This window comes from Streptomyces sp. NBC_00212 (assembly GCF_045206365.1).
GTDB lineage: Bacteria > Actinomycetota > Actinomycetes > Streptomycetales > Streptomycetaceae > Streptomyces.
Genome location: NZ_CP108116.1, coordinates 1 through 228759, shown reverse-complemented (window position 1 = coordinate 228759; position 228759 = coordinate 1). Strand labels below are relative to the sequence as shown.

210 protein-coding genes, 4 tRNA genes and 18 pseudogenes (1 of these 232 only partly in view) are annotated in these 228759 nt (G+C 68.0%); 104 read left to right on the top strand and 128 right to left on the bottom strand.

All coding sequences use genetic code 11. The annotated features are described in order from the left end of the window. The 3 genes from OHA17_RS40905 to OHA17_RS40895 form a co-directional block, all read right to left on the bottom strand. Positions 1-78 carry the 5' portion of a serine hydrolase domain-containing protein gene (locus OHA17_RS40905; RefSeq protein WP_331721408.1) on the bottom strand. The gene continues 1158 nt to the left of window position 1, outside the view, so 78 of the gene's 1236 nt are visible here — the first part of the coding sequence; its start codon is at positions 76-78; its stop codon lies beyond the left edge, outside the window. Between the two features lie 152 nt (positions 79-230). Next, positions 231-620 carry a DUF1048 domain-containing protein gene (locus OHA17_RS40900; RefSeq protein WP_331721407.1) on the bottom strand — a complete coding sequence of 130 codons (390 nt, stop codon included), beginning with the start codon at positions 618-620 and terminating at the stop codon, positions 231-233. Positions 621-622: 2 nt separating this feature from the next. Beyond that, a complete protein-coding gene (locus OHA17_RS40895) occupies positions 623-952 on the bottom strand; it encodes a PadR family transcriptional regulator (protein WP_331721406.1) in 330 nt (109 codons plus the stop codon). A gap of 806 nt (positions 953-1758) precedes the next feature. Here OHA17_RS40895 and OHA17_RS40890 point away from each other — a divergent pair. Beyond that, the gene (locus OHA17_RS40890; protein ID WP_406510980.1) at positions 1759-1959 is read left to right on the top strand and encodes a hypothetical protein; all 201 of its coding nucleotides are present in this window, start codon (positions 1759-1761) and stop codon (positions 1957-1959) included. 183 nt (positions 1960-2142) lie between these two features. After that, positions 2143-2514 (top strand): annotated as a pseudogene (locus OHA17_RS40885) (alpha/beta hydrolase); the annotation flags it as partial. Between the two features lie 50 nt (positions 2515-2564). Here the strand turns inward: OHA17_RS40885 and OHA17_RS40880 are convergent. After that, positions 2565-3314, bottom strand: coding sequence for a dienelactone hydrolase family protein (locus OHA17_RS40880; RefSeq protein ID WP_331721581.1), 750 nt, complete (start codon positions 3312-3314; stop codon positions 2565-2567). Between the two features lie 363 nt (positions 3315-3677). Here OHA17_RS40880 and OHA17_RS40875 point away from each other — a divergent pair, with 363 nt between their 5' ends. Both OHA17_RS40875 and OHA17_RS40870 read left to right on the top strand, forming a co-directional pair. Beyond that, entirely contained in the window at positions 3678-4346 is a 669-nt protein-coding gene (locus tag OHA17_RS40875) for a DUF4097 family beta strand repeat-containing protein (RefSeq protein ID WP_331721403.1), read from the top strand. 570 nt (positions 4347-4916) lie between these two features. After that, on the top strand, positions 4917-5048 hold the full coding sequence (locus OHA17_RS40870) for a hypothetical protein (RefSeq protein WP_406510979.1): 132 nt from the start codon (positions 4917-4919) through the stop codon (positions 5046-5048). Positions 5049-5223: 175 nt separating this feature from the next. Here the strand turns inward: OHA17_RS40870 and OHA17_RS40865 are convergent, their stop codons facing one another. The 4 genes from OHA17_RS40865 to OHA17_RS40850 all read right to left on the bottom strand — a co-directional run bounded on the left by OHA17_RS40865 (position 5224) and on the right by OHA17_RS40850 (position 7163). Next, positions 5224-6072, bottom strand: coding sequence for a class I SAM-dependent methyltransferase (locus tag OHA17_RS40865; protein ID WP_331721401.1), 849 nt, complete (start codon positions 6070-6072; stop codon positions 5224-5226). An 83-nt stretch (positions 6073-6155) separates the two neighbouring features. Next, complete coding sequence (locus tag OHA17_RS40860; protein WP_331721400.1) at positions 6156-6482, bottom strand: DUF1048 domain-containing protein; 327 nt, start codon at positions 6480-6482, stop codon at positions 6156-6158. 1 nt (position 6483) lies between these two features. Beyond that, complete coding sequence (locus OHA17_RS40855; RefSeq protein ID WP_331721399.1) at positions 6484-6840, bottom strand: DUF1048 domain-containing protein; 357 nt, start codon at positions 6838-6840, stop codon at positions 6484-6486. Continuing rightward, positions 6837-7163, bottom strand: coding sequence for a PadR family transcriptional regulator (locus OHA17_RS40850; RefSeq protein WP_331721398.1), 327 nt, complete (start codon positions 7161-7163; stop codon positions 6837-6839). The genes OHA17_RS40855 and OHA17_RS40850 overlap by 4 nt, the downstream gene beginning before the upstream one ends. A 113-nt stretch (positions 7164-7276) precedes the next feature. On the opposite strand from OHA17_RS40850, the gene OHA17_RS40845 reads away from it, so the two are divergent. Further along, a complete protein-coding gene (locus tag OHA17_RS40845; RefSeq protein WP_406510978.1) occupies positions 7277-8899 on the top strand; it encodes a cytochrome P450 in 1623 nt (540 codons plus the stop codon). On the opposite strand, the gene OHA17_RS40840 is transcribed toward OHA17_RS40845, so the two are convergent. The 8 genes from OHA17_RS40840 to OHA17_RS40805 form a co-directional block, all read right to left on the bottom strand. Further along, the gene (locus OHA17_RS40840; protein ID WP_331721396.1) at positions 8793-9383 is read right to left on the bottom strand and encodes a methylated-DNA--[protein]-cysteine S-methyltransferase; all 591 of its coding nucleotides are present in this window, start codon (positions 9381-9383) and stop codon (positions 8793-8795) included. The two genes, OHA17_RS40845 and OHA17_RS40840, sit on opposite strands and share 107 nt — an antisense overlap. Before the next feature lies 1 nt (position 9384). Then, the gene (locus tag OHA17_RS40835; protein WP_406510977.1) at positions 9385-10470 is read right to left on the bottom strand and encodes an MGMT family protein; all 1086 of its coding nucleotides are present in this window, start codon (positions 10468-10470) and stop codon (positions 9385-9387) included. A 749-nt stretch (positions 10471-11219) separates the two neighbouring features. Continuing rightward, positions 11220-12953, bottom strand: a complete 1734-nt coding sequence (locus tag OHA17_RS40830) for a pyridoxal-dependent decarboxylase (RefSeq protein ID WP_331721394.1) — start codon at positions 12951-12953, stop codon at positions 11220-11222. Between the two features lie 46 nt (positions 12954-12999). Beyond that, on the bottom strand, positions 13000-14517 hold the full coding sequence (locus OHA17_RS40825; RefSeq protein WP_331721393.1) for an APC family permease: 1518 nt from the start codon (positions 14515-14517) through the stop codon (positions 13000-13002). A 92-nt stretch (positions 14518-14609) separates the two neighbouring features. Beyond that, on the bottom strand, positions 14610-15587 hold the full coding sequence (locus OHA17_RS40820) for a VlmB-like protein (protein WP_053731037.1): 978 nt from the start codon (positions 15585-15587) through the stop codon (positions 14610-14612). Between the two features lie 29 nt (positions 15588-15616). After that, positions 15617-16207, bottom strand: coding sequence for a flavin reductase family protein (locus OHA17_RS40815; protein ID WP_331721392.1), 591 nt, complete (start codon positions 16205-16207; stop codon positions 15617-15619). Next, entirely contained in the window at positions 16204-16713 is a 510-nt protein-coding gene (locus OHA17_RS40810) for a hypothetical protein (protein WP_331721391.1), read from the bottom strand. The genes OHA17_RS40815 and OHA17_RS40810 overlap by 4 nt, the downstream gene beginning before the upstream one ends. 28 nt (positions 16714-16741) lie before the next feature. Further along, positions 16742-17881: an acyl-CoA dehydrogenase family protein gene (locus OHA17_RS40805; RefSeq protein WP_331721390.1), complete on the bottom strand. Its 1140-nt coding sequence runs from the start codon at positions 17879-17881 to the stop codon at positions 16742-16744. A 336-nt stretch (positions 17882-18217) separates the two neighbouring features. On the opposite strand from OHA17_RS40805, the gene OHA17_RS40800 reads away from it, so the two are divergent. From OHA17_RS40800 to ilvC, 5 genes are all read left to right on the top strand, one after another. Continuing rightward, entirely contained in the window at positions 18218-19231 is a 1014-nt protein-coding gene (locus OHA17_RS40800) for a DUF2156 domain-containing protein (RefSeq protein WP_331721389.1), read from the top strand. Between the two features lie 50 nt (positions 19232-19281). Beyond that, positions 19282-19443, top strand: a complete 162-nt coding sequence (locus OHA17_RS40795; protein WP_331721388.1) for a hypothetical protein — start codon at positions 19282-19284, stop codon at positions 19441-19443. A gap of 61 nt (positions 19444-19504) precedes the next feature. Further along, on the top strand, positions 19505-21364 hold the full coding sequence (locus tag OHA17_RS40790) for an acetolactate synthase large subunit (RefSeq protein WP_331721387.1): 1860 nt from the start codon (positions 19505-19507) through the stop codon (positions 21362-21364). 20 nt (positions 21365-21384) lie between these two features. Then, on the top strand, positions 21385-21909 hold the full coding sequence (gene ilvN / locus OHA17_RS40785; protein ID WP_053726176.1) for an acetolactate synthase small subunit: 525 nt from the start codon (positions 21385-21387) through the stop codon (positions 21907-21909). A 55-nt stretch (positions 21910-21964) separates the two neighbouring features. Further along, a complete protein-coding gene (gene ilvC, locus OHA17_RS40780) occupies positions 21965-22966 on the top strand; it encodes a ketol-acid reductoisomerase (RefSeq protein ID WP_331721386.1) in 1002 nt (333 codons plus the stop codon). A gap of 141 nt (positions 22967-23107) precedes the next feature. Here the strand turns inward: ilvC and serS are convergent, their stop codons facing one another. Genes serS through OHA17_RS40765 form a run of 3 tightly spaced genes read right to left on the bottom strand, consistent with a single transcriptional unit; the run spans position 23108 to position 26905 of the window. Then, positions 23108-24391 carry a serine--tRNA ligase gene (gene serS, locus OHA17_RS40775; protein WP_331721385.1) on the bottom strand — a complete coding sequence of 428 codons (1284 nt, stop codon included), beginning with the start codon at positions 24389-24391 and terminating at the stop codon, positions 23108-23110. Positions 24392-24424: 33 nt separating this feature from the next. After that, positions 24425-25936: an MmgE/PrpD family protein gene (locus OHA17_RS40770; RefSeq protein ID WP_331721384.1), complete on the bottom strand. Its 1512-nt coding sequence runs from the start codon at positions 25934-25936 to the stop codon at positions 24425-24427. Positions 25937-25942: 6 nt separating this feature from the next. After that, a complete protein-coding gene (locus tag OHA17_RS40765; RefSeq protein ID WP_406510976.1) occupies positions 25943-26905 on the bottom strand; it encodes a diacylglycerol/lipid kinase family protein in 963 nt (320 codons plus the stop codon). A gap of 687 nt (positions 26906-27592) precedes the next feature. On the opposite strand from OHA17_RS40765, the gene OHA17_RS40760 reads away from it, so the two are divergent. From OHA17_RS40760 to OHA17_RS40745, 4 genes are all read left to right on the top strand, one after another. Continuing rightward, positions 27593-28420: an AfsR/SARP family transcriptional regulator gene (locus tag OHA17_RS40760; RefSeq protein WP_331721382.1), complete on the top strand. Its 828-nt coding sequence runs from the start codon at positions 27593-27595 to the stop codon at positions 28418-28420. A gap of 181 nt (positions 28421-28601) precedes the next feature. After that, positions 28602-28695 (top strand) — tRNA-OTHER (locus OHA17_RS40755). A 35-nt stretch (positions 28696-28730) separates the two neighbouring features. Next, positions 28731-28822, top strand: a tRNA-OTHER gene (locus tag OHA17_RS40750). 189 nt (positions 28823-29011) lie between these two features. After that, positions 29012-29467, top strand: coding sequence for a GNAT family N-acetyltransferase (locus OHA17_RS40745; RefSeq protein WP_331721381.1), 456 nt, complete (start codon positions 29012-29014; stop codon positions 29465-29467). A gap of 10 nt (positions 29468-29477) precedes the next feature. Here OHA17_RS40745 and OHA17_RS40740 read toward each other — a convergent pair whose 3' ends face one another. The 7 genes from OHA17_RS40740 to OHA17_RS40710 all read right to left on the bottom strand — a co-directional run bounded on the left by OHA17_RS40740 (position 29478) and on the right by OHA17_RS40710 (position 41148). After that, complete coding sequence (locus tag OHA17_RS40740; RefSeq protein WP_331721380.1) at positions 29478-29660, bottom strand: acyl-CoA carboxylase subunit epsilon; 183 nt, start codon at positions 29658-29660, stop codon at positions 29478-29480. 16 nt (positions 29661-29676) lie between these two features. Next, complete coding sequence (locus tag OHA17_RS40735; RefSeq protein WP_331721379.1) at positions 29677-31245, bottom strand: acyl-CoA carboxylase subunit beta; 1569 nt, start codon at positions 31243-31245, stop codon at positions 29677-29679. A 75-nt stretch (positions 31246-31320) separates the two neighbouring features. After that, entirely contained in the window at positions 31321-32298 is a 978-nt protein-coding gene (locus OHA17_RS40730) for an LLM class flavin-dependent oxidoreductase (RefSeq protein WP_331721378.1), read from the bottom strand. A gap of 233 nt (positions 32299-32531) precedes the next feature. Beyond that, on the bottom strand, positions 32532-33329 hold the full coding sequence (locus OHA17_RS40725) for an alpha/beta fold hydrolase (protein WP_331721377.1): 798 nt from the start codon (positions 33327-33329) through the stop codon (positions 32532-32534). Beyond that, on the bottom strand, positions 33326-34990 hold the full coding sequence (locus OHA17_RS40720; protein ID WP_331721376.1) for a long-chain-fatty-acid--CoA ligase: 1665 nt from the start codon (positions 34988-34990) through the stop codon (positions 33326-33328). Before OHA17_RS40720 ends, OHA17_RS40725 begins: the two co-directional genes overlap by 4 nt. A gap of 37 nt (positions 34991-35027) precedes the next feature. Beyond that, positions 35028-40868, bottom strand: coding sequence for an SDR family NAD(P)-dependent oxidoreductase (locus OHA17_RS40715; RefSeq protein ID WP_331721375.1), 5841 nt, complete (start codon positions 40866-40868; stop codon positions 35028-35030). After that, positions 40858-41148 (bottom strand): acyl carrier protein, encoded by a 291-nt coding sequence (locus OHA17_RS40710; RefSeq protein ID WP_406510998.1) that lies wholly within the window; start codon positions 41146-41148, stop codon positions 40858-40860. Before OHA17_RS40710 ends, OHA17_RS40715 begins: the two co-directional genes overlap by 11 nt. Positions 41149-41607: 459 nt before the next feature. Here OHA17_RS40710 and OHA17_RS40705 point away from each other — a divergent pair, with 459 nt between their 5' ends. The 4 genes from OHA17_RS40705 (at position 41608) to OHA17_RS40690 (ending at position 46081) form a co-directional block, all read left to right on the top strand. After that, positions 41608-42015 (top strand): nuclear transport factor 2 family protein, encoded by a 408-nt coding sequence (locus tag OHA17_RS40705; protein WP_331721373.1) that lies wholly within the window; start codon positions 41608-41610, stop codon positions 42013-42015. Between the two features lie 272 nt (positions 42016-42287). Then, positions 42288-43748, top strand: a complete 1461-nt coding sequence (locus OHA17_RS40700; RefSeq protein WP_331721372.1) for an MFS transporter — start codon at positions 42288-42290, stop codon at positions 43746-43748. 50 nt (positions 43749-43798) lie between these two features. After that, complete coding sequence (locus OHA17_RS40695) at positions 43799-44995, top strand: cytochrome P450 (RefSeq protein ID WP_331721371.1); 1197 nt, start codon at positions 43799-43801, stop codon at positions 44993-44995. Between the two features lie 243 nt (positions 44996-45238). Then, the gene (locus tag OHA17_RS40690; RefSeq protein ID WP_331721370.1) at positions 45239-46081 is read left to right on the top strand and encodes a helix-turn-helix transcriptional regulator; all 843 of its coding nucleotides are present in this window, start codon (positions 45239-45241) and stop codon (positions 46079-46081) included. On the opposite strand, the gene OHA17_RS40685 is transcribed toward OHA17_RS40690, so the two are convergent. Beyond that, positions 46068-47003 carry an NAD(P)-dependent oxidoreductase gene (locus tag OHA17_RS40685; RefSeq protein WP_331721369.1) on the bottom strand — a complete coding sequence of 312 codons (936 nt, stop codon included), beginning with the start codon at positions 47001-47003 and terminating at the stop codon, positions 46068-46070. The two genes, OHA17_RS40690 and OHA17_RS40685, sit on opposite strands and share 14 nt — an antisense overlap. Before the next feature lie 83 nt (positions 47004-47086). Between OHA17_RS40685 and OHA17_RS40680 the strand changes: the two genes are divergently transcribed. Then, positions 47087-47854: a glucose 1-dehydrogenase gene (locus tag OHA17_RS40680; RefSeq protein ID WP_331721368.1), complete on the top strand. Its 768-nt coding sequence runs from the start codon at positions 47087-47089 to the stop codon at positions 47852-47854. A 2-nt stretch (positions 47855-47856) separates the two neighbouring features. Here the strand turns inward: OHA17_RS40680 and OHA17_RS40675 are convergent, their stop codons facing one another. Together OHA17_RS40675 and OHA17_RS40670 are read right to left on the bottom strand one after the other, a co-directional pair. Further along, on the bottom strand, positions 47857-49083 hold the full coding sequence (locus OHA17_RS40675) for a hypothetical protein (RefSeq protein ID WP_331721367.1): 1227 nt from the start codon (positions 49081-49083) through the stop codon (positions 47857-47859). Positions 49084-49389: 306 nt separating this feature from the next. Beyond that, positions 49390-50337, bottom strand: coding sequence for a ScbA/BarX family gamma-butyrolactone biosynthesis protein (locus tag OHA17_RS40670; protein WP_331721366.1), 948 nt, complete (start codon positions 50335-50337; stop codon positions 49390-49392). 161 nt (positions 50338-50498) lie between these two features. Between OHA17_RS40670 and OHA17_RS40665 the strand changes: the two genes are divergently transcribed. Then, positions 50499-51191: a ScbR family autoregulator-binding transcription factor gene (locus OHA17_RS40665; protein ID WP_053727507.1), complete on the top strand. Its 693-nt coding sequence runs from the start codon at positions 50499-50501 to the stop codon at positions 51189-51191. Between the two features lie 250 nt (positions 51192-51441). Further along, the gene (locus OHA17_RS40660) at positions 51442-52164 is read left to right on the top strand and encodes a ScbR family autoregulator-binding transcription factor (protein ID WP_331721365.1); all 723 of its coding nucleotides are present in this window, start codon (positions 51442-51444) and stop codon (positions 52162-52164) included. 22 nt (positions 52165-52186) lie between these two features. Here OHA17_RS40660 and OHA17_RS40655 read toward each other — a convergent pair whose 3' ends face one another. Next, positions 52187-53437, bottom strand: coding sequence for an acyltransferase (locus OHA17_RS40655; protein WP_331721364.1), 1251 nt, complete (start codon positions 53435-53437; stop codon positions 52187-52189). Positions 53438-53804: 367 nt separating this feature from the next. On the opposite strand from OHA17_RS40655, the gene OHA17_RS40650 reads away from it, so the two are divergent. From OHA17_RS40650 to OHA17_RS40605, 10 genes are all read left to right on the top strand, one after another. Then, positions 53805-53898, top strand: a tRNA-OTHER gene (locus OHA17_RS40650). A gap of 35 nt (positions 53899-53933) precedes the next feature. Beyond that, positions 53934-54025, top strand: a tRNA-OTHER gene (locus OHA17_RS40645). A gap of 18 nt (positions 54026-54043) precedes the next feature. After that, entirely contained in the window at positions 54044-54550 is a 507-nt protein-coding gene (locus OHA17_RS40640; protein WP_331721363.1) for a DUF3887 domain-containing protein, read from the top strand. A 65-nt stretch (positions 54551-54615) separates the two neighbouring features. Beyond that, the gene (locus OHA17_RS40635) at positions 54616-54759 is read left to right on the top strand and encodes a hypothetical protein (RefSeq protein ID WP_406510975.1); all 144 of its coding nucleotides are present in this window, start codon (positions 54616-54618) and stop codon (positions 54757-54759) included. Further along, positions 54756-54956 carry a hypothetical protein gene (locus OHA17_RS40630; RefSeq protein ID WP_331721362.1) on the top strand — a complete coding sequence of 67 codons (201 nt, stop codon included), beginning with the start codon at positions 54756-54758 and terminating at the stop codon, positions 54954-54956. The genes OHA17_RS40635 and OHA17_RS40630 overlap by 4 nt, the downstream gene beginning before the upstream one ends. Positions 54957-55037: 81 nt before the next feature. Then, positions 55038-55295, top strand: a complete 258-nt coding sequence (locus OHA17_RS40625; protein ID WP_331721361.1) for a hypothetical protein — start codon at positions 55038-55040, stop codon at positions 55293-55295. Next, positions 55292-55672 (top strand): hypothetical protein, encoded by a 381-nt coding sequence (locus tag OHA17_RS40620; protein ID WP_331721360.1) that lies wholly within the window; start codon positions 55292-55294, stop codon positions 55670-55672. The genes OHA17_RS40625 and OHA17_RS40620 overlap by 4 nt, the downstream gene beginning before the upstream one ends. 184 nt (positions 55673-55856) lie before the next feature. Then, complete coding sequence (locus OHA17_RS40615) at positions 55857-56621, top strand: alpha/beta hydrolase (protein WP_331721359.1); 765 nt, start codon at positions 55857-55859, stop codon at positions 56619-56621. A gap of 500 nt (positions 56622-57121) precedes the next feature. Continuing rightward, positions 57122-57625: an RICIN domain-containing protein gene (locus OHA17_RS40610; RefSeq protein ID WP_331721358.1), complete on the top strand. Its 504-nt coding sequence runs from the start codon at positions 57122-57124 to the stop codon at positions 57623-57625. Continuing rightward, a complete protein-coding gene (locus OHA17_RS40605) occupies positions 57618-57863 on the top strand; it encodes a hypothetical protein (RefSeq protein ID WP_331721357.1) in 246 nt (81 codons plus the stop codon). Before OHA17_RS40610 ends, OHA17_RS40605 begins: the two co-directional genes overlap by 8 nt. Positions 57864-58050: 187 nt before the next feature. Here the strand turns inward: OHA17_RS40605 and OHA17_RS40600 are convergent, their stop codons facing one another. After that, entirely contained in the window at positions 58051-59430 is a 1380-nt protein-coding gene (locus OHA17_RS40600; protein ID WP_331721356.1) for an NF041680 family putative transposase, read from the bottom strand. A gap of 68 nt (positions 59431-59498) precedes the next feature. Between OHA17_RS40600 and OHA17_RS40595 the strand changes: the two are divergent. Further along, positions 59499-60806: pseudogene (locus OHA17_RS40595) on the top strand (hypothetical protein); the annotation flags it as partial. 231 nt (positions 60807-61037) lie between these two features. Here the strand turns inward: OHA17_RS40595 and OHA17_RS40590 are convergent. The 5 genes from OHA17_RS40590 to OHA17_RS40570 all read right to left on the bottom strand — a co-directional run bounded on the left by OHA17_RS40590 (position 61038) and on the right by OHA17_RS40570 (position 63974). Then, positions 61038-61367: an Lsr2 family protein gene (locus OHA17_RS40590; protein WP_331721355.1), complete on the bottom strand. Its 330-nt coding sequence runs from the start codon at positions 61365-61367 to the stop codon at positions 61038-61040. A gap of 362 nt (positions 61368-61729) precedes the next feature. Then, positions 61730-62137, bottom strand: coding sequence for a nuclear transport factor 2 family protein (locus OHA17_RS40585; RefSeq protein WP_331721354.1), 408 nt, complete (start codon positions 62135-62137; stop codon positions 61730-61732). A 94-nt stretch (positions 62138-62231) separates the two neighbouring features. Then, positions 62232-62363: a hypothetical protein gene (locus OHA17_RS40580; RefSeq protein ID WP_406510974.1), complete on the bottom strand. Its 132-nt coding sequence runs from the start codon at positions 62361-62363 to the stop codon at positions 62232-62234. A gap of 104 nt (positions 62364-62467) precedes the next feature. Further along, positions 62468-62743, bottom strand: coding sequence for a hypothetical protein (locus OHA17_RS40575; protein WP_331721352.1), 276 nt, complete (start codon positions 62741-62743; stop codon positions 62468-62470). Next, positions 62658-63974, bottom strand: coding sequence for a hypothetical protein (locus OHA17_RS40570; RefSeq protein ID WP_331721351.1), 1317 nt, complete (start codon positions 63972-63974; stop codon positions 62658-62660). Before OHA17_RS40570 ends, OHA17_RS40575 begins: the two co-directional genes overlap by 86 nt. 469 nt (positions 63975-64443) lie before the next feature. On the opposite strand from OHA17_RS40570, the gene OHA17_RS40565 reads away from it, so the two are divergent. Then, positions 64444-64959, top strand: a complete 516-nt coding sequence (locus OHA17_RS40565; protein ID WP_331721350.1) for a hypothetical protein — start codon at positions 64444-64446, stop codon at positions 64957-64959. Positions 64960-64976: 17 nt separating this feature from the next. Then, the gene (locus tag OHA17_RS40560; RefSeq protein WP_331721349.1) at positions 64977-65162 is read left to right on the top strand and encodes a hypothetical protein; all 186 of its coding nucleotides are present in this window, start codon (positions 64977-64979) and stop codon (positions 65160-65162) included. Between the two features lie 357 nt (positions 65163-65519). On the opposite strand, the pseudogene OHA17_RS40555 reads toward OHA17_RS40560, so the two are convergent. The 4 genes and pseudogenes from OHA17_RS40555 to OHA17_RS40540 form a co-directional block, all read right to left on the bottom strand. Then, positions 65520-66910, bottom strand: a pseudogene (locus tag OHA17_RS40555) (NF041680 family putative transposase); the annotation flags it as partial. Positions 66911-67051: 141 nt separating this feature from the next. Then, positions 67052-68716 carry an energy-dependent translational throttle protein EttA gene (gene ettA, locus OHA17_RS40550; protein WP_331721348.1) on the bottom strand — a complete coding sequence of 555 codons (1665 nt, stop codon included), beginning with the start codon at positions 68714-68716 and terminating at the stop codon, positions 67052-67054. A gap of 400 nt (positions 68717-69116) precedes the next feature. After that, the gene (locus OHA17_RS40545; RefSeq protein ID WP_331721347.1) at positions 69117-70136 is read right to left on the bottom strand and encodes a DUF2599 domain-containing protein; all 1020 of its coding nucleotides are present in this window, start codon (positions 70134-70136) and stop codon (positions 69117-69119) included. Positions 70137-70242: 106 nt separating this feature from the next. After that, entirely contained in the window at positions 70243-70602 is a 360-nt protein-coding gene (locus OHA17_RS40540; protein WP_331721346.1) for a hypothetical protein, read from the bottom strand. Positions 70603-71080: 478 nt separating this feature from the next. On the opposite strand from OHA17_RS40540, the gene OHA17_RS40535 reads away from it, so the two are divergent. Beyond that, complete coding sequence (locus OHA17_RS40535; protein WP_331721345.1) at positions 71081-71935, top strand: hypothetical protein; 855 nt, start codon at positions 71081-71083, stop codon at positions 71933-71935. 55 nt (positions 71936-71990) lie between these two features. Here the strand turns inward: OHA17_RS40535 and OHA17_RS40530 are convergent, their stop codons facing one another. Further along, positions 71991-72254, bottom strand: coding sequence for a hypothetical protein (locus OHA17_RS40530; protein WP_331721344.1), 264 nt, complete (start codon positions 72252-72254; stop codon positions 71991-71993). 200 nt (positions 72255-72454) lie between these two features. Here OHA17_RS40530 and OHA17_RS40525 point away from each other — a divergent pair, with 200 nt between their 5' ends. Further along, a complete protein-coding gene (locus tag OHA17_RS40525; protein WP_331721343.1) occupies positions 72455-74206 on the top strand; it encodes an ABC transporter ATP-binding protein in 1752 nt (583 codons plus the stop codon). Next, positions 74203-75969, top strand: coding sequence for an ABC transporter ATP-binding protein (locus OHA17_RS40520; protein WP_331721342.1), 1767 nt, complete (start codon positions 74203-74205; stop codon positions 75967-75969). Before OHA17_RS40525 ends, OHA17_RS40520 begins: the two co-directional genes overlap by 4 nt. Before the next feature lie 37 nt (positions 75970-76006). Here OHA17_RS40520 and OHA17_RS40515 read toward each other — a convergent pair whose 3' ends face one another. The 3 genes from OHA17_RS40515 to OHA17_RS40505 all read right to left on the bottom strand — a co-directional run bounded on the left by OHA17_RS40515 (position 76007) and on the right by OHA17_RS40505 (position 77340). Continuing rightward, the gene (locus tag OHA17_RS40515; protein WP_331721341.1) at positions 76007-76255 is read right to left on the bottom strand and encodes a Tn3 family transposase; all 249 of its coding nucleotides are present in this window, start codon (positions 76253-76255) and stop codon (positions 76007-76009) included. Between the two features lie 81 nt (positions 76256-76336). Then, positions 76337-76831, bottom strand: a complete 495-nt coding sequence (locus tag OHA17_RS40510; RefSeq protein ID WP_331721340.1) for a hypothetical protein — start codon at positions 76829-76831, stop codon at positions 76337-76339. A gap of 47 nt (positions 76832-76878) precedes the next feature. Further along, the gene (locus tag OHA17_RS40505; RefSeq protein ID WP_331721339.1) at positions 76879-77340 is read right to left on the bottom strand and encodes a hypothetical protein; all 462 of its coding nucleotides are present in this window, start codon (positions 77338-77340) and stop codon (positions 76879-76881) included. A gap of 308 nt (positions 77341-77648) precedes the next feature. Between OHA17_RS40505 and OHA17_RS40500 the strand changes: the two genes are divergently transcribed. The 4 genes from OHA17_RS40500 (at position 77649) to OHA17_RS40485 (ending at position 80546) form a co-directional block, all read left to right on the top strand. Beyond that, on the top strand, positions 77649-77951 hold the full coding sequence (locus OHA17_RS40500) for a hypothetical protein (RefSeq protein WP_331721338.1): 303 nt from the start codon (positions 77649-77651) through the stop codon (positions 77949-77951). Then, positions 77948-78457, top strand: a complete 510-nt coding sequence (locus OHA17_RS40495; protein ID WP_331721337.1) for a hypothetical protein — start codon at positions 77948-77950, stop codon at positions 78455-78457. Before OHA17_RS40500 ends, OHA17_RS40495 begins: the two co-directional genes overlap by 4 nt. 598 nt (positions 78458-79055) lie before the next feature. Next, positions 79056-79757, top strand: a complete 702-nt coding sequence (locus OHA17_RS40490; RefSeq protein ID WP_331721336.1) for a DUF6431 domain-containing protein — start codon at positions 79056-79058, stop codon at positions 79755-79757. A gap of 408 nt (positions 79758-80165) precedes the next feature. Continuing rightward, the gene (locus OHA17_RS40485; protein WP_331721334.1) at positions 80166-80546 is read left to right on the top strand and encodes a peptidoglycan-binding domain-containing protein; all 381 of its coding nucleotides are present in this window, start codon (positions 80166-80168) and stop codon (positions 80544-80546) included. On the opposite strand, the gene OHA17_RS40480 is transcribed toward OHA17_RS40485, so the two are convergent. From OHA17_RS40480 to OHA17_RS40460, 5 genes are all read right to left on the bottom strand, one after another. Continuing rightward, positions 80489-81657 (bottom strand): IS3 family transposase gene (locus OHA17_RS40480; RefSeq protein ID WP_331721333.1). Its coding sequence is split into 2 segments (ribosomal slippage): positions 80489-81405 and positions 81405-81657, totalling 1170 coding nucleotides; the frame shifts between segments, so codons are not numbered across the junction. The genes OHA17_RS40485 and OHA17_RS40480 overlap by 58 nt on opposite strands. A gap of 66 nt (positions 81658-81723) precedes the next feature. Further along, a complete protein-coding gene (locus tag OHA17_RS40475; protein WP_331721332.1) occupies positions 81724-82581 on the bottom strand; it encodes an IS4 family transposase in 858 nt (285 codons plus the stop codon). 294 nt (positions 82582-82875) lie between these two features. Then, entirely contained in the window at positions 82876-83286 is a 411-nt protein-coding gene (locus tag OHA17_RS40470; RefSeq protein ID WP_406510973.1) for a hypothetical protein, read from the bottom strand. Between the two features lie 280 nt (positions 83287-83566). Then, complete coding sequence (locus OHA17_RS40465) at positions 83567-83902, bottom strand: hypothetical protein (RefSeq protein WP_406510972.1); 336 nt, start codon at positions 83900-83902, stop codon at positions 83567-83569. 211 nt (positions 83903-84113) lie between these two features. Next, positions 84114-84767 carry a transposase gene (locus OHA17_RS40460; protein WP_331721329.1) on the bottom strand — a complete coding sequence of 218 codons (654 nt, stop codon included), beginning with the start codon at positions 84765-84767 and terminating at the stop codon, positions 84114-84116. A gap of 289 nt (positions 84768-85056) precedes the next feature. On the opposite strand from OHA17_RS40460, the gene OHA17_RS40455 reads away from it, so the two are divergent. Further along, entirely contained in the window at positions 85057-86793 is a 1737-nt protein-coding gene (locus OHA17_RS40455; protein ID WP_406510997.1) for an immunity 49 family protein, read from the top strand. Between the two features lie 741 nt (positions 86794-87534). Here the strand turns inward: OHA17_RS40455 and OHA17_RS40450 are convergent. Further along, complete coding sequence (locus OHA17_RS40450) at positions 87535-88506, bottom strand: MBL fold metallo-hydrolase (RefSeq protein ID WP_331721327.1); 972 nt, start codon at positions 88504-88506, stop codon at positions 87535-87537. Between the two features lie 65 nt (positions 88507-88571). Continuing rightward, positions 88572-89444, bottom strand: a complete 873-nt coding sequence (locus tag OHA17_RS40445) for a helix-turn-helix domain-containing protein (RefSeq protein WP_331721326.1) — start codon at positions 89442-89444, stop codon at positions 88572-88574. Positions 89445-89692: 248 nt separating this feature from the next. Between OHA17_RS40445 and OHA17_RS40440 the strand changes: the two genes are divergently transcribed. The 3 genes from OHA17_RS40440 to OHA17_RS40430 all read left to right on the top strand — a co-directional run bounded on the left by OHA17_RS40440 (position 89693) and on the right by OHA17_RS40430 (position 92685). Beyond that, complete coding sequence (locus OHA17_RS40440) at positions 89693-90412, top strand: helix-turn-helix domain-containing protein (protein WP_406510996.1); 720 nt, start codon at positions 89693-89695, stop codon at positions 90410-90412. Positions 90413-90457: 45 nt separating this feature from the next. Further along, positions 90458-91162, top strand: a complete 705-nt coding sequence (locus OHA17_RS40435; protein ID WP_331721325.1) for a beta-ketoacyl-ACP reductase — start codon at positions 90458-90460, stop codon at positions 91160-91162. A 281-nt stretch (positions 91163-91443) separates the two neighbouring features. Then, complete coding sequence (locus OHA17_RS40430; protein ID WP_331721324.1) at positions 91444-92685, top strand: hypothetical protein; 1242 nt, start codon at positions 91444-91446, stop codon at positions 92683-92685. 225 nt (positions 92686-92910) lie between these two features. Here the strand turns inward: OHA17_RS40430 and OHA17_RS40425 are convergent, their stop codons facing one another. Then, the gene (locus tag OHA17_RS40425; protein WP_331721323.1) at positions 92911-93054 is read right to left on the bottom strand and encodes a hypothetical protein; all 144 of its coding nucleotides are present in this window, start codon (positions 93052-93054) and stop codon (positions 92911-92913) included. A 137-nt stretch (positions 93055-93191) separates the two neighbouring features. On the opposite strand from OHA17_RS40425, the gene OHA17_RS40420 reads away from it, so the two are divergent. The 3 genes and pseudogenes from OHA17_RS40420 (at position 93192) to OHA17_RS40410 (ending at position 96606) form a co-directional block, all read left to right on the top strand. After that, positions 93192-94208, top strand: a complete 1017-nt coding sequence (locus OHA17_RS40420; protein WP_406510971.1) for a PhlD — start codon at positions 93192-93194, stop codon at positions 94206-94208. 256 nt (positions 94209-94464) lie between these two features. Next, positions 94465-95470 (top strand): annotated as a pseudogene (locus OHA17_RS40415) (IS256 family transposase); the annotation flags it as partial. A gap of 66 nt (positions 95471-95536) precedes the next feature. Continuing rightward, a pseudogene (locus OHA17_RS40410) lies at positions 95537-96606 on the top strand (integrase core domain-containing protein). Here the strand turns inward: OHA17_RS40410 and OHA17_RS40405 are convergent. Further along, positions 96601-96855 (bottom strand): hypothetical protein, encoded by a 255-nt coding sequence (locus tag OHA17_RS40405; protein WP_406510970.1) that lies wholly within the window; start codon positions 96853-96855, stop codon positions 96601-96603. The pseudogene OHA17_RS40410 and the gene OHA17_RS40405 sit on opposite strands and share 6 nt — an antisense overlap. Positions 96856-97127: 272 nt before the next feature. Between OHA17_RS40405 and OHA17_RS40400 the strand changes: the two genes are divergently transcribed. Continuing rightward, positions 97128-97367 carry a hypothetical protein gene (locus tag OHA17_RS40400; protein ID WP_331721320.1) on the top strand — a complete coding sequence of 80 codons (240 nt, stop codon included), beginning with the start codon at positions 97128-97130 and terminating at the stop codon, positions 97365-97367. 4 nt (positions 97368-97371) lie between these two features. Here the strand turns inward: OHA17_RS40400 and OHA17_RS40395 are convergent, their stop codons facing one another. Further along, positions 97372-98577, bottom strand: coding sequence for an IS256 family transposase (locus OHA17_RS40395; RefSeq protein ID WP_331721580.1), 1206 nt, complete (start codon positions 98575-98577; stop codon positions 97372-97374). 164 nt (positions 98578-98741) lie between these two features. Between OHA17_RS40395 and OHA17_RS40390 the strand changes: the two genes are divergently transcribed. Together OHA17_RS40390 and OHA17_RS40385 are read left to right on the top strand one after the other, a co-directional pair. Next, positions 98742-98948, top strand: coding sequence for a hypothetical protein (locus OHA17_RS40390; RefSeq protein WP_331721319.1), 207 nt, complete (start codon positions 98742-98744; stop codon positions 98946-98948). Positions 98949-99392: 444 nt separating this feature from the next. Further along, the gene (locus tag OHA17_RS40385) at positions 99393-100097 is read left to right on the top strand and encodes a peptidase inhibitor family I36 protein (protein ID WP_331721318.1); all 705 of its coding nucleotides are present in this window, start codon (positions 99393-99395) and stop codon (positions 100095-100097) included. A gap of 97 nt (positions 100098-100194) precedes the next feature. Here the strand turns inward: OHA17_RS40385 and OHA17_RS40380 are convergent, their stop codons facing one another. After that, positions 100195-100617, bottom strand: coding sequence for a hypothetical protein (locus OHA17_RS40380; RefSeq protein WP_406510969.1), 423 nt, complete (start codon positions 100615-100617; stop codon positions 100195-100197). Positions 100618-100948: 331 nt separating this feature from the next. Here OHA17_RS40380 and OHA17_RS40375 point away from each other — a divergent pair, with 331 nt between their 5' ends. The 9 genes and pseudogenes from OHA17_RS40375 to OHA17_RS40335 all read left to right on the top strand — a co-directional run. After that, on the top strand, positions 100949-101293 hold the full coding sequence (locus OHA17_RS40375; RefSeq protein ID WP_406510968.1) for a hypothetical protein: 345 nt from the start codon (positions 100949-100951) through the stop codon (positions 101291-101293). Positions 101294-101475: 182 nt separating this feature from the next. Then, complete coding sequence (locus OHA17_RS40370; protein ID WP_331721315.1) at positions 101476-105396, top strand: SGNH/GDSL hydrolase family protein; 3921 nt, start codon at positions 101476-101478, stop codon at positions 105394-105396. A 318-nt stretch (positions 105397-105714) separates the two neighbouring features. Then, positions 105715-106317 (top strand): hypothetical protein, encoded by a 603-nt coding sequence (locus tag OHA17_RS40365; protein WP_331721314.1) that lies wholly within the window; start codon positions 105715-105717, stop codon positions 106315-106317. A 68-nt stretch (positions 106318-106385) separates the two neighbouring features. Further along, on the top strand, positions 106386-106604 hold the full coding sequence (locus OHA17_RS40360) for a hypothetical protein (RefSeq protein ID WP_331721313.1): 219 nt from the start codon (positions 106386-106388) through the stop codon (positions 106602-106604). A 62-nt stretch (positions 106605-106666) separates the two neighbouring features. Continuing rightward, the gene (locus tag OHA17_RS40355; protein ID WP_331721312.1) at positions 106667-107527 is read left to right on the top strand and encodes an alpha/beta hydrolase; all 861 of its coding nucleotides are present in this window, start codon (positions 106667-106669) and stop codon (positions 107525-107527) included. 289 nt (positions 107528-107816) lie between these two features. Next, a complete protein-coding gene (locus OHA17_RS40350) occupies positions 107817-108338 on the top strand; it encodes a hypothetical protein (RefSeq protein ID WP_331721311.1) in 522 nt (173 codons plus the stop codon). A gap of 66 nt (positions 108339-108404) precedes the next feature. Continuing rightward, positions 108405-109040: pseudogene (locus OHA17_RS40345) on the top strand (ISKra4 family transposase); the annotation flags it as partial. Between the two features lie 534 nt (positions 109041-109574). Then, positions 109575-111356, top strand: coding sequence for a reverse transcriptase domain-containing protein (locus tag OHA17_RS40340; protein WP_331721310.1), 1782 nt, complete (start codon positions 109575-109577; stop codon positions 111354-111356). Positions 111357-111464: 108 nt separating this feature from the next. After that, a pseudogene (locus tag OHA17_RS40335) lies at positions 111465-112367 on the top strand (ISKra4 family transposase); the annotation flags it as partial. Between the two features lie 104 nt (positions 112368-112471). Here the strand turns inward: OHA17_RS40335 and OHA17_RS40330 are convergent. Then, positions 112472-112681 carry a hypothetical protein gene (locus tag OHA17_RS40330; protein WP_331721309.1) on the bottom strand — a complete coding sequence of 70 codons (210 nt, stop codon included), beginning with the start codon at positions 112679-112681 and terminating at the stop codon, positions 112472-112474. Between the two features lie 97 nt (positions 112682-112778). Beyond that, positions 112779-113981 (bottom strand): annotated as a pseudogene (locus OHA17_RS40325) (IS110 family transposase). Between the two features lie 98 nt (positions 113982-114079). On the opposite strand from OHA17_RS40325, the gene OHA17_RS40320 reads away from it, so the two are divergent. Continuing rightward, positions 114080-114460: a hypothetical protein gene (locus OHA17_RS40320; protein ID WP_331721308.1), complete on the top strand. Its 381-nt coding sequence runs from the start codon at positions 114080-114082 to the stop codon at positions 114458-114460. Here OHA17_RS40320 and OHA17_RS40315 read toward each other — a convergent pair. The 11 genes from OHA17_RS40315 to OHA17_RS40265 form a co-directional block, all read right to left on the bottom strand. Beyond that, positions 114450-115349 (bottom strand): IS5 family transposase, encoded by a 900-nt coding sequence (locus OHA17_RS40315; protein ID WP_331721307.1) that lies wholly within the window; start codon positions 115347-115349, stop codon positions 114450-114452. The two genes, OHA17_RS40320 and OHA17_RS40315, sit on opposite strands and share 11 nt — an antisense overlap. A gap of 418 nt (positions 115350-115767) precedes the next feature. Continuing rightward, positions 115768-116466 carry a BTAD domain-containing putative transcriptional regulator gene (locus OHA17_RS40310; protein WP_331721305.1) on the bottom strand — a complete coding sequence of 233 codons (699 nt, stop codon included), beginning with the start codon at positions 116464-116466 and terminating at the stop codon, positions 115768-115770. A 91-nt stretch (positions 116467-116557) separates the two neighbouring features. Beyond that, a complete protein-coding gene (locus tag OHA17_RS40305) occupies positions 116558-118219 on the bottom strand; it encodes an ABC transporter ATP-binding protein (protein ID WP_406510967.1) in 1662 nt (553 codons plus the stop codon). A 177-nt stretch (positions 118220-118396) separates the two neighbouring features. Then, a complete protein-coding gene (locus OHA17_RS40300; protein ID WP_331721303.1) occupies positions 118397-118831 on the bottom strand; it encodes a nuclear transport factor 2 family protein in 435 nt (144 codons plus the stop codon). Next, positions 118828-119301, bottom strand: coding sequence for an ester cyclase (locus tag OHA17_RS40295; RefSeq protein ID WP_331721302.1), 474 nt, complete (start codon positions 119299-119301; stop codon positions 118828-118830). Before OHA17_RS40295 ends, OHA17_RS40300 begins: the two co-directional genes overlap by 4 nt. Before the next feature lie 9 nt (positions 119302-119310). Beyond that, the gene (locus tag OHA17_RS40290; RefSeq protein ID WP_331721301.1) at positions 119311-119901 is read right to left on the bottom strand and encodes a flavoprotein; all 591 of its coding nucleotides are present in this window, start codon (positions 119899-119901) and stop codon (positions 119311-119313) included. After that, the gene (locus tag OHA17_RS40285; protein ID WP_331721300.1) at positions 119898-120752 is read right to left on the bottom strand and encodes a T3SS effector HopA1 family protein; all 855 of its coding nucleotides are present in this window, start codon (positions 120750-120752) and stop codon (positions 119898-119900) included. Before OHA17_RS40285 ends, OHA17_RS40290 begins: the two co-directional genes overlap by 4 nt. Next, positions 120749-121738 carry an aminoglycoside phosphotransferase family protein gene (locus OHA17_RS40280; protein ID WP_331721299.1) on the bottom strand — a complete coding sequence of 330 codons (990 nt, stop codon included), beginning with the start codon at positions 121736-121738 and terminating at the stop codon, positions 120749-120751. The genes OHA17_RS40285 and OHA17_RS40280 overlap by 4 nt, the downstream gene beginning before the upstream one ends. Positions 121739-121764: 26 nt before the next feature. Then, on the bottom strand, positions 121765-122127 hold the full coding sequence (locus tag OHA17_RS40275; protein WP_331721579.1) for a methyltransferase: 363 nt from the start codon (positions 122125-122127) through the stop codon (positions 121765-121767). Beyond that, positions 122093-123013 (bottom strand): IS3 family transposase, encoded by a 921-nt coding sequence (locus OHA17_RS40270; RefSeq protein WP_331721298.1) that lies wholly within the window; start codon positions 123011-123013, stop codon positions 122093-122095. Before OHA17_RS40270 ends, OHA17_RS40275 begins: the two co-directional genes overlap by 35 nt. Next, positions 123001-123330 (bottom strand): transposase, encoded by a 330-nt coding sequence (locus tag OHA17_RS40265; RefSeq protein ID WP_331721297.1) that lies wholly within the window; start codon positions 123328-123330, stop codon positions 123001-123003. The genes OHA17_RS40270 and OHA17_RS40265 overlap by 13 nt, the downstream gene beginning before the upstream one ends. Before the next feature lie 753 nt (positions 123331-124083). On the opposite strand from OHA17_RS40265, the gene OHA17_RS40260 reads away from it, so the two are divergent. The 4 genes from OHA17_RS40260 (at position 124084) to OHA17_RS40245 (ending at position 129641) form a co-directional block, all read left to right on the top strand. Further along, positions 124084-125226: an MAB_1171c family putative transporter gene (locus OHA17_RS40260; protein ID WP_331721295.1), complete on the top strand. Its 1143-nt coding sequence runs from the start codon at positions 124084-124086 to the stop codon at positions 125224-125226. A gap of 18 nt (positions 125227-125244) precedes the next feature. Continuing rightward, positions 125245-125541 carry an MTH1187 family thiamine-binding protein gene (locus tag OHA17_RS40255; protein ID WP_331721578.1) on the top strand — a complete coding sequence of 99 codons (297 nt, stop codon included), beginning with the start codon at positions 125245-125247 and terminating at the stop codon, positions 125539-125541. A 583-nt stretch (positions 125542-126124) separates the two neighbouring features. Next, positions 126125-126649, top strand: a complete 525-nt coding sequence (locus tag OHA17_RS40250; RefSeq protein ID WP_406510966.1) for a helix-turn-helix domain-containing protein — start codon at positions 126125-126127, stop codon at positions 126647-126649. Between the two features lie 2119 nt (positions 126650-128768). After that, positions 128769-129641 (top strand): hypothetical protein, encoded by an 873-nt coding sequence (locus OHA17_RS40245; RefSeq protein ID WP_331721293.1) that lies wholly within the window; start codon positions 128769-128771, stop codon positions 129639-129641. 193 nt (positions 129642-129834) lie between these two features. Here the strand turns inward: OHA17_RS40245 and OHA17_RS40240 are convergent, their stop codons facing one another. The 15 genes and pseudogenes from OHA17_RS40240 to OHA17_RS40170 form a co-directional block, all read right to left on the bottom strand. Beyond that, a complete protein-coding gene (locus OHA17_RS40240) occupies positions 129835-130071 on the bottom strand; it encodes a hypothetical protein (protein ID WP_331721292.1) in 237 nt (78 codons plus the stop codon). A gap of 114 nt (positions 130072-130185) precedes the next feature. Then, positions 130186-130719 (bottom strand): MarR family transcriptional regulator, encoded by a 534-nt coding sequence (locus OHA17_RS40235; protein ID WP_331721291.1) that lies wholly within the window; start codon positions 130717-130719, stop codon positions 130186-130188. After that, positions 130716-131213 (bottom strand): flavin reductase family protein, encoded by a 498-nt coding sequence (locus OHA17_RS40230; RefSeq protein WP_331721290.1) that lies wholly within the window; start codon positions 131211-131213, stop codon positions 130716-130718. Before OHA17_RS40230 ends, OHA17_RS40235 begins: the two co-directional genes overlap by 4 nt. 48 nt (positions 131214-131261) lie before the next feature. Continuing rightward, positions 131262-132701, bottom strand: coding sequence for a dihydroorotase family protein (locus tag OHA17_RS40225; protein ID WP_331721289.1), 1440 nt, complete (start codon positions 132699-132701; stop codon positions 131262-131264). Beyond that, the gene (locus tag OHA17_RS40220; protein WP_331721288.1) at positions 132689-133834 is read right to left on the bottom strand and encodes an acyl-CoA dehydrogenase family protein; all 1146 of its coding nucleotides are present in this window, start codon (positions 133832-133834) and stop codon (positions 132689-132691) included. Before OHA17_RS40220 ends, OHA17_RS40225 begins: the two co-directional genes overlap by 13 nt. Next, positions 133813-134865, bottom strand: a complete 1053-nt coding sequence (locus tag OHA17_RS40215) for a PrpF domain-containing protein (protein WP_331721287.1) — start codon at positions 134863-134865, stop codon at positions 133813-133815. The genes OHA17_RS40220 and OHA17_RS40215 overlap by 22 nt, the downstream gene beginning before the upstream one ends. Continuing rightward, positions 134862-136670, bottom strand: coding sequence for an asparagine synthase (glutamine-hydrolyzing) (asnB, locus tag OHA17_RS40210; protein WP_331721286.1), 1809 nt, complete (start codon positions 136668-136670; stop codon positions 134862-134864). The genes OHA17_RS40215 and asnB overlap by 4 nt, the downstream gene beginning before the upstream one ends. A gap of 2 nt (positions 136671-136672) precedes the next feature. Next, complete coding sequence (locus OHA17_RS40205) at positions 136673-137458, bottom strand: cupin domain-containing protein (RefSeq protein ID WP_331721285.1); 786 nt, start codon at positions 137456-137458, stop codon at positions 136673-136675. A 38-nt stretch (positions 137459-137496) separates the two neighbouring features. After that, positions 137497-138663: an acyltransferase gene (locus tag OHA17_RS40200; RefSeq protein ID WP_331721284.1), complete on the bottom strand. Its 1167-nt coding sequence runs from the start codon at positions 138661-138663 to the stop codon at positions 137497-137499. A gap of 50 nt (positions 138664-138713) precedes the next feature. Beyond that, positions 138714-139205, bottom strand: coding sequence for a cupin domain-containing protein (locus OHA17_RS40195; RefSeq protein ID WP_331721283.1), 492 nt, complete (start codon positions 139203-139205; stop codon positions 138714-138716). A 79-nt stretch (positions 139206-139284) separates the two neighbouring features. Next, positions 139285-139659 (bottom strand): annotated as a pseudogene (locus tag OHA17_RS40190) (VOC family protein); the annotation flags it as partial. Between the two features lie 100 nt (positions 139660-139759). Further along, complete coding sequence (locus tag OHA17_RS40185; RefSeq protein WP_331721282.1) at positions 139760-141202, bottom strand: MFS transporter; 1443 nt, start codon at positions 141200-141202, stop codon at positions 139760-139762. A gap of 21 nt (positions 141203-141223) precedes the next feature. Next, the gene (locus tag OHA17_RS40180) at positions 141224-141901 is read right to left on the bottom strand and encodes an HAD family hydrolase (protein WP_331721281.1); all 678 of its coding nucleotides are present in this window, start codon (positions 141899-141901) and stop codon (positions 141224-141226) included. After that, entirely contained in the window at positions 141898-142833 is a 936-nt protein-coding gene (locus OHA17_RS40175; RefSeq protein ID WP_331721280.1) for a pseudouridine-5'-phosphate glycosidase, read from the bottom strand. Before OHA17_RS40175 ends, OHA17_RS40180 begins: the two co-directional genes overlap by 4 nt. 481 nt (positions 142834-143314) lie before the next feature. Then, on the bottom strand, positions 143315-144124 hold the full coding sequence (locus tag OHA17_RS40170) for a LuxR C-terminal-related transcriptional regulator (RefSeq protein ID WP_331721279.1): 810 nt from the start codon (positions 144122-144124) through the stop codon (positions 143315-143317). A gap of 296 nt (positions 144125-144420) precedes the next feature. Here OHA17_RS40170 and OHA17_RS40165 point away from each other — a divergent pair, with 296 nt between their 5' ends. Further along, entirely contained in the window at positions 144421-144663 is a 243-nt protein-coding gene (locus tag OHA17_RS40165) for a tautomerase family protein (protein WP_331721278.1), read from the top strand. Positions 144664-144690: 27 nt separating this feature from the next. Here the strand turns inward: OHA17_RS40165 and OHA17_RS40160 are convergent, their stop codons facing one another. Both OHA17_RS40160 and OHA17_RS40155 read right to left on the bottom strand, forming a co-directional pair. After that, positions 144691-145773 carry an IS110 family transposase gene (locus OHA17_RS40160; protein WP_331721277.1) on the bottom strand — a complete coding sequence of 361 codons (1083 nt, stop codon included), beginning with the start codon at positions 145771-145773 and terminating at the stop codon, positions 144691-144693. Between the two features lie 538 nt (positions 145774-146311). Next, positions 146312-147475, bottom strand: coding sequence for an IS4 family transposase (locus OHA17_RS40155; protein ID WP_331721276.1), 1164 nt, complete (start codon positions 147473-147475; stop codon positions 146312-146314). Positions 147476-147709: 234 nt separating this feature from the next. On the opposite strand from OHA17_RS40155, the gene OHA17_RS40150 reads away from it, so the two are divergent. Beyond that, on the top strand, positions 147710-148909 hold the full coding sequence (locus OHA17_RS40150) for an IS110 family transposase (protein ID WP_406510965.1): 1200 nt from the start codon (positions 147710-147712) through the stop codon (positions 148907-148909). 450 nt (positions 148910-149359) lie between these two features. Here the strand turns inward: OHA17_RS40150 and OHA17_RS40145 are convergent, their stop codons facing one another. After that, positions 149360-149515, bottom strand: coding sequence for a hypothetical protein (locus tag OHA17_RS40145; protein WP_406510964.1), 156 nt, complete (start codon positions 149513-149515; stop codon positions 149360-149362). 253 nt (positions 149516-149768) lie between these two features. On the opposite strand from OHA17_RS40145, the gene OHA17_RS40140 reads away from it, so the two are divergent. The 5 genes from OHA17_RS40140 (at position 149769) to OHA17_RS40120 (ending at position 155964) form a co-directional block, all read left to right on the top strand. Continuing rightward, on the top strand, positions 149769-150788 hold the full coding sequence (locus OHA17_RS40140; protein WP_331721273.1) for a hypothetical protein: 1020 nt from the start codon (positions 149769-149771) through the stop codon (positions 150786-150788). Positions 150789-150869: 81 nt separating this feature from the next. Next, positions 150870-152315: an IS701 family transposase gene (locus tag OHA17_RS40135; RefSeq protein ID WP_331721272.1), complete on the top strand. Its 1446-nt coding sequence runs from the start codon at positions 150870-150872 to the stop codon at positions 152313-152315. Between the two features lie 926 nt (positions 152316-153241). Further along, entirely contained in the window at positions 153242-153802 is a 561-nt protein-coding gene (locus OHA17_RS40130; protein WP_331721271.1) for a transposase family protein, read from the top strand. Further along, positions 153795-154865, top strand: a complete 1071-nt coding sequence (locus OHA17_RS40125) for a transposase (protein WP_331721270.1) — start codon at positions 153795-153797, stop codon at positions 154863-154865. Before OHA17_RS40130 ends, OHA17_RS40125 begins: the two co-directional genes overlap by 8 nt. A 604-nt stretch (positions 154866-155469) precedes the next feature. After that, complete coding sequence (locus OHA17_RS40120) at positions 155470-155964, top strand: hypothetical protein (RefSeq protein WP_331721269.1); 495 nt, start codon at positions 155470-155472, stop codon at positions 155962-155964. Between the two features lie 64 nt (positions 155965-156028). Here OHA17_RS40120 and OHA17_RS40115 read toward each other — a convergent pair whose 3' ends face one another. Next, a complete protein-coding gene (locus OHA17_RS40115; RefSeq protein WP_406510963.1) occupies positions 156029-157534 on the bottom strand; it encodes a hypothetical protein in 1506 nt (501 codons plus the stop codon). Between the two features lie 787 nt (positions 157535-158321). Beyond that, the gene (locus OHA17_RS40110) at positions 158322-158462 is read right to left on the bottom strand and encodes a hypothetical protein (protein ID WP_406510962.1); all 141 of its coding nucleotides are present in this window, start codon (positions 158460-158462) and stop codon (positions 158322-158324) included. Between the two features lie 263 nt (positions 158463-158725). On the opposite strand from OHA17_RS40110, the gene OHA17_RS40105 reads away from it, so the two are divergent. Further along, on the top strand, positions 158726-159055 hold the full coding sequence (locus OHA17_RS40105) for a hypothetical protein (protein WP_331721265.1): 330 nt from the start codon (positions 158726-158728) through the stop codon (positions 159053-159055). Next, on the top strand, positions 158983-159378 hold the full coding sequence (locus OHA17_RS40100) for a transcriptional regulator (protein ID WP_331721264.1): 396 nt from the start codon (positions 158983-158985) through the stop codon (positions 159376-159378). The genes OHA17_RS40105 and OHA17_RS40100 overlap by 73 nt, the downstream gene beginning before the upstream one ends. A 79-nt stretch (positions 159379-159457) precedes the next feature. On the opposite strand, the gene OHA17_RS40095 is transcribed toward OHA17_RS40100, so the two are convergent. From OHA17_RS40095 to lxmK, 5 genes are all read right to left on the bottom strand, one after another. Next, complete coding sequence (locus OHA17_RS40095) at positions 159458-159649, bottom strand: LxmA leader domain family RiPP (protein WP_331721263.1); 192 nt, start codon at positions 159647-159649, stop codon at positions 159458-159460. Positions 159650-159695: 46 nt separating this feature from the next. Further along, positions 159696-159905, bottom strand: a complete 210-nt coding sequence (locus tag OHA17_RS40090; RefSeq protein ID WP_331721262.1) for an LxmA leader domain family RiPP — start codon at positions 159903-159905, stop codon at positions 159696-159698. Between the two features lie 279 nt (positions 159906-160184). After that, positions 160185-160310, bottom strand: a complete 126-nt coding sequence (locus OHA17_RS40085; RefSeq protein ID WP_406510961.1) for a hypothetical protein — start codon at positions 160308-160310, stop codon at positions 160185-160187. Between the two features lie 191 nt (positions 160311-160501). Continuing rightward, positions 160502-161473 (bottom strand): T3SS effector HopA1 family protein, encoded by a 972-nt coding sequence (locus OHA17_RS40080; RefSeq protein ID WP_331721260.1) that lies wholly within the window; start codon positions 161471-161473, stop codon positions 160502-160504. 2 nt (positions 161474-161475) lie between these two features. Next, positions 161476-162606: a class V lanthionine synthetase subunit LxmK gene (lxmK, locus tag OHA17_RS40075; protein WP_331721259.1), complete on the bottom strand. Its 1131-nt coding sequence runs from the start codon at positions 162604-162606 to the stop codon at positions 161476-161478. A 192-nt stretch (positions 162607-162798) separates the two neighbouring features. Here lxmK and OHA17_RS40070 point away from each other — a divergent pair, with 192 nt between their 5' ends. The 11 genes and pseudogenes from OHA17_RS40070 to OHA17_RS40020 form a co-directional block, all read left to right on the top strand. Next, positions 162799-164088, top strand: a complete 1290-nt coding sequence (locus tag OHA17_RS40070) for a pitrilysin family protein (RefSeq protein WP_331721577.1) — start codon at positions 162799-162801, stop codon at positions 164086-164088. Continuing rightward, the gene (locus OHA17_RS40065) at positions 164085-165404 is read left to right on the top strand and encodes a M16 family metallopeptidase (RefSeq protein ID WP_406510960.1); all 1320 of its coding nucleotides are present in this window, start codon (positions 164085-164087) and stop codon (positions 165402-165404) included. Before OHA17_RS40070 ends, OHA17_RS40065 begins: the two co-directional genes overlap by 4 nt. Further along, complete coding sequence (locus tag OHA17_RS40060; protein ID WP_331721257.1) at positions 165388-166293, top strand: ABC transporter ATP-binding protein; 906 nt, start codon at positions 165388-165390, stop codon at positions 166291-166293. Before OHA17_RS40065 ends, OHA17_RS40060 begins: the two co-directional genes overlap by 17 nt. Next, entirely contained in the window at positions 166290-167150 is an 861-nt protein-coding gene (locus tag OHA17_RS40055; protein WP_331721256.1) for an ABC transporter permease, read from the top strand. The genes OHA17_RS40060 and OHA17_RS40055 overlap by 4 nt, the downstream gene beginning before the upstream one ends. Then, entirely contained in the window at positions 167147-168154 is a 1008-nt protein-coding gene (locus OHA17_RS40050) for an LLM class flavin-dependent oxidoreductase (protein ID WP_331721255.1), read from the top strand. Before OHA17_RS40055 ends, OHA17_RS40050 begins: the two co-directional genes overlap by 4 nt. Further along, entirely contained in the window at positions 168138-168773 is a 636-nt protein-coding gene (locus OHA17_RS40045; RefSeq protein ID WP_331721254.1) for a flavoprotein, read from the top strand. Before OHA17_RS40050 ends, OHA17_RS40045 begins: the two co-directional genes overlap by 17 nt. Continuing rightward, complete coding sequence (locus OHA17_RS40040) at positions 168770-169693, top strand: hypothetical protein (protein WP_331721253.1); 924 nt, start codon at positions 168770-168772, stop codon at positions 169691-169693. The genes OHA17_RS40045 and OHA17_RS40040 overlap by 4 nt, the downstream gene beginning before the upstream one ends. A gap of 51 nt (positions 169694-169744) precedes the next feature. Continuing rightward, complete coding sequence (locus OHA17_RS40035) at positions 169745-170056, top strand: hypothetical protein (RefSeq protein ID WP_331721252.1); 312 nt, start codon at positions 169745-169747, stop codon at positions 170054-170056. Further along, positions 170053-171804, top strand: coding sequence for an ABC transporter ATP-binding protein (locus OHA17_RS40030; RefSeq protein ID WP_331721251.1), 1752 nt, complete (start codon positions 170053-170055; stop codon positions 171802-171804). Before OHA17_RS40035 ends, OHA17_RS40030 begins: the two co-directional genes overlap by 4 nt. A gap of 651 nt (positions 171805-172455) precedes the next feature. Further along, on the top strand, positions 172456-172857 hold the full coding sequence (locus tag OHA17_RS40025; protein ID WP_331721250.1) for a helix-turn-helix domain-containing protein: 402 nt from the start codon (positions 172456-172458) through the stop codon (positions 172855-172857). 476 nt (positions 172858-173333) lie between these two features. Next, a pseudogene (locus tag OHA17_RS40020) lies at positions 173334-173693 on the top strand (transposase); the annotation flags it as partial. A 481-nt stretch (positions 173694-174174) separates the two neighbouring features. Here OHA17_RS40020 and OHA17_RS40015 read toward each other — a convergent pair. Further along, a pseudogene (locus tag OHA17_RS40015) lies at positions 174175-174435 on the bottom strand (ISAzo13-like element transposase-related protein); the annotation flags it as partial. Between the two features lie 102 nt (positions 174436-174537). Here OHA17_RS40015 and OHA17_RS40010 point away from each other — a divergent pair. After that, a complete protein-coding gene (locus tag OHA17_RS40010) occupies positions 174538-175857 on the top strand; it encodes an IS4 family transposase (protein WP_406510959.1) in 1320 nt (439 codons plus the stop codon). Between the two features lie 17 nt (positions 175858-175874). Here OHA17_RS40010 and OHA17_RS40005 read toward each other — a convergent pair. Then, positions 175875-176837, bottom strand: a pseudogene (locus OHA17_RS40005) (ISAzo13 family transposase); the annotation flags it as partial. A gap of 66 nt (positions 176838-176903) precedes the next feature. Here OHA17_RS40005 and OHA17_RS40000 point away from each other — a divergent pair. Then, positions 176904-177716 (top strand): annotated as a pseudogene (locus tag OHA17_RS40000) (IS701 family transposase); the annotation flags it as partial. A gap of 162 nt (positions 177717-177878) precedes the next feature. Here OHA17_RS40000 and OHA17_RS39995 read toward each other — a convergent pair. The 8 genes from OHA17_RS39995 to OHA17_RS39960 form a co-directional block, all read right to left on the bottom strand. Then, positions 177879-178822 (bottom strand): IS5 family transposase gene (locus tag OHA17_RS39995; RefSeq protein ID WP_406510995.1). Its coding sequence is split into 2 segments (ribosomal slippage): positions 177879-178439 and positions 178442-178822, totalling 942 coding nucleotides; the frame shifts between segments, so codons are not numbered across the junction. 91 nt (positions 178823-178913) lie between these two features. Beyond that, a complete protein-coding gene (locus OHA17_RS39990) occupies positions 178914-179582 on the bottom strand; it encodes a hypothetical protein (protein WP_331721247.1) in 669 nt (222 codons plus the stop codon). A 565-nt stretch (positions 179583-180147) separates the two neighbouring features. Continuing rightward, positions 180148-180534 (bottom strand): hypothetical protein, encoded by a 387-nt coding sequence (locus OHA17_RS39985; protein WP_331721246.1) that lies wholly within the window; start codon positions 180532-180534, stop codon positions 180148-180150. A gap of 573 nt (positions 180535-181107) precedes the next feature. Further along, complete coding sequence (locus OHA17_RS39980; protein WP_331721245.1) at positions 181108-181524, bottom strand: hypothetical protein; 417 nt, start codon at positions 181522-181524, stop codon at positions 181108-181110. Positions 181525-182114: 590 nt separating this feature from the next. Beyond that, entirely contained in the window at positions 182115-182420 is a 306-nt protein-coding gene (locus OHA17_RS39975; RefSeq protein ID WP_331721244.1) for a hypothetical protein, read from the bottom strand. A 682-nt stretch (positions 182421-183102) separates the two neighbouring features. Beyond that, complete coding sequence (locus tag OHA17_RS39970) at positions 183103-184035, bottom strand: S8 family serine peptidase (protein WP_331721243.1); 933 nt, start codon at positions 184033-184035, stop codon at positions 183103-183105. A 28-nt stretch (positions 184036-184063) separates the two neighbouring features. Continuing rightward, positions 184064-184297 (bottom strand): hypothetical protein, encoded by a 234-nt coding sequence (locus tag OHA17_RS39965; RefSeq protein ID WP_331721242.1) that lies wholly within the window; start codon positions 184295-184297, stop codon positions 184064-184066. Positions 184298-184426: 129 nt separating this feature from the next. Next, complete coding sequence (locus tag OHA17_RS39960; RefSeq protein WP_331721241.1) at positions 184427-184702, bottom strand: hypothetical protein; 276 nt, start codon at positions 184700-184702, stop codon at positions 184427-184429. Positions 184703-185035: 333 nt separating this feature from the next. Here OHA17_RS39960 and OHA17_RS39955 point away from each other — a divergent pair, with 333 nt between their 5' ends. Then, positions 185036-185167 (top strand): hypothetical protein, encoded by a 132-nt coding sequence (locus tag OHA17_RS39955; RefSeq protein ID WP_406510958.1) that lies wholly within the window; start codon positions 185036-185038, stop codon positions 185165-185167. Between the two features lie 229 nt (positions 185168-185396). Here OHA17_RS39955 and OHA17_RS39950 read toward each other — a convergent pair whose 3' ends face one another. Beyond that, the gene (locus OHA17_RS39950; RefSeq protein WP_331721240.1) at positions 185397-185993 is read right to left on the bottom strand and encodes a hypothetical protein; all 597 of its coding nucleotides are present in this window, start codon (positions 185991-185993) and stop codon (positions 185397-185399) included. 211 nt (positions 185994-186204) lie between these two features. Here OHA17_RS39950 and OHA17_RS39945 point away from each other — a divergent pair, with 211 nt between their 5' ends. From OHA17_RS39945 to OHA17_RS39935, 3 genes are all read left to right on the top strand, one after another. Beyond that, positions 186205-186900, top strand: a complete 696-nt coding sequence (locus OHA17_RS39945) for a hypothetical protein (RefSeq protein ID WP_331721239.1) — start codon at positions 186205-186207, stop codon at positions 186898-186900. Positions 186901-187232: 332 nt separating this feature from the next. Next, positions 187233-188921, top strand: coding sequence for an MFS transporter (locus OHA17_RS39940; protein ID WP_331721238.1), 1689 nt, complete (start codon positions 187233-187235; stop codon positions 188919-188921). Positions 188922-189355: 434 nt separating this feature from the next. Next, the gene (locus OHA17_RS39935) at positions 189356-190087 is read left to right on the top strand and encodes an FIMAH domain-containing protein (protein WP_331721237.1); all 732 of its coding nucleotides are present in this window, start codon (positions 189356-189358) and stop codon (positions 190085-190087) included. Between the two features lie 150 nt (positions 190088-190237). Here the strand turns inward: OHA17_RS39935 and OHA17_RS39930 are convergent, their stop codons facing one another. Together OHA17_RS39930 and OHA17_RS39925 are read right to left on the bottom strand one after the other, a co-directional pair. After that, a complete protein-coding gene (locus OHA17_RS39930; protein WP_331721236.1) occupies positions 190238-190660 on the bottom strand; it encodes a hypothetical protein in 423 nt (140 codons plus the stop codon). Beyond that, positions 190657-190833 (bottom strand): annotated as a pseudogene (locus OHA17_RS39925) (hypothetical protein); the annotation flags it as partial. The pseudogene OHA17_RS39925 and the gene OHA17_RS39930, both read right to left, overlap by 4 nt. Positions 190834-190965: 132 nt before the next feature. Here OHA17_RS39925 and OHA17_RS39920 point away from each other — a divergent pair. After that, positions 190966-191661 (top strand): GNAT family protein, encoded by a 696-nt coding sequence (locus OHA17_RS39920; protein ID WP_331721235.1) that lies wholly within the window; start codon positions 190966-190968, stop codon positions 191659-191661. Between the two features lie 55 nt (positions 191662-191716). On the opposite strand, the gene OHA17_RS39915 is transcribed toward OHA17_RS39920, so the two are convergent. After that, positions 191717-192088: an anti-sigma factor antagonist gene (locus OHA17_RS39915; protein WP_406510957.1), complete on the bottom strand. Its 372-nt coding sequence runs from the start codon at positions 192086-192088 to the stop codon at positions 191717-191719. Positions 192089-193829: 1741 nt separating this feature from the next. Between OHA17_RS39915 and OHA17_RS39910 the strand changes: the two genes are divergently transcribed. The 5 genes and pseudogenes from OHA17_RS39910 to OHA17_RS39890 all read left to right on the top strand — a co-directional run bounded on the left by OHA17_RS39910 (position 193830) and on the right by OHA17_RS39890 (position 197931). Further along, positions 193830-194321: a hypothetical protein gene (locus OHA17_RS39910; protein WP_331721233.1), complete on the top strand. Its 492-nt coding sequence runs from the start codon at positions 193830-193832 to the stop codon at positions 194319-194321. A gap of 63 nt (positions 194322-194384) precedes the next feature. Then, a pseudogene (locus OHA17_RS39905) lies at positions 194385-194645 on the top strand (glycoside hydrolase family 3 N-terminal domain-containing protein); the annotation flags it as partial. Between the two features lie 742 nt (positions 194646-195387). Next, positions 195388-196443 (top strand): hypothetical protein, encoded by a 1056-nt coding sequence (locus OHA17_RS39900; RefSeq protein WP_406510956.1) that lies wholly within the window; start codon positions 195388-195390, stop codon positions 196441-196443. Between the two features lie 63 nt (positions 196444-196506). Further along, positions 196507-196676, top strand: a pseudogene (locus OHA17_RS39895) (IS5/IS1182 family transposase); the annotation flags it as partial. Between the two features lie 169 nt (positions 196677-196845). After that, the gene (locus OHA17_RS39890; RefSeq protein ID WP_331721231.1) at positions 196846-197931 is read left to right on the top strand and encodes an integrase core domain-containing protein; all 1086 of its coding nucleotides are present in this window, start codon (positions 196846-196848) and stop codon (positions 197929-197931) included. 30 nt (positions 197932-197961) lie between these two features. Here the strand turns inward: OHA17_RS39890 and OHA17_RS39885 are convergent. From OHA17_RS39885 to OHA17_RS39870, 4 genes and pseudogenes are all read right to left on the bottom strand, one after another. Beyond that, a pseudogene (locus OHA17_RS39885) lies at positions 197962-198581 on the bottom strand (IS5 family transposase); the annotation flags it as partial. 100 nt (positions 198582-198681) lie between these two features. Continuing rightward, positions 198682-199122: a RacP protein gene (locus OHA17_RS39880; protein ID WP_331721230.1), complete on the bottom strand. Its 441-nt coding sequence runs from the start codon at positions 199120-199122 to the stop codon at positions 198682-198684. Between the two features lie 2 nt (positions 199123-199124). Then, on the bottom strand, positions 199125-199481 hold the full coding sequence (locus OHA17_RS39875) for a DUF6192 family protein (protein ID WP_331721576.1): 357 nt from the start codon (positions 199479-199481) through the stop codon (positions 199125-199127). A 75-nt stretch (positions 199482-199556) separates the two neighbouring features. Then, positions 199557-200189 carry a hypothetical protein gene (locus OHA17_RS39870; protein WP_406510955.1) on the bottom strand — a complete coding sequence of 211 codons (633 nt, stop codon included), beginning with the start codon at positions 200187-200189 and terminating at the stop codon, positions 199557-199559. A 522-nt stretch (positions 200190-200711) separates the two neighbouring features. Here OHA17_RS39870 and OHA17_RS39865 point away from each other — a divergent pair. Continuing rightward, positions 200712-200948, top strand: coding sequence for a recombinase (locus tag OHA17_RS39865; RefSeq protein WP_331721228.1), 237 nt, complete (start codon positions 200712-200714; stop codon positions 200946-200948). Here the strand turns inward: OHA17_RS39865 and OHA17_RS39860 are convergent. Together OHA17_RS39860 and OHA17_RS39855 are read right to left on the bottom strand one after the other, a co-directional pair. After that, positions 200935-201195, bottom strand: coding sequence for a hypothetical protein (locus OHA17_RS39860; RefSeq protein ID WP_406510954.1), 261 nt, complete (start codon positions 201193-201195; stop codon positions 200935-200937). The two genes, OHA17_RS39865 and OHA17_RS39860, sit on opposite strands and share 14 nt — an antisense overlap. A 56-nt stretch (positions 201196-201251) precedes the next feature. Next, positions 201252-201398 (bottom strand): hypothetical protein, encoded by a 147-nt coding sequence (locus tag OHA17_RS39855; protein WP_331721226.1) that lies wholly within the window; start codon positions 201396-201398, stop codon positions 201252-201254. Between the two features lie 107 nt (positions 201399-201505). Between OHA17_RS39855 and OHA17_RS39850 the strand changes: the two genes are divergently transcribed. Further along, a complete protein-coding gene (locus OHA17_RS39850; protein WP_331721225.1) occupies positions 201506-202030 on the top strand; it encodes a hypothetical protein in 525 nt (174 codons plus the stop codon). Positions 202031-202372: 342 nt separating this feature from the next. Here OHA17_RS39850 and OHA17_RS39845 read toward each other — a convergent pair whose 3' ends face one another. From OHA17_RS39845 to OHA17_RS39835, 3 genes and pseudogenes are all read right to left on the bottom strand, one after another. Further along, entirely contained in the window at positions 202373-203761 is a 1389-nt protein-coding gene (locus OHA17_RS39845; RefSeq protein ID WP_331721224.1) for an ATP-binding protein, read from the bottom strand. Further along, positions 203722-204318, bottom strand: a complete 597-nt coding sequence (locus OHA17_RS39840; protein WP_331721223.1) for an ATP-binding protein — start codon at positions 204316-204318, stop codon at positions 203722-203724. The genes OHA17_RS39845 and OHA17_RS39840 overlap by 40 nt, the downstream gene beginning before the upstream one ends. A gap of 62 nt (positions 204319-204380) precedes the next feature. Beyond that, positions 204381-204948, bottom strand: a pseudogene (locus tag OHA17_RS39835) (helicase associated domain-containing protein); the annotation flags it as partial. A 385-nt stretch (positions 204949-205333) separates the two neighbouring features. Here OHA17_RS39835 and OHA17_RS39830 point away from each other — a divergent pair. Next, the gene (locus tag OHA17_RS39830; protein ID WP_331721222.1) at positions 205334-208606 is read left to right on the top strand and encodes a hypothetical protein; all 3273 of its coding nucleotides are present in this window, start codon (positions 205334-205336) and stop codon (positions 208604-208606) included. Between the two features lie 88 nt (positions 208607-208694). On the opposite strand, the gene OHA17_RS39825 is transcribed toward OHA17_RS39830, so the two are convergent. From OHA17_RS39825 to OHA17_RS39800, 6 genes are all read right to left on the bottom strand, one after another. Then, entirely contained in the window at positions 208695-209324 is a 630-nt protein-coding gene (locus OHA17_RS39825; protein WP_331721221.1) for a hypothetical protein, read from the bottom strand. A gap of 7 nt (positions 209325-209331) precedes the next feature. Next, a complete protein-coding gene (locus tag OHA17_RS39820) occupies positions 209332-210315 on the bottom strand; it encodes a TniB family NTP-binding protein (RefSeq protein ID WP_331721575.1) in 984 nt (327 codons plus the stop codon). 116 nt (positions 210316-210431) lie between these two features. Continuing rightward, the gene (locus tag OHA17_RS39815) at positions 210432-212564 is read right to left on the bottom strand and encodes a Mu transposase C-terminal domain-containing protein (protein ID WP_331721220.1); all 2133 of its coding nucleotides are present in this window, start codon (positions 212562-212564) and stop codon (positions 210432-210434) included. Then, positions 212561-213337 carry a TnsA-like heteromeric transposase endonuclease subunit gene (locus tag OHA17_RS39810; protein ID WP_331721574.1) on the bottom strand — a complete coding sequence of 259 codons (777 nt, stop codon included), beginning with the start codon at positions 213335-213337 and terminating at the stop codon, positions 212561-212563. The genes OHA17_RS39815 and OHA17_RS39810 overlap by 4 nt, the downstream gene beginning before the upstream one ends. Positions 213338-213474: 137 nt before the next feature. Further along, a complete protein-coding gene (locus tag OHA17_RS39805) occupies positions 213475-213975 on the bottom strand; it encodes a hypothetical protein (protein WP_331721219.1) in 501 nt (166 codons plus the stop codon). Between the two features lie 8 nt (positions 213976-213983). Then, entirely contained in the window at positions 213984-214919 is a 936-nt protein-coding gene (locus OHA17_RS39800) for a hypothetical protein (RefSeq protein WP_331721218.1), read from the bottom strand. A gap of 293 nt (positions 214920-215212) precedes the next feature. Between OHA17_RS39800 and OHA17_RS39795 the strand changes: the two genes are divergently transcribed. From OHA17_RS39795 to OHA17_RS39785, 3 genes are all read left to right on the top strand, one after another. After that, positions 215213-215494, top strand: a complete 282-nt coding sequence (locus OHA17_RS39795) for a hypothetical protein (RefSeq protein ID WP_406502812.1) — start codon at positions 215213-215215, stop codon at positions 215492-215494. Then, positions 215491-216015: a sigma-70 family RNA polymerase sigma factor gene (locus OHA17_RS39790; RefSeq protein WP_331721216.1), complete on the top strand. Its 525-nt coding sequence runs from the start codon at positions 215491-215493 to the stop codon at positions 216013-216015. The genes OHA17_RS39795 and OHA17_RS39790 overlap by 4 nt, the downstream gene beginning before the upstream one ends. Positions 216016-217175: 1160 nt before the next feature. After that, on the top strand, positions 217176-218087 hold the full coding sequence (locus tag OHA17_RS39785; protein WP_399385015.1) for a hypothetical protein: 912 nt from the start codon (positions 217176-217178) through the stop codon (positions 218085-218087). Between the two features lie 168 nt (positions 218088-218255). Here OHA17_RS39785 and OHA17_RS39780 read toward each other — a convergent pair whose 3' ends face one another. The 6 genes from OHA17_RS39780 to OHA17_RS39755 all read right to left on the bottom strand — a co-directional run bounded on the left by OHA17_RS39780 (position 218256) and on the right by OHA17_RS39755 (position 227648). Continuing rightward, the gene (locus tag OHA17_RS39780; RefSeq protein ID WP_331721213.1) at positions 218256-220022 is read right to left on the bottom strand and encodes an ABC-three component system protein; all 1767 of its coding nucleotides are present in this window, start codon (positions 220020-220022) and stop codon (positions 218256-218258) included. After that, positions 220000-220266 (bottom strand): ABC-three component system middle component 6, encoded by a 267-nt coding sequence (locus OHA17_RS39775; protein ID WP_331721212.1) that lies wholly within the window; start codon positions 220264-220266, stop codon positions 220000-220002. Before OHA17_RS39775 ends, OHA17_RS39780 begins: the two co-directional genes overlap by 23 nt. Next, on the bottom strand, positions 220263-221198 hold the full coding sequence (locus tag OHA17_RS39770; protein ID WP_331721211.1) for an ABC-three component system protein: 936 nt from the start codon (positions 221196-221198) through the stop codon (positions 220263-220265). The genes OHA17_RS39775 and OHA17_RS39770 overlap by 4 nt, the downstream gene beginning before the upstream one ends. 64 nt (positions 221199-221262) lie before the next feature. Beyond that, positions 221263-224538 (bottom strand): Helicase associated domain protein, encoded by a 3276-nt coding sequence (locus tag OHA17_RS39765; RefSeq protein WP_331721210.1) that lies wholly within the window; start codon positions 224536-224538, stop codon positions 221263-221265. Positions 224539-224631: 93 nt separating this feature from the next. Next, positions 224632-227304, bottom strand: a complete 2673-nt coding sequence (locus OHA17_RS39760; RefSeq protein WP_331721209.1) for a Helicase associated domain protein — start codon at positions 227302-227304, stop codon at positions 224632-224634. Then, complete coding sequence (locus OHA17_RS39755; protein ID WP_331721208.1) at positions 227301-227648, bottom strand: hypothetical protein; 348 nt, start codon at positions 227646-227648, stop codon at positions 227301-227303. The genes OHA17_RS39760 and OHA17_RS39755 overlap by 4 nt, the downstream gene beginning before the upstream one ends. A 340-nt stretch (positions 227649-227988) precedes the next feature. Here OHA17_RS39755 and OHA17_RS39750 point away from each other — a divergent pair, with 340 nt between their 5' ends. Further along, positions 227989-228336, top strand: a complete 348-nt coding sequence (locus tag OHA17_RS39750; RefSeq protein ID WP_331721207.1) for a hypothetical protein — start codon at positions 227989-227991, stop codon at positions 228334-228336. Positions 228337-228759 lie beyond the last annotated feature (423 nt).

Sequence of the window (228759 nt, the reverse complement as noted above, 5' to 3'; positions counted from 1 at the left end):
GGACTCGACATGCGCTTCCAGTACCTCGCGCAGTCGGCGCAGACCTGCTTCGGGCAAGCCGTTGTTGCCGTTTCCCATCATGAATCTCCTTGCACGCAGTGGTCGGTCCCGACGGCGCCGCGGGCATGCGGCGCGAGGCGGCCGGCCGGGCATGACCCCGCGGCCGCGCTGTGCAGAAAGGCGATGAAAGTGGTGCTCGGCCCCCCTGGGGGCGATGCGCTGAGGCGCGATCAGACCGTCTTGTCGTCTGTTCCGGTCTCGTTACCGGCGGCGCGCTCGATCTCGTCGGTCAGCTGCTTGCGTGCGCGGGCGGGGACGTAGCCGCCCTCGGTGTAGTTCTGGACGAACGCCGCGGTGAACTCCACCGGGTCCTCCCCGACGATCTCGCGGATCGGCGTTCCGTCCGCCACGGCCTGCTCGAACAGGTCGGCGAGGTCTTCGAACATCGACGCGTTGCTGTCTTCGTCGGTCGGCACGAAGTGCATCAGGTACCGCTCGATCGCCTCGAGCGCCGTGCGGTGGTTCTCGGGAAGCTCCTTGACACGCGCCTTGTACGCCCGCCAGCGCTTCTTGGGCCCGATCACCTTCGCGATGAAGCCGCTCTTTTCCACATCGGACATGGCTACTTTCCCCCTTCGCGGAGCTGTTCCAGTCGTTCCGTGAGGAAGCTCCACGTTCTCCAGAACTCTTCGAGGTACTCCCGCCCCTGAGCGTTGAGGGAGTGCACCTTGCGTGGCGGCCCCTTCTCTGAGGGAACCTTCTCCACATCCACGAGGCCGCGCTTCTCCATCCTGAGGAGCAGCGCGTAGATGGTCCCTTCGGCGATGTCGGAGAAACCCTGCTCCCGCAGCCGTGCCGTGATCTCGTAGCCGTAGGCGGGCCGGCCGGACAGGGACGCGAGGATGATGCCCTCCAGTGTGCCCTTGAGCATCTCCGTCTCAAGCTTGGTCACGGAACACCTCCTCCCTGCGCTAGTCAGCGCTATTGAGTACCGGTACACAGTAACGCTGACTACTGGTACTTAGCAAGACAGAATAGTGGAGACGTAAGCCGACACCTCAAGTGCCCAGTTCAGCAGCATCACCGGCGGGACCCTGAGTTGGCCGCACTGCCCGTGGAGATCGACGGGCACCCGTACGTGGGCCGCGTCGCCATCCGTCAACTTCTCTGCCTATCGCCCGCAGCCCGCCACGCCTTCGACGCTCCGAGTTGAGAAACGCGTACTCAGCCGACCACACCCCCCCAGGTCCTCTCAGCGCCCGAGAACCGCTCGGCCACCGCCCGCCGTGCGCTGGCCTGGGCCGTTGGACTTCGCCCTCGCCCTCGCCCTCGCCCTCGTCGTCGCGGCCGCGTACGCGATCGGCCTCTACACCCGTCCACCAGATCACCGACGCCTGGGACGACGCGCCCCAACTGGACGTCTCGACCTGGCGTTGATCACCGGAGATGGCGACGCCATAGACAAGGCGGGCCAGTTCGCGGTGTCCCTGTGGGACCAGGTGGTCTCCGCGCTGATGCGGGGCTTCCTGCTCCTGGCGGCCACGACGTTTCGCCAACCGCTGGGAGTGGCTGACGTTCACCGGCCGCACCCTGGACAAGGCTCTTCTGGGCGTACGCCTGTCCCCGCACGCCCTCGGCCGCGCGGCCGCCCGGGCCGCCGTCACCACCCTCGCGGACGTCGGCTGCTTCTCCTTCGCCCGCTGCCTGCTGATCTCCGGCCACCCCATCTGGCTGGTCATCGCCTGGCTCGGCTCGGTCGTGGTGTTCTGGTTCAACGTCCTGTCGACGTACTCCGGCCGCACGGTGGCCGACCGCCTAGCAGGCGCGACGGTTGTGAACGCGACGTATGTCGAGACCCCGGCCCCGCCGCAGTACGCCGCGCCGGCGCCCGGCCCGTACGCCCCGATGCACCCTCAGCAGGCCCCGGCGGCCCCGCCGTACGCGGCGGCGCCCCCGTAGACCCTGCCCTCCAGTGCCGTCTGTGCGCACTCCGTACGGCCCCCGCGGCGTGACCCCGCCCGGCCTGCCGCCGTGCCCGGGACGCCACCAGCACGTCCACAGACGCCATCGTCGAGCGCGAATCACCCTCGGCGACATCACGGGCGTCCTCTGGTTGCCCGCATACGGGCCCGCTCCGGGCCCGCCCTCCAGGAGCTGCCGGAGATCGGCGCGGGTGCCCCGGTCCGCGACTACGGCCTGAACATGGGCACTGCGATCGGCACCCCGCCGATGGCGGCCGAACTCCGCATCACGGCGGCGGTCTTCGGCCTGTTCTGGCCGACCCGCTGGCCGAGACGACCAGGCGGATCACCGTCCCGATCCAGTACGACCTCCAGTGGGACGACGAGCACGTCCCACGAGAAGAGGAACCTGGCCCTGTTCGACGCGTTCGTCTCGAAGGACAAGACGCTGCACGCGAACGCGGGCCAGCACAAGGAACTGCCCAGGTTCGAGGTGGACAGCGCTGTCCACTTCTTCGTACGCCGCCTCGGCGGGCCGACAGGCCTGACCTGACGGCCCGGCGCGCGGCCATCAGCCGGGCGCCGGCAACCGTACGAGAACCCTCAGCCGTTGCCCAGCGTGCGGCCGAGGAGGGGCAGCAGCCGGTCCCAATGGCGCTGCAACCCGGCGGGATCGAAAGCTGCCGTGTCGGCCATGGTGAAACCGTGCAGGGTGCCGGGGTAGACCTCGACGCCGTAGTCGACACCGGCGGCGTCCAGCGCCTGGTCGAGCTCGGCGATGCCCTCGGCCGTCAGGTCGTGCTCGGCGAGCCCGAAATGGACCTGGGCGGTGAGCTTGGGGGCGAGGCGGTGCGGACTGTCGGGCGCGTCGGTGACCAGGCCGCCGGGGTGGAATCCGGCGACGGCGGCCACCCGCTCGGGGTGCGCCACCGCGGTACGGAGCGCCAGCGCGCCGCCCATGCAGTAGCCGACCGCGCCGACCGGCCCGGCGCTCACCTCGGGCTGGTCGGCGAGGAAGGCGAGGTACGCCTCGGCGTCGCGCAGTGCGAGTGCCGGGGTGAGCGCGTGGACCATGGGCATCAACTGGCCGAAGAGCTCGGCTCGGTTCTCCTGCCCGATGAACTCGGGAACCTCGACCACCGGGGCCGTGCCGTACCGGTAGAAGAGGTTGGGCACGAGCACGTAGTACCCGTGGCCGGCCAGCTCGGACGCCATCTCCTTGAGCACGGGTCGCAGCCCGATGGCGTCCATGTACAACAGCACGCCGGGGTGCTGCTCGCCGTGCTCGGGAAAGGCGGCGAAGGCGTCGGCCCGGCCGTCGGCGGTGGGAATCTGCAGAGTCTTGGTGGGAATGGCAGATCTTCCTTCCTGGGATTACCGCCAGTAGATCACTAGCGGCGACGAAACAGCCAACTACTCTGAGCCAGTTGGCAGTTGGGCAGCGAACTCCCGGTGCTCCCACCCTGCGACGTGGGCATTTCCCCCGGGAGGGAACGACGCACAACCTCACCGCCCACAGGCCCGGCGACGATCGAGACGCCTGTCCGTACGCCGTCGGCAGCCGCCCTCAGGACCGGCCGACCCGCCACACCGGCCCGCCTGAAGCCCATTGAAACCGCAGTAACGCCCCACTGAAACCCACCCCGCGCACTCTCTACGACATCGCGGCGAACAGCCGCAGAATCCGCAGAAGACAGCGAGTCGCAGGAGCACACCATGCAGAAGTTCGCCACCGCCGCCCCGATCACGGCCGTCCTCGACATCTCCGCCGGCCGCATCCATGTCATCGCCGCCGACAAGGTGGACACCACCGTCGAAGTCAAGCCCGCCGACGCCTCCAAGAACCCTGACGTGAAGGCCGCGGAGCAGACCACGGTCGTTTACGTCGACGGCGTCCTGCGCATCGAGACCCCGGTGAAGAACGAGTACTTCGGCGCCTCCGGATCCCTCGACGTGACCGTCCAACTGCCCGCCGGCTCCCGCATCGAGGCGAAGTCGGGCGCCGCCGAGTTCCGCACCGTTGGACGCCTCGGAGACGTCACCTTCGACGGCGCCCACGGCACGGCTCAGCTCGACGAGACTGCGAGCCTGCGCCTCACCGTCCACGCCGGAGACGTCTCGGTCGGCCGCTTGGCCGGGGACAGCGAGATCAGCGTCGCGGCGGGCGACATCCACATCGCCGAGGCTCTGCACGGCACCCTCACGCTGCGCACCGAGTCCGGCAAGATCTCCGTCGGCGCCGCCCACGGAGCCTCCGCGACCCTAGACGCGGGCACCAGCTATGGACGCATTCACAACGCCCTCAACAACATCGAAGGCGCAGCAGCCGCGCTGAACATCCACGCGACCACCTCCTACGGCGACATCACGGCCCGCAGCCTGTGAGGAGGCCCCAGCATGACCAAATCGGCCACCATGCTGGAGCCCATCAGCCCTGCGCCCGCACCAGCATGCGGGTTCGGCGCGGGCAGGACATGGGCCTCGATGTCGGTTGTAGGCCACCGTATTCGCACCCAGCTGGGGGCAGCCGGTGGTTCATGACGCCCGGTCAGGCGATCGTCGCCGACCAGGCGCCGTGCTCGTGGCGGTGGTCGATCCCGGCAACGGCGAGTTCGAGCATGGTCTTGGGGTGCATCTGCTACGAGCTGGCTGCTGTCAAGTCGCGGATGAGCCTGTACCGCACGGTCCTGGCCGAGGGGCAGCGCGAGGACTTTGAGCGCTTCCTCGACAAGGGCTTCCTGATCGGCACTGCTGGCTGCTCGCCGATGTCCTGGCCATCGGCATCCCGTACTCCCTGGTCCTCACCGGCGGCTACGCCGCCTCCCGGCACTGCACCAACGCCGATCTGGAGCGCTTCGGGCGGCGGCCGCGCGCGCAGGATTCAGCCTGCCCGACCTCCGCGACCGCCTTGCGGGCGCCGAGTGGCGGGACGAGGCGGGCTACGCCAGCTATGGCTTGAACGCGCCCCGCATCGAGGATCTGCGCAGCTGGGCCATGCCTGGCGACGACCCGGACACCCGGCTGTGCGCCGAACAGGACCCCGACCACGCCCCGTGCCGCACCGGCATCGTGGGCCGGGCAGCCTGAGTTGGAGCTGTTCGTCATCAGCCTTGTCAGCCTTTGGACGATCGATTCCAAGCGGTTCAAAGGCGTCCAGTGGTCGTAGGCGGTCAGCGTGCGCATGAACGGCCGGCCGCGCATGAGCCTGGCTCCACTTATCGGAGCCCCTTGGAATCGATCATCCGGGGAACCGTGAGGCGCGCTACCGGCGGACCGCCGAGATCAGTCCGCCGGGCCGCTCCTCGTGTTGCGGCGGGGTGTTGATCGGGCGGCCGTAGGCGGCCGCGCGGTCGCGCAGGGTGTGGCTGTCGGCTTCCCAGCCGTGCCCGGACAGCCAGTCCACCGGGTCGTCGGGCATCTCCGAGACCCACATGGACGCCGCCGATCCCGGCGCGGCGTCCGCGCCGAAGCGTTCGATCACGCCGCGCGAGCCCAACGTCAGGCCCATCCGACTGCCTGGCGCCGATTGCGCGCTGATCCGGGCCAGCAGCAGCTCCACCGCGTCCTCGGGCAGATAGATCAGCAGTCCTTCGGCGATCCACACGGTCGGCGCCGCCGGGTCGTGACCCGCGGCGGCCAGCGCGGCCGGCCAGTCCTCACGCAGATCCACCGCGACGGTGATCCGCTCGCAGCGTGCGACGGCCCGCTCCTGGCGCAGCACCGAAGCCTTGAAGTCCAGTGGCTCGGCGGTGTCGACCTCGAACAGCCGGGTGCCCTTGGGCCAGTCCATCCGGAAGGCCCGGCTGTCCATGCCGGCGCCGAGCAGCACGACCTGCCGGATCCCGGACGCGACGGCCTGCCGCAACAGGTCGTCGAGGAACTTCGTCCTGATGACGATGGAGAACGACACGGCCAGCCGGCGGCGTCGCGCAGCCTCGTCGTCGGGCGGCGGCGAGGCGGGCCACAGGCCGCCGGCGGTGGCGAAGGCCTGTGCCAGTGGGTCGCGGAACAGCGCGTTCGCCCGCTCGCTCTCCAGCGCCCGCACCCTGGCCACCCCCACCGCCGTGGCCCACACTCCCGACGGCTGCACCCGCTCCTGCTCATCAGTCACCGCGCCAGCCTAGGTGACCGCTCCCGAGGGGGTGCGAGGACCCCGCGCCGGTTCACTGCGCCCGCGGCACGGGGCGGCCGGTGCTACTTCTTCGCCGTGCCAGGGTGCTTGCCGATGGACTCCTGGTAGGCGTCCGCATGGGTGGGGGAGTCCTTGACCAGGTCGTCGCAGAACGCGGCGACGTCGTGGCCGATGAGTTCCAGGACCCCCTTGCCGGCGGCGGCGCCCTCCTCGAAGAAGTCGACGATGCCGGGGAGCAGGGGGCCGTCAGGCAGGTCGACCGGCCCGACCTTGAACAGGTACCTCTGCATCTCCTTGTAGACGATCCGGTAGTCCGGCGGGAGCGCCTTGACCCGGGCCGTGTGCGCCCGCCACTGCTTCTTGCCCTCGATGATGTCCTGGATGCTCATGTCAGCCTCCCAGCCGGCCCAGTTTCCTTGCGACGTTCCTGTTCAACTGCTGGCGCCACCGGTCGCGATAGGTCCGGGCCCCTTCGCCGCCGGCCAGCGCCGTGCAGAAGCCTCGGATGTCGTCGCCGAGCACCTCGTGGGCGCTCTGCCCGTCCGCCGCCGCTTCTTCGAGCAGCCCCAGGGCGGCGTCGACGATCGGCGTCAGGTTGCGGCCGCTGAAGTCCCCATGGGGAAGGAGGTGGCCCTTGATCTGTTCCCACGCCGCCCGGTGGTCGTCGGGCAGGGCCTCGGCCCGGGCTTCGAACGCCTTCCATTCCCTGGTGAGATCGCTGCCCGTGATGGTCTCCCAGAAGTTCATCTCCCGCCCTCCTTGAGCCTGTCGATGCGTGATGAGACGTACTGCCATTTCGCCCAGAACTTCGCGAGTTCCTCGCGTCCGGCGCCGTTGAGCGCGTAGAACTTGCGCGGCGGACCGACCCCGGACGGTCGTCTCGTCACCTGGACGAGCCCGTTCCTCTCCAGACGCAGCAGGATGGTGTACACCGTCCCCTCGATGACGTCGGTGAAGCCGAGCTCGTTCAGCTGACGGGTGATCGCGTAGCCGTAGGTCTCCTCCCTGCCGATGATTTCGAGCACGCACCCTTCGAGCGTGCCCTTCAGCATCTCCGTCAGGTCGTCCATCGTGATCCCTCCTCAACCCCTCGGTACTGCGTGCTACCGAGTACCGCAGCTATACGGTACCACCGAGTAGTGGAGGGGGGTAGTGCTTCCGGCGGCCGCGAGCCCGGGGCTGAGTGATCCTGACCGACCCGCACAAGCGGCTGACCTTTCGTCAAAAAAGCTACCGCCAGTGCGGTTTGTCACAGCGAAACAGATCGGACAGCAGGATTCCGGATTTTGGCATCGCATGGACCGGATTTGAAGTTCGATCCGAAATATTGAACATCCGATGGGGAGGAATTCGCCGACGGGATGCCAGACGGGCAAAACACCGGGCGGTATTCATCATTCCTCCGCAAGCTGCACCCGACCTCCTTTTATGCAGGGAGGCTTGCCTTGTGCTGCACGGTCCCCACAGGGTGTTGGTGGTGTCCGATGCAGACGGGGGAGAAATGGTTTCGGTACCCACGGGGGCTTCGCGCTGCCCGATTGTCATCGATGCGTCCGGCCAGGATATTCATGCGGAGATCGCCCGGATACGGGAACAGGGTCCGGTGGCCGAGGTCGAACTGCCCGGCGGGGTGAAGGCCTGGTCCGTCACCTCGTACGAGGAGATCCGTAAGCTGCTTGTCGATCCGCGGGTTTCCAAGGACGCCTATCAGCACTGGAATGCGTGGCGGTCCGGCGAGGTGGGGCCCGAGTGGCCGCTCGCGATCTGGGTGTCGGTGCAGAACATGGTCACCGCCTACGGCGAGGAGCACACCCGGCTGCGCAAGCCGGTGGCAACTGCCTTCACCGCGCGGGGAGTTACGGCTCTGCGGCCCCGGGTGGCGGAGCTCACCGAGGGCCTGCTCGACGAGCTGGCGGCGCTTCCCGCAGGCGAGGCGGTCGACCTGCGCGAACGGTTCGCCCACCCCTTGCCGATGGCGGTCATGAGTGAACTCTTCGGAATCCCCGGGCACTGCCACGGGGCGCTGCACCGCATCATCAAGACGTTCTTCTCCACCGCCATCACACAAGAAGAAGCGCAGGACAATGTGCGGTTGCTCTATGCGACGATGGCCGATCTCGTGGCAGAGAAACGCCTCGCACCGGGCGAGGATCTGACCAGCCTGCTGATCGCGGTGCGCACCGACGACGGGGCCGCGCTCAGCGAGAAGGAACTGATCGACAATCTCATTCTCCTGTACACCGCGGGATATGAGACCACGGTCAATCTGATCGACAATGCGGTGGCCGCGCTGCTTTCGCGTCCCGGTGAGCTCGACCGGCTGCGAAAGGGCGAGGCGCGGTGGGCCGACGCCGTGGAGGAGGCGCTGCGGCTCGATGCGCCCGGAGCCCATTCCGTGCTGCGGTACGCGGTCGAGGACATCACGGTGGGCGACACGCTGATCAGGAAGGGGGACGCGATCATGGTGTCCTATGCCGCGGCCGGCCGGGACCCCCAGTGGCACGGGCCCGAGGCCCACCGCTTCGACGTCACCCGGCCCACCCGGCGCGACCACCTCTCCTTCGGGCACGGCACCCACTACTGCCTGGGCGCCCAACTGGCCCGCATGGAGGCCGAGATCGGGCTCTCCCGCCTCTTCGCACGCTTCCCCGGCCTGACCCTGGCCGTCGCGCCGGACGAGCTCAGGCCCCAGTCGTCTTTCATCTCCAACGGGCATCAGGAGCTGCCCGTACACCTCGCGCCAGTGGCCTGCCCTCCAGGTCCAGGAGGTACTGCTTCGCCCGCAGTCCGCCCGCGTAGCCGGTGAGCCGTCCCGTGGAGCCGACGATGCGGTGGCACGGCAGGATTACGCACAGCGGGTTCGCCGCGAGCGCGGTGCCCACGGCCCGGGCCGCCGTGGGCCGCCCCATGGCGGCCGCCAGCTCGCCGTAGGTCGCGGTCCGCCCGTACGGGACGAGGCCGCCCAGGGCGGTGACGGCCTCCCGCGTGAAGAGGGGCGCCAGGCGCAGGTCGAGAAGGAGCGAGAACTCCCGTGACCGGCCGCCCAGATACGCCTCCAGCTGGGCCCCGACCTCCTCCAGGGCCTCGGTGGTGACCGCGCTGTGCAGGATCTGCCCGCACCATTCGGGCGCGGCGCGGGCCATGCGGCGCCGCACCGCGACCGGCGGGGCGAACCCGCAGTAGACCAGCGTGCGGCCGGCCACGGCGAGCGTCAGCGGCCCGACGGCGCTCGGCCGGACCGAGATGTGGACCAGGGCGGGCGCGCCGGGCCGCCGGGCACGGATTCTCACCTCACGCCTCCTGGCGGGCGGCCGCGACGGGGGTACAGCCCGGGCAGGGCGCGAAGCCGGCGCCGCGCGCCTGCCCGGCGCCGCTGAAGAACACCTGGTGCTCGGGGCGGCCCTCGCCGCGCGGGCACGTCGGATGGCAGTAGGTGCGGGTGGCCGTGCTGCCCACGAAGCGCACTCCGCGCCGGGTGAGTCCGTCGAGCCGCGGCAGGTCCATCCCCTCGGCGGCGCGCAGGATGTCGCCGGTGTGGCAGGGGTAGGCGGCGTCGCAGGGCGTCCCGCAGTCGTGGGTCGCGCGGTGGCACGGGACGAGGACGGGAAGGGGGTTGCGCGCCAGCGCCCCCAGCACCGTGGCGCGCGCCCCGCCCGCCGGCAGCCGCGCCGTGCGGGCGATCCAACTCACCGGCCGCAGCTGCCCGTTGGGGATGGCGCGCACGGCCTCCAGGACGGCCCGCTCGTGCGGGTCGAGCCCGGACAGGTCGACCCGCAGGTCTCGCACCGTCCCGGTCCGCAGCAGCGTGTGCAGCCCGGCGGGGGAGAGCGACGTGCGGATCGCGGAGCGCCCGGTGCGCGCGCGGTGCGTCGCCTCGAACACCTCGGCCGTGACTCTGTGGGTGTGCAGGGCGGTGCCCGTCACCGCCCCCCGGCCGAACGCCACGAACAGGCCGCCCGCGGCGGCCTGTTCGCGTACGTAGCTGTCGTAGCCGGCGCTGGGGACGCCGGCCCGCTCCAGGGCCTGGGCGGCGAAGTCGGTCCGCACGGCCGCGCCGAGGAGCGGCAGCGCGCGGACCGGCTCGGGGAAGGCCGGGAGCCAGTCGCGCGGGCCGTCCGCGGCGGCGGCCAGGCGCCGGCGGAGCTCGCTCAGGCCGCGGGACACCTGCGCCTTGACGCTGCCCGCCGGACAGCCCTGGACGTGGGCCGCCTCCGCGTAACTCAGCTGTACGACGTGCCGGAGCACCACCGCCGTACGGATCTTCTCCGGCAGCCCGGCCAGCGCCGCGCACAGCTGCCCCTCGGCGTCCTGACCGACCTCCCCGGCCACGGCGGACGGGGAGGCCAGCGCGTGCCACCGTTTCAGGGCGAGCGTCATCAGCCAGGGCCGCGGGAGCGGGCCGGGCTGATTTCCCGCACAATGCGTGCGCAGCGTCGCACGGGCCTCAAGGAATACGTCTCGCCCGGCGGTGTCGGCGACCCGCGCAGAACCGGAGATTCGGTGCAGGAAAACATGCACCGCATCCGTGTGGACCCTGACCAATTCGATGAATTCGTCGTCGGGATCCGCAATCGCCGTACGGTTCGGCCCTTGCGTGATTTCCTGCTCCGTGCGGGCCGCCGGCCCCTGCGCGTTCATCGCGGGGTGCGGCAGCAGCGGCGGCGGGCGGTTGCCCGGGGCAGGCAACCGCGGTGTCCGGCGGGGCGCGATGCCCTGGTCGTACGGGTGGTGGCCGGGCCTGGGCGGCAGGGTGTCGCCGCGCGGGGTGCCTCATGAATGGCCGCGCAGTTCCGGGACCACAGGACGATTTCTCCCTTGTCCACCGGGCTCTCCCTCCCTCGTTTTTCTCTTGTAGAACACTCGGCCTTGCTGAACTCGGCTTGCAGAACTCGGCCTTGTCGAGCGCGGTCCTGCCGCACGCGGCGACAATGGCGGCTGGGTGCGACCGTATGAGGGGGGAGATATGGATGTCAACGGAAACCCGTGCTTCCGAAAAAACAAAACGATGAGTCGAATTGGTACGCACCGGTACGGAAAAAGAAAGGGGGTTAATGGTCTCAGGGGCCGGCCGGTGCAGCGGCCGGCCCCTGAGGACTGGGAAAGCGATCGGTTGCGGTGGCGCCCGGCTACGGCACCGGCGACTCGATCATCGACTCCATCAGCCGGTTCAGCTGGTCGCGCGTCGCCGCGTCCACCGGAGCCGGAGCCGGGGCCGGGGCGGAGGGGAACGCGCCGGGCTGGCGCAGGTCGAAGATGAGGTCGTCGACCAGCTCGCGGGTGAGGTGCCGCATGGCATAGAGATGGACGTACGTCCGGGGCGCCCCGTCGACCTGGACCGTCTCGCAGGCCAGCGAGTAGCGTCGCACGATGTCCGCGCGGGGCTGGCGGAAGCGCACGGTCAGCGCCTGCGGGCTGCGGGCCACCCACAACGGCCGGCCGAGCTGGTCCTGCAGGGTGAGCAGCCGGTCGTGCGCGTACCCGGCGAGGCGGTCGCAGTCCGCGGCGAGGCGGGCCTGGTCGTCGTAGGAGTGCCGGGCCAGGTAGTCCCACATCAGGAGCGCCGAGAACCCGTTGCGGGAGCCCGCGAACGTGGTGTCGGCGGCCCCGATGTACTCCGAGGACTTGGGCGGCGTCATCTGCAGACCGGTGCGGGTCATGAACACCCCGCAGGCCCACGGCGTCCCCATCCACTTGTGGCCGCTCATCGTCAGCGAGTGCACGTCGGCGAGCCGGAAGTCGAACACCGGCGGGGCCTCGTCGACCATGCCGGCGTCGCGGGCCATCTCTAGGTAGGGGGCGTAACCGGCGCCCAGCGCCCCGTCGATGTGCAGCCAGTAGCCCGACCGCTCGTCGTAGTCGCTCTCGTTGCCGCGTTCGCGGTAGACCCGCCGGTTGTCCAGGCCGTACTCGGTGCAGATGTCGCGGACGGTGCGGGCCACGGCCTCGACGTCGTCGTAGGCGCCCTTGAACGTGGAGCCGTAGTTCAGGCTGACCAGGATCGGATAGCCCTTGCTCGCGAAGAACCGCACCAGGACGGCGAGTTGGCCGATGTCGATGGCGCCGTCCGAGGTGGAGGGCACCTCCGCCGGCCAGGGCGCGCCGGGGTCGAGCGGGTTGTCGTCGGGGTAGCGGGCGGTGCCGATGGTGTGGAAGGTGTCGATGGCCAGGGCGCGCACCGCCTTGGTCAGCGAGTAGTGGGTGTCCTCGGAGAAGAACGCGACGGGGTGGAAGGCGTGCGGGCTCTGCCCCTCGCAGCGCGGGGCCTGCTCGTACGTCAGGGTGCCCGAGCCGGGGGCCTGCTGGCGCCGCACCTTGCCCGACAGGTAGTCCCGGGCGTTCCACAGGCCGTAGAGGTTGCCCTCGCTGGAGCCCATGGTCAGCAGGTAGCCCCAGTACGAGTCGGGGTCCTCGGCGTTGTGCGGCCACTTCGCGTTCCACAGCGAGGCGAAGTAGTCGAGGACCGCGCGCTCCAGGACCTTGGAGTTGAGGGTGTACGAGCTCGACTGGTAGGGGTCGCCGACGTTGTTGAGGTGCCGGTTGAGGTAGTGGGCGAGCCGTTCCTGGTAGTCCAGGTCGCTGGTGACCTGGTAGCCGGCGAAGTGGTGGGTCTGGGTGTCGATGTGGGCCCGGAAGAGGGCCTCGGCTTCGGCGTACTGCTCGGGGTCCAGGCCCCCGGGCGGCAGTTGCACCTTGGCGTAGGGCACCTCGGGCACCGTGATGTAGGCCGCGCGGGGGTCGCCCGAGGGCGGGGAGACGTTCGGCAGTCCACCCACGACCCGCAGGCCGCTGAAGGTCTTCTGCCACGGAGTGTCTTCGGGACCGAAGGGTATGTCCACGTGCTCTTCGGCGTCGTGTGCCATCAGGGCTGGTCCTTTCGCTGCGCGGCTTCCCGGTGCGCCGACCAGATCACCGAGCTGTTGAGGAGAGACTGGAGGGATCCACGGCGGGGGCCGCGGCCGGCGGCTCGGGCGCCCTGCGCGGTGCCGACTGTGCCGCCTTGGCGCTCACGCCGCCCAGGCGCACGTACCGGCGGGGCCGGGCCGAGCGCAGCCACCAGGCGAACGCGACACCGGCGCCGGTCACCGCGAACAGCAGCCAGGGCAGCGCGGTGACCACCGGGTTGGTGGTGCCGGTCAGCACGTCGAAGTTCGACGTGACCAGGACGGCCGCGACGATCAGTCCCAGCGCGCCGAGGGCGGGCGCCACCGTGGTCTGCCAGCGCGCTTCGCGGCGGCGCCGGAAGTAGCCCACCACCGCCACCGAGGCGAGGGCCTGCAGCAGGATGATGCCGAGCGTTCCCAGGCCCAGCATGCTGGTCGACATGTTCACGTACGGGTCCAGGCCGGCCGCCGCGAACGCGGCCACCACCACGGCGCTGAACACGGTCTGCACCGCGCTGCTGCGGTGCACCGAACCGTGCCTGGGGTGCACCTTGTGGAGCCAGCCCGGCAGCAGCCGGTCACGGCCGAGCGCGTACATGTACCGGTTGGCGGCGTTGTGCAGGGCCAGCCACGCGGCGAACAGGCTGGTGCACAGCAGCACTTGCATGGTGACGGTGGCGACGTGCCCCAGGTAGCTGTCGCTGAGCAGGAAGAACAGGTCGCCGAGGTGGCCCGCGGCCTGGTCGCGCACCTTGCCCGGACCGATCGCGCCGACCGCGACCCAGCTGGTCAGGGCGTAGAAGGAGGCGACCACCAGGACGGCGATCACGGTGGCCCGCGGCACGCTCTTGTGCGGGGCCTTGGCCTCCTCGCCGTACAGCGCCGCCGACTCGAAGCCGAGGAACGAGGCGAACCCGAACATCACGGAGACGCCGAGGCCGGGCGCGAAGACGTGGTGGGGGGCGAACGACGTCAACGGGACGGCGCCCGTGCCGTGGTGGAAGAAGATGGCGACGTCGAGCGCGAACAGGATCGCGATCTCGCACACCATGCACACCGACAGCAGCCGGGCGCTGAGCTCCGCCTCGCGGTAGCCGAGCACACCGATCACCAGCATGCCGACGAACGCCCACAGCTCCCAGGGCAGGTGCAGGCCGTGGGTGGCGGCCACGCTCTGCGCGAAGTAGGCGAACGCGCCGAGCACGCCGACGGTCGCCGCGTTGTAGGCGAGCACCGCGAGGAGCCCGGACCCGGCCGCCACCGGGCGGCCCAGGCCGTGCGCGATGTGCGTGTAGAAGCCGCCCATGTTGCTGATCCGCCGGGCGATCGCCGCGTACCCCGCGGAGAAGCACAGCAGGGTGAGGCCGGCGAAGACGAACATGGCCGGGACACCCGCACCGGTGCCGATGGCGAAGGACAGGGGGACGGTGAACACCATCGCGGCCAGCGGGGCGGCAGCGGCGATGATGATGAACACGATCTTCGGGGTGGTGAGCGTGCGCTGGAAGCTCTCGCCCTGTGCGCGCGCTGGTGTGCCGGCCATGGGGTCTCCTGCGGGAGGACAGCGGGGGTGCCCCGGCCGCGGTGTGGGGGAGCCGCGGCCGGGACAGGTGTGGGGGGGGAAGGGGGTGCGGGTCAGGTCAGCCGGAGGATGTCGACGGCCTCGGGCAGGCCCATGTACGCCAGGCGCGCCGCGGCCATCTTGTCGGTCCAGGCCTCGGCCATCGCGTAGCGCTCCTCGGGCCCGGTCTCCAACAGGCGCTTGCCGGGCCACACTTCGTAGTCGGCCAGCAGGCCGGCGTGCTGGTGCATGCCCTCCTGGAAGAGGTGCTCGCGGACCATGATGTATTTCCTGTCCGGGATCTCGTCCCACAGCTTGCGGCCGCGCCGGACGATGTCCATCAGCCGTGCGTGGTACTCGGGGTGGGCCCGCAGGTGCTCGCGCACGATGGAGCTGCCCACCGTCAGATGGCGGATCTCGTCGATCGCGGCGCCGCGGGCGATCGCGCTGGCCGCCGGGTCGAGCAGGTTCCACTTGCGTTCGCTCAGTTCGGCGGCGGGCGCGAGGACGCCCTCGATGATGATGGTGAAGACGGCGACCGCGCCGATGAAGTCGCCCTCGTCGCGCAGCGCGCGGACCGCGAAGTCGAGGATCGGGTCCAGGACCTCCTCGCGGTAGCCGGCCGAGAGCCCGGCGATGGTGGTGTGCAGGTCCTCGGCCGGTACGCCCATCTCGACGAGGTGGTTGCGGAACACCATCGAGTGGCGGGCCTCGTCCATCAGCTGGGTGGCGAAGAAGTCCATCTCGGCGACGTTGGTGGCGCCCACCACGTAGTGGGCCAGCGCCCGGGTGCCCTGCTCCTCGGCGACCGAGCGGCAGCCCAGCTCCAGCATCTGGGCGTCCCGCAGCGGGCCGTCCACGCGCATGTGCTCGGGGGTGGGCTCGTCCGCGGTGTGCCCGGTCTCGGTGCGTCCCTTCAGCGTGCCCTGCGCCACACCGCGGAACCAGTACGCGAGGTCGCACTGCTGCGCGGTGAGGTCCAGGTTCATGGCGCCGTCGAGCAGCCCGGGAGCCTGCTCCCAGTCGGTCTCGGGCGGTATGGACATGGTCATGGGGCTCGCTTCCTTTGCGTGGGTCTGCATCATTCGAGAGTGGTCGTGGCGTCCGCGCGCCAGCCCTGCCTGCGGCGCACCCCGTGGAACTCGACGTCGTGGAGCTCACCGCTGAAGTTGATGAGCGGCCGGCCCGCCCCGGCCCCGGCCCGGTCGATCTCCGCCACCAGGAGGTCGTCGCTGGACCCCAGCGGCAGCTGGTCGCTGAGGCGGCAGACGAAGTGGGCGAGTGCGTCCCGCAGCAGCGGGATGCCGGTGTCCTCGTCCGTACGGGACCGGATCAGGTCGAACTGCCCAGCCCCCGGCGGGCGTTGGGGATTGGCGAACCAGTCGGCGAGCAGGGCCTGGCGCGAGGAGAGCACGTTGACGGCGAACCAGCCGCTCTGCCGGATGAGCCGGGTCATCAGCGATCCGCTGCGCAGGCTGACGCCGAGCCGCAGCGGCCGCTGGGACAGCACGCTGGCCGTCGACACGGTGGCGCCGTGGACCAGGTCCTGGTGCGCGGCGGTGAGCACGGCGACGCCGGTGGGCAGCAGCCGGGACACCCCGCGCAGCAGCTGCGCGGCCTCGTCCTCGGGCAGGGGCGGAGCCGGGGTGGGCAGCAGGGACTTCGGGCTCATCGCACCGGCTCCGCGGCCGCAGCCGACGGTTCCCGCACGCCCACGGCCGGCGATCCGGTCGCGCCCGTGCCGAACAACTGCTGGGAGAGCCGGGCGAACCGCTCGTCGGGTACGGGCTCGAAGGGCAGCGCGAACGGCTTCATGAAGTTGCCGAACACACCCCGGTCCGCGCACAGGTGGATGGGGATCACGAGGAGCGCCCACTCCGGGCCGCTCACCCACATCCACAGTCCGACGACCGCGGCCTGGGTGATCAGGCTGTGCATGGTGTTGTAGGCGACGTAGAAGCCCTTGGGTATCCGTTTCGTGGGGCTGCGCCGGTAGGCGATGGCGCCGGGGATGTAGCCGATGAGGTCGATGTAGACGAACAGCAGGACGGCCGGGAGCCAGCGCACCTCGCCGATGTGGGCGGCGAACAGCACCAGCGAGACGCCCAGGCCGACCAGGTATTCGCCGCGGTGCAGCCGCGTGGTGGTCGGGGACTCGAACGCGTTGACTTGATCCATCTGAGCTCCATTGAGGGGAGTGCCGGGGTCAGATCTGGAGCGGGCCGCCGTTGAAGTACTCCACGAGGTGCGGCGAGGAACTGGTGCGCCCGGGCGGGTGGAAGGCGAGCGGGTGCAGGGCCGAGGACAGGTAGGCGACCTCGGGGGACTTGATGAAGGCGATGCCGCCGAGGAGCTCGACGGCCTGTTCGGAGACGGCGGCCAGGGACTTCTGGATCGCGAAGCGGGCGGTCAGGGCGGCCGCGACGGACTCCTCGCCGTCCACACCGTCGCGCAGCGCCCGGGCGCAGCCCTCGGTCAGGCCGACGGCCGACTCCAGCTGGATCCCGAGCGCCGCCCGGTCGGTGACGGTGCCGCGCTCGCGCCGCATGACCAGGTCGGTGAGCGCGCTCGCCGCCCCCACATAGGCGGAGGTGATGAGCAGTTCGAACCAGACGAAGGTGGCTTGCTGCAGGTCGTCGAGCCGGCTGGGGTCGTCGGGGGTGCCGCGGATGACGAGGTGCTCGGGCACGTGCACGTCGTGCAGGCGGACCTCCTCGCTCTGCGCGGCCGCAAGGACCGGGCTGTCCCAGAACGGGTGGACGGAAATGCCCTCGGAGTCGGCGGGAATCAGCAGCACCGCCAGCGACGGCTGGCCGCCGTCGGCGTCGGGCAGGGTGACGCTGGCCGTCAGCAGGTCCATGGAACGCGAGAGGCTGCACGGCTTCTTCGCGCCGTTGAGGACGAACCCGTCCTCGACGGCCACGGCCGTCACCGACGGGCTCAGGATGTCCTGCTGGGTACGGCCCTCCGCCCAGCCCGAGGCGAGCAGCATGCCGTCCGGGGCCACCCGCGAAAGGAGCGCCTTCTGCTCCTCGGTCGGCGGCACCACCCGGTCGGCGAGCGCGAACAGCATCGCCACCGTGAAGTTGTGCATGGTGGCGGCGGCCGCCAGCGACGGCGAGTACGAGCCCAGCGCCCGCGTGACCCGCACGGCGTCCAGCGCGTCCGCGCCGACGCCCCCGTACTCCCGGGGCACCAGCAGGCCCGCGCCCCCGTACTCCTTGAAGATCTCCAGCACCGGGCTGCCGGCCGCTTCCCGCTCCGGCATCTCCACCGCGTCCAGAGCCTTCAGGAGCCCCGGATGGTGACGTTCACAGGTGTCGCGTGCAATGTCGAGAGAACGCATCTGGGGGTTGCCTCCACCTGGTTTACGGATCAGGATGCCGAGATCAGGGAATTCGGGGGCGGCGGGACAGTCATTCCGCGCCGCACATTCCTCTTGAATGTCAGCTCTCTTACCGTCACACGGCACTCTGACCGGCCTCTGACATCAATCTGACGCGCTGAAACAGGTGCCGAACAACGATTTCTGACGTGCCGTTGACATTGCACTGACATATGGCCAACAGCGGCTCCGTCGCCATTGCATGCGGCAACGGGCCGCCCCATCATGAGGCGTGGCACCGCCGATTCCACAGTGCGGAGACAGGGCGGCCTGCGATCGGACGACAAGGAGAACACGGTGACACAGAGCACACTTGAAGAAGTGTCGAACGCCTCGGCCGACTATGCGCTGGAGGCAATTCAGAAATACTCGCAGGCGGAGAACCCGAGTTCCTTCCTGGCCGTCAACCAGGGAAACTCGTATTTCACGATGCCGGGCCGCCCCGGCATCGTGATCTACCGTCCGGCGGGGGAGTACCTCGTCCAGTTCGGCGGCCCGTTCGCCCCCGAGGAGTCCTACACCGACCTCATGGAGGCCTTCGCCGAGTTCACCGCCGCCCAGGGCCGCAAGCTCGCCGCGATCCAGCTCCAGCTGCATGACGCCCGCATCCACGCCCGGCACGGCTACACCGTGAACCAGGTCGGCGCCTCCTACGCCGTCGACCTGAGCACCTTCACCGTGGCCGGCACCCGCTACATGCAGCTGCGCAACAAGATCTCCCGCGCGCTGCGGGCCGGTCTCACCATCGTGGAGGCCGACTACGAGCAGTGGCAGGACGGCGTCACCGCCATCGACAGGCGGTGGCTTCCGCTGAAGGGCGAGGGCGCCCGGCCGCTGGAGTACCTGGTGGGCCAGACCGGCGGCGCCATGCAGAAGCACCGCCGCCTGTTCGTCGGCCACATCGACGGCGAGCCCATCGGATACGTCTCCTACTCGCCCGTGTACGGCACGAACCCGGGCTGGATGCACGACCTGAGCCGACGCATCCCCGAGAGCCCGGCCGGCGTCATGGAAGCGATCAACAAGGCCGCGATCGACACGTTCAGCGCCGAAGGCGTGCCGTGGCTGCACTTCGGCTTCACCCCGTTCACCAGCCTTACCGAGGACCGTGAAGTGACCGGCCACAGCCTGGGATTCAAATGGCTGATGCATTACCTGTGGGACAACCAGGTCGTCTACCCCGCATCGTCCCAGCTCGCCTACAAGGACAAGTGGAACCCGACCCTGGTGACCACCGAATACGCGGCGTTCCCCGAGCGGGCGAGCGCCGAGGGATTCGTGAACATCTGGCGCGCCGCCAACGCCATGTGAACCGCCCCGAAAACCACGGAAATCGGCCCGGCCCCAAAGGAGGAAATCCAGTGAACCCGAGTACCGAAAGCGCTGCGATCGAGCAGGTGCAGGAGCAGCTGACCTCGTCCTTCATCGCCCTGTGCGGCGACCCGGACGACACGGCGGCCGCCGCCCGCGCGGACGGCGCGCTGCACACCCTGGACGTGCTCCTGGCCACCGACGCCCCGTGACCTCTGCGCGCATCAGCACCCGTCGCCCCCGTACGCACAGAGCAGACAGAGAAGACAGCTGATGATCGAGCAGGTCACGGAACGTCCGCCCGCGCAGCACGACGTGGAGACCGCCGGCCCGGCCCCGCGGCCCCGGCCGCCCGAGCACGTCACGGGCGCGAAGTCCCTCATCCGTTCTCTTGAGGAAGTCGGGGCGGAGGTGGTGTTCGGGATTCCGGGGGGTGCCATCCTCCCGGCGTACGACCCGATGATGGATTCCACCCGGGTCCGTCACGTCCTGGTCCGCCACGAGCAGGGCGCGGGCCACGCGGCGACCGGGTACGCCCAGGCCACCGGGAAGGTCGGCGTGTGCATGGCGACGTCCGGGCCGGGCGCCACCAACCTGGTCACCCCGATCGCCGACGCGCACATGGACTCGGTGCCGCTGGTCGCGATCACCGGGCAGGTGTCGTCGAAGGCGATCGGCACGGACGCCTTCCAGGAGGCGGACATCGTCGGCATCACCATGCCGATCACCAAGCACAACTTCCTGGTGACGAAGGCCGAGGACATCCCGCGCACGATCGCGGAGGCGTTCCACATCGCCTCGACCGGCCGTCCGGGCCCGGTCCTGGTGGACATCGCCAAGGACGCGCTGCAGGCACAGACCACGTTCACGTGGCCGCCGGTACTCGCGCTGCCCGGCTATCGTCCGGTGCCCCGGTCCCGGCCGAAGCAGATCCAGGCCGCCGTCAACCTGATCGTCCGCTCCAATCGCCCGGTGCTCTACGTCGGCGGCGGTGTGCTCAAGGCGGGTGCCAGCGCGGAGTTGAAGGTCCTGGCCGAACTGACCGGCGCCCCGGTCGTCACGACGCTGATGGCGCTCGGCGCCTTCCCCGACTCCCACCCCCAGCACCTGGGCATGCCCGGCATGCACGGCACGGTCGCCGCCGTCACCGCGCTGCAGAAGTCGGACCTGCTCATCGCGCTCGGCACCCGCTTCGACGACCGCGTCACCGGCAAGCTGGACAGCTTCGCGCCGCACGCCAAAGTGATCCACGCGGACATCGACCCGGCCGAGATCGGCAAGATCCGTCGCGCCGACGTCCCGATCGTGGGCGACGCCCGCGAGGTCATCGCCGACCTGATCCAGGCGGTGCAGGCCGAGTACGGCTCGGGGCGGGCAGGCGACTACACGGCCTGGTGGAAGGACCTCAACCGCTGGCGCGAGACCTACCCCCTTGGCTATGACGAGCCGAACGACGGCACGCTGTCCCCGCAGCGCGTGATCCAGCGCATCGGCGAGCTGGCGGACGCGGACACCATCTACGCCGCTGGTGTCGGCCAGCACCAGATGTGGGCCGCGCACTTCGTGAACTACGAACTGCCCGCGACGTGGCTGAACTCGGGCGGTGCCGGAACGATGGGCTACGCGGTCCCGGCCGCGATGGGTGCCAAGGCCGGTCAGCCGGACCGCATGGTCTGGGCGATCGACGGTGACGGCTGTTTCCAGATGACCAATCAGGAACTGACCACCTGCGCGCTGAACAACATCCCGATCAAGGTCGCCATCATCAACAACGGCGCCCTCGGCATGGTCCGCCAGTGGCAGACCCTGTTCTACAACCAGCGCTACTCCAACACGGCCCTGCACTCCGGCCCCGCCGCGGCCGGCCCCCACACCCCCGGCACCCGCGTCCCGGACTTCGTCAAGCTGTCCGAGGCGATGGGGTGTTACGCGATCCGCTGCGAGCGCCCCGAGGACCTGGACAAGGCGATCGAGGAGGCGAACTCCATCAACGACCGCCCCGTCGTGATCGACTTCATCGTCCACGAGGACGCCCAGGTGTGGCCGATGGTCGCCGCCGGGACCTCCAACGACGAGGTCATGGCCGCCCGCGGAGTCCGCCCCGACTTCGGCGACAACAACGAGGAACGATGACAGACGGAGCACCCCCCGCGCTGCCCAGGCACACGCTGTCGGTCCTGGTGGAGAACACCCCCGGTGTGCTCTCCCGGATCACCGCGCTGTTCTCCCGCCGCGGCTTCAACATCGACTCGGTGACCGAAGGGCGCACGGAGCACCCGGCGTTCTCCCGGCTCACCCTCGTCGTGCACGCCGAACCCGAGGCCCTGGAGCAGGTCGCCAAACAGGTCGGCAAGCTCGTCAACGTACTCAAAGTGATCGAACTGCCACCGGACACCGCCCTCCAGCGCGAACTGGTCCTGGTCAAGGTCCACTCGGAGGGCAGGACGCTCTCCCACATCATCGAGATCGTGCAGCTCTTCCGCGCCAAGACCGTGGACGTGTCCCCGGAGGCCGTCACCATCGAGGCGTCCGGAACGACCGAGAAGCTGGAGGCCATGCTGAGGATGCTGGAGCAGTTCGGCATCACCGAGCTGGTCAGATCGGGCACCATCGCCATCGGGCGCGGCCCGAACTCCTCCTCCAGCAGCCTGGTACGGCGCATCGATCACGCCGCCTGACCTCCATGCACACCGACCGAACACTGACTGAACACCGACATGAAAGAGAAGCCCAGTGGCCGAGCTGTTCTACGACGACGATGCCGACCTGTCCATCATCCAGGGCCGCAAGGTCGCGGTGATCGGTTACGGCAGCCAGGGCCACGCCCACGCGCTGTCGCTCCGTGACTCGGGTGTCGACGTCCGCGTCGGTCTGCACGAGGGCTCCAGGTCCAAGGCGAAGGCCGAGGAGCAGGGCCTGCGCGTGGTGACGCCGTCCGAGGCGGCGGCCGAGGCCGACGTCATCATGATCCTGGTGCCGGACCCGATCCAGGCCCAGGTGTATGAGGAGTCGATCAAGGACAACCTGAAGGACGGCGACGCGCTGTTCTTCGGCCACGGCCTCAACATCCGCTTCGGGTTCATCAAGCCCCCGGCCAACGTGACCGTCGCGATGGTCGCCCCCAAGGGCCCGGGCCACCTGGTGCGCCGTCAGTACGAGGAGGGCCGTGGTGTTCCGTGCATCGTGGCCGTCGAGCAGGACCCGCAGGGCAATGGCCTGGCGCTGGCCCTGTCGTACGCGAAGGGCATCGGCGGCACGCGTGCCGGCGTCATCAAGACGACGTTCACCGAGGAGACCGAGACCGACCTGTTCGGTGAGCAGGCCGTCCTCTGCGGTGGTACGGCGGCGCTGGTGAAGGCCGGTTTCGAGACGCTGACGGAGGCCGGCTACCAGCCGGAGATCGCGTACTTCGAGTGTCTGCACGAGCTGAAGCTGATCGTGGACCTCATGTATGAGGGTGGTCTGGAGAAGATGCGCTGGTCGATCTCGGAGACCGCCGAGTGGGGTGACTACGTGACCGGTCCGCGGATCATCACCGCCGATACGAAGGCGGAGATGAAGAAGGTTCTCGCGGAGATCCAGGACGGTACGTTCGCGAAGAACTGGATGGAGGAGTACCACTCGGGTCTGAAGAAGTACAACGAGTACAAGACCCATGACTCCGAGCACCTCCTGGAGACCACCGGCAAGGAGCTCCGCAAGCTCATGAGCTGGGTCCAGAACGACGAGGCGTAAGCCGGATGTCAGCGGGGTCGGACACACCGTCCGGCCCCGCTCTTGCGTGTCAACACCGTTGGTGGCCAAGGGAGTTCGACGGCGTGGCTGTGCCCCGGCACCGAAGCAAGGTGCCGGGGCACAGCCACGCCGTCCGGACGGTCAGGGCAGGGGCGTGCCGTCCGGGGCGATGGTGCTGAAGCCGGTGTACGGCGTCAGGACCTGCGGGACGGTGATCGAACCGTCCTCGCGCTGGTTCTGTTCGAGCAGGGCCACGACCGTGCGGCCGATCGGCAGGCCGGAGCCGTTGAGGGTGGCCGGGTGCTTCTTGCGGCCGTTGCGCTTCACGCGGATGCCGGCCCGGCGGGCCTGGAAGGTGCCGCAGTCGGAGACCGAGGAGATCTCCCGGAAGCAGTCCTGGCTCGGCAGCCACACCTCCAGGTCGTAGGTGCGGCGCGCGGAGAAGCCGAGGTCTCCCGCGCGCAGGTCGATGACGCGGTAGTGCAGGCCGAGCCGCCGCAGGCACTCCTCGGCATGACGGACCATCAGCTCCAGTTGGTCCGGCGCGTCCTCGACGAGGCACATCCGGACCATCTCGACCTTGGCGAACTCGTGCAGCCGGATGAGCCCGCGGGTGTCCCGGCCGTACGAACCGGCCTCCGAGCGGTAGCAGGAGGTGTGCGCGGTCAGGCTCAGCGGCAGCTCGCCCGCGTTCAGCGTCTCGTCGCGGTAGAGGTTGACGAGGGGCACCTCGGCGGTGGGGATGAGGAACAGCTCGCGGTCGGCGACCTGTGTGACGAACAGGTCGTCGGCGAACTTCGGCAGCTGCCCGGTCCCCGTCATGGTCTGCCGGGTGACGAGATGGGGCACGCTGTGCTCCACGTACCCGTGCTCCCTGGTGTGCAGGTCGAGCAGGAACGACGCCAGGGCCCGCTCAAGGACCGCTCCGGCGCCGCGGAACACCGCGAAGCGGGAGCCGGACAGTTTGCCCGCCCGCGGCAGGTCGAGCAGGTTCGCCTCGGTGGCCAGCGCGACGTGGTCGCGCGGGGCGAAGCCGAAGTGCGGGGCGCTTCCCCAGCGGCGTACCTCCACCACCGGATCCTCGGGGCCGCCGTCGGGCGCCTGGTCGCTGGGGAGGTTCGGGATGCGCAGCATCACGTCCTGGAGCGCGTCCTCGGCCGCCCGCTGATCCGCCTCGGCCGCCCGGATCCGCTCCTTCAACTCCCTTGCGGTGTCCACCAGTTCATCGGGACGGCGGCCGCCGAGCGAGGACAGCTCCCGGGTGAGGTCGTTGAGTTTTCGGCGGAGCGCGTCACGCTCGCCGATGGCGCCGGCCCGGCCCGCCACCAGCTTGTCGAGCGCCTCGTGGTCCAGGCTGTATCCACGGCGCCGGAGCCGCCCGACCGCCTCGGCGGCCGGCTCCAGCAAACTCTGCGCGTCGTGCACTTCTCCTCCTGGGGGATGCGGGCGTTGAAGGGATCACAGGCCGATGGCCTGATCGAGGGCGCGGCGCAGTTGCTCCGGTTCCGCCTCGGTCAGCCGCGGCCAGAGGTCGGTGACGGCGGCGGGCCCGCCCGAGGAGCGGAACTTGGCCGCGATCAGGGCCTGGTGCCCGGCCCGCAGCTCCGGTCCGATGCCGCCGCGGGGAATCCGGTACTCGCGGGTGAAGACCCGGCCGTCGCGCAGCACGACCCGTACCCGGGCCGGTGTCGGCTTGGCGGCCCGGGTGAAGTCCTCGGCGGGCGGGGCGGGCGGCGGGGCCAGGTCGACGAGGTCCCGGCCGCCGAACAGCTCAAGCCACCTGCGTCCCTCGGCGCCCGACTGGCGCAGCGCCTCGCCGAACGGGGCGTCCCCGGCCAGGAGTTCGCGGGTCATCTCCTCGTCGTGGACGAGCTGGACCTTCTCCGCCAGGCGCCACCGCTCGGAGGTTTCCACCAGCGGCGCGGAGAAGTCCTCGATGGCGAGGCCCCCGGTCAGCAGCGCGGTGGCCACGGGGTACGGAGTGGTGAGCACCAGGGCGCCGAGCGGAGTGCGGGGCCCGTCGAGATAGGACTGGGCCTTGCGGGCCGCGAAGAGGGTGTAGACCGAGCATTCCACGACCACCTCGGCCACGTCGTCGACGGCCCAACCGCCCATCTCCGTATGGAGATCGAGTGCGCAGTCGATGGCGGCGTCGATGCCGGGCCCGCCCGGGTGGAGCTTGAAGGAGAGGGTCTCGGTGTGCCAGCGCCGGCCGAGCCCCATGGTGACGGCCTCGGGCAGCGGTACGGCGGCGAACTGGGCGAGGAAGCCGTCCGGGTGCTCGACGATGTCGTGCGCGCCGCGCAGTCCGCCCTCGGCGGCGTCGCACGCGTCCAGGCCCATCCGGACCGCGACGGGCACGTGCAGCATCCGGGCGTCGCTGTCGATGAAGCCCCGCATCAGCGTCCAGGGCGGCGCGCTGAGCGCCAGTGCCAGCGCGTCGCGCCACTGCCGCGCCGAGGCCCGCTCGCAGGCCAGGCGCCCGGCTACCGCGCCCACCAGATGCGTGTGCAGCGCCGTCTGGCCGCGGAACGGGCCGAGCGTGGCGGCGGCGGTGACGCGGGCCGCGCACTCGTCGGCCAGGATCACCGCCCGCAGCAGTTCGGCCCCCGAGAGCCCCAGGGCGTGCGCGTACGCGAGCGGGACACCCACGGTGGAGGGGCCCAAGTGCCCGGCGTACGCGGTGTCGTCGAGGTTGAGCCAGGCGCCTGCTCCGGCCAGCACTCGCGCCGACTGCGCGGTGTCGGCCTGGAAGGGGGCGCCCAGGGCGCGCGTCAGGCGCCGCCCGTCCTCCTGCGCCAGGCCCGTCCTGATGGCGGCGAGCTGCGACAGGAGATGGCTGGCGGCGAAGGAGACCACCCGCTCGGGCACGTCGGACAGTTCCAGCTCGCCGGCCCATTCGGCGAGCCGCCCCAGCTGACCGGCCTCGGGAACGATCGGCTCGGCCGCGGTCGCGACAGGTGCGGTCATGGCGGCTCAGCCCCCGGTCCGCTGGTGCGAGGCGAGGACGTGCAGGGCCCGCGGCAGCACCTCGACGGTGATCGAGGACCGGTCGGTGGGGACTACCTCTCCGTCGTGCTCGAAGTGCAGCGGCAGACCGTCGAGCCGCTCCAGCGTGACGGACCGGCCGCGCGCATAGGTGGACCCGCCGGCTTCGAGGTGGCGGCCGGAACGCATCAGCTCCAGTGCCGTCGTGGTCGGAATGCTGGGGTCGACGACACACACGTCCAGCAGCCCGTCGTCGCGTATCGACTTCGGCAGCATGTTCAGCACGCCGGCCCGGTAGCGGCCGCCGCCGACGTTGGCCACCACGATCTTGCCGGAGTGCACCACCGCCCCGTCGACCAGGACCCGGCCCTCGTAGGGCTGGTACGTCTCCAGGGCCTCGGCGATCGCCCGCTGGTAGCGGGGGCGTCCGGACACGGGCAGCGACAGGGCCCGCGCGGTCGCCTCGGCGAACAGGCCGGTGCTCAGGCCGAGTACGACCATCCGGGAGAGCTCGGCGATCCACGCGAGGTCGATCAGCCGGCTCTCGGCGGTGCCGGTCAGGGCCGCGGTGAGCGCCTCGTGCCAGGGGGCGTCGTCCCAGAGCGAGCGGTAGTTGGAATTCGCCGTGCCGCCGGGCAGCACCACCAGCGGCGTGTGGTTGGAGGCGACCTCGACGAGACCCGTCACCACCTCGCGCAAGGTGCCGTCGCCACCGATCGACACGATCACGTCGGGGCGCGCCGGGCCGCGGAGCAACTCGGCCACCACCTCGGTGGCGTGCCCCGGGCGGAGCGTCCGGACGATGTCGACCTCGTCGACATAATCCCGGCAGACCGTCGCGACCGACGCCAGATATTCTGCGGTGGTAGACCCTGCCTTTGGGTTCGCGACAATTGCCGCACGCTGATAGCGATGCCCGTGGGATCCGAACTCGTCCAAGGGGTTCTCCACCGTCCGTCACCAGTCCGTCAATGTCATTCATGCTGGGGAGCAAAAAGCCTGTGGAGTACACAGTGCTCGCCCCGCCTGATCCCCTTCTGACACGGTTCTGACCCGACGGCGACGCGTCGGCGACCGCTCCAGTTGCCCGACGTTGCAACCATCCCCGCACACCGGACTGATCTCAGCCGATTCCCGACGATCTCAGCCGCCCCCCGAGACCGCTGTCCAGCGGGTTGGCGGCCGCCCGTTCTGCTGCCCGAAGTGGCGTCGGGCACGAAAAAGACGACCGCAAATGAAATGCATACACGCAGGTCAGAGGCTCCCATGCGGGCATTCCGACGGCAAATCATTCGTAAAGGCACTTGTAGGGGAGGTGGGGGAATATGGAACGATCCAGCGATAGACGGCGTTCGGCCACAGGTCATGGGTTGGCTGGAATAAAAAACGCTGCGATACGTTTGAATCGACCGGGGGAAACGGGGGGAATTGGCGCACTGCGCACGAAGTCTCTTGTGCGAACGAAGATCCTTTCGAAGTCGTTCTCAGGCAGATCTGCCGAAACGGACTGCGCCCCTACAGCACGCGGCACTCTGCTGCCGCGCCGGGCCGGCCACAACCCCATCGCACCTATGGCGGCGGCACGATCTCTTCGACTCGATTCGACACACGTGTGTTGGCCAATCCGAAGGTGGCGTGATGCTCAAGTTCCAGCTGCTGGGAGCAATAGGGGCGAGTTCGGAGAGGGGTGAATTACAGGTTTCCGGCACGCTGCAGAGCTCCCTCCTGGCAGCCCTTCTGGTAGCCGAGGGCAGCCCCGTGTCGAGGGACGCCCTGATCGACGAAATGTGGGGCAGCGAACCGCCGGACGCGGTCGAGAACGCCGTCCAGGCCCACGTCAGCCGACTGCGGCGCAAGCTCGCCGCACTCGAAGACGACCCGGACAGGTCCTGCCTGATCACCCAGCACGTCGGCTACCGCCTCGTCCTGGACGAGGGGTCCCTCGACGTGACCGTGTTCATGGAGGAGTACGAGCGAATAAAATCCACCGGCTCGTCCCCGGACGGGACGGCCAAGGAGATCCGGCACGTACTCAAGATGTGGCGCGGCCCCATCTACGGAGGCACGGCCGTGGGCCAGTCCTGCCAGGCGGCCGCCGCCCGCTTCGAGGAGACCCGGCTCGCCCTCCTGGAGCTCCTCTTCGACTGCGACCTGGAGAACTTCGAACACCGGCGCATCATCCCGGAGTTGCAGACCCTCCTGGTGGAACACCCCTACAACGAGCGCTTCCGGCAGCAGCTCATGGTCGCGCTGTACCGGTGCGGCCGGCAGACCGACGCGCTCAACGTCTACCGCGAGCTGCACGGCAAGCTCTCCGAGGAACTCGGCCTCTCCCCCTCGCCGGTGATGCGGGACTACGAGCGCGCGGTCCTCGAACAGGACCCCTGCCTGCACGTGAAGTCCACGGTGCAGCGGGCTGCCGCGTCGCACCGCGGGGAGCGGCACCTGATGCCCGCCGGCAGGTGAGACACGGCGGCTGACGCACGCCCGGCTGGGACCGACCAGCCGGGCGTCGTCGTGTGCGCCCGTCCCGTCGAGAGTCGCCTAACTACACGTGGGGCCACGTCAGTTAGGCGTCAGGGATGGGTCAGGTGGGTCTGGCATCGTAGTTGTTGTGAACGGCGAGGGAGACCGGAGCCGGGAACAGGGAGAGGTGCCCGGAGTGGTTGATCGGGGACCAGGGCGCAAGCTCGAAGTCGGATCTTTCGGGGTCCACGCAGGTTCGAATCCTGCCCTCTCCGCGTGGTCGGCTCGGGTGGTTGGGGCCGGTGTACAGGGAGAGGTGCCCGGAGTGGTTGATCGGGGACCGTGGCTCTGCCGAGGTCGGATCTTTCGGGGTCCACGCAGGTTCGAATCCTGCCCTCTCCGCCGCATGCGTTTCCGGGTTCGTCCTCTGCCCGGCTGCTCGGCCAAAGGCGCCGCGCCGCTCGTCGCCGCGCCAGTTCGTCCCTGCGGGCCCGCTGTTCGAGCGTGGCAGACTCGTCGACGCCGGGTGGACAGGCCCGGCCCCGACCCCACGCGGCTCCGAGCAGCGTGGCCTGGAGGAGGACGAGCATCGTGAAGATCGAGGTGGACGACCTCGCCGGCCCCGAAATCGCCGGGTTCCTCGACGAGCACGTCCAGCAGATGCGGTCCATCACGCCGCCGGAGAGCAAGCACGCCCTCGACCTCGGTGCCCTCCGCGAGCCCGAGGTCACGTTCTGGTCCGTGCGGGACGGCGACGTCCTGGTGGGCTGCGGCGCCATCAAGCGGCTCGACGCGGGCCACGCGGAGTTGAAGTCGATGCGTACCGCGCCGCTGCGCAAGCGGGGCGGGGTCGGGTCCCTGCTGCTTGAGCACATCATCGCCGAGGCCACGCGCATGGGCTTCACCAGGCTGAGCCTGGAGACCGGCACGGCCGAGTTCTTCCTGCCCGCCAGGAAGCTGTACGAGAAGTTCGGGTTCAGCCACTGCGAGCCGTTCGCCGGCTACCGGCCCGACCCGAACAGTACGTTCATGACAAAGCAGCTCTGAGCGACCTCGGTCAGGACTGCCAGGAGTTGGGGGCCTGGTGGTCCGGGGGGCGCCAACCTGCCTTGGAGCGGTCGTCCTTGACCGCGGGAGCCGGTTGGGCGGCGGCGCATACCAGGAGGACTGTGGCGAGGGCGGCGAGTTCTTCGGGGCCTGCTTCGCCTCGTTCTATGCGTACGACGGTATTGGCGTTCACAGCGTCAACTCCCTTGCTATTGGGGTGGGTTGCCGTGTTTGCGGGATGGTAGGTCGGTGTGTTTGGTCTTGAGCATCGCCAGTGAGGCGATGAGGACGGCCCGGGTCTCGGCGGGGTCGATGACGTCGTCGACCAGGCCCCGCTCGGCCGCGTAGTACGGGTGCATCAGCTCGGCCTTGTACTCCTTGACCATCCGTGCCCGCATCGCCTCCGAATCGTCGGCCTCCGCGATCTGGCGGCGGAAGATGACATTGGCGGCACCCTCGGCACCCATCACCGCGATCTCGTTCGTCGGCCAGGCGTAGGTCAGATCCGCGCCGATGGACTGGGAGTCCATGACGATGTAGGCGCCGCCGTAGGCCTTGCGCAGGATCAGTGAGATCCGCGGCACCGTCGCGTTGCAGTACGCGTACAGCAGCTTCGCGCCGTGCCGGATGATTCCACCGTGCTCCTGCGAGACGCCCGGTAGGAACCCGGGTACGTCCAAAAGAGTGAAGATCGGGATGTTGAACGCGTCGCACATCTGCACGAACCGGGCCGCCTTCTCGCTGGCCTCGATGTCCAGGACACCGGCCAGGGACTGGGGCTGGTTGGCGACGATGCCCACGACCTGGCCGTCGAACCGGGCCAGCGCGCAGATGATGTTGCGGGCCCACCGCTCGTGGATCTCCAGGAAGTCCCCGTCGTCGACGAGCTCCTCGATCACCTTGTGCATGTCGTACGGACGGTTACCGTCGGCGGGCACCAGGTCGAGGAGGACCTCGGAGCGGCGGTCGGCCGGGTCGTCGGACGCGTGGACCGGCGGGTTCTCCCGGTTGTTCGACGGCAGCATCGAGATCAGATACCGGACCTCGGCCAGGCACGTCTCCTCGTCGTCGTACGCGAAGTGCGCGACGCCGGAGGTCTCGGCGTGCACGTCGGCGCCGCCGAGCCCGTTCTGGGTGATCTCCTCGCCCGTCACCGCCCGCACCACGTCCGGACCGGTGATGAACATCTGCGAGGTCTCACGCACCATGAACACGAAGTCCGTGAGCGCCGGGCTGTAGGCGGCACCGCCCGCGCACGGGCCCAGCATCACCGAGATCTGCGGGATCACCCCGGACGCGCGCGTGTTGCGCTGGAAGATCCCGCCATAACCCGCCAGTGCGCTGACGCCCTCCTGGATACGGGCACCCGCGCCATCATTGAGCGACACGAGCGGAGCACCCGCCGCGATCGCCATGTCCATGATCTTGTGGATCTTCGCGGCGTGAGCCTCACCCAGCGCGCCGCCGAAGATCCGGAAGTCGTGGGCGTACACGAAGACCGTGCGGCCCTCGACCGTGCCCCAGCCGGTGATCACACCGTCGGTGTACGGCTTCTTCGCCTCCAGGCCGAAACCGACCGCACGATGCCGACGCAACTGCTCGACCTCGTGAAACGAGTCGGGGTCGAGCAGCAGGTCGATGCGCTCGCGGGCGGTCAGCTTGCCCTTGGCGTGCTGCGCCTGCGTCGCCCGCTCGCTCGGCCCACGACACGCCTCCGCACGCAGGGCGAGCAGTTCGGTGACCCGCCCTGTCAGGGACGGGTCCGCGATGGTGGTCATGGTGGGGCGCTTCCCTTCGTTCGGTACGGCAGAGGCGGGCGGCACGGGGGAATGAGCCGCCCGCCGGACTGGGGGTCAGGCGTCGCGGAGGGCGGGAAGCACGGTCTCCGCGACTTCCTTCAGCTGTTTCTCGGGGGCCATCGAGCCGATCCGGATGATGATGTGCCGCGCGCCGGAACGGACGTAGCCGCCCAGCCAGTCGGCGCAGCGCTCGGCGGAACCCCAGCCGTACGCCTGGATCTCGGCCATGCCGGCCAGGGTGTTCTTGTAGTAGCCCTGGACGTAGTGCTCCAGCTCGTTCTTGGCCGCCGTCTCGTCCGGGTTCACGTTGATGGTGGCGTACAGCGCGGGAGTGATCGCGCCCTGCGGCCTGCCCGCTTCCTCGCGGAGCTCCTCGATCTGCCGCCAGGCCCTGCCGTACACGGGCACGGACGGCAGGAACGGCATCCAGCCGTCGTACTTTCCGGCCACCCGGCGCAGCACGGCCGGGGTGTCGCTGCCGGCCAGCCACAGCGGCGGGCCGTCCTCGCGCACCGGCGGGCACAGCCGGTCCAGGTCGTCGGCGCTGAGGTAGCGGCCCTCGAAGTCGTTCGGGGCGCCGGGCTCGCCGCTGCGCCACGTGCGGCGCCACAGCTCGACGATCTCGTCCAGGCGCCCGGCGCGGCCGGTGTAGGAGGCGCCGACGGCGGCGAACTCCCGCTCGGTCTCCGGGATGGGGAAGCCGGACCCCAGGGCGAGGCTGAGCCGGCCGCCCGCCATGTGGTCGAGGCTGGTGATCATGTTCGCGCCGATCAGCGGGTGGCGCAGGGCCGGGGTGAGGGCCGCGGTGCCCAGCGCGATCCGGTGGGTGGCGGCGGCCACGGCGGACAGCACGATCAGCGGGTCCAGGCGGGGCCGGGCGACCAGGGAGTCGCCGACCCACAGGGAGTCGAAGCCGAGCAGCTCGGCCTCGGTGGCGAACTCGACCAGGGCGCCCGCGTCGAGCGCGCCGAGCATGGCCTGCTCCCGGGTCGGCAGCAGAACCCCGATGTGCGGCCGGGGAGTTGGGGGCATGGGGGGTGCTCCTTTGGTGTGCGGGTCGGTCGGACGCCGGGGCTGGGAAGACGGCCAAGCCCCTGCGGCGGATGCGGCGCCCGGCGCCGGGCCGGAGTGCCTGGGGTGCTTACGCCGTAAGCACTGGCTCGGCCACGGCGCCTGGGGTGCTTACGCCGTAAGCACCCCAGGCGATGCGAGCCACCCTTCGGAGCGGCCGGTTTCGGGCCGCGCCGAAGGGATTTGACGGTGCGTCAGGTCAGTTTCTTCGCGGCTGCCGCCAGCCGGTACAGGTGGCTGCAGAAGTCCTGCGTGATGGCCTCGGCGTGGCTGTCGATGAAGAAGTGGCCGCCGGGGTACTCGCGGTGCCCCAGGTACTGCGGGCTGCGCGGGACCCAGGACTGGAACGCGTCGTCCTCCTCCTGCAGCCCGTCGTTCTTGCCGCCGTAGGACACCAGCGGGCACGGCACCAGGGCGCCGTGGTCCTTGCGCTGCGCGGCCACCGACAGGTCGGAGCGGAGCGCGGGGATGACCATGGCGAGCATCTCGGGGTTGTCGTAGATGTCGGCGGGGAACGAGCCGAGCCGCTTGATCCAGCTGATCAGCTCGTCCGTGGGCATCTCGATGTGCTCCTCGGTCGGGCAGAAGAAGCCCTTGGGGGCCCAGCCGGACATGCCCACCATCAACGGCCCCTGGACGCCGTCCCTCTCCATGCGCACGGCCAGCTCGTAGGCGAGCTGCGCGCCGAGGCAGTGACCGTAGAACGCGAAGGGCCGGTTGTCGTTCGTGGCGAGCACCGCCTCGTACAGGCCCTCCACCAGCGGCTCCCACTCGGTGAAGGCCTGCTCGCCGCGCCGCTCCTGACGGCCCGGCAGGGTCAGGGCCTGGGCGCCGATGTCCCGCGGCAGCAGTTCGGGCCAGTCGCGGTAGATGATGGCCCCGCTGCCCGCGTGCGGGAACAGCAGCAGGCGGATCGAGGCGTCGGGATCGGCCTCGGCCGGCTGGAACCACTGGCCCTGCCTGGACATCTTCTGGGCGATCGAGGTGCTCATCGTGGAGTTCCTTCCATAACATCGGTTTTCTCGGCAACATCGGTCTTCTCGGCCGGCGCGGTGCCGGGTGCGGCCGCGCGGGTGCCCGCTCGCGCCGCGGGCCGCCGGTTGTTCAGCCCCTCCCGGACCACGCGGCGCAGGACCTTCCCGGCGGGATTGCGGTCGAGCGTCGCCACGAAGTGGTAGGCGGAGGGAATCTTGTAGTCGGCGACCCGGCCGCGCAGGAAGAGCATCAGTTCGCGCGGGGTCACCTGCTCGCCCGGCCGGAGCACGACGCAGGCGTGCACCGCCTCGCCCCAGCGGGCGTCGGCCATGCCGACCACCGCGCTCTCGGCGACCGCGGGGTGCTCGGCGAGCTCCTTCTCGATCTCGGCGGGGTAGATGTTCTGCCCGGCGACGATGATCGTGTCGTTGATCCGGTCGCAGACGTAGAGGTAGCCGTCCGCGTCGAGGTAGCCGTTGTCGCCCATGAACAGCCAGCCGTCGCGCAGGGTCTTGGCGTTGGCGTCGGGCCGGTTCCAGTACCCGAGCATGCGGGAGGGGGTGCGGATGCAGATCTGTCCGATCTCCCCGGCGGGCAGCGGCCGGCTCTCGTCGTCGACGATCTTCAGCTCGACGCCGGGGCACACCCGGCCCGCCGAGCGGAGCAGCGGGCTGCCCGGGACGTGGTCCTCGGGCGGCAGGCACACCGGCACGCTGGCGGTCTCCGTGCTGCCGTAGATCTGGGTGAACTGACAGCGGAACACCTCCAGGCAGCGGGTCAGCAGCTGCGTGGAGATGGGCTCCCCGCCGTAGTAGACCTTGCGCATCGAGGCGAACGCCTGCGGTCCCGCCCCGCGTTCGTCCAGCATCATCCGGAGCATGGCGGGCGCGGCGAAGGTGGTGGTCACGCCGAGCGTCTCGATCAGGCGTACCGCGTCCTGCGGTACGAACATGCGCATGACGACGTTGGTGAGGCCGGCGTTGAAGCCCTGCCAGAACCAGGCCGTGCCCGCGGTGCCCAGGCCCGGCAGGGAGATCAGGTTCACGTCGTCGGGCAGCCAGTCGACCCAGTCCAGGCCCGCCTCGCGCATCGCGGCGGGCAGCGTGAAGAAGCTGCGGTGCGGCACCACGGCTCCCTTGGGCAGGCCGGTGGTGCCACTGGTGTAGATCTGCACGACCGCGTCGCCGGGACCGGTCCCCGGATCCAGGTCGTCGTCCGGCGCGGTGGCCCACCACATCCGCAGCCCGGAGCCCGGGTCCTCGTCGCCGGTACGGTCGATCTCCACCAGCGTGTCGAGCGCGGGCAGCGTGGGCTGCACCCGCTCGGCGACCGGCAGGAACTCCTCGTCCACGAACAGGACCTTGGCGCCGGAGTCCCGCAGGATGTGGTCCGCCTCGCGGGGGGTGAGCCGCCAGTTGACCGGCACGAGCACCGCACCGGCCTTCGCACAGGCGAGGACGACGGTGTAGTAGTACTCCGACTCCCGGCCGAGCCAGGCCACCCGGGTCCCGCGTCCCACCCCGGCCGCCCGCAGGGCGTGCGCCGCACGGTTGCTCATCAGGTGCAGCTGCGCGTAACTGGTGCGGCGGCCCTGGCAGATGACGGCCGGGTGGTCCGCGCGGTCGCGGGCGTGCGCGGCGGACGATGCGAACAACGTCCACTGACTGGCCTCGTCCATGTACTCCTCCGAAGGTGATAGGTCGCGGTCGGCCGGATCAGCCGGTCTGCGGAACGAGCTGCGCGTCGAGGAACTCCGTGAGGAGCTGCGGGGAGGGGAAGTCGAAGGCGAGGGACGCGGGCAGCGCGACCTTGAAGACCGATTCGAGACTGGTCTTGAGTTCCAGTGCCATCAGCGAGTCGAGCCCCAGCGACACGAATTCCGTGGTCGGGTCGATCTCCTCCTCTTCCTCCGCGTGCAGCGCCGCCGCCACGCTCGCCAGGACCACCTGGCCAACGGCGGCCACGCGTTCCGGCTTCGGCTTGGCGACCAGGGCGCCCAGGTCGACGGCGGGCCGCCCGGCGGGCTGGTCCCCCGAGGCGGCGTCCCGGCCGCCGAGCAGCCGCGCGTACAGCGCGTTGTCCAGCGGGTTCAGGGACACGAACCGGTCCCAGTCCCACTCGCCGGCCACGTACTGCGGCGCGGGTGCGGGCAGCAGGCGCTCCATCGTGCGCAGCGCCCTGGCCGGCGAGAAGAACCGCATGCCGGTACGTTCCAGCTCGCGCGCCAGGTTTTCGTCGAGGCGGGCGGACATGCCGACCCGGGACCACATGCCCCAGTTCGTCGCCTGCGCGGGCAGCCCCTGCCGGGTCCGCCAGGCGGCCAGGCCGTCGAGGAAGGCGAAGGCCGCGGCGTAGTGCGCCTGCGTCGAGCCGCCGACGACCGCGGCGATCGAGGAGTGCACGACGAAGAAGTCGAGATCGGGGACGTCCAGGCTCGCCTCGTGCAGCAGCCAGCCGCCGTACGCCTGGGCCTGGAGCTGTTCGTCGATGGCCCCCCAGGTCAGATTGCCGATCAGGGAGCTGCCCGCGCGGCCCGCCGCGTGCACGATGCCGCCCAGCGGGACCCGGCCGCCCCGGATCTCGGCGAAGAGCTTGTCGACATCGGCGGCGTCTCCCAGGTCGGCCCGGGCGAGCACGATCTCGCAGCGCTTCGCGAGTGCTTCCAGGACCGGCTCGGCCTCCGGCGTGGGCCGCCCGCTCCGGCTGACGAGCACCAGGTGCCGGGCGCCGAGGTCGGCGAGCTTCGTCGCGGTGACCAGGCCGAGGCCGCCGAGGCCGCCGCTGATCAGGTAGGTGCGGTCGGGACGTACGACGGGGGTGGCCGCCGGGTCGTCGGAAGCGGCCGGGGCGGGCGCCAGGGTCACCACCGGCTGTGCGGCGCCTTCCTGACGGTCCGTCAGCAGTGCTTCGTCGGCCTCGTCGAGGGCGAAGGCGAGGGTGCCCACGGCCGGGAGGTCGCCGCGGGCCACGGAAGCGGCCACGTCGCGCAGCGCCCGGCCCGCGGACTGCTCGGATTCGTCCGCGTTCGGGGCCCGGTGACCGGTGACGTAGGTGACCGGGAGGGCGGCCGCCGCCTCAAGGTCCATGCCGTCGGGGACCGGGGCCGCGGCCGCGGCCGCGACGGTGACCGTCCGGCGCAGGGTGCCCCGGTGGCAGGTGATGACCCGGTCGCCGGCGGCGAATTCCACGACGCCGTCGCCGACCGCGAGGACCGTGCCGCTGCATCCGGAGCCGAGCACCACCGGGGTGTCCGCGGCGTCGGCCGCGTCCGCCTCGCCGGGCCGCACGGCCGCGGTGTGCACGAGGAGCTGGACCTGGCCCGGGCCGGGAGGAACGTCCTCGGCCGCGACCGGGCGCAGGTCGGTTACGTCGCCGGACTCCGGTGCCCGCACCTCGAACCCGCCGCTCCAGGCGGGCGTCGATTCGCCGGCCAGGATCCGGCGCACATACCGCCGGCCGTCCCGGTGGGCGATCTGGAAGTCGCCGGTGTCCACCGCCCGCCACTCCGCGGCCAGCACTCCGAGGTCGGCGCCCTCGGGCAGGTCGACCAACGTGGCGCGGTAGCGCGGGTATTCGTTGAGCAGGACGTGCCCGAAGCCCCACAGGGTCGCCGCGGCCAGCTGCTCGCCGGTGCCGGGACGGTCCTGCGGCAGCCACTGCGCGCGCTCGGTGACCAGCCACAGCCGCGGCGCCGTGTTCGGTCCCGCGCCGGTCAGCGCGGTCACGACGGCCAGCAGGTCGCGGTAGTTGCGCTCGGCTTCGGCGCGCAGCACGGCGGCCGACATCGGCCTCCCGTCCGGCCGCCAGAACCAGCACACGTCGGTCACCGAGGGGTCGGCGAGCGCGTCGGGCAGCGCGTCGGCACCGGTCAGGCGGGTCAGCCGCACCCCGGAGGTCTCGGCGGCCGCGAGGCGGTCGGCCTCGCCGCCGAGGACCAGGACGTGCCGGTCCGCCGGATCGCTCCGGGGGGGCGCGCTGTGCCGGAGCCAGCTGAGGCGGTGCAGGAAAGCGGACCGCTCGTCGGGGCGCCCGGGGCGGGCCAGCACCACGTCGCGCAGCTCGGCCACGGGCGAGTCGCCGTCGAGCAGCAGGACATCGGCGTGCCGCTCGTCGGCGCTGCCGGCCGTGGTGAGCCGCGCCACCACGCGCAGCCGCTCTCCGCGGGGCTTCCTGAACAGCCGTACGCTGCCGAGCCGCGCCGGGGCGAACGCCGGGCTCGTGCCGTCCAGGGCCACCGCGGCCTGCACGGCGCACTCCAGGACCTCGACCGGCAGATGTTCGAGCGCCGAGGCGTCCCGGCTCGTCAACTCGGCTGTCAGGACGCCCTGTTGGTGACGGGACACCTCGGTGAGCAGCCGGTAGCGCGCGCCGTAGCGGCGTCCGACGGACGCGAAGTCGGTGTAGATGTCCTCGCCGTCGACACGCTCCTCGATCTCGCCGGGCGCCTCGGCGAGCGCCAGCAGCGTCGCGTCCGGTCCGTCGGCGCGCTCGCCCGGTGCGGCGAGGCGCGCGGTGGCGTGCAGCAGCTCCTGGCCGGCGGGACCGCTGACCACCTCGACGCGGGCCTCGCCCCCGTCCTGGGGGAGCAGCCGGGTGCGGAGCGCGACGGCGGTCTCCTCGGGCAGCGGCAGCGGCTCGTGCAGCGTCACGTCGAGCAGGGCGCCGCGGGTCTCGCCGTACACGGCGTCCCGCAGGGCGAGCAGCATCTCGACGTACGCACCGGTCGGCAGCACCGGCCCGTCCGGGCCGTCGTGCCCGGCCAGGAACGCCGGCTGGCCGACCGTGTACTCGGCGGTGAACTCCCTTACCCCATCGGCCAGTTGGGAGGAGGTCACGGGCCGGCCGAGCAGCGGGTGCCGGCTCGCGCCCTGGGCCGCGGGGGTCCGCGGGGAGGTGGCGGGCAGCCAGTACCGCTTGCGTTCGAAGGCGTACGTGGGCAACTGCATCTTCGGCAGCGCCCGGTCCGCGTGGACGCCCGTCCACGACACGGAGACCCCGGCCGTGTACAGCGAGGCGAGGCTGCGCAGCATGGTGTCGCCGCGCGGGTCGCGCTTGCGGACGCTGGGCACCCAGTGGTGGTCCTCCGCGCTGATGCAGCGCTTGGCCAGGGCGGTGAGCGCGGTCGAGGGGCCGATCTCGACGAAGGCGTGCCGGCCGCGCTGCTCGACGGCCCGGATGCCGGACAGGAACAGCACCGGCTCGCCGATGTGGCGCACCCAGTAGTCGGGGGTGCCGAGCTCACTGAACCTGCCGAGCGTGCCGGTGGTGTTGGAGATGAGGGGGAACTGGGGCTGGTGGAAGGTGAGCCCGGCCACCGCCGCCCGGAACTCGTCGAACACCTCGGCCATCAGGGGCGAGTGGAAGGCGTGCGACACGGCCAGCGCGTCGACCTTCACCCCGCGCTCGCGCAGCTCGGCGCAGAGCGCATCGAGCTCGTCGGCCACACCGGACACCACGCACTGGTCGGGCGCGTTGACCGCGGCGAGCGCGAGGCCCGGGCGGCCGTCGAGCAGCGCCACGACCTCCTCCTGCGCCAGCGCGACCGCGGCCATCCCACCGGCCGTCCGCACCGACTGCATCAGGCGGGCGCGGGTGGCGACCAGCGTGACGGCGTCCGGCAGCGAGAAGAGCCCGGCGACCGCGGCGGCGGCGACCTCGCCGATGCTGTGGCCCATCAGAACGCTGGGCTGGACGCCCCACGACATCCACAGCCGGGCCAGCGCGTACTCGAAGGTGAACAGGGCCGGCTGGGTGTAGCCGGTCTGGTCCAGGAGGCTCGCGTCCTTTGCGGTGCCGAGGATCAACTCCCGTACGGACGCGGCCAGATGGGGCGCGAAGAGGCGGTCGCACTCGTCCACCAGGTCGCGGAAGACCGGGTACCGCTCATACAGCGCGGCGCCCATGCCCGCGTACTGGGTGCCCTGCCCGCCGAACAGGAAGGCGACCTTGCGGACGGAAGCCGTGGCGGGCTGCTCGTCGCCGAGCGCGGAGTCGAGGAGTTTGGCCAGGTCGGCGGGGGTGTTGACGACGCCCGCGAGCCGGTGGCTGAAGTGGGCCCGGCCGACGTTGGTGGTGTAGCACAGGCGGGCGATGTCCAGGTCGGGCGTGGTGTCGAGGAAGTGCCGGTAGTTCTCGGCCTGCCGCCGCAGCCCGGCGCTGTTCTTGCCGGACAGCGTGAACACCCCGCCCGGTGCGGCGGGTTGGCGGGCGGGCGGCACGGTGTCCGGCGCCGGGGCCTGTTCGAGGACGGTCGCGGCGATGGTGCCCGCGAACCCGAAGCTGTTGACGACCGCGCGCCGCGTCTCGGCCTTCCACGGCAGCACCTCGGTGGGCACGGTCACCGGGTAGGTGGCCCACGGGATGCGGCGGGAGGGCTCGGTGAAGTTCAGGTGGGGGTAGATGGTGCTGGAGCGCAGCTGGAGCGCGGTCTTGATCACGCCGACGATGCCGGAGGCCGGCTCCATGTGCCCGATGTTGGTCTTCACCGAGCCGACGACGAGGGGCTCCTCGTGGGTGTGGGACTTCGCGAACACGTTGCTGATGGCGCCGAGTTCGATGGGGTCCCCCAGCGGGGTGCCGGTGCCGTGCGCCTCCACGTACTGGATCTGGTCGGGGGTGAGCCCGGCTGCGGCCAGGGCCTGGCCGATGACGAGTTCCTGAGCGGGGCCGTGCGGCACGGTGAGCCCGGCGCTGTCGCCGTCCTGGCCGATCGCGGTGCCGCGGATCAGGGCGACGATGTTGTCGCCGTCGCGCTGGGCGTCGGACAGGCGCTTGAGGACCAGCACGCCGCAGCCCTCGGCGCGCGAATAGCCGTCCGCCGACTCGTCGAAGGTCTTGCACTTGCCGTCGGAGGCGAGCATCTGGCCGTGCGAGAACATGACCATGAAGCTGGGGTGGTGCACGGCGTTCACGCCGCCGCACAGCGCGATCTCGCACTCGCCCGCGCGCAGCCCCTGCACCGCCAGGTGCAGCGCGCTCAGCGACGACGAGCAGGCGCTGTCGACACAGACGCTGGGGCCGCGCCAGCCCAGGAAGTACGACACCCGGCCGGCGATCGCGAAGATCGGACTGCCCGCCGCGAGGTGCCCGTCCAGCTCCTCGTAGGGCAGCGCGCCCATGTGCAGGCCGTAGTCGAAGGAGCTGACGCCCATGTAGACGCCGCCGGTGCCGCGGCGCAGCGGCGTCGGGTCGATGCCGGCCTGCTCCAGGGCCTGCCAGGCGGTTTCCAGGACGATCCGCTGCTGGGGGTCTATGTAGCGGGCCTCCTTGGGGGAGATGTTGAAGAACGGGGCGTCGAACAGGTCGATCCGGTCGAGGAATCCGCCACTGGTGGTGGTGATCTTTCCCTTGTCGTCCGGTCCTTCGGGCCGAAATGCCTCGACGTCCCAGCGGTCTTCCGGAATGGTCCGGATTCCGGACTTCCCGGCCCGCAGGAACGCGTCGAACTCGTCGGGGGATTCCGCGCCACCAGGCAGGCGCAGCCCTATGCCGACGATGGCTATCGGCTCGTTCTTCGCCGCCTCGTGCTGTTCGGCGGTCGTCTCGTCACGCGACATTGCACGCCTCTTCGTCAGTGGACGGGTCCGACAGGGCGTCGGCCAGATAGGAAACGAGTTGCTCGACCGTGGGCTGGCTGAACAGCACAGTCGCGTCGATGCCGAGGTCGAGCAATTCTTCGAGGTGTGCCCTGAGGTCGTTGAGCCTGAGCGATGTCAGGCCGATGTCGAAGTAGCCATGGTCAAGGGGAAGTTCCTCGTGGTCGTCCATCAGGAGAATCTCTTTGATGTATGCGACAACGAGGTCTTCCAGGTCGTCTCGGCGCTCTCGCCGGCTCATCTCTCGCAGGTACCGACTCGTATTCATCGCACCAAGGTAAACAGCATGTGCTGACGCCCTGCTGATTCAGAGCTGATGTGATCGACTGCGCTGAACCGGGCCGCCGCGCGGGCGAGTTGGCGAACATCCGTGCCCAGCTGACATCCTCGCCGGAGGCGGAGCCCGCCCCCGTCGCGCGCCCGGGAGAGATCGTTCCGGCGGCGCCGGGGTTTATTACCCCTGAGGTAATCGACGGTGGCCGCCTCCCGCTGCGAACCTCGTAGAGGCAGGAAGAACGGACGTCCCCGCCGCACCAGGCCGCTCGGCCCCCCGGGCATCCGGCCGCACGGTACGGCGGGAAGTTATTACCCCTGAGGTAATCGACGGCCCGCACCCTTGCTGACAGCCTTGAGTTGTCGGGGCAGGCGAGCGCACTGCCGCACCGAAACTCCCACCCCCTTTTCGCACGAGGAGAGCACCATGAGTGAAATCGAAGCGGCCGTCGAGAAGTACGTCGCCAGCTGGGCGGAGCCGGACGCCGACATTCGCCGCAAGGTCATCGCGGAACTGTGGGCAGAAGACGCGATCTACAAGAACCCGTTCGTCGAATTCCACGGCCGCAAGGGCGTCGAGGACGCGGTGACGCAGGCGTACGACCTCTTCGTCGCCACCAAGGGCGCCACGTTCAAGGTCACCAAGGTGGACATCAGCATGGACGCGGTCCGCTACACCTGGGAGATGACGTTCGCGGGCGCCACCGAGCCCGAGGCGATCGGCACCCAGGTGGTCATCCTCGACGAGAACGGCCTCATGGCCAACGACCACCAGTTCATCGACAAGGCCCCCACCGGCATGGAGGAGCTCGTCCACGTCGGCCTCGACGTCTGAACAGGAATTCCGCGGTTCACCTTCTTCGCCGCCACCCCATCCGCGGGGGGAATTGAATCCGCGACGTATGCCGGCAGAGCAGCCGAGGCACCGGCTTTCGGCTCTGCCGGCCCCCGGCGGCACCTTTCTCGCGCGTGACGGAACGGCTGGGCCGATTTCAGCTGCGCCGGAACAGGCGGAATCCCCGGAATGCGCATGGCCCCGGAGATTTCCTGCGAGCTTCACAGCCCGTGCAGGCAGTACTGAAAACACTTCGATCGGGAGACCGAACCATGTCGGTAGACGAAAGTATCCGCTCAGCCTCACCCGGGTTGGAGGAGGCGGCCGAACCGGGGATGGACAAGACCGCCCTGATCCGGATCCTCATCGTGGTCTCGGGCATGTTCATGATCGGCCTGGACTTCTTCGGGGTCAACGTGGCCATCCCGTCGCTGCGCTCGGACCTCGACGCCAGCTCCGCGTCCATCGAGTTCATCGTCTCCGGGTTCAACCTCGCCTACGCGGCCAGCATGGTCACCGCCGGACGCCTTGGCGACCTCTACGGCAGGCGCCGCATGTTCGCCCTCGGCATGGCGTTCTTCACGCTCGCATCCCTGGCCGCGGGCCTCGCGCCCACCCCCGGAGTGCTGATCGTGGCCCGCGTCGTCCAGGGCATCGGCGCGGCCGTGATGACCCCGCAGATGCTCGCCATCCTGAACACCGCCTTCACCGGCGTCCAGCGCGTCCGCGCCTTCACCGCCTTCGCCCTGTCCATGGGCCTGAGCGCCACCTTCGGCCAGCTCATCGGCGGCGCACTGATCTACCTGGACATCGCCGGAATCGGCTGGCGCACCATCTTCCTCATCAACGTGCCCATCGGCGCCGTCTCGCTGCTCCTGATGCGCAAGTACATCCCCGAGTCGCACGGCACCGGCCGCACCGGACTCGACCTGATCGGCGCGGTCCTCGGCTCCTGCGGCCTGCTCGCCATCGTCCTGTCCCTGGTCGAGGGCCGTGAGCAGGGCTGGCCCGCCTGGTCGTGGGTGGTCCTGGTGGCCTCCGTACCGCTGCTCGCCGCCTTCGCCTGGCGCCAGAACCGCCTGGAGCGCAACGACCGCGCACCGCTGATCTCGCTCAGCCTGTTCAAGGAGCGGGCGTTCTCCGTCGGCATCCTGATCATCCTGGGCTTCTTCGCGGCGATGGCCTCCTTCATGTTCGTCCTTGCCCTCTACCTCCAGGACGGCCACGGCGTCTCCCCGCTGCACTCCGGCCTGATCTTCGGCGCCCTCGGCATCGGCTACGTACCGGCCGCCTTCGCCGCCCCCCGGATCGCCGCCCGCATGGGTAAGCAGGTGCTCACCCTCGGCGCCCTCGTCGTCGCCGCCGGGTACGGCCTGATGATCGCCGCGACCTCCGTCATCGGTGTCACCGGACCCTCGCCCTGGGTGATGCCCGGCCTGTGCGTCGCCGGCATCGGCATGGCCCTGTTCGCCAACCCCGTCACCCCCACCGTGCTCGCCGGCGTCAAGCCCGACCACGCCGCCGCTGCCGCCGGAGTCCTCTCCACCGCTCAGGAAGGCGGCAACGCCCTCGGCGTCGCGGCCATCGGCGTGGTGTTCTTCGGAGTACTGGGCCACGGCGCCCGCGGCGCCTACGCGGACGCCTTCGGATGGAGCGTCGCCGTCCTCGCCGCCTTCACCGTCGTCGTCGCCCTCCTGGTGCAGGCCCTGCCCAAGCCGGCCCCCCAGAACTGACCGGCCCCGCCCCCCCACCCGTCTTCCCCGCCCCCCTGTGAGGAGGCACGATGACCACGTCCGAGACAGTCGCCCCGAACTGGCCGATGCCCCGGTCCTGCCCGATGCTGCCGCCCGACCAGTACGCCGAACTCCGTGAGGAGGCGCCCCAGCAGGTACGCCTCGACGACGGCACCCTGGCCTGGATCGTGAGCCGCCACAAGGACGTACGCGAGGCCATGATGAACCCGGCCCTCAGCGTCGACAACACCCGGCCCGGCTTCCCCCAGCGCCTCCCGATCCCGCCCGTCCCGCGCATCCAGTCCTTCATGCGCATGGACGCCCCCGAACACACCCGGCTGCGCCGCATGGTGATGCCGGAGCTCGGCAAGTCGGCCGTCAAGGTCTACCGGCCGATGGTGACCGAACTCGTCGAGGGCCTCCTCGACGAGGTGGCGGCCCAGCCGCACCCGGTGGACCTGCTGCCCGCCTTCGCCTTCCCCATCCCGGCCCTCACCATCGCCCGCATCCTCGGCGTCCCCGAAGGCGACGCCGACGTGTTCCAGAAGCAGACCCTCGCCCTCACCACGTGCGACGTGGGCAGCGACGCCGGAGCCGAGGCGCTCGGCCTGCTGACCGGCTACCTGGACGAGCTGATCCGCACCAAGGAGGCCGACCCCTGCGACGACCTGATCGGCCGCCTGGTGCGCCAGTACTGGGCCACCGGCGAACTCGACCACTCCGACCTGGTCGCCATGGTCTTCCTCGTCCTGGTGGCCGGCCACGAGACCACGGTCAGCCAACTCACCCTCAGCATCCTCACGCTGATCCAGCACCCGCACGAGGTCGAGAAGATGCTGGCCGACCCCGCACGCCTTGACAAGGTGATCGACGAGCTCCTGAGGTACTGGTCGATCCCCCAGGACAACCAGGTACGGGTCGCCGTCAAGGAGACCGAACTCGGCGGGGTCCCGGTCTGCCCCGGCCAGGGCGTGGTCTTCGCGATATCCGCCGCCAACCACGACGACGGCGTCTTCCCCGACCCGGCCGTCTTCCAGCCCGACCGCGACGCCCGCCAGCACCTGGCCTTCGGGCACGGCGCCCACTACTGCCCGGGCGCGGCGCTCGCCAAGATGGAGATGGAAGTGGCCCTGCCCGCCCTCTTCCGCCGCTTCCCGGACCTGCGTCTGGGAGTCGACTTCGAGGACCTCTCCTTCCGCCACGACACCGTCGTCTACGGTCTCAACGCCCTGCCCGTCACCTGGTGACACCCCCGACCGGGCGCGGCCGGCCGACCGCCGCGAGCCGCACCCCCGCACACCGCCCTGCTGCCGTTCTTCCCCCGGCCGGCAGCAGGGCCCTGTCCCCACCGGGGAACACGTACACCGGGGCCGGCCCGCCGCCGCGCACCCGCCCGGACTCCGTGAACACACCGTCGAACCAGGCGTGGTGACGGAGAATGACGCCAGGCGGACCGAAGCATCGCCCGCCCGAGAACGAGGTGAGGACCAGTGACCGTGACGACAACGGACCCGCGGCTTTCGCAGTCCCTCGGGGATCTGCTGCGGCAGTGGCGCAAGCACCGTCTGCTCAGCCAGATGGAACTGGCCACGCTGGCCGAGATCTCCCCGCGGCACCTGAGCTTCATCGAGAACGGCCGCTCGGTGCCCAGCCGGGACGCCGTCCTGCGCCTGGCCGAAGCCCTCGGCCTCGAACTGCGCGAACGCAACCCGCTGCTGCTCGCCGCCGGTTACGCCCCCGTCTACCACGAGACCAGTCTGGAGGCCCCGCACATGTCCGCAGTCCGCGACATGGTGCGCCAGGTCCTTGCCGCCCACGAGCCGTACCCGGCGGTCGTCCTGGACCGGTACTGGAACCGGGTCGACGCCAACGACCCGGCCTGGCTGTTCGGCCAGGGCGTGCACCCGGAGCTGCTGGAGGAGCCGGTCAACCTGCTGCGGGTCAGCCTGCACCCCGAGGGCATGGCCCCGCGCATCGCCAACCTCGGCGAGTGGCGCGGCCACCTGATGAGCCGGCTGCGCCAGCAGGTCACGATGACCGCCGACCCCGATCTCATCAAGCTGTACGACGAGTTGAGCGGCTACCCCTGCGACCAGCCCGAGCCGAAGGTCGAGCTGCCCGGCCCCGGCGAGATCGCCGTCCCGCTGAAGCTGCGCTACCAGGGCCGCGAGCTCGCCTTCTTCAGCACCATGGCCACCTTCGGCACGCCACTGGACATCACGGTCGCCGAACTCGCCATCGAGTCCTTCTTCCCGGCCGACGCCGAGACCGCCGAAGTGCTGCGCACCACCGACTGGAAGGCCGCCGCCGAGAGCGTGGCTACTGGGCAGTGAGCGCCGAGCGGTACCACGGCAGGTACTGAGCGAACCGCGCGGGCAGACCGGGACCCGCCGGGCAGCCCGACAGCTGCCACAGGCGCGAGCTGGTGAACCAGTGATCCGCGGACAGCATCCGCAGCAGCCGCCCGCCCGCCGCCCCGATCCTGGCCGAGGCCTCCTCCAACGACAAGGAGCGCTCGGGCAGTTGGAGGCCGAGCCCGCCGGCGACCTCGGCGACCAGGTCCCGTACGCGCACGGGCTCGGGATGGCAGCCGTGCAGGACCCGGCCCGCCGGCAGGCGCTGCGGCCGCACCGCGAGGGCCGCGACCGCCGCGGCCAGGTCGTCGGCGGCCACCAGGGAGAGTCGCGGCCGCCCCTCGTCCACCCAGTACGGAAAGTGCCGCAGGAGCTGGACGACCGCCGGTACGACCCAGGTGTCGCCCCTGCCGTACACGAGGTAGGGCCGCACCACCGTGCCGCCCGCCGCGAGCACCAGTTTCTCCCCGGCGAGCCGCGAAACGCTGGTCGCCGAGGTCGGCCCGGGCGTCACCTCGCCCTCGGCCGGGCCGGCGTGCGGGCCGTCCCCGTACACCGCCGAGGTGCCCATCTGGAGGATGTGCCGCACGCCCGCGCGGCGCGCCTCGGCGAGCAGCGCCCGGGTGCCCTCCTCGTTGACCGCGCGGCAGGTCTCCTCGTCCTTTCCCACGGCGGCGGCGATGTGCAGCACCGTGTCGACGCCGTCGCACGTGCCGCGCAGCGACGCCGGATCGGACAGATCGCCCCGCACGGTCTCCACTCCCTTGCCCTGACGGTCCGTCACCTCCCGCTCGTGCACCATCAGCCGGACCGCGGGGCCCCGGCCCCGGGCGGCCAGGGGACACAGCCGTCCGGCCACCGAGGTGCCCAGGAATCCGGTGCTGCCCGTGACGAGAATCATCGCGTTGCCTTTCGAGGTGGGATCCGGTCAACGTTTTCCACGAGGTAGGACTCGCGGCGCGGGCCGTGGGTAGCGTGGCGATCATGACGGAACGTGAGGGGCTGCTCACCGGGAGGGTCGCGCTGATCACCGGCGCGAGCAGCGGCATCGGCGCGGCCGCGGCCCGGGTGTTCGCCCGGGAGGGTGCCCGGGTCATGCTGGCTGCCCGGCGCGAGGAGGAACTCGCCGCCCTGGCCAAGCAGTTGCGCAACGCCGGGTTCCAGGCGGCCTACACGGTCACCGACGTGACGTGCGAGCGCGGGGTGGAGCGGGCCGTACAGGAGACCCTGGACCGCTTCGGCGCGCTGGACGCGGCCTTCAACAACGCCGGCGCCGCGCTGCCGCACACCCCGCTGCACCTGATGCCCGCCCAGGCCTACGACACCCTGATGGACACCAACGTGCGCGGCGTGTGGCACTGCCTGCGCCACGAGGTCGCCGCCATGCTGGAGCACGGCGGGGCCATCGTGAACACCAGCAGCACCGCGGGCGCCGTCGCCACCCCGACCGCCGCCCCGTACATCGCCTCCAAGCACGCGGTGAACGGGCTGACCAAGGCTGCCGCCGCCGAGTACGCGGGGCACGGCATCCGGGTCAACGCGATCGCACCCGGCACCACCCGCAGCGAGATGATCACCCAGTGGCTGGAGCTGCACCCCGAAGCGGAGCCCGTGCTGCTGCAACGGGCCCTGCTGCCCCGGATCGCGGATCCCGAGGAGATCGCCGAAGCCGCGGCCTGGCTGTGCAGCGAGCGCGCCTCGTTCCTGACCGGCGCCGTCGTCCCCGTCGACGGGGGCTGGACCGCCCGCTGAGATCAGCACCCCGTACGCTCCAGCCACTCGCCGAGCGAGCGGCCCTCGGGGCCGCCGGAGCGGCGCTCGCGCGAGGCCTGCTCGGCTCCCGCGAGCGAGGCGAGGATCCGTTCCCGGATGCGGGCCGCCTGCCAGGCGGCGAGCGCGCGGGGATCCTCCCGCAGGCAGCCGGGCACCTCGTCCTCCTCGCGACGGTGCGTCAACCGCGCGACGGCGGCCCGGAACTCGGCGTTCGGCGGTACCGGCTCCGGAGCATCCGGGCCGGCCGGGCACAGGGCCGCCCCGCCGGGTGCGGGCGGCGGGCGACGGGCCAGCCGCGCCCGGATGAAGGCGGCCGCGTCCCGCGGGCGCGGCGCCACCCACCAGGCGCTCAGTTCGCAGACGATCTCCTCGGCGTCCAGGCCCGCGTCGACCAGCGGGCGCAACGCATGGGCCAGGCGCCGCAGTTGGGTGCCCTGCGTCCATGCGACGCGGGGTCGGATCCTCGCCGCCAGGGCCACATCGGCCGCGACCCGGGCGGGCTCGCGCCGCGTACCGGCGGACGGCGCGCGGCGACGCCGCCCGGCGGCTGTCGCGGGACCGGTTGTGTAGTTCCTTCTGCTTCCTACCTCGGCTTTCCCACTCAGGGGGGAGCGAGTGAAAGAAGGGGAGCAACGGCGGGCGGCCTCCCGCACGGCACGCCGCCTGCCGTGCGCGGTCACCCCGCACACGCGCTTCCAGTAGCCGGTCCCGGCCACGCGTCGGCCCATGGCCGCATCCCACTGCGGCGGCGCACAGGCGGCGTAGAGCGTCGCTGTAGCGGCATAGCCGGGCAGGCCCCGCGCGCGGCGGGCATTGGCCCTCGAACCGCGCACCGCCCATACCAGGAGCCCGAGTTCACGCAGGTACCGGACGTGGTACGCCACCGAGCGCGGGCACATGCCGAGCCGGGCGGCCACGCGGTCGCGGCCGTAGGCGACCTGCCCGGCGGAGTTCAGGCGGCCCGCCAGGTCCTCGGCCACCCGCACGGTCGCGGCGTTCGCGCGGGGGTGCAGGGCGGTCGACACCGCCCAGCGCACCGCGTCCAGGAAGTCGGAGGCCCGGCGCAGTCGGCGGGAGTCGGTGCGGTCGACCCAGTGGCGCCCGGCATCCGGTATCGGAACGGGAGCCGGCTGCCGCGCGCAGGGGGTTTCGGCCAGGTCATGCGGCCCGGGGGCCGCAGGCTGGAGATGGGCGGCAGGGTCGTTCATGATGGGAGAGACTCCTCCGAAGAAGTGGATCCCCCTCCAGGCCGGTGCCGTACGAAGACGTCGCTCAGGGCCTGGAGGCAGCACGAAGTCCCGTGGAGGACTTGCATGTTCAGTCAGTGCCGCAGCCGTATCCGGGCATGCGGCCGGGGCGTCCGGCACACCGGGCCGGGCGCGGCCACGGCGGGGCCGCCCCCTCGTCGAGGGCGGCCCCGCGATGCGATGGACAGCTGCGAAGCCGGCGCCCGGGACCCGGGCCACGCAGGTGGCGGCCGGCGGGCGGGGCCTCACACGGGAGGCGGGGCGGCGCTAGCGCCCGGCCGGATCCTCCTCCGTCGCCATGTGGGCGAGGAAGACGGGCTCACCGTCCTGATGGCACGTCACCAGTACGTCCGAGGAGCCCTGCTGAGGCCGTGCCTCGACCCAGCACGGCGTGGAGAACTCGGCATAGCGCAGAAACCGGACGGAGAACACGAGCGGATGAAACGCCTCAGAGGCAGTCGCCGCGCAGGCGGCCTGACGGCACGCCTCCATCAGCAGGATGCCGGGGAAGTGGTCGTTGGTCAGGTCGGGATGGTGCGGATCGACGCGCAGTTGCCAGCGGTTTTCGGCCGCCGGGGGCGCGAGCAGCACCTGCTCCGCCGTGGCGCAGCGGACGGTTCCCGGGGCCATCGGCCGGGGCTGGTGCGGCAGTTCGGCGGTGGCGCGTTCGCCGCGGATGCGGCGGTAGGCCGCGGGGGAGGTGATGCCGAGTTCCCCTTCGCCCTCGGCCCACGCGGTGCCGCGGCGCAGCGTGACCCGGCAGTGCATGCCGGTGGGCCGCCGGCCGCCGCGGACGGCGGAGCAGGCCACCTCGACGGCCACGTCGTTCGTCGCTCCGTTGACCGGCAGGAAGTCCCGGCCCACCGTGTAGCGCAGGTCCTGCAGTACGAAGCGGTGGTCCAGCGGGACGCCGAACGCGGTGTGGGTGAGCAGGATGGCGGACTGCCGCATCGTCTCGGCGATGATCAGCGGCGAGTGCAGCCCGTCGTCCGGCCGGAACAGCCGGGGCTCCTCGGGCCAGCGCACGTCCACCTGGAAGCGGGAGTCGGCGACCTGTCGCCAGGCCGTGGGCAGGACGTCGTGGGCGACGGGCCGGTGGACGAGTGCCGGGTCGACGGTGGGACGCCGCTGATGCGGAATCCTGCGGGGCTGCCCGGTTGAGCCGTTGGTTCCAGGGACGTGCGTTCTGTTCGGAAGGAACGTGCGCTGAGTCATGACTCCCCCTAGGTAGGACAGAAGGCGGCGGCCAAGGCCTGCCTTCGAGTCCGTAACATACGTGCATGACTGTATGGTTGCAATGAGAACACCGCAGTCGCTGGTAGATGCATCCCGCATCCGGCGCGGGCGGGCACGAGCATGGAAAGGCAGGAGATCGCATGGCGACACGGGAGCGCGGAGTCAGAACACGCAGGACGATCCTGAGGGCGGCTGGCGCGGTCTTCGCGGAGCGCGGGTTCGAGGGCACCACCATCAACGAGGTGATCTCCCGGGCGGGGCTGACGCGCGGGGCGTTCTACTTCCACTTCGACGACAAGGAGGCCGTGGCCAACGCGGTGCTCGCCGAACAGGTGGGTGCGGTGGCGGTGCTTCCGCAGCAGCTCAAGCTGCAGGAACTGGTGGACGCGGGCCTGGTCTTCGCGCACCGGCTGAGCGTCGACTCGATGCTGCAGGGCAGCATAAGGCTGTCCGTGGAGAGCGCCGGGCTCAACCTGGAGCGGGACAAGCCCTTCCGGCAGTGGATCGACCACAACCACCAGCTGCTGCGCGAGGCGCAGGACCGCGGTGAGGTCTTCCCCCACACCGACGTCGCCGAGGTGGCGGAACTGCTCGTCGGCGCCTTCTCCGGACTGCAGGCGCTGTCCGAAGTCCTGTCCGGGCGCAGCGACTTGGAGCACCGCACCGCGGCCCTGCTGCACTACCTCCTGCCCAGCTTCGCCACCCCGTCCGTCCTCGGCCGGCTCGACGCGTCCGCGGGGCGAGGTGCCCGGCTCTGGGAGCAGATGTCCCTCCAGTCGGAGGCCGAACCCCTGGAGGGCGAGGGCGAATTGCCCGCCCCCACCCATCGGTAACATTTACTTGTGTACGTTTTCTCGACCGGATGCGCCTCCACCTCCCCCGAAACGGCCAGGTGGAGTCGCGGACCGGGGTCATTTGCAGCCGCTAAAGCCCGATTTGGCCACCTGGTTGCGACCCCGAGGCAACCACCACTGCCGTTGACAACGCTGACTTGAGCCCTCTTAACTAGACATCGCTGTCGGTTTTCTATGTACCCGGGGCGCCGCCCCGACAGCCGACCACCAAGGCGGGGAGTTGTCCCAGATGAAGCAGGAGCGGGCGGTACGCACGCGGAGCGACCTCATCCTGGCGGCCGCCGAGGTCTTCGACGAAAAGGGTTACATCGCCGCCCGGCTCGCCGCCATCAGCCAGCAGGCCCATGTGAGCGTCGGCGCCCTGCACTTCCACTTCGAGAACAAGGAGGCCCTGGCCGCCGCGGTGGAGCGGCAGGCCACGGCCGACCTCCGCTCGCTCATGGACGCGACCCGCAGCAGAGGGACCAGGCCCGCCCTGCAGGTCCTCATCGACACCTCGCACGCCTTCATGGTGAAGCTGCGCAACGACGTCGTCGTACGGGCCGGCCTCCGGCTGAACGGCGACACGTCGTACGGCTGCGAGGAGGCCGATCTGCGCGCCGAGTGGGAACAGTGCGTCCAGCGGCTGCTCGACGACGCCGAGCGCGAGGGCACGCTCGCCGGGGGCGTGGCCCCGCACAACGCCGTGACGGTGGTCGTCTCCGCGACGGCGGGCATCGAGATGCTGGGCCGCCGCAGCCCCGGCTGGCTCTCGCCGTACCGGATGACGGGCATCTGGCAGATGCTCCTCGCCAGCCTCGCCGCCGAGGACATCCGGCACCGCCTCAACCCGGCCGGCGCCGAAGTGGACACCTGCGAGCCGCGCTGGTCCACCCCCCTGAGGCGGCTGGACCTGGCCGCCTCAGCGCATCGGCCCGGCCGCCACAAGGCACTGGCGGCCGAGCCATTTTGAGGGTACGTCAGGTGTCGGAGTGTCAGCCCTCGGTACGGGGAACAGCCGCGTTCCGCGGGGTTCCGGAGAACGCCAGGGCGTCCGGGGCGCCGACGACCAGCCCGGGAGCCGGCGGCGTACGGGCGCCGGTGGAGGGTTTGCTCCACCGCCGCATCATCGGGGTCTCCACCGCCGTGTGCAGATGCCAGGCGAGGAGCACGCTGACGGCGAGCGCGAACAGCAGGACGGCGGAGCCGGCCAACGGGCCGAAGGTGACACCGAAACCGATCTTGCCGCGCAGATAGCCGAGCACCGGGCCGTGCACCAGGTAGAAGGCGAACGACACTTCGCCCAGCCAGAGCGCGACCGGCCCGCGGAACGGGGAGCGCCTGCCGCGCAGATCGGCCACCGCGGCCGAGGCGATCAGCAGAGCGAGCGGGACCAGGCACACGGCGACGGTGGCGAAGGACCAGGAAGCCCTGCTCGCGGCGGCGTACGCGCCGATGGTCAGCAGGCCCGCGGGCAGCAGGGGCAGCCGGATCCAGCGTCCGCTCTGCACGATGCGGGCCATGAGCATGCCCAGGACGAATTCCAGCAGGCGTACGGGCGGAAGTGCGTAGACGACCCACACCTGCCACTGCGACGCCAGGAAGCGAGGGCCTCCCGGGGAGGGCGTCATCGGGCTGCTGGGCAGGGCGAGTTGGGCGACGGCGGCCACGGCGAACACGGCCGCGACCACGATGCCCGCCCACACCCACAGCCGGTCCGGCGCGATCTTGACCACGCGGCGGTACAGCAGCGGGAAGCAGAGATAGAACACGATCTCGCAGGAGAGTGACCAGCTCGGCTGGTCGATGCTGAACACCGTGTCCAGGTGGGCCGTGGGGAACCAGGTCTGCACGAGGAACAGGTTGGGCAGCCACTGCCGCCAGGTCGCCGCCGTCGTCAGCAGGGCCATGGTCACGGCGAACATGACGACGTGGTTGGGATAGAGCTTGGCGATCCTGCGCCGCCAGAACAGGCGCGGCGTGTCCAAGGGGTTCGCCACCCACGTCAGGACGAATCCGCTGAGCAGGAAGAAGAACGAGACGCCGACCCAGCCGGCCTGCGAGAAGACCGTCGAGTACCAGTGGGCGGTGGAGCCGCGGAACAGGCTCAGGGGCGGGTCGGTACGGCTGCTGTGGAACAGGAAGACCAGCAGCGCCGCAAGGAAGCGCATCCCGGTGAGGGACGGCAACCGGGAGTGGACACCCTGCCCGGCGGCGGGCGGGGCGACTGAAACGCCAGGAGTCATGATGCCCTTCTCACCTGTGGGGTACGTCTGCGGCAGTCCGCCGCCCGGGCGACGAGGGTGTACGCGGCAGTTGCGGCTCCGGCGGGGCGTTCGGACAGCCCGGCGGGATGACCCGTGGCCTGATCGGTCTTGATGACGAGGAGTTCCCTCTCACGATGCTTCATTTGGCCGAAGGTAGAGCAGCCTCCTGACCGGTTCCTGACGCTTGACACGCAATCAGATTCCGTTTGTCGAGGGGCAGTTCGGGCGGGACGGGCAGGGCGTCAGAGATGAGTCAGGCACGGGTCAGCCATGGGTAAGGCATAGGTCAGGTGGGTCTGGCATCGTAGTTGTTGTGAACGGCGAGGGAGACCGGAGCCGCGAACTGGGAGAGGTGCCCGGAGTGGTTGATCGGGGACCAGGGCGCAAGCTCGAAGTCGGATCTTTCGGGGTCCACGCAGGTTCGAATCCTGCCCTCTCCGCGTGGTCGGTCCGGGTGGTTGGGGCCGGTGTACAGGGAGAGGTGCCCGGAGTGGTTGATCGGGGACCGTGGCTCTGCCGAGGTCGGATCTTTCGGGGTCCACGCAGGTTCGAATCCTGCCCTCTCCGCCGTGAATCAGCTGGACGGTGAGCGCCTCGCGGCGAAGCGGGGCGCTCACCGTCGCTCCCTCTCCTCCCTGGGGTCATACCCCTGGCCACACCTGGCAGGAGCTCGGCGACCTGCTCGGCGTGACCCGCCAGGCCGCCTTCCAGAGGTTCGGCAAGCCGATCGACCCCCGGACGGGAGCCCCGATGGACAAGACGGTGCGCATGGAAAACGCGGCGGAACGCGCGAGGACGATCGTCGAGGCCGTCCTGGAGGACCGCATGGACGAGGCGAGGCAGACCTTCAACGCCCAGGTCCTGGAGGCCTTCACGGACGAGGTGAGGGGCAGCGGCCTGGCCACGGTCGCGGGCCTGGTCGGCGCGTTCGAGGACTTCGCGGACGGGGAGCCGTTCGTGCGGCGCGTGGGCGACCACACAGTGGTGGACATTCCGTTGCGCTACGAGGCGGGCGACATGAAGGCGAGGGTCGCCTTCGACGCGGACGAGAAGGTGGCGGGTCTGTTCATCCTGGCGCCGGAAGTCCCGTAAGGGGGACGGCTGGTCGGAAGCGGGCTCCCGGTCCTCTCCTCGGCCACTGCGCCAGCGTCCCCCGAGTGGAGCACATCGAGCCCGGCGAGTTCCTGGCAAGCTATTGGCCCGCGCCCATGCTCCGGCCCGACGAGCTGCGCGATCCGATCCGATTGATTGGCATGCCCACGGTCGGATCGGACGCGCTGACGAATGGGGACGAATCGTGACCCAGCTCAAGACCCTGAGTACGTACGTGACCCCCGAGTGCCGCGAGGCCCGCAACCTCCGCTGGGAGACGGGGCACCTGCACTGTCCCGGGCCACTCGAACTGCGGCAGGCGCCGGGCACGGTGGCCTTCGAAGTCCTCAAGTGCGCCTGCCCCTGCCACGCGGCCGAGCCCGAAGCGTCCGCACCGCCGATCTGATCCGGACCGCCTCCTTCCCGTAATCTGGGTGTGGGTACGGGTACGTACCCGTACCCTGTAAGGGTGGAAAGGAGCACAGCCATGAGCGACGCCAACGTCCGCATCCCCGAGGAAGCCAAGGATCGCCTCGCGGCCATAGCGGCCAGTGAAGGGCTCTCACTGCGGGCCTACCTCGCCCGCCTCGCCGACACTCTGCTCACCCCTCAGGAGAGGGAAGAGCGGGCGGAGCAGGCCAGGGCCGCGCTCCAGAAGTGGAACGGGTACGCCCCGACAGCCGCCGAGCAGCAGGATCTCGACGCTGAACTGGACCAGCGCCTGGCCCGGGTGACCGGCCGGTGAGCGAATGCGTGCACATCGTCCTGGACGAAACGGCGATGACCGCGGCCGGCCAGGGCGACGTCCTGGCATCCCGTCTCATCCATCGCGCACACGGGCAGCCGGGCTGGTTCCTCTGCGCCCCGGCCTGCGCCCTCGTCGAAGCCGAACGCAGCCGTCCCGGGACGGCCGAGCACCTCGCCGCGATGCCCGGCGTCATCGTCCTGGACCTGGACCTGCCCGCAGCCCTGGCCGTCGCCCCACACGAGACGTGGGCCGCCGCACACGCCGAGTACGCCGCACAGCCCACCCCGGACCGGCCGGACGGAGCGATCATCGCGACCACCGCCCCGAAGCGCTGGGAATCCCACCCGGTCCGCGTCCTGGACCTCACGCCCTGAATTCGGTTGGGCGCGACGCGGGCCCGCTGCTAGCGTGCGGATGCGCCGTGCCCCCTACCAGGAGGTGAGACCCCATGAACGCAGTATCCCGATGGGTGCTCCCCCTCCCCGTTACGGTCGGCGACTGACGTAGGTGTCGCCGGGAGCGCCGAGACGAACAAGGCACTCCCGAAGGACAAGACCTATGAATTCTGTGCACTTCACCGCGGAGACATCGGCGAACGGTGTCATCGAGCGCGACTTCACCCTGGGCGAGCTGACCGGCGCCCTCTGGTCGCCGGCCTCCGGCGCCGGGCGCGCGCCCCTCGTGCTGCTGGGCCACGGCGGCGGCAACCACCGCAAGTCCCCGGCCATGGTGGGCCGGGCCGAGCGCCTCGTGACCAACGGCGGGTTCAACGTCGCCGTCATCGACGCACCCGGCCACGGCGGCCGCCCGCGCACCGAGTACGACGAGCGCGAGATCGCCGTGATGCAGCGGGCGATGGCGGCGGGCGAGCCCGTCGGCCCGATCGTCCGGCGCTACAACGCCCACCTCGCCGAGCGCGCCGTACCGGAGTGGCAGGCGACCCTGGACGCCCTCCAGGAGCTGCCGGAGATCGGCGCCGACGGGCCGGTCGGCTACTTCGGCCTCAACATGGGCACCGCGATCGGCGTCCCGCTGACCGCGGTCGAACCCCGCGTCACCGCCGCGGTGTTCGGCCTGTTCTGGCCGGAGACGCTGGTGGAGACGGCGAGGCGGATCAGCATCCCGATCGAGTTCGCGTTGCAGTGGGATGACGAGCACATCCCGCGCGAGGCGGGCCTCGCCCTGTTCGACGCGTTCGCCTCGAAGGACAAGACGCTGCACGCGAACGCGGGACGGCACAAGGAACTGCCCAGGTTCGAGGCCGACAGCGCGGTCCGGTTCTTCGTACGCCACCTCGGCGGAGCCGCCGGGCCGCAGGGCTGACCCGACCTGACGCGGTGCTGGCGCCCGGCCACCAGCCGGGCGCCAGCACCGCCGAAGCCGTCAGCGTATCTGCGAGAAACTGTGGGTGTGAGGCGTCCCCCGGAGTCCACGGGGGTTTCCTCAGTGCGGTCCAGCAGCGACACGATCACCACGACACATCCCAGTCACCGCCGATACCCATACGCCGCGGCGCTCACCTGCAGCGATGACCATTCGAACGGTACAGGCGGCCGGCTTCAGGGCTGAACCGCCAGAGGCATGAGGTTTTGGCACCGTACAGACTTATGCAAATCGCTGGCTCTGTTCGTTAGGCCCTGCAAAGATCCAGGCGGCACAGACGGGCATCAGCGGTGCCCGGCTTGGCACGCATCCCGTCTGCAGGGGTGAACTGTGGTCCTGAACACGTGATTTGCATGGCTTGACGCCTGAGCCCGCGTCCCCGGCCGCGGAATGTTTTGTCCGCTTTTCCGGTAGCAGCTCAGCAACAGGATGGAGACCTGATGAAGTCCCGTATCAAGGTGGCGCTGGCCCTTGCGGCGTCGCTGGCCGCGGTCATGGCGGTCGACGGAACTGCTCATGCGCAACAGATATCCCGCTCGCACGTCATCATGTACAACGCGCAGAAGAACACCTGTCTGCGCACAAATGGCAATGAGGTCACGCTGGGCTCGTGCGGCGATGCGGCCGCCCAGTGGAACATCATTCCCGACGACGGCTACAACGAGATCCAGAACGTCGCCACCGGAACATGCCTGGAGCACTACAACCAAGCGGGCGGGATGTTCCCCGTCAGCGGTGAGACGTACCTCATGTCCTGCGCCGGCAACCCGCGCGTGCTCTGGGACGCAGACTTCGTGTACAACAACGTGTTCCTCTTCCAGAATCACGAAGATCCCAGCATCTGCCTGGACTCGGGGCAGCAGAACCCGGCCAGCTCGGGGTTTTGGCTGGAGTTCAACAACTGCCACCTGAACAACGCCTATCAGCAGTGGGAGCTTGCCTGATCCGCACTGCGCCCGGTTCCAACTGGAGCGCCCTGAGGGCCTGATGGTCCTCGTCGGTCAGATGGAGGCTGATGCGGCGGCCGCCGTCGGTCATCACGAGCCCGGCGGCCTGTGGCCGCCGGGGTCCTTTCCACAGTGCCACGTCCGCACTCAACTCGTCGCCGTCATACTCACCTTCAACGTCGACCCCACCCTCAGCACCAACACTTTGATGGTGGGCTGTATTTCGGCGCGGTGAGCACGGTTGGTGAAGTGATGCCTGTGCACCTTCTTCCAGGTGGGACTGTTCCGTAGGACTGGCGGTGCGTCCCGCACGAGACGCACCGCCGGGTCCCCCCCCCGGGCGGGGGCCCGGCCCTGGGTACGTCAGCCGTTGCTGGGCGGGCTTAGCTTCGCTTTTATCCCTGAGAGTGTCGGATCGCAGGTCATGCGGTTGTTTTGACCGCTGGATGGCGAGGTGCGGGGCCGCGTCGGGTGCCTTGCGGTCGACCTGTGGAGCGTCCGCAGGGTTGTGGCGGGTTGGCCGGTGTTCGCACCGCCGCCTGGACGTGACGAAATCGTCGGCGGACTCGGCCGGGTGTGAGCTGAGCAGGTGGCAGGGGTTGTTCCCAGGGCAGTCGGTGGTCGCTCACCAGGGTGCGGGCGAGGCGGAGTTGGGTGTAGGCGGCGATCACGAGCCATGTCCAGCGGTCGGCCTGTTGCGGAGTGCGGGGCCGGGGCAAGGTCCAGTTCAGGGTCTGGCGGACGAAGCGGAAGGTGTGCTCGACGTCGAAACGGCGGGTGTAGGCGCGCCAGAGCGGGTCTGGATCGGGGGTCGTGCCAGACGGTCCTGCCCACCACAGCCACAACGTCTTCGGCGCCCGGCTGCGGCCGGGCAGCCGGGCGACGGTGAGGCGGACCAGGGTGCCGGGGACGATGGGGCGGGGGCCGCGGCTGCCGTGCCCGTCGTGCTGCTGGGTCTTGGCGTGCAGTCGATGCCACATCTGCACAGTCACCGCGCCGTACTGCTCGTCCGTGCAGGTGTGGACGGAGTCCGGGGCCGGCCAGGTGGCGGGGTCGGGGCAGGCGAACTTCGCGCCGTGGCGGCGGGGCCGTCCCACGCCCGTAGCCTTCCTGGGCGGCGGGTCGGCGTAGAAGGACCGGTCGGAGCGGACCCGGACGAGGATCTGGGCCTCACTGCCGGTGAGATCAAGGACCAGGCGGACGGAGTCGTAGCCGCCGTCAAACACGAACAGCGGGCTCTGCACGCCCAGTTGAGGACGCTGTCGTAGCAGGCTACGGATCTGATCGGCGGCGACCGTGCTGGGGTTCTCGCCCGGCACCAGGCGCCGGGCATCGATCGGAGCGGTCCAGGAGTTTGTCGTCAGCTCCAGGCCGGCGAGCCAGGAGTAGGCCCAGCCGGCCACGATCGGCTGCCCCGCCGAATGCCTGGAGGGATGGTAGTAGTAGCCACGGCCGGGCGAGCACTCCGCGTCGCTCCGGACCCACACACTCACATCCACCGCGAACACGGGACACGACGTACCAGGCAGCGAGCCGGCGAGTAACGCACGTACCGCTTCGGCATGCACCTGTCCTTTTGCCAGGGCGGCGTAGGTGCTGCCGTGACCGCGCCGGTGCAGCCCGTCCAGCGACAGATACGGCAGCGAGATGACCGGCCCGGCTGCCAGCAAGGCGTCCGTCAGCTCGAACAACGCATCCGCCCGTCGCACCAGACAGTCATACCAACCCCTGCGGAAGCGCATCAGATCGGTCTGCCTCTGGCGGGCCGTCCCGCCCCCGAGCACACTGACAGCGACGGCCATCGCGCCCTCCCCGGTCTTCACCTACCTGGAGGATCCCGCGATGGCCGTTCTATGTCCCACACATCCCGGCCCTGGCCGGGAGCAGTACGCCGCTGGGCGAGGAAGATCTGCTCGACCTGGCCATGCTCGCCGGGTACTGCGTGGACGGCCCCCAGCCCGAGACGATCCCAATGCGGGAGAGCAGCGCCGTCGTCAACCGCGCCCGTCTCGACAGCGGCGCGACCCTCCTCCTCGACACCGTCACCGACGTGCTCCGCCTGGCGTGCGTCCTGTCGGACGGTGACGTGACCCTGCTGGAGCCCACCCGGTTCCGCTCGCCGTCGCGCCGGGTCCGCCGTGCCCTGCTCGCGGGCCTCGACCGTGTCGTCGCGGACGCCCCGGACAAGCTCGCCGACGTGCTGGCCCACCGCGAGGCGTTCAAGCGCCTGGGAGAGCGGCTGCACGCCCACGAGTACGAGGCGCGCTGGCCGCACGCCGCCGACGTGTTCGCCGTGGCCCGGGGCGAGATGCAGGCCCGCTCCTTCGACAGCCGCGTCGAGGAACTGCTCGGCGCGAACGACGTTCCCGGCGCGGCGCGGCTGCTGGAGTCCGCTCCGGGCAAGCTGTTCCGCTCTCTGGACCGCCTGCTGCGCGCCTGCCTCACTCAGGACGAGCGTGAGGGGGCGGCAGCCGCGGCCGAGCGGGTCGCCCCACAGGTCTCGGGCCGGGTCCTGCTCTCGGTGCGCGAGCACTTCGACAACCGCACGAAAGAGGGCGGCGGGCGCCGTGTCTTCGTCAACCGCCTCGGCCGCGCCTGGGTCAGCGACGACACCCGCCCGCCGGTGCCGGCGGCCGAGCGCGAGCGCCTGACCGCGGCGCTGGACGTCGAGATAAGCCGCCGCCTGCCGGAGCCGGGGCATCTGCTGATCGACCCGGACATCCTGGACGTCGCGCTCCCGCTCAGCGGCAAGGCGACGGCGGCCGGCCTCGGGGTGCTGCCGCGCAGTTCTCTCACTCCAGTCGACGGCGAGTTGCTCCGGTTCTTCGTGTACTGGAAGCAGACGAGCCGCACCACCGACTTCGACCTGTCGGCGCTGATGCTGAACGCCGCGTATGAAACCGTCTCCTGGCTGTCGTACACCGCTCTCACCGAGGTCGAGGGCGAGCACTCCGGCGACATCACCGACGCACCCGACGGCGCGTCGGAGTTCATCAACCTGCGCCTGGGCGCCGTGCGCGGCACTTACATCGTCCCGCAGGTCAACATCTTCTCGGGGGAAGGATTCGAGGAAGTCGAGGAGTCGTTGTTCGGCTTCATGCTCCGCGACGCCGAACAGCAGGGCCGCCCCTTCGAACCACGCACCGTACGCGCCTTGTCGGCATGGAGCTTGCGCGGCCTGTAGTACCGGCCCCGGTCGCCCCCCGGCCTGGACTCCAACAGCATCTACGAGCATCCGCGACAACTACGCCGTCCAGTCCCAGACCCCTGTGCAAGGTGGCCGTGGTGGCATGGCGTAGCTGGAATGCCGTCGCACGTTTCTGCTCGTGATGTCCAGCAGTTCGGAGGCTTGGCTCGAAATGCCGGAAGGCCCTCATCGCTGAGGGCCTTCCGTCGGGTTCGCGTTGAGTCAGTGGTTCTTCTCGTACGCCGCGCGAACGTCAGCGGGCACGCGGCCGCGATCGTTCACCGCGTAGCCCTTCTCCTTGGCCCAGGCGCGGATAGCAGCGGTGTCCTTGCTGCCGCCTGCGGGACGGGGCGCCGCCTTGCGGCCCCGTCCAGAGGTCCGCCGTCCGGCCTTGGTGAAAGGCGCGACTGCCTCAAGCAGCTTGTCGTAGCTGTCCGGGCCGAGGTCGATTTCATAGGCCACACCGTCGAGAACGAGAGTATGCGTCGCGGCCTCCTGGTTCTCTTCACCCGTGAGGTCGTCGGTGTAGATGGTTACGATTTTCTGAGCCATAGAGGGATTCTATGGGCGATCGGTGCTTTGAATATCCAGGATTTCAAAGCACCAGGAAACACGTCGGCCGCCGTGCTCCGCGGCGTCTGCCACGCTGCTCCACCCCCACGCCCGCCGACCTCCAGACCGACGGACAGGTGCCGCTCGGCGGCAACCTGGTCACCGCCGACGCCCGCTCCTGCGAGAACACCCCTATCCCCCGGGCTGGTAGGCCGGTTCAGCACGAGCCCGGGCGCACGCCGGCCGGAGTCGATGCCTCACGGCCGCCGCCTGAGGTCCAGCCTGCGCAACGCTCACCGTCGTAGCGGGGCGGGCGACGCGGTGAATGCCCTGCACATGTCTCGCCGCCGTCGAGCCGCAGATCAAGCCTCCGGGAACACGGCGTGGGTCTGCAGCGGGCCTGCAGTGATGCGCAGCGTCCGGATGCGGACCGGCTCTTCCTGGTCGAGGTAGAAGATGTGCATGAACGGGGCCCGCACCACTTGGTCCGGTTCGCTCTTCCTGGCCATAGTTGCCTCGCCGCGCAGCAGACGGACCCCGTTGTCCGCGGTCCAGAACTCAAGAACCTCATGGGTGATGTTCAGCGGCGAGTCAATCTTCACGAAGAACGCCTTGATGGCTTCGACACCGTGCACATGCGCGGTGCCGAAGAACATGTCGGTGTCCTCGGTCAGTGGCGCGAAGCCCTCATCGAACTCCAGGGTGTCAATGGCGTCCATGAACTTCAGGACCCAACCGGCCACGGCCGTCGTTTGTGCGGAGCCTTTCATGGCGATGGTCTCCTGTTCATGCGGCGGACAGGGCAGCGTGGAAGGCACCGCTCTCGACACTGACGCCTCCGAGATGGGGCGCGGCACGGCATCGTCAGTCTTGGGGGCGTTCGAACATGGGCGTGGCTTGCGCGTCGTACGGCAGGGTGGAGACGGCGGCGGCGTAGCCCTGGTCCAGGGTCTGCCGTTGGCGAGCAGTGTGCGGGCCCTTGGGGAGCGCGGCCAAGCGCCCCAACCGTTCCTCGTACGCCCCAGCAGCGTGCTCCGCAGTCGCCTGCCAGCCAGATTCGTATCTGTCGGAGCAGGCCTTGAGGCCCGCCGTCGCCTTGTTCAGCGGTCGCGGGGCGGGGACATGCGTGCGTGCAGCAGGGTGCTGCGGGTGAGTTCGGCACCTTGCCTGTGTTCCTCGTTGAACAGTGCGACGAGGCCCTTGGGGGCTTTCCAGTGCTGGCGCAGGCTGACCGTGGCGGCGAGGTCGTCCAGGAGGGTGTCGATGACGGCGGCGGCTTCGCTGGGCCGGTCACCCCAGCCGTCGCCCCACCACAGATGCTCGGTCGGTGTACAGGGCGCAGGGTGGACGTGGCCGTCGCTGGTGGTGATCCACACGGTGTGGTGCAGGACGACCGAAGCGAGTTCCGCGCCGCCGGCCGGGAGAGAGCGGGGCGTAGAACCGCCACAGCTGCTTGCCGTCCTCGCGGGGGGTGCGCAGAACGGGCATGTCGGTGAGCGGGTCGAGGAAGAACGCCTCCGCCCGGTCGTCCTGAGCCAGGACTGCGTGGGCGGCGGTCGGATCGCACATCGTCAGCCGGCTGGTCCACCGGGCGCTGATCGTGCCGGACTGTACGGGGATTTCGGTGACCGACCCGAAGGGCAGCAGCTCCGGCTCGCGGCCGATGACGATCTCCAGCGCGGCCACGGCGTCCGGGTGGCTGCTCAGGGCGAGCTTGTGCCAGCCAGCCTTGAGAGCCTGGCGGTCCCCGTCGCACGGCAGCGGATGGCGGGTGGTGTCGGGCACGGCGCCCGCGACGACGGGGTTCGGATTCTCGCCGTACCCGTCTTTGCAGAAGATCTCGATGTCGTGCGCCGTGTGATCGATCCGGTCGTTGCGGATGCTGTTGGCCATGTCGGTCGCCGCGGCCCGGGCAGTGACGTCGAAGGTGTCGTTGCCGGCCGCCCGGCGCAGGGTCTTCTCGCTGGTGCTGGCCGGAACTTCGACCACGGCCGCTGGGGAGCCGGGCTGCCACTGGCGGATCAGCGGCGCCTGGCGCAGCGTGCCGGGCCACCAGGGCAGGTCTTGGCCGGCGAGCGCCGCGACGTCGCTCCAGTCGGCTTCGTACTCGATGCCCGGGTGAGCGGTGTCGGCGGCGACCAGGGAAGGTCCGCGGATGCCCATGTCCCCGTAGAGGGCGCAGACGGTGACGACGCTGTCCGGGTTGCCCTTGGCGGTGATGTCAGTGGCGACATCGGCGGCGGCCTTGCGATCAGCGCAGTGCACGATGCGGACCACGCCGAGAGCGGTCCGCCAGTCCAGTGCGGGTCCCCGCACGGTGTCCTTGTAGCCCGCCCATCGGCCCGTGGCGAATTCCTCGGGCAGCGGGCGCATCAGCACGGCGCCGCGGTGGGTGAACTCCGCGGTGCCGGCAGCCCAGGCGGAGACCTGCCCGCCGTCCCAGACCTCTTCAGGCTCCCTGCCGCGGAACGGCCCACCCAGGTTCGGATGCTCCGTCGGCGTGGGGAAGTCGTCGTACTTCCGCACCAGCCGCCACATCCCGAACGCGTTCACGCCCAGCAAGCGCTGTACTTCCGCCTTCGACAGATAACTGTTGCTCACGCCCATCCCGGGCTCCTCCCCCTCGCAGGGCCGATGCGCCCAGGCTCAGAGCATGGGACGGCCCGGCCGGGCAGCGCGCGACATCCGCCGTGCCCTGCCCGGTTCCGCACCTGCATTGGCCGAGAAGCGACCAAGCCGCAGCACACCTTGAGCGCCGGTTGGCGAGCTGTTCGGCGTCTTCCCCTCCAGGAAAGGGATTGCCTCTCTGGCAGAGGCTGGCATCCGGCCCGCGAAATTCCTTGAGGAGGGTGCGATTTACAGACTCGTTCCGCTTACGCGGCGAGCAGGTCCGGGTCCTCGATCGCGAAGTCGCGCCGCCCCAGCTCTTCCCTCAGGCGGCGGGCACTTTCAAGCCGTTCATGGCTTGTGGGGTGGTTAAGGGACTTTGGTCCCTGGAGAGTCAAGATCAAGTAAATGGATCATCAAGTGACCCGGTGCTGATGCGCCGTCACCGAAACGACCCATAGGGAGACTTGTGTCCGTCATCGAATCGCGCACCTTCAAGACCGCCTGCGCCAGCCTGGTCGCCGCAGCGCTGATCGCGACCGTGGCGCCCGTGGCGAACGCCGCCGAACACACAGCGGCCGGCGAGCCGGGCGGCAGCGGTGAAGGGTTCGCGGTCAACCTGGCCGAATGGGGCTACACCTACGACGAGGCCGTCGAGGCGTTCAAGGACTCCGACGTCGTCCAGGTCGTGTGGGGCGAGCTGCCGCCCGCGGGCGACGGGCGGATCCAGAAGCGCGGGGTGAGCTTCGGCTGGTACGTCTACGTCACGCTCAGCCAGAGCCAGGCCCGCGCCATCCTGTTCGGCACCTCGGCCACCGCCGCGGGCATCATCGGAGTCATCACCGGCGGCATCGGCGGCGCCGTCGCCGCGGGCGTCTACTCCTACATAGCCAGCCTCGGCAGCGACAACCTGAACAAGTGCAAGAAGGTCGAGATCCGCTTCACCTACGCGGGCAAGGCCGCCGGAGGGAAGTGCATCAAGTGAACCAAGGAGCCAACGGCATGAGGACGCGCCCGGCGGTCATCGGGATGCTGACCGCCATCATCGTCTTCTTCCTCGGCATGCTCATCCACGCCCAACTCCGCACCGACAGCAGCGCCCTGGGCAGCTCGCTGCTCACCTTCGCCGCCGTCGCCGTGCCCGGCGGACTGCTCGCCTGGTGGCTCGCCGGCCGTCCCCGCCGCTGATCTTGCCGGGGCCCGGCCGTATCGGGCCTGGCCCCGGCAAGGCGCCGTTTCTCTACGTGAGACCCGGCTTGGCCAGTGCCGTCGTCCAGTCCGTGCGCTCGCCGAACTCGGCCTCAGTAAGCCGCTGAGCCCTCCCCCGTGCCGGCTGTTCTGCCGCTGCGTACCCGTCAATCGTCGAAACCGGCCGCGTGCACTCCGCCCTCTCCGCAACGTCAGAGCCGACGCATAGGCTGCTCGGGCATCCACGGGACGAGGAGAAGCCCATGTTCACCGGACACTTCAGTGCGCTGGACGTCGTCTTGCTGGCACCCCCGGTCCTGGCGGCGGTTCACCTGCTGTTGCCCTGCATGTTCACGGTGCGTCCCTTCGAGGTCGGCCGTCGTGTGGCCGTCCTCGCCGGCGTGTGGGCGTTGGCCGGGGCGGCCGCGTTTGCTCTGCCTCGCCTGAGTGATGCCTTCTACGGCGAACTGGGCATCGGGCAGTCTTCGGTGATCGACCAAGGATGCCGGAGGTCCGCGGCGGCAGCGCGGAGGAGCCGGAGTTGAGTGTGGGCGGCAATGATCAGCCAGGTCCAGCGGTCGGCGGCCTCGGGGGTGCGGAGCTTGGGGCGGGTCCAGCCGAGCGTCGTCTTGATCATGCGGAAGGTGTGTTCCAGGTCGAAGCGGCGCAAGAATGCCTGCCAGCGGATGTCGACGTCCGTGCCGGTCAGGCCCGTCCTGGAGGACCACAGCCAGACCGGAACGGGAGTGGCGTCGCCGGGCAGGTGGTCGACTTCGAGCCGGATCAGCGTGCCGTTGAGTACGGGGAGTTCGCCGTGGTGGTCGATCCAGGCGTTCAGGTGCCGCAGCCGGGGATGGATGTGGTCCCAGGCCATGGTCCGGGCCAGTCCGTAGCGTTCAGTGGCCTGCGCGGTGGCCGCGTCCGGCTCGCCCCAGGTCTGCGGCGTGGCCAGGCGGAATTCCGGTCCGTGCTTGGGGATCCTCCCGCCCTGCGGCAGCGCGGTCGTCCGGGGTGCGGGACGACGCATCACGCGGTCCGAACGTAGTCGTCCCAGTACTTCCACGGGCAGGTCACCAAGGAGGTAGGCCAGGCGCGGGGCGTCGTAGCCGGCATCGCAGACGATCAGGACGTCCGCATCGCCCTCGCGCCACCGCTCCTGAGAGATCAAGTGCTGCACGACCCTGCGCAGTTGGACGGCGGTGACCTCGGCCACGTCGTCGGCGGGGCCGAGCCGGACGGCATCCAGGAGCTGACACCACGAGGTCCGCCCGCGCTCCAGCGCGGCGACGAAGACCTTGGTGCTGTATCCGCTTCACTGCCCATTAGGAGTACGGCCACCCCGGAACAAGCTGGTCCGAGGCACGGCCGCTGCGGCCGTAGACATGGCAGAACAGACGCTCCGCACTGCACGGCGCGTCCGGCCGGAGCCAGTTGGTCACATCCACCGCCAGAACGAGGCGCCCGTCGGCGGCCTGCGGCTGTGGCAGCGCGGCCAGCAGCCGGCCGAGCCGCGTGGTATCGATCCGGCCGCGGTTCAGCGCGTCGTACATGGCGCCGTGCCCGCGCCGGTGCTCGGCGGTCAGGGTCAGGTCGACCGGTGTGGTCACCGGTCCGTCGGCACACAGCAGCGCGTCGGTGAGCTCGAAGAGCGCGTCGCCCCGCGCGGTCAGACATGCATGGAAGATGTCCCGGAAGTGTGACGCCCAGGCGAACGCGTCACGGCGGTCCTTGAGTTGCAGCACACTCATGTCCACGGCCTTCGCGCTGGTCCCGTGTGTTTCTTGATCCGGAACCCAGGATCAGGCGAAGGCCGCCCTGACGTGCGGGAATTACCCAGCCGAGCGAACGCGTACGAGAAACGTTCGACAGCAGCACCTTAAAGATCAAGCTCAGCCCCGGGTGAGCTTCTTGTAGGTGGCGCGGTGCGGGCGGGCCGCGTCCGCACCGAGGCGCTCGACCTTGTTCTTCTCGTACGACTCGAAGTTGCCCTCGAACCAGTACCACTTGGACTCGCCCTCGTAGGCGAGGATGTGGGTGGCCACTCGGTCCAGGAACCAGCGGTCGTGGGAGATCACGACGGCGGCACCGGGGAACTCCAGGAGCGCGTTCTCAAGCGAGGACAGCGTCTCGACGTCGAGGTCGTTGGTGGGCTCGTCGAGGAGCAGCAGGTTGCCGCCCTCCTTGAGCGTGAGCGCCAGGTTGAGGCGGTTGCGCTCACCACCGGACAGGACACCGGCCGGCTTCTGCTGGTCCGGGCCCTTGAAGCCGAAGGCGCTGACGTACGCCCGGGACGGCATCTCGACCTGGCCGACGTTGATGTAGTCGAGCTCGTCGGAGACGACGGCCCAAAGGGTCTTCTTCGGGTCGATGTTGGCGCGGCTCTGGTCGACGTAACTGATCTTGACGGTCTCGCCGACCTTGATGGAGCCGTTGTCCGGCGTCTCCAGGCCCTGGATCATCTTGAACAGCGTGGTCTTGCCCGCACCGTTCGGACCGATGACGCCCACGATGCCGTTGCGCGGCAGCGTGAAGCTGAGGTCGTCGATGAGGACCTTGTCGCCGAAGGCCTTCGAGAGGTTGTTGACCTCGACGACGATGGAGCCGAGGCGCGGGCCCGGCGGGATCTGGATCTCCTCGAAGTCCAGCTTCCGCATCTTGTCGGCTTCGGCAGCCATCTCCTCGTAGCGGGCGAGACGGGCCTTGGACTTGGCCTGGCGCCCCTTGGCGTTCGACCGCACCCACTCCAGCTCTTCCTTCAGACGCTTCGCACGCTTGGCGTCCTTCTGGCCCTCCACCTTGAGGCGCGCGGCCTTGCTCTCCAGGTACGTGGAGTAGTTGCCCTCATACCCATGGGCGCGGCCGCGGTCGAGCTCCAGGATCCACTCGGCGACGTTGTCCAGGAAGTACCGGTCGTGGGTGACGGCCACCACGGCGCCCGCGTACTTCGAGAGGTGCTGCTCCAGCCAGTTCACCGACTCGGCGTCGAGGTGGTTGGTGGGCTCATCGAGCAGCAGCAGGTCGGGCGCTTCGAGCAGCAGCTTGCAGAGGGCAACGCGGCGCTTTTCTCCACCGGAGAGGTTGGTGACGGGCCAGTCGCCGGGCGGGCAGCCCAGGGCGTCCATGGCCTGCTCCAGCTGGGCGTCGAGGTCCCACGCGTTGGCGTGGTCCAGGTCCTCCTGGAGCTTGCCCATCTCGTCGAGCAGCGCGTCCGAGTAGTCCGTCGCCATGAGCTCGGCGACCTCATTGAAGCGCTCGAGCTTGCCCATGAGCTCGGCGGCGCCGTCCTGGACGTTCTCCAGAACGGTCTTGGACTCGTCGAGCTTGGGCTCCTGCATGAGGATGCCGACGCTGTACCCGGGCGACAGGAAGGCGTCACCGTTGGAGGGCTGCTCAAGGCCCGCCATGATCTTCAGCACCGTGGACTTACCGGCACCGTTAGGTCCGACCACACCGATCTTCGCGCCGGGCAGGAAGCTCAGGGTGACGTCATCCAGAATCACCTTGTCGCCGTGCGCCTTGCGCGCCTTTCGCATCGCATAAATCAACTCAGCCATACCGCAAGCTTATGACCTGCATGGTCAGGCTCTTGACGCATCGTCGGAACCGGCGTCCGGCAGGCAATGAGTCCTCACTGAAGGCTTCTCCTCTTGAGTGCCATGGCACGATACGGGACCAACAGGGCTCCTGCATCAGGACGTTGATGAGTGAGATCACCAACGGAACGACCAGGAGGCTTGTCATGTCACGGACCCGTCATCACCCGCGAACCGCAGGATGAGAAGCGTTCACTCACGGAGCATAAAAACGGGCGCCCATGAAGAGCCTCCCTTCACCTCCTCCTGGGGCACGGAAAGGCCCCCTCCAGCGGGCTGCCGGAAGGGGTGCCGTTCACCTCGCCTCACGCGTCGACCAGACCTCCCTGCACCTGTCCGGGCGTTTTCGCTCAGCCCGTGATCAAGTCCAGTTGCACTTGTGGATCGCCACAAACACGGCGTCCGTGGCGTACGTCCAGCTCACGTTCGGCCTGTCCGACTCCAGATCCCACGAATTGCCGGTGTTCCAGCTGCCGTCGGACTCCTGGCGCGCGTACGCGGCGTGACACGCATACTGCTCACGCAGAGATTCCGCCTCGTCGGTCGTGTCCAGGCGCAGCGGATGCGGCGTGTTCGTCCACACCTCCTGCCATCCGTCGGCGGCCTTGTCGATGCCGCCCCGGAACCCGGCATCCGTCGGGAAGACCATCAGCACGAACTTGTCCGAGTCCGTCGGCAGGTTCACTCGCACCCGCTTGACGAGGCTGCCCGGTGCCTCCACCTCGTAGCCGGTGCACTCGCCGCCGCAGCCCTCCGTCGCGCCGCCCGGAATCCAGAACAGCGCCGCACCCGAGGCGAACTTCTGCGTCACCTGTCGGTACGTGTGGACCTGCCCGGTGTCGACATCCGTCCACGAGCCGGTACCGTCCGTCTCGTCGGACGCCGGGTAGCCGAACGCGCTGTTCTCCCAGCCGTACTCGCCCCACGTCGCGCCGATCTTCCCCCATACCGGGTGGGCGCCGGTAGCCGCCGACCAGTACACGGTGCCGCCCTCGAACTCCTGGCGCACCCCCTTGCCGTCCGCGTTCTTCAGCTCGTCCGACTTCAGGTAGCCGAGCGCGGACGTCTCCCAGCCCATCGCCTGCCACCTGTCGCGCACCGCCCCCCATGCCGGGTGGGCACCGGTCGCCGCCGACCAGTAGATCGAGCCGCCCTGGAAGTGGGTGTACCGGCCGCGCCCGTCGGGAGTGGTCATCTCGTCCGTCACCGGGCATTTCAGCGGCGAGGACACGTCACCCATCGCGATGTACTTGTCGAGGATGGCGCCGGTGACGGTCTTCCCGCAGTAGTCGCGGTCGGCTGCGGCTGCCGGGGACGACGTAAGGAAGGGGGCGGTCAGGCAGGCTGTCGCGAACAGGGCCAGTTTCCGCAGTTTTTTCACATCGGGAAGGTACCGGGAAAAGAGGTGTGCGAGGAGAGGAAATCCGGCCGGGCTGCACCGGAATTTCCCCCTTCCTCGCGTCTTCCCGGGCAGGCGTGATGCGTGCTCATCCCGTGAGCCCGAGTTCGCGTAGAGCTCGTAACACGATCGTGGTTGGGCCTTCTTGAGTCGTCTCCAGCAGATGAGGCTGCAAGGCGAGGGAGGCGAAGGCGTCGTGGAGTTCGGTGCGGCGTTCCCAGCGGACGGCGAGGCGTTTGAAGTGGTGGAGGAGTGCGAAGGTCTGCTCCACGACGTAGCGGAGCTTGCCCAGGCCCTTGATGTTCGGACGGCTCTTGTAGGAGATGACGGGCAGGATCCTGCGCTTGCGCAGTGCGTCCCGGATGGTGAGCTGGAGGACTATCACGAGCGTGTCCTTGCCGCCGTCGAACACGGCGAGGAAGCAGTCGCCCCCACCTGACCGGGACACCGCCGGCCGGACAAAGACTCAGCTCCTCTTACACCGCTGGATCCGGGCGTTCTGCGGTGAGTTCCTCGCGCCGTCGACCCGACCGCTGCCGGTGACCCGCCGGACAGTCCGTAGACGCAGGAGGGTGCTCTCCAACTCCAGAAATCCGTACTGTGAGAGCCTCAGCAGAGCCAGTTCGGGGAAGAGAGTTGGGTGATCTGCTCATCCCCGGCGTAGACCTCCAGGGCTGCATCCGGTGAGGAGCAGGCCCGCGATGACGAGGATCACGGCGGCGGTATGGGTGCGATGCATGGATCACCCCAAGGCGGTAAGGGGACTATCCCAGCGTCGAACGCCGCGCGGTGGGGCGGGTGTTGCCGTTCCGTGACCGTATCCTCTGCCTCTGCTTGAACGGCGAGAGCGGCTGGATCGAGTCGCCTTGTCCTCGCCCCCATCGGATACTTTGATCGTTCGATGATCGGGGACAAGGGGGGCCAGCGTGAGTAGTCTCTCGCCAGAACTAGGCCTGATCGCGAGCGGAATGATCCGTGGCGCGATGGGCCTGGTGGAGTCCATGAAAAGTGCCAGGGACACGGCCATCGCGCTGGGGCACGAACTTTCCCGGCAGCACGGCATGGCCGGCGACGACGACGCAGGTGAGGCCTTCGCGAAGGTCTACACCAAGGCCGCAGCCACCACGCTGAACCAGATCGGTTTCAGTGTGAACACTCTCGGGGAATCCGGGCGTGGCTTGATGAATACCGGCCGCGAGTTCATGGCGGCCGAGAGTGCGGTTTCCGCCTCCATTCTGGGCAAGCAGGCCGGTCTGACCGCCGGCTTCGGCGACCCGGGAGCCGACTGCTCCGGGAGCCACCTCGGGTTGGGCAACGACTTGCCCGAAGTCGTGGGGGAAACAGCCTGGTACGACCAGTACGCGCCAGGCGGCCGCGGTGACCGCTTCCGCGGCTCCCCCGAGAGGCTGCGGGATGTCGCCGGGACCTGGCGGCACGCCGGGAAGCTGGCTCTGCGGTTCCTTGAAGATGCCCAGGCCTACGCGCAGACAGCACGTAACTCCCACTCGGGACAGGCCTCCGAGTCGTTTCACGCCTACTTCTCGGCCTGCGTGGGTCTTGGGGTGCCGCCCGAGCGTGCTCAGCAGGACGAGCTGCTCGTGTCGAACCTGGTCGCTGCCTGTACCCAGCTCGCCAAGGCCTGCGACCGGTACGCGGACCATGTGAATGCCGCCAAGGAGAAGATCCGGCAGCACAAGATGGACCCATTCACCTTCGACATGCCCTGGGACCAGCCGATGTTCGGCGGCAACGGGTACGACGGCGGCCTGAAGGGGGTGTGAAACTGGCGGCAAAGGGGCAATGAGTTGATCTTGAAGCCCTGCCGGGCGTCCAGGCTCACGCGGTGCTGTCGGCGTCCTCGGCGAGGATGCGGTAGACGGTGTCGGCCGAGGGTCGCTTTCCCTGGTTCTTGCCCGAGGTGATGACGAGCTTGCGGGCGATCTCGGGAACGGGGACGCCATTGGCCCGCAAGGACCGGGCGTAGGCCGCCATGTCGTCGTCGACGACCTTGGGGCGCCCGCCGTGTCTGCCGCGTTCGCGGGCGGATGCCTGGCCTTCGAGGGACTTCTCCCGGATGTACTCGCACTCGGACTCAGCCATGCCGACGAAGAACGCGAACAGGGCGGCGCCTTGCCCGGACGGGTCGTAGACGCCCTGGAGGGGGCCGGTTCCTCGTCATTCGGCGAGCGTGGTAAGGCCCCAAAGGGGCCCTGCGAGGATGGCCAGGGTGCCGGGGCCCTGGAAGTTGGGGCGACCGGCACCCTGGAGAGGGTGGTGGATGTCCCCGTAGGGTGCGGTGGATGACCGATGCATCCATTGCCCCGGGGATTCCGGATCGGCGCGGCCCTGGCTGGTATCTGTGGTGGCTGATCGCCTGTCAGCGCGGCCGGTGCGCGGCCGGGGCGGCATTGGGCAGCGCTTGGATGGTCGGTCTGACGCTGCCTCCCTTCGTGCTCTCCCGCGCGGTCGATGACGGGCTGGAGCCGGGACATTTGAGTGTGCTGGCGGGTTGGTGTGCGGTGCTGTTGGGGGTGGGGGTGGTGAACGCCTGGCTGGCTATCATGCGGCATCGCGCGATGACCCGGGTCCGGTTGGATGCCGCCTTTCGTACGGTGCAGGTCGTGGTGGCGCACGCGACGCGGCTGGGGGCCACCCTGCCGCGACGGGTGGAGGCCGGAGAGGTGGTCACGATCGGGTTCGGTGATGCCGCGGCGATGGCGAACACGCTGACCATCACCGGCCCCGGGGTCGGCGCTGTGGTTGCTTACGCCGTCGTGGCCGCGTTCTTGCTCTCCGTCTCCTGGTTGCTCGCCGTGGTCGTGCTGCTGGGTGTGCCGCTGCTCGCGCTGCTGGTCGGGCCGTTGCTGGACCGGCTGCAGGGGGTGCAGATGGCTTACCGGGAGCAGCAGGGCGGGCTCGCGGCCCGGTTCGGGGACATCGTCGGGGGTCTGCGCGTCCTGGGTGGTCTGGGCGGCAGGCAGGTGTACGCCGAGCGTTACCGTCGCGATTCGCAAGCGGTGCAGGCGCAGGGGTATCGGGTCGCGGCGGTGACCAGTTGGATTGGTGCCCTCGGCGTCGGGCTACCGATGCTGTTCCTTGCCGTGGTCACCTGGCTTGCTGCCCGGATGGCTGCTCAAGGTGCTATCACCGTGGGGGAGCTGGTGGCCGTCTACGGGTATGTCGCGGTTCTTGTGGTGCCGGTGTCGTCCTTCATCGAGGGCGGCTCCGATCTCAGCCGCGGACTGGTCGCCGCACGGCGTCTGCTGCGCTTCCTCGACCTGGAGCCCGATGCGGCCGACCCCACGACGGGCGCAGACGCACCCGGGCCGCCGTGCGTACTGTGCGATCCGGCCTCCGGCGTCGAGGTGGCGCCCGGGAAGCTGACCGCGCTGGTCAGCGCCCGGCCGTCGCAGGCCGCGGCCGTGATCGACCGCCTCGGCCGGTTCACCGACACCGCGGTGACCTGGGGCGCGGTACGGCTCGACGACATCGCTCTTGAGCAGGTCCGCGACCGCATCCTGGTCGCAGACAGCGAGGCCGAACTGTTCGCCGGCACACTGCGCGAGGTGGTCGCGGGTCGTCGGGAACGGAGCAAGGAGGCCCTCACCCGGGCCGCCCGCGCGGCCATGGCGGACGACATCATGCTCGGCCTGCGCGACGGGCTCGACTCGCCCATCGATGCGCAGGGCCGCAACCTCTCCGGCGGGCAGCGGCAGCGCATCCGCTTGGTGCGGGCGCTGCTGGCCGATCCTGAGGTACTGCTGGCGACCGAGCCCACCTCGGCGCTGGATGCGCACACCGAAGCCGCCGTCGCGGCCCGGCTGCGTGCCGTGCGCGAGGGTCGTACCACCGTTGTCACCAGTACCTCACCGCTCCTGCTGGACCAGGCGGATATCGCGTACTACCTCGTCGACGGCGAGGTGGCCGCCGCCGGAAGCCACCAGGAACTCCTTCAAGGCCAGCCCGGCTACCGCAGGCTGGTCTCGCGCGGCGCGGAGGACGAGATCGACCCGGACGGCCCTGGACAACCGACCCCACAGGCCGTCCGATGACCGCCGGCTCGCAGCCGGCGGCCGGGCAGCTACCCGTTGCCGAGCCGTCCCATCTACGCCGTGCGGCGCTTGAGTTGATCTTCCTCGACGCACGCGCCTTCACCGGTTTGATCGCCCTCAACGCGCTGGCGGTCGGCGCCGGTCTCGCCGGCCCGTGGCTGCTCGGCCGGATCATCGACGCGGTCAGGGCGGGCGGTGGTGCGGCGTCCGTGGACCGGTTCACGCTCGCCATCGTCGTGTGCGCGGCTGCCCAGTTGGTGCTTACGCGGTACGCCCGGCTGGTGGGGGACCGTTTCGGTGAGCGGACGTCGGCGCGGGTGCGAGAGCGGTTCGTCGACCGCGTGCTCGCGCTGCCGGCATCCGTCGTGGAGCGCGCCGGAACGGGTGATGTGACCACCCGCGGCAGTACCGACGTCGCGTCTGTCGCGGTCTCCCTGCGCGACATCGGGCCAGACGTGCTCATCGCCGCAGTGCAGACGCTGTTCATCCTCGGCGCGGTCTTTGCCCTTGACCCGCTGCTCGGCGCCTGTGCGGTGGTGGGTCTGAGCGGCATCTACTTCGCCAGCCGCTGGTACCTGCGCCGGGCACGCTGCGCCTATCTCGCTGAGGGAGCCGCCAATTCGGTCCTCGCGGAGCTCGTGGCGACCACGGCCTCCGGCGCGCGCACCATCGAGGCCTTCGGACTGCAGCAGCGACGCATCACCGCATGCCAGGCGGCGATCGAGAGGTGCCGACGCACCCGGATGCGAACCCTGTTCCTGCGCAGCGTGCTCCTCCCGTCCGTGGACATCTCGTACGTCATTCCGGTGGTCGGTGTGCTGCTCATCGGCGGCGTACTGCATGACCACGGCGCTATGAGCCTGGGTGCGGTGATCGCCTCCGCGATGTATCTGCGGCAACTGTCTGCCCCGCTGGACACGATCCTGCAGTGTCTGGAGCAGCTACAGAGCAGCAGCGCCTCCTTCGCCCGGGTCGAGGGGCTGGGGCAGGTACCCCAGGCGCCTGCGGGCACCTCCTGTGCTCCCGCCGATGACCGCATCGAGGTGACCGGCGTGCGCTATGCCTACGACGGCGGTAACGATGTGCTGCACGGCATCGACCTGACCGTGAAGGAGGGTGAACGGCTCGCGATCGTCGGCCCTTCCGGCGCGGGCAAGTCCACCCTGAGCAGGCTGCTCGCGGGCATCGACGCGTCCCGCACCGGAACGGTGACGGTCGGCGGGGTCCCGATCCGCGACCTCGGCCCCGAACTGCTGCGCCAGCAGGTCGTCCTGATCACCCAGGAACACCACGTCTTCCTCGGCACGGTCCGCGACAATCTGCTGATCGCGGCACAGACCGCCAGTGATACCGAACTCCACGCCGCCCTGGCGGCCGTCGGAGCCGAGTGGGCCGAAGAGCTGCCGGACGGCCTGGACACCGAGCTGGGCGCTGCAGGACATCGGCTCGACGGCTCGCAAGCACAACAGCTTGCCCTGGCGCGCGTGGTCTTGGCCGATCCGCACACGCTGATACTCGACGAGGCCACCGCACTCCTCGACCCGCGCACCGCACGCCACACCGAACGCGCGCTGGCCGCCGTACTCACAGGACGCACTGTCATCGCCATCGCACACCGCCTGCACACCGCCCACGACGCCGATCGGATCGCCGTGATGGAAGGCGGCCGCATCACTGAACTCGGCCCCCACGACGATCTTCTGACCTCCGACGGCGCCTACGCCGCGCTGTGGCGGTCATGGCACGGCGAGCGGCCGTCGTAGGGCCTCTTGACTCCCAGCAGCCTGATCCACGGGCGGTTCAGGCTGCCTGGCCGAAGCCGGATGATGTCGGGTCCTGTTCGCGAAGCGGGGTGAAGCCGACGTCCAGCTTCGGGTCGTACGCCTCGGGCCGGATGCCGAGCTCATGCGTGGAGTACTCGCCGAACCGGTTGATGTGCTCGGTCAAGTACGGCGAGATGTGGGCCAGGTCCTCCGGCTCGATCTCCCAGCCCTCCTCCAGCAACTGCCGGACGATCTCCGCGATGTCCAGGGCGTTGTGAAAGATCACCGCTTCTCTGAACTACCGGTTGGTTCCCGCCGAATGAGCTGTCGAGCTCGGCCATGCCGGTAGGCGCGGCCCTGACGACCCTCAGTGCATCTTCCCGATCTTCAATGCTCGCGCCCGCTCTCCGGTGTTCTCGGGGTGGATTCGCTCGGCCAGGCAGTGCCGGTGGGAGATGATGGTGTGGCTTCCCGGCCCGTCGTTGCTCCGCGAGTCCAGGACGAGGGCGTCTCCACCTGGGCTCAACGTGATCGGTTCACCACAGAAGTCGCAGCCCCAGGTCAGCGACTCCAGGTCGGCAGGTCGGATGCTGAGCCGCACTGATACCGGCGGATGCGAGCGACGGATCTGCTCGATCACCGCATCGATCTGCGAACCGATGGGTGGAAAGAGCGCGAGTAGTTCGTCATGGCTGCTCGTGGTCCGGGAGAACTGCTCGATCATGTCGATGGAGGCCGACAGACCGGCGTTCTCGTAACCGATGATCACAACGACCACACCCCATGGGTGATGGCTGAGGACCCTGGCCTGAACCTTCTGCCCAGGCATGAGCGCCAGACTCTCCGTCTCGAACCTTTCCATGAACCGCTTCCCCATCCTTTAGCCGAGCAGGCCGCGCCTGGTAGTACTCATGCACGCGTGTCGTCGACGCCGGAGCCGATCAGCGCGCTCAGGGCCCGCGAGGCGTCATCGTATTGGTGACGGTCGAACTGGAACGGACCGAATGCCACATAGTCGCGGGTCTTGCAGTGCGGTTGCTCGAAGGCGTCCCAGGTCACGAGGTCGGCTGTCGCGGTGATGCGGGTCATGAGCGGCCAGCATCCCCATTCGCCGCATTCACAACCGAGAACGGGCGTCTTCGGCCCCATGGCGTTGGCGGACCGTCCGAGGAAGTGGTCCTGCATCGGGCCGAACCGGAAGAACTGCGGGATAAGACCGCCGTAGGCGTCGCCTGCGGGCTGCATCCCGGCCGCGATCTCGAACCCATCGATCAGCTCGGTGAGTGATGCTCCGTCGATGCGGGGGACGATCACGAGCGCACCGCCGTCGCCGCGATGCTGGCAGTCGAACCGGATCTCATTGCTGGTCATCCAGTGATTGTCTCAGCGAAGCTGCTGCCCCCTCCCGGATAGGTTGAGCTGCGGCTATGCGCGGCATGCCGAGGTTGATCGCCGTGCCGCCGGAAGCCCGTCGGTCCATCTGAGCAAGTTTGTCTTCGGCGCCAACCAGGCTGACTTGAAGCCCCTCCACCTCGCCGAGCCATCCTTTGTCGACGTACCCCTGTGAGTGCTCCACCAAGTACAGAGATACCGTTGACCGCCTGCACACCTACTATGTGTTCGCGGGGCATACTCCGGTCCTGGTCCACAATGAGGTTTGCGGAGTCCGCGTGTCACCCATGGCCTCGGACTGGGCCACGAAGGGCGCGCATCTGCACTTCGGTGCAGACGAGGTTCGCGTGTTCGCTAACGAGTCTGGTGGGCTGGGAGCTAAGCCGCTCCGAATGAGCAGCGGTTGGGCTTCCGACAAGAGCGTTCAGAAGGTCCTCAACACACTCAACAGCAGCCGCGAACTCCGCCAGGACCTGGTCGAGAAGGCCAGTGCCGCAATGGCCGAGATGAACAAACACAACTGGGGAAACGAAAAGAATCGGGCGGCTGAAATGAGCCGCCTAATTAACACACTGGAGAAGATGGGATGAACGGACCCGAATTCATTGCGAGGGCGGTCGAAACGGGCTCACTGTTCGACTTCTCTATCGGAGCGAAGCTGGCCGAGGCCGAGAAGAAGATCGCTCTCGAATACTTCGATGAGCTTCAAGGTCGTCGCGGCGCAAGAACGCTGCGGCGAGATTATGGCCTCTTCGAGGCCGCCTTCAGCGATGAGTCGGACTGGACCTGCCGGTCCATCACCCTGGAAATCCACCGACTCGCCTCCATGCCCGACCTTGCGGCCAGGGTCAGGGGGCTGACGGGCATCAATCTCGCACCGTACACGAAATGGACGGATGTAGCGGAGGCGCTCCACGGCCTTGTCGGGTGTCTGCCGTTCGACTCGCCAACCGTCACGCGAGGATATAGAACGTACCGATCAAGAAATACAGGAGTCTCTGTCACCGTGATCGATGACGCATCATCCGAACGCGGCACATATCCTGGAAATGGCGACATCTGGGGTCTGGATATCGTAGACCCGAGATTCCTGTAAACAGGGCTTGGTGGAAATCTCTGCCCGGATCCATATTTAGACGGGCCAGATGGCGCACCATACCCCCGGTCAATGCCGCGCTATAGTCGACCTTCAGGCGTCGCGTAATCGCGGCACTTGAAGGGTGAGTTCCGCTCGGCTCGCAAGGAAAAGGAAAAAGCCAAACCACTGACAGGAAAAAGCAACCTCGGCCGGAGTAAATCCCGGCCGAGGTTTCGCTATCAGCCTGGCTTTACTGTGTGCCAGCCTGCCTCCAGGATGGGGAACGCAATTCGCCCTTCGCCCGAAGTCGTGTACGTTCAGGATGAGTTCAAGGACCCCGTTACTTATGCCGGCGACGCTCACCTATGCCGCGCGGGGTGAGTCCTGCCAACTGTGTTGGGCGACGCTCAGCATGAGTACGTGCTCGGAGGTTGGCGACGTTCATGGTGGCCACGGCCAGAGTGCGTCATGTTGACGTTCGTGCGCGACGACACCGTGCACATCAACCGGCCTACCCCAGACCGCCCTTCTCGGTCGTGCTGTGCGTCGTCGACGTCGTGTCGCCGGTCTTCGTTCGGGTGAGGTGGGTACCTGTGCGGACTGGATGATCGACCGCATGGGGAGCCAGCAACACGAGTTGCTCCTGGCGCGGGCGGCGATGGTCGTGGCGACGCTGGTGGGATGCGGGAGGCACCTGTTCGTGATCGTCGTGGCGGAGTCCGAGACGAGTGTGATGCCGTCGTGTCCGGCCTGCGACGCGTCCCTGCGTCCGTGGGGCTACGCCCGGGAGCGCACGATCCGGCTGCCCGAAGGCGGCCTCCGGCGGCTGCGGCCGAGGCGGGCCCGCTGCCCCTCCTGCCGCACCACACACGTGCTGCTGCCGCCGTACTGCCTGCTCAGGCGCGTGGACAGCGTGCACACCATCGCCGCTGCTCTCCTGGACCAGGTCGCCGGGCACGGCCACCGCCGCATCGCCGAGCGGCGGCACCGGCCAGCGACGACCGTCCGCGGCTGGCTCCGCCGCGCGAGAGCACGCGCCGCGTTCTGGAGCCGCCACGGCATGATATACGCCTACCGACTCACCCCGGACGCCGGACCGTTCCAGCCCCGGGCCACCGAGCTGGCCGAGGCCCTCGACGTCCTGGGGGGAGGCCGCCCGCGTCGCCCAGGAGCAGCACACCTCATGGGCCTCCACCGATCCGTGGGGCGCCGTCGTCTTGATCACCGGCGGCCGGCTCCTCACGCCCGCGTGAACAACCCGCGACAGCAAGCACACGGAGCCGACACCGTGATGACGACACGTCACCCCGCCGAGTGAACGAAGGCCGCCTCTACGTACCCACGGTGAACGTCGTCCTCGTGCTCACCGTGAGCGTCGGGCAACAGACGCCCACCCTCGCCTCCCAGCAGACACCTTCATCCCAGCCCACGCTCGTGCCCCAGCGCACCCCTCCCGAGTTTCCTCAAAGCGGGCCCTTTGTTCATCTCTCCGGCCCGTTCCTCGCCGACAGCATCGAGCAGGCCGACGGCCGCCTTTGTCGCGCTCGTCGCGTTGCAACGGTGACGGGAGACTATTGGTCAACTTGCCGGCCGCGGGCCAAGCTCAACGAGCGTTGAAGCGCCGCTTCGACGTATGCCTCCCTGGGCACGGAGAGGATCACCTGCAGCATGAAGATGCGCAAGAGACTCGGTCTCACGCTTGGCGCTGCAGCGCTCAGCCTTACCGGTGTGTTCGCCGACAGCCGGTACCGCCAGCGCCCAGCAGGGCGTCGCCAAAATCGGCTATGGCCCTACCACCTCCGGTGCAGGGGTGTGGTGCGTCCAGCACAACCTGAACTTCTTCATACGGAGCGGCAAAATCAGCAGCGCGCCGCCCTACGGCATCCTCGACGAAGACAGCCAGTGGGGGGCAAAGACCGAAGCCACCGTCAAGTGGTTCCAGCAGGACCTGGGCGCGAGCCCGGACGGCGTCGTCGGCCCGCAGACCGGCTCTCTTTTCCTGGACAATGAGCCGCCCTGCGTTCCTCGGACAGTGGCGTTGAGGGGTTTCTATGCTGCGGCCTGCAACTCTTCGTACTCGGCGTGCACTTCTGCGGGGGTTCGGTAGCCGAGGCCGGAGTGGAGGCGTTTGTGATTGTAGAACATCTCGATGTATCGGACGATTGCCTGGCGAGCGTGCGCGCGCGTCGGGAACGACGTTCGATGTACAAGCTCATTCTTCAGGGCCCCGAAAAATGATTCGGCCATGGCATTGTCCCAGCAGACTCCGGTACGGCCGACGGAGGCTCTGAGCCCCAACGAACCGAGTTTCGCCCGGAGTTCTCGGGAAGTGTATTGACTGCCGCGATCCGAATGAAATATGCAGCCGTCGGCGAGGTCGATGTTCCGTGCCGTCATGTCGAGTGCGTCCGATATGAGCGACGTCTTCATGTGGTCAGCCATCGCCCAGCCGACCACGGCCTTAGTGTGACAGTCAATGACCGTCGCGAGATACAGAAACCCAGCCCAGGTGTGAACATACGTGATATCGCTGACCAGTTTACGTCCCGGTGCATCCGCGGTGAAGTCGCGAGCCATCAAGTCGGGCGTGGCCGGCGCCGCTTCGTCGGCGATGGTGGTGATCCGCCACGGGCGTGGCTGGCATGGCACCAGACCCAGTTCGCGCATGAGAGCGCGGACCAGCTCCGCCCCAGCCTGCACGTTCATCCTCTCCAGGGCTGCGTGGACGCGCCGGTATCCATAGGTTTCGTGCGAGTCGGCGAACACCTGCTGGATGATCGCCTTGAGCTCCGCTCGGCGCTCGGCGGTTGCCGACAACGGCCGCGAACGCCAGTGATAGAAACCGGACGTGGATACACCCGCCCAGGCGCACATACGCTGTATGGAGAAATTGTCGGACTCACCGTCGATGAACTCGTACTTCTCCGTCACCGGTATTCCTGGGCGAAGAAGGCTGCCGCTTTTCCCAAAAACTCGGTCTTCATCCGCAGTTCACGGTTCTCGCGTTCCAGCTCACGCAGGCGAGCACGTTCGCTGATGTTGAGGGGCGGTTCCTCGCCGACGTGCTCCTGCCGGTAGCGGCTGACCCAGGTACCCAGAGTTCCCTCGTTCACCTGGATTTCCCGCGCGACCTCGGCTATCGGCCGGGACTCCACGATCACCATCTTGACTGCCTCGTCCCTGAATTCAGGACTGAACTTCCTACGCTTTGGTGCCACGTACTCTCTCCGCCGTTCCTGACCATGATCCTATCGGGGACCACTGTCCGAGAACTTCGGGGCGGCTCAGTCCGTCAGGCTGGTGACAAGCCGGATCACGTCCTCCTGGCCGTCGACGCGATACTCGATCACCCTCACCAGCGCGGGTGGAGCTTTGACGGTTCCGGCGGCCTTGGCGTGCTTGTTCGCCTGGATCAGGGCCAGGTAGCTCCCGTCCGGCAGGACGTCCTGGACCCTGCGGGCGGCCCGGCGCTCGATTCTCCACAGTAAGTGGGCGCCCCGGTCGCGGAAGCGGTGCCAGCGGGCCAGGCCCCATAGTCCTCGGTCGGCCAAGACCAGCGTCCCGGCCCCGATATGGGCCTCCAGTTCGTCGGACACGATCCGCTCGGAGTCTTTCCAGCCGCCGATCACCGCGTCCAGTACCGCGTGCGACGAGCACTCCGTGACCGCGACCACCCGGGCTTGCGGATAGCCCATCGGACTACGTTGCGAGCCGGACTTGCCGAACGTCTCCCGGTTGTGGGCCGAGTCGGGGACGGCCAGCAGCATCCCGTCCAGGGCCAGGACCCGCAGCCCGTGGAAGAGTTCCGTGCTCCGGCCCAGCGGCCGGGCCACGGCCCGGAACAGCTCTCGCATCACCGGCCAGCCCAGCCGCTGCCTCGCCCGAGTCAGAGATGACTTGTTCACTCCGGCCCACGGCCGAAGTATCGGCTCGCCGGCCTTCACCAGCCGCAAGACCTCCAGGTAGTCAGCCTGCGGAAACAGGCACAGTGCGAGCACGAAGTACACCGTGAACCGGGCCGACAGCACACGCCGGCGCTTCTCCACGCACCCGGCCTCGGCAACGACCCGGTCCACCAGCTCAGCAGGACACGGCCGGGTCAGGATGCCCAACCCCAGCCGCTCCAGACGCGACACCAACACGCATGGCCCAACACCACGCACGTCCCAAAAGCAACGGCATTGCTGCTCCCCGCCCGGGAGGGGACGGGGCGTGGGCCATTAGAGTGGCGGTGTCCGGGGCGGGTGGCTGGCAACTCGCCGGTGACGGAACGCCGGCTCCGGATGCTGTCGCTCAAATGCCCGTGATCGCGCCCCTTGTTGCCGGTCTGAAGCGGGGCCTGTGCTGGCGTCGGCCCCCGGGCCGTACACATTGCGCGACAACTCTTGCCTCGACTCGCCTTGAGACCAAGCTGACGTGTAGCGAGAGTGGCGGGCTCAGGTGATCGTTTCCACACGGTGGCCGCGAAGTCTCTGGCCTATGCCGAGCGCGGCTTGCGACCAGTCGTCTTCGTGGCGGTCGTCTTTGTCAGTCGCGGCGATCTTGGTAGCCGCGGTCTTCGCCGCCCGCTTCTTCGGCAGGTCGTGCACCACGGCGCCCTGGGTGCTCTCGCCACGGTTGAGCCTTTGCCGCCTCAACCGACGCATTGAGCGCGGCCATAGGTCGACGACCCTTCCGGCAGGCCCCGGAGCCGCCCCTTCCACCGGACGGGGTTCGCTGTGTTCGGTCTTGGCGGCCAAGAGCTCTTCGACAGCTTCGGGGTAGTCGTCAGTCAGTTCGACCTCGCGCGAGGTGAGTTCGGCCGGGGAACGGACCCCGTCGTCCCACTTCATCTGCAGGACGATCACGTCTCCCTTGATCCGCAAGAGCCCGAGCCACTCGCGGTTGTGCCAACCCGTCGGCGGGAGTGCTCATGACGAGGCATCATCAAGGTTCATTCGCATGCACCCGACCAACATTCCCCAGCCTGTAACCCCCGGATGGAACAAGGATCCTTGGGCCATTCCCCGAGCTCCCGCACCCCGCGAAACTCACGATGCACGCTGAGGCGGGAACGAGCCCTGTCGCACTGGCTCGGGTCCTACACCTTCGGCATCAGTCGAAGCTCCTTGGTGATTCCCACTCTTCTCAAGAGACTTCGGGGCGCACGGTTCGTTTGAACCAGGCGCTGGCCGTGCGCTGGCTGAGCAGCACCACCACGGTAATCGCGCCGATGACGGCGAAGACGCCGCCCTGGATTCCCCGGGCCGTCCCGCTCAGCGCCAGGACGATCTGCACGCTCGCCAGCACAATGGACGTTATCCGCACACCGTTTCCCGCCGTTCGGTAGCGGAACGCGAGGACGAACAGCACGCAGCCCATGAAGTTCTGTCCGAAGGTGGCGCCCGCAGCCTGCGTGCTCTGGGCCATGCCCACCAGGACCGACATCAGCAGGCAGAGCCCCATCATCGCGAAGATGGTCACCTGCGCAGCACGGACACTGCCCGGCATGGATATGGGAGCCGAGGGAGCAGTGAACGGAGCTCCGTAAGACGACGGGTACTGCGCGGGGTACGGGGGTGGCTGAGGTGGATATTCGTTCGACATGAAGCCACTGTAACCACCCTGCGGCCGGTGCTTCACCTCGAAGTCACGCAGGTCGCACGGTTGGTGCGTTACCCCCGAGGCAGTGGAACTACCAGTTCGGCGAAGACCGGGTCGGCAACCCTACAGCGCGTTCGAGGCCCGGAAATCCGATGCTGTGCGGCCGAGGCGTTCCATCGCCCGTGGGACGGAGCCGGGAGATGGCGTCGACCTGCGTCTTGCCGCGCAGGGCGGTGTACTTGACGCGGATGTCGTCCGGGGCGGTGATGAGGATGTGCGCGATCTGGTTCAACGTGGCGGTACGGGCTTTGACGGCGGACCGTGCGGCGTTATGGAGGGCACATATGCCGCTGACGGTGTCGTCCTTGGGGATGACCGAGGCCCGGCCGGACAGCGCGGCCCGCGCGGCTGCGCAGGCGTCGATGGGATCGGACTTGCCGATCCGGCGACGCTCGGCCTTGTCGGGCCGGTTGACCTCGACCACGGTGAGGCCCGAGTGTCGGGCGGCACGGGTGAACCCCAGGCCGTAGGAGGAGGTCCCCTCGACGCCGACGGCGGTCACCGGGCCGTGGGCGTTCAGGAACGCCGTCGCCGCAGCGTATCCGGCGGTCGTCGTGGGGAACTCGGCGTCGGCGACGTGGCCGCCCCGGTCGGTGATGACAGCGACGTGGATCGTGTCCGCGTGGGAGTCCACTCCGCCGAACACTGCATCCAGTTCGGGAGCGGGCGCGATCGTCACTGTCATCCTGTCAACTGCCTTCCCGGGTCTGCGGTGACGCCAGCCGGGCGGGTCAGACAGGACATTGAGGGGCCTCTGGCCAAGCTCCAATCAGGTCATGTTCCACCTAGCCGGAGCCATGGAGAACGGGTCCCGGCAGCCGGACAGAACAGCCGCAGGACAGCCCAGCAGGACGTCAGTCAGACCCAGAGTCACGACACCGGAACCCGCTACGAGTATCAATGTCAGACCCCGCGCCTAGGCTGTCGTGGATGTTCGATCAAGGAGTAGGGCAGTGCGAATAGAGCGTCACCAGGTGGGCGGGGCCGCCGTGTCGGCGGCCCGTGAGGACTTCACCAACCGCATCGGGAGCCAGGTGCACTCCATGTCGAAGGCCGGACGCATCGCCACCTACGAATGGCAGTTGATCGCCGAGGAGTTCCTCGACTACCTGGGAGCGCTCTCCGTCGAGATACCCGACCTCGGTACGGCGGAGGCTCGGGCCGCGCTGAAGGACGCTTCGGAGGCCGCGGCCGGCGCCGTCGCCTACGCCGCGTACCACCCGCACTGCAGCTTCCAGGTGTTCCTGCACTACGTGAACTTCGGCATGACCTACGACCCGGGTGAGGACGGCCCCGAGGAGAGCGTCCCGCCCGGGGAGTGGATCGACGCGCTGTGCCTGGCGGTCCTGCGGGACAAGGCCACGTTTCACGGCGAGGCCTTCCACTTCGCCCGGGAGGAGTTCGCCGCACGTGTGCAGGGGACGCCCGCCGGGGAGCTCGCCACGGGGCTGATGGCCGTGGTCCTGGGCGACACCGGCGACGACGAGGAGTACCCGCCGAGCGCGCAGGCCAAGCTCACCGCCGTCGACGCCGCTCTGGACCGCGTCCGTGCCCGCGCCCAGGAGAGCGGCGAGCCCCTCCTGGACCGGCCGGACAGCGCCGCGCTGCGCACGCTGCGTGCCCTGGCCGCCGAGGACCGGGAGGTTTTCGACGCCGCGCTGGCCGACCTCCTGGTCAGGTACGCCGCCGCGCACGGCCCGGCAACCTCCCCCAGGACCCTTCTGCCGCTCGTCCCCATCGCCCTGGCCGCGTTCGCCTACCGGAGGCTGGGCTGGACGCCCGCCGTCCGCACCGCGTACCTGCCGCACGCGCTGGTCACCGGCTTCGAGACACGCGGCCCGCGGGTCGCCGGGTTCGGCCGCAGCCGGCGACCGGATGCGGTCGCCGCGCTCGCCGCGGGCCCGCTGGTGGTGGAACGGCCCGCCTGCGAGCGGATCGTGGACGCACGGGTCACGGCCATGTACGAGGAATCCCTGAAGGAGGCGCTCACCCCCGCCGAGGGGGAACCGCTCGCCGTCTGGCGTCTCCGCGACGTCATGGCGGACCAGGAGCGCCTCTTCAAGTGGCGCGCGGGTAACCCCAGCGGTGTCACGGACGCGCAGCTCGCGACCCTCATGCTGGCCTCGCAGCTGGGCGCGGCCGCGTTCCGCATCGGCCTCGCGGAGCCGGGCACCCGGGCCGAGGTCAGCGTCGAGGGACGCACACTGTCTTACCCGGCCGAGCGGGGCGAGGTGATCGGCGCCGGGAACTGGCAGCGGGCCGTCGCCTTCGCCCTGATCACCGGTGCACGTGAGGACCTCGCCCCGCTCGTCCTCACCGGCCCCGTCTTCGCCCGCCCGGACGGCTCCGCCTTCAGCGCGTACCGCGAAGCCCTCCACGCCTACCTGAAGGGCGCCGATCCGGAAGCGGCCGCGCAGCGGGCCCTGGAACAGAACGAGAGGGCCAGGGACTGGGGCTTCGCCATGCCGCCGGCCGTGCTGCTGTCGCAGCTGGTGGAGGGCGACGAGGAGAGTTTCAATCTGGCACTGGCCGACGCGCTCGAAGCGCACCGCGACTACTACCAGGTCGCCGACCGCGCCGACGACCCGGACGCCTCCGTCAACCTCGACATCCTCGCCCTGGCCTGCCACGCCCGCCGCCGCGGCTGGGCGATCCGCGTCGCATCCCCCTACCTCCCGCAGGATCTCCTGCGAGCTGCCGAACCCTTCTAGGAACGGCATAGCCGGATGCGGCGCCCGCAGAAAGGACCGCGACGTCAGCGGCCCGGCGGGCGCCGCAACTGCTCGAAGAGGCGTGCGGGGTATAGCAAGCGGTCCAGTGCGAGTTCGAGCAGGGCGACTGTGTGAGAGGCCGCTCGGCCGGTGCAGTACGCAGTGGAACCGGCGGAGATGTCCAGCTCTGTTACACCTCCTACGACCCGGACACGGGCTGAACCGTCGAGGTCAAGATGGACGAGGCCAGCAGCGACGCCCCGCGCTGGCGGTCTTCAACGGCAAGCTCCACTGCGTCTTCAAGGGTCAGCGACCACTTGCTGTGGCACTCCATCTTCGACGGCACCCGGTGGAGCACGAGCATCAAGCTGCCCGCGCACTCCTCCGCCCGCGGTGTAGGGCAACGGAACGGTGAGCCATGGCTTCTTTCCTGGGATGAGGGGCGGTTGCGAGCGGATGCCGCCGCCGGGGGGCCGGCGGCGGCATCCGGAATCGAGTCCAGCAACGCAAGGCGTGCTGCTCGACCGCGCACGTCATCGGGCGTGGGAGGGCCCTCGGTGCATGGGCGGCGCTCCCCCGTTCTTGCACAGCGCCGCCGACTGCCGTACTCCATCGTGCGACGGGCCGCAGGGCAACCCGGAACGGCCCCAAGCCAGTTCTTATTTCAATGATCGGAACGAGTGCGCGGCCGTTGTTCCGCTGGCCGGAATAGAAGGACATGCGACAGCGGGATGTGCTGCCTCAGCGTGTCGGTGAGTCGGCCGCCGCGAGATCCCATGCGATGCGTGCCGCCTGACTAACCAACGTCACCATGTCAGGGGCGGTGGAGTCCCTGTCGAGATGGCGGAATTCGGTGCCGAGAGTGATCGCGAGCCGCTCCGGCAGGCCCAGACCGGGGTAGCGGCCTTCCTTGAGCAGAATGTGGACGGCCTCGATCGAGGTCCGGCCCTGGGCGTGCATCACGTCCGCGTGATCGGAGAGGTCGTCGAGGTAGGCGATGTACTCCCGCAGGGCGTCGGGGGTCATGAGCGGGCCGTGGCCGGGCACGATCCACTCCGGGTCGAGCGCCAGGATCCGCTCACAGGCCTCGGATATCCGCTCGAGCGGGCCGGCCCAGTGCGGGGGGTGATCGCCGGCGAAGGCGATGTCACCGGCGAACACCACGCGCTGCTCGGGCAGGTGGACGATCAGGTCACCGACGGTGTGTGCCGGGCCGACCTCGTGCAGCACCACGGGTATGGAGCCGACCTGCAAGTCGAGTCGACCAGTGAACGTGGTGGTCGGGGAAACGACTCGTATGTCCGAGAAGTCGAACTGGCCGAAGTGCTGCCTGAAGTACCGGCCCAGAGGTTGGTCAGGGTCGGTGTCGCGGCCAAGCGCGGTGAGCTGCTGGGGGGTTGGCTCAAGGCACTGATGCTCCAGAGCGGCATGGGTCGCGATGACCTCGGCGTCGGGCAGTTGCTGCAGGCCCCAGGTGTGGTCGCCATTGGCGTGGGTAACGGCCACCCGGGTCAGCGCCGCGTGACCGGCCGCTGCGCGAGCAGCAGCGAGGAAGTTGTCTGTCAGGGCCGGTGTGTAGGGGGTGTCAATCAACAGCGCCTCACCTTGGGAGGCGATCAGGCCGCAGTTGGCCAGCCCCCATACCCCGTCCTGTCCGGGCCACCACGCAAAAACTCCGGGGGCGATCTGTTGCAAGTCAGATGCAAGCGTCATGGCAATGCATTGTGCGCGAGTGGGCGGCCTGGCGGAAATCGCGTCCGCCGGGCCGGACCAAACCCTCAGAGCGTGGGCTCGAACACCAGCAAGAAGAACCGGGCCCCCGGGCTGAGGAACGGCTGAGCGGCACACATCGTGACCTTGCCCCGCTGAGAGGGAGCATGCCGCTCGCAGCACCGGTCCCGCTCGTCAAAACCTCCTGGCCCGACGGTGAAGCCCGCATGACGCATGATGCGGGTGTCACCATCGGGATGGACGTACGCGAGGCTGCGGTTACGGTAGATCGGCCCTGCCACCGGATCCTCGTTGACGTCCTTGTCGAGCTGCTGGAGGTCCGCATTGCCGGGATGAGCCACCACTGCAGTGCGCAACTGGGCCGCCACGGGCACCGCCCATTGCTTCTCCCAGTCGACCAGGTGGTGCTCGCGTGAATCCTCTCGCAGCAGCATCCAACGGATCAGGTTCTGTTCGGGCAGGAGTGGGGTCTGCCCCTCCACTTGGGGGAACATCGAGATGAAGTCCTGGTTGGCGGCCAGGACATTCCACGCCACATCGTTGATGTAACAGGGCTGCCCAGTCACCTGGCTGACAGCCCTCTGCCACGCCGGCCCCACATTCGTCCCTGACGTCGGGTCCATGGGGATCGGCGGCTCGTACCCGAGCGCGTAGACGTAAAGCGCGGTGCGCTCCCGCTCCTCCATGCGCAGCACCTGAGCCACGGCGTCGAGGAAATCCTGGCTGGGCGCCGGCATCTCTCCTCGCTCGAGGAGGCCATACCAGCGCTCCGTCACGAACAAGGCCTGTGCCACCTGCGCCTGCGAGAGCCCCAGTGAACGGCGGCCCCGTCCGGTGCGCTTGGGTATGCCGAACTCCGACGGGTCTATCTGCCCGCGCTTCCACTGCAGCAACTGCTGCAACGCATCCTTGTTGTTCATCCCTCAACTCCTCCCCGTCGTCTCGTACGCGGCCCGCCGCGGCGAATTACCAGAAGCGACTGTTCCTGAAATTCGCGGACCGGAAAACTCAGAGCCTGGTGAGCGAGATCTTGACCAGGAACAATCAACCACTGGATCGAACGCGCGTTGTGGGAGACGCGAAGGTCCTCTACCGCGAGGGGGAATTCGCGTTGCTGCACCCTGTTGTTGCGTCGTCCGACCGCACCGTCGGCACCGTGGCGCGCACCATGGCAGTGCTCCGTGCCTTGATCCGGCTCGGCCCCGCTGAACAACCTCTTGCCGCGATCGCGGATGCCGCAGAGCTTCCCGCTGCGACTGTTCACCGATATCTGCAGGCCCTGGTGCGGGACGGTGCCGTTGAACAGCGAGGGCCACGCGCTGCGTACGCGCTGGTCGACGCGCTGCACCGTGCCCCCCATGCTCTTGCGACCGTCCCGCCTCAGGCGGCTGACACACCCTCACCTACCGTGAGGGCTGAGCTGGTCACACTACAGTCGAGGACTGGTCAGATCGCATTCGTTTACCGTCCGCATTTGATCGGTACTCCGAGGAGAACCTGTGTGGAACGGGCATACGGTGCGCACGGCGAAGAGCTATTCACGGCGCCTCAGCAAGCACTGCAAGCCCTTGAGTCGGCGCCGCTGGAAGCCGACGCAGCGGGCCTAGCGATCCTTGCGTGTCTTGGTTCCGCGACCGGCACCAGGAGCGATGTTTCACGCATCCGTGAGGAAGGTCACGCAGTGGGACCTTCCCCCCTGCCGGGCTGGGCCATGGTTGCGGCCCCCTTCTGGTACGGATCGGCTATCGCTGGCTCGGTCACGCTGCTGGCCAGCGAGGGCCAGATGCGAAGAGACTCCACCCGCACGCGGTACATCGCCGCAGTGATGGACACCGCGGCCGCAATGAGCGGGCACCTGACCCGCTCGGGAACTCGCAGAGCGGGCTGAATTGACTGCACAGCCCCCCACCAAGCAAGAGAAAGGCGCCACTTCGTGTCCCGTTCAGTTCTGATCACCGGCGGCAACCGCGGCATAGGCCTGGCCATCGCCCGTCGATTCGCCGACGCCGGTGACCGCGTCGCCGTCACCTACCGCTCGGGCGAGCCGCCCGAGGGCCTGTTTGCCGTGCGATGCGACGTCACCGACAGCGAGCAAGTCGACCAAGCCTTCAAGCAGGTCGAGAATCAGCACGGCCCCGTCGAGGTCCTCATCGCCAATGCCGGCATCACCAAGGACCAGCTGCTGATGCGCATGAGCGAGGACGACTTCACCACCGTTCTCGACACCAACCTCACGGGCGCCTTCCGCCTCGCCAAGCGAGCTTCGCGCGGCATGCTCCGCGCCAAGAAGGGCCGCGTCGTCCTGGTCTCCTCTGCCGTTGCCCTGCGCGGCGAGAGCGGCCAGGCCAACTACGCCGCCTCCAAGGCCGGTCTCGTCGGCTTCGCCCGTTCCATGGCCCGCGAACTGGGCTCGCGCGGCATCACATTCAACCTGGTCGCCCCCGGGCTCACCGAGACTGCGATGAGCGAACAGCTGAGCGAGGAGCAGCGCGAGAACCTCAAGAGCCAGATTCCCCTCGGCCGCCTCGCACGTCCGGAGGAGATCGCGGCGGCCGTTGCCTTCCTGGCGTCCGACGCCGCCTCCTACATCACCGGTGCCGTCGTCCCGGTCGACGGCGGAGCAGGCATGGGCCACTGACACTGCTGACCCGGCAACCCCCGGAGGTTCATGCGCAGATGACCTGAAGCGGGCAGTCCCAGCGATCTGCCCAGCGGCGGCAAGCCCTCGGTGTGTCCAGCACTTCGGACTGCCCCGCCGCCCACTGCCACCACCGCACGAGTGTCCAGCTCGCCGGTGAAGAACCCGGTCCACGACCGGGCAACACCGCCCCTGCCAGGGCGGATCACTTGGTTCCCGAAGAACCCGGCCCCTATCGATTAGGGGCCGTCGCATGCCCGAAAGGAGGGGCGTGCCTACTCATGATGCAGCACGCCCGCGCGTTGGTCCAAGAGATTTCCACGCCACCACGCACCGCAGACAGACCACAGCGATTAGCCCCGGACGCGTTCGTCCTGATTCGCGAGCACACACAGCAGGAGCTCGGCACGACTGCGTCCCGCCGCACCCGGCGCGCCGACTTCCTACGCGCGGCCGCCTGGGCCATCACCGCCCGGCTTCACCCGAAGGCGACGGGCACCACACTCCGCGTTGCCCAGGACCTGTCCGCCCGCCTGAATGCCGACGGACACGTGGCCTACTGCCGCGACGCCATGTTCAGACGCCTGCACATCAGCCGCCGCACGCTTGAGCGCCACATGGCTGTGCTCCGCGAACTCGGGCTCCTGGTCTGGGCCGTCCACGGCTCACGGACCAACACCCGCCCCACCGGAAGCGGCGAGTGGGCAGGCACCGCCACCATCTATGCGGCAGTCGTCCCCCGGGCCTGGGACGAAACGTTCGGGCACCGCCTGAGCGGGCACGGCTACCACGCCCGGCACGTCGGCTTCACCGTCCGCGGGCGCGAGCTCGCGATCGCGGACGCCCGCCGCCGAGCCCGGCCGTCCACCCGGCGCCGTGACACCCCTTCCTGTAAGACCAACCACCCACGACGTACAGCTGAGGTAGAGGGGAAGAAGAACAACACCTCCAGGCGGCGCGGGCGTCCGCGGAAAAGCCATCCCATCTGCGTACCGGAGACCTACCGGGCAGAGCCCCAACAGGCCGCTCACGCGATGTCCGTCGCCGCATGGGTCCGCCCCCGGGTGCCCTGGACCCAGGGCGAGGGCCTGCGCCGACTCGCCTTCGCCCTGCGGCCCTGGGTTGCCTCCGGCCACAGCGCAGCCGACATCGCTGCCGACTTCTCGGTGTGGAGGGTCACACGCCGATTGGCCTCGCCAGCCGCCCTGATCATGGCTCGCTGGCGCGAGCGCGAACACCATCCGCTACTCGACGACGTCCCCGACAGGGAGCCGTCGCTGGTTACAGTGCCGCCCAACCGGGTCTTCCTGGAGGCCATGGAGCAGCTGCGGGCTTCTCTGCCCACTGCGCGGGCCCCTGCAGAGCTGGCGCCGCCCGATCCACCGGGCTTCGTCATCCGCGACCGGATCCTCGCGTCCTTCCGCGAGGCCGACCGCGCCAGACGGGCGTGCACCGCCGAGCAGTGCGTGACCTTCGCCGAGTGGGAAGCAGCCTGCGACGAAAGGGAGCGAGCCCCGCGGTAATACCCGTGGCCCGGCCGCATCGGCGTGGAGTACCTCGGGGATGGCCCCGGGCCGGGCACGCCACGCTCCGACCGCGACGGCCGGGGCTCGACTGGAACTCCAGACAGCTGGGCGATGCAGGCAGCCGGGGGTCAACGTCGTGCCGATCAGGCTCAGCTTGTTCCTACGGCGCGGTGCGCGACTGCGGGTGGGTCGTGTCGGCCTGGCGGGTTGGCTGGTGAGTGATCACCGCATCGCGGTGCGGTCGGAGACGAGGCCGGCGATGGCCAGGTGGGTCTCGTCGTAGTACTCGCGGCGGCGCCCTTGTGGGAGGTGGCGACGGGCGTGCCCGCCGCCACCGACGACGGCTTGGAACGGCCTCTCAACCACGCGTTGTGCAGCCCGGGTTGGGTATCGAGCCGTATCATCGATGGACTGTAATATTCCGCCCATTTTCGATTCGTTGGGGGAGATCGTCCGTGCCCGCTCACATAGCACCTCCCTGTGTCGTTCTGCCGAGGAATGTGGTGACGACCGACGAGATCTGTGCCGACATCCGCCGGGCCCATCCCGATCTTCCGCGTCTGGAGGCCGTGTTGCGGGTCGCCCGGGCGACGACTGTGCGGACCCGGTGTTTCACCCGCCCGCTGGGTGCCCCCACTGTGGCTGGAAAGGCTCTGGTAGAGGAGCGCAATCGGGCGGCTTACGAGGATGCGTTGGGCCTCGCGGTCGAGGCGGGGCGGCGAGCGCTGGCCGAGACGCGGCTGCGGCCCGAGGAAATCGATGCGGTCGTCACCAGCCACACCACGTCGTGGACCGTGCCGTCCCTCGACGTGCATCTGGTCGGGGCGCTGGATCTGCGGCCCGACGTGCGGCGCCACCCGATGGGAACGGTCGGCTGCGCGGGCGGGGGCCAGGGCCTGGTCCGCGCGCACCAGGACATCGCCGCCCATCCCGGCGCGAACGTCTTGGTCGTGACCTCGGAGTGTCTGTCGGCGGCGACGTACAACCATGAGGACACGAGCCTCGAATCGATGGTCTACAAGGTTCTTTTCGGGGATGGTGCCGCCGCCGCGGTCGTCTCCGAGAGCCCGGTCTGGGGCGGGCCGAGCTTCGTCGTTGAGGACACTTTCGAGTACGTCCTGCCGGACAGCGCCGACCGCTATCGGGGCCGGCTGAGCGGCGCTGGACTGCACTTCGACTCCACCCGCGCGGCGACCGCCGCCTTCAACGACTGCCTTCCCGCCTTGCGGAAATGGCTCGATGCCGACGCCCAGCCGCTCGACTTCGCGGTTGTGCACCCCGGCGGCCCTCGCATCCTCGACGATACGGCCGTCGGCCTCGGGCTGGACGAGAGCGAGGGGGGTGCCCTACGGCACGCCTGGGAGAGCCTGGCCGTCAACGGCAACCTGGGCGGCTCGGCGGTCCTGGATGTGCTGTCCCGTACCTTCGCCGAGCCGCCGGCCGCCGATGACTCGGGCCTGATCATCGCCTTCGGCCCAAGTTTCGTCTTGGCGGCGGTCCGCGGCCGCTGGTCGAGCTGACCGGCGGCGACGCTCGAGCTCACGGACGTACGCCGCCAGGTCCAACGACGCCGGAAACGGAGGAGTACGCGTCCCCCGAGACGCCTTACGAGGCGCCGTCCGGCGAGATGCCGCGTGACCAGCTCCTTGCGTTTGGTGTGAGCAATGCTCAGGACTTGTGGATCGGGTGGGACGCGGAGGGCGTACCTTCCCGAATGATCCCTTGATAGTCACCGAGTAGGCCCGCGTTGCAGGGCGGGTCGGGAAGGCGCGCCCCGTGCTCAGCGTAGTTATCGGCGACTGCTCCACCCAGTCCGGCTCCCTGATCGACGAGATCGTGCGCGAAGGCGCCCGCCGCATGCTGGCTGCCGCGCTGGAGGCGGAAGTCAACCAGTACATAGCCGAGTTGGCTGTCGAGACGGACGAACGTGGTCGACGGCTGGTGGTCCGCAAATGGTCACCACGGCCGGCCCTCTCGAGGTCAGGGCCCCGCGGGTGAACGACCGCCGCATCGACGAGGCCTCCGGCGAGCGCAAGCGGTTCTCCTCGAAGATCCTGCCACCGTGGTGCCGCAAGTCCCCGAAGATCTCCGAGGTGCTGCCGCTGCTCTACCTGCACGGACTGGCCTCCGGGGACTTCGTGCCCGCGCTGGAGCAGTTCCTCGGCGGCACGGCCGGCCTGTCGCCGGCGGCCGTGACCCGGCGACGCGGCAATGGCAGGACGACCACACTGCTTTCCAGGACTGCGATCTGTCCGACCGCGACTTCGTTTACGTCTGGGCCGACGGAGTCCACCCGAAGGTCCGCCTCGGGCAGGCGCACTCCTGCCTGCTGGTCCTGCTCGGGGTAAGGCTGGACGGCGCGAAGGAGCTGATCGCGCTGGCGGAGGGGCTGCGGGAGTCCACCGAGTCGTGGGCCGACCTGTTGCGCGACTGCCGCCGCCGCGGCATGCGCGACCCCGAGCTGGTGGTCGGTGACGGAGCCATGGGCTTGTGGCGGGCGCTGGCGGAGGTGTTTCCCGCTGCTCGGCAGCAAAGGTGCTGGGTTCACAAAGCTCGGAATGTCACGAACTGCCTGCCGAAGTCAGCACAGCCGGGCGTAACGAAGGCGATGCAGGAGATCTACAACGCTGAGAGCCGCACCCATGCCGAGAAGGCGATCGAGGCATTCGCGAAGGCCTGCGGGACCAAGTGGCCCAAGGCTGTGGCGAAGATCACCGACGACCGGGACGAGCTTCTGGCGTTCTATGACTTCCCGGCCGAGCACTGGATCCTGTACCGCTCGAAAAGTTATCGCCGCAGGTGGGCAGTGGTGTTCATGGCTGTCGGCGGTGGCTGGGATGCTGTCGCGATGATGGTGTCGCGGCTGTATCGCGCCGCCCGCACCCTGCTGTCCATACCCGGGGTCCTGCTGAGCCGGGATACCGCCAAGGACGCCGAGCTGCTGGTGCTGCGACATGAGAACACGGTGCTGCGCCGTCAGCTCAAGGGGCCGGTCCGCTTCGAGACCACCGACCGATTCTGGCTTTCCGCGCTGTCCTCACTGATCCCGCGCCGTCGGTGGGCGAAAAACTTCCCCGTCACGCCCGGCACCGCAGGCTGCTCGCCAGCAAGTGGGACTACTCCGCCCGTCGGAGGCGGAACGGTCGACCACCCACAGCCGCCGCGCTCAAGAAGCTGGTACTGCGCCTGGCGCGCGAGAATCCGCAGTGGGGCCACCGCCGGATCCAGGGTGAACTCGCCCGGCTGGGGCATCCGATCGCACCGTCCACGGTCTGGCAGATCCTGACCACCGCCGGCATCGACCCGGCCCCGCGCCGATCCGGACCAAGCTGGCGGGAGTTCCTGACCGCCCAGGTCGAGGGCATCATCGCTGCGGACTTCTTCCACGTCGACACCGTACTCGGCACACGCCTGTACGCCATGGCGTTCCTCGAACACGGAACCCGCAGGCTACACATCACCGGCGTCACCACCCACCCCACAGGACAATGGGCGACCCAGCAGGCGCGCAATCTCGCCGCCGGCCTCGGGACCCGCATGGAGTCCCTGCGATTCGCCTTGCGCGACCGCGACGCCAAGTACACCGAATCCTTCGACGCCGTCTTCACGGCCGAGGACATGGACGTCCTGCTCAGCGCCCCACGAGCACCCCGGATGAACGCCCACTGCGAGCGGGTGATCGGCACCATCCGACGCGAAGCCCTCGACCACGTCCTGGTCGTCAACGAAGCCCACGCCCGCCGAGTCTTCGCCGAATATCAAGATCACTACAACAGGCATCGGCCCCACCAGGCCCGAGATCAACGTCCGCCCAACGCCCCGGACCAGCCCGCCACCGTTACCGATCTCGATGGCCGCAGGCTCCTGCGAACCCGTGTCCTCGGCGGCACCATCAACCAGTACCGATATGCCTCATGACGTGCAGCGATGACTTTTCGAGCGGTACAGGCGCAGCCGGGCGGTGGCCTGGGCCTCGATGCGGGTGCGGCGGATGAGTCGGGAGCGCTCCTCGGCCGCGAGTTCGGGTGCCAGCAGGACTTGCTTGACCGCTACCTGGCGGCCCAGCACCTCGTCCTCGGCGAGCCAGACCCGGCCCATGCCGCCCTGGCCTATCACTTTCATCAGGCGGTAGCGCCCGCCTACTTGCTCCCCGCCGGTCCCCGTCATGGGCGGAACCCTACCCACCTGGCGAGCCCTCGAAGTACCCCGCTACCTCGATGATCTACTCCGTCGGGAATCTTGACCGGCGGGCCGTTCAGCGGGCCGAGCCGCCAGCTCTCCGACCCGGTGAAGCGGCCGTCTGCAAGATTCCCGACGGAGTCAACTCACACCAGCTCTGCTCGCCAGCAAATTCAGGTTGAAATTCCCTCAGTGTCCACGGGGGTCGAGCGCCGCGTGGAACCATGACCTGGAAGTGCTGTCTACGAGGGGAACGCCGGATGGCGACACGGAAGAAGCAGAGCTGGATCGGGATGGGGATCATTGGCCTGGTGATGGGCGCCTTGTTCCTGTGGCTGTCGGCCGGCAGCGAGGGCCCGACCAAGTGTGACGACAAGGTGATGCACGAGGGTGACACGTGCATCCAGGGCGGCCACTGGCGGTCCCTGCAGGAGCAGAGGGACGCCGACAGCGGCACAATTCAGGGAGTGTCCAGTAGACGGCTGATCCAGTTTCTGTAGTGGGTCAGTTGGCGGCCGGGGTGAGCCGGCCTTCGAAGGCGATCTGGAAGGCGTTCAGAGGTGCCTTCCAACGCATGGTCCACCGCTTGCGGCCCTTGCCGGTTGGGTCCAGCGACATGAGCGCCATGTAGACGCACTTCATGGCGGCGGCCTCGTTGGGGAAATGTCCGCGGGCGCGGACGGCCTTGCGGATGCGGGCGTTGACGGACTCGATCGCGTTCGTGCTGCAGATGACCTTGCGGATCTCGACGTCGAAGGAGAGGAAGGGCACGAACTCGGCCCAGGCGTTCTCCCAGAGCCGGATGACCGCCGGGTACTTCTTGCCCCAGGCTTCCTGGAACTCGCTGAACCGCTCGGTCGCGGCGGCCTCGTTCGGCGCCGTGTAGACGGGCTTGAGGGCCTTGGCGATCTTGTCCCAGTCCTGGCGGGCCGCGTGCCGGAAGCTGTTCCTCAGCAGATGAACGACGCAGGTCTGAACGATCGTTCGAGGCCAGACGGTCTCCACCGCCTCGGGCAGGCCCTTCAGCCCGTCGCAGACCAGCATCAGCACGTCATCAACGCCCCTGTTCTTCAAGTCCGTGAAGACGCTCAGCCAGTACTTCGCGCCCTCACCGCCGTCGCCGGCCCAGATGCCCAGGATGTCGCGGTGGCCCTCGGCGGTCACGGCCATGACGACGTAGACCGGACGATTCGCGACCTGCCCGTCCCTGATCTTCACGTTGATCGCATCGACGAACAGGACCGGATAGACGCGGTCCAGCGGGCGGTTGGACCATTCCGCCATCCCGTCCATCACCTTGTCGGTGATCGTGGAGATGGTGGCCTTGGACACGCTCGCGCCGTAGACCTCGCCCAGATGTGCGGATATCTCCCCGTGGGTGAGACCCTTCGCGGACAGCGACAGCACCATCTCGTCCACGCCGGACAGCCTGCGCTGGCGCTTCTTGACGATGGCCGGCTCGAACGTGCCCGCCACGTCCCGGGGCACCCTCACCTCGACCGGACCGACATCGGTCAGCACCGTCTTCGCCCTGGTTCCGTTGCGGGAGTTGCCGCTGTTCCGCCCCTCGGCGTCGTGCTTGTCGTATCCGAGGTGATCGGTGATCTCGCCCTCCAGGGCGGACTCCAGCACCCGCTTGGTCAGCTGCTGGAGCAGCCCGCCCTCGCCGGTCAGCTGCAGGCCCTCGCTGCGGGCCCGGTCCACGAGCATCGCGACCAACTGCTCGTCACTCGCCGGCACCGACGCAGCCACCGGCTCGACGTCCGCGTCCGCTATCTGCTCGATGGTGGTGTCGCTCATCAGGCGTCTCCTTGATCATCGGATCCGCCGATCATTGAACACTCCCCCCACTCCCACCACCCTGACCAGCACAAATGGAGAAGTACTGCTGGAGTACTAAGGCGGGTCAGGTCGCCGGCGGCTGGCTGGACGGGGTGGCTCTGATCGGCTGGCTGGTCCAGCTGCTTCTGGCGGCGCTGCTTGTTGCGGTGACCCTCATGCATCGTCCGTCTGAGTGCGCGGTGTTGCTGACCGCTGACGCCCAGGTGCTTGGGTTGGGGCAGCCGGATGAAGGGAGGTGACTTCTCGCCAGAATGTGTCGGCTGGCGCAGTCGCCGAGGGCCCCTGCTCCTTCATCAGATCGTCCAGATCTGAACTTTTGCGCTGTCCATGTGGTTCTTTCATGAAATGCCAGCTTGCGCAAATAGTCTCATAAAGGTCAAGCCTGCCGAATACTCCAGAGGGGTGCCATCGGCGAACCGGAACTCCCTGGAGATCCAAATGGTTCCGCGGCGTGTCGCCATCACAAGGGTGCAAATTATTTACTGCACTCGGCGCGCAACACTTTCAATCTGGCCACGTCGGCGAGAAATGGCTACTCGATACCTTTTGAGCCAATGGGCATCCGGAAGGCTTTATTCAAATGACTTCTTCGAGCCGTCGGTTTAGATTCGCCTGGTCTTGAGCGGCGGGGGGTTGCTCACAAGCGAATGACGTCTCCCCGTCGCCACAATCGGGGAGGGAATATGCGCAAAAATTTTAAGGCAGTTTTCTTGGCGGCGGCGATGGTGGGGGGTGTACTCATCGCCGGCGCTCCGCCGGCTACGGCGGCTCCGTCCCAGAACGTGTCGGTGGCTCCCTCGGCCTCTAAGCCCGTTCCGCACCCGGTCATCGCCGAATACAAGGGGCGGAAGATCAACCTTGCTGAGGGGTGGCAGGGTGCACAGACCTGCACGGAGCTGCCCGGAGGCGCTGTCCACTGCTACGACACGTTCGAGCAGGCGGACGCCGACACCGCCCGGTTCATGGCCGCGCGTGCGGGCTCCAATGACGTGGCCAAGTACACGGCACCGAGCCAGAAGCGGAACGGTGGATCTGGCGTGGCCCGGGCCGGGAAGGTGCAGGACTGCTCGGCGGACTACTGGTGCCTGTACGACGGCCCGAACTACTCGGGCCCGCACTTGCAGTTCTTTGACCCCGGGACGAAAGAATTGAGCGACTGGGGCTTCCGGGACAGAGTGAGTTCCGTCTACCGGATCATCGTGAACTATCCGTTGAACTACGGCGGCGCCCATCTGATCGACTACCGCTCCTGGCCGGTCGCGGACCGCGACATCGCATTGACGGGCGGCTATCTGGAAGACGAGTTCCCCGATCTCAGCCGCCTCTCCTACCCGGGTGGGGGCAATTGGGACAACAAGGCCGACGCCGTGAAGGTCTGGCGGGGCTGACCTGAAGCGGCCGGCCGGCTTCTTGCCGACCGGCCGCACCGGCATTTTCAGGAGTTTCTCTTTGCCGTCAGAGCAGAAGCCATGAAAGCTCCCTCGGTCAGGGGCGCGTGTCCCAGCGGTGTTGCAAGGCTCCGGTGGGGCCGACGACATATAGCTGATAGCCCTTGGCCAGTGAGATGTGCTCCTCACGCACGAGGAAACCGGTGACCCCGTTCCTGAGACTTTCGAACGTTGGAGAGCTGTCATCGGGATTGCGTGTCCACACGCTGATGACAGGGGCGCCGGAGTCAGAACGGTACTGGATGCCGTACACCTCTGGTGCCCCACCGGACCGGTGGTAGCGCTCGGCCAGGGTGGCCTCCGCCGCATCGGGGGTGCCGGCGGGTGTATTGGTCGGTGCGGCCTGGATGGGCCCGCGATCCTTCTGGAAAACGGTACAGCCCGACAGAGCCAGAACCCCGGTGGCAGCGAGCGCCAGCAGAGCAGAGGTCATAAACGGCTTTAAGGGAATGCGAGTCATACCCGGCCCAATCTTCACTGGAATGTGGGGAGTTGCATGCATTTCGGCAGTATGCGCCAACAGGCCGACGATACCCAGCGCTCCACCTCCATCACCAGTGCGGTTCAAGGCTCGCCCATAGCCGTAGCCCGTCCCCACACGACGGAATCACACATATTCAAAGGAGTCACCCATGCCCGCTGTCCGCCGTCTTGCCGCAACGGCGTTAGTCGCCGCCGGTTTCCTCGCCACAGCCATAACACCCGCCCAGGCCGCAACGTCAGCCACGTCGTGTGAGCGCGTGTGCATCCTGGACGCCCGGACCGGGGGTCATCCGGACCATGACCGCCTGGTGTTCGACCTCAGCGACCACGTCGCGCCGCCTGCAGTGCAGGCCCAGGTCTCGGCCGACGGGTCCTACATGCCAGGGGCTTCCGGCGAGACGCGGCACCTGGCGATCACCGGGCAGTCCTACCTGCTGCTGGACGTCTACCCGGCTCAGGCCCGCCCCAGCGGCCCCGACGCCTACACCACACCCACCGTGCAGCCGGTTTCGCTGCCCTCGCTCAAGGGTGTGCAGATGACAGGCGACTACGAGGGCCACATCGGATTCGGCCTCTCGCTGGGCGACTACACCCGGTACCAGGTCTCCACGCTCACCGCGCCGAACCGCATCGTCGTCGACGTCTACCACTAGCCCGTCGGCCCACCACCCGCCGCCCGGCCCCACAACTCCTGCCCGCCTCGTGCCCCGGCGCACGGGCGGGCGGGCCTCGCCGCGCCCTGCCGGGGCGCGGGACACCACGCCTCGAGACACGGGGAAACGTTCACGTGAGACGCAGAATCAGAAAGAGAACCCGCGCGCCGTTAGCCGCTGTTGTGACGGTCGCTGCGCTGACCGGCGGCCTGCTCCAGGCCGAACCCGCCATCGCCGCACCCAAACCCAACCCGACGGCCGCCCCGGCCCCACCGCCGGCGCCTCCGGGCCAGGTCGAGGATCCGGGCAAGAAGCTCGGTTCGGACTGGAAGTCGAGTCCTGACCGGGCGGTGACCGCGGCTGCCGATGCGGACGGTCTGGACATCCTGGTCGCCGACAGCAGTGGGGCGTACGCGTGGAAGAAGGCTGCGAAGCTGTCGGAGCCGGGCCTGCCGGCGGACTCGTGGATCGGCAATCAGTGCCTGATGGACCACGACCACGCCGCTGTCGTGTATGCGCCGCGTAGCTTCACGAACAAGCCGGACCTGATGCAGGGCGGCGCGTTCACCGCGATCGTCAACCTGTCGACGGGGCACGTGACGAAGCTGCCGTTCACGGCATCGCTGGCCTACTTCGACCCGTCCTGCAACACGACCACGCGCACTGCGGCGTTCACTGTCTACCGGGACATGAACGACCCCGCGAGCACCCGCACGCGTGTCATGACGGTGGACACCGCCGGGAAGACCACGGGCACGGCTGCGGCGAAGGGCGAGATCACCAGCGCGGTGCCGGTGAAGGACGGCACCGTCGCAGCGCTCGGCAGTCACCTGGTCCACCTCAATGCGTCGGGCACGGTGAAAAACCTTGCGGACGCGGACAGTGCCCCGTTCGACATCCGACCCGCCACTGACGGCAAGATCGCCTTCGTCGACCGCAAGGACACCTCCACGGCGACCGCCAAGGTGTTCACCGGCACCGGCAAACCGGCCGTCGTCGCCTCTGGCAAGCTCGGTGACCTCGACCTCATCACGGGCGAGGCGGGCCAGATCTTCCTCACCGGCCACCCCGCCACCACGCCCGCCACGGCAGGAACCGGCATCACGCGCACCAACGCCCCGGCGAATACCGACGTGTCCTCACACGGCCGCCTGGCCGTCGACCCGGTCCTCACCCCCGGCGTGCGCGCGGGCCTGACGCACATCAAGGACGCAGGCAAGAGCTTCGACAAGGCTGATGAACCCGCCCCGCATGCTGCGGCCTCCGCTGACGGCAATGATCCGGTGACCGTCACCAGCACCGTCACCACCACCGGGACCAAGCTCACCCAGAGCGTGCAGCAGCAAGCTCCTGACGGCTCCGGGACCATTCCCTCCCCAGCCCTCGGAAGAACCAGAGGCACCACCAAGCGCACCGCAGCTGCCGGGGCATCCACCGACCCGACCGACCCGGACCGCTGGTGTGCGGTCTCCCGCAATGACCTCAGCGCGCAGGCCCTGCAGCCGACCTCGAACCAGGTCGAGTGGGGGGTCGACATGGCGGTGCGCGGCCAGCTGCGCTCCAAATGGCTCCAGCAGGGCGGCTACCGCGACCAGGCCGGTCTCGGAACCATCGACCCTCAGGGCCTGTTCCCGCCGCCGACTCTGACGGGCGGAGGCAAGATTCCGGCCAACGTGCTGCTCGGCATCATGGCCCAGGAGTCGAACCTGTGGCAGGCCGAGTCCGGGGCGATCCCCGGCCAGATGGGCAGCCCGCTCGCGGCGGTGGACGGCTACTACGGGCACAAGGCCGACCCCAACAACCCGGCCGCCTACTGGCAGATCAACTGGGACAAGTCCGACTGCGGCTATGGCGTCGGCCAGGTCACCGACGGTATGCGGATGGCCGGTCACGAGAAGCCCGGTGAGACGAGCCTGTCCCCGGCCCTCCAGAAGCTGATCGCGGTCGACTACGCGACGAACATCGCCGCCTCCATGAAGATCCTCGCCGACAAGTGGAACGAGGTCCACAAGGACGGGCAGAAGGTCACCGTCAACAACGACGATCCGTCCCTGGTGGAGAACTGGTTCACCGCCGTGTGGAACTACAACCTCGGCTTCAACCCGCCCTCCGACGCGTCCAACCACGCCGGGCACTGGGGACTGGGCTGGTACAACAACCCGGCCAACCCGATCTACGAGAAGAGCTGGGGCCACCCGTTCATGGACACCGACGTGGACGGGCCGAACGCGAACAAGGACGCCGCCCACCCGCAGTGGTGGCCGTACCAGGAGAAGGTGATGGGCTGGGCCGCCTGGTCCATCGACACCGGATACTCCTACTCCACCTCCGGCCGCCAGGACCGGCCCGGCCAATCCGGGTTTTCCACGGCCGGATTCCGGCCTGCCTGGTGGACCACCACCATGGACCGCAGTCACGTCTCACCGGTACTGGAGACCTTCTGCAACAGCAACAACAACTGCGACAAGGCCACACCACCGAACTGCCCCAACGCGGAATGCTATGCGCAGTACTGGTGGAACCAGCCCAACGCAACATGGAAGAAGGACTGCGCCACCAGCTGCGGCCACGAAGCCATCAAGTACCAGACGCTGATCCCGGAGCCGGGGCGCGGTAGCTTCCTCAAAGACGGCACACCCATATGCTCCGGCGCACCGCTGGACTCCCTGGTCGTCACCTCTGTCCCCAACGGCACGGAAACATGGGGCGAATGCGAAAAGACCACCTCGAAGGGAAGTTTCCAGTTCGGGTTCACACCAGACAGTAGCGGCCACTATCAAGCAAAGGCGGACCTGCACCAGATAGGCGGCGGCTACGGCGGCCACTACTGGTACACCCACACCCGGGACCGCGACCACTTCGGCGGCGACGGCGGCCTCATGACCATCGACGGCACCTGGACCCTTGGCCAGAACCTGAACTGGGCCAGCGTATGGGTGCACTTGCCCGACACCGGCGCCCAGACCCGCCAGGCCGCCTACACCGTCGGCGGAACGGACAGCGCCAGCACGAGACGGGTGGTGCCCCAACGTGCCGGCTCCTGGTTCAGCCTCGGCGCGTTCCATTTCACCGGCACCCCGAAGGTGTCGCTGTCGAACGTGACAGCGGACGGCACGGCCGACGAGGATGTTGCCTGGGGCGCGGTCGCCTTCCGGCCGCTCTCCGGCAAACCGGCCAACTCCATCGTGGCCATGGGAGACTCCTACTCCTCGGGCGAAGGCGCCAGTGCGGCAGGTGGCAAGGACTTCTCCCCGGAGAGCGACCACCCCGGCGATCGGCCCGACAAATGCCACCGCTCCGCGTACGCGTGGTCGCGGCAGGCGGCGCTTCCGGGCGCTTCGAAGTCGGTCGGTGAGATGGTCGACGCCCGTGACCCGCAGATGGACTATCACTTCGTCGCCTGCTCGGGGGCCCGCACGTACGACATGCTGCTGCCCGGCACGGACGGTGGCCAATACGGTGAGGTGTCGCAGTTCGACGCAGGCTACCTCGACCAGAACACCACCCTGGTCACCCTGTCGGTCGGCGGCAACGACGCGCGCTTCACTGACGTGTTCAAGAAGTGTGTGTACGAGGTCATCTTCGACCTCTGCCAGAACGCGTCGATGGACAACGAGGACCCGACCACGGGTAAACCCCTTCCGGGGAATACGGGGCCGCTGAAGGACTGGGCTCCCAAGTGGCTGCACGACTCCGTACGCCCCCAGATCGTCAAGACACTCAACGCCATTCACGACCGGGCGAAGAACGCGAAGATCATCCTCATGGGCTACCCCCGGCTGCTGTCCGGAGGCGGACAGTGCATCCCCGGCATCGGCACGGAGGAGGCACCATGGCTCAACTCTCTCGCGGACATGCTGAATGAGGAGATGAACGGAGCCACACTCGACTCCACAACCGAGACCGGCGCCTACGCGCTCTTCGCAGATCCGCGGTCCGAATTCGACGGCAAGGCGATATGCGGTGACCCAGAAACAGTCAACGGCATCGTCCTGACCGGGCACGCGCAGGCCGACAACTCACCAGTCGGCATGGCATCGTTCCACCCGAAGATCTCCGGCGCACGCCTCTACGCGAACGTACTGGAGCGCCGCCTCAAGTAGAAGGCCGTTCCAGGACACGACCCATTCTGCCCGGACTTCCTCCGGCCTACGGTGGGGCCTGAGTACGCATACTCAGGCCCCACCCGCTGTGCTTCGGGACCATGGGCTTCCTCACGTCAGATCGAAGGAGAGACCGGTATGTCTGCGACTTGGAAGCCTCGCCAGGCCCGGAGAGCAGCAGCTGCCACATGGGCTGTCGCCGCCGTCGTGGGCATCGTCTCGTGTTCTTCCGGAGACAGAGCACTCAGCTACGAAGACTTACGAAAGCCTGCGGGCAGCCCGCAGGCCGTGCAGGCCAGGCAGAAGGCGGAGAAGCGCATGACCGATGCCGTCGATGCCTACGGCAAGAAGATGTCCCTCACCCCCGCTCTGGTCACTGTCAACGACTCTTGCGGGAGCGGGGCCGGGGGACTGTGGCCCTCCGGCGATGACACATACAAGATGCGCTGCTCACTGGAAGTCACCGGCTACTTCGGCACCGCGCCCGACCGGATCAGTGACGTGCTGGAGTCGATTCTGTCCGCAGGAGACCAGTACAAGGCCTCGCACCCCAACGGCGGAGGAGGTGTCGTCTCCAGCCAAAATGACTTCGCCTCCAAGCTGGTCACCTACTACAAGGGAAAAGGGCCGAACCCCCTGGGGCCGAATGCACAAGAGCCCACACAGCTCCTCGACGGTGCAGAGACCCTGGAGTGGGACACGGTCCGTAGTCCGCAGCGCCCGGTTCTCATCCACGAACCGTCCCCGTGCATCCAGCCCGACCCGCCGATTCGACGGTGCACCCACCAGCCGGAAGCGAAGACCGTAGCCGACATCCGCCGCCAATACGGAATGGTGTTCACCTTGCGCCAGCCCAGCACAACATACTTCGAGATCCTCAAGAACGACACGATGAACGGCGAACGCGCGAACGTGCGCTGAACGCGGAGGCCGAACTCGGCCGCACGCAGAAGGAGGTCTTCGCGCAACGGCAGCAGATCGGCGAGATCATGGGAAAGCTTCGCGACTTCGACCAGATGGTTCCGGGGGAATCCGTTCAGGCACTGACCTCCGAGAACATCACCCTTAAGCGTCGCGTCCAGCAGCTCACCCGGGAACACCGCACCTTGCAAGAACGCCTTGAAGGCGCGCGGTCCAACCTGCGCTTCTCCGGCAAACGCATCGCTGACCTCGAAGCTCAGATCCTCGAACTCCGGAAGTCTTCCTGAGCTTGTCTTTAACCCTTTGGCGGAGCCTCAGTGACACCGTTAGGTTCTCCGCGGTGACCTTGATGGAGACGCAGGGCCTCGTGTCGATGACCGACGAGGCGCAGTTACGTTGGATGGCGCTGGGGGACACGACTCGGCAGCCGCCCGTGGTCATGCTCCACGGCGGTCCGGGACTGCCGGACTATCTGGGCGATGTCGCCCCCATGGTCGCGGACCTCGCGCCCGTCTACCGGTACGACCAGCGTGGCACGGGCCGGTCCCCGTGGCGGGGCCCCCATTCCTTCGCCCGGCATGTCGACGATCTCGCCGAGCTACTCGACGCATGGGACGTGCCCAGGGCCGTACTGATCGGGCACTCCTACGGCACCGACCTGGCGAGCCGGTTCTGCCTGACGCACTCCGACCGAGTTGCCGCAATGCTGCTGATGTGCGGGCCGTTCGTCGGTGATTGGCGTACCGGGGACCGAGCGGAGCGCGGCCGCCGCATGTCCGCAGCGCAGCAGGAGCGGCTCCGCGAATTGGAGGAGTTGCCGCACCGTACGGAGGAGCAGGAAGTTGAGCTGCTCACGCTGGCCTGGTTCACCGACCACGCCGATCCCGAACGCGGGTGGCACTGGGCCGCGCAGGGTGCCCAGCGGCGCCGCCCCATCAACTGGGCTATGAACAGCGAACTTGGCAAGGAAAGACACGCGGACCCGCTCGATGAGCACCTTGCCGAGCTGCGCGCGCACCTCCCCGCGCGAGCGGAACTCCTCGGTGGGGCCGATGATCCCCGCCCTGTGTCGGCACTCGAAGCACTCGCGCTCCGGCTCGCTCTTCCGCTGACGCGGATCGAGGGCGCAGGGCACGAACCCTGGTTGGAGCAACCCGACGCCGTGCGTGCGCACCTTCGGCGATTCGTGCAAAGCACGGTGGGCGCATAGGGCTTCGACCAGTTCGCTGGCTGGACTCATCCCCGGCTGTCGGCACCGTGGCGGGTTCCGGTGTCGAAATGGGCCTCGAACTAGGCCGCTCACCTGGGCATTCTCCTGACGCTGAGGCGGCCTTCGTCTGACTCATGTGCTCCGACCAAGGTGCACGTGACCACGACGAAGGCCGTGAAAGTGAGTCGGGTGTGGATCCTTTCGAGGGACAGCTGAGCTGGGAAGATGCTGATTGACGCGTGGGCGGTGCTGTCGTGCTTCTACCGTGGCGAGGTGGAGGTGGGGTGCCATGGTGTCTTTGCCGGAGGAGCTTGAGGCGCGGGAGGCTGCGGCTCGGCGGCGTGTCGAGGAACTCCAGGCCGAGGCCGCGGAGTTGGCCCTCAGGATGGAGAAGGCTCGGGAGGACCTGTCACGGCTGGAGATCACGCGGGAGACCGTCACGAAGGTGCTGGCTGAGTTGTCGGCCGCGGATATGGACGTCGAGTTGGTCGTGTCGGCGGAGCCTGAGCGGGAGTCGGAGCCGCACGGGGCGGCGGTGATGATGGTCCCGCCTTGGCGGGAGGGTCTGGTGACAACGGTGCTGCCGGATGTGTACCGGGACATCATGGAGGTCATCGCCGACGCACCGGGCCCGCTGCAGGCCAAGCAGATTGTGCCGCGGATCGGGCTGCCGGCGACGACCGGGAAGATCGAGGGCACGAGGGTGAAGCTCAAGCGTCTGGTGGAGCGGGGGTGGCTGGACGAGGACGTGCCGGGACGGTTCGGCCTGGCACGTCGCGGTCCGGGCATCGACCGGTCCAACTCCCGGTGACCAAGGGGCTCTTCTCCGTAGATTCGAGGGTGCCAACCACATCGGATCTGCTGAAAGAAGAGCCCGGTGGAACAGTACGACGCCTTACCCGAACCTGATCCGTACTTCGCCTCCCGCGATGCCTTCGAACGCCTCATCTCGGCACTGGCCGAGGGCCCGGCAGGCGGCCTGCCCCATGACGAACTCGAAGTGCAGATTGAACAGTTGGGACGCGAGCTGCTGCGGCAGGTGATGCAGGACCACCTCGATTCTCGCGCCAGGAAGGAGGAGGACGCGATGTGGGACAAGGGAGGACAGCCGGTCGTCCTCGGTCCGGAAGGACAGCCGCGGACCTGGCGGGAGCGAGGGCATCGCCGCCTGCTGACGTGTGTGTTCGGCCCGGTGCGCGTGAGCCGGATCGCCCATCGCGGACGAGGTGTTGCCAACGTGCACCCGGCGGATGCCCAGCTGTCACTGCCCGCCGGTCGACACTCCCGCGGCCTTGCCCGGCTCGCGGCCCTGGAAGCGGTCCGCGGCTCCTTCGACCAGGCCGCCGCAGCGATCGAGCGACGGTGCGGGAAGGTCCTGGGCAAGCGCCGCCTCAAAGAACTGGTCATGGCCTCCGCGGTCGACATCGCCGCCTACTACACGGCGAGGATCCCCACTCCGTGCACCCGCGAGATGCCGCTGATCATCGAGGTCGACGGCAAGGGTGTGGTGATGGTGCGCCGGTAAGGCGCCTCTGTTGTATTCCCGATTCAGTCGGGAGGAACTTGGAGGAAAGTTCTTGGGTCCAATGGCTTACCCAAAGCCGAAAGGTGACGGGGACCGCAGCATGCCAGAAAATCAGTGGCCGGGTCCAGACGTATGGGACGGTGCACTGAGGGACCCGCGTGATATGGCAAAGCCTGGATTGGTTGAAGCCCAATCCCCAGAAGGTGTATACGCCCACCCATCGGAAAGACGTCTGGAACCGGTGCCATGCTCTGCGACGACTCCGCATGACGGTCGATGCAACCTCCAGAGCGTGGGGCGATCCCTAACGAAGGGATTCAAGGGGATGAATGGGATGCCTAAGTCGCGCTGTTACGTACACAGAGGACGTACCCGGGATCACCTAAGGGGCAAAGTGCCCTACGGTGACGGAGGCCCCGTAGTAGTCGCAGGAGTAACGTCCTGCCAGGGAGGGCGGGAAAGCCGTCCACAGGGCCAAGGGGGCCAGGCTGTTCGGATGTTCGAACCGTGGGGGTATGCGTAATGCAGAACGCCCAAACGGTTCTGGATATCCTCCGAAAGCGCGGCAGGGAGGGCCTGCCGCTGGATCGACTGTATCGACAATTATTCAACCCGCAGCTATTCCTTATGGCCTACGGACGCATCTATTCCAACCATGGATCGATGACGCCAGGGGTCACCGAGGAAACCGTGGACGGTATGTCACTGGGAAAGATCGAGCAGATCATTGATGCTCTGCGCCACGAGCGCTATATCTTCAGCCCTGCACGGAGGACTTTCATCCCGAAAAAGAACGGGAAGCTGCGTCCGCTGGGCCTACCGTCCTGGTCGGATAAATTGGTCGCCGAAGTGGTGCGTATGCTGCTTGATGCGTACTACGACGTCCAGTTCTCCGACCATTCACACGGGTTCCGCCCAGGCCGGGGCTGCCACACCGCTTTGCGGGAGGTCGCCGAAACCTGGAAAGGAACACACTGGTTTATCGAAGGGGACATCGCCGATTGCTTCGGGAGCCTGGACTTCACTGTCATGCTTACGGCGCTCGGCGATAATATCCACGACGGCCGGTTCCTTGCGCTGATCCACAAGATGCTCACGGCGGGGTACCTTCAGGATTGGGAATGGCACGCTACTCTGTCCGGCGCGCCACAAGGAGGCATCGCCTCACCCATCCTGTCGAATATCTACCTGCACAGGTTGGATGAATTCGTCGAGACAGTTCTCGTGCCCGGATACACCCGAGGAAAGAACAGGGTCGCCAACCCTGCATACCGGAGGCTCGACTCGCCGATCGCACAGGCGAAACAAAGCGGTGACCATTTGGCTCTCCGCAAGTTGCGCCAGCAGCGCCGCCGTATCCCCTACGGGAATCCACAAGATCCCGGATATCGGCGACTGCGGTATGTGCGGTACTGCGACGACTTCCTACTCGGGTTCAGCGGACCCGTCACCGAAGCCGAGGAGATAAAACAGCGTATCCGACAGTTCCTGAAAGGCGAGCTCAAGCTGGAGCTGTCAGAAGAAAAGACGCTGATCACCCACGCCAGAAAGGGGGCAAGATTCCTCGGCTATCACATCGTCGCCCAGCACGCCAATGACCAGATTACCCGTCAAAACCGGGCAGTCAACGGCGTGATCGGACTGCGAGTCCCGGTCGATGTTCTCACCACCAAATGCGCCCAGTACATGGAACGCGGCAAACCCGCATCCCAGACCAGGCTTCTGCACCGTAGCGACTACAATATCGTGGCAAGGTTCGGAGCCGAATACAGGGGCATGGTGCAGTATTACCTACTCGCCAGCAACGTCCACTGGCTGAACAGACTGCACTGGGTGATGCAGACCTCCTTACTTAAGACGCTGGCCCACAAGCACAATTCCAAGGTCACCAAGATGTCTCGAAAATACAAGGTAAAGGTCGAGACGCCTGAGGGACTGCGGACTTGCTTGCAAGCCCGCATCGAACGCGGCCCAGGGCGGAACCCTTTGGTCGCGACGTTCGGGGGAATTCCGCTGAAACGGCAGCGTACGGCGAAGATCATCGATCGCCGTCCAGTGCGGAGCACCCTCACGGGCAGTGAGCTGATCCGTCGGCTCCGCCACGGGGAATGTGAACTCTGCGGGAGCACGGACAATATCCAAGTACACCATGTCCGTAAACTCGCCGACCTCCAAAGCTCCGAAGGCCCTCAACAACCGGCCTGGGCAGTGTTTATGACGATGAAGCGGCGCAAAACCCTCGTGGTGTGTGCGCCGTGCCATGACGCTATCCACGCTGACCCTCCTGCCGCAATAACGGCATGAACCGCTGGAGAGCCGGATGATCGGAAACGATCAAGTCCGGTTCGGGAGGAGGCTCACGGGAACCGGGCCGGTCAACAGACCGGAACCGCGCCCGTGGGCCGACCTCACCGGCCCGAGGCCCTGCGCGAGGCCACCCGCCGGGCCGCGGCCAAGAGTGCTGCGGCCGGGCGGCGGGGGCGTCTTGCCCCGGGCGAGAAGCCCAACCGCAAACGGATGGCGACGGTGGCCTGCGTCTTCGATGTCGTCCCGGCCCCGCGTCGACCGCACGACATCGTGCACCCGCCCGGTGGCCGCAGTGAAATGCGGCCACCCCGGCAGGGCCCGAAAGCGGAGCGGAAGTGGTGCACCGCCTCGGTGATCCGCCCTCCGGAACGGGTCGTCGCTGACGCCTTCGCGCAGGCCGCTTCCCGCGACCCGCAGTATCTGCGCGACTGGATCGTGCTCGTCGACGGCGCCCGCCATCAACTCGACCTGATCCAGAACGAAGCCGCACGCCGCGGCATCCCCGTTCACGTCCTGCTCGACTTCGTGCACGTCGCCGAGTACACATGGACAGCCGCGCACGCCTTCCATCCCGTCGGCAGCCGCGAGGCCGAGACCTGGGCCGCGGACAAACTCACCGCGATCCTCGCCGGACACGCCGGCCGCGCCACCAAGGAGATGACCGCCCAGGCCACCGCCGAACAGCTTGCCGCCACCCGCCGCGACGCCGTCACCACCTGCGCCCGCTACCTCACCGGTCATCTCGACCAACTCCACTACGACACCGCCCTCGCGGCCGGCTGGCCGATCGCCACCGGCGCCGTCGAAGGCGCCTGCCGACACCTGGTCGCCGACCGCCTCGACATCACCGGCGCCCGCTGGGGACTTACCGGCGCCGAAGCCGTCCTCCAACTCCGCGCACTGATCACCAACGGCGACTTCGAGGACTACTGGACCTTCCACGCGGCCCGCGAACACCAACGCCTCTACCCCAGCCCCGACCAGCAGGAGTACCGCCTCACTGCTTGATCACGACCATCACTCCAGAGGATCCACACCCAAGTGAGTCTGCTGCCTGAAGTTGGGCGACTACGCCTCGCCTCTGAGTACGTCCCGGACGCTTACGTGACGCGTCACCGCAGGTCCGCATCGATACCGCCAGTCGCCTGTTCGGAAAACAGGATCATGACGTTCTGATGCTCTTCGACGCGAAGCTCGACGGCATCGAGGACCCGGGCAGTGAGGTCCACCAGTCCCTGGGCATGGTGAACCTCGCCGCCGATGAGTGGTTCGAACCGTTCGACACAGAAGGCGACCGAGATCCTCAGCGTGAGTTCCGCCACTGACACTCCACTTTTCGCGGCAGCCCGATCGGTTCCCGTGCTCATTACAAAGCCCCGCTCGCTCAATGATGGCTCGGGGGGGCCTCTATGTCTTTGGTCAAGCTAGGCGGGGGGTTCGGTGTTCGTAGAAGGTGCCGTCGCGGAGCATCGCGAAGAGCACGCTGATGCGATGCCGGGCGAGGCGGAGAAGAGCCTGGGTGTGGGTCTTTCCTCTGGCCCGGCAGCGGTCGTAGTAGGTGCGGGAGACGGGATCGTGCAGGGCCGCGAACGCGGATAGGAACATGGCCCGTTTGAGCTATCGGTTCCCGCCTCGTGGTGCGTGTTCGCCGTGGATCGAGGTTCCCGACGACTTCGTGGTCGGCGCGAGGCCGGCGTAGGAGGCGAGGTGGGCGGAGGTGGGGAAGCTGGTGCCGTCGCCGACGGTGACCAGCAGAACAGCAGCGGTCCTGACCGCGACCCCCGGCATCGAGATCAGGACCTGGGAAAGAGGGTGTTCCTCCAGCAGGGTGTTGATCTGGGCTTCCAGGGCCCGGCGCTGGTCGTGGACGGCTGCGAGTTGCCGGGCCAGAGACGGGATGACGATGTCGAGCGTGCCCGTTCCGGGAACCACCACGGTCTGCTCGTCGAGCGCGTCGAAGACCTCGTCGATCAGCCGGACGGCCATGCGCGGGGCCTTGGGCCGGATCACCTCAACGAGCCTGCGGCGTCCGGCTTTTCGCAGGGCGGCCGGGGATCCGTAGCCTTCCAGCAGCCAGGTGACGGCCTGGTGGTCGAGCCGGGGCCCGAGGACGCGTTCGAGGCTGGGGTGGAACTGGGTGAGCAGGCCGCGTATGCGGTTGGAGGTGCGGGTGGCCTCGGCTGCGAGGTCCTGGTCGAAGCCGACCAGCACAGTCAGCTCGGCGGTGATCTCGTCAGTCAGCTCCAGCGAGCGCAGAGTGTGCGGCATGGTGCGGGCGGCGTCCGCGATGACCGCGGCGTCCTTTGCATCCGTCTTCGCCTCGCCCGGGTAGAGATCGGCGATCCGCCGCATCGCGAGTCCCGGCAGGTAGGCGACCTTGCAGCCCGCGTCCCTCGCGACCGTCAGGGGCAGGGCGCCGATCGAGGCGGGCTGGTCCACGATCACCAGCACGGTGCCGAACTTCGCGGCCAGCTTGTCGAACACGGCCCGCAGTTTCGGTTCGCTGTTGGGCAGCGGTTTGTCGTAGACCTTCTTGCCGGCCGGGGTCAGCCCGTGACCGTGGTGGGCCGTCTTGCCGACATCCAGGCCGAGGAAGACGCCCACGTCGCCGGTGTCGAACATCGTGCTCTCCACTCCTTTGGTGCGGCTGGCCTGGGCATCGGTGTCGTACACGCGCATCCACTGGTGATCGGTACGATCGGCGGGTTGGAGGGGATGCGATGTTGCAGGTTCTGTACAGCGGGGAAACGAAAGAGCTCGAGCTCTCCGGGACGCGTCAAGGACTGCTGGCGTTCGGGCAGCTGCTGCGGGGGAAGGCTGGAAGCTTTGACCTCTCGGAGAACCCTCGCCCCTCTCCCTACGAGAGGTCGCTGTCGGAGATCGCGTTTCGGGAGGATCCAGAGCGGGCCACCGTTTCGATCGTCACGGAAGCCCAGGTCCTGAGGATCACGGGAGGGCGGGAAGCTCTCGACCTCCTCGCCGACAACCTTGAGGGCTTCGCCTCAGAGGCGGGTGCAAGCGATCATTGCCACGTCGACTCCCCGACATACGACTACGTCGCGCCAGAGTCGGACCCGCTGGTGATTGTGTTCATGAAGTGAGCCACGAGCCTTCGGCCGCACCGCAGTTGAGTCTGTGGGTCTCAGTGCGGGAGAGCGATCGTGGGCCTGATCGGATTGCCGGTTGGCCTCGGGTAAGGCGGCGGACCATGACGCCGATCATGGCCCATCGAATCATCGTCTCGGAGTGGGCCGGGCTGGTCTCGTAGTCCCGGGCGAGGCGCCGGTGGGCGGTAAGCCACGCGAAGGTGCGCTCTACCGCCCACCGCTTGGGCTGGACCTGGAAACCGCGCCGGTCAGGGGCCTTGCGGACGATCTCCAGATCGCGGCCGAGGATCTGTGCGACCCACTCGACCAGACGGCCGGCAAAGCCCTGGTCGGCCCAGACCTTCCGGACACCGGGATGGTCGAGCCTGGTCCACAGCAACGGCCGCTTCGCGCCGTCGCGGTCCTGGACGCTCGCCGCGACGACATGGACGGCCAGCAGCAGTCCGAGGGTGTCGGTGACGATGAACCGCTTGCGGCCCTTCACTTTCTTGCCCGCGTCGAATCCCCTGGTCGCAGCGGGGACGGTGTCGGCGGTGCGGACGGACTGCGAGTCGATCAGGCCCGCGCTCGGCTCCGCGTCGCGGCCGTCGGCCTCGCGGACCCGGCCGCGCAGGGCGTCATGGATACGCTCCACGGTGCCGTCGTCGTGCCACCACGTGAAGTACCAGTACACCGTCGGCCACGGAGCGAAGTCCTTCGGCAACTGCCGCCAGGCACACCCCGTCCGCACCACGTAGAAGATCGCATCCACGATCCGCCGCCGCGGATGCTTCTCCCGCCGACCACCCTTCGGACCCACCCGCGCTGGCGGCAGCAACGGCTCCACCAGCGCCCACTGCTCATCCGTCAGGTCCGACGGATACTCACCCCCATCACCGCTCACAGAGGATTCAACGACCACCTTGGCAACGGGAGACGGCAGATCTCAAACACGATCTGAGACACAACTGCGGGCCCTGGAGCTCAAGGTCTCCGACGGAGTCGTCCACTGTGACGTTCTGGAGACGGATACCTGATTCAATCAACGAACGCCGAAAAAGGCAGTGTCACCGGCATCATCGAGAGAGGGAATTGCTATGCAGGCAACGTGTACGCAGGCAGAGATCACCAACCTAGAAGCGCTCTTCGGTGACATGGAAGAGCAGCTCACCGTGATAAACGAGCCCGTCGGCATTGACCCTGTCGACGGCCCGATGATGATCACGACTACCACTATTACCGCGACGCGGGTTTCTGTGTTGGCGAAGTGCTGATCAGGTAATTACTGTGGGTGGCAGAGGATACTGCCGCCCACAGTAGGTTTACGCTTTCATGCGTGAGACAATATCCTGGTATTCAAAACTGGGCATCAGGCCCAACTCGGCCTCGACGAACTTGGAGTAGTCCTGATAGACACGCCAGGCGGTAGCATTGTCACTGCGGTGGATGAAGGCTGAAGTGATCGTCCGGTAGGGAGACTCGGATAAGGGGTCGACTTTGATCGCGCTTTCGGCCATTTCTATGGCGAGCAGGATTCTCTCGCCGGCAAGGAGCATCTGCGAAAGAGAGTCAAGAGCGAGAAGTCGCAGGTGATTCCATTCCTGCTGCACACTGAAGCTCTGCTCGTCCGATTCACCATCGAGCACGATGGACTTCAGTGGCGCCCAGCGTTCCGGCGGCGAGTTGAGGACCTCCTGCTTCGAGATGGCTTGCCGTACCAGCGCCTGTGCGAGATCCCACGCCGCATGGAGGTCGATATCCTCGGACTGTTCCACGAGGATTACATGCCCCTCCGACACCTTGAGCACAGGCGTATCGGGCAGCAGTCGGTTGATTCTCCACAACAGAGTGCGCAGCCTCCTGGCTCTCTGTCGCTCCGGCACCTCAGGCCACAGGTGTGCCGCCAGTTCGGCTCGTGAGAGCGAGGACCTCTCCAGTGCGACCAACGTGATCGCAAGGCGCGGCACAGCTGGAATCGCAACCCGCTCCCGCCCGTTGTGGAGAAACTCGAACCTTGGCATGAGTCGTACTTCAACCACTGCCCCCCCTAACTTGCGGCGCCAGACGATCTCGACGCTGCAGAAAGCCGCTCTGCTCGCCTTAACGGTTGTTTCACCTCTGCTGGAGAAGCTGCCCCTTGGCAAGCTGTCGGTAGAACTCGTCCCCTTCCATCAACTGGGCATGCGTTCCAATCGCTTTGACGGTTCCCCCCGCCAACACGATGATTCGGTCTGCTGAGATCACGGTGGAGAGCCTGTGCGCGATCACCATCGTCGTGGAACTGTGAGCCAGCGCATCGAGCGCATCGTGCAGTGCTCGTTCGTTCACGGAGTCGAGCTGCGATGTAGCTTCGTCCAACAGGACCAGGGCGGGCCGGCGCAGCAGGAGACGGCCTGCCGCAACCCTCTGGCGTTCACCGCCGGACAGTTGTGATCCGCGCTCTCCCACAGGGGTGTCAAGGTGGGCAGGCATTCTGGCCACCACACCATCGAGGCGCACTGAACGGACGACTTGGTCAAGTTCGTCGTCAGACACTTCGCGATCCACGCCGTAGACCAGGTTCTCGCGGAGCGTTCCGGCCAGCACCGGGGCGCTCTGTTCCACGTAGCCGATCCAGGATCGGAGTTCGTTCAGTGGGATGTTGTTGATGTCATCATTGTCAATGAGGACGCGGCCGGCAGTAGGCTCGTAGAAGCGCTCGATGAGGCTCAGCACGGTCGACTTGCCGACACCCGAAGGGCCGACGATCGCCGTTTTCGTTCCGGATTCCACACGGAACGACAGCTTGGCCAACACCGGCTCGTCGGCGCGGTAAGCGAAATCGACTTGCTCGAATTCCACACTCGGCGGTTGGTCACGCCGCTGCGTCGGCAGCCGTCCTTCCTGCTTCGGACGTTGAGTCAAGGATGTGTCGGCAACTGCGCCCGTTCCGCGGTCTTCCGTCTCCATCGAGTCCACCTCGACGATGCGAGCGGCGGCGGCGAATGCTTTCTGGAGTTGCGTCACCGCGGCAGTGATCACCATCAAAGGTGAGGCCAGGTACATCACGTAGAGGAGGAAGGCGATCATGTCGCCCGCCGGCAGAGTGCCGGTGGCAACTCGGTATCCTCCGACTCCAAGAACTGCGAGGAAGGAGATCTGCATGGCCATGGCGGTGCTGACTCCGACGAGTGCGTCGAGTTTCACCGTGCGCACTCCGGCCGTGTATGCCAGGTCGGCGTGGCCTCCGATGCGACTGGCCTCGGCTGCTTGCATGTTTCCGGCCTTCACGGTCCTGACAGCGCTGAGTGCGCGTTCCAGGGCAGAAGTCAGCTGGCCGACATGGTCTTGTGCGGAATGGGTGGACGACTTGATACGGGCGAGCAGTGGAACAACTCCAAGGCCGACCACGACCAGGACCCCGAGTACGACCAGGAACAGAACCCAGTCCAGATAGATCATGAGGGCGGTTGCCCCGACCACGGTCACTACGCTGGGGAGGGCGTCAAGGACGTTGGCGGTCATGACGGACCGCAGCAGCGTCGTGTCGGATCCCGCCTTGGACAGCAGGTCGCCCAGCTGACGGCGGTCGTACTCTCGGACTTTGAGGTCGAGGAGTCTGGCGACGAGCCGCTGGCGCAGTCCAAGGACGACGCGTTCCCCGGCTCTTTCGAGAATGAACAGCTGGCAGCCGGACATCACGGCCCCGGCGACGACCAACGCGATGAGGATCAGCAGCGGCTTCGCCAGAGACTCGCCGCGGCTGACGGTGTCGAGGATGATGCGGGCCGCCATCGGCTGTGCAAGGGCGCCGAGAGAGCCCAGAAGCCCGAGTAGAAGCCCGAGGAGGATGGCTTTGCGGTGGGGGCGGGCTAATCGAAGGAGCGTACTCGATCCAACGTCTCGCGGCTTCTCAGTAGATAACACGTAGGCTACTGCCCCTTCTGCAGGTCAAGTCTTGTCAAAACTATGTCATACAGGCATGAGGAGCCGTATGCGTTTTTCCATGATCTCGATCTGCCAGGCCCAGGTCACCATGTCCATGACGCCGTCGCGGTTGATGATCAGTCCGTCGCGCACCTGCCAGTAGGTGAGGCCGCTCACGTCAACCGGATGCGCACCGCGCTCGCTGTGGAAAGTGCCGGTCAACCGCCACTCCCACACGACGTGTTCGCCATCCGTCACCACCTTCCCCACTGCGAGCCGGTGATCGGGGATCAGTGAGAGCACCGTGGTGACCCTCGCGACCAGTTCGTCCCGGGCCACCTGCTTGACCGGCTGGCCGCTGCCGCCCATCTCGGTGATCTCGGGGGCGAAGTCCGCGACGGCCGCGGCATCATGCTCGTTCCATACGCGGCGTACGTACTCCTCGACGATGTGCCGGACACTCTCAGCGGTGCCGGTCATGCCGGGCTCCCGTCCTGCGGCATCCGCGGCGCGGGGAAGCCGATCTGCTTGAGGAACTCCGCCATGTCGCTCTGGGTGACTTCCTCAATGATCCTTCCGTCCTGGAACGAACTGATGGACATGCCGTGCACCGATATCTGCTTGAACTGCGGGACTTCGTCCGCCAATCGCTGCACGTGCGGCATCAGCATCCGCACATCGGCAATAGTGCCCAGCAGTTGCCATTGCCACGCAACCCGGTCTCCTTCGGCAACGACCCTGTCCACAGTCATCGACGCTTCGCTGTACAGGGCACGCCACTGTTCGGTTTCGCGCTTCAACCTCTCCAGCCCCGCCACCGGCGGCTCGCCCCCGAGCCCGTACATGCGCACTTCCTCGTGCAGGAACTCGCCGAGCCTGTCTACCTGTCCCTTGTTCCACACCACATCGGCGTAGTCATGAATCAGCTGCGTATTGCGCTCCGTGTCCATTCATCCTCCTCATCGATCGCTTGTGTCCTGGTTGCTGCCAACCCCCATGCCGTGGTTCGCCAGTAGTTTCACTGCCGTCTCCAGTGAGGCAGGGCCGCCCTCTTCGGCCTCTCCACTCGTGACGCTGACAGCTCGCTCGGTGCCAGCGACGACATAGCCGTCGGAGTACAGCGTCTCCAGAACGCGTCGCGTCGCGGGCTTGCTGAACGCACCCGTCGGGATGGAGGGCACCAGCACCACTGGCGCGGTCGAGGACATCACCACGGAAGAGGCCAAGTCATCAGAAATGCCAGCGGCCAGTTTGGCGCAGAAGTTCAGCGTGGCGGGGTAAACCAGCACCGCGTCGGCCCAGACGGCCAGGGCGACATGCTGTGCCCCGTCACGGTGTTCGAGGTCCCAGCCTGGCCCGGCGACAGGCTGGCCCGTGAAGCCGGCAAGCGCTCGCGCCGAGACCATCGTCGATGCCTGCTGGGTGATGAGCGTGCGGACTTCGGCTCGGAAATGACCGCGCAGGGCCGAGGCCCACAAAGGGCTGTGGGCCGCGGCTATCCCTCCGGTGACGACGAACAGAAGCCGGCGCGGGCGTTCCTCGTACGTCATACGGCTTCCCCCAACAGGGCAGCGACCTGGGCACTCTGCTCCTCCAGCACACGTGCAACCTCGACGACGGCGCTCTCCGCCGGATCACCGGCCACGAGCCGGCGGGCAATGTTGCGAGACCGCTCCATGCCCAGGCTCGCGTGCCGATCCTCGCCCTCCTGAGGCACACTCACGCTGGCCCCGGGCGAGACACCGACAGCGAACCCGGCAGTCGCCGTACCTAGTTGACCGGGCGGGATCAGTTTCCCGATGGATTCGAGGAAGACAGGCACATCGCCAGTGCGGCAGTACACCACCACGCCGTCGGGCCTCGCTCTTTCCTTCTTTCTCCGAATAATCTTCGATGAAAACACATACGCCTGGTCGTCGAGCCCGGCAACCAGGTCGGCCCACCCCGATGCCCGCCCTTCTCCGTCGAGGCACAAGTAGATACGAGCTGACAACTCGGCAGCGTGCTCCGGACGAATACTGCTATGGAACCAGACCCAGCCGTTCATCACGCCCGGTTCGAGGCTAGGCAGCCTCACCGTGATACGGCCTGCGGCCATACGCTCGATATCGCCGAACTCGACTGCCACCTGAAGCCCGTCGTCACGCCGCACGATGAGCCTGCCGTCTGAAAGCGCAGACTGGTAGGCCCAGTTGCCGCCGGCCAGATGAGTCCGGCCGCCGAGTGCCGTGCGCACCGCGACCAGCAAGCCGGTGTCATCATCGCGGACCTCGTCATCGAAGGTCATGGCCAGATGGAAACGCCGGTAGATCTCACGGCCTACCACTTCGGAGTCCGCCCCCGCCAACTCGTTAAGGAGAGCGGGATCACTAAGAATGCGGGCAATGACCGGCACTGTCATGAGAACCGTCCCGCGAATTTGTCGGGGTGCAGTGCCATGCGCGACGCCACCTTCACCACCATTTTGGGGAGCCTGTCGAACTCGTAAGTCAGTGATGTGTACGAAAGAGCCCGGCACAGAAGCGAGTACGCCGTCATGTGGGGAAGGACGCTTGCCCGCAGAGCAGGAGCTGCCGGTGCCGCTCTGTAACTGCAGAGCAGCGCAGAGATCGCTGACCACGCCTTCTCTGTCTCGGTATCGAGCCGTTCCAACGCCTTGTCCGCGCCCTCAGCAGTACTCTCCGCCGTCGCACGCCTCATGGCCTCCGTCAGCAGTGATGCAGCCAAGGAAGCAAGGTCTCGTTCCGGTAGACCCAGTCCTGCGCATTCCCAGTCGATGAAGCGCACTGCTCTGCCATCAGCACTGGCAAGAATATTGTCGAACTTGAAATCTCCATGCACGAAAACCCGCCGCCCGCTCTCCTCTGCGAGAGCATCGGTCAGGATCCTGGAGAACTCCTGACGGTGGATCTCGGCTGCCAATTCCACTGTCCCCTCAGAGAGTTCACCGAGAAGGGTGAGCGGAATCGGTTCCAGTGGAGGGTGCTCTCCTGCCGCCGCAGGCAGCCACGCCCATCCAGGCCCGGAAATTTCTTGACCGTGCAGAGAGGCGATTTCTCGTCCTGTAACACCCGCGGCACGGTTCAGTGCCTTCGGAGTGCTGAAGAGTTGGTCGAGCGGCGCTACTGAGGCATGGAACTCCACGGTGAGCCGCTCTGCGGTACACGCCAGCGGCGGGATCACTGGTACAGCAGCCTCGGATCGTTCGGTGAGGTAGCACCCAGCAGCAGCGGACTGCAGTGCGGCTTCAAGGAATAACCCGCGTCGCTCGTCGACGTCGCCCCTGGCCCGCTTCACTACGACATCGATGCCCTGCTCGTGTCCTCGCCGCACGTGGTCACGACCACCCAGCACACTGCCGTGCCCTTCGCCCGCCTCCTTGCTCACCCTGTCCGCAGAGGCCGACCGACGGGTCAACGGGGCACGTTCCACTCGATCAGCGACCGCAGTCCGGTGCTCTGCGGCTCTCTCGTCACCTCAAGGCCGGCCGCCTTCCCCAGTGCCACCAGGTCTTCCACCGTGCGGTCGGGGTTTCCCATGTTCGCCTCAAGCCACAGTGCGATCCCGGAATCCTCGGGATCCGCCGCACCTGCAGGCGGGGTCAAGTGCACTTCGGCCAGTAGTACTTTGCCTTCGGGCCCAACTGCATGGGCACAGCCACGCAGGATGTCAAGCGCCTGCTTGTCGTCCCAGTCGGCAAGAATCGCAGAGATGTCAATCCCCTCGCGCCGTGGAGATCTTTCAAGCGGCCAACTCCACGGTGGGGTCGGCCTGATGGTCTCGTTCGTAGTCAGTCGGGCTCCGGTATCCGCACACGCTGTGTAGCCGGCGGGTGTTGTAGAAGCCGGTGATCCAGGCCGCGATCCTCAGCCGCGCCTCGGTGCGGGTGGCGAAGGTGCGCCGGTGGACGTACTCGACCTTGAGCACGCTGTTGAACGCCTCGCTGACGGCGTTGTCGAAGCACGAGCCGACGCGGCCCATGGACTGGGTCACGCCGAGCCGGCGGCAGGCCCGTCTGAAGCGCCGGGACTGATATTCACTGCCGCGGTCCGAGTGGAAGATCACGCCCCTGACGTCGCCGCCGCGGGTGGCCGCAGCCATGTGCAGGGAGGCGACGACCAGCTCCGCGTCGTGGCGCTCGCCCATCGCATAGCCGAGCAGGCGGCGCGAGAACAGATCGATCACGGTGGCCAGAAACAGCTTGCCCTCGCCGGTGACGATCTCGGTCATGTCCCCGGCCCACACCTGGTCCGGGGCATCGGCGGTGAAGTCGCGGCGCACGAAGTCTGGGAACGCCAGCCGCTTGCCCGGCCTGGTCAGCCCCCGGCGCCCTCGGATCTTGCGTCCGGCCAGGCCGAGTTCGGCCATGAGGCGGGCGACGGTGTTCACTGACACTCTCCAGCCCTGGCGCACGAGCGTGATCCAGATCTTCGGCGAGCCATACGTGCCGCCAGACTCGTCGAAGGTCTGCCGGATCGCGTCAGCCAGCTTCCCGCGCCGCACCTCGCGGGCGGTGACAGGACGGTGGCGCCACTTGTAGAACCACGACTCGCTCACGTCCAGGACGCGGCACGTCAGGGTGTGTGGAATGTCCTGCTCGGCCTTGCAGTCGCTGATCACCCCGGCCACCCGGGCCGGGTCCGCGGCAGCTACTTCACCCACAAGGCCATGCAGCGTTTGAAGACATCGCGCTCCATCTCCAGCTCGCGGATCCGCTTGTTCTTCTCCGACATCTCCCGCCGCAGCCGCTCCAGCTCGGCCCGCTCCGACTCCTTGATCCGGCTGCCGGGCACGGCCGGCGCGGGCCGGTCAGAGGACGCCGACCCGTTGCGCCGCCACCGCGACACCCAGCTGTGCAGCGTCCCGGAGTGGACACCGAGCTCCTCGGCGACCTCCGGGATCGACCTTCCCGTCTCGATCACGATGCGTACAGCACCCTCACGGAACTCAGGTGTGTACGTCCGGTGCTTGGACCCCATGAACCTCAACTTCCCCTGCAATCACGGACTCCACGCTACGAGGGGAGGGACACATGGCCGATGATCATCTATCGGTACAGTCACGAGTGAGGGGACTGTACGACGATCTAGGCTCGTTGTTATCGACGTGAGGGGGGTGGGGCGTGGACAGCGGCTCCTGGGTACCGCAATGAGACAACGTGGGTATTGGGTCATGTGTCCTCCTGGCCCGGCGACTCAGGAAGAGCGGACAGACATGTACTGGACACGTCTGCACCGTCGGTGCAAACAAGTCATCGGCGGCCTCCCCTTGCCTGACCCATTTTCTGTCTCGGAACTGTGCGCCCGGCTGGCGGTCGACCGGGGTCGTCCGTTGGATCTGCGCCCCTTGCCCACACCAACGGTTCCCGATATGCCGACAGGAATCTGGCTGGCTACCCAGAGCGCTGACTACGTTCTGTACGACGCCCAGACAAGCCCGCTGCATCAAGAGCACATCATCCTGCACGAGATCGGACACCTGGTGTGCGACCATCGTTCAGACCGCGGAGATCACCAGCTATATCGCCAAATCGATCTGGCAGACGCGGAGTCGATCAGACAGGCACTTCCTCGCTCGCGGTACTCCGACCTTCAGGAGCAGGAGGCGGAGATGATCGCCACTCTCATATTGGAGAGTGCCGGCCGCGTCCCGGCCCCGACCCTGCTGTCCGGGATGTTGGCTGGGCTGGAGTCTGCGATGGGCCTGAGTGAGGCTCGTCGTGAAGGGTCGTCATGCTCTCGTGGCTAGAGAGTTTCGGTATCGCCGCGCTGTGGAGCGTGGCGATCGCCCGAACACCCCAGGCTGTCCGCAGCAGGGATCAGCGACCGCTGTGGTTCGCGATCGTCATGATCGCCGTGGCCATGTCGATGCACCTCGATCCCGTCACTGCGGTCCTCGCGCAGATCGCGCCCAGTGCTCACTGGGTCGACCTGACCACGCACCTGGTGAGCATCCTCGATGCCGCCGCGGTGCTGTGGTTCATCCTTCAGGCAGCCGGTCGCAGGCGCCGCACAGTCCCTGTTTTCGGTATCGCCGTCCTGGTCATGGCAGCGATGGTCCTGCTGGATGTCGGTGGGCCACCGCACGCCCGAATCCAGATAGCGCCGTCCCGTGACATCCCGAGCGTGCCCGATACGTACTGGTGGGTCTTCTTCTCCTTCCACCTGATTGCCGATACCACCTGCGGGGTGGTGTGCTGGAATTACGGCCGCCGCCACATTCCTCGACTGCTGCGCTATGCGCTACGCCTGTTCGGTACAGGAATCCTCATGGCGTCGCTTCTGTGGATACTCAAGCTCGCCTATCTGAAGGATCGTTCGACCGTTTTTGCTCCCTTGTTCTCGCCTATAACCGGTATCGAAGCGCTGCTCATGGCAGCGGGGGCCGCCCTGCCCCTCCTCGCTCACGTACGGCAGTGGTGGCAATACCGAAGTGCCCATCGAGGGCTTGAACTGCTATGGCAGGACTTGACAGCAACAACTCCGGATGTGATCTTCACTGCGGGCAGTCGGCTGCGCGCCGCGGCCATACCGCTGCAGCTGAAGCTGTACCGGCGGGTGATCGAGATCAGAGACGCAATGATTGTTTTGCGGGCCTACGTATCCTCGACCACTCTCGACCAGATCCGCGGACGCGCCGATGGGGACGATGACGTGGAGGCGCATCTGGTCGACGCATACGTCACCGCCCACTGGCTGGTTGCCGCCCTGCATGCCCGCCGTGCCGGCCAGGAACCGCACGCTCAGCAGGCGAACCTCGCCGGGGCCGGCGCGCAGGAACTCACCCAAGAGATCGGCCACTTGTTGCGCGTCGCCGCCGCTTACCAATCTCCGACTGTCCGCGCATACCGCGCGTCACTGGTCGATCCGTACTAGCCATGGAAGAGAGTGCCCGTGCTCATCGCCTTCGCCCTGACCCCGATGGGGGTCGAGGAGAACGTTGCCGAATACGTCGCCGACGCAGTCAAGATCGTCCGAGAGTCAGGTCTGCGGACGCGCTCGGACTCGATGTACACCATGGTGGAGGGTGAGTGGGACGAGGTCATGGAGGTCGTCAAGCGGGCCACTGAAGCCGTCGCTGCCAAGGCTCCCCGTGTTCAACTCGTCCTCAAGGCCGATCTCTGGCCAGGGATGACGAACCCCATGGACGGAAAGATCGCGCTTCTTGAGCAGCAGATCGCGGATGCGTAGTCCTGGCTCCGGTCGCATGCCCTGACGCGGGTGCAGCATGGTGGTTACATTTCCAACCCCACGTCAGGACTGCACCCGTGGAGGGCCCCCATCAGCCCCTGTAGCGATCGGGGCGTGGCGGCCGGTCGGATCCAGCGGCCGGCGGGGCCGTTGAGTTGAGTGGCGGTCCGCTCGGTGGCTCGGGCGATGTCTGATGATCCGCGTCCGGCCGGCCCGGTCCTCAAGAACCGCAACTCCCTTGCGGCGATGCGGTGCAGCCAGCACCGCATCGCCGTGGGAACGCACCCCAACTGCTGCACGACATCGGCACCGACAGCTGTCCGCCAGGGGCCGGCCTCTGCCTGATACGCGACGCCTCCAGGGCGCCGGCCGCATCCGAAGTCCTTCAGCGCACATTTCAACGAAACACCGGGCCAGCCATAGCTTTTGAGCCGCGGCCCGGTTGCCTTCTGTCGTCTCGATTCAGGCGTGCCAGGAGCTCCGCCCCACAGAACGAATGTTTCCTGCCATTGTCCACGCCTTGGGGAAACTATTGTTGATGCAGGGTTCCGCAGCTTGACCGACTCCGCCTACGATCTTTTTCATGCCCCTGTACCGACCGAAGGCACCGAGACGTCCTCTCCAAAGCGCCGACGCCGCATGCTTGTTCGGGCGCCGCCTGCAGCGCCTGGTCGAAGCGGCTCACCTTGAGGGCAAGGCGCGGTTCACCGATACGGAAATCGCCGCCTACGTGGGTGTCAGTGGACAGTACATCCGGAACCTGCGCGGCGGAAAGTCGATGCCCTCGGTGGAGAAGGCGCAGCGTTTGGCCGAGTTCTTCGGGGTCGATCACGCCGACTACTTCCTGAAGCCGGACGACGATCCTGCCGTGGTCGCCACCGAACGCCGTCTGCGCTCCCACAAGGATGCGCGGCCGGAGGGAGACCGCGCCCTGGAGGAGGACACGGCGGCGCAGGAGCGGTGGCTCCAGGTCAGGGAAGACCACGGGGTCCGGGAGATCGCGCTGCGTGCTGGGCAGCTCTCGCCTGAAGCCCGAAGCGCGGTGCTGGGCATTGTGGAGGAACTCATCCGCAGCGAGAGCCACCCCGAACTCGGCGTCGAGGAGTAGAGGGCGAAGGCGACTGTCCGCGGAGCGCGGTCACCAAGATGACGGGGGAACTGTGGAACTGACCCAACAGCCATGTGCTGGTGCCACCCGTAGGGATTTCAAGGCTTCCGCATCAGGACGCGCCCCTTTTGACGCGGCGGTAACTGTCCAGCCGGCCCTGCTACTTGCTGGAGCGCTGTGTGGTGTCCCGGCTGACTTCGTTCGGTCGGCTCCGGCTGAACTGAACTTTCTTACCAGCAGGAGGTCCTGCGGCATGCGCTGATGAAGCGCGGCAGCAGTCTCGTCGAGAGACTGCTGCCGCCCGGCCGTCGATCAAGTGCGCCAACACCTGATCACATGTGGCCCAACCTCACCGCCCGGCCTGTTCTGCCGGGCGAAGCCGATCACGAAGATCGGATGCATCGGTTCTCGTGAACCTGAGGCAGCCCGTAAGGGCATTTTCCTTCCCTCATGCGATTACTCAGGAAGGCATACACATGGTGCAGTACAGTGCTGCCGTTTGTCAGCCCTGCTGTGGTCAGGACCTCGCCATGCGGCTGATCCCCTCCGGTCCTTCGGGCGGCCTGGCCAAGAGGACACAACATCTGCGAAATCACTCGACGAAGCCGACGGCAGCGAGCCGCGCGCAATGCATCGGCCGGCCATGGTGACGGCACTCCGTGGGGGAGAGCGCTGCATGCCCTGGGCATGCAGCCCTGACCAGCATCACACAGGCCACCGGCAAGCCGGCCCGGACCATCCGCTGCTACTGGGCCGAAATGCCCGTGCGCGCCTGGGCGGGGCCGTACGCACCTTGCTGAACGGGCCCGGGCTGGTGGGAGCACCTGATGTGGTCCGCCTCGCCGTGGTTGTCTTGGCGGCACGTACGCCGGCGTCCACGGGAATAGTCGAGATCAGGACCGCCGAACTCGGACGGTGGCTCGGACTCTCGGCCTCGCGGGTCTCCTCCGCGGTGCTGCCGAGTCTGCGCCGTCGCGGTGTCGTACGCGTCACGACGGCCGTGGGCGAGCGCGGAGAAGATCGGGGCTTGGAGTGCGCGGTCCTGCCGCTGAGAGACGCACACGGAGTGGTCGGCCATCCACTCGCCTTGCAGCGTAAGGAGTTCGCCACGCTGCTGCGTCTGCTGGAAGCTCTGTTCGCCCCTGGCTGGACCCACCGTGACGGGTCGGTAACACCGGCCGGTCTGTTAGGTGCACGAACAGGTCGCGGCGCCGCGACCGACCGGCTGGCGATACTGCTGCTCGTCCTGGAAACGACCAGGAACGGGCGGGTGCGCCAGTGCGGCGGCAAGGTCGACACTCGGCGGGGGCGGTCGGCCGCCACGGTGGCGCGGCTGCTGGGCTGCTCGGCGTCCGGCGGGGAGCGAATACTGAACCGGCTGGAGGGGGCCGGCCTGGTGCAGCGCAGCCGGCAGCGCACAGCATCCGGCATGCATCAGCGCACGCTCCTGACGGTGCCCGCGGTGGCCGCCGCGCAACGCGCGCTAGGCCGTTCCACCCGGCCCCACCCCTCTGCCATGCCTCCAGGTGCCGTTCTCACAGACCCCAGCGATACGGCAAGGGGTAGTAGGCCTCCACGTGCAACAGCAAAGCCTCAGGCCAGCGAAGTGCGGGGCAGTCTTGAGACAACAGCAGCAGACCCCGACGTCGCGGTATCCCTTCACACAGATCACGCTGCTGTGGTCGGCCCTGTCTCCAAAAGTGTTGCTGATGTCTGGTTTTCCGGCGAAGCGCCGCAGGGGTTACCCCGTCGGCCGGGACGCGCAGGCGCGCGAGGGAAGCCGTTGTGCGTGGGCACGGACGGACTCCACGAAAGGGAGGCGCCCAAGCCGCCACACGATCTCATTTTGACGCTGACCTGCGTGAGACCGATTTGGGACCGCCTGGGACGTTCTGGTGCCCGTTCGCGGGTGGTTGCCGCGGTGCGCAGCGAGCTTGTTGCTGTCGCAGGCGTGTCCGGAACAGCATCAGCAGGCAGAGTCCTGGCCAAACGGCTGGAACGCCGTTTGGCGGTGCAAGGGGGGCCGGCCCGTATTGCTGATCCAGTGGGCTGGCTTCTGGGCCGGGGCCTGCCCCGCCGGCCTGGCTGCACCGACCCGCGCTGCGACGAAGGTCTGCGCATGGACACCGGAACTCGCTGTGCCACCTGCGACTACCTGGCCGCCGACCGGCGCATCATGCGCCGCACGATCGCCGCGCAGGTCACAAGAGACCTGCCGGCCGCGTCGGCCGAGAAGCGGCATCTGACGGCGGAACGTCGAATCAAGCAGGCAGTCCGGGACGAGGCAGCGGAGACGAGGATTCGTCACGCGCGCGGTCGGGCCGAGCGGGACATGCGACGAAGCCCTGATGCCCGGCCCCGTGCCGGGAACGAGGTGGACCGTCAGCAGCGACCGGGAGCTTCATGCGGGATCTGCCGGAAACCCTCGGCCGCGAGCCTGTGCACGGCGTGCAAGGACCGGAAGGCCGTCGACGTGAAACTGCGCGAAGTGGCCCTCACCGCGGCGGTGGCACGTGCTGATGTGGGCGACCCCGCCGCCGTTGGTGCCTTCATCGACACCTTCGAGGCCGACCTTCGAGCCACAGTGGATGACATGTGTGCCAAGGCCCGCAGCGAAGGTGCCACCGAGCAGACTCTGGTTCTCCTTGCCCGCCTGCACCTGGAGAATACGGCGCGTGAGTACCGCCGGGCCGCGCTGTCCATACTCAACAGCAGCTCCCGGGCTGAGCCTTCGCCGGCATCGGCCTGCGGTGAGCGGACGCACCCCGGGCATCAGCACAGCATGTCCAGGACCAGCGAGCAGGATGTCCAGCACGCACAGCGCCGTCTTGAGACCCTGCTCGCCGAACTACGCCGCCGCCACGACTCCGGATCGCATTCCGGCTCCCTCACGGCGGGAGCCGTCTTCCGAGATGAGCCTTTACGGCGGGGTTGGGCAGGGAGACTAGCCATGCTGGCCCACCGTCCCCTTCCCGAGGACAAGGTGTCATGAGCGATCAACAGGCCGACGCTCCACCGTCACCCGGCCGGAGTGTCAACTCACGGCAGCCCACCGGGCGAGCAGCCGTCCCGGCGCATGCCGAGCGGCCACAGCACAGGACCGGATATGCCACGCGTCGGGCTCAAGCTGGGGCGCGGCTTCCTCAATGGGTGTGGCGCTTCTAGAGTGAGATCGTTGGTCAGGCTCAGAGCACGTAGTTGCGCTGGTCGGGCTGAGGGCAGAGACGTTCGTGCTCCTTCACGGTGTGGAAGATCCAGTACTGGTTGAAGTCGCCATTGCTGATGACGGGGCGGAGGGCCAGGACGGACGGCTCCGGCCTCGGCGAGGGTCCATCAGCTGCCGGTGACGTCGCGGCGGGCGGCTTCGGTGCGGACGAGATCGAGTTGTTGGGCGCCGTCGCCGCACGCCAGTCCCGTTCCACCAGCCGTTTCAGTTTGGGTGCGGCTCTTCTCCAGGGGCACCGCCCCGCGAAGACGCGGTGGAGCCCGCGGTTGTATCTCTGGGAGCGGCGCCGGTTGCCGCCGGACGTGCTCGGTTATCCGTTGTCCGGGAGGGATGTCAGGGCGATGGTGTCGTGAGACCGGTTCGAGCAGAGCGTTGACGTTGCTTTGTCGAGGGCGCCGAGCCCAGCAACCAGCGGCTCCAACCGTGGGTCAAGGGCGTGGGATAGCACCGCTTCGTACAGCAGGTTCACCTGGGAGATGATCTCCGCCGCCCGGTTGTGGCCGTCGTGGGTGAGCCGGACCTGGGTGCGTCGGCGGTCTGCGGGCACGGGGAGGCGCTCGACCAGGCCAGCGTCTTCCAGCCGGTCGATCCGGGGGGTCAGCGCGCCGGAGGTGAGCGCCAGGCAGCGGGCGATGTCCGTGGGAGCCAGGGCGTGGGGCGGGCCGCTGCGGTGCAGCACCGCCAGGACGCTGGCGTCCGAGCAACTCATCCGGTAGGGGTGGAGGAGCCGGCCCACTGCCTTGTTCAAGACGTGGGCGATGCGCAGGATCGGGTCGAAAACCTCGTCGGGCAGGATGCCGTGGGGCGGTTCTGAGGGGTTTGCCGCACGGGCGGTGGTGTTCACCGGGTCTCCTGGAAAGCGTGCGGTCGCGGGATCCCGAACTGCCGCTGGTAGTACGTCAAGGAGGTGTGCGATGAGACGGCGGTGGCCTCGACTTGGCCGATGAGGATGCTGTGGTCGCCGCCGTCGAGAATGCTGTTCGTGTGGCATGCCAGCCGGGCGGAGGCGTCGGGCAGGCCGGGCAGGCCGAGCTCGCACGGGCGCATGGCCGAGTGCGCGAACTTGTCGGGGGCTGGCGTGGCGAAGTGCTGCGCTGTGTCGGTGTGTTCCTCGCTCAGGACGTTGACCAGGAAGCGGTCCGTGCGGCTGAAAGTGTCGTATGAGGCAGCGGACTTTGCCAGGCAGACCAGGACAAGGGAAGGGGACAGGGACAGGGAGCAGAAGGAGCTGGCGGTGAACCCCCAGGGTGTTCCGTGTGCATCGAGGGTGGTGATGATGGTGACCGGGCTTGGTACTTGGGCCAGGGCCTTGGTGAAGGCCGTGCGGTCGATGGGCACGTCGGGGCCTTTCGGAAGGGCTGGTCGGGCGCGGTGGAGGGGGATTGGTCAGCGTGCGCGGACGGGTTTGGGCGCCGTCGGCTGGCCGTGGGTCTGATCGGTGTGTGCGTCGAGCCAGATGCCGTTAGGGGTCCCGAAGGCGGCTCCGTTGCGGCCGTCCCAGATGACCTCGCCGCGGCGTACGGTGACGTCGGCGCGTCCGCTGAAGGTCCAGCCCTCGTAGGCGGACCAGCGGTTCTTTGTGTGCATGTGCTCGGCTGATACCAGCCAGGTGGCGTTGGCGTCGAAGAGGACGAAGTCGGCGTCGAGTCCCTCGGCGACGGTGCCCTTTTGCCCGTCGAGGCCGAAGAGACTGGCCGGTTGGGCAGCGCACAGCCGGGACAGCAGCAGCATGTGTTCGTCGACGGGCACTTCGGGGAACCGGCGCCGTAGCCCGGTGTAGACGGCGGTGAGCATCTCCTGGACTCCGGGCAGGCCGGGCGGGGCCTCGGGGACGGGGCGGCTCTTCTCCTGCACGGTGTGGGGTGCGTGGTCACTGCCCAGTGTGGTGATCTCTCCGGCCACCAGCGCGGCCCACAACCGTTCTTGGTCGTGCTCTTGGCGGATGGCGGGGCTGAGGCGGATGCGCGCGCCGAGGCGTCGGGTGTCCTGCGCGGTGAAGGACAGGTGGTGCGGGGTCGTTTCGTAGGTGATCGGCAGTCCGGCATCGGCCGCGGCATGCAGCAGGTCGGCTTCCTCGGCCGAGGAGACGTGCAGCACGTGGGCAGCGGTGCCGTGGCGGCGGACCAGATCGATGGTCTTGGAGACTGCGACGATGCCGCCGCTGCGCGGTCGTACGGCTTCGTAGTCGTCGTAGGTCCGCGGGGCCGGCCGCTTGTGGTCGAGCAGTTCGAAAACCGCGTGGTCCTCGGCGTGCAGCACCAGGCGCAGTTGCTGTTCGGCGGCTATGGCGAAGACACGGTCCAGGACGGCGGGGTCGGAGATGACGCTGGGGGCGGTGTGATGCCCGGTCATGAAGACCTTCACCGAGGTGGCCGTCCGGGAGTCCAGACGGCGCAACTGCTCGACGGTGTCGGTGGCGACGCCGAAGTGGAAGCGGTAGTCCACCAGTGACTGCCCGGCGATCTGGGCGGCTTTCTGGGCGGCCTGTTCGGGGTGGTGCAGCGGCGGCTGGGTGTTGGGCATGTCGATGACAGTCGTGACGCCACCGGCCGCAGCGGCCCGGCTTCCGTGGGGCCAGTCCTCCTTGTGGGTCAGGCCGGGGGTGCGGAAGTGCACGTGGGAGTCGATCACACCGGGCAGGAGGTAGCGCGCTTCGGCGTTGATGACCCGGGTCGCCTGCGGCAGGGGATCGGCGGAGTCCAGAAGGCGCGCGATGCGCCCGTCGCGGACGGCGAGTGCGCCGTTTTGCACTCCGTGCGGCGTCACCAGGCGGGCGTTGGTCACCAGCAGGTCGTAGGGTGCGGGCGGCTCGGTCACGCGGTCCATGCGGCACTCACCAGCTCTCGGCACAGATCGTTGGTCGGGCCCATCAGGCCCACGGCGCGGGCGTCGTGGGCCAGCTTGTTCAGGGGATGGTCGCGCAGGTAGCCGGCGCTGCCCAACAGGCGCTGGGCCTCGAGACACACCTGCTCGCTGACCGTGGACGCGACGAGTTTGCTGTGCAGGGTGGTGGCGCCCGGCTCGTCGCCGTCGCGGCGTCCTGTGCGCTCGACCAGGGCGCGGGCCCCCTCCACGAGGGCCGCGAGGTCGGCGAGCCGGTGCCGGATTGCTTGGGCGTCGGCCAGTCCGCGGCGCCGGGCGTGTGCCAGGGCGAGCTGGAACGCGGCTTCGGCGATGCCGAGGGACACCGCGCCGAGGGTTGCCCCGGACTGCCGCACATCGGCGATGACCTGCGTGGCCTTGCCGACCGGTCCGAGCAGGGCGTCGGCTGGGACGGAGCAGGAGTGGAGCTCGACGAAGCCGGTGGCGGAGGCCCGCATGCCCACCAGGTCCATGCCGGTGTCGGCCACGAGTCCGGGGGCGGTGGCTTCGACCAGGAAGAAGGACTGTCCGTCGCTGCCGTAGACCGCGGAGTCCTGGCGGGGGGCGGAGGACTGGGCGAGGACCAGGTAGATCTGGGCCAGTCCGGCACCGGTGGTGAAGGTTTTGGCGCCGTTGAGGACCCAGCTGTCTTCGGTCGGTGCGGCTGTGGTGGACAAGTTGCGCTTGGCGGCGCCCGCGCCGCTCTCGCTCCAGGCGGAGGCGGCCAGCCAGCGGCCGTCGGCGAGGCGGGGCAGATAGTGTTCCTTCTGTCCCGTGGTGCCCCACTCGCTGATGCGTGCGCTGACGGCGTAGTGCTGGAACAGGATGATCGCGACGGACGGGTCGAGCATGGCGACGTCCTCGACGACACGGTTCGTCAGGCGGGCATCCCCTCCGAGTCCGCCGAATTCCACGGGGACGGCAGCGCCCAGGAGTCCGGAGGCGCGCAGGGAAGCGAGCACCGGTTCGGCCGGCTGGGCGGCCCGGTCGGCGTCGGCGGCATGGCGGTGCAGCGCCTCGTACAGGTCCTGGTGGTCCTGGCCGAGCTGGAAAGCTGGGCGGGCGGTGGGCGGCGTCAGGCGCTCAGCGGTTGCCATGCGGGCTTCTCCTCTTGGTACGCGTAGTCGCTCAGGGACGTGATCTTGGCCGGGCCGTGAAGGTGGGCGTGCTTGCCGCTGACGCTGACCCAATCCAGGGTGGCGGCGTGGGCGGTGCTGCACAGGGAGGCGGCGACGTGGGTGGTGCCGCCGGGGGTGTCGATGGTGAAGGCATGCCGTTCATCGTCGGCCGCGGCGTCGAGCAGGCGGGCTGGGATGGTGCCCTCGATCGCCGTGGCCGTTGCCAGGCAGGTCGCGCCGGTCAGCGCGAGCGTGGGGTGCCAGCTGGGCACCGATATGGCGCGGACTGCGATGCGGCCGGGCTGGTAGGACCCGACTGCGGCGATCTTCGGGAAGACGCTCTCCTTCGGCCAGCCGAGAAGTTCGATGGCGGCTTCGCGGATCATGAGCATGGCCCGGTAGGTGTCGTCGCCCGCTTCGAAGAGGGCCTCACGCGTGGTGAGTCCGAGGCTGATGGCATCCACGAAGACGTACGGATTGCCCGTCGTGACCAGGGAGACCTCGTAGGTTCCGGCCGGAGTGACAAGGGTGTCGGACGCTTCTCCGGTCAGCAGCCGCCGCTGAAGGACTGTCCCGGCGGGCTGCAGGAAGTGGACGGTGAAGGAGCCGCTGCCGCGTCGTGCCTCGTCGACCTCGCACACCACGTGGTCTCCGTTGTTGAGCACGCGGACTCGGGCCCGGCTGCCCGGCGCGAGGCGGGGCAGCCAGCCGAGGGTGTCGGCCGCGAGGACGGAGGAGAGGATGGAGTGTCCGCAGCTGCCCGCGAAGTCGAATTGGTCCGGCCCGTCCGGCAGCCCTTGGACGAACAGGTAGTCGAGGTCGAACATCGGATGCTCGGAGGGCCTGACCAGGGCGAACTTCAGGACATGCGCCTGGTCGTGGTCGGCGAGCCAGCGTCGCACGGTGGTGAGGACCGGGCGCAGCAGGGCCTCGGTCGTCGGCAGAGGACCGGCGTCGATCACCAGGGTCGGGGTGGGGGAACCTACGGCCTGGGCGAGGTAAGCGATCACGACCGGGCTCCTGTCGGACTCAGGCCCGTGTGATGGGGCGTTCCGTGGAACTGGTCCAGCCACAGTTCGTGCACGAGCAGGGACCAGACGGCCAGGGCGGTGTCGTCGGCGGGGGAGTCCTGCTGGCCCTGGAGCAAGCGGGCGACGGCGACCGGGTCGAGGCGGCCGTGGCGGCGCAGCCGCTGGGGTGCCAGCATGTCGCGGGCGAAGGCCATCAGCGGCTGGCCGGGCGCGAGCATCGCCGTGATCGGCAGGGTGAAGGGCTGCTTGGGCCGGTTGAGTACGGACTCGGGGAGCAACCCGTCGGCGGCCGCGTAAAGGACCTGCTTGCCCCGGTTGCCGTCGACCTTCCAGGCGGCCGGCAGGGCACGGGCGTAGCGGACGACGGACGGCTGGCAGAAGGGCAGCCGCACCTCGACGGAGGACGCCATGCTCAAGTGGTCGACGCGGCGCAGGTGATAGGCCGGGAGCCGGGAGCCGACCTCGAAGTCGGTGATGGTGTCCAGACGGTCGCGGCCGGGAACATGCAGCTGCTCGGCGATGGCGTCGTCCGCGAACCCGTGGTCGCTGACGAAGGCGTGATAGTCCGGCGAGTACAGGCTGGTGCGCAGGTTCTTGGGGACCGCGGTCAGGGCGCGGACGTAGCCGGGTATCCAGCCGTCGGCGGGTGCCCGCATCGCTGCCCTGATCCGGTCGTAGCCGCCGAAGAGTTCATCGGCGGCGTCCCCGGTGACCGCCACCTTGAAGCCGGCCTGGTGCACGGCGTCGAACAGGGCGTAGGTGCTCAGAGTGATCGGGTCGGCGTTGGGCTGGCCCAGGTGCCAGACCATGTCGCTGAGCAGGTCGGGGAAGGTCGCGGGGTCGATCTCGATCTGATGGTGCCGGGTGCCGTGGAGCTCGGCGACCTGGCGGGCGAACCCGCGCTCGTCGGAGGGCCAGGTGCCGCGGTAGGCGATGTTGAAGGTGTGCAACTCGCCGACCTGCTCGGCGGCCAGCGCGGTGACGAGGCTGGAATCCAGGCCGCCGCTGGTCACGGCGGCGACCGGAACGTCGGCCGTGGTGAGCCGGTGGACCTCCTGGCGCAGCAGATCCTGGAGGTGTTCGGCGGCCGCGGTCTCGTCCGCCTGGCCGAGGGGGTCGACCGCAACCGTGCGCCGGTGCAGGCGCAGCCCGTGGCTGCGGTCGAGCCGGGCGGTGGTGGCGGGCGGAAGGATCTTCACGTCGGCGAACATGGTCTGCTCGCCGAAGGGGGTCTTGGTGGCGAGGTACGCCTCCAGGCCCGGCTCCCAGAAACTGGTGCCCACGGCCCGGTAGGACAGCAGGGCGGGCAGCTCGGACGAGAAGTACAGGTGCCCCAGCGCGGCGTCCCAGTGGTAATACAGCGGCTTCATGCCGACGTCGTCGGTGGCCAGGACCAGCGTGGGCTCACGGCGCAGGTCCATGACGGCCACCGCGTACATGCCGTCGAGGTGCTCGGTGAACCCGGTTCCGTACTCGGCGTACAGGGCCGGGATGATGGAACCGTCGCAGGTGTCCTCGAAACGGTGGCCGCGCGCGATCAGGGTCCTGCGCAGTTCGTCGTGGTTGTAGATCTCGCCGTTGAAGACCGCGACGATGCCGTCGAGCGCGTAGGGCTGTTCGCCTCCGTCGAGGTCCATGATGGCCAGGCGGTTGTTTCCAAGTCCCCAGCTATCACCGGCCGCGTGCGTCTGGGCGTCGGGACCTCCGTGGCGCTGAAGGGCCGCGACGGCCTTGATCTCGTGCGGGGTGACGTGGGCATCGAAGTGGCCGAAAATCCTGCACATGTTCACTTCACCTCGGTGGATACGCCGGCGCGCTGGTAGAGCACCGGGTCGAAGGGGGTGGGGCCGCCGCAGGTCGCGAAGCGAGGGGCGGTGAGGTCCTGGCTCGGGTGCCGGGTGCCGTGGGGCACCCCGGGCGGGGCAAAGAGGACGTCACCGGGACGGGCGTCGATCCACTCGCCGTCGAGGTGGAGCTGCCCGGTGCCCTCGAAGACCATGAAGGCCTCTTCGCTGTTCGGGTGGACGTGCACGTTGAAGTACTCGCCCGGTTCCATGAATCCGCAGTGCAGGCACAGCTGCGGGCTGCCTGTTCCGGGCCAGAAGAGGAAGTTCATCGTGGCGGCGCGCTCCGCAGTGGCCTGCCCGGTTCCGGTGAACCCCTTGAGCTGCGTCTCGCCGTTGAACAGGTGGTTGAAGCGCCGCACCCGGGTGCCGGCTGTGGTGCCCGCCCGTAAGGTGGTGCGCCAGAGGTAGGCGGCCAGTTCGGTGTCCTGGGCAGCGGTAAGCGACAGCGCGTCGCCGGTGGGGGCGTAGACGGTGTCGGCCGACGCGACCTCGGCGGACGCACTGCCGGAAGTGGCGAGACCGGCTCCGGTGAAGATGACTGCCACGTTCTCCTCGATGTCGGCGCCGGAGTGCGTCCAGGTATGCCCGGCCGGGATGCGTACGACGTCGAGCCGGACGATCTGGGCACCGAGGTGCGGGCCGACCGCGGTGGCCAGTGACACGCCGTCCGGGCTCTTGGTGAAGGTGAGGTGGTCGGCTCGGATGACCGCGCCTGACGTGGGCATGGGGGCTCCTTGGGGTAGCGGTGTGGGTGAGGGCGTCTTCACCGCAGCGCGGTGGGCCGGGGTTGCTCCTCGGGGGCGGCAGCCACGGGGCGTTGACGGGACCTGCCGAAGCGGCGCATGGCGGGTACCTCTACGAACCGGTGCAGGGCTGCCGCGCACGCCAGGGCAGCGGCGAAGAAGGCGGCGACCAGGACTGCGGCGGGGACCGGGGCCCACGGGTGGCCGAGCCATCTGAGGCCGTAGCGGATGACCAGTTCGTGGATCATGTAGAACGCGAAGGACACCTCGCCCAGCCACACCAGCGTCCTTGCGCGGAAGACGGATCGGGAACCTCTGGCGTCGGCGACCGCGGTGGCTGCGACCAGTAGCCCCAGCGGGAGCGCCGCGACGGCGGTCATGGCGAAGTTGACGGGTACGACGATCACCAGGACGTAGGCGGCCAGGACCAGCAGTCGGGCGGGGCCGCGCTCCAGCCCGATCCAGCGGCCCGTGAGCACGATGCGGGCGAGCAGGATCCCGAGGACGAATTCCAGCATGCGCACCGGCGGCAGGCTGTAGACGAGCCAGTACTGCCAGAAAGGGATCTCGGCAGCCCAGGGCGTCGCGAGGTCCGTCGGCAGCAGGAGGGCGAGGGCCGACACGGCAGCGATCGCTGCCGCAGTGGCGAGCACGCATGCCCACAGCCAGGTGCCCGGGATGCGTTTGACCGCGCGGTGCAGCAGCGGGAAGGCCAGGTAGAAGACCACCTCGCAGCAGAGCGACCAGCTCAGGCCGTTCGGGCTGTCATAGACGTCCAGGACGGGGAACCACGTGCTGGCCAGGACGGTGTTCGCCGCGACGGCGAAAGGCTTGAGTGCTTGTCCTGAGGCGGCCATGAGGGCGAGCGCCACGATCAGCGTCACCAGGTGGACGGGGTAGATCTTCGCGATCCGGCGGCGCCAGAAGCCGCGCGTGCTGGTGTCGGGGCGGGCCGACCAGGTCAGGATGAAGCCGCTGAGGATGAAGAAGAAGCTGACCGCCAGCCAGCCGGCTCGACCGAACAGCGTGGTCAGCAGGTCGTTGGTGCCGGCGTCGGCGAACAGCCGGTTGGCCGCGATGTGTGTGGCGAAGACGAGAAGGGCGGCGGCGAACCGCAGGCCGGTCAGTGACGGCAGCCGGTTCCCGTCCGGCCTGCCGCTCTTGTTGACCCCTTCCGTCTGGGGCATGGGTGTGCGAAGGCGTGGCAAGGTGCTTTTCCCCCGTCGGTGCTGTGCTGCTAGGAGCGATACCGGTATTGGTCGAACTGCTCCGCGAATTCCTCCAGTTCCTCCTCTGTGGGCGCCACGTCGCGATTGAGTAGGTCGGACAGGCCGTAGAAGAACTTCTCGCGGCCGTTGCCGGGCATGAAGGCCACCAGCAGCTCGGCGGGCTCGTCCGAGATGTTGGCAAAGCCGTGGGGGGTCCCGGGAGGCACGTACAGCGCGGAGCCTGCCTTGGCATCGACCGGCTCGTCGCCGCGCAGAAGCTGCACCTCACCGGACAGGACGACGAACAGCTCCGTCATCTCCTTGTGGAAGTGAGGGGAGGCGAAGGGGCCTTTGGAGGCCAAGGACAGGGAGAACAGGCCGAGTTGGCCTCCGGTGGCATCGGTGGGAATCAGCATGCGGGCCGTGTTGCTGCCGATGCGGGTCGCATCGGCTGCTTCCGGGGTGCCCAGGTGGGAGCGGTCCGTGTGGTCGGCGGAGCCTGTTTGCGCGTAGAGCGTCACGTCAGGCCGCCGTCTGCTCGGCGAGGGCGATCTGTTCCGAAAGCGGCCGGGGGGCCGGGTTGTCAGGAGCGGGGACCCCGTGCCGGAAGGGGTGATCCTGGGGAACCTCGACGACGTAGATCTGGATGCCGTCGGGGTCGTGCAGGTGCATTTCCCACAGTCCCCACGGCTCGGCCTGGGCCTCGCGCACCGGCGTGACGCCGTTGGTGATGAGGCGGGCGCGGGTGGCGGCGAGGCTGCGGACCTGCAGCCACATGGCCGGTGGATGCGCTGCCGGTCCGGCTGCGCGGCCGACGAGTTCCAGGAATCCGCCGCCCAGGTGGAAGACGGTTCCGCGTTCCGGACCGCTGCCGAATTCCTGGTAGACGGCGAGTCCGAGCTGGTCTCGGTAGAAGGTGCGGCTGGCGTCCGGATCGCTGGGGCGGATGACGATGCGGCTTGCGAGGATCTCCACGGGTCTCTCCTTGTGCGGCAGCCGGGCTGCCTGCGGGGCCCGTCGCCGGTCCGGGGGCCGACCGGCGACGGGCAGTTGGTGGGGGTACAGGGGGCGGGGGTCAGTTCACCGCTTCGGCGGGGCGGCGCAGGCCGGTGCCGGCCACGATGGCGCCCAGCAGCGCCATGGCGCCGGTCACGATGAAGGTGGTCATGAACTCGCCGCGGCCGGGATGTGTACCGAGGAGGATGACCAGGACGGCCAGCCCGAGTGAGGCGAAGACGTACTGAGTGGTCGTCACGAGTGAGGCACCGACGCCCTGGTGGTCGCCGGGGAGGTCGGACGTAGCGGTGAGGAACATCGCGGGGAACGCGATGCCATTGCCCAGACCGGACAGCAGCAGGCCCGGAAGGACGCCGAGCGCATAGCTGTCACTGTGTACGCCCGCGGCGAGCAGAGCCAGGCCCACGGCGGCCACCACCAGACCGCTGACCATCATGAGGCGGGGGCCGTGCCGCCCGATGAGTTTGCCCGTGATGATGTTGCCGAAGATCACGGTCACCGTCAGGGGCAGGAAGCCCATACCGGCGGCGAGCGGACTGAAGCCCTGCTGGTCCTGGAGGAACAGGGTGACGAGGAAGAACTCCACGCCGATACTCATGACGTAGCAGGCGTCCACTGCGCAGGCCACCATGAGGGACCGCGTGCGCCACAGCTCATGGGCGATCAGCGGGCTGGCGCTGGTGCGTTCGCGCACCACCCAGGCAGCGGCCAGCACGACGAATCCCGCCAGTCCGACCAGGGTGGAAGTGGATGCCAGGCCGACGTCCCCGAGCCGGCTCAGCCCCAGCACCAGCAGCAGGATCGCTCCCGTGCCGAAGAGGCCGCTGGTGAAATTGAGGGGCACGGGTGTGGCGTCCGCGCGGCGGCGTCCGGGCAGCAGTACCCGCCCGAACACGAGGACCAGCGCGGCGATGGGCACGTTGACGAAGAACACCCATTGCCAGGACAGGGCCGTGAGCAGACCGCCGAAGACGACACCGCCGACGAGGCCGATGGCACCGACCGCACCCCACACCGTCATCGCCTTGTTGCGCTTGGGGCCCGGCGGGAACAGCTGCTGGACCAGACCCAGCGTCGCGGGATCGAGCAGGCCCGCGCCGATACCCTGCAGGGCCCGTGCGATGACGAGCGTGGTGAAGTCGTGGGTGAGGCTCGCCGCCAGCGAGCTGACCCCGAACAGCGCGGTGGCACCGAGGAACACGCGGCGGGCCCCGAACCGGTCACTGGTCCGTCCGCCGACCAGCAGGAATCCTGCGAAGAAGATTGCGTAGCCGCTGACGATCCACTGAAGTTTCCCCTCGGACAGGGAAAGGTCACTTCCAATGCTGGGCAGCGCCACATAGACGATGGAGAAGTCCAGGGTGGCCAGGAAGAGCCCGCATCCCAGCACAGCGAGAGCCAGCGCCTCCTTTCCTCTGATCGAGTTGGACCCGTCGCTCTTGCGCTCCGCAGCAACGGAACCGGATTCCGTTAATGCGTCCGAAGTAGCTTCGCTTGCCATATCCGTGATCTCCGTAATACTTCAATTGCCTGCAGGGGACGCCGGTACGCGGGCGAGAACCGTTCGCACGACAGCCGAGAAGGAATGGCAGATTTCGTGTCCTGCCTGCGCCATTTCTTCCCTGCCGCCGACGCCGTAGGTCACGGCGACCGGAACCATTCCGGCGGCCTTGGCCATCTGCATGTCCGTCACCGTGTCGCCGATGTAGGCACACTGCTCCACGGGCACGCCCAGTTCGGTGGCGGCCAGCAGGCCCATCTCCGGGTCGGGTTTCGGGTGCCGCACCTGGTCGTTCCCGATCACCGGGTCGAACAGGTCGCGCAGGCCGGTGGCGTCGAGTACCTTCTCCGCACTCGCTGTGATCTTCGACGTGCCGACGGCCAGCAGGACGCCCTGGGCGCGCAGTTCGCGCAGGCCCTGGGCGACATCCGCGTACAGCAGCGAGGAGCCGAGCGTGAGAACTTCCGCGTCGAACAGCTCGCGATAGCGGGCCACCGCCCGCACCGTCCCATCGTCGCTCACCTCCCGTCCCAGAAGCCGGGCGACGGATGCTTCCAGAGGCTTGCCGATGGTGGGAGCCACCGCGGCCGCATCGACATCCCGGCCCTGCTCGGCGCACACCTTGACCAAGAGCTTGCCGATGACGTCGGGGGTGTCAGCCAGCGTGCCGTCGAGATCGAAGACAGCTGCCCTGATCACTGCTTGTCCTGGGTGCTGGTCGTGGTCCGGGCGTAGGCGACGGCGAGTTCGCCGGCCACGGCGGCGGTACTGATCAGCACAGCCCGGTTGGCCGCGGTGCTCTTTCCGTCCGTCGCCCGGGAGACCGCCTTCATCAGATACGGCGTGATGGCGGGGCCCGAGACCCCCTCAGTGTCCGCCGCCGCCAAGGCCCGCTGGATCACTTCTTCCATGCGGGCGCTGTCGAGGGCGTCCGCCTCGGCGATCGGGGACGTCACCAGCGCGCCGCCGGGCAGGCCCAGGTCCCAGTGCCGTCGCAGGGAAGCCGCGACGACGTCGATGTCGTCGATGCGCTGTGCGTTGCGGAAGCCAGAGGAACGGCAGTAGAAGGCGGGAAAGTCGTCGCACCGGTAGCCCAGGACTGGGACCCCGAGGGTCTCCAGGTACTCCAGGGTCAGCCCCAGATCGAGGACGCTCTTCGCTCCCGCGCACACGACGGCGACCTTGCTGCGGGTGAACTGCACCAGGTCCGCTGAGATGTCGAACGTCGTGGAGGCACCGCGGTGCACTCCGCCGATTCCCGCAGTGGAGAAAACGCGGATGCCCGCCAGATCGGCGGCGACCAGGGTGGAGGCGACGGTCGTGGCCCCCAGCCCGCCGCCGGCAAGCACTGGGCCGATGCCCCTGGTGCTGACCTTGGCCACTTGCGTGGCGGTGGCGAACCGCTCCACATCGTCTGAGGTCAGACCTACCTTAAACCGGCCGTCCGCGATTCCCACAGTCGCCGGCACAGCACCAGAATCGCGCACCGCCTTTTCTATGGAAAGCGCCGTTTCAACGTTTCCGGGATAGGGCATCCCGTGGGCAATGACCGTGGACTCGAGTGCGACCACGGGACGTTTCTCGGCAAGGGCATCGCGCACTTCTTCGCCGACATCGAGTAACTGGTGCACGAGATTGATCCTCCAGGATTCGGTCCACCGGTGTACCCCGGCTGCAATGAATCCTGTTCGCTTGCCAAGCGACTTGTCCACTGCCAGAGGTGGCTAGTGCTGGCCGCTGGCTACCTTCAGCCAATGGGGGATGCAATCACTTCATTTCGTGCTTGCATGGAAGGTGCCGAGCGAGAGCTGAACGCAAAAGCGCCCCGGTGTACGGGGCGCCGAGCAGAGGGAAGGAGGAGCTTTGTGTCACAGGGGGAAGCCGATACCGCCATTGCTCCGGGCGAACTTGACCTGAGCCAGATACGCAGCACCCTCAGCCGTGCCGACCGGGCGTTCGCCGGCGCACTGCACATCAGGGAACTGGAGGCCGTCGCCTGGCTGTTGCGCCGGGACCTGCGGCACCTCCTGGACCACCACGCAGATGCCTGCGGCCCAGCAGGCGACGTCAGTGCAGAGCGGCCGCTGCGCCAGACCGGCCGTCAGCAGCCGATCAGTGGAGTAGACCTAGTTCCTTGGCCTTCACCCCGGCCTCGAAGCGGCTCCGGGCATCGAGGGCATCCATGACGGTCGCGATCATCCGGGTGAGCGTCCGCGAGGAGATCCCCAGCTCGCGGGCGATCGCGTCGTCCTTCATCCCGGAGCGCATCCTGCGAAGGACCGACCGCTGTTCGTCACTGAGCAGCACCGCCGGTGCACTGCCACCGGCGGCTGCCGCCCAGGATGCCTCGAACGCCTCAACCAGGAGGGCGACTTCGTCCGCCTGGCGGAAGAACGCCTCGGTGCGGTGCGGAGCCTCGCCCCCGGCTGCGATGAACACGATCCGTCGGTCGATGACCGCAGTGAACACCGGGGACGCCGGCGCGAAACGCATCTGCACGCCCAACTCCGCGGAGCGCTCAAGATGTTCCGCGGCATCCGGATCCGACAGCACGTGCCGGGGATACACGGCACGTAGCGCGACGCCCTGGGCGGACAGGAGGCGGAATTGTTCCTCGGCGATACTTAGACACTGCGCGGTGGCCGGGAGCGTCAGGCTGAACCAGACCTCTCTAGTGGCCTGTGCGAACACATCCCCGTTGTCCGCCTCGCGGTCCGGTGTACGCGCCGCCGGTTTCTGTTCTTCGGTGGAGAGCGCAGACCGCAGGGCGAAGCGCGCCCGGCTCAGCTCCTGTTGGAGCGTGAGCTGGCGCTGCTGCAACTGCTCGGTGTGGGCGATCGCCGCCTCAACGGCATCCAACTGGCTGACAAGGACGGTATGTCCGCGCTCGCCCCGGTGACGCTCCGCCAGCTCCGAGAGCATCTGGCGCTGGTGGGTCGGCGTCTTCCCGATATCTGCACCAGATCGGTTCGCCGTACGACTGGCGCATCCGACCCGGGACGGTAATCCGTCGTGCATTCTCTCAAGCCCCCCTCCGCGAAGGCCCGGCCTCCGCTCGGCTTACAACTGAGCACGGAGCAGGATAGATGTCCGGCACATGACATCAACCCTTACTCCTCAGCGATCAAGCTAAACAACCATCTACACCTTGACTGTTGAACGTGATCGTAATCACGGTCGTCACCAGGCAGAATCCGCCACTGGAAGGAGTCCGCCCCATGCCCGTTGTCACGGTCGAATGGTGGAGCGGCAGCACCGTGTCCGCCCGGACGGAGGCTGTACGGGCCATCACGGATGTCGTCGCCCGAGCGGCCCACTGCCCTCCTGAAGCCGTCACGGTCATCATCCGCGACGTGGACAAGTCCTTCTGGGGCAAGGGCGGAACACTCGCTTCGGAAGACCACGAGGCACCCTCGAGTCAGGCCCATGCAGCGAGGGCGATCCTGCCGGACCAGCTGTGAGGTCCCCCCCGAGGCTGCTATGTCGTGTCAAGCCGCTTGAGCGAGTTCTTCGACGTTTCCGAGTCGGTTCCGGTCGACGCGCTCAAGGATCTTGAAGATCTGGCGGCAGACCACCCTCTTGAGGCATCGCTGCGCGTCACGGGAGGTCTTCCCTTCGGCGATTTTGCGTGCGACGTACGTCTTCGTAGAGGGGTCCAGTCGCATCCGAATGAGGGTGATGGTGTGCATGGCCCGGTTGAGCTGCCGGTCGCCGCTGCGGTTGAGTCGGTGTCGGTTGGTCAGCCCGGACGAGGCAGGGATCGGTGAGACGCCGGCGAAGGAAGCGAAGGCGGCATCCGAGCGGACTCGTCCCTGGTGAGACCAGCTGACCAAGATCTGGGCAGCGGTGATCGGTCCGACTCCGAGCAAGTCGAGAAGTTCAGGGGCCTGTTGACGGACCAGGGCGAGGATCTCGTTCTCGAGTTCCTTGGCCTCGGCCTGCAGGGCCTGGATACGTTGCGCCGTGGACCGCATGGCCCGCGCTGTCATCCGGTGCTCAATGTCCTGGGCCGGGCGGTCGCGGAGGTGAGTGCAGTGGGTGATCTGGGCGGGGCGCTTGAGCTTGCGCAGTTCGGCGCGGAGCTCGTCCGGCGCGGAGACAATCAGGGCCTTGAGCTGGTTGATCGCGGCGGTGGAGGCGAGGACCGCGCCGTGACGGGTGGCAAGCAGCACCCGCAGTGCCTCGCGTTCGCCACGGAGGCGGGGCTGGATCAGATGCTCGGTGGCCAGGGCCTCCTTGGCGGCCCGGATGGCGTCGAGCATGTCGGTCTTGCGGCCGCCGCGGTTGGCGGCTCGTTTCGGGCGGCAGACCTCGACGACCTGCTCGCCGGCCTGGTTCAGGAAGGCCGCGAGGCCGGCGCCGTAGCTGCCGATGCCTTCCAGGGCCCAGCAGCGGCGGCCGGGAACCTGCTGGCGCGCGAAGTCGAGCAGACGCCGGTAACCACGGGCGTTGGCCGGGGAATCGGTGCTGGCCAGGACAGCGCCGATGGGGCTGACGGCGGCTGCGGCGAGCGTGTCGCGGTGGGTGTCGACGCCGATGACGCCGTCGACGTGTTCTGCGAGCATGGTCATGCGGTTGTTCTCCTCCGGGCGGACGACCGTAACGGCGTCGGCCTGGGTGGAGTCACCACGTGGCGGAACTGTGATGAGTCACGCCGCAGGGCGGACAAGCTGCTGATCAAGCCAATGGGTGGGCCAGGCCGACGCCCGCGCCCGGCAGACACCTCGGGGGAACGGCAGTCCCTGACGGGACGCCAGTTATGTTGCGAGTCATGCCGGATCACGAGCGTCGAGCCTGGCAGCAACCCATCCCGGGCCGCAGAAGAACTCTCACAGTTATGTTCTTCGCGGTCCTGCAAGAGGGCTGCTGGCCTCCGGGCCCGGCATGACTGTTCCCCCCTGTCGAACGGATGACAATGCCGTTGCTTTTGGTAGTTACTGCCATCTGTGGTTCACGGTGATGACGGCTGGTGGACGGCGGTGGCTGGCAGGTTCGTCGGGGCCCTTGCTGCTGAACGGGGTGATCGACGACTTCAGTTTGCGGGGGCAGTCGCGTGAGCGTCGTCGTGGCAGGAGGGACCAGCGGATCTCGGCGAGGCCGAGCAGGCGGTCATGATTTCGGGCTGAGGGGGGAAAAGCCGCACGGCGCGAACACCGAACGGCGGACAACATGCAGAGCCCGGGTAAACGACGTCCGCTCGGCAGCAGTCTGCGCGATCCCAGCCACCTCGTTGAGCAGGTCGCGGGTCGCGTGGTGGACGATCAGGTGAGCGTAGATCTCCTGCCTGACCCCGTCCGGAGTCTGTGAGCGCAGGACCGGTCTGCCGCGCTGGTGCGTTTTGATCTCGTCGAAGACGATCTCGATCTCCCAGCGCCGGGCATACAGGGTGGCGAGTTCGGCAGCTGGATACTCCTCATGGTCCGTCAGGCTGGTGACAAGCCGGATCACGTCCTCCTGGCCGTCGACGCGATACTCGATCACCCTCACCAGCGCGGGTGGAGCTTTGACGGTTCCGGCGGCCTTGGCGTGCTTGTTCGCCTGGATCAGGGCCAGGTAGCTCCCGTCCGGCAGGACGTCCTGGACCCTGCGGGCGGCCCGGCGCTCGATTCTCCACAGTAAGTGGGCGCCCCGGTCGCGGAAGCGGTGCCAGCGGGCCAGGCCCCATAGTCCTCGGTCGGCCAAGACCAGCGTCCCGGCCCCGATATGGGCCTCCAGTTCGTCGGACACGATCCGCTCGGAGTCTTTCCAGCCGCCGATCACCGCGTCCAGTACCGCGTGCGACGAGCACTCCGTGACCGCGACCACCCGGGCTTGCGGATAGCCCATCGGACTACGTTGCGAGCCGGACTTGCCGAACGTCTCCCGGTTGTGGGCCGAGTCGGGGACGGCCAGCAGCATCCCGTCCAGGGCCAGGACCCGCAGCCCGTGGAAGAGTTCCGTGCTCCGGCCCAGCGGCCGGGCCACGGCCCGGAACAGCTCTCGCATCACCGGCCAGCCCAGCCGCTGCCTCGCCCGAGTCAGAGATGACTTGTTCACTCCGGCCCACGGCCGAAGTATCGGCTCGCCGGCCTTCACCAGCCGCAAGACCTCCAGGTAGTCAGCCTGCGGAAACAGGCACAGTGCGAGCACGAAGTACACCGTGAACCGGGCCGACAGCACACGCCGGCGCTTCTCCACGCACCCGGCCTCGGCAACGACCCGGTCCACCAGCTCAGCAGGACACGGCCGGGTCAGGATGCCCAACCCCAGCCGCTCCAGACGCGACACCAACACGCATGGCCCAACACCACGCACGTCCCAAAAGCAACGGCATTGGAACGGATGACCTGGGGGGTGGTGTCACCGGGCCCGAGGGGTGCCGTCGGAGACGCTGATGAGAGGTCCGACTACCGCCCCGCCGAGCGCAACGCCCGGCACTACGCGGGCGGCAGGTCTGCATAACGTGGATGCGCGCACGACGCCAACGCCCCGGCCAGCACCGCACGACCCGTTCGGGAGGACGGCTTGATGGAGTACGACGAGATAGGCGTCTTCTTGGGCCTGGACGTCGGCAAGAGCGCCCACCACGGCAACGGCCTCACCCCGGCCGGCAAGAAGGTCTTCGACAAGCAACTGCCCAACACCGAACCGAAGCTGCGAGCCGTCTTCGACAAGCTCCGCGACAAGTTCGGCACCGTCCTGGTGATCGTGGACCAGCCCGCCTCGATCGGCGCCCTGCCGCTGACGGTCGCCCGTGACGCGGGCTGCAAGGTCGCCTACCTTCCCGGTCTGTCGATGCGGCGGATCGCCGATCTCTACCCGGGCGAGGCGAAAACCGACGCCCGCGACGCGGCCGTGATCGCGGATGCCGCACGGACCATGCCGCACACCCTGCGCTCGCTGGAGCTGACCGACGAGATCACCGCCGAGCTGACGGTGCTGGTCGGCTTCGACCAGGACCTTGCCGCTGAGGTCACCCGCACCAGCAACCGGATCCGCGGCCTGCTCACCCAGTTCCATCCCAGCCTCGAACGGGTCCTCGGCCCCCGGCTCGATCATCAGGCGGTCACCTGGCTGCTGGAACGCTACGGATCCCCGGCCGCGCTGCGAAAAGCAGGACGCCGCAGGCTTGTTGAGTTGATCCGGCCCAAGGCCCCACGCATGGCGACCCGGCTGATCGACGAGGTCTTCGACGCACTCGACGAGCAGACCGTCGTCGTTCCCGGCACCGGCACCCTGGACATCGTGATCCCGTCGCTGGCCCGCTCGCTCGGCGCCGTCCACGAGCAACGCCGGGCCACGGAAGCACAGATCAGTGCCCTGCTGGAACAGCACCCTCTTTCGCAGGTCCTGACCTCGATGCCGGGGGTCGCGGTCAGGACCGCCGCCACGCTGCTGGTCACCGTCGGCGACGGCACCAGCTTCCCCACCGCCGCCCATCTGGCTTCCTACGCCGGCCTCGCGCCGACCACGAAGTCGTCGGGCACCTCGATCCATGGCGAACACGCACCCAGAGGCGGCAACCGCGTCCTGAAACGCGCGATGTTCCTGTCCGCGTTCGCCGCCCTGCACGATCCCGCCTCCCGCACCTACTACGACAAGTGCCGGGCCAGAGGCAAGACCCACACCCAGGCACTTCTCCGCCTGGCCCGGCAACGGATCAATGTGCTGTTCGCGATGCTCCGCGACGGCACGTTCTACGAACCACGAACGCCTCGCTTCGCTTGACGAAGGACATAGAGGCACCCCCCCCGCCTCCGGTGAACGCCGACTGCCGTGGCCTGTTCATCCTCCTCAGCCCTTGACCGAAACCACGTCACGAGATCGTCGCCAGAGCCGAATTGCGTGACGCACAGACCGCCCCAGGACGGGAATTTCAAGATCGCTCACACCCAAACCGACCAGACAAGGGAGACCCGGCGCCGCCGGTACCGCCCGGGTGTTCGGGTGCCTGGGTGATACCGGAGCCCGCGCCCACTTGGGGGACCTGCTCATGGGTGCGGGACATCCGTGTTCCCAGCCCACCCCTTCCCTGACGCCGTGGGAGAGCTGAAAGGGAAGGGGTGGGCTGGCCGTACCACCGGACCGTTCCTGATCGGCAGGGACGGTGAGCCCCGGGGGGACGGGGCCCGTTCCGTGCGGAGCAGCGGCGGAACGGGAGGTTTCGCGAGGCCGGGTCTACGCCGACTGCGGGACGGACCCGCCCGCAGCGGACCGCACAGCCGACTGCTCGGCCGCGGGGATCTTCCGCGCCTTGGCGGCCGGGGACGGGGCGGTTGCGCCGAGGGCCTGCTGCATCGCGGCCAAGTCGCCGGGCCCGTCCGCAACACTCATATGGATGAGAGTGTCATCGGACAGGCCGGGACGGGGGAACAGCGACCGCGTCGAGGGCGATCCGGCAACCCCTGCTCCGGAAAAGTACGGCAGAGATTTTACTTCGATCTCAACCACAGGCATGACGAGCACTCACGAGATTCCCCGGGAAACTCTCAGGAAGCCGCGTAACGCGGCACTGCGAGCCTGGTTGCCGTGGGAGGCCGCCGACCCGCTCACCATGGCAGGATGCCGACGAGGGAGAGCTGGAGTCATGAACGGATCATGGCGGGGGACCATCTGCGCCGCAGCACTCGCGCTGACGGCGCTCACGGTGAACACACCCGCAGCGGACGCGGCTCCGCGACCGCTGGCAATGGGCATCTACCCGGGCGGATATGCCGGTGGCGGCTCGCTCAATCCGGCGCCGGACAAGCCAGCGAAGATCATCCAGGCCCTGAACACACTGCAGGCCGGACCGGGGTTCCTGGTCCGTGAATACGTGGACTACAACGGGAAGTCGACGGACGGCACGGATTCGAAGCAGTACCAGGGCTACCTTGGCCACGGCCGCCGGATGGACCTCGTGCTGAGCTACCCGGGACAGAACACTCCACTGGACGGCTGGCTGCAGTACGTGCGCAACGAGGTGCGCTTCGCCGGGCCGTTCTCGGCCTCGATCTCCATGGGCGTCGACGTGAACATCTCCGCCGCCAAGGACCCCTCGGTCGTACCCGCCGTGGTGGCCGGGGTCGAGGCGGCCAAGGACGAGGCACGGAAACTGGGACTCACGGGCCTGAAGCTCGGTTTCGACGAGGCGGCGATCGGTCGGGCGGACACCTCGTTCTGGCAGTCAGTGGCGACGGCAGGTGACGATCGGCTGCGTGACGCACTCGACTACGTGGGCATCGAGCTGTACCCGGACGTCTTCTACTCGACACCGGGCGACCTCGGCGACCAGGCGGTGCACACGATCAATATCGTCCGCCAGCAGGAGATGCCGATCGCCGGCCTGTCCCACCGAGTAGCCATCCACGTATCCGAGAACGGCTGGGACACCCTCAGTCCCCGGACCGAGGCACAGCAATCCAACGCGTTGAAGTCCGAACTCGCCGCCATCAACGCGAACCGGGGCCGGGTGAACGTCACCAGCTACGAGTACTTCGACCTGCGTGACGACACCAGCAGCTCGACCAACCTGTTCGACCACTTCGGACTGCTCCACGACAACTACACCCCGAAGCCCGCGTTCCAGACATACCGCACTCTGATACGCGCGCTACGGCGGGGCTAACTAGCGGTGGTTTGTTGACGGCGGGTCGTAGCGGTAGTACGCCGGAAGTGAGAGTCTCAACTCGCCTCCGTGGAGCTTGAGATGACGAAGCGGTTGCCGTGCCCGCCCGCACCCGGTCCATTGGAGGGCTACGCCGCCCGCTTCGATGATCTCTTCGAGACACTGGCCCAGCGGCGTGGGTTTCGTGAGTATCTGGCCGGCCTGCTGCTGCCGCGGGACCGGAACAAGACCCTGACCTGCCTGGCCGGGGCCGAGCCGGTGGTGGGTGCCCAGCATGCGGCGGTGCAGCGGCTGCAGTTCTTCCTCTCGGAGTCGACCTGGGACCACGAGCAGGTCAACGCGCGCCGTCTGGAGCTGCTGCTGACGGATCCGGCCACTGCGCCGCACGGGATGGGGGTGCTGGTGGTCGACGATTCCGGGGACCGCAAGGACGGGTCGGCGACCGCGCATGTGGGCAAGCAGTACCTGGGCTCGGTCGGGAAGATCGACCGCGGGGTGGTCACGGTGACCACCTGCTGGGCCGACGAGCGCGTCTACTACCCGCTGCACGCAGTGCCCTATACCCCCGCCCACCACTTCCCCGGCGGGAAGAAGGACCCCGGCTTCCGCACGAAGCTGCAGATCGGAGCCACCCTCGCCTGTCATGCCGCGGAGGCGGGTGTGTCCTTCCGGGCGGTCGTCGCCGACTGCGCCTACGGCGATCACACCTGCTTCCGCGCCGAACTGTTCGACGCTCACCTGCCGTTCGTGATGGCCCTCAAGCGCGGCCACGGTACCTGGCAGTACAAAGATGCCTTCCGGCCCGTGGACGCCGCCCGGGAACTGGCCTGGCACGGCCCCCAGCAGCCCGGTGACTGGCAGCCGGTCACCCGCACCTTCCGCGACGGACGCACCGCCACCTGGTGGGCCGCCGACGCCCGGCTCGGCTGGTGGGGCCCCAACGGCGTGGTCCGGCTGGTGGTGGCCACCACCGACCCGGCCACCCTGCCCGAGACGTCCACCTGGTATCTGGCCACCAACCTGCCCCGGCCCGGGTCACCACGCGAGGCACACAGCCGGCATGCGGCCGCCGACCTGACCGAGGTGGTCCGGATCTACGGGCTGCGGCACTGGGTCGAGCAGAGCTACAAACAGGTCAAGGACGAACTCGGATGGGCCGACTTCCAGGTCCGCTCCGACACCGCCATCCGCCGCCACCAGACCCTCGTGAACTGCGCGTTCAGCTTCTGCTGGAACACCTGGTTCGCCCCACTCACACCCACACCCGCCACCCCGGCACCCGAGCCTGACACACCATCAGAGGTGACAGAGAGGGGGAGAACCGGAGTCCCAGCAGCCCCAGCCGGCCTGCTGGCCCCGAGCCATCCGGGCCGTCCGTGGCTGGCTGACGCCCTGGGCCACGCTGCAACGCTACTGGCGAGCATGGTCGACGAAGCCCCCGCCCGCCGAACTCCAAGCCCTCCTCAACGCCGTCGCCACCGGCAGACCTCTCGACCTCTACCGCCCGGTCTAACAAACCACCGCTAGGAATGCCCACGTTCCGCGAGCGCGCCGAACGGGCACCTGACCCTCCAGGCTCTGCCAGCATGCTGGCAGAGCCTGCTCCAGGAGGCAGGCCAACTGAGGCGCGGGTGCTGGACCTACTCAGCGGCGAATCTGGCGCCATTCTCAAGTTCGAATTCTACGCCGGTTGGGCCTACTTGAATCCGTCTGACTCTGCGCAGACTCTCGATCAGCTTTCGGAAGACGGACTTTCTGGCGCACACCGGGCAGGTAATGGATGCCGTGAAGGTGAATTGCCGGGCATCAGTGGTGACGCACGAAAGAGCGACCTGGTAATCAGCAGCCTCGTGACCCTGCGAGCAGGACAGTCCTTGAAGCTCCAAAGGGACCCGGTGGGTGATCATCCGGGCCATGGCCCCGCACCTGGGACAAGGGCTAACCCCCTCACCCTTGGCCGTCCAGCCGTCACCACCTGCCTTGGCTTGGACTTCTCGCACGTCGACGTAGGTGTCATTCTCTGCGAGTTCACCGACACGACTGCAGCTGCGGCACGGGCCCTCGCAGTAGAACTCGATGACGCCAGTGGACATAAGTCACCCTCTCTGTTGCCGAGTGGCGAAAGTCTAGAGAGGCGGACGCGCGGCGCAGACTGCTTTGACCACGCCAGTGCCGAAACGTGCAGGCAGCGGCTGCTGGAACGGTCTTGCATCTCCAGATCAGAGAATGGGCTAGAAATCCTTCTGCAGCCGGTACGGTTCGCGCCCCATGTGGCTAGGGCGGCCGCCAGCGGGCTCTGGCACCGATCTTGGGGACCGGTCGCGGAGGGTTACCCTGATGTTCGATTCCGGTGGGCTGCTCCTGGGTGAGACGGCGTGCGCCTCGTCGCCGAGCCGGGGTTGGTGACGCTCCATCAGGTAGCTGCCGCAGCATGTCCGAGCCGGGTGTCTCCGATGACGGTGCTGTTCATGGAGGCCAATGCGTGGTTCTGGGAGTCGCTGGTGTTCGCCGGTATCGACCAGGTGGCCGTCGAGACGGTAACCGCCGTCTTCGGCACGGTCGACATCGTGGCGAGAGGACGGGCAGCCGGCGAGACGTGTCCGGACTGCGGGCAGTTGTCCGTGCGGGTGCACGATGCCTACCAGCGTAGGCTGCGGGATCTTCCGCTCGGCGGGCAGCGCGTCGTCATCCACTTGCGGATCCGCGGCTTCATCTGCGGCTCGTCGAGCTGCCCACGCCGTACATTCGCGGAGCGGTTCTCCCAGCTGACCACCCCGTACGCCCGCTTCACCACCCGGCTGAACTGCGCGCTGGAGCGCATCGGGCTTGAGCTGGCCGGCCGGGCCGGTGCCCGACTGGCCGCCCAACTGGGCATCGCCGCGGGGCGGATGACCCTGCTGCGCCGGGTCATGGCCTTGCCGGATCCGGTCTTCACCACGCCGCGGGTGCTGGGCGTGGACGATTTCGCGACCAAGAGGGGCCACACCTACGCCACTGTCATCACGGATGAGTGAGTGGCACCATCCCATCGAAGTGCTGCCCGGGCGCGAGTCAGCGCCCCTGGCCGCCTGGCTGGCGGCCCATCCGGGCGTGGAGGTGATCTGCCGGGATCGCGCCGGCGCCTATGCCGAGGGCGCCGCCCTCGGTGCCCCGGACGCCCTGCAGGTCGCTGACGGGTTTCATCTGCTGCAGAACCTCAGCCAGGCCGTCGGGAAGTGCGTCGCCGCCCACCGTGACGACCTGCACGGACTCGACCTGCCGTCACACGGGGAGCCGGAGAGCGACGACGTGCGCGCCGCCGGTCCCGTACTGATCCCGCTGCCGACCGGGCTGAGTGCGGAGCGTCAACGTACTCACCACGCCATGGTGCACGGACTGTTGAACGAGGGTATGGGACTGCGGGCCATCGCACGCCACCTGGGCTGGGGCCGGCACACCGTCCAGAGGTACGCCCGCGCGGCCCGCTGGCAGGACACCGTCACTGGCCGCCGCACCCGGACCAGCCATCTCGACGTCCGCCGGTTCTACCTGCAACGACGCATCGACGAGACCGGCGGAAGGATCTCCATCAAGGAAGTGCGCAAGGAGCTCGCCGAGCGTGGCCGACCAGTCCCGTACACCACCTTGCGTGATTGGGCCCGTACTCGCCTGCAGTGGCCTGAGGCCCCGGCACCGGCTGCTGCGGCACCATCGGTCCGCATGGTCGTCGGCTGGATCACCCGGCATCCGGACACGCTCACCCAAGACGAGACTCAGCAGCTCAAGGCCGTGCGGGTTGCCTGTCCGGCACTGGAGCAGACCCACCAACTGGTCCGCGATTTCGGGGAGATGCTCACCACGCGTACCGGCGCCCGGCTACCGGACTGGATCGACGCCGCCTGCGCTGCGGCACTGCCCGGCATCACCGGCTTCGCCCGTGGGCTGACCTCCGACCTGGAGGCCGTGGTCGCCGGACTGACCCTGCACTGGAGTTCTGGAGGTACCGAGGGCACCGTGGCCCGCATCAAGAAGATCAAAAGGCAGCTGTACGGACGCGCCGGATTTGAACTGCTCCGCAAGATGATCCTGCTCCAGTGACCCTCCGCGACCGGTCCCCAAGATCGGTGCCAGAGCCCCGCTGGCGGCCGCCCTAGCCACCCCATGTTCTGGCCGGGCCGGGAAGTGTGCGTGATTGGCATGTAGATGCGGGCGCCGTTGTGGAAGCCGATCCCTACGCCGGGGTAGGCGGCTGCCTGGTTCAAGCGCTGCTGGTAGCCGTAGATGTTGGAGACTTCATTGTTACTGCTCTGGGCGAGAACTGCTGCGAGGTAAGCCTCGGCGAGCGCCGGGCTGGTCTGGGCGTCGATGAACAGCGCGGGCAGTGCGACGGGTTCGGGTGCGGTTCCGGTGACCGGCATGTCGGCGTCGTTGACTTTGGTGCCGGGAGCCAGGACGCCGGTGATGGTGGCCCACAGACGGCTGCCGTTCGCGAAGGTGGTCACGATGCCGAACGGCGGGGTGCCCTCGCCCTCCCACACCCCGGCCGCTGGTCAGGGCTCTCGACGTGGCAGGCGGATGGGGGGCTAGGTGGCGGCGAGGTTGGCAAGGCGGATGGCGTGTGGCCCGACGTGCCGGGCCAGGCCGGGTCTGTTTGGCAGAGCACGAACCGCAGGGTGGCTGCCTCTCTCTCTACTCTCGAGTCATGAACGTGTTTGGCGGCGGTGGCGGCCGGTACCTGGAGATGACCAACGGCGGCACGGCGGTGTTCGTGGACGTGCTGATGCTCGCGGTGTCCGCGCTGGGCCACGAGCAGTGGGACTTCCGTTTCGCCGCCCTGCTGACGCTCCAGGACCAGAACGTGATGGGGCGTGGAGTGGTCGGCTTCGGCCTGGCGGAGCTCGACTGGGGGGACACGCCGCAGGAGCGGGCCGCGGCCAAGGACTTCCTGCTGCGCGTCCTCGATCTGGCGCTGTCCCGCCATCGGTGGGAGGAACTGACGTACGATCCGCCCCGGGCCGAGGGGTACCTGCGCACGTACCGGGCGATGGTGGAGGAGTTCGACCCTGCGACCGCGAGGAGCGGCGGGGGTGTCCTGCCGGGGCCGCAGGAGGCCGCGATGGCCTCGTGTGTACGCCACCGGGTGCTGGACGCGCTGCCGTTCTGGGAGGCGTGCGTGTTCTGCACGGCCGGGGTCTGAGGGTCTACGTCCCGCGGCCTGCCGTCAGAGCGATCTCCGTGCCTTCGGGGGCCGCGGTCTGCTCTCACCCCGAGGTGATCCCGAGGCCGGTTGTCCGGAGGAATCCGTGGGGCCCGATCGCTATGCGCTTGGCCACGAGGTCCAGGGGATCGGTGAGGCCACGGGCTGCCAGCTCACCGACAATGAGGGCGGCCACCTCACCGGCGTTGCTCTCGGTCGGGTTCTTGAACTCAGCCTTCCACCGCGTTCCCGACGCCTCCCAGCCAAGCGTGCTCATCTCCGCCGCGACGTCGATGGGGTCACCAACGCGGCTGCCGATACGGAGCAGGATGCCCTTGGCGGTGTCGTAGGCGAAGGAGAGGCCGCCCTTGATACCGCTGCTCGCAATCGTGAACGTGGCCTTCTTGCCGGGCTGCTGGACGGGGAGTTGTTCGATCCACACCTTCACCAGGGTCTCCAGCGCCTCCTGAAGGTGCGGCAGGGTCAAAGCCAGTCGGCCTCCCGGCAGGTACTCCGCGGTGTCACCCGGCCCGAGGTGGACGAGCTGCCAGGTATAGGGCAGATACGGAAAGTCACTCGGCTCGCTGGGGCCCCCAAACCCTCCGTGCTCGAACGTGGTGAGTTCCTCGTCCTCAAGTTCCGCGGCCGGACCCGTCTCGATCCAGATGTGTCGGTCGTCCGCCCGCAGACGCAGGACCCGCGCCCGGGAGCCCGCGGGCCGCCAGCGGACATCCGGTCCGCTCGGCCCGCCGCCGAGGATCGTCGGCTCGCCGATGACACCGCACACCGACCGGAAGAGTTCACCGAAGACATTCCGACGCTGCTCCAACGCCGGGGCCGTGGCGAAGGAGTGCAGCTGCAGGCGGCTGTAGCGGTCGCGATGCCCAGCAGCGCCGAGGAGGATCACCTGGCCGTCCGGGTCGGCGGTCCTGATGAGGGCACGTGTTTCGTCGAATTCCACGGACCAGCCCGGCATCGTGGCTATCTGGTCTTCGACGCCAGAGCGGTCGCACGTCCCCGCGGCACTGTCGTGCAGCAGGGGCACGAGGGCGGCGACTACGTTGAGGAGGTCCGGCGGGAGGTGTTCGGCCCGGTGTTCAACGGGCTGGATGGATACCCAGGCACGGCGGTCGTTGCTCTGCAGGAGCATGGTGCGGTCGTTGGATTGCCAGCGCAGGCCGAAACCGTTGGCGGCTGCCGGTACCGGCGTGGGCCGGCCGATGCCCGAGAGCACCGCGGCCAGCTCCTGCAGGGCCGCCGCCCGCTCCGCCGGAGTTGTCTGGAAGTCGAACTCGATGAGCGGCAGTCGCACACGCCCGACGTCCGGGCTCTTGGGGGCTCGCTTGTCGAAGAACAGCTCTGGACCGAGGCCGGCATGCCGCTCGGATGGTTCCAGGCCCACGACAAGAAGGTCGGAGAACTCCCGCCGGATCTTCCAGTCCGGATGCGCGTCCACAAGGCGCTCCACGGCGTCTCGGGTCCAACAGCCGTCGATGCCGTGCAATGTCTGTGCGTGCCGGACAGCGGATATCGGGTCGGTGACCCAGCTGACGGTGGTCGAGGTGTTCATGCAGCGGATCATGTCAGTCGCCTCGGACATCGCATGGCCCCGCAGAGGCACTCGGGGCCCACCCGTTGCCCCAGCACTCCCGCCCACGAGGGGGCCAGAGACCCAACTTCGCTTCCAGAGGCGGCCCGGCGCTCCGCCAGGTGGAGGATCCGACGGCCCCCAGGAGGGACGACGCCGCGTACCTCGTCGCCTGCTGAACCGGGCGTCGGTCACACTCACGGACCATGACGCAGACCCTGCACCCCGACGCACCCGAGGTCTCGGCCGCTGAGCGAGCCGCCGCACGCACCCGGCTCAACGAACGGCTCCACCACCGGGGTTGGGCCCCCGATCCGGACGTCATCGCCACGGTCCAGTTGATGACAGCATCGTCGGTACCGATGCTGCCGGACTGGAGCCGCATCAGCACCGACTGGACCTATGAGCCGTCCGTGAGTATTCCCGCGGCGCTGGTGCGGGATCGGCGCGGGCAGCGTCTACCAGGAGCCCGGCATGGATCACGTACATCATGCTGCCGTCGAAGCGCAGGGTGACCTGCTTGCCGATCAAGTCGGTGCCGACGGCGACGGGAGTCTTGGCGGCCGCCCCAGGGCTGGCGGGCCAGGGGTACAGCCACTGCCCCACCCGGCCCTGGCCCCCGCGTCGAAGACTCCAGTCAGCGTCTGTTGCACCGTCAGGGGTGCGGCTGGGCGCGCTGCGGGTACCTCGCGCACCAGCCAGCCGATCCCGGACGTCAGGACCGATCCGGTGGCTCGAAGCTGGTCGCGCCATTGCCTTGACCTGCTGGTTAAGTTGGCGTCCTCGCTGCCGTCGTCGGCCCGCTCGCGAGCGGGCCGAGCTCCTCGGCCGCGGAGGGCAGATCCTCGATGTGCTGCCGGCCCTGCAACTCGCCCCGTACGGGGGCGAGGACGTTGCCGTCATCCTTCAACCACCTGGACTTCGGCAACGGGGCCATCAACGACTACTTCTGCTACGGAGACCATCGCACGATACTCGTCTGCTTCGCAGGCATCTACTTGCCTTGAGGGAAAGTTACTGCCATGATGGCAACGAAAGAAGGGGCCAACGAAGGTCGGCCTTTTGGGTGATGAAGGTAGGGGCTGGGTGGACGCGCAAGAAGGACTCCGCATCGCTGGCAGTTCGCAGCGGGCTGCGGTTCGCAGTCGCATGCCGGGGTGGGGGCCGCCTGTGGTGGCGGTGCTGTTCGCAGCCGGCTTCGTGGGCGTGGGTACGGCTCTTCTTCCCGAGGTTTCTGCGGTTGGGCGATGGGTGATGCTGGGCGCCGGGGCGGCGTCCTGGATTTTGATGGCCCCCTTCGCGTTCAGGCGCTGGGGAGGTGTTCTGCCGCAGCTCGACAGCCGCGGCAAGACTCAGCGATGGGTGGACGTGGCTCCGTCCTTGGGGGCCGGGCTCGTCAGTGTCGTGGTCTGGGCGACTGCCGGGCTCGCATGGATGCTGATTGTCAATGGCATCACGATGGGAGCGGCGGAGTGGTTCCGGCTGGCCCGGAGAGCCCGATGAGTACGGAGTCGGGGGGCGGACTTGTGGCTGCCTTCCAGCACCCCACTCGGCTCGGGCTCGTCGCTTTTCTTTCCGGTTGCGCCGAAGCCGACTTCCGGTCAGTTCGTGAGCAATGCGGATTGTCGGAGTCTGCGCTGAGCAAGCTCGCGACTGCTCTTGAGGCCGAGGGGCATGTCAAGGTCCGTAAGGGGTACTTGGGGAGGCGGCCCCGGACATGGCTCTCTCTTACCGCCGAGGGGCGGGAAGCCCTCGCCGCCCATCTGCGCGGGCTTCAGGAGATCGCTGAGCGTAATGCGCGTAACGCAGCAGCCATGGAGCAGTAGGGCTGTTATACAGAACACCGGTGGGTGCCCATCTTCACCATGGGCACCCACCGGCATATCAAGAGTCAGCTGACCGCTGTCAGCAGCCCCAGTCGGCCGTGAAGCCGATACTGGCGGCACTGGCGGCGCTGACGAGGCCGCCGCACGGGGCGGTGGAGACCGTGGTGGTCACCGGGGTGGTGGCCGGGGCGGCAGCGGTGGCCGCTGCGCCGAACTCCTCGGCAGTGGTGTAGGCGGCGTAGCCCTGGATGAGCTGGTCTGCCGTGTTCACGCGAACTCCTGTGAGTCTCAGGGACGAAAAGGTGCGTCGGGGTGGCTCAGCAGCCCAGGACGTGCGTGGCGGTCACGGCACCCAGCGAAACACCCGCGCCCTGCACCGCGCTCCACGCGGCCGCGGCGCACTCCGGCGACGACGCCGTCACGACCGACGGGGTGGTGGCCGGGGCGGCAGCGGTGGCCGCTGCGCCGAACTCCTCGGCAGTGGTGTAGGCGGTGTAGCCCTGGATGAGCTGGTCTGCGGTGTTCATCTCTGTCTCCTCTGGACTGTTTTGCTGGCTCGGGGGATATCCCGTGCCCGGGGAACAGTTGATCAGGATCGGGTGCTGGACGGCAGCCGAAACTAACCCGGCTGCTTGTTCGGACACCCCCTTTGAGCTGGGGCTTCGTGATGGCAACCGCAAGCAATGAGGACAACTGCGCGCAGGGCGGGGTGATGACGCGAAAGGGGGGCGGCAGGTAACTGGTACCTGCCGCCCCCTTGGTGTGCAGCCGTGGGGCTGGAGTGTGCGTCGCACGCCGCTTCGGGTTCAGTGCTTGGAGACGCTCTGGAGGGCCTCCCACAGCGCCAGTTCGGTGTTCGCCTCGGCGAGTGCTTCTTGCAACTCGTCGATCTCTTGTTGCAGTTGCCGCTCCCGCAGCTGGCTGGTGGGCACTGTTTGAGGGGGCCGGCGTAGCGCGTACAGGCCGGCCCGGACAAAGCTTCGGCACCAGTCGGCGACCTGTTCCTCCTGCAGCTGGAGCTTGCCCGCTATGCCATGGACGGTCTCATGCCCCGAGAGGATGCGAAGTACCGCTGTCGTCCTGTCGGTTGGAGGGCCGCTCTGGTTGGAGACTTCCACCGGCACTACACGAGATCGAGAACGGGCAGGGCCGGTGAGCCGAGGTTCCGCGCGGGATTCATCGGATCGATGGCAGCGTTGAGGAAGGCCTCGGCGACGGCGTGGTCCCGGCCACGGTCATCTCCGCGGATGGCGTCCTGGACCAGAGCTTCGGCCAGTACCCCAGTGCGGTGTTCGCCGAAGCTCAGGCCTCGTCGTCCGGGGCGCGGGTCCTCCGGCTCCCAGGCGGTACCGACACCGGATCCGATGCGGTGCAGCAAGGCTGAGGTTGTCGCACCCAGCCCGGGCATTCCCGCGACTGCTCCCGCCAGGCCTCGCGCCGCGTGCCAGGACTGCGGTCCCAGGTACACCACTAGAGCGTCCTGGCGGGGGTACAGATCAAGGTTGGATGAGATTTTCGCCCGGTACGGCAGCTGCTCGCCCTCCAGGTACCCCAGTACGGTGGCCCACACCGTAGGCGCGGTACCCGGGTCGGTCAGGTGGAAGTAGACCCTGAGCATCTGGGTCTTGCGGCCGATGCCGCGGCTGCCGTCGGTGAGGAAGAAACCCGGGGACAACGCCGGGCGGGCCGCGGGAAGAGCCAGCGTCGCCAGCGCGGGACGAGCCGGTGGTAGAGGCCGGTCCTGGTCGGACTCCGCCAGCTGCACCCGCAGGCCGTTGATCTCGGCAATGAATGTGCCGTCGTCGGTGGAGGGATGTACCACCGCCTCGGTGAGGGTGGTGCGGTGAGGCATTGCCTCGGTGAAGAGCCTGTCGAGGTCGCGGTCTCGCAGAGTGCGTGGACGCGAGGGCATCGTTGCCTCGCGTCGTCCGGCATGGACGATCTGGTAGAGCGTCGCGCCGAGCTTTTGCACGAGCACGCCCTCGTTGGGTGCCTCGACTGTATGGTCGCCGACGGTCGCGCTCAGCCCGTCGGAAGCCACGGTGACGGCATCAAGTGCTTGTGCCAGTGCGGGGGCGATGGCTGCGGCAGTCATGATCAGTTGGCTCCGTCCAGGCCGAGGAGGCCGGTGAATCCGGCGGGAGAGAGAAGAACGTTCCGGCCGATTCCCGCGCCTGCGCGGTCTGCGGCGGACAACCGGCCCGCGCCGACGGCGGCTGCCATCATCCGGTCGAGCATGTGCCAGCCGGCATAGGCGGCCGCCCGGATAGCGAACTGGGCATCGAGCGGGCCGGATCCGCCCCGGTAGCCCGACCAGAACTCTGCCATCTTGGGCCGCAACCGTTCGAGCTCGGCCACGCCGTGCTTCAGGATGTCTTCGTGTGCTGCCTTGTGCCCGAAGGCGGAGTCGGCCGCGAGCGACTTGGAGACTCCTTGGACAGCTCGGTACAGCCACTCTCCAATGAACCCGCCGACATCACGAGCCGGGTCACCGAGGCGGAACTCCTCCCAGTCCGTGAGGTACAGCAGGCCGTCGCCGGAGATGAGGAACTGGTCCAGGCGCAGATCCGCGTGGATGGGGTGGTGCGACGCTGCGGCTTCCAACTGCCGTAGTTCCTGAAGCGCGCGCAGGAGCGGCGTGTCCGCCTGGAGGAGCTGCCAAAACTCGATCTCTGCGAAACTGCTGTTGGCGAAGACGGCGAAAGGGAGCGCGCGGAGGCTGGCCAGCGGCGGAAGCGCATGGGCAGAATGATCGAGATCGAAGCCCTGAGTGGGGAGCCGGTGCAGGGCTGCGATCGTCCGACCGGCCCTGCGGCACAATCCGTCGGTGAATCGGTCGTCCGCCGCTAGCTCCGCTCCCGACTGCGCGTCTTCCAGCCACCTAAAGGCAACAAGGTGGTGTTCGCTGTCGTGGCCGAGGAGTTCCGGACCCGTGATGTCTTGATTCCCTGAACGGACTTGTTCGAAGTTCAGGAGGCGATTGAAGCGAGTCGCGGCATCGGCTGGTTTTCCGCCGAGCCGCTTGACGAACACGGATGCCTGAGTGGTAGTTTTCCCCGCCCAGTTGTCATTTCTGCCCAGATAGGCCGTGACGGTTTCTGTGTCGAAGGTTCCCAGGCCGGACGACATTAGCATACGGTCAACTTCCGGCGCCTTTTCCAGGGCTATGGGAGCGAATCGTAGGCGTGTCGGCTCGGCGGCCTCGCCTGCTTCTTCCTTGATGGTCATGCGCCGGGATCGTAGCCGCCATCCCCTGCACTTCAGGGCGGAAAGTTACCGGATAGTTTGGTCCCATCGGCGGGGCGCCGCTGCCCGCTCGCTCTCGCGCCGCGCCAGGCGGACCCCGTGCTGCCTCCCTCCGAAAGAAACGCGATGGGCTTTCTTTCCTTGTCCGGCGGGGCGGGCTCTATTGTGGCGGCCATGTCGAATTCGCCCCCAGACCTCTTCGTTCTGTCTAATGGGTTGCGTGTGGTCGTCCACCCCGTGCGCGACAGGTCAGCCGTCGGGGTGGCGATGCATTACGGCGTAGGATTCCGTTCGGAACCAGTCGGCCGTTCCGGCTTTGCTCACCTCTTTGAACACATGATGTTTCAGGGGAGTGCGAACGTCGCCAGGGGCGGCCATTACACCACGTGCCAACATTCCGGCGGAGCGGCCAATGGGTCGACGCACCAGGATTACACCGATTACTATCAAATCGTCCCGTCCGTGGCGCTCGACCGCATCCTGTTCCTCGAGGCCGACCGGATGAGATCTCTCAGAATTACCCTCGAAAGCCTGCAGACACAGGTTGCTGTGGTGCAGGAAGAGATTCGCCTGAATGTCCTCAATAAACCCTACGGTGGATTCCCTTGGACCGTATTGCCCGGCGTACTCTACGACTCCTTTCCCAACGCGCATAATGGTTACGGCGACCTGGCTGACATAGCACGGGCAACCGTGGCTGAATGCGAGGAGTTCTTTTCCTCCCATTACACGCCGGGCAACGCCGTCCTGACGGTCTGCGGAGACGCAGACCCGGAGCGGGTGATGGAGGCCGTGGAGCGGCACTTCGGTGGCATCCCGTCCGCGCCCGGTGCGCCGCAGCCTGACCTGAGCGAGCCCTTCTTGGCCGGGGAGTCGCGAGCCGTCCACCTTGACGCCCACGCGCCGCTCCCCGCCACAGCCTTCGGCTACCGCATGCCCGATCCCGCCACGCGCCTTACCGAGTACGTGGCGCACATGGCCCTCTGCCAGATCCTGACGGGTAGTAGGACCGCGCGTCTTAAGACGAAACTGCTCCACCGTGCTGTCCCGCTCGCTACGGATGTGAGCTCCGGCTGCGGGCTGTTCGGCCCTCTCCAGGCCCGTGACCCCGACACATTCCTCGTGGTCGCCACGCATCCCGCCGACCCGTCGGGTAGCGACCGGATCGCTGAGGAGCTGGACAGCGAGCTGGACGACATCGCCCGGTTCGGCCTCAGGGAGGGCGAACTGGCGCGAGCCATCGCGATGAGCATCTCGGCGACTCACCGCAACCGTGACTCCCTGCTGTCCCTCACCCGGCAGACCGGGGCATGCGCCCTGCTGTTCGACCGGGCTGCGCTTCCCCGCGACCTTCCCGGCGTGCTGGCGTCAATCACCGACGCCGACATCGCCCGCGCGGCCGCCTCGCTGACCCCCGATTCCCGGGCCCGCGTGGCTTTGACCCCTACAGGAGAGCGTGCATGACCGTCATCGGGCTACCTCCGCTCGGCCCAGTGCCGGACCTGAGCCTCCCGCCCCTCGCAGATGTAACGCTTCCCTCGGGGCTGCGCGTGGTTGCGGCACGCTGCCCCTCCGTTCCCATGACGGAACTGCGATTGGCGGTCCCGCTTCCGGTCGTGACGGCAAACGAGGCGGCCGTCGCCGAAGTCCTGGCTGCCAGCATGCTGCACGGATACGCAAACAGGACCCATGCCGACATCGCCGACCTGTTGGAGCGCTCGGGAAGCACCCTGGACGTCGGGCGCAGCCGCTGGCTGACTCTGTCCGCGTCCTGTCCCACGGACCGGTTGGAGGAACTGGTCCACCTGATCGGCGGGCTCATGGCCGGTGCGGCCCATTGCGAGGACGCCGTCGACCGTGAACGCCGACGCCTGACGCAGAAGGTGACGGTGGCTCGGGCGCAGCCGCAGACGATCGCAGCCTCAGCACTTGTCGACCATGCCTACGGAGATGTGCCGGCGCTGCGCCCGCTTCCCGAACTGGCCGATGTCGCACGAGTGACCGCCGAGAGGGTACGTGAACTGCACCGTCGGACCGTCCTGCCCGGCGGCGCCCATCTGGTCATCGTCGGAGACATAGACCTGGAAGACGCCATCGAGACGGTAGCGCGACAGATGGAGCAGTGGGAGGCCGGCTCCGCGGACGGGCCTCAGGCGTTCCTGAGGCCGCTGCCCGCGGGTTCGCTACGGCTGGTGGACCGCCCCGGCGCCGTCCAGTCCCAGATCCGGCTCCTGGCACCCGGCGCCCACCGGGACGATCCCCGCTTCCCGTCCCTGTCGTTGGCCAACGTGGTCTTCGGCGGGTACTTCTCCTCGCGCCTGGTGATGTCACTGCGGGAAGAATTCGGCTTGGCGTACCGCGTCGACTCCTCGTTCCGCGACTACCTCGACCAGATGGTGATCGCTATCGAGGCAGACACCGCCACGGAAGTCACCGCGGCGGCACTGAAACAGATTCAGCACCAGATACGGCAGTTGTCGGAACGCCCCGTGACTGGAGTGGAGATAGACGCGGCCCGCCGCTACCTGGCGGGGATGTCGATGCTGGCGACGGCCTCCCAGAGCGGACTGGCCGGCAGTCTGCTGGCCGCGCTTCTCCTAGGCCAGCCCCCGGCACGCCTGGTCACCTTTCCGAAGCTGCTGGATGCCATTGACACAGAAGAACTCCGGGCAACCGCCTCGGAGTTCTACCGGCCCGAAGCCTTCTGCGGCGTGGTGGTCGGCGACCGATCGGCTCTCGCCGATGAGCTTGAGGGAACAACTGATGACTACTTCGCCTGAGTCAACCCTGCCCGTCCAGAAGGCGGGCGGCCCGTCCAGGCCGGCGGTTACCGTAAGCGGCCTGTGCATGCGCTACGGGAAACGCGACATCCTGCAGGATCTGGACCTCACCATCGAACGCGGAGAGATCTTCGCGCTGCTGGGGCCGAACGGTGCCGGCAAGACCACGACGATCGAGATTCTGGAAGGCCTCCGGTTGCGATCGGCAGGCCAGGTGTCCGTTCTCGGAACGGACCCCGCGCATGCGGACGACACCTGGCGCGCTCGGATCGGCATCGTCATGCAGGCGTGGCAGGACCACGCCAAATGGCGTGTTGGTGAATTGGTGGAACACATCGCCCGCTACTACCCCGACCCGCTCAGTGCAGAGGAACTGCTTGGCCTCGTGGGCCTGACCGACGAGGCGGGGAAGGAAGTGCAGAAGCTCTCCGGCGGTCAGCGTCGGCGGCTGGATGTCGCGCTGGGCATCGTCGGCCGCCCCGAGCTGCTCTTCCTCGACGAGCCCACCACCGGGTTCGACCCTGAAGCCCGGGCGGCATTCCACGAGGTGGCCGGCCGGCTGAGCCGGGAACAGGACATGACCATCCTGCTGACCACACATGACCTGGCCGAGGCGGAGAAGCTCGCCACGCGCACCGGCATCCTCGTCGGCGGCCAACTGGTGGCCTGCGGCACGACGCAGGAACTGGCAACCGCCGTCCGTGCGACAACCGAAGTGCGCTGGACGGAACCTGACGGCACCCAACGCCGGACGCATACGCCCGACCCGTCGGAGTTCGTCTACGACCTCCATCGCCAAACCGAGGCCCCCATTGCCGGCCTGGAAGTACGTCGCCCGTCGCTCGAGGAGACCTACCTTCGCCTGATCCACCTGGAGGACAACCAGTGAACGCCCGCGTATCCATAGCCAACGGCCTGCACCGGGGCGGTATCGAACTGCATCAGACCGTACGCAGCGTTCGCGAATGCCTGACACACGTGATCAACGTGGCGATATTCATAGCGGTCGCCATGTGGCGCAGCGGCACCGTCAAGGGCAGCGATATACCCATCTCGACGATGGTGCTCGCCGGCGAGGTTGCTGCCGTGATCGTCTCCAGTGCGTGGACGACCCTGCCGCAGATCATGGCAACCGAACGCCAGGATGGCACTCTGCTGCGATTGCGCGGAATTCCCCACGCGACGTCCGCCTACGTCCTGGCCAAGACCCTGCACACCTCCGTCATCGCCGTCACCAGCGCCTTGGCTCTGCTTTTCGTCGGAGCGGGAGTGAACGGCTCGGGCCTGCCGCACTCGGCCCAGGGGTGGATGACGCTGGGGTGGGTCCTGTTCCTGGGACTGGCGGCGGTGGTACCGATCGGGACAGCCATCGGCGCCTCGCTGCCCAACGCCCGTGGCGCTGTCGCGTTGCTCATGATGCCCGTCTTCGCACTGATGGCGGTGTCCGGCGTGTTCTTCCCCGTCACCTCCATGCCGAGCTGGCTGCAGACGATCGCCGAGATCTTCCCGCTGAAGTGGCTGGCACAGGGCATCCGTTCGGCGACCATGCCAGACAGCGCACTGATCGCTGAAACCGGGCACAGTTGGCAGCACTGGCAGACCGCCGGGGTACTTACCGCCTGGGCGATCGCCGGGTTCATCATCGCCCCCGCAATCCTGCGCGGTACCACCCGCCGCGAGTCCGGCGCCCGACTCGCCGCCGGACAGCAGCCGTCCCAACGATCCCCGCAAGGAAGTCTGCGATGACTCAACCCGCCGTGCTCGCCGCCCCTCTCCGCCCCCGCGAGACGAGTGTCATCTACCCGCTCCAGCCGTCCAGCGTGGGCGAGATCGTTCCGATGGCACGACTGCTGCAGGCCCGTGGACGCGGCCGATTGTGGCTCGGCCAGAGCATGGGCCTCGACACTCACCAACTCTTCGCCGCCTTGACCGGTATGGGGCTGCGGATACCGTTCGGGAGCAGCGTCGTTCTCGCACCCCTGCGCCACCCCCTCGATGCGGCCCTCCAGGCCCGCTCCGCAGCAGCACTCTCGGGCGCTCCCTACGTCGCGGGGATCGGTCCCGGCGGTACCGACTTCCAGCGGATGGTCAGGCGCGAGGCGTACGAGAAGCCAGTGAGCGCCGTCGCCGAGTACCTCTCTGTCATGCGCCGCCTGCTGGCCGGTGAACGGGTGGACGAGGACGGCGTGAACTTCAGTACCCACGCGCAGCTTGGGCCTCCAGCCTCCGTACCAGTGGAGCTAGGGCTGGGCGTGCTGCGCCCCCCAATGGCAAGGGCAGCCGGCCGCGTTGCCGATGTAGCCATCACCTGGCTCACGCCGGCCCCGTATATAAGGGACGCCCTGGTGCCCAGCCTCGCTACCGGAGCCGGTACACGAGACCGTCAGATGCCTCGCATCGCCTCAGTGGTCCACGTCGCAGTCACCCGGCCAGGGCGCGACATCCAGCGCACTGCATTCAACGCCGCCTTCGGACACCTGAGCCTGCCGCATTACACCGACATGCTCCGCCAGGCGGGGATCACCGCTGACCCGAACCATCCGGAGGACGGCGCGAAGGCCATCGTCGACGCCGGCGTTTTCGTCGCGGGAACACCGCAAGAGATCGCTGACGGGCTGGATGCATACCGCCACGCAGGCGTCGACGAAGTGATCCTCAACGTCTGTGGAGTGACGCGCTCCGAAGGGCTGGGCGCAGGCCTGCGCGACCTGACCGAGATTCTGGAGACCATTGATGACCGTCAGGCCTGACAGTGCCGAAAACACCGTTCCACTTGAACAGCAACCGCCGCAGTTCGGCGCCCGCAGGCTGCTGTACGTAGGAACGGGCGCACTGGGCGTGATGTTCATGCCGATGTGGGCGCACTGGCTCAAGTCCTCATACCCACAACTCGAGCTGAAGACCATGCTCACCCGATCAGCACAGCAATTCGTGGGACCCGCAGCAGTGCTGGCGCTGAGTGGAGGACCTCTGCTGAGCGACGCCTGGCCGACAGACAGCGTCGCCACCGCCGTCCACGTCGAACTCACCGAGTGGGCTGACGCCGTGCTGGTTCATCCTGCTACCTTCCACTTCACCTCCCGCCTGGCCATGGGGATGGCTGACACTCCGCTACTCCTCGCCCTTCAGTGCACACAGGCACCCATCGCAATCGCCCCCGCCCTGCCGCCCGGGGGATGCACCTCGTCGGCTTACCTGCGCAACTTGGAGACACTAGCCGCCCGGCCGAACGTCGTTGTCGTTCCCCCCATACAGGGTCTCTCCGCTACCACTGGCAAGAACGATGCCTCACCGGCCGCACCACTGCCGCAGAGCATCGCCGCTCTGGAGCGACTGAGCCGTTCCTTGCGATCCGAGGGGCAGGCATGACCGGGCGCATCATCCGCCAATTCGAGACCGGCTACCAGCGCACGCTGATTACCGCGGATACAGAGGGAAACCATCTCTGGCGGCGTTTCCCCGGCCGAAACCGCACCTCGCCGCTGCATGGCCCGTCCCCTGCGGTCAGCCGTGTACTGACTGGCCTCTCACACGGTCAGGTACACGCCGTTCTCGCCAATGAGGAATCCGACGGCGGAGTCTCCTATACGGTGCCAGGCAGCGTTTCGGTGGCCGGGCTTGCCCTGAGCACACCTACCGGAAGCGACCTGGACCGTCTCGCAACCCTCCTGACCGCAACCGGTGGGCTCCTGCGCCGGATTCAGTCGGCCGGGCCCGCTGCCACCACGGCCGCAGTGCCCTCCGGCCCGGCTCGGGCACTGGCCTGGATGCGCAACGGGAGCGGACCGAGAGCCACGGCCCCGCTGCACGAGGAACTACGGCGATCTCTGGGCGCAAAGCGCTGGGACGAGGCCATGCACTGGTGCCACGAATTTACCTCTCCCGCGCCCGACGACTCCCTACTGCACGGAGCAGCCAGCATGGGACAGATCGTCCTGGCGCCCCAACCGGACGCGGCAGCCCTACTGGTCGGGGAGGACGTCGCACGCGGGCCTGCTGACTTCGATGCCGGCTGGCTCTTGGGCGAGTTGCTGGAGCTGCACGTCCTCGCCGCCGCCCAGAGCTTCCGCCGAGAATTCCTCGGAGTAGCCCGAGCAGCCTTCCTGGACGGTCTAGGAAGGCTGGACGATCCGGCCCGCACAGGCCGCGCCGCCATCCTGCGCCTGCTCGTCCACGCGCATGACTTCGCCGCATACGTCGGGTGGCACCCCGAACTACTGGTACACGCCCGTGTGCTGCCCGCCCTCGTCGACACAGGCGGCAACGGCATCCTCACCGATCCCTGGTGAGAAGACCACCTCGCCAAGCATCCCCGCCAAAACAAGAGAAACGAGCCTGCAATGTTCCGACACCGTGCTGGTATCCGCCTGGTCGTCCTCCGTGACACCGATGCCGCCCGCGCCGCGATCCAGCGAGCCCTGGACAACGCCGAGCCGGGCGAAGCAGCCGGGCTGGGCCGCGCCCTCGAACTGTTGGGGACGGCCTCACAAACGGACTCCGAACTCATCCGAGACTGGACGCTCCAGATTCTGCGCGACGCCGGAGTCGACCCGAAGGCGGAAATGAACGCCGTCCGTGCGCTGCGCGCGGCTGAGCCGGCTCTGGACCTCCAGACGGCCGTGGACCTGGTCAAGAATGTTGCGCGCCGATGAAGGATCTCGCACGCTCAGTCAGCCTGCGGCTCGGAGCCGATCTGCTGCACGACAACCGGCTGCAAGTGAGCGGTGCCGCCGTGCTGGCCGTGGCTTCCGCAGCCGCATCGCTGGCCGTTCCGATGCTCGTCCAGCAAGTCATCGCTGATTTCGCCGCCCACCGTTCCTGGATTTCACCCATCGCTTGGATGGCGTCCGTGGCCCTGGCCGGGGCGCTGTCCTCCGCCGCGGCAAGCTACCTGCTGGGCCGGATGGGAGAGGGCCTCATCCTGAGGCTGCGCGACCGGGCGACCCGTCACGCTCTCGGACTCCCATTGGCTGTGGTCAGAGCGGAAGGCCATGGCAACCTGGTCTCCCGCATCACCTCCGATGCGGCCGTGCTGCGATCCGTCGTCGACGTAGGCGTGGTGCAGCTCCCCCTCGCCGCGTTGACCACCGTGGCCACCCTCGCGGTCATGGCATGGCTGGACTGGGTCCTGGTCCTGGTGACTGTTGCCTCATTCGCCGCCGCCGGAGCGGCCATCACCGTCGTGGTGCTACGCGTCCGCCGCAACGTGATCGCGCAGCAGACCGCGCTGGGAGAGCTTGCACAGTACCTAACTGTCCTGCTGTCGTCTCTGACCACCATCAAGGCATACCGAGCGGAAGAGATCTCGGCACAGCGGCACTTCGAACACGCCGCAGGCCTGATGACGACCTCACTGGCCGGGGCAAGGCTCCAGTCGATGATCACACCGGTCATGGGACTGGGCCAGCAGATAGCTCTGGTGAGCGTCATCATCGGCGGCGGTGCACGTATCGCCGCCGGTACCCTGTCCGTCCCCGCTTTCGCCGCATTCCTTCTCTTCCTACTCCAACTAGTCAGCCCTGTAACGATGTTGGCGACCGGCATCAGCAGGCTTCAGGCGGGGCTCGCCGCTAAGAGTCGCTTCGAGACGCTCCTGTCCCTTCCCCAAGAAACTGACGACTCGGCAGGGACCGTTCCCGAGCCGACTCCCGTCGTTGATGCCCCCAGTGTCGAGTTCGACAGCGTGTCCTTCGCTTATCACAGCAACCCCGTCTTGCTTGACCTGTCCTTCACCGCAGCACATCAGGGGCTCACGGCGATCGTAGGACCGTCAGGCGCGGGAAAATCCACGGCCCTTGCACTGATCGACCGTTTCATGCATCCGGACTCCGGGACCGTCCGCGTGTTCGGACACGACGTGACCGCGTGGCCACTGACAACGCTGCGCCGACACATCGCATACGTGGACCAGGCATTCACCCTGCTTGAGGGGACCATCCGGCAGAACCTGCTCATAGGCCAGACCGAGCCCGTCGAGGACAGCCAGGTATTCGAGGCGCTGACAGCCGTTGGACTGCGCGAAGAAATCATGCGACTTCCCGACGGGCTGGATACGGTCATCGGTCGCTCGGCAGACCTGTCGGGCGGCCAACGCCAACGGCTCGCGCTGGCACGCGCGCTTCTCTCGAAGGCCCAACTTGTCATCCTGGACGAGCCGACATCTCAGCTCGACAGCCTCAACGAGAAGAGACTCCGCGACGTTGTCCAGGATCTCTCCCGAACTCGCGCGGTGATCGTCGTGGCACATCGCTTGTCCACCGTGCAGAACGCCGAGCAAGTCATCTTGATGAGCGCCGGAGCGACAGTGGACTCCGGGACGCACAGTGAACTCATGGGACGGTGCGCGGCGTACCGCAACCTGGTGGAGAACCAGCACCTTCATCAGGACCCCCTGATATAGCGACCGCTGTAACCACAGCGCGAGCACAGCCAGACGCTGTACCAACCTCTTCCTGGACCGCTCGAGCACGTCGAGCGACTCGACGCCGTCGGGTTCCTTGATTGAGGAAGATTTTAAGTAAGTGCAGAATGAAGCAAAGTGAAACTTAAAATACCATCGAACCTTTACAAGGCCTGCACGCGACGGGGCTCGCCGTGACTAATGGGCATGTAGCGTGGTGTCCGATTTGACCATGCGCAGGAAGTTTGGGTGCCGCGGAGGCATTCGCTGAATTGACAGCAGATACTGACCGAGTATCGTGTGCTGAAGTATGCGTCGGGTACGGATCGCGGACTCATGCAAGGTTCCGGATTGAGACGTGGGAGTGGCCCTGACCAGCCACATCACGTCGCCTGATCGCAATCGCGACACGTACTGGATTACTGGATTACCTTGCAGCATCGGGGGAGTAGGAATGCGGCGCACGTTAAACTGGATATGCGCTCGGAGCGGTAACGGGTCGCCCGGCGGGCAGCTGCAGATGGGACGTGATTCGTTCCGTGGCGGCGCTCCGCTATTTAGCATATCTAGCATGTGGGTTGACCGGATTCTTTTCGGTGAGGTTCTTTTGATACGCGGCCCTATGGTGGCCGCAATGCCGGAAGGAGGGGCATGCCACGCCCTCCCGTGATGCCACCGGATGACAAGCTAGAAATCGTGATGCGCGTAATTTCCGGCGAGATATCCATCTCGCAAGCAGCTCGCCAGGCCAATGTTTCTGAGCAGTCGGTGGGCAATTGGAAACGGCAGTTCATCGCAGCCGGTCGGCAAGGTCTCGAAGGCTCCGACCGCAGAAATGCCGAACGTGAGCGTCAACTCATCGCAGAGATCGCGGAACTGAAGGCCGCGCTGGGCGAGGTTTACGTCCAGCTGAGAAGCAAGAGACGGAGTGTGGACTATCGTGCGGTCCCTTCTCCGACCTCGAGACGATACGAAACGATGCCGGGCTCAGCGTCTCGAGGTTCTGCCGAGTCCTCCAGGTACCCAGGCGGACCTATGCGTGCTGGCAGTTGATGCCCATCTCGACGTCGGCTGAACGCTGACCCTCTCGACGTTGGACGCTTTCGCTGATCGTCGTTGGGGTTGCCCGGGTGGGTGATGTGGGGCCGTTGGGCCGCCTTGATGGCGGACAGCAGAGAAGCATCGGCGGTGCTTTCGATGCCTCCGGTCGTCGCTGTCGAAGGTGACGCTGGGTGCCGATGGCGGGGAGAACGCCGTCGGCTTGGGTGAGGTCGCGCAGGACGGCGTAGTGGCGCGTGCACCAGGGTCCCGGGGCTGCTCAGGCCTCGGGACCCTGGTGTGTCTCCGTCGGGTGCAGCGCCTCTTCGCGGCCCCGGTCACCGTGCTTCCCCCGCCGAGCCGGTGCCGGGTTCGGCGGGCTGGGGGAGCTGGTGTTCGTTCGGTTGGCCGTGTGGGGTTGTGTGGGTCTAGTACTCCAGTGAGAATTCGTGTCCTGAGCTGGTTCTTCTCGTTGTCCAGTCATGGTGGGGATGGGTGAAGTCGATTGCTGGGCAGCGGAGTTGGAGTCGGTGTTCGCTCGGGTGGCGGGCCGGTTCGGGCGGGCTGATCTGCGGTGGCGGATGCGGGATTACGTGCGGGGGCTGCTGGCGCCGGTGAGCCGGAAGAACGGCTGGCAGCTGGCGGAGTACGCAGGCCATCGTGATCCCGCGGGGCTGCAGCATCTGCTGAACGGTGCCCGGTGGGATGCTGATGCGGTGCGGGACGACGTGCGTGGATACGTCGCCGAACACCTCGGCCCAGACGGCGTGCTGATCGTCGATGACACGGGATTCATCAAGAAGGGCACCACATCGGCAGGTGTGTCGCGGCAGTACACCGGAACCTCCGGGGCTTGTCCGTGAATAACTGTCAGAGTTGATCTGTAGGGGTGTTCTCCACGGACGTCGGACGAGTTTGCAGTTGCTGGAGCGTGCGCGCAGGTGAGCCAGGTATCGGTGTGACGGCAACGCGATGCAGGTCGAGAATTCGGTGGCCGTCCTGGAACTGGTTGGACAGGTTGGTGCGTGTGACGCTCAGCATCTGGGCCATCAGGGTGCTGGTTGCGGCCTTGCGGCGGCGCAGGAGTGCGGCAAGCAGTCGGTGGAAGTGGTCCAGGCTGCTGGTCTGCGGATGGAGGTAGCCCCGGGGGCGGTGGAATCGACGCCGGAAGGCTGCCTCGGCCAGGGCGTCCCAGTACGGTTCCGAGACCGCCACGAGGTGGGCGAACTCCGAGCGAGCCATGCCGGTCAGTGTGGGATCGGTAAGCATCAAGGTCACGGCGGGATCGATCGGCCGACGAGTCGCCGGTTCTTCGGAAGGGCTTGGGGGATGCGGGGCCAGGGTGTAGTTCCAGTTGCCGTGGAACGCATCGGGTGTGATCGGCAGGGCACGGAACTCGGCGGTCGTGACGGTGGTGCCGAGGGCGTAGTCGCCAGTGTCCAGCTCGGCGCCGATCCTCAGCCCGGTCGCGGTAGTCGTTGCGGCGATCGTCTCGAGCACGACTTGGTAGCTGGTCAGCGGCCGACCGCGCCAATTGGCCGTGATATGGCAGAACATCCGGTGCTCGATCTTGTTCCACTTCGAAGTACCCGGCCAATGCCGTTGTTTGACTGTTCATCAGTTCGGTGGCGGGGATGTGTTGGGCCCGCCGGGCGTTGACAGGTCATGCATCCGTGGGTAGGGCGATCCGATGACGTGCGGCTGGGTGCGCTCACGGCGTGCGTGACGCCGGAGCTGGTGGATGACGTGCTGGCCGAGTGCGGCCGGGGCGGGGTGAGGCCGGGGGCGCTGTCGCCGCGGTTCATGGTCTACTTCACGCTCGCGCTGGCACTGTTCGCGCAGGACTCCTACGACGATGTCGCGGAGAACCTGGTCGGGGCGCTGGAGGGGATGGACGAGACGATCCCGAACCGGGCCTCGTTCACCCGTGCCCGACAGCGCCTGGGGCCGGAGGTGTTGGAGGCGGTGTTCCGCCGGGTGCGCGGACCGCTCGCACCCGCTCAGGTGGGCAGGGCGTTCTGGCGCGGGATGCGGTTGGCCGCCGTCGACGGCTTCGTACTGGATCTGCCGGACAACAAGGCCAACCGGGAGTTCTTCGGTGGGTGGAGCGACGCGCGCGGGGCGCCGGCCGGGTTCCCGCAGGTGCGGGTGGTGACGCTGACCGAGACCGGCACGCACGCTTCGATCGACGCCCGGATCGGAGGCTTCAACGGTGGTGAGCGGGAGTTGGCGGTGCAGATGGCCTGCTCTGCGGCCGGGATGCTGGTCATCATGGACCGCAACTTTCCCGGGGTGGAGCTGTGGAAGGAGTACACCCGCGCCGGAGCGCATCTGCTGCTGCGGGCTCGGTCGACGGTCGCCTCCCCGCCGCTTGAGGTGCTGGCGGACGGGAGCTATCTGGGGCGGATGAGCCTGGCCGGGCAGCGGGCCTCGCATCCGGGCGGGGTGACGGTCAGAGTCGTCGAGTACCGGGTCGACGGCGGCGAGGTGATCAAGTTGCTGACCGATCTGCTTGATGTCGATGCCTACCCAGCAGCGGAGTTGGCCGCGCTCTACCATGATCGCTGGGAGGTGGAATCGGCCTACCGGCAGGTCAAGACGTTCCAGCGTGGGCCCGCGCAGGTGTTGCGCTCGGCCACTCCGGCGCTGGTCCACCAGGAGGTCTGGGCACATCTGGTGGTGCACCACTGCCTGAACGGGATCATCATGCAGGTCGCCGACGGCGAGCGGATCGACCCGCACCGGATCTCCTTCGTCAAGGTCCTCAAGCACGTACGGCGCAGCGTGATCCGGCAGGCCAAGGACGGTGTCGCGGCCGTCGGAGCATTCCTGGCGATGCTGGAGGCCAAGGTCCACCGCAAGCTCGACACCGGTCCTCGCCGCAACCGTAGTGCGCCACGGGTCCTCAAGCGCCCGGACTCGAAGTACTCGCCCTCGGTCAAGAAACAGCAGCACGGCCCCACCCGGCGGGTCCCCGCGAAGATGATCACCCTCAGCCCGGCGATGCTTCAGTAGCTCAAACAACGGCATTGAGTACCCGGCGGAAAGTGACACACTGTAATCTCCAGTCCGCTCTCGCGGGCGAAGGTGTGCAACTGCTTCTTCCAGGTCCAGTAGCGGGGATTGTTCGAGCCGCCAGCGTCCGCGGTGATCAGCAACCGGTCCGCGTCCGGATGGTCCACTCGCCCATGGCGGCGCCACCAGCGGCGGATGGATTCGGTGGCGAACTCGGCGGTGTCATGATCGGTCCCGACGTTGACCCAGCCGGTGTTGGTGGCCAGGTCGTAGACCCCGTAGGGAATGGCCGTCGGTTGGTCGTCATCGAAGAGGTGGGAGTGACAGTCCACCTTGATCGGGTCCTTGCCGGGGCGCCAGACACGGCCGGGCCGGTCGCGGTTGCCGATCCACTCCTTGGCCTTGGTGTCGACGCTGATCACCGGCTGGCCGTCGTCATGGAAGGCGGCGGCGGTGGCGTTGATGTGGGCGAACTGAGCGTCGCGTTCCGGATGGCGTGCGCCTTCAGTGGTTTTGGCCGTGCCTTGCAGGCTATATCCCATCGCGTGCAGCAGACGTCCGACGGTCGTGGCGCCGACCAGGTGCCCCTGCGCGGACAGGGCCCGGGCCAAGCTCCGCAGCGACAGGGTGGTCCAGCGGAGCGGGGAGACGGGATCGCCGCGGGTATGCGGCTCGATCAGCATCTCCAGAGCCGGCAGCAGACCGGTGTCGGTGGCCGTCAACGGCTTGCGCCCGCCTCCCGGAGCCCGGATACGGTGCGTCGGCGCCGCGTGCGTCTCCAGTTCGGTGATGCCGCGCGCGATGGTGGCGGTGCTGGTTCGGGAGGCGGCAGCTACCAGGGCGATTCCGCCATGACCGAGCGAGACGGCCTCGCTGGCGAGGTAAAGCCGGCGACGGCGCTCGTCGAGATGCGGCAGAACCTGCTCGAACTTGCAGTGCAACTCGGCAGCGGAAACGCGGACTTGCGGAGGCACAGTCACGTTCCAGCGTCCCACTGACGGCCGTCCCGCAGGTCAACTCTGACAGTTATTCACGGACAAGCCCCCGGACGCACCGAGAACAGCCAGATCGGTGTGTTCCTCGCCTACGCCACCAGCCGCGGACGCACGCTGATCGACCGCCGTCTGTATCTGCCCATGTCGTGGACAGACGACCGGGAAAGGTGCCGGCAGGCCGGCATCGACGACAGCGTCGTCTTCGAGACGAAGGTGGCCATGGCCCGGGCGATGGTCCGCCGGGCGATTGCGGACAGGATCCCGTTCGGGTGGGTTACGGCGGATGCCGCCTACGGCTACAGCAAGGGCTGGCGCTTCGAGCTGGAACAGGCCGATGTCTTCCATGTCATGGCCACCACCCGGCACGACACCGTCGTCACCCGCTGGTCCATCGACCATCCCGTCCACGACCTGTTCCCGGGCCTGCCACGGCAGAAGTGGAAGCGCCGCTCATGCGGCCAGGGTGCCCACGGACAGAGGATCTATGACTGGGCCCGCGTCGAGGTCCGGCCCTGGCATCGCGAAGACCGCCGGCACTGGGTCATCGCCCGCCGCAGCGTCCGCCGACCCGAGGAGATTTCCTACTACATCGCCTACTGCCCCGCCGACACCACTCTGGACGAGCTGATCCGGATCGCGGGCAGCCGGTGGGCGGTTGAGGAGTGCTTCCAGAGTGCGAAGCAGGAGTGCGGTCTGGACGACTACCAGGTCCGCCGCTACCCCGGCTGGCACCGCCACATGACTCTGGCCATGGCCGCCCACGCCTGCCTCACCGTCCTGCGGGCCCGCGAACTCGACACGGACAAAGCAGAAACGGATCCTCCCAGCTCATCCACCTCAGCCTTCCCGAGATCAGACGCCTGATCACCCGCCTCACCCACCGACCACCACCGCCTCTCGACCACGTTCTGCACTGGTCGACCTGGCGACGCCGACGCCAACACCAGGCCCGCAGCAGTCACTACAAACGACGCGGACACAGCCCATGACACCTGCCCACCAGTCACGGCAAGCACCGTTGCAGTACTAGGGCGTTTCTGACGGCTCTTGAACGGTGTCGCGGAGCCAGATGGCGATCGCGGTGACGGTCAGGGTGCCGTTGAAGATGTAGTCGCGCTTGTCGTACCTGCTGGCGACCGCGCGGAACTGCTTCCATTTGCTGACGCACCGCTCGGCGGCACTGCGGCGGCGGTACTGGGCCTTGTCGAAGGCCGGGGGCCGGCCGCCGGCCCGGCCTCGCCGGCGACGGTGTTCACGCTGGTCGTCGGGCTGCGCGATGGTGGCTTTGATGTGCCGCCGCCGCAGGTAGGCGCGGGTGTCGCGGCTGGAGTACGCCTTGTCGCCACGCAATCGGTCCGGACGGCTGCGCGGACGGCCTGGCCCGCGCCGCCCGATCCGTAGTTTCTCCAGCACCGGGACGAGCATGGGGTTGTCGCCCCGCTGGCCGGGCGAGGTCAGCCAGACCAGCGGTCGGGCACGGTCGTCTGCCAGCAGATGGACCTTGCAGGTCAGTCCGCCCCGTGAGCGCCCCAACGCCTCACGCCCATCGGTGTCCACACGCGTACCGCCCCCTTTTGCGGGAAGTCGCGCGGGGGCCGGTGCCGGGCCCCGGCCGCGTGCTGATGTGCCCGGCAGGACGTGGAGTCAATGTTCACCGCCCACTCCGCCTCCCGGCCCGCGGACCGGGCCAGGACCCCGTCCGGGTCGGCCGCATCAGCCTCGATCTGAAGCTCGGCCAGGACCTGCTGCCAGGTACCGTCCGCCGACCAGCGGCGATGCCGCTCATACACGGTCTGCCAAGGCCCGTACCGCTCAGGCAAGTCCGGCCACGGCACCCCCGTACGGGCCCGGAACAGCACCCCGTTGATCACCCTTCGGTGATCCGCCCACTGCCCACCCGGGCCGCCGTTCACCGGCAGCAACGGCTCGATCTTCGACCACTGCGCATGAGTCAGTTCATGGCGTCGCACCATACGACGCGCATGCCCAGCACCAGAGCTGATCCACCCAACCCAGCAAGAGCCATCAGAAACGACCTAGACCCGTACAACGGTTGAGGGGTCAGAGGAGCTTCTGGGGGGCTTCGTACTGGTCGACGGGTGCGATGTTGCAGGCGGCCTTGGGGCCGGTGAGGCCGTGTCCGCCGATGCCTTCGCCTTCGGGCAGCGGTACCGCGCAGCGCAGGTCGACGTTGGCGAGGGAGGCGCCGTAGGTGTTGAGGATGCCGCCCGCGCCTTCCCCGTCCGAGCCTGTGATGACGGTGTCGCCGTTGCGGGTCGAGAAGTCCGTGGCGCCGTCGCCGCTCGCACCGGTGCCGGGCACACTGGTGCCGGTGAGGCCGCCAGTGGCACCGGTGAGGTTCCCCGTGGTGCCGGTGAGGTTACTGACGGCGCCGGTGGGGTTGCCGACGGCACTGCTGAGGGTTCCCGTGGGGTTGCCGGCGGCGCTGGTGACGGCGCCGGTGGGGTTGGTGGTGAGGTTCCCCGTGGTGCCGGTGAGGTTGGTGACGGTTCCGGTGGGGTTGCCGGTGGTGCCGGTGGCGGTGCCGCAGTTGCAGCCGGTGCCGGTGCCGCTCGTGGTCGGGCCCGCGGCGGCGGAAAGAACGCTCTGGATCGCGTCGGCGGCGGTCTTGTGGCCCTGGGGCACCGGGGTGTTTGCCGAGGCGGGGGCGGCGACGGCCATCGTTGCGGCGGTGGCGAAGGCCGCCCCGGCGAGAACCTGCTTGAACACGGTGATGCTCCCAATTCAGTGGGTCAGTAAGGGGTGGCAGGCCTGCCCTGAGGGAGGTGAGGGGCCTGTCGTTCCTGGAACGAGGAATGTGCGCAAAACGTCACAGATTGTGCTCGTTCAGACCAACATGTGGTGGGGGGCTGGTGCGTTCGTGGTCTGCCGGTGGCTTCCCGGGCCGCGGGCGGGCAGCGGCTCCGCGCAGGTGTGGGGTGCGGCTGTTCTTGGGTGACCGTGATGACGCAGCCTGATCACGGTCACTCAACAAGAGCCGCACCCTCAAGGCGAATGTCGTTGGCCGCCGATGGCGCAGGTATCGACGCGTATGTCCGGTGCCCGGTCCGGCCCGGCGGGCGGGAGTGTGCCGGGTCCCGGGCCTTGTGAGGCCCGGAACCCTTGGGAGGCACTCTCTGTCGTGATCTTGCACCCGATCAACGATGCTCCGCTGCCCCGGTCACTCCGCTTCCTCCATCCGGCCCGGGGCGGGCCCGGCGAGTTGCGCGGGCTGCTGTCCGTCCGGTCGTGCCGGGTCTTGTGGTGGGGGGAGATCCGTATGCCGGGCGGTGTGTCAGAGGAGCTTCTGCGGGGCCTGGTACAGGGTGGTGGGTCCGAGGTTGCACTGGTTCTTGATGGTGGAGAGGCCGTGTCCGCCGATGCCCTCGCCTTCGGGCAGCGGGACCGCGCAGCGCAGGTCGACGGTGCCCTGCGAGGCGCCGTGGCCGTTGAGGATGCCGCCCGACCCGCCGGTGATGGCGGTGTCGCCGTTGCTGGTACCGAAGGCGCCGGTGCCGTTCGCGGTGGGGCCCTGCGCGGCGCCGGTGGAGAAGACGCTCGTGAGGGCGTTGGCGGGGAGGATCGGGGCCTGGGGGGCCGGGGCCTGTGCCGAGGCGGGGGCGGCGACGGCCATCGTTGCGCCCGTGGCGAGGGCCGCTCCGGCGAGAACCTGCTTGATCACGGTGATGCTCCCAATTCGGTGGGTCAGTAAGGTCGTTAAGGGGTGACGGGCCCGCCCTGGGGGCGGGGAGCTGTCGTTCCTGGAACGAGGAGCGTGCACAACACGTCACCAAGTGCGCCCATTTGGACCAGGACGGGCATGTAAGGCGTGGGGGTTGGCGGTTTCGCGGTCCGCCGGGGGCCTTCCGGGGGCGCGGGCGGAGCCGTAAACGCGCAGGGTGCGGCTCTACTTGAGTGACCGCGATCATGCGACCGTGATCATGCAGCTTGATCGCGGTCACCCAAGAGGAGCCACACCCCAAAGCAATGTCTCGACCGTCGGCGCCACCGGCATGGACGCGTGGGTCGGGTGGCCCTGGCCGGCCGGCGGGCGTGTGCGGGGTCCCGGGGCGTGTCCAGACCTCGGGACCCTTGGGGCACTCACCTGATCCCCGGGTTCAACGGCTCTGTGCAGTCCCGGTCACTCCGCTTCCCTCGCCCGGCCCAGTGCGAGGGATGCGGGCTGCTGTCCGTTGAGCGTGGAGCGGTTTTTGTGGTGGGGGACCGCCCGTACGCCGCTCCGCCGAAGGGTGGGTCAGAGGAGCTTCTGGGGGGCCTGGTACTGGTCGACGGGGGCGATGTTGCAGGCGGCCTTGGGGCCGCCGAGGAGGTGGCCGCCGATGCCCTCGCCCTCGGGCAGCGGCACGGCGCAGCGCAGGTCGACGTTGATGAACGGGGCGCCGTAGGTGTTGCCGATGCCGCCCGCCTCACCGGCGATGGAGGTGTTGCCGTTGCGGGTCGCGAAGTCGCTGGCGCCGGCGCTGCCCATGGCGCCGGTGCCGCTGGCGGTCGGGCCCGCGGCGGCGGCGAGCAGGCTCTGGAGCGTGCTGGTGGGGGTGGTGCTGGCCGGGGGGACCGGGGCCGGGGCCTGCGCGGAGGCGGGGGCTGCGACGGCCATCGTTGCACCTGTGGCGAGGGCCGCTCCGGCGAGAACCTGCTTGAACACGATCATGCTCCCAATTCGGTGGGTCAGTAAGGGGGGACAGGTCCGCCCTGGGGGAGTGCGGAACCTGTCGTTCCTGGAACGAGAAATATGCATAAAACGTCACGGAGTGCGCTCATTCAGACCAACACGTGGTGGAGGCTGGTGTGTTCGCGGTCCGCCGGCGGCCTCCCGGTGCCACCGGCACGGACGCTCAAGTCCTGCGCCCCGGCCCGAAGAGTGGGGCTCCTGAGTGTGCCGGGTCCCGGGGCGACTGGTCAGACCCCGGGACCCTTGGGCGGTACTCACTCACGTGATCTTGCGCTGGTTCAACGGCGCGGTGCCGAGCCCGGTCACCCGGCTTCCCCCGCCCGGCCCATTACGGGCCCATCAAGCCGCGCGAACTGCCGTCCGTCCGGCTGCTCGCGTGGGCTCTTGTTGGTGGAAGCCCCATACCCCGGCCAGTACGTCGTGGCAGTACGTCGTGGTCCCGGCCGTCCCGGGCGGCTTGTTCGGTGTGCGACGCGGAACGGCGCTCCGGTGCGCACCGTCCCCGGATGTGCGCACGGCCCCCTGCGTGGCAGGGGGCCGTGGGCCAGGGGCAGTTGGTCGCGGGAGTGTCAGAGGAGCTTCTGGGGGGCTTGGTACTGGTTGACGGGGGCGATGTTGCAGGCGGCCTTGGGGCCGCCGAGGGCGTGTCCGCCGATGCCTTCGCCCTCGGGCAGCGGGATCGCGCAGCGCAGGTCGGCGTTGATGAGCGGGGCGCCGTAGGTGTTGAGGATGCCGCCCGCGCCGCCGGTGATGGCGGTGTTGCCGTTGCGGGTGCCGAAGTCCGAGGCATCCTGTGCGGAGGCGGGCACGGCGACGGCCATCGTTGCGGCGACGGCAAAAACCGCTCCGGAGAGAATCTGCTTGATCACGATCATGCTCCCATTCGGTGGATCGGCGAGGGGTGGCAGGCCCCCCCCGTGGGGCAACCTGCCGCCCCAGGGGGTCACGGCCGGGGTCGCGGCGTCTGGCACGGCACCTCGCCGCATTGCCAAACATCTCTCATAGCTCCTCCCTCCAAGGCCTCAAGGGCCAAGGGGGGACCCCGATATGAGACGCTTCGGCGCCTTGCGATGCACCGCACCAGACGCCGCGACCTGGTCCGACCCTGATCCACCGGACACCACCTCGAGCGAGAAAAGGCATAACACGTCATAAACTGCGCCCGTTTAGTCCAAAAGTCACATCGTGCCTCACACGGTGAGCGTGTGGTGCGTCGGCTCTCACCGGCTCGAAGAGGCGGCAATTCGCCGCATGCTGTGCGGCTTTCGGTTTGTGGGTGGGTAACACTGGAGGGGTCCGGGCGTTGAACTGGATGGTTCGGCGGGCCGGTTGCCCCCGTCGCTCGCCCGCCCGGCCAGTACCCGGGCGACCGCTCGCCAGGGTGGGAGCACTACCTGCGGTTGCCCTCCCTCGAACAGGCCAGACCATGCTGAGAGATCACCGTGCCGGGGAGGCTTCGAAGAGGCCGAGGGGTAGTCCGGCTTGGGTCGTTCCTATGCCACTTCCATGCCGGTGCGCACTGATGCCTGAACCGGGGATGCACGCCTCCCATGGCGATTAGCCAGTGGGCCCGGAAGAGGGGTTGGTGAGTGCGAGGTCGGGGGCGAGGGTTCCTGCCCCGTATCTGTCGGGGTCGTGGTGCGGGGGGCGTGCGGTGGTGCGGAGGCGGGCGATGACGCGTGGGGCGTTCCAGTCGGGGTGTGCGGAGCGGAGCAGGGCTGCTGCGGCTGAGGTGTAGGCGGTGGCGGCGCTGGTGCCGCCGTCGCCGTTGCAGATGGTGAAGGAGGTGCCGGTGCGGCTGCATCCTCGGCTGTAGAGGGGCATGTCGGCGCCGGGTGCGGCGATTCCCAGGCCGGGGCCCCAGGTGGAGCCTTTCCACAGGTGTCCGTCGGGGCCGGTGGCGCTGACTGCCAGCACGCCGGGGTAGGCGGCCGGGAAGTTCAGCGGCGACTGGTGGGTTCCTGAGTTCCCGGCGGCGGCGACCACGACGACGTCCTTGTCGATTGCGTACTGCACTGCCTCCTGCCAGGCATCGAGGGAGCTGGGCAGGCCGAAGGACAGGTTGAGTACTTTGGCTCCGTGGTCGGCGGCGTAGCGGATGGCCTGGGCATCGCCTGTGGCGCTGGCCCGGGGGCCGGGTGTGATGGCTTTGAGGGGCAGCAGAATCGACTGTGGGGCCAGACCTGGTAGGCCCCGTGCGCCGTTGATGAGCGCGGCCATCATGGTCCCGTGCGAGAGGACCTGGTCGTCATCGGTCTGCGGGGTCTGGGACCCGGTGAAGTCGACTGCCTGCAGGCGGGGCCCGGTCAGGTCCGCATCGGCCTGGACGCCGCTGTCGACCAGCGCGACGATCACCCCGGCGCCGGTGGAGGTGCGCCAGGCGGCGTCCGCGTGCAGGGCGCTGAGCGGCCAGGCGAGCGGCGAAGACCGCGCGGGTGCTGCGTCGGCCGGGCAGATCGCGGCGAACAGCCCGGCCAGGGAAACGGCCATGAGACAGCGGGCCGCCTTCCTGGCCCGTTCAGGAGTAGTGCTTGTACGGGTTGTCACCGGGCAGCCCGCCTGAATGGTGGATGGCATTGCTGGAATAGGTTCGGCGAAGAGCCGCGGCCCTGGCCGTATGCTGACGCTCGATCAGCATCCCCGCCGCATCGTCCAGATGTCCGCTGCGCGCCCGTTCGCGGCGCCCGAGAAAAACAGTAGTGGTAGCGATGGCGGCCACAAGAGCGATCAGCAGTGCGATGACTATACCCACAGTTCCGCCTTTCCTCGTCAGTGAGCGGTCGTTCTAAAGGCTGAAAATAGTGGGTCTGCGGCTGCACCGGTATATGCACCGGTGCAGCCGCAGACCCGGGCCGGAATGGGTCCGGCCCGGGACGTGTGGTTAGCCTCGGCCGCCCAGACCACCGGCGAACGTCGTCGCGCACAGGCGGTACTTGTAGGCGAAGTAGTCATCACCGCGGTAGCCGGAGTTCCAGGAGCCCATCACTGCATCGCAGGCCGAACGCGTCGGCTGGAAGTAGGTGGTGCAACCCGCCGGCCCGTCGTAGTCGCATGAGCCGTAGGCCGGCGGCGTCGGAGCCGCGCTGGCCCCGGCCGCTCCGCCCATGACCGCAGCCGCAGAAATAGCCAGCACAGAAATAGCACGACGTATGCGCATGGAATTAGTCCCCTTTCAAATCGTCCCCCCCTTGGGGACGTTCAAGATCCTTTCACTCTTTTCGGTGGCATGGTTGAAATCTGAGGTTCATTTGAGCTTCGCGGCGAATTCTCGGGTTCCGGACTGCCCGGAGATGTCGGTGAATTACATCCCTGGCCAAATCGGCGTCAATTTGTGGCTGAAATTCGAGGACCTCAGGTCTCCTGCCTCCGGCGTGGTTCTGTGGTTTCACCGGCCCGGCGCCCGGATGGAACGTGTCTGGAAACGCCGAAGGGGGTGGTCTCACGCAGGAGGCCCCCTCGGGCATGTCATCGTTCAGCGCACGCGTCCGAGGTGGATGACGCTGACGCGGATCTGCTGGTCGTTGGTCTCGTCAGCACGCGTTGCCTGGGCGCCATCGCGCGCGAGGTCAGCGCCACCCGGGAACCGGTCGCCATCACCGACCACGGGACGCCGGGATGCTGATTCATCAGGCCGCGAACCTGGTCCTCGCCAGCCCCGCGGTGAACCAGGCCGGCGAAGAACGCGCTGCGAATGAAGCTCGTCGGCAAGCGGCACGCTCAGCGCGGGAGAGAGCCTGAGCCTGCCCGGACGGCGTACGTCGTGACGGGCCAGGCCGACTGCGCCAGGTAGCTCGGGGTGATGTCGCGCCGTCAGGGCGCCTCTGCCTTCCTTCTTTGGCGCGGCGCGGGGATCAGGGTGCCTCTCCAAGTCCGGTGCTGCCTGGCGGGTTGTCCCAGGTTTTCCAGTGCAGGACGATCCGGTCGTCGTGCAGGGCCGCGGGCTCGGGGGCGGGCCCGGTGCGGAGTTCGATCTTGGCGAAGAACGTGCGGCACAGCTGCCGCTTGTGGTGGGGAGCGCGGGCGGCCCGCCGGTTCCACCAGTCGGCCAGCCAGCGGGGGCTGAAGGTGTCCTCGTCCATGTATTGGTTGAGGTTGCGGCGGATGGCCTCGGCTTCGTCGGCCGGCGCTGCGGCAAGGGCGTTCACCGCAGCGTGTTCCCTCTCTGCGGCGGGTGGCAGGTCCGTCTCGAAGATGTGGAGGAGGGCCTGGGTCAGAGCCTGGACCACGGGGGGCTTGGCCATCTCGCCCAGTACGGCGTAGGCCACGTGCTCCTCAAGTTCGAGAGCGGGCATCGCCGCATCGGCGCACGCCGGGTGCATCCTTTGCAGACACTCATAGCGTGGCTCGTCGGCACCGGCCGGGAGCGGGGACATCGGGCCGCGGCAGTGGCCACACTCCACCAGGAGATCGGCGAGTATGTCGTCCCACTGCTGCACAGGGTCACTCACGTGGTGCTTCTTCCATCGACGAGACCAACACGTCAACGGTACGCACTCGGTGAGGAGGCCCGGCGGTGGCAGCATCGGCGCTCGCAGCCATCGGCCGTGTCCATCGGTAGCCGGCCGGGCGGCAACGCGTGTCCGCTCGCAGTTGTCACCCGTTGCGGCAGTGCCGGGTAGCGTGCCAGGGACTGATCTGGACCCGGGGTGGGGAGTGGCGATGCGGTTTCCACGGTTCGATGAGCGCGGCCCGCTGGCGACGGTCGAGCTGGAGGCGCTGCGGTCGCTGAACGCAGCGTTCTTGGCCGCCCGGTACGAGTGGCTGTCGGCGAGCGCGCTCTGGGACCGGCTCCAGAGCGGCGGTGACGTGGCCGAACTGCACGAGGCGCACACGATGTTCCCGTTCTACGGGCAGGCCGTCCAGGAGATCGCGAGCGGCGCGATGGCGTACGAGCGGCATGTGGCGCTGACCGCCTGGCGGTACACGGCCGCGGCGGTCGTCCTGGGCGTCGCCGTGCTGCGGCGTGTCGCGGAGGCGAAGCCGCCGCTGAGTGCCGCGACGGTGGGGGAGCTGTGCCAGGAGCCGACCCTGGGCCAGTTGCACGGGGCCCTGTCGGTGCCGGTGGCCGACCTCCTGCCTGAGCGCGAGCACAGCATTCTGAACGAGCGCGAGGACACGGCGCGGCGGTGGGCGCGGGTGCGCGACGGCGTGGACGGCGCGATGGAGTTCGTGGTGGAGATCGCCGCAGACGAGGAGGCGGCCCACCCCCGCACCAAAGGCGAAGCCGCTGGCTGCCTGCTCACGGAGCACTGCCCGCCCCACACCGACCCGGTGTACCAGGGCGTCCTGGAGCCGCTGTTCCGGCTGGCTGAGGAAGTACCGTTCGGCATCAGCCGGATCATCACGAAGGGTTGAGCCCCGGGCGCCGGGCTCAGGCTGGCGGCGCCGCACCGGGGAGACAGCCGACGAAGTCCCACCAGCCGAGGTCCGGCGTGGGGGGACTGGACGGCCAACCCCATGTCCGCTAGGCCAGGAGGAAGGTGTCCTGCCCGATCCAGTAGGTGCCTCCTTCCGGGACCAGCCGGAACGTCTGCGCGAAGTCGACTGCCTCCGCCTCTACGCGAGATTGCAGCTCACCCTTTGACCTCGATGAGGATCGTGCCGTCCGCAGAGGCCTGAGCCCGCAGGCTGTGGTGATGGTGCGGAAGACGGGGTGAAGGGCCGTCAGGTCCGCTAACTTCCTGCTTGTGGACCAGCTGATCGTCGACGACCCGGCCCGGATAGGCCCGTACCGCCTCATCGCCCGCCTTGGCGAGGGTGGTATGGGGCGCGTCTATCTTGCGCGGTCCGATATTGGAAGGACCGTTGCGGTCAAGGTCGTTCAGGCCGAGTTCGCCCAACACCGCGAATTCCGCCGGCGGTTCGCGCGTGAGGTGGGTGCGGCGCGGCGGGTGGGCGGGGCCTGGACTGCGGATGTGCTTGATGCGGATACCGAGGCCGAGGTGCCGTGGGTGGCGACCCAGTACATCCCGGGGCCCGATCTGCATACCGTGGTCGCCAAGGACTTCGGGCCGCTGCCCGAGCACTCGGTCCGTGTTCTGGCCAACCGGCTCGCTCTTGCTCTGCACGCCGTGCATGACGCGGGGCTCATCCATCGTGACCTCAAGCCGTCCAATGTGCTGGTCACCGTCGACGGGCCCCGCGTCATCGACTTCGGCATCGCGCGGGCTCTGGACAGCCTCGCCGGGGACAGCCTGCACACCCGTACCGGCATGCTGATCGGCTCGCCCGGCTTCATGTCGCCCGAGCAGGTGCGCGGCCTCGAACTCGCTCCAGCCAGCGATGTGTTCTGCCTGGGTGCCCTGCTGGTGTACGCGTCCACGGGGCGCCTCCTCTTCGGCGCCGCGGACACCGGGCTCAATGCCCACCTCTTCCGGATCGCGGAGGAGGAGGCGGATCTGACCGGTGTACCGGAGTCGCTGGTTGATCTCGTACACGAGTGCCTCCACAAGTCACCCGCCGAGCGGCCCACACCCCAGCAGGTGGCAGCACGCACGTCGACTGATCAGGTGGAGGAATGGCTTCCCGGGACGGTACTGGCCCAACTCGGGCGCCATGCCGCCGAGTTGCTGGACTTCGCTCCCGAGCCACCTGCTGCTCCGCCCGTCCCGGCTCCCCGAACCGATCAGCCGGCGCCTCTGCCGTCCGCGCATGCTCCGACAACTCCGGTGGTCCCCGTCGAGCCGGTGGGCCTTGTTCCCGCGCAGGGGTTCGGGCCGCCGGTGCCGAATCCGTACGCCAGCACCGAGCCGTCCGCCTCACGCTACGCCTCACCTCCGGTTGCTGCCGCCGACGTACAGGGGCCGCATCCCCTGCGCTCGCGGGGGCTGGTGGTGATCACGCTGGCGCAGCTGCTTGCGCTGGTCGGCGCGTTGAATCTCTTGGAGTCGCCCGTCCGGAGCTTCTTCCACCTGAGTATTTTCATGATGAGGTTGATGGACCTCGTGTATGCCGTCCCATTCGCCGGGCTGCTCCTGTTCGGGGGGCGGATCGCGGATCGGGTGGGACGCAAACGGGCATTGATCATCAGCCTGATCGGTAGCGCGGCGGGCTTCACACTCGGTGGCTTTGCCTTCAACTTCGTGATGCTGTCCACGGCCTGTGTGCTGCAAGGTATCTTTGCCGCGCTGCTGCTGCGATCATCGCTGTCTCTGATCTCCGCCTCCTTCACCGAGCCGAAGGCGCGGGAGCGGGCCTTCAAGGTCATGGCCAGCGTCTCTGTCGGCGGCTTGGCGATGGGGATGCTCGTGGAGAGCTGGTTGGTCGACGCCACGTCCTGGCGTGTGTGTCAACTCGCCAACATCCTGTTCACCGCGATCATCGTGGTCGGCGTGGCCACCCTGGTGCACGACCGCTCGGGCCAGAGCGCGGCGTGACTTGGCGCGGTCCTGGTACCCAGCGGGCTCCTCGCTCTCGGCGCCAACATGACCGCGATGTGCGGCTGGGCCGAAGTCCGAAGAGTGCGGCGCGTTTGGAGTGACCACGCTCCACAGCCGCAAGACACGGGTTTGACCTGCACGGTTCAGCAGACCTATGCCCTCGCCGACCAGGCGTCCGGGACCTCGTGTGGGTGGCGTGGCCGACGCGGCCGAGGTCACCGCAGGATGCGGGAACTTCGTCACTCCAGAAGAGCCGCACCCATGAGGGTTTGCCGGTCTCATCCGGGTGGCCTCGCTCGTCTGTGGGAAGACCGCGTTGCCGCGGATGGACAGGGACCCGCCCGGGTTCCGGGCCGCGGGATGACGCGGGGAACAGGAACGGGAGTGCGCTCATGCCTTCGTCCACCCTGGGATCCCTTCGGACATCCACTGTGACCCGCCGGCCGCGCAAGGGGATGCGCCGCCGGTTCACCACGCTGGCCTGCTCGTTCGTGCTCGCGGCGGCCGGCCTGTTCACCCTGGCCGGGCCCGCGCAGGCCTCCTCCACCATGTCGGTGTCCTCCGCCAGTGTCCCGGCGGGCGGCACCTTCACCATCAGCTTCACCGCCACCCGGGACTTCGACTCCTCGCGCTCCGGCATGGGGTTCTTCGCCGGCAGCAGCTCGCTGGGCAGCTTGGACTCCTTCACCACCGTGGTGTCCTGCAACGGGCCCGTCGCCGGCCCCTGCGCCACGCTCGCCGGTCTCGGCTACATCGTCCCCACCGGCCCCGTCCCCGTCGGCACCACCGTGTCCGGGTCCCTGACCCTGCGGGTGAACGCCGGCACCCCGGCCGGGAGCTTCGCCGTGCGCTACCAGTTCGACGGCGAGGCCACCGCGACCGGCCCGACCGTCACCGTCACCGCAAGCCCTGCCGACCAGATCACCGCCCTGCATGCCCTGGTCGACAGCTTCGGCCTGCCGGCCGGTACTCAAAACAGCCTGGACGCCAAACTCCAGGACGCCCTCACCGCGGTCAACAACAACCAGACCGCCGCCGCCTGCACCGCCCTCACCGACTTCATCAACGAGGTCAACGCCCAGGACGGCAAGAAGATCCCCACCGACCAGGCCCAGCAACTCCGCACCTCCGCAACCGCGATCCAAACCAACCTGGGCTGCTAGGCGCGTTTCAGTCGAGCGGCTGGTGCTCCTGCCGAACTTCGGTCGGCAGGAGCACCAGCTCCCGTGGCGCGTGCCGCTTCTGGATCTCTCCTGGGTGTGTGGGGTCCTCTTCAGGATCGACATGGGCGTTCTGTGATGGTTCGCCGGATTTCAGGGTGAGTTGGGGTCCGGGGTGGCAGGTGCGGGCTGGGCGGGGATGAACAGGCCGGGTTCGGCCTCGGTGAGGATGTCGCGGTCGACCAGGCCTCTGAGCTTGGCGCGGACGCTCTCGGTGTGCCGCGGTTCGGTGCCGATGCCCAGGATTTCGCAGATCTCCCTGGCGCGGAGCCCGTGTCCGGCCTGTTCGAAGGCGGCGAGGACCTCGCGGTAGCCGGGCGGCAGCGGCTCGGGCGGCTCGATGCCGTCCTCGGCGGCCAGTTCCAGCATGGTTGCGCGGGTGATGCCCAGGCGTTCCAGGGTGCGTTCGGCGGCGGCGAACTGTTCGGTGAGAAGTGCGATCTGCTCACACAGCTTCCCGGCCGTCTCGCGGACCAGCTGCTGCCGAGCCTCGATCTTGTCCAGGAGATGCTTCATCGGCGCTCCTGCTCTTTGGAGGGCGCCGGCCGCTGGTCGGGCGGGTCGCGCCAGGTCGCGGTGGTGGTGCGGGTGAGACGGCGGAGCATGACGTCGGTCATGGACCCGTGGATCCATGCCACCGAACTCGCCGGTCTGGTCTCGTAGTCACGCGCGAGACGCCTGTGCAGCATCGAGTACCGGTACGTAGCCTGACCTGCCGCAGTGACTTTTCGAGCCCCAGAGGGTCACCGCAGCGCGATGTGGCTGGTGTGCAGTGGTGAGTTCAGAGGCATCGCGATGGTACTTCGCCCGATACTGCCGTTATGCCAGATGCGATTCGGTTGCACGGCCGGCTGGTCCGGCTGGAGCCCATGGCCCCCGCGCACGCCGACGGACTGCTGCAAGCGGCAGTTGCGGACCGGACCACGTTCCAGTACACCTACGTTCCCGCCGACCGGGTCGCAGTGCACCGCTACATCGACCGCGCTCTGGAAGACGGAGAACTCGGTCTGGCCGTCACCTACACGCTGGTCTCCACCGCGGACGGACAGGTCGTGGGCACGAGCCGGCTGCGCGAGCTGGAGTACTGGAACGCGGGGGTCTGGCCGCCGCGCCCCGGCCACCTCAACCCCGACGGCATCCCCGACGCCGCCCAGATCGGCTCCACCTGGCTCACCCCCGCAGCCCAGCGCACCGGCATCAACACCGAGGCCAAACTCTTCCTGCTCCACCTCCCCTTCGACACCTGGCAGGTCCACCGCGTCTCCCTGCACACCGACACCCGGAACCAGCGCTCACGCCGGGCCATCGAACGCCTCGGCGCCCACCACGAAGGCACCCGCCGCGCCCACTTCAAGGCCACCGACGGCGGCATCCGCGACTCCGCCCTCTACTCCCTGCTCCACCACGAATGGCCGGCCGTACGCGACCGCCTCCAGGCCCGTCTCACCGCACCACACCCGCTGCCGGATGATCGGTCGGCCTCAGGCTCGCCGAACAGGCCGGTGACCAGGCACTGACCACAAAGATGAGCTCGCCCACCGCGGGAGGGGGACGAGTGCCCCCTTGAACGCGTCAGTCCTCATGGTGCGGTTCGTGCGTCACGGCCTCTTCCACCGTGGCGGCCGGGCGGAGAACCGTGCAGAGCCCTGTTGCCCGTAGTAGCCGCAGGTGCCACGGGTGTGTGCAGACCAGCCCGATGGTGCCGCCGGTGTGCAGGGCCCGGTGGCGGGCGCGGCAGATCAACGTGAGGGTTGTGCAGTCGAGGAAGAGGGCGGGCCGCAGGTCAATGATCATGCGGGCACCCGCGGTTGAGGTTGCTGCGTCCAAGTGTTCCCGGACTGCGGGAGCCGAGCACACATCGAGCTCGCCGTGGAGCTCCACCACGGTGAAACCGTCCAGGGTGTAGGTGCGTGCGCTCCCCTGTGCTGCCGGGACCTGTTCCACGTGCGTAGGTTGAGTTTCGTCGGCCATGACCGTCCCCCGGTTGAACAGGCCCCGCATCGACGGGGCGTGGCTGGCTCAGACAGCCACCGGGGTCTGGAGTGACACCGACCCACGGTAGAGAGGCACGTGGGTGCAGAAACGTGCAGGCAGTCGCTGATTCATCCGTGTGAGCGGTGCTGGCTCCAGCAGCCCGCGCGGCCTCGCTCCTGCCCGATAGGGTCATCGGCCAGCGCTATCAGGGGCCGGCGCGACCACCACTTCCCCCGCCGGTCGAGGCTGGTGGTCGTGGCCCTCGACCATGGGGCACTGGCTGCGGGCGTTTCCAGGTGCCTCCAGGTGCTCCTGCTGGCAACCCGGTGCGGAGCGGGCGGCGTTGGTGAGGCTGTAACCGGCCAACAGGGGCCCAGGCAGCCGCTTCTCCGCGCAGGAACAGTGGTGGGGATCTGCGTCGAGAAGCGGCGAGAGATGGCGGGGGAAATGGTGGCGAACGACGGTCACCACGATTACATGGCCGAAAGTCATGGGGCACAGTTCCGGCGTCGGCGTATCCGCCCTACGTTGCTTACAGAGGGGTGCAGTCCACCCGCTGTCAGTGCTCCGACGGGTGACTGCACGCTGTAGCTGTTCTCCCGGACCCCGAGGCGGCACACACACCAGGACAGACAGGCCAGCTGGAGCCGCAGCACCGACACGGCGGCTCCAGACCATGCCCGTCCGGTGACTTCAGGGCAGGGATTCCCGCATCCCCGCCGCCGGAAGGGCGCCTCGCGCAGGGGACGTTGGAGGGGAGCTCACCGTTCCCCGCGCATCAGGCCGCCGCGCTCCTTCAGCCGGGGCGGCGGCCGTCCCGGGCACTCACACCCAGCATCCCACCGCGCTGCCGAACAGGAGCAGTACTCGCGCGCCCAAAGCACAACCTTGGTGCACAACAGCGGACTTGGATCTGGCCGGGCCGCGGGCCAGGACTTATCAGCCCCTCTGCGCTCAGCCCGGACGACTGAACCAGCCATCATCCGATTCGAATGAAGCGGTCTAGGTTGCAGCTTGCCACGCCTGCCCGAGCAGCTCGCCGACCCCAAGTGCGCCGAGCGGGCTGATGGGGCACGGTAAGGGGATCTTCGCCTCGGGATGACAGTCATGGAGAGCCGGGGACTGGTGTTGCGCCCGGCCGTGCCACAGCCGTTGGGTGACGGTCAGGGGCTGCCGCTGTCGGGAGTGCGTATTCCCCGGGGCTGCGCCGGGATGCGCCTGCCCCAGCTGAACCGGTTTACGTCCTGGGCCCGTTGAGCAGACTGCGGCACGAGGTTCCCGGACAGGGCATCTCGTACGGATGCGGCTGACGCGCTACGGATCGCGTCGTACCAGGGGCTGTTCGCCGTGTACAGCGGTTCAGGGTCCGGCGCGAGGGGCGGGGCGTAGCGTGGTGGGCGGTTTGATGTGCACCGGCGCGGGCGGTGAGGGGGGTGCGGCGAGTGCCGGGTCGTGGCGTGTACTCGTCTTCCTGGGATGCCGGATTTGGTGGAACTCTCGCAGGGCGACGCGGCACCGGGGGTTTTGACGGTCCTCATGGGCAGTCCGGCCCCGGGGGAGGGGAGCGGCTCGTGTCGGGGCGTGGCCTTGATGTGGGGGTTCGGTCTTCGTCTGGTGCTTCGCCGGTCTGCTCGTCTTGGTCATCGCGCTGTTCGCCGCCGGCTGCACGTTCAAGCCGGGCGGGACGGCGCTTGGGGAGGGAGAACCATCCATGTCACGCTCGTACTTCAGCTGGATCGGCTCACACCGTCGTAGCCTGGCCGTGGCCTCGGCCTGCGCCCTCGGCGCGGTCGGCACACTGGCCCTCACCGGCTCCGCCGGTGCCAGCGGCGCGCCCGCGCATCCCGCGGTCCAGCAGTCCTGCAGCACGGCCACGCTGACGGGCACGTATCTCTTCGCCGGTGAGGGCTGGACCGTTGCGGGCGGTCAGGCCACACCGGGCGCGTTCGCGGGCACCGAACACTTCGACGGCAGCGGTGCGGTGCAGGGCACGAACACGTTCAGCGCGAACGGCACGGTCACCCGTGGCAGCCACTTCACCGGTACCTATACTGTCGCCCCGGACTGCACCGGCACCCTCACCATCGCGGGCGCCCTGCACTTCGACATCTACCCCGCAGCCTCGGGGGACAGCTTCGTCTACATCCAGACCGATCCCGGCTCGGTGAGCGCCACCACCGAACACCGCGCCACCCGCGCCTGAACACCCCGGGCCGGGCCCCGCGGCCAGGCACTTCCCCGGCCTCGCACCACGGTCGTCCGCCAGGAACTGCACACCCGCCTCGGCTTCACCGGCGTCACCGTCACCGACGCCCTGGAGGCAGGCGCCCTGAACGCCGTCGGCACCGCGGGCCAGCGGGCGGTGGCCGCCGGGACGGACCTGCTGCTGTGTTCGGCTCGCGACGCCCCCCAGGGCGAAGCCGCCGCCACCGCCCTCGTCGACGCCCTGAACACCGGCCGGCTCGATCCCGCCCGGTTCAATGTCGCCGTCAACCGCACCACCGTCCCACGCGCCACCTTGCACTGACACCGGAGACGGCCGACGGTCGGCACCCGGATCGGCCGCCATTCCACAACCGGCCAGCCGGCCCTCGGGAACAGGCCAACCGGCCCACCAGTCGGCCCCGCTCGGCCCCTGCCCAACCGGAGGTACAGCGAGGAGAGTTGAGGCAGGCTCGAAGATTATGGCGGCCGTACTCCTCTCCCGCGCCGGTCGGCCAAGTCTTCGTGCCGGAAGGGGCGTTGTCCCGAACCGGACCGATGGGGCCGGAGCGTTCCGGGGCTGTCTGCTGGCACCCCGGATCGCCGGAGAGGACGTCCGGGCGCGGGAACGTCGCGGAGGGGAGCCGCGCCGTTCCCGTACTTGTGGCCGCCGCCGGTACTCTCCCGCACCGGCGTTGGCCAAGGTACCGACCGGACGAAACCCTGCTGATCCCGATCAGCGGCAGGCCGGGAATGTTGATCGCAAGTCCTTCACGGAAGACGGTCGTCATCGAGATGCTGGGTGCGAGGGAGGTAACCGCCTTCGGGCGCGGTGAACGTCCGGTGTGCTCGCGTCCCGAAAAGTGTGGGTACGGCTCGACGTTCCGGCTGCACCCGCGATGTTCGATACCCGGGTGTCAGCGTGCGGTGGGCAAAGCGGTGTGACTGCGTCCCGCGAAGGGCTGGGCTGTGCTCCAGGCGGAGCCGCCGTCGGAGAAGCGGCGGCCCCCGCTGCCTCCGTCGGCCGGCGGGGCGTGAAGCATCCGACGCACAGCAAGGGGAGGGCGATGATGGGACAGCGCAATGTGGGCATGCCGCCCGCGCTGTATCTGCGGGAGATGAACGAGGCGGCGCAGTACGTCTTTGGCAAGGGCATGCCGTTCTTCGTCGGGGCGCACTACCGGTGGTTGAGGCGGTACGACAGGGCCTGGCGCGGTACGGCGGCGGATGCGCCGGGGCAGACGCTGGCGATGCTGCGCCGCTCGATGTCACCGGGTCGCACCGGCCGCATCGAGCGGTGGCTGTCCCGTCTGCTGGAGAGCGCGTACGTCCGCGACTCCACCCGTGCCTACAAGGCCCTGACGATCCTGCCGTTGGCCGCGGCGTTCGTGTCGCGCTTCACGGTCTCGATCGTCAAGAGCCTGTGGAACGTCGTCGGGGGAGGTGTCCGGACCGCTCCGCCTCTGGTGGCCGCCGTGGTCGTGGTCTTCGCAACCGGCGACGGGTGGCGGCTTCTGGCGCGGGGCTTCGGTCTGCGATTCGCCCTCTTCGAGGCGCTCTTCCTCGGTATCGGACTGGCCTTCCTGGCCCGTCTCGACTACTGGCGCGACATCGAAGCACGGACGGAGGCGGACCAGGAGGCACTCCTGAAGGGCATCGACAGCGACGCGCTGCACGACCTCGTGCGGCGCGGGGCCGCGCCGTTCCCCATCGTCCAGCCGGACACCGCCGGCGGGCGGCGCGCGGTGCGGGCCGGATACTTCATGCTCCTCGTCAGCTCCCTGCTGGGCAGCGCCGTCGTCGTGTCGCTGAGCCTGATCATCGTGGGCGTGATCCTGATCGGTGCGTCCGAAACGGTGGAACTGACCGGGAGTGCCGCACACCTCTACTGGCGGATCCCCGGCACCGAGCTCGTACTCACCCGTGAACTCGTCTCGCTGTCCCTGAGCCTCGGCGCCTTCGCCGCCCTCTTCCTGGTGGCGAGCCAGCACCCCGAGGACCGGGCCGCGTACCTGCACAGGGCGCTGTTCCGGCTGCGCCGGGCCCTCGTGGTGTATTCGGTGTACCGCAGGGCCCAGGAACACGCGCCGTCCTGGACCGGGGTCCCGAACCGAGCCTGTTGAGCCGGTTCACCGTGCCGGCCTCCGGCTTCACCACAAGTGCCGCGGTGGAGCCGGACACCAAGGATCCCCTGGAAATACCTCCGCACGACGTCCCAAACCACAGCACCGTCCACGCCTACAACACGGCCTGGCGCGACGAGGGAATCGTCGCCCGACTCAACTACGACCTCACCGGACTGGCTCGGGTAAAGGAGGGCCGCAAGCCCGAACCGGCCGCCTCCGTGATCGACACCGCGCCTGCCGAAATCTTCATTGGGCAGCTCAAGCGACGTGTCGGTACTCGTGGATGACCCCGCCGAGTCGGTCATGCCGGCGGCTCAGACCCTGTGGGGCTCGGAAAGTCATCGCTGCGGGTCAGCTCCCGCTTCGGGCCGTGACAGCGGTGGCTGGGATGCTGCCCGGATGATCGTGTTGCTGCTGTACCGGGTCACCCGCGCCCTGCTCGCCCTCCCCTCTGTCGTGCTGCGCCGGGAGACTGCGAAGGACGCCGAGCTGCTGGTGCTGCGGCACGAGAACGCCGTCCTGCGGCGGCAGTTGAAGGGACCGGTCCGTTACGAGCCCGCCGATCGGTTCTGGCTCGCGGCCCTGTCCTCGCTCATCCCGCGTCGCCGCTGGGCCGACGCCTTCTCCGTCACCCCCAAAACGCTGTTGGCCTGGCACCGCAGGCTGATCGTCAAGAAGTGGGACTACTCCGCCCGCCGCGCTCACACCGGACGCCCGCCCACCGCGGCCGCACTCAAGAAGCTGGTGCTGCGGATGGCGAACGAGAACCCGCAGTGGGGCCATCGACGGATCCAGGGCGAGCTCGCGTGGCTGGGGCATCCGATCGCCCCGTCCACCGTCTGGGAGATCCTCAACGCCGCGGGCATCGCCCCCGCCCCGCGCCGCTCCGGCCCCAGCTGGCGAGAGTTCCTCACCGCCCAGGCCGAAGGAATCGTCGCCGCGGACTTCTTCCACGTCGACACCGCGCTCGGCGCGCGCCTGTACGCGATGGCCTTCCTCGAACTCGGCACCCGGCGCCTGCACATCACCGGCGTCACCACCCATCCCACCGGCGCGTGGGCAGCCCAGCAGGCACGCAACCTCGCCGCCGATCTCGACACCCGCATCGAGTCACTGCGCTTCCTGCTGCGCGACCGCGACACCAAGTACACCGCGCCCTTCGATGCCGTCTTCGAGGCCGAGGGCATAGACGTTCTACTCAGCGCGCCCCGCGCGCCCCGGATGAACGCCCACTGCGAACGCGTAATCGGCACTATCCGCCGCGAAGCCCTCGACCACGTCCTGATCCTCAACGAAGCCCACGCCGACCGCATCTTGTCCGAGTACCAGGACCATTACAACGGGCACCGGCCCCATCGGGCCCGCGATCAGCGACCACCGAACGCCCTGGAGCATCCCGCCACCGTGACCGACCTACAAGGCCGCAGACTCCTCCGCACCCGGCTCCTCGGCGGCACCATCAACGAGTACCGGTACGTAGCTTGACCTGCCGCAATGACTTTTCGAGCCCCACAGGACCGTCTTGACGGTGATGTCGAGGTACTTCTTCGCCCAGGGAATGAGCCCGTTCTTGGCGTAGGCGGAGTCGGCCCAGCCGATCGCGATCTCCGGGTGCATCAGCGCGAGGCGGAACAGCAACTCCCGTGCGACCAGGGAGTCCTGGGCATTGGCCGGGGTGACCATGACCAGCAGGACGAGGCTGCGGTGGTCGCAGATCAGGTGCCGCTTCCTGCCATTGATCTTTTTCCGCCGTCCCACCCCCGGGTCGCTTTGCTCACGGTCTCGGACGCCTTGACCGACTGACTGTCCACGATCACTGACGCCGTCTGGGGTGTCTTGCCCGCGGCGAGACGGATGCGGCGGCGGAGCTGGTCACGGATGACGCACAGGACGCCGGCGGCGGCCCATCTCCTCGCGAACCCGTAAATCGTGCGCCAGGGCGGGTAGTCGACGGGCATACTGCGCCACTCTATGCCGTTATCAACCAGATAGCGGATGCCGTCGACGATCTCCCGGCGTGGCCACTTCTCGGGCGCGCCGCCCGTGAGGGTCTTGCAGGCCGGAGTCGGCAACAGCGGCTCGATCAGCGCCCATTCCGCGTCGCTCATGTCCGAGGGATAGCGGGAAGCACGCAGGTGAGAAGGCCAAAGGGCCGGCCCGGAGGGGATCCGCGGACGGGCGGACCGGACCGGCCCCTTGGCCTTCTTCACGGCGGACCACCTCCTCTCTTGTGGGTTACTGGTTCCGTGGGTGGGCGATCATGTCGAGGGAACTCTGAACGGCGTTCATCTGGGCGCTGAAGTAGGCCACCCAGCGGCTCTTGGGGAAGAGCCGGGCATGCCTGGCCAGGATCCCGTTGATCACGCTGGTGATCTGCGTGGACTTCACCTCGGCCCAGTCCCTCTCCCACGCCTCCAGCTCTACTGCGTCCTCGCAGAAGTGGTAGCCCGCCTTGAACGACCACGGCAGCGGCGGCCACCCCTTCTCACCGGCGAGTTCGTGGTAGGCGGCCAGCCCCCGCACGATCTGCGACCTGGACAGTTCGGTGACCGCCGTCAGCCGGGACTTCTTCAGCCCGGCCGGGGCGACCTCCATCAACGCCAGGCGGATCGCGTCCGCGTGCCGTGCGGCCGTGGGTGAGCGGCGCCGGTCGCGCTCCCTTCTGGAGCGCGCCATGGCTACTGGCCTCGCAGGAGCCGGGCCAGGGCCGCATCCACGTCCACGTCGCCGGTTTGAGCGGCGTGCTCGATCCACTCGAGCGCGGCGCGCACCCGGGCGACGTTCTCGCCAAGGACGGCCTGTTCGTCGCCGGACAGGGTGCGTCCGCGCAGGCCGGGAACGACCCGGTTGGTCGTGGCCACGAACGCGTGGCAGGCCCCGACCAGGTCCAAGAACTCCGCCGTCCGCTCAAAGTGCCTGATGGCAGGCGCGAGTTCGCTGGTGCGCTCGTACTCCTCGCGGGCCTGGCGGCCGCGTTCGATCTGGGCGTGGTTGACCGACTGCCTCGCGCGGTCATCGTTATCCGAACTACGAATGGCGTGAGGTAGTTGAGCTGGGCAGATCTCACGCCGCTTGAGAACACGGACTGTGTTGTTTGTCGGTGTGACTGCTCAGACACCTATAGCCCGAGCGCCGATCGCTGAGGCAATCCCCGCGAGAGCGTTGAGCGCAAAGTCACGTACTGCGGTGTGATCCTTTGACGGTGGCGTTCTGTCTGTGACGCCGCTGACTCCATATGCCGGATCCTCCATAGCTTCCTCCAAGTCCCGGGTCATACGCTCGACAATCTCGCCCAGTGTCAACGTTCTAGCACCCGTGGCTTGTTCGGTTACCTGCCCTGAGATTGTGGATGCCCAGTCAATCGTGGGATCACCACGGTCAGGAAGGTAGCCATTGACGAGCACAAGGTCAGTCCCACCGGAATATTCCCAGCGACGCTCTGACGACTGCCCGATGCGTTTGCGCAACTCGTTGAAATCTCCGGCATTGAAATACCAGTTATCCGCGTAGGTTTGGCCAACAGGACGGGCTCCGGTCTGGCTTTCAAAGCTATATCCTTGCGTCGACCTGTAGTAGCCAGGGAAGAATAGATCCCATGTGTTACCGGTCCGCAGATCGAAGTACTCGCCACGCATATCGAGCATCCGCATGGCATCACAGTCCGGAGGGGCAAACAGGAAGGCGAGGGCGATGGAGCCACCACGCCAGGTCATATTGACAGCATCCTCGTATTCTTGCTGCATTCGGGCACGAGTTGAATCCGATATGCCCCCTTGGGTCCGAGCGAGCTTTCGCCGATGCTTTCTCGCTAGGCGCCGTCGAGTAGCCTTAGCTTCCCTGCGCTGGATCTGCTGATGCTCTCTAATGCGACCCATCACCGTCCAGGCTCGAGTCGTGTCGCTATCTTCCCAGCCTGTCGCAGGCCACATGCCAGAAAGGGTAGCGTCGTTCACTTAAGCTTGCCAGCGTTCGCCAGTATCGCAATAAGCAGTGACGTCATTGCGGCCTGGTGATTACGGGCATGCCGAGGTCGGTGGGTCCACTTCGGCCGTTGTTGCGTATGCGTTCCAGGCTGCGATCGAGAGCGACGAGTTTCTCCTTGGCCTTGGTGCGGCTGACTTGGAGTCCTTGAACTTCACCGAGCCACCCATTCGTCCGTGCTTCCGCGATGCGTTCGGATAGGTTGCGGATAATCTCCACCAGTCGGGGCCGTTGTCGGGGAACGATCCGCAGCATCGGGCAGCGGATGCAGGATCCGCTGCCCGATGCTGAGCATCAACCCGAAGATGCTCCCCCGCCTGGACGAACTGGAAGAGGACCTCCTCGCCCGCCGTGAACGCGCCGTCGCCGAGGACTGGCGAGGTGAGATCGACGGCCTCGACCTCACCCTCACCTTCCTGCGCAGTAAGAGAGAACAAGCACGCCGCTTCGAGCGAACCGGCCCGGTCCCTCTCGGACTTCCCGCAGTTCCTCACCAGAACCCCCAGCTCACAGGAGGGTAATCAGGAGAGCGGAGACGAGAAGCGCGGTCTGTTGCAGGGCCTGATCGGTCAAATACATGCCGTTCATCCCCGCAGCCTTCAGCTCCGCGAAGCCCTTCGACCCGATGTGCTCCAACAGCCAGCCCACCGGCCACCGGCGATCGAAGAACGCGTGCGTCACCGCCGACACGGCGAGCCCCGCCGCCAGGCCGGTCCAGGACATCTGGAGCGGGAGAATGGCCCACACCAAGCCGAGTACCACGGCCATCACCAGGTGGTACTGGGCGACGTGCCCCAGGCACGCGCCCCAGCCCCGCCTCGGGCTCACGCCGTCGGCGACGGTGCCGCCTTGCTCCCTGCCTGGTGGTCACTCTGACCGAACACGTGGTCCGCGAGGTTGTGGCCGACGGCGAGCACAGCCCATACCGATCCGAACGTTGCAAGAGTGGCGACCTGCTCGATCGACGTCATCGGGCGCCCCCGGTGACCGCGTTGGTGCAGGGAAGCCCGAAAGCGTCATACTCAGCGCCGGAAGGTGCCGAGCTGATCGGGACGCTCTTATGACCCACCAAATACCCATGAGTATCGCGGCTGCCGAAATGGCGGCTGACACAACAGCTGCGTGGTTCACCCTTGCTGGTGCTCTTGGGGGCATTCTCCTCACCAGTGCCGTGGCCCTCACAACGGCGGTCTTGACCCACAGATGGCAGAGACAGGCCGCAGACGACCAGGGCCGCAAGGAGCGGGACCAACAACTGCGCCAAGACCGGCGCGAAACCTACGCGCGCTACTGGTCCGCCTGGAACCGTTTTGTCCACCAGCTTCGAAAACTCCAGCGGACTGCTCTGGAGCAACAGGGGAGTGGTGCACCGATCCCCACCGAACTCACCGAGCAGACGCAGGAGGCGGAACTCGGCTGGCGGGATGCTGCCGACGCTTTGTTCCTGATCTGCGGCCAAGACGTCTCCGGCGCAGCTGAGGCTCATATGTATGCCACGGAAGACAGACACCATGGCGCTGAGCAAGGTGAGTGGCTGTCGGGCCGCGGCACATACCGCAGGCTGAACGACGCCATGCGCAAAGAACTCCTCAAGCTGCCTTGACCACGCCGCTACTCCGTGCACGGCACATCGCGCATGAACGCCATCACAGCAACGGACCTCGGTGCAGGTCGGCATCCACCCGGAGGCCGGCCTGTGCAGCGAGATGCTCCGGGCCCGCCCCAAACCAGCCCGGGGCGTCTCCGGCTCCGGCCGGAGCCGGAGACGCCCGCACCTGCCGTGTCTAATGGATGGCCCGAAGAGCCGGTCCCGCCCGGCGAAGCGGTTCACTTCCCAAGCGCGCAGCGCTTGGGGTCCCGCTCCGACTACGCAGGCGTCCTGCAGGACCTCGCCGCACAGCCACCTCTTGTTCCGTCTGTGCCCTCGGTGCGCTGTTCAAAAGCGTCAGGCCGTGTCGTTGTGGGAGGTGAGGAGGTGCAGGACGTTGGCGTCTGCATGGGCGCGTTTGGCGTATTCGGCACTACGAGCCTGACTAGAGGCGTAGTTCAGGCGTTCCTGCTGCTTTTTCAGCTGGCTCTCACAAGCGTCGAGGATCTCGCCCCAGGTGACGACGCGGATGCTGATCCGGCCGTCATTTTGGATGAGGCCGCTGCCTTCTCCGTAGCTCTCGATCATCCACCGTACGACGTCATCGATGGTGTTGCCGATGAGCCAGAAGTCCCATTTGGTACGGTCGTCGTGGCTGTAGCGTTCGTCCTTGCTCACGGTGAAGGCGTAGGAGCGGACCTGCGCCACTTCCTTCTCAGCCAGGGTCACGCTGGGCCTTTTGAGTTCGACAACCAGATGGCGCTTGTTCTGGCCGGCGCCGGCTACGGCGGAGAACATCAGGTCCAGACGGCCGCCGCGGCCGTCCGCGCGCCGCACCTGCTGGCGGGGCACACCAGGGCTTCGGCCCAGAGCCCGCTCCAGAGCCTCGGTCAAGCCGACCTCGGAGACGGCGCTGGCGTACTCGTCGCCGAAAACCCACAACTCCTTCTCCAGCATGCGGTGGAGCTGGTCGACTTCCCGCATGACGGTGCGGGACTGGGGCTCGAACAGCAGCGACCGCAGCATGCCGAGGAAGTCGATGCGGTCGACGGCCTGGGCATTGGCCGCGACAAGGTTCGTCAGCGGCGTCCGCTCGACGAGATCCTCCAGGCGCTCCTTCTGCGCCCCGCTCAGTCCAAACAGCTCGTCGAGAACCTTGGGCATGGCGTGGGGCTGACGACGCAGCGCCTCACGCAGCAGTACCAGCTGAGTGCGTCGGGCTTGCCGGGATCCCTGCAGGTGCCGGCTGACCAGAGTGGCTACGGAGTCGAATGCCTCTCTCTCGGCGACATCCACCGGCACGGTCGGCTCACCGGTGTAGGGGTATACCCCTTCCTCGATCCACTGTGCGATCAGTTCCTTCGCCCGGTCGCGCTCACGTTCGCGGAAGTACGACCGCAGCCTCACGCGCGCTGCCTCCACCGTGCGACCCAGCGGGGAATCGGAGTGTTCGAACTCGCCTTCCAGCATGTCGTGGTCGGTGAGACCCGCGAACTTGTCCCACAGGACGTACGCGGTGAAGTCGAAGTCAGGGGCCTGGATACCGGCCCGGAGGGTGATCCGATGCACCCCCACCGCGTCGCAGACAAGCAGCTCTCTTCGCGGAGGCTTCGTCTTCCACTCCACGATCCGCAGCACGGGCCCAGGGCCTTCCGCCTCAGAGCCGAGCTTGAGCGGTTCCTCGTACTGGTGGCGGATGACCTCGCTCAGATCGAGCAGTTCGCCGCACCACCAGACTTCCGCCATCGGGTGCTCAAATACATCGCCAGCCGCCCCGTCAGCTCCCCCTTCATGGACTGCAGGGTCAGCCGCTCTTTGCGCTGGGCGTGGCCGGTCAGGCGGACGATCGTTCCCGTGCCCTCGGAATCGGCTCGACCGCGATCATCGACGTCGAAGTCGCTGTCGCCGTCCTGGAAACGGATGACGACCTTGGACCGGCCGTCCGGTCCGTCCGAAACGGAAGTCCAACTGGCACTCGACCCGAGGGCCAGCACCCTGAAACGGCCGTACCCGTGCCGGCCATGAAGCTGCCTGCCGCTTTCGGTGCCGGCAGCACCCCGCTTCCACGAACCTCCCATCCCCTTGAATGCCGTCTCAACGGAGGAAGAGGGAATGCCCTGGCCGTTGTCAGTCACCACGACAGCCGACACCCCGCCGAGATCGTCAAACTCCAGGTTCACCCAGACCTCGGTGGCGTCGGCATCGAGGCTGTTCCAAACAAGCTCCTCAACAGCCCCCAGAGGGTCGGTGCGACGGGCAACCTTCTCGATGAAGTCGGGGCGCACTTCCACAGGAATCCGCATGAACGAAGAATGCCATCGCCTAGGCTCTGAGCCGAGCCCAGTCGCACAGCCTGCGAATCGAACTACGCCCATTCGACTCCCAGCTGCGCGAGTGCGTCCAGCTGCTCCTGGGTGAGTTTGTGGCGCCGGGTTTTGGTGTTGGAGATCCATACGCCGAGCTTCACGGCCATCGGCTCCGCCTCGCCGTCGACCCTGATCTCTTCGCTGTGGCCGCGTGGCACTGGCCGGTCCGCTCCTTCCCGTTCCACCCACTGGGCGAGGGCCAGCAGGCCTCGCTGGAACGCCTGTTGAGCCTTGCTCGGGCCCTTCGCCGCACGCCTGGCCGCGGGGGTGGGAGACGGTGCCTGGGCGGGCTGGACGTCCAGCTGGGACAGTCGCTCCTGCTGCTCGGTCGACAACTGCGCCCAGGTGCCCGGCTGTTTCTGCTGCTCCAGCCACTTGCCGATGTCGTCACCGTCCATCAGCACGCCGGGCTGGATCTCGGGGAGGCTGCCGTCGGCGTCGACCAGGTCCGCGAGGACGCGGTAGTGGCGCTCAACACCAGTCCAGCGGCCACGGGCAGTCCCAGTCCTTGTCGATCGCGGTGAGCTGCGCCGCGCGTACGGCGGCCCGCTCTGGGTTGTGATTGAGGGGTTCGCAGTTGGTGTGGTGGGTTGGGTGTGAGCTGTGGTGTTGATGATTTTTTGAGAAGAGGGAAGGGTGCTTCTGGGGTCCCTCCGGCGATGGTCAGAGGCTTCTGACCTGCGGTTGTTGGGTGTCTGTTGATAAGGCTGGTGTGGTGTTGGGGATGGTTTCTTGTACCTAATGGAACGGTGCGTGTTCGTGCTGGTCAGGGGCTTGCTGTGTGGTTGGGATGGCCGGTCGCTGGCGGGTGGGGCCGGGGAGTAGGTCGGTCATCGAGGCCGGGAGGACGGGGTGGCTGTGGAACGATCAGGGTGTAGTCCGGCGTGTCCTTGGGACGGTCAGCTCTCTGGTCGGGGCGCTGGTCTGGGCCGGCCGATAGGGGGTGGCACCGGTGCCACAGGCGCAGGACCGTGAGGTTCTTCTGGAGCGGTTGTCCGGGCAACGCCCCGGCCCGGTCGACCTTGATAGGCGGCAGCGGATTCTGAGGCGTTTGCGCCGGTTCGGGCCCGGGCCCGCGGGCTGGTACGCCGATATCTGCACCCTGTTGGATGAGGATCTGCCGCTGCGTTCGACCGGGATGCTGGTCTCGCACCTGTTCCGAGAGCTGGAGAGTTCCCTACGCGAGGTCCTTCTGCCCGATGCCACCCGGAATGACCCGACCAAGGAGCGACGGCACCTGTTCGAGGTGAAGGGTGTGCTGGACTGGCTGGGCATCCCGACCGACAGCCCCGCGGGCGTCGTCTGGCTGGCAGAGGCGACGAAACTGCACGGTTACGCGCACCGGGTCCGTATGGAGCAGACGCCGATGGACGCAGCGGTCCGTGTGCGCCTGGCCGAACTGGAGGACATGCTCGATGTGGTGCTCGACCGCTTCGAGACCCGCTACGTCACCGTGCTGCAGCGTCTGGAGACCCTGGCTGCCGTCCGTGAGCCGGGCAACGCCCATGTGAAGCTGCTCCTGAATGCCTTCCCTCAGGACTACCTGACCCAGGAACGCTTTTTCGGACTGCTGGACGCCCCTCGGTGGCTGCCGCACCTGCGCGAGCACGGGTTTTTCAGTACGCCGCCGGCACCGGAAACTGACGATGAAGCGCGCACGGTGGTCTTTCCCGCCTGGCCGGCCTCAACGTATCTGGTGCGGATGACCAGCGTTGCCCCGGCAGGCGTGGCAGCAATCGCCGAGCAGATCCCCTCGACGGATAACCCGCGGGTCAACCTCGATCTTGCGGAGGTGGCACTCCTGCTGCCCCCCGCGGACGCGGCGCGTCTGGTGCCGCGGGCGGTGGAAGCGATCCGTGGCGCCTACCTGATCGCCCCGGACCGTTACGCCCAACTCGCGGTCCACTGCGCCCAGGGCGGTCACACCGAGCAGGCTCTGGCGGTGATGGCCGCGCTTCTGCAGGCGGCTCAGCACGGTGGCCGGATCGACGACTACGATCTCCAGGAGATTCTGCGCTCGCACAACACCACCTTGGCCCGTCACCTGGGGGCGGCTTGGTTGGAGGTGCTGACCGACAGCCTGGCAAGCACGCTCCTTACCACCGGGATGGACCCTGACCGCGCTGGCGGGGAGGACCTGTCCGGCGTGTGGTACCCGGTGCTGGACCCGGGCCACGGGGGGATGCGCTCAGACGACCGTGCCTTGTTCACCGAGGCGGTCCGCGACACGGCAGACCACCTGGCGGCCACAGACATCCGCCGGGTCCTTTCCATCCTGGAGTCCCAGCCGTGGCTGGTCTTCCGCAGGCTCCGCCTGCATATTCTCCAGCGTCACGGTGCCAACGCCCCGGACGCGGTGGAGAGCATCCTGACGGACCCCGACCAGATCACCGCCGCCCGGTCACAGCGTGAGTGGGCACTCTTGGCCCGTGCCCACGCCAGCTCGCTGAGGCCGCCCGTTCTCGAACGGGTGCTGGCCGTCATCGACGCCGGGCCGGACACCGAACGGTTCGTGGAGCGGTTCCGTAGCACTTCCGGTGGTGCGGAGCTGCCGGAGCAGTACGTCGAGCAGTGGGCGGGTGCCTGGCAGCGAGACCGTTATGCCGCACTGGCCGATGTCCTGCCCGAGCAGCAGCTGCGGCGCTACCGAGAGTTGTGCGAGAGCCTCGGTCTGGCACCGTCGTTGGACACGATTCCCCAGCCCCTGGCCTGGTCGGCGACCGAAGAGGAGGGCTCGCCGGAGAACCTGGCTGCGATGACTGCCACCGAACTGATCAGCCACGCCCGGCAGTTCCAGCCCACACCAACCCGGTTCGGCACGAACGCCGAGGCCTTCTGCAGTCAGCTGCAAGCCGCCGTGACCAGCCAGGCCCTCATCTACCAGGTAGACGCCGCGCAGTTCGCCGAGTTGGCCGATGATCATCTCGCCGCCGTCCTCCACGGATTCCGTACGGCTATTCAGGTCGGCCAGCAACTCAACTGGGCCGCCATCCTCCCGCTCGTACAGTCGGCTATCAGCCGTCCTCATACCTCCGACACCGGCACCCTGCACCTGGCCGTCGCCCGGTTTGTGCTGGCGGGACTGGCGCTGCAGAGCACCCAGCAGATTCCCACCCTGCTCGGCGACGCACTATGGGACGTACTCGAGTCGGTCTGGAGCGCCGCCAGGTCACCAGAAGACGACCTTGACGGCGACCAGCAGTCTGTTTGGGACGAGAGCTTGGAAACAGCCTTGCGAGCCGCCGTCGCGTGGGCACTGCGGCGTCGTGAACACGGCGCAGCCTTCCAGGTGCTGTTCACCGCCTTGGACACCCTGCTGCTGGACGCGGCTGGCACGCCCGCTGCCCCGGGCGCCAGCCCCGTCGGACGGACCGTCGGATCCTTGATCACCCGACTCGATGCCCTCGACCCGGCCTGGATGCGACGCCGAATCGAGGTCCTGTTCAACCTCGACACCGCACTGGGCCGTGCCAGCTGGATGGCTTACCTGAGCAGCATGTCGTCGCTCACCGAGTCCGTCGTGAGCCTCCTCATGGACGTCTACCGCACCGCAGCACGCACACCCGCAGTGGACGGTCAGGATCACCGGGACTTGCACCGGAGGCTGGGTGATCACCTCATGGCTATCTATCTGGCAGGTCTGCTCGGACTGGACGACGAGAGCACCATGGCTGACTACCTGTACTCCTCACCCGTGACTGGAGTTCAGCTCGCTTCGTTCTTGAGCGAGGTCGTCCATGACCGCGACCTGCCACCGGATACCCGCGACCGCATCATGCAGTGGTGGATTTGGCGCCTGACCGCTCGGGACGACAGCGCGCATGGACCTGCACCGCAACCCGAGGAGATCCACGCCCTGATCGGCCCGCTGGCCCGCAATGATGGTTTCCCGGTCATCTGGCGCCTGGAACAGCTGAGCGTTGTCCTCGAGACGACCGGAAGCCTCGGCCGTGACCGGCGCATCTACTCTTTCCTGGCCGAAGCAGCCACCGACTACCTCGGACCAGTCCTGGAACTGATGCACCGATGGGTCACCACGCTGGACATGTACGACTACGCCCCACGGATCAGGGAGAGCGACATCCGCGCCGTTCTGCTGGCCGGACTTGCCTCTCCTGACCACCAGGAACTGGCCCGCGACATCATCAACCGAGCCACCTATCGCGGGCACTACCAATTCGCACCCCTGCTCACGGACACCGATGACCAGCCCGGCCCGTCCTGAACCAACCCACCAGCAGAGCGGTCGGCAGAGCGGCCCCTGCCGTGCCGAGGGCTTCCGGCATCTAGAGGACCGGTGCGAGTTGTGCTGGTCAGCGGCTTGGCGCGGGGTCGGGTCTGCCGGTCCAGTACAGGGCGGTGTCGATGTCGCGTGCGGTCCAGCCGTCGGCTCGTGTTGCGCCGTGGTGCAGGAGGTCGTCGAGGAGTTGGAGGTAGCGGCCGTAGCGTCCGGGTGTGGATGTGAGGGTGAGGCCGAGGGTGTCGAGGGCGTGTTGGACGCGGCGGTCGTAGACGGCCATCCGCTGTGGTGCTGCTGCGGTGAGGATGGCTGAGGCGAGGGCGTCGCCGGTGCGGAAGCCGGGCAGTTCCCAGATGATGCCGCGGCCTGCGCGGGCGGCCTCGCCGCGGGTGAGGGCGGTGTCGCGGACGGCGGTGACGGCCCGCTCGGTGACGGCTCGTACGTGGGTGTCCGGTAGGGACATCAGCTCTGTCACCCACCGAGTCTGTGCGGAGAGCCGTTTCCAGACCACCAGGGCTGCGATGTCCGTCTTGCCGAGGCTGCCTGCACGTTCGGTTCGCTGTACGACGTCGTGGAAGACCTCGTCGTAGTGCGCTGAGACGGTGGCCAAGTAGCCGGCGCGGGCGGCGATCAGGACGTCCCATACCTGGCCGCAGACAGCAGCCAACTCCTCCTGGGCCGGTGTACCCGTCGTCTTCTTCACGTCCGCATCATGTCGTTGTCGCTGTTCGGCGGGTACGGGGTCGGCTTGCTTCTTCGGCGAGGTGGTCGAGCTGGATGGCTTCGAGGGCTTTCTTGGTGATGCGTTCGGTGCCGTCACAAATGGCGGTGATGGCGGCTTGACGGATGAGGCGGGCGAGGCTTCCGATACGGCCGGCGGTGCGCTGGTGGAGGTAGGAGGCGTGGCGGGGGAGTGTGTCGGGTGTGTGCTGGGTCAGGTCGAGGGCGTTCTCCATGTCGGTGATGAGGTCGGTGAAGGGGCGGGTGTTTCCGTGGCGGGCGGGGAGGGGCCCGCAGGTGATGAGGCTGGCGCGGCCGGCGAGTTGGGCCCCGCGTACGCCGGAGAACAGCGGGGTTGAGGCGACGTCGATGCCGGTGTAGACGAAGGTCGCTCTGATGCGCTCGGTGAGGTCTTTGAGGAGGTCGGCGGCTTCGGCGCCGGTGGTCGTGCGCGGGTTGAGGCGGTGGATCTCGTCGATCAGGACCAGGCGGACGCCGGCTTGGGTGTAGGTGTGGCAGACGGCCTCGGTGATCTGGGTCTGGGTCATGCGGGTGGTGATGGGGATGCCGAGGTAGCGGGCGAATTCGGTGGCGAGGGTCTTGGCGGTGGCTCCGGGCGGCACCAGCAGGTACGCGACCGGTACCTGCTCGTGGGCACGTCCGGGCGGGGCCGGGTTCTTGCGGGTGTGGGCGAGGTGGCAGGTGCGTCCGACTTCGAGGAGGGCGGTCGTTTTCCCGGCCGCGGCGGGGCCGGTGACGATCAGTGAGGGGCGGGCGGTGGTCTGTTGGTGACGGCCGAGCAGCATCAGGGTGCGGACCTGGGTGGCGAGGGTGTCGATGGCGGGGGTGCGGACGGTGACGAACGCGGAGTGGTAGGCGAGGCGTTCTTCCGTGCTGCGAGGCGCGTCGCCGGGCTGGGGCGGGGCGAGGGGCGGAGTGGTGGCGAAGTGCTGCCAGCCCTGCCAGGTGGTGATCGGCCACTGCGGTTCGCCGTCGTGGGCGTCGACCCACGGGGTGTCGGCTGTGGTGCGGACGGGCTGGCCTGCCGGGCTGGGGGAGTGGCTGGCGGTGGTGATGTGCGGGCGGGTGGTCACCAGTTGAGGGCTTCCTGGGCGGGGTCGTAGAGGCCGAGTCCGGTGTACGGGACGGCGGCGTTGTTGTCGCCGGGGTCGTTCTCGCCGTTGGCCTGCTCCGCGTCGTCGGGCAGGCCGTCGAGGTCATCGAGGCTGTCGTCGTCCGAGCCGTCGGCCTGCGGGGCCGGGGCGTGGGGCGTGCGGGTGCCGGCCGTGGGCAGGGGTGTTTTCAGCGGTGCGGTGCGGGTGAGGAGGCGTTGCTCGCCGGGGGTGGCGGTGCCGGTGTGGGCGCGGCGCATGAGCTGGTCGAGGGCGTCGGCGAGGTCGGCTTCGTGGGTGTCGCGGTCGCTGTGGCGGGCGGTGATGGTTTTGATGTGCTGCCAGGTGGCGCTGTTGAACGGCTGGTGGATGTGGTCGCGGTGGATCCACGGGATCTCTGTCAGGTGTCCGTCGGGCAGGCGGATCCATACCTGGCGGGCGTCGTGGGGGTTGGTGTGGACTTCCCATTTGCCGCCGCGCGCGGTGACAGGGGAGGGCTGGCCGCGGTAGGGGGCGAGGACATCGTGGTCGTAGGTGCGGTGGTCGACGCGGATGCCGCGTTCGGTGATGGCCTGCCAGCGCACCGGCAGCAGTTCGAGGTAGTCGCTGCCGCTCAGGGGGAGTGGCACATAGCCGGCCACGGCGACCAGCGCGGCCCACATCTGGTTCGGGGTCAGGGCCTTCTTGGGCAGGGTGGGGTGGCGCAGGCCTTCGTGGGGGCGGTGGTGGTAGTGGATCAGCCATTCGTCCAGCAGGTCCTGCAGCTGCGCGACGCTGAAGCAGGCCTCGGTTTCGGCGTCCGGTCCGCGGCGGGTGACGTTGGAGCCGGTGTAGCCGGGCAGGTGCTGGCACAGCAGGGCGTTGATGGTGCCGAAGGTGCGCTCGACGATGCCTTTGGCGGCGGGGGCGTGGGGCGGGGTGGGCTGGACGCTGATGCCGAGGGTCTCGCAGGCGGCGCTGAACGCCGTGGACAGGTAGACCTTGCCCCGGTCCACGACGATCGTCTCGGGCACCACGACCGGCCGGGCGGCTGCGCCCTGAAGGCGTTCGTCCAGGCCCATCAGCCGCTGTAGCTGGGGGAGTTGGGTGTGGGCGAGGCGCAGCGCTTCGGGCCAGGAGGGGCGGGCCGGGTGCGGCACGGCCATCTCCGCGAGCAGCAGGGCGGCGTCGACGGCCTTGGTGCCGGCGGGGCGCAGGACGGCGGCGAGGATGGCGCGGGTGGCGACGTCGACGGCGATGGTGAGTTCGGGCCGGCCGGTGGTGCCGTCGTCGAAGACGGCCAGGACGTCCAGCCGGGTGGTGTCGACCTGCACCTGCTCGCCCGGCCGCAGCGCCACGGTCGGGGTGAACGCCCGTCCGCCGGTGGGGGAGGGGAGAGTACGGGCGGGGCGGTGGGGGTGTTCGGCGGGACCGGCGAGTTGGTGGACGAGCCGGTAGAAGGTGGCCTGGGAAGGGGCGGGCACTGTGACGCGGCCGTACCGGTCCTCCAGGATCTGCGCGACCAGGGGCGTCAGGCCTTTGACGGTGCCCTTGGAACGGCCGCGCTGGCGGCGCAGCGCTTCCTCGATGGCGGCGATGACGCGTTCATCGGTGCGCCCGGTCGGGCTGGGGCGGCGGGTGGTGCGGTGGTCGACTAGCCCCCACAGTCCCTGCTTGCGGTAGGCCAGGCGCATGCGCTGCACCGTGGTCCGGGAGACAGGGCCGAAGCCGATCGCGGTCAGCTCCGCCGCCTTGGCCTCCTCGCGCTGCGCGAGCGTGAACCGGTCGGGGTCGTACTCGGCCCGGGGCACCCCGTCGCTGTCCGTCCCGCCGGGCAGGCCGGACTCCACCTCACGGATGTGCCGCTGCCAGGCCAGCGCCTTGCGCCGCGCGTCCTCGGGCGCGGTTTCGAACAGACCCCACTGCGTCACGGCCTGGGGCATCTCGGCGCCCACGATGGCGAAGGACAGGTCGGCGAACAGGTGCCCGGCCACGACCGTCTCGTCTTCGCCTGTCTCACCGGCGAGGTGGACCTGCTGCCCCGCCACAGCGATGACCTGCCAGGTCCGGTCACGGAAGCGGACGTGCGCTCCGACCTGCAGCACCGGCCGTCCGCCACGCCGCACGCTCACCGTCCATCCCCGCTGCCCGGGCCGCCGCAGCCGTTCGCACCGCCGGCGCCGGTGCTGACGAGGGCCCGCTCGTTCAGCGGTACGTCCAGGGGTGTGGTGAGGTGTCCGTGCCACAGGGCGTGGAAGACGGCGGGCAGGACTTCGATCGGGTCGCCTACCGCTTTGGCGCCCTCGATCAGAGGCCGCGGCTGGGCGAACACCTCACGTACGGCAGCCGCGAGAGGGGGACGGCCGGCGTTGCGGGGGTGGCGGTAGCCGGCTAGCCATTTCAGGTTCGCCGAAAGAGTCTTCTCCAGCGGCTCGAGGCGCCGGTAGCTCCAGGCGGTCTGCGCGCACGCCGCCTGAAGGACCGTCGCGGCCCGCTGCGCCCGCTCGCCGCCGGCCTCCGGGTGGCTGGGGCAGTCGGCCAGCAGGGCGGTGCCGTCGCGGTGGCGGGCGAAGAGCTGCGGCACCCACGAGCGGACCTGGCCGCGCGCGTCCCGCCACAGCAGACGGACCGGCCGCCCGGCCAGGCCGACCACCTCGGGGTCGCGGTCCAGCACCATCAGCTGCGCCCGCATCGCGGCCGACCCGCACGCCACATGCCGGCCGGTCGTGGCTGACCACCACTGCCCAGGACCCCACCGCCGCCCCGGCACCACCGGGAACGCCGACACCGGCTCCAGCTCCTCGAAGGACACCGCGAGAACCGCGTCCGCCCACCGCTGCTGCACCACCTGCCCGATGGGGTCGACGAAGACCGTTTCCCACTCGGATCCGGTGTCCGTCTGTATGTGCTGTGAGCGGCCACCTGCTGCGGCCGCTGTGTCCTTGCTGCCCACGCGCCCCAGTCAAGCCCGTCCTGCCTGTGCGGCGGGCGGCTTCACGGATTTTGATCACGAGTGCCGGGCGATGAGGTATGCCCTGCGGATCACGATCCGTCCACACCTTGCCTGCCTCCTGACACTTGCTCACCGCTCCTTCCCGGCTGCCTGTTGCGGTGGGCCGGGAGTGCTTCGGCCAGGGCGTCGGCCGGCAGGCGGGCCCAGCGCGCCAGATCCTCCAGGGCCATCCCGGCCGCGAGGGCTGCTGCTGTGGTCTCCCGTACGGCCTGGTCGATCAGGGTGGCGGCATGGCCGAGGTTGCCCAGCAACTGCTGCGTGGCGTCGGCGGTCTTGCCGTACTGGACACCGCGCAACTGGGTCAGCTGCTCTTCGGCGTCGTTGACCAGGCTGGTGATCAGTGCCCGCTGCTCGGCCGGCACCGTAGAGCGCCACGTGGTGCCCGAACCGGGCGAGCTGCGTTCCTTGGACAGGACGCGCAAGTGTCCGGCCATGGTGGCGGGCTGGTGCTCCTGCCTCAGCCACCACGGATCGTTGCCGTAGCCGGGCGGGCCCCCCGCGCCGCGGCGGATGCGGATGACGGCGCCCATCCACGAGGTCAGCGGGCCGCCGTAGTCGGTGGCAGCCAGCGGCCCCAGCCACCCCCGCCCGACCCGCTCGCCCAGCCGGCGGCAGAACGCCCCGTCGGCGGGCAGCGGCCGCGGACGCCCGGCCCCGCTGTCGCGCCACGCCAGCTCGGCCATGGCCGGTCCAGCAGTGCGTCGGCCACGGCCACCACCTCGGGGAAGACGACCGCGTCCCGACCCACGATCCGCCACCGCTCCAGCTCCGTCCCGGCGTTGCCGCCCGCGACCTGGTGCAGCCGCCGCGGCCAGATGGTCTCCCGATCCCAGTGCAGGGCCTGCTCCCACCACCGGGCGACCACCGCATAAGCCAGAGCGAACACTTTCTCCGGATCTGCTCCGGCCCGTGCTGCCCGCCGCGCCACGCCCGTCCACCGCCGCTGCGCCGCGGCCACTTCCGGCACACTCCGCGCGTCCAGGTGCTCAAGAGGCTGGTCGGCGTCCGCGTCCAGGAGCCACCGCCGGTGCCGGGCGCACACCCGCTCCCATCGCGGCGCGTACCGCACCACCCGCACGGCCGTCCCCGTACGCCGGGCCGCGCACAGGCGGCAGCCGAAGGCGACCGGCCCGGCAACCGCGCCGCCGGTCCGCCACGCCGCCGCCGGCACCCCGTTCTTTCCGGCCGACAGCTTGGAGTCCTCCTGCCTCCAGGAGGGCAACGCCCGCGCCAGGACGTCTTCCTCGACGCCGCACAGGCCTGCCAGGAGCTGCCGTCCGGGCGCGTTCAGCAGCACCTCGGCGTCGGCCCGCGTGCCTCCTCCGTCGTGCCCGGGCGGGTAGTTGCGCCACTGCCAGCACGACCGCAACACCTTCGCTTCCATCCCGTAACGGCTCGCGATGCGGCAGATCAGCGACGAGGTCGTCTCCCTCGGCAGGGGAGCGGTCCGCAGCAGGCCGGGGTGATGGGTCACTCCACCACGGTCTCGTGTCCGCCGTCTCGGCGGGCGCTTTTGCAGCGGATGCCCAGGCGCCCCGTTCTCCCCGGCGCCGTCACTTCCACTCGACGGGACCCTTCAGACCGTTTCCCCTGTCACCTCTTGCTACCCCTGTGACCTGCGAAGACGATGCGACAGGCCGGGAGGCAGGGGGAGTTGGGAAAAGATCTTGGTCTTCGGCATCCGGATCTGGCCTCCGGCGGCGTGTAAGGAAGTGAAGGCCCTTGGGCCTTTATCAACGAGTTCGTTTCTACTGGGAGGCCTGGTCGATGACTTGGTCGTACTGGGCAGGAGCGGGCGGGGTTCCCCTGCTGCTCCTGCTGTTCTTCGCGATGCGCCGAGCCAAGGGCGTCGTGGAGATGCTTGTGAAGGCGCACATCGAGACCCGGGCGGAGCGCGAGCAGCGTGCCACCATGGTCGCGATGGCGCAGTCCCTGCCCGACGGCGGCGCCGCGGCCCGCTTCGAGCAGGGACGGCCGGCTTGGCTGTTCCGCAAGGACGCAGCCGAGCCGGCAGGCCACCGGGCCATCGCCACGCAGGAGGCCGCGTGAGCGAGGCCGTACCGGGAGCGGACTTCGAGTCCTTCGTCCTCGAGACCATCGAGGCGTTCTCCCGACTGGCCCGGGTCGAGGCGGGCGACCTGCACAGCGCAGAAGATGCTGTGCAGGACGTCTACCTGAACATGTACCGGCGGTGGGCGACGATCTCTGCACAGGATGGGTCGCTCACCGCCTACGGCCGCATCGCAGTGAAGAGGGCGGTCATTGACCAGTTCCGTCGGAACAAGCGGATGGTCACGGTACCGGTTCATGAACTGCCCGAAACGGAATCAGGCATCGGAATCCCCGAGGCCGCCTACGAAATGATTAAGGAAGGAATTGGCGAACTCGTCTCCAGCCTTCCTGAACGGCAGCGCGAGGTTATCACCCTGTGTGTTCTGCAGGACCTCAGCCCTGCAGTGGTTGCGCAGCGCCTCCAGATAAAGGAGGAGTCGGTGAAGCGCTACATTAAAGCCGCCGCCAACAACCTGAAGAAGTCCATCAACGAGCACAGCGAGGAGGCCACCGCATGACATACCTGTCCGCTTGGACGCACCAGCCCGAGGAGCGGGGAACCATCCGGCTCCTCGCCCTCTGGCTCCTGCTCGAAGGCTCTGAGCAGGCATTTTCAAAGGGCTCTCGGATCAGCGAGGACCCTGTCCAGGCGGAGGGGGGCCAGCCTTCGGGCTGGCCCCCGGCCCCCGCCCCCTGCCTGGAAGACCACAGAAACGGAACCCATCGAATCGGCGCGGTCCGTGAACTGCACGCTCTCCTGAAAAAGGAAATCGATGATTCCGCGACACCGCAAGAAACACGGCGTGTGGCAGAAATCCTTGAGCTCCTGGACAGGGATAATGTAGCGCGAAGCTGGTGGGAAAGGGCAGCTCTCAAGGGTGACGAAGATGCTCGGGACTATCTTCATATCCTCGATGTCGAAAGTGAAGAAGAGCTATCGACATGCTGTGGGCACGAGAAAGAACGCGCTGAGGAAGCTTTCAGATCATTCGTGAGTGGCTTTGTATGCCGGTCAGCCGGTATCCGTGTAGCTACAGACAGGGTCGACTCGGCTTTGGGGGAAGCCGGAGTCGGGCTGTCTGAAGCAACGCAAGCTCTCGTGCGTGAGATTGAGGACTTCCTGGCGCACTTGGACCACACCACCGGCGGGCCACGGTGCTGACACGACAGCGCGTCGCGCGCCCACAGACGGGAGAGTCTTTGTAGACCAAGCCTCCATGAGGCCTTCATGCGAGAAGGCCGGACGACTCGTTGAAGTGGCGGCCCATCCCCGCGCCCGCGGGGATGGGCCGCCACTGCATTACCCGTGGCTCCGTAAGTCGACTCACGGAGTCCTTCCGCCAGTTGGTACGACGTCAGCTGGGGAGACGCTACTGCGGAGGCGGTACGGCTTACACCCACCAGCATCGAAGCGAGCTGGCCAACTGCGCGAGCCTCGCCCAGCTCTGGGTTTTACGCTGCTGCCAAGCCAGGGGTTCACCAAGCAACAACCGCCGCCGGGTTCTTGGCGCTCAAGTTCGACCTGTAGACCTTGAACAGCGAGTCCTGTCAGTCACAAGGCTGTGACTGAGCGCTTCAGTTGGCGAGTAACCGCGCGAGTTAGCGCCGAAAACCCGCGCGCAGACCGTCTCGTCGATGCCACAGTGGCATTCGAAAAAACGACCACTTGGGGGTTTTCGTGACAGATCCGAATAATGTCGACTGGCAGCCCTTATCGCGCCGCCACATCTCGACGCGGGAACAGGCTCTGTTCGAAGAGGTACCGGATCATCTGATTCGCCCGCTGAAAACTTGGATTGCCGAGTACCTCGCCGACCATCCGAAGCTCACAGGACGAGTTGCTCTGCAGATGCGCATTGCTCTCGACACTCCAGATCCCGAGCAGCTTGTCGAGGCCGTTGCTGCCAGCGATCTCTCACTGCTACTTGATGTTGTCGACGTGGTGCTACACCTCGACAAGGGGCTGTGGTGGGAGCTTGATGTCGCAGGCCCTGAACCCACGAGGGAAGCCGGTCTGGCCGACTGGCTCCCGGACTTCTCTTGGCCGAAGGGAAGCAAGGCAGCAGCGGTCGAGAGGCTCGACGAAATGCTCATGGACGCTGGCTCGGCTTTTGAGGTCGATTGGCGTCAGCGGTGCTTGCAGCGCCGAGTCGACGCCACGGTGGCTATCGCTGCCGAGCAGGCAATGAGCATGGACACCGGAACGCATCTTCGGGCGGCATGGATCGCTACGTACGGGCGGCACCCAGATCCGTCGAAGGCATACGACGAGGCGATCCGAGCCGCTGAGGCTGCGGCCATCCCGGTCGTGCTGCCGAAAGGTACGAAAGAGACCCTTGGCAAAGTTCATGCACACCTCAGGGATGCTAGTGACAAGTGGGAACTTGCGATCGAGGGAACAAACGACGGCTCTGTTGCTCCTCTGACCGAGCTGATCGGTCTGCTCTGGAAGGGGCACGTTGCTCGACATGCTGGCGGCCCCACCTTCCGCCCGCAGCGTCAAGACGAAGCGCAGATGGCGGTCCATCTGGCTGCAACGTTGGTGCACTGGTTCAGTACCGGTGCAGTCCGGCAGCGAAAGTCAGGATGATGAACGCGGAGCCCCATCACCCGGCTTCATGCACGCGAGCGAGCGGCTTTACTCAACTCGCCAAATCAAGTGCTCAGTCACACAAGGCTGTGGTCGGGTAGCCGGGTCACGGCCACGTGACCCGGCTACCCGACCACAAAGGCTCCGCCGGGATGGGGCAACGCTGGTCTATCTCTTGCCAGCCGTTTTGAAGCGGAATCCGAAGAGACCGCCGGTTTCGTGTTCGTCGGTGAGGCGGGGGTTGCGGATGTAGGGCTCGGGATCGAAGCCGCGCTGTGCGGCCATACCCAGGCTGTCGGTGTTGATCGTGACGATGTACTGCAGGTCCTCCTCCACGGTGACTTCGGCGGCGAGCTTCAGGGCAGCAGCGACTTGCCGGTCGTCGACGCCGTCGTAGAGGTGGCTGTCGTGGATGAGGAAGTCGGGGCCACGGCCGTGGCGGTGTGCCAGGACCGCGAGGGTCAGATCGAAACAGAAGATGACCATGTTGCTGATGCCACGGCTGCCGTCGCTGTCGATGCGCGGGGTGATGGTCAGGCTGTTGCGGCCGGCCTCGATGGCGAGGTAGGCCTCGCGCCCTTCCCCATAGAGGCGCTGGGCGTAGTGGGAGAACAGCAGGATGGCTTCGTCGGTCTGCCGACGGCGCTCCTGGAGATCGGTGTCGACCGCCTGCTGCAGTTCCACGCTCTTCGCGGTGATCTGCCGGGCGCTCGCTTCGAGGGTCTGAGCCGCTTCGAAGCGGTGACGCAGAGCCTGGAGCGCGGCCTCTTCACGCCCGAGGGCCGTCTGCAGGGTCGTCAGAGCCTCCAACGCTCCTCCCTCGGCAAGCTCTCGAAGGAGGCGGGCCTGGTCCTCGCCCAAGCGTGCCCGCTCCGAGCGGCGCGACTGAAGCCGCTCGGTGAGCTCGGCGACCTCTTCTTCCAGGAAGCGTTGGCGGTTGCGGACCACTGAGTGGTGGAACGTCTTCACGTCCTCGAACCGCCGGCGCACCTGATCGTTGAGGACGACGCCGAGTTCTCGGTAGACGGGCTCGAGGTAGTCGACTTCGACGTCGGTGGTCTCGGTGACGGCTGCCTGGAGCTCTTCGAGGTTGTGCTGGTCGATCACATCCTCCTGCGCCAGCTGCTTGATACGTCGGCTGACCTGGTCCGCTCTGTCCTTGAGGCGTTCGTATTCGGGGACGACCTGAAAGGCTGCAACCTGTGCACGGAGCCGCTCCACCTGTGCCTTGGCCAGGGTGATCTGGCCTCTGAGGTCTGCGGTGGAACCCACGATGCGCCCCCACACGGGGTCATCGACCGCTTTCTTCAGCTGGGTACGTGTTGCCTTGCGGGCGGCCAGCTGTCTGTACTCGTCGACGAGCTGCCAGTCCAGGCCCAGCAGATAGGCGAGGTTGGAGGCGGCTTCCGGGGCGGACTGCCGGGAGAACGTACGGGTCGGCTCGTTGAAGCCGTGCGACGAAATACGCCGGGCGAGGAAGGAGAGCAGCACCCTTCCGCTTACGCCTGGATGGTCACCGCGCAGACCGAAGAGGTCCCGCTCGATCAATTGTGTCCACCGCTCCACGGGCAGCTCTACGGCGCCAGTGCGGGGAAACATGGCACCGTCGTCCGTCCCGGTCACGTCCTCGTCGAGCGTCACGAAGCCGGCACGCTGGCCGCTGCGGCGGACCTTGAGCGGACTGCTCAGGCCGGGCCAGTCCAGTTCAAGGTTGAACGTGATGTGCCGCAGCGCCTTGTTCATGGCGAGCGTGGTGTTTGTGGCCCGGGCCCCGAGCAGGAAGTGGATCAGCTCGATCAGGCTGGACTTGCCGGCGCTGTTGCGGCTGTCAGTGTCTGCGGAGGAGGCGGTGGTGGAGGCGACGATCAGGTTCAGGCCCTCGACGAAGGACACCTCTTTGAAGCGCCCGTCGTCAGCGCTCAAGCGGCGCAGCATGCATGCTCCTTGCAACGAGGATGTCCTGGTCCAGCTCTATGGCTCCCGTGCTGTAGAGCACGTCCAGTGCCAGGACGAACCAGCCGAACGATACGGGCGAGGCGTGGCCGTGACCGGCCCGCCAGGTCTTCAGCCGGGCCCATGTCTGACTGACAGACCGCGGTTCGTCCAACTGCAGCAGGACCTGGGCGCCGACGGCGAGCAGGCACCGGTCAGGCGCAATGCCCTTCGTAGGAGTGATCATGCCGATATCCCGATCCCGGGCTGCCAGCCAGTTGGAGGCGCTTCGAAAATGTCACACCGCCCGAAGAAATGCGCGAGTACAACGAGGGCGGCACGCAGCACCTTGGGCTGCGGCTGCGCGTTGCCCAGCACGTACATCTGCAGCTGCCACAGCACGTCTTCAGGATCGGCCCAGTGTCTGCGAACCTGCTCGTAGTACACGCGGAAGCCCCGCGCGACCTCATCGTGTTCCAGCTCCCGCATATTGCCCGCGTAGAAGGCGTCCACGAGGTGGGCCTGCCGCATCCCGCGGAGCAGGTCCTCGCGTGCTTCGCCTTCAAGCCGGTTGAAGTCCAGTTTCTCGATGCGCACGTCTGGCAGAGGCATGAGCGGGTCAGAGGAAGTCCGGAGTTCCTGAAGCTGTTTCAGGAGAGGCTCAAGATCATCCATCCCGATTCCGAACGTCATCTCCTTGATCGGGATCTCGCATCGGAGGACGTCTTCCGCTATCACCTGGTCCAGTTGCATGCACTCGTGCCACAAGCGACGGCTACCCATCTGCTCAAACAGCAGGGCCGGCGTGCTGGTGGCCGCCTCGGACAGCATTGCTGTCACTTCGGGGTGAACACCGCGTCGATCGTTGTGCACGAACACGAACGTGTTGAACTGCCCGCTGCGCTTGGCGAGCGCACCGGCCAGGTCGCCGTGGAACTTCTTGCGAACCTTGCTCGGCTTCACCGTCTGCGGGGCGTAGCAGGCATACAACTTGCGGGAATGCAGTGTGAGACCGTCTGCCGACATATCGCCCAGACTGCCTGCGGTGCGCACATCCAGGAAGTCTGGGTACCTCGAGCACATGAGCCGGTGGAAGAAGTCTTCGAACTCGTTCTCGTACAACTCCGCCATGAGCTCAAGGAACTTAACCCGCGCATAGGCGCGCTGCTCGTACCGCATATAGCCCCCTCGCCTACAAGGAGGAAAGACTAGCCCTACGTGATCACTCTCGGAAGTCTCACCGTCACGCTCCACGCAAGGCGCCTTGCCAACTCGGAGTCTCAGGGCGGATATCGATGGTGCTCAGCAGCGCCTGTTGGTGGGGGTGGAGTTGGTGCCAGAGGACGGTTTGTTTGCGGGCCCAGCGCTGAAGTTCGGGCGGGAGGGACTGGCCTGTGGTGTGGAGGGTGCGGTGCTGGTGGTACTTGCGTTGCCAGGCGAAGGGCCAGGGCGGGTTCCACCAGGGGTCGAGGATGGTGAGTTCTTGCAGGGTGAGGGCGGACAGGAGGCCGGTGCGGGCTTTGCGCCGCTGCTGGATGAGCCAGTGCCCCAGGGCGAAGCCGTGGTGCTGGGCGTGTTTGAACACGGCGAGGTGGCCGTGAGCGGCGGCATAGGCACGGGCGTGAGGGAGGCCTTCGCCTGGTGGATAGCGGTGCGCGGTTGTATGAGCTGGTACGGGTTCGGTGGCGGGCGCGGCGCCGAGGGCGGCCAGGAGCTCTTGCTGGGTGGGATGGAGGCTGTCCCACAGCCTTGTCTGGGTGGTGAACCAGCGACGCTGGGCCACGGTCAGGTTGCCGCTGGCCGGGGCGGCGTGTGCCCGGTGGTAGGCGCGCTGCCACGCCAGGGGCCAGGGCGGATTCCAATGCGGGTCAAGGGCGTTCAGCGCGGCAATCCGGGCCGGATCGGTGCGCCCGTCAGCCACGCGGTGTCGCTGGCGTAGGAGCCAGCTACCGAGGGGATAGCCGTTGTGGCGGGTCCGTTCGGCCACGGCGAGGTGCCCGTGTTCGGCGGCATAGCTATGTGCGTGGGCGAGCCCTGTGTCTACGCGGGTGGGGCTTCGATCGGCTTCGGTCACTGCGCGGGCGACGACAGAGGTGATGCCGATGTCCGCGAGGAGACTCTGCTGATCGAGTTGCAGAACGTCGTGCCGGACGCACTGACGGTGCAGCCACACTGTGACCTCGTCCTCGTCCCTGCCGCGATGCGGGCCGGGCACTTTCAGCTGGCCTTTCCGCCATCGCTTACGGGCCCGCTGGTAACTCCGCTGCCAGGGATAGGGCCAGGGCGGGTTCCACCAGGGATCCAGTTCGGCCAGCAGTCGGCCACGCAGCCACATGCCTTCGGTGGCCTGAGCGTGCCGACGGTCCTGGCGGCGCTGCTCCACCAGCCAGCGGCCCAGGGCAAACCCGTCGTGCACGTACTCGGAGGCAACCGCAAGGTGCCCGTGTACCGCGGCGAAGCAACGAGCATGGGTCATGCCGTCCAAAGCCCACAGACCGGCAGCAGCAACCTGCTCGTTCACGGCCTGGGGTGCCCCCGTCCCGCCCTGCACTTTTGCGGCTTCCTCGGCCGTGATGCCGATGTCTGCCAGCAGGCGCTGCTGACCGGGGTCCAAACGCCGATATGCGGCGCACTGCCGCGACAACCACAGGGCGAGATCTGCTTCGACTCCAGGAAAGCCGCCCCCCACATCGAGCCCGCCCCGGCTCTCCACCAGCCGCCGGGCCTGTGCGTAGAAGCGCTGCCATGTCAGCGCCCAGGGCGGATTCCACCAGGGATCGACGGCGTCGAGTGCGCGGGAGTGCTCCGTGGGTTCCCGGTTCTCGCGGGCCCTGCGGCGCTGGTGCACGAGCCACGATCTCAGCGGATACCCCTGGTACATCGCGTCCTTGCCCGAGACGGCCAGGTGACCGTGCTCGGCGACGTAAGACCTGGCGTGCGTCAGCCCCGTTTCGAAGCCGGCCTGGACGGGGACCCGCCGCGGCAGAGCGGTGCAGGCCGCCTCGGCCGTGATCCCGATGTCCGCCAGCAGACGCTGCTGCTCAGGATGGAGAGTGCTGTAGCGGGTGCACTGCAGATACAGCCACTCGCCGTTGAGGATCTGCGTGCCGGGGAATCCCGTGGCCGCATCGGGCGGGCCGGCGACTGCGGCGTGATCGCGCGCCCGGTAGTACGAGCGCTGCCACTGCACCGACCAGGGGACGTTCCACCACGGGTCCAAAACCGCGAGAGCCTGTGCACGGTCCGGCGCTATCGCCCACGCTCTGGCCTGGACGTTGCTCAGCCATTCCCCAAGCCGATAGGAATCGACCACGGTGTCCTGCGGGACTGCAAGGTTGCCGTGTTCGCGCACGTAGCGGCTGGCATGCACCAGGCCAGCCGCGAAGGCTTCGTCAGCCTGCCGGCTGTGTCCGCGCCGCCGCTTACCCCCCGCACTACGGCCGCCGGACCCCACACGCGCCCGTACCGCGAGTTCGTCCACCAGAGGGCGCTGACGGTGCGCCGGAGCTACCGCCCACATCGCCTGTTCCGCAGCCCTTGTCCCGCCCTGCGCCCGCACGCACTGATACGCCCACGCAAAGAGAGGACCTGACGTCTCCTGCGCCAGCTGCTCCACGTACCAGGGCCTCCGCACACAGCCCGCAACAGTAGTCAAAAGCGACGGCAGATCAGCCAGGCGAAAGGGAACATGGCCCTGCGCATCGGCCACCACACGGCGCCGGAAGCCGTCACTGGCAAGCAGCGTGGCCAGGGCAACGGTCTCCGGATAGACCACCAGTTCCCGAGCCACAACCCGCCACGCATCCTGGTCCAAGCCAGCACTGTCCAGGCTCCGCAGCCGCGCCGACCACATATGCTCCTGCGGCCACGTCTGCCACCACCACGACGAGGTCACCGCCCGCGCCACCTCAAACGCATCCGACGCCAGCGCGGAACGACGCAGCAGCCTCACGTGACAGCGCTGGGCGTCCAGCACTTGCCCGCACCCGGCCAGGTCCACCACCCGGCCCGCCGTGCCCGGTACATGCATCAGCCACCGGCGATGAGACAGGCATACCCGCTGCTGCGGCCCCAGATACAGGCGAGCGGTCTCCCTCATTCCGGTACGCCGCGCCGTGCATCCAGGGCAAGCCGGCCCCCAGCACCGCACCTTCTCCGCGGTGTGGTGAAACTGCGCTGCTGGCCCTGTAGCGAACCGTCGACGGGGCTCCTCCTGAGCCCAGGCAGGCAGCGCCCGCAGCAGACGATCCTGCGGGACGCGACACAGCTGTGCTACCCGGTCCCGGGCCTCCTGGTTCAGATAGATCTCACTGTCCAGCCGTGCCCTGCCCATCGAGTTCGGCAGCCCGTCCACATCGAGGACCGCCGCCAGCAGGTCCCCGAACCCCATGCCGTAGCGCGCCGCCAGCCGCGTCAGGAACGACTGCGTCATCTCGCCCTGCAGCGGCCCCACGCGCAGCACACCGCGCGGCAACGCGAGCCTCCCAACTGCTGCCGGTGCCTGACTCTCGCCGCTCATGCCACCCCAGTCCGTCGGCCCCGCTTCTCGTAACCATCTGCGAGCCACACCTGGTTACGGACCCGAGAGGTCTGCGCACCGATCAAGCAGCACTCATGCCCACTCGACTCCCAGTCCCGCGAGGGCAGCGCGCTGCTCCTGTGCGAGCTTGTCGCGGCGGGTCCTGGTGTTGGAGACCCATACGCCCAGTTTCACGATCACTGGCTCCGTCTCGCCGTCGACCACGATCGGCTCACCGTGGCCGCGCGGGACAGGCCGGTGGACGCCTTCCCGCTCCACCCACTGCGCGAGGGCCACCAGGCCGCGCTGGAACGTCGCCTGTGCCTTGTTCGGGCCCTTCGTCGTACGCGTGGCCGCAGGGGCGGGAGACGGCGTCTGGACGGGCTGTACGCCCAGCTTGGACAGCCGCTCCTGCTGCTCGGTCGACAGCTGCGCCCAGGTGCCCGCCTGGGACTGCCGCTGGAGCCACCGCCCGATGTCGTCGCCGTCCATCAGCACGCCCGGCTGGATCTCGGGCAGGCTGCCGTCGGCGTCGACCAGGTCGGCGAGGACGCGGTAGTGGCGCTGCCAGTCCAGTGGCCAGGGGCAGTTCCAGTCCGGGTCGATCGCGGCTAGCTGCTTGGCGCGCTGCGCCGCCCGCTCCTGGTCCTTCCCGAGGCCGCCCTTGCGGCGCAGATTGGCGATGTGCTGACCGATGGGCACCATCGCCTCGCCGTCGCCCTCGCCCCAGACCTGGTCTTGGCGGGGAGCAAGGTGGCCCGTGGCCTGCCGGTAGGAGCGCAGCGCGGCGAGTTTGGTCTCCCACGCCTCTTCGCCGGGCTCCCAGACCATCCCGGCCTCCGGGGCGTCCAGCAGGGTCTTGCGCCGCTCTTCCAGCTCCCCGGCCCGCAGGGCCTTCCGCTGCTGGTGGACCCATCGCCCAAGCGGAAATGCCTTCGTGACCCCGACTTCGACCTCGACGTCGTAGGGAACGGCGTAGAGGCCGGTGATCGCGTTCTCCTTCCGCCAGCGGATGAGGGCTTGGTAGCCCTCCAGCCACACCAGGGACTCCGGGCGGTAGACCCGTGTGCGCAGGAACGCGGCGATGGTGGTGGCGTCGCGCGGGTTGGAGAAGTGGAGCAGGGCTGCTTCGGCGGCGGCCTGTGTGTCGTCGTTCTCCTCCTGGCCCCCGCCGTCGTCGCTCTCGCCGTCGGCCCCGACGATCTGGCCGTCCTTGTCGCGCTGGACGTGGACCTTGCGCTTGCCGCTGGTGAGGGCACGGGAGGCGAGCTGCTCAACAAGTCGTTCATCGTGCGAGCGCAGGCCCTGGAGGACGGCTACGAGGGGGCGGAAGGAGGCGCTGGCGACCATGTCGGTGGGGTCCTCGTTCGGCTCCAGGAACACCGGCACGATGATCCTGGCGACCTTGGTGGAGCCGTCCTTGTTGAGCCGCAGTGCCCGGCCGATGTTCTGGACGATCTCGACCTGCGAGCCGCGGGTGTCCGCGAAGCAGACGGCTTCCACGCCCCGCTCGCCGGTGATGTCCACGCCTTCACCGAGAACGCGAACGGACGCGAGGAACGCGCGGTGGACCCGGTGCCCGGCCGCGTCGATGCCGTTGGCGAACTGCCGTAGGACCTCCCGCCGCTCGGACACGAGGTGGTCGCCGCACAGCCAGGCCGACCAGACCCGGTCCGGGGGTACGTGGCGGCCGGCCTCCAGCTCGTAGAACTCCGCGTCGATGGAGGACTTCGGCAGCTTGTCGGCGGCGGCCAGGTCGTCGTCGGTGGCGTCGTTGACGTACAGCTCGGCAGCGGTCTTCGGCAGCTTCTCCGCGAACGCGGCTGCCTCTTCAACCTTCTGGTGGAACGTCATGACCGTACGCAGGTTGTACGCCGCCGCGTGCTCCAACAGGGCGGTCTGCAGGAGCGCCAGGCGCCGGCCACGCCGCGCCTCCTCCGACTCCCCGAGGACCGGCGAGGGATCGCGGATCTCCAGCACGTCGATCTCGAACCCGGCGAGGATCTCCCGCTCGATCGCCTCCGAGAGCCCGAGCTCGGCGAGCCACGCGCCGTAGGTGCCGTTCGGGTCGTCGGCCATGGTCGCGATCTCCGCCTCTTGGCCGTCCGCGCCCTTCTGCGGCCGGGCCGCAGCGAGGATGCGCGGCGTCGCGGTCAGGTAGAGCCGGAAGTCGGCGGGGATCCGCTGGTTGTCGTGGATCGCCGCCCACGGCCGCCCAAGATCACCAGCGGTTCCGTGCGCCTCATCCACGATCGCGAGGTCGAAGCCGCTCATGCGCTGTCCGTACAACCGGTCTCCGCCCGCCAGGGCGGCCTCCAGTGGCCCGCGGACCTTCCGCTGGCCCTCGGGTGCGTCGATGTCCTCACGGTCCACAAGGGAGGCGTAAGTGGCGAGCACGATGACTGGCCCGGACCCGGCCCACAGTGCGAGCTGGATCGGGTTGGTAGTGGTGCGCACTCCCAGTGAGTTGAGCACCGGGTCGTTCTCCAGCGAGCACACCGCGACCATCGGGGCTCGGTGGCCCACCAGGCGCCATGCCTGGGCGGTTTGTGCGAGCAGGTCCAAGGTGGGCACGGTCACGAGGATCCGACTGCTGGGGAAGCAGTCCAGCGCGCACGAGGCGGCCGTGATCGTCTTGCCCGAGCCGGTCGCGGAGACGATCGTGCCCCGGGCCCCCTGAGGGGGAACCGGTGATCTTGCAGGGAATCCCACCCACTTTCGGAAACTCGACTTCTGGTCTACTTGATGTTCTCGGAGCTGGATCAAGGAAATGCCCCCGGTTCGGGAAGGACCTGATCGACGGAAATGATCCGGTAGCCGCAGTCCTCGTAGAGGCTGGCAGACCGGCTGAACGTGGCCTGGGGGTGCTCGACGGCCGCACCCTCAGAGCCGGCGAAGACACAGCGGATCAGCGGCTGATCTCTTACAGAGGCGACGGGTTGGGCCGTGATCCGGTAGACGCGGTACCGCAGCACCTCGGCCGGCAGCCCGTCACCGAAACGCTCGCCCACGGCAGCCTCTACAGGCACACGCTGCACCCGCAGTTCTTCACGGCAAGTCACTCTCCGGTCCTCGTCCGGGAGGTACACGGCCAGCCGCTGCTCCTCCATGACTCGAACGATCCAGCCCATTCGAGGCGCCGGCACGAGGCGATGTCCCGTTCGTTCGGCCTTCGCGGCTCCGCAGGGGCATGACGTGCGTGCCCTTCACAGTCCTGGGCAGCCCGCCGGTACTCCCTCACTCGGTTCAGCGCGAGCCCGCGGGCCCGCCTGACCACATCGAGCAGCGCCAATTCATCCGGATAGTATTCATAGACAGGCATCTAGCCACATCCCGCTAGCCACATCCCGCTCCCGGGCCTGAACCATGTAACCGACTTTTGCCAACAGTACATGCTGCATCAAAAATCATCAGGCGCTTCCAGTCACCGACAGTAGGTAGGATTCGATCATGACCGACCAGTGGTACGTCCTCATCGAAGAGGACACCAGAGAGACCGAACGCGCCGACGGCGTGGAACTGAAACTGCACCGATGGATGCTGGCAGGCACTCACCACATCAACGGCGACCAGGAGCAAGCCACCGCGGCAGCCAAGGACGCAGCCCTGCATTACCTGCCGGGAGTCCTCGCCCGGCACGCTCAGCCCGGAGACGAGCCGGCCCGCCATGCTTTCCTCACCCCGGACGGGGCCTGGGTGGTGCTCCTCAAGCAGCGGAACCGTGAGTGCCATATACGGGTGTCAGTAGGCCGGTTGATGCACTCTCAGGAGGAGAAGCAGGCCCACCGAAAACGCTGAAAGAGATGCTCCGCAGTGCTGTGCAGGCCCCCGCGCCCTCCCCGAAACCGTGGATGCCCGCCGGGAAAATCTCAGAGTGAAGCAGCAGGACACCCCCGCTACCAAGGCCTCAGAAGCTGACGACCGATCACCCCGGACCCCTCCTTGCTGCCAGCCCAAGCCGCGCGGAGCGCGGCTCACCGCCTCGCGCGCAGCGTGAGGCCCGCGGTTCGGAGCGCAGCGAAGAACCGCACAGCCCGAACGCAGTCCGGGCCAGGCTGCGCAGCAGCCCCACCCCCGAAGCGCAGCGCAGGGGGGTGCCAACCCGAGTGCGCAGCACTCGGGTTGAGCGGAGAGCGCAGCGAACCGCCAGCGCTCCCGCGGAGCGGGAGCGCAACCCCCGCGCGCAGCGCGGGGGTTCGCTTGCACATCGCGCAGCGATGT

Coding starts and splice junctions, on each gene's coding strand:
- OHA17_RS40405 (WP_406510970.1), bottom strand. CDS start 96,855: ATGACGGGGACCGGCGGGGAGCAAGTAGGCGGGCGCTACCGCCTGATG.
- OHA17_RS40490 (WP_331721336.1), top strand. CDS start 79,056: ATGGGGAGCCAGCAACACGAGTTGCTCCTGGCGCGGGCGGCGATGGTC.
- OHA17_RS40585 (WP_331721354.1), bottom strand. CDS start 62,137: ATGAAAGGCTCCGCACAAACGACGGCCGTGGCCGGTTGGGTCCTGAAG.
- OHA17_RS40205 (WP_331721285.1), bottom strand. CDS start 137,458: ATGCCCACGTCAGGCGCGGTCATCCGAGCCGACCACCTCACCTTCACC.
- OHA17_RS40130 (WP_331721271.1), top strand. CDS start 153,242: ATGACGGTGCTGTTCATGGAGGCCAATGCGTGGTTCTGGGAGTCGCTG.
- OHA17_RS40140 (WP_331721273.1), top strand. CDS start 149,769: ATGAACGGATCATGGCGGGGGACCATCTGCGCCGCAGCACTCGCGCTG.
- OHA17_RS40295 (WP_331721302.1), bottom strand. CDS start 119,301: ATGGACACGGAGCGCAATACGCAGCTGATTCATGACTACGCCGATGTG.
- OHA17_RS40705 (WP_331721373.1), top strand. CDS start 41,608: ATGAGTGAAATCGAAGCGGCCGTCGAGAAGTACGTCGCCAGCTGGGCG.
- OHA17_RS40720 (WP_331721376.1), bottom strand. CDS start 34,990: ATGGACGAGGCCAGTCAGTGGACGTTGTTCGCATCGTCCGCCGCGCAC.
- OHA17_RS40265 (WP_331721297.1), bottom strand. CDS start 123,330: ATGGGGTCCAAGCACCGGACGTACACACCTGAGTTCCGTGAGGGTGCT.
- OHA17_RS40825 (WP_331721393.1), bottom strand. CDS start 14,517: ATGGCCGGCACACCAGCGCGCGCACAGGGCGAGAGCTTCCAGCGCACG.
- OHA17_RS40505 (WP_331721339.1), bottom strand. CDS start 77,340: ATGACCAGCAATGAGATCCGGTTCGACTGCCAGCATCGCGGCGACGGC.
- OHA17_RS40150 (WP_406510965.1), top strand. CDS start 147,710: ATGGAGTACGACGAGATAGGCGTCTTCTTGGGCCTGGACGTCGGCAAG.
- OHA17_RS39775 (WP_331721212.1), bottom strand. CDS start 220,266: ATGATCACTCCTACGAAGGGCATTGCGCCTGACCGGTGCCTGCTCGCC.
- OHA17_RS40810 (WP_331721391.1), bottom strand. CDS start 16,713: ATGGATCAAGTCAACGCGTTCGAGTCCCCGACCACCACGCGGCTGCAC.
- OHA17_RS40185 (WP_331721282.1), bottom strand. CDS start 141,202: ATGGCAAGCGAAGCTACTTCGGACGCATTAACGGAATCCGGTTCCGTT.
- OHA17_RS40495 (WP_331721337.1), top strand. CDS start 77,948: ATGAACGGACCCGAATTCATTGCGAGGGCGGTCGAAACGGGCTCACTG.
- OHA17_RS40700 (WP_331721372.1), top strand. CDS start 42,288: ATGTCGGTAGACGAAAGTATCCGCTCAGCCTCACCCGGGTTGGAGGAG.
- OHA17_RS40850 (WP_331721398.1), bottom strand. CDS start 7,163: ATGGACGACCTGACGGAGATGCTGAAGGGCACGCTCGAAGGGTGCGTG.
- OHA17_RS40070 (WP_331721577.1), top strand. CDS start 162,799: ATGTCGAATTCGCCCCCAGACCTCTTCGTTCTGTCTAATGGGTTGCGT.
- OHA17_RS40665 (WP_053727507.1), top strand. CDS start 50,499: ATGGCGACACGGGAGCGCGGAGTCAGAACACGCAGGACGATCCTGAGG.
- OHA17_RS40025 (WP_331721250.1), top strand. CDS start 172,456: ATGCCACGCCCTCCCGTGATGCCACCGGATGACAAGCTAGAAATCGTG.
- OHA17_RS40815 (WP_331721392.1), bottom strand. CDS start 16,207: ATGAGCCCGAAGTCCCTGCTGCCCACCCCGGCTCCGCCCCTGCCCGAG.
- OHA17_RS40170 (WP_331721279.1), bottom strand. CDS start 144,124: ATGCTCTCGGAGCTGGCGGAGCGTCACCGGGGCGAGCGCGGACATACC.
- OHA17_RS40675 (WP_331721367.1), bottom strand. CDS start 49,083: ATGAACGACCCTGCCGCCCATCTCCAGCCTGCGGCCCCCGGGCCGCAT.
- OHA17_RS40080 (WP_331721260.1), bottom strand. CDS start 161,473: ATGACTGCCGCAGCCATCGCCCCCGCACTGGCACAAGCACTTGATGCC.
- OHA17_RS40380 (WP_406510969.1), bottom strand. CDS start 100,617: ATGACTCGCATTCCCTTAAAGCCGTTTATGACCTCTGCTCTGCTGGCG.
- OHA17_RS39870 (WP_406510955.1), bottom strand. CDS start 200,189: ATGCAGCAAGAATACGAGGATGCTGTCAATATGACCTGGCGTGGTGGC.
- OHA17_RS40045 (WP_331721254.1), top strand. CDS start 168,138: ATGACCGTCAGGCCTGACAGTGCCGAAAACACCGTTCCACTTGAACAG.
- OHA17_RS40350 (WP_331721311.1), top strand. CDS start 107,817: ATGGTGTCTTTGCCGGAGGAGCTTGAGGCGCGGGAGGCTGCGGCTCGG.
- OHA17_RS40725 (WP_331721377.1), bottom strand. CDS start 33,329: ATGAGCACCTCGATCGCCCAGAAGATGTCCAGGCAGGGCCAGTGGTTC.
- OHA17_RS40115 (WP_406510963.1), bottom strand. CDS start 157,534: ATGAACACCTCGACCACCGTCAGCTGGGTCACCGACCCGATATCCGCT.
- OHA17_RS40260 (WP_331721295.1), top strand. CDS start 124,084: ATGCTCTCGTGGCTAGAGAGTTTCGGTATCGCCGCGCTGTGGAGCGTG.
- lxmK (WP_331721259.1), bottom strand. CDS start 162,606: ATGACCATCAAGGAAGAAGCAGGCGAGGCCGCCGAGCCGACACGCCTA.
- OHA17_RS40135 (WP_331721272.1), top strand. CDS start 150,870: ATGACGAAGCGGTTGCCGTGCCCGCCCGCACCCGGTCCATTGGAGGGC.
- OHA17_RS40290 (WP_331721301.1), bottom strand. CDS start 119,901: ATGACGTACGAGGAACGCCCGCGCCGGCTTCTGTTCGTCGTCACCGGA.
- OHA17_RS39880 (WP_331721230.1), bottom strand. CDS start 199,122: ATGGCGCGCTCCAGAAGGGAGCGCGACCGGCGCCGCTCACCCACGGCC.
- OHA17_RS40770 (WP_331721384.1), bottom strand. CDS start 25,936: ATGACCGCACCTGTCGCGACCGCGGCCGAGCCGATCGTTCCCGAGGCC.
- OHA17_RS40500 (WP_331721338.1), top strand. CDS start 77,649: ATGGCCTCGGACTGGGCCACGAAGGGCGCGCATCTGCACTTCGGTGCA.
- OHA17_RS40100 (WP_331721264.1), top strand. CDS start 158,983: ATGGATGCTGATTGTCAATGGCATCACGATGGGAGCGGCGGAGTGGTT.
- OHA17_RS40400 (WP_331721320.1), top strand. CDS start 97,128: ATGGCGACACGGAAGAAGCAGAGCTGGATCGGGATGGGGATCATTGGC.
- OHA17_RS39865 (WP_331721228.1), top strand. CDS start 200,712: ATGCTGAGCATCAACCCGAAGATGCTCCCCCGCCTGGACGAACTGGAA.
- OHA17_RS40440 (WP_406510996.1), top strand. CDS start 89,693: ATGGCAGTGCTCCGTGCCTTGATCCGGCTCGGCCCCGCTGAACAACCT.
- OHA17_RS40715 (WP_331721375.1), bottom strand. CDS start 40,868: ATGTCGCGTGACGAGACGACCGCCGAACAGCACGAGGCGGCGAAGAAC.
- OHA17_RS40670 (WP_331721366.1), bottom strand. CDS start 50,337: ATGACTCAGCGCACGTTCCTTCCGAACAGAACGCACGTCCCTGGAACC.
- OHA17_RS40660 (WP_331721365.1), top strand. CDS start 51,442: ATGAAGCAGGAGCGGGCGGTACGCACGCGGAGCGACCTCATCCTGGCG.
- OHA17_RS40590 (WP_331721355.1), bottom strand. CDS start 61,367: ATGGCTCAGAAAATCGTAACCATCTACACCGACGACCTCACGGGTGAA.
- OHA17_RS39975 (WP_331721244.1), bottom strand. CDS start 182,420: ATGATCGTGATCAAGCAGATTCTCTCCGGAGCGGTTTTTGCCGTCGCC.
- OHA17_RS40320 (WP_331721308.1), top strand. CDS start 114,080: ATGTTGCAGGTTCTGTACAGCGGGGAAACGAAAGAGCTCGAGCTCTCC.
- OHA17_RS40200 (WP_331721284.1), bottom strand. CDS start 138,663: ATGCCCCAGACGGAAGGGGTCAACAAGAGCGGCAGGCCGGACGGGAAC.
- OHA17_RS39780 (WP_331721213.1), bottom strand. CDS start 220,022: ATGCTGCGCCGCTTGAGCGCTGACGACGGGCGCTTCAAAGAGGTGTCC.
- OHA17_RS39900 (WP_406510956.1), top strand. CDS start 195,388: ATGATGGGACAGCGCAATGTGGGCATGCCGCCCGCGCTGTATCTGCGG.
- OHA17_RS40305 (WP_406510967.1), bottom strand. CDS start 118,219: ATGGCGGCCCGCATCATCCTCGACACCGTCAGCCGCGGCGAGTCTCTG.
- OHA17_RS39890 (WP_331721231.1), top strand. CDS start 196,846: ATGATCGTGTTGCTGCTGTACCGGGTCACCCGCGCCCTGCTCGCCCTC.
- OHA17_RS40560 (WP_331721349.1), top strand. CDS start 64,977: ATGAGGACGCGCCCGGCGGTCATCGGGATGCTGACCGCCATCATCGTC.
- OHA17_RS39845 (WP_331721224.1), bottom strand. CDS start 203,761: ATGGCGGAAGTCTGGTGGTGCGGCGAACTGCTCGATCTGAGCGAGGTC.
- OHA17_RS40385 (WP_331721318.1), top strand. CDS start 99,393: ATGCGCAAAAATTTTAAGGCAGTTTTCTTGGCGGCGGCGATGGTGGGG.
- OHA17_RS39860 (WP_406510954.1), bottom strand. CDS start 201,195: ATGGCCGTGGTACTCGGCTTGGTGTGGGCCATTCTCCCGCTCCAGATG.
- OHA17_RS39970 (WP_331721243.1), bottom strand. CDS start 184,035: ATGGCCGTTTCCCTGGCCGGGCTGTTCGCCGCGATCTGCCCGGCCGAC.
- OHA17_RS40285 (WP_331721300.1), bottom strand. CDS start 120,752: ATGACAGTGCCGGTCATTGCCCGCATTCTTAGTGATCCCGCTCTCCTT.
- OHA17_RS40120 (WP_331721269.1), top strand. CDS start 155,470: ATGAACGTGTTTGGCGGCGGTGGCGGCCGGTACCTGGAGATGACCAAC.
- OHA17_RS40365 (WP_331721314.1), top strand. CDS start 105,715: ATGACCGATGCCGTCGATGCCTACGGCAAGAAGATGTCCCTCACCCCC.
- OHA17_RS40430 (WP_331721324.1), top strand. CDS start 91,444: ATGATGCAGCACGCCCGCGCGTTGGTCCAAGAGATTTCCACGCCACCA.
- OHA17_RS40225 (WP_331721289.1), bottom strand. CDS start 132,701: ATGGACCGCGTGACCGAGCCGCCCGCACCCTACGACCTGCTGGTGACC.
- OHA17_RS40820 (WP_053731037.1), bottom strand. CDS start 15,587: ATGACCATGTCCATACCGCCCGAGACCGACTGGGAGCAGGCTCCCGGG.
- OHA17_RS39750 (WP_331721207.1), top strand. CDS start 227,989: ATGACCGACCAGTGGTACGTCCTCATCGAAGAGGACACCAGAGAGACC.
- OHA17_RS40570 (WP_331721351.1), bottom strand. CDS start 63,974: ATGGGCGTGAGCAACAGTTATCTGTCGAAGGCGGAAGTACAGCGCTTG.
- OHA17_RS39755 (WP_331721208.1), bottom strand. CDS start 227,648: ATGGAGGAGCAGCGGCTGGCCGTGTACCTCCCGGACGAGGACCGGAGA.
- OHA17_RS40145 (WP_406510964.1), bottom strand. CDS start 149,515: ATGAGTGTTGCGGACGGGCCCGGCGACTTGGCCGCGATGCAGCAGGCC.
- OHA17_RS40875 (WP_331721403.1), top strand. CDS start 3,678: ATGCAGAAGTTCGCCACCGCCGCCCCGATCACGGCCGTCCTCGACATC.
- OHA17_RS40900 (WP_331721407.1), bottom strand. CDS start 620: ATGTCCGATGTGGAAAAGAGCGGCTTCATCGCGAAGGTGATCGGGCCC.
- OHA17_RS39805 (WP_331721219.1), bottom strand. CDS start 213,975: ATGGGCGCCGTCATCCGCATCCGCCGCGGCGCGGGGGGCCCGCCCGGC.
- OHA17_RS40695 (WP_331721371.1), top strand. CDS start 43,799: ATGACCACGTCCGAGACAGTCGCCCCGAACTGGCCGATGCCCCGGTCC.
- OHA17_RS40355 (WP_331721312.1), top strand. CDS start 106,667: ATGGAGACGCAGGGCCTCGTGTCGATGACCGACGAGGCGCAGTTACGT.
- OHA17_RS40835 (WP_406510977.1), bottom strand. CDS start 10,470: ATGACGCTCGCCCTGAAACGGTGGCACGCGCTGGCCTCCCCGTCCGCC.
- OHA17_RS40855 (WP_331721399.1), bottom strand. CDS start 6,840: ATGAACTTCTGGGAGACCATCACGGGCAGCGATCTCACCAGGGAATGG.
- OHA17_RS40395 (WP_331721580.1), bottom strand. CDS start 98,577: ATGCTCGTGGACCGGGCCCGCAGCGAGGGCCTGCAGCTGACCGGCGAG.
- OHA17_RS40520 (WP_331721342.1), top strand. CDS start 74,203: ATGACCGCCGGCTCGCAGCCGGCGGCCGGGCAGCTACCCGTTGCCGAG.
- OHA17_RS40030 (WP_331721251.1), top strand. CDS start 170,053: ATGAAGGATCTCGCACGCTCAGTCAGCCTGCGGCTCGGAGCCGATCTG.
- OHA17_RS40710 (WP_406510998.1), bottom strand. CDS start 41,148: ATGAGCCGGCGAGAGCGCCGAGACGACCTGGAAGACCTCGTTGTCGCA.
- OHA17_RS40090 (WP_331721262.1), bottom strand. CDS start 159,905: ATGAACACCGCAGACCAGCTCATCCAGGGCTACACCGCCTACACCACT.
- OHA17_RS40220 (WP_331721288.1), bottom strand. CDS start 133,834: ATGGCAACCGCTGAGCGCCTGACGCCGCCCACCGCCCGCCCAGCTTTC.
- OHA17_RS40730 (WP_331721378.1), bottom strand. CDS start 32,298: ATGCCCCCAACTCCCCGGCCGCACATCGGGGTTCTGCTGCCGACCCGG.
- OHA17_RS40680 (WP_331721368.1), top strand. CDS start 47,087: ATGACGGAACGTGAGGGGCTGCTCACCGGGAGGGTCGCGCTGATCACC.
- OHA17_RS39930 (WP_331721236.1), bottom strand. CDS start 190,660: ATGAAGCATCTCCTGGACAAGATCGAGGCTCGGCAGCAGCTGGTCCGC.
- OHA17_RS39945 (WP_331721239.1), top strand. CDS start 186,205: ATGCGGTTTCCACGGTTCGATGAGCGCGGCCCGCTGGCGACGGTCGAG.
- OHA17_RS39960 (WP_331721241.1), bottom strand. CDS start 184,702: ATGCGCATACGTCGTGCTATTTCTGTGCTGGCTATTTCTGCGGCTGCG.
- OHA17_RS40445 (WP_331721326.1), bottom strand. CDS start 89,444: ATGAACAACAAGGATGCGTTGCAGCAGTTGCTGCAGTGGAAGCGCGGG.
- OHA17_RS40065 (WP_406510960.1), top strand. CDS start 164,085: ATGACCGTCATCGGGCTACCTCCGCTCGGCCCAGTGCCGGACCTGAGC.
- OHA17_RS40860 (WP_331721400.1), bottom strand. CDS start 6,482: ATGAGCATCCAGGACATCATCGAGGGCAAGAAGCAGTGGCGGGCGCAC.
- OHA17_RS40125 (WP_331721270.1), top strand. CDS start 153,795: ATGAGTGAGTGGCACCATCCCATCGAAGTGCTGCCCGGGCGCGAGTCA.
- ettA (WP_331721348.1), bottom strand. CDS start 68,716: ATGGCTGAGTTGATTTATGCGATGCGAAAGGCGCGCAAGGCGCACGGC.
- OHA17_RS40310 (WP_331721305.1), bottom strand. CDS start 116,466: ATGCCAAGGTTCGAGTTTCTCCACAACGGGCGGGAGCGGGTTGCGATT.
- OHA17_RS40790 (WP_331721387.1), top strand. CDS start 19,505: ATGATCGAGCAGGTCACGGAACGTCCGCCCGCGCAGCACGACGTGGAG.
- OHA17_RS40685 (WP_331721369.1), bottom strand. CDS start 47,003: ATGATTCTCGTCACGGGCAGCACCGGATTCCTGGGCACCTCGGTGGCC.
- OHA17_RS39920 (WP_331721235.1), top strand. CDS start 190,966: ATGCCAGATGCGATTCGGTTGCACGGCCGGCTGGTCCGGCTGGAGCCC.
- OHA17_RS40615 (WP_331721359.1), top strand. CDS start 55,857: ATGAATTCTGTGCACTTCACCGCGGAGACATCGGCGAACGGTGTCATC.
- OHA17_RS40040 (WP_331721253.1), top strand. CDS start 168,770: ATGACCGGGCGCATCATCCGCCAATTCGAGACCGGCTACCAGCGCACG.
- OHA17_RS40600 (WP_331721356.1), bottom strand. CDS start 59,430: ATGGCCGTCGCTGTCAGTGTGCTCGGGGGCGGGACGGCCCGCCAGAGG.
- OHA17_RS39795 (WP_406502812.1), top strand. CDS start 215,213: ATGACTTGGTCGTACTGGGCAGGAGCGGGCGGGGTTCCCCTGCTGCTC.
- OHA17_RS40160 (WP_331721277.1), bottom strand. CDS start 145,773: ATGACCATGCTCGCAGAACACGTCGACGGCGTCATCGGCGTCGACACC.
- OHA17_RS40760 (WP_331721382.1), top strand. CDS start 27,593: ATGCTCAAGTTCCAGCTGCTGGGAGCAATAGGGGCGAGTTCGGAGAGG.
- OHA17_RS39910 (WP_331721233.1), top strand. CDS start 193,830: ATGTCACGCTCGTACTTCAGCTGGATCGGCTCACACCGTCGTAGCCTG.
- OHA17_RS40360 (WP_331721313.1), top strand. CDS start 106,386: ATGGGAAAGCTTCGCGACTTCGACCAGATGGTTCCGGGGGAATCCGTT.
- OHA17_RS39765 (WP_331721210.1), bottom strand. CDS start 224,538: ATGAGCGGCGAGAGTCAGGCACCGGCAGCAGTTGGGAGGCTCGCGTTG.
- OHA17_RS40510 (WP_331721340.1), bottom strand. CDS start 76,831: ATGGAAAGGTTCGAGACGGAGAGTCTGGCGCTCATGCCTGGGCAGAAG.
- OHA17_RS40245 (WP_331721293.1), top strand. CDS start 128,769: ATGGACACCGGAACTCGCTGTGCCACCTGCGACTACCTGGCCGCCGAC.
- OHA17_RS40460 (WP_331721329.1), bottom strand. CDS start 84,767: ATGACAGTGACGATCGCGCCCGCTCCCGAACTGGATGCAGTGTTCGGC.
- OHA17_RS39850 (WP_331721225.1), top strand. CDS start 201,506: ATGAGTATCGCGGCTGCCGAAATGGCGGCTGACACAACAGCTGCGTGG.
- OHA17_RS40050 (WP_331721255.1), top strand. CDS start 167,147: ATGACTCAACCCGCCGTGCTCGCCGCCCCTCTCCGCCCCCGCGAGACG.
- OHA17_RS40390 (WP_331721319.1), top strand. CDS start 98,742: ATGGAGAAGTACTGCTGGAGTACTAAGGCGGGTCAGGTCGCCGGCGGC.
- OHA17_RS40625 (WP_331721361.1), top strand. CDS start 55,038: ATGAGCGACGCCAACGTCCGCATCCCCGAGGAAGCCAAGGATCGCCTC.
- OHA17_RS40525 (WP_331721343.1), top strand. CDS start 72,455: ATGACCGATGCATCCATTGCCCCGGGGATTCCGGATCGGCGCGGCCCT.
- OHA17_RS40250 (WP_406510966.1), top strand. CDS start 126,125: ATGCCCCTGTACCGACCGAAGGCACCGAGACGTCCTCTCCAAAGCGCC.
- OHA17_RS39770 (WP_331721211.1), bottom strand. CDS start 221,198: ATGCGGTACGAGCAGCGCGCCTATGCGCGGGTTAAGTTCCTTGAGCTC.
- OHA17_RS40735 (WP_331721379.1), bottom strand. CDS start 31,245: ATGACCACCATCGCGGACCCGTCCCTGACAGGGCGGGTCACCGAACTG.
- OHA17_RS39855 (WP_331721226.1), bottom strand. CDS start 201,398: ATGACGTCGATCGAGCAGGTCGCCACTCTTGCAACGTTCGGATCGGTA.
- OHA17_RS40060 (WP_331721257.1), top strand. CDS start 165,388: ATGACTACTTCGCCTGAGTCAACCCTGCCCGTCCAGAAGGCGGGCGGC.
- OHA17_RS40805 (WP_331721390.1), bottom strand. CDS start 17,881: ATGCGTTCTCTCGACATTGCACGCGACACCTGTGAACGTCACCATCCG.
- OHA17_RS39980 (WP_331721245.1), bottom strand. CDS start 181,524: ATGATCGTGTTCAAGCAGGTTCTCGCCGGAGCGGCCCTCGCCACAGGT.
- OHA17_RS39840 (WP_331721223.1), bottom strand. CDS start 204,318: ATGCGGATTCCTGTGGAAGTGCGCCCCGACTTCATCGAGAAGGTTGCC.
- OHA17_RS40655 (WP_331721364.1), bottom strand. CDS start 53,437: ATGACTCCTGGCGTTTCAGTCGCCCCGCCCGCCGCCGGGCAGGGTGTC.
- OHA17_RS40450 (WP_331721327.1), bottom strand. CDS start 88,506: ATGACGCTTGCATCTGACTTGCAACAGATCGCCCCCGGAGTTTTTGCG.
- OHA17_RS40035 (WP_331721252.1), top strand. CDS start 169,745: ATGTTCCGACACCGTGCTGGTATCCGCCTGGTCGTCCTCCGTGACACC.
- OHA17_RS40610 (WP_331721358.1), top strand. CDS start 57,122: ATGAAGTCCCGTATCAAGGTGGCGCTGGCCCTTGCGGCGTCGCTGGCC.
- OHA17_RS40530 (WP_331721344.1), bottom strand. CDS start 72,254: ATGGCTGAGTCCGAGTGCGAGTACATCCGGGAGAAGTCCCTCGAAGGC.
- OHA17_RS40830 (WP_331721394.1), bottom strand. CDS start 12,953: ATGGCACACGACGCCGAAGAGCACGTGGACATACCCTTCGGTCCCGAA.
- OHA17_RS40300 (WP_331721303.1), bottom strand. CDS start 118,831: ATGACCGGCACCGCTGAGAGTGTCCGGCACATCGTCGAGGAGTACGTA.
- OHA17_RS40340 (WP_331721310.1), top strand. CDS start 109,575: ATGCAGAACGCCCAAACGGTTCTGGATATCCTCCGAAAGCGCGGCAGG.
- OHA17_RS40165 (WP_331721278.1), top strand. CDS start 144,421: ATGCCCGTTGTCACGGTCGAATGGTGGAGCGGCAGCACCGTGTCCGCC.
- asnB (WP_331721286.1), bottom strand. CDS start 136,670: ATGTGCAGGATTTTCGGCCACTTCGATGCCCACGTCACCCCGCACGAG.